This is a genomic window from Pelagicoccus sp. SDUM812002, from assembly GCF_031127835.1.
Taxonomy (GTDB): Bacteria; Verrucomicrobiota; Verrucomicrobiia; order Opitutales; family Opitutaceae; genus Pelagicoccus.
In genome coordinates, this window is the sequence record NZ_JARXHX010000012.1 from 1 (window position 1) to 172,466 (window position 172,466).

At 53.5% G+C, this 172,466-nt stretch carries 151 protein-coding genes and 7 tRNA genes; 56 read left to right on the plus strand and 102 right to left on the minus strand.

Going from position 1 to position 172,466, the window contains the following annotated elements; all coding sequences use genetic code 11:
• The first annotated feature begins 370 nt into the window (after positions 1-370).
• The 12 genes from QEH53_RS16240 (at position 371) to QEH53_RS16295 (ending at position 8,347) form a co-directional block, all read left to right on the plus strand.
• A complete protein-coding gene (locus QEH53_RS16240; RefSeq protein ID WP_309024272.1) occupies positions 371-628 on the plus strand; it encodes a type II toxin-antitoxin system prevent-host-death family antitoxin in 258 nt (85 codons plus the stop codon).
• On the plus strand, positions 625-879 hold the full coding sequence (locus tag QEH53_RS16245; protein ID WP_309024273.1) for a Txe/YoeB family addiction module toxin: 255 nt from the start codon (positions 625-627) through the stop codon (positions 877-879). The genes QEH53_RS16240 and QEH53_RS16245 overlap by 4 nt, the downstream gene beginning before the upstream one ends.
• Before the next feature lie 9 nt (positions 880-888).
• The gene (locus tag QEH53_RS16250) at positions 889-1,230 is read left to right on the plus strand and encodes a diacylglycerol kinase family protein (protein ID WP_309024274.1); all 342 of its coding nucleotides are present in this window, start codon (positions 889-891) and stop codon (positions 1,228-1,230) included.
• A gap of 130 nt (positions 1,231-1,360) precedes the next feature.
• Complete coding sequence (locus QEH53_RS16255; RefSeq protein WP_309024275.1) at positions 1,361-1,504, plus strand: hypothetical protein; 144 nt, start codon at positions 1,361-1,363, stop codon at positions 1,502-1,504.
• Between the two features lie 273 nt (positions 1,505-1,777).
• Entirely contained in the window at positions 1,778-2,266 is a 489-nt protein-coding gene (locus QEH53_RS16260; RefSeq protein ID WP_309024276.1) for a VOC family protein, read from the plus strand.
• 110 nt (positions 2,267-2,376) lie between these two features.
• On the plus strand, positions 2,377-2,769 hold the full coding sequence (locus tag QEH53_RS16265; RefSeq protein WP_309024277.1) for a hypothetical protein: 393 nt from the start codon (positions 2,377-2,379) through the stop codon (positions 2,767-2,769).
• Between the two features lie 137 nt (positions 2,770-2,906).
• Complete coding sequence (locus tag QEH53_RS16270) at positions 2,907-3,392, plus strand: VOC family protein (protein ID WP_309024278.1); 486 nt, start codon at positions 2,907-2,909, stop codon at positions 3,390-3,392.
• Positions 3,389-3,952 carry an MOSC domain-containing protein gene (locus tag QEH53_RS16275; protein ID WP_309024279.1) on the plus strand — a complete coding sequence of 188 codons (564 nt, stop codon included), beginning with the start codon at positions 3,389-3,391 and terminating at the stop codon, positions 3,950-3,952. Before QEH53_RS16270 ends, QEH53_RS16275 begins: the two co-directional genes overlap by 4 nt.
• Before the next feature lie 67 nt (positions 3,953-4,019).
• On the plus strand, positions 4,020-4,556 hold the full coding sequence (locus QEH53_RS16280; protein WP_309024280.1) for an NADPH-dependent FMN reductase: 537 nt from the start codon (positions 4,020-4,022) through the stop codon (positions 4,554-4,556).
• Positions 4,557-4,696: 140 nt separating this feature from the next.
• Positions 4,697-5,629 (plus strand): DUF2167 domain-containing protein, encoded by a 933-nt coding sequence (locus QEH53_RS16285; protein WP_309024281.1) that lies wholly within the window; start codon positions 4,697-4,699, stop codon positions 5,627-5,629.
• Positions 5,630-5,675: 46 nt separating this feature from the next.
• On the plus strand, positions 5,676-6,545 hold the full coding sequence (locus QEH53_RS16290; protein ID WP_309024282.1) for a hypothetical protein: 870 nt from the start codon (positions 5,676-5,678) through the stop codon (positions 6,543-6,545).
• A 32-nt stretch (positions 6,546-6,577) separates the two neighbouring features.
• Entirely contained in the window at positions 6,578-8,347 is a 1,770-nt protein-coding gene (locus QEH53_RS16295; RefSeq protein ID WP_309024283.1) for a cellulase family glycosylhydrolase, read from the plus strand.
• Between the two features lie 19 nt (positions 8,348-8,366).
• Here QEH53_RS16295 and QEH53_RS16300 read toward each other — a convergent pair whose 3' ends face one another.
• Entirely contained in the window at positions 8,367-10,064 is a 1,698-nt protein-coding gene (locus tag QEH53_RS16300; protein WP_309024284.1) for a hypothetical protein, read from the minus strand.
• Between the two features lie 223 nt (positions 10,065-10,287).
• Here QEH53_RS16300 and QEH53_RS16305 point away from each other — a divergent pair, with 223 nt between their 5' ends.
• The gene (locus QEH53_RS16305) at positions 10,288-10,707 is read left to right on the plus strand and encodes a hypothetical protein (protein ID WP_309024285.1); all 420 of its coding nucleotides are present in this window, start codon (positions 10,288-10,290) and stop codon (positions 10,705-10,707) included.
• Between the two features lie 90 nt (positions 10,708-10,797).
• On the opposite strand, the gene QEH53_RS16310 is transcribed toward QEH53_RS16305, so the two are convergent.
• The 12 genes from QEH53_RS16310 to QEH53_RS16365 all read right to left on the minus strand — a co-directional run bounded on the left by QEH53_RS16310 (position 10,798) and on the right by QEH53_RS16365 (position 25,108).
• Positions 10,798-12,000, minus strand: coding sequence for an RtcB family protein (locus tag QEH53_RS16310; protein ID WP_309024286.1), 1,203 nt, complete (start codon positions 11,998-12,000; stop codon positions 10,798-10,800).
• A gap of 110 nt (positions 12,001-12,110) precedes the next feature.
• Positions 12,111-12,725 carry an HNH endonuclease gene (locus tag QEH53_RS16315; protein ID WP_309024287.1) on the minus strand — a complete coding sequence of 205 codons (615 nt, stop codon included), beginning with the start codon at positions 12,723-12,725 and terminating at the stop codon, positions 12,111-12,113.
• A 94-nt stretch (positions 12,726-12,819) separates the two neighbouring features.
• The gene (locus QEH53_RS16320; protein WP_309024288.1) at positions 12,820-13,926 is read right to left on the minus strand and encodes a slipin family protein; all 1,107 of its coding nucleotides are present in this window, start codon (positions 13,924-13,926) and stop codon (positions 12,820-12,822) included.
• 444 nt (positions 13,927-14,370) lie between these two features.
• Positions 14,371-14,441 (minus strand) — tRNA-Ser (locus QEH53_RS16325).
• A gap of 100 nt (positions 14,442-14,541) precedes the next feature.
• Positions 14,542-14,617, minus strand: a tRNA-Glu gene (locus tag QEH53_RS16330).
• Positions 14,618-15,065: 448 nt separating this feature from the next.
• Positions 15,066-15,191 carry a hypothetical protein gene (locus tag QEH53_RS16335; RefSeq protein ID WP_309024289.1) on the minus strand — a complete coding sequence of 42 codons (126 nt, stop codon included), beginning with the start codon at positions 15,189-15,191 and terminating at the stop codon, positions 15,066-15,068.
• 300 nt (positions 15,192-15,491) lie between these two features.
• Positions 15,492-15,896 carry an energy transducer TonB gene (locus tag QEH53_RS16340; protein ID WP_309024290.1) on the minus strand — a complete coding sequence of 135 codons (405 nt, stop codon included), beginning with the start codon at positions 15,894-15,896 and terminating at the stop codon, positions 15,492-15,494.
• A 206-nt stretch (positions 15,897-16,102) separates the two neighbouring features.
• Entirely contained in the window at positions 16,103-17,305 is a 1,203-nt protein-coding gene (locus QEH53_RS16345; RefSeq protein ID WP_309024291.1) for an alginate export family protein, read from the minus strand.
• 120 nt (positions 17,306-17,425) lie between these two features.
• Entirely contained in the window at positions 17,426-19,135 is a 1,710-nt protein-coding gene (locus QEH53_RS16350; RefSeq protein ID WP_309024292.1) for a sulfite reductase subunit alpha, read from the minus strand.
• A 32-nt stretch (positions 19,136-19,167) separates the two neighbouring features.
• Positions 19,168-20,922 (minus strand): NirA family protein, encoded by a 1,755-nt coding sequence (locus QEH53_RS16355; protein ID WP_309024293.1) that lies wholly within the window; start codon positions 20,920-20,922, stop codon positions 19,168-19,170.
• Between the two features lie 377 nt (positions 20,923-21,299).
• A complete protein-coding gene (locus tag QEH53_RS16360) occupies positions 21,300-23,528 on the minus strand; it encodes a nitrate reductase (protein WP_309024294.1) in 2,229 nt (742 codons plus the stop codon).
• Positions 23,525-25,108, minus strand: a complete 1,584-nt coding sequence (locus tag QEH53_RS16365; protein WP_309024295.1) for a DmsC/YnfH family molybdoenzyme membrane anchor subunit — start codon at positions 25,106-25,108, stop codon at positions 23,525-23,527. Before QEH53_RS16365 ends, QEH53_RS16360 begins: the two co-directional genes overlap by 4 nt.
• Positions 25,109-25,387: 279 nt before the next feature.
• Between QEH53_RS16365 and nirB the strand changes: the two genes are divergently transcribed.
• Together nirB and nirD are read left to right on the plus strand one after the other, a co-directional pair.
• Positions 25,388-27,901: a nitrite reductase large subunit NirB gene (gene nirB / locus QEH53_RS16370; protein ID WP_309024296.1), complete on the plus strand. Its 2,514-nt coding sequence runs from the start codon at positions 25,388-25,390 to the stop codon at positions 27,899-27,901.
• Between the two features lie 19 nt (positions 27,902-27,920).
• The gene (gene nirD, locus QEH53_RS16375) at positions 27,921-28,271 is read left to right on the plus strand and encodes a nitrite reductase small subunit NirD (protein WP_309024297.1); all 351 of its coding nucleotides are present in this window, start codon (positions 27,921-27,923) and stop codon (positions 28,269-28,271) included.
• Between the two features lie 177 nt (positions 28,272-28,448).
• Here nirD and QEH53_RS16380 read toward each other — a convergent pair whose 3' ends face one another.
• On the minus strand, positions 28,449-29,009 hold the full coding sequence (locus QEH53_RS16380) for a VPDSG-CTERM sorting domain-containing protein (protein ID WP_309024298.1): 561 nt from the start codon (positions 29,007-29,009) through the stop codon (positions 28,449-28,451).
• A gap of 364 nt (positions 29,010-29,373) precedes the next feature.
• Here QEH53_RS16380 and QEH53_RS16385 point away from each other — a divergent pair, with 364 nt between their 5' ends.
• The 7 genes from QEH53_RS16385 to QEH53_RS16415 all read left to right on the plus strand — a co-directional run bounded on the left by QEH53_RS16385 (position 29,374) and on the right by QEH53_RS16415 (position 36,317).
• Positions 29,374-31,134: a hypothetical protein gene (locus tag QEH53_RS16385; protein WP_309024299.1), complete on the plus strand. Its 1,761-nt coding sequence runs from the start codon at positions 29,374-29,376 to the stop codon at positions 31,132-31,134.
• A gap of 12 nt (positions 31,135-31,146) precedes the next feature.
• Entirely contained in the window at positions 31,147-31,938 is a 792-nt protein-coding gene (locus QEH53_RS16390) for a DUF3450 family protein (protein ID WP_309024300.1), read from the plus strand.
• Positions 31,935-33,350 carry a MotA/TolQ/ExbB proton channel family protein gene (locus QEH53_RS16395; RefSeq protein ID WP_309024301.1) on the plus strand — a complete coding sequence of 472 codons (1,416 nt, stop codon included), beginning with the start codon at positions 31,935-31,937 and terminating at the stop codon, positions 33,348-33,350. Before QEH53_RS16390 ends, QEH53_RS16395 begins: the two co-directional genes overlap by 4 nt.
• 182 nt (positions 33,351-33,532) lie before the next feature.
• Positions 33,533-33,847, plus strand: a complete 315-nt coding sequence (locus tag QEH53_RS16400) for a MotA/TolQ/ExbB proton channel family protein (RefSeq protein WP_309024302.1) — start codon at positions 33,533-33,535, stop codon at positions 33,845-33,847.
• Positions 33,844-34,248 carry a biopolymer transporter ExbD gene (locus tag QEH53_RS16405; RefSeq protein WP_309024303.1) on the plus strand — a complete coding sequence of 135 codons (405 nt, stop codon included), beginning with the start codon at positions 33,844-33,846 and terminating at the stop codon, positions 34,246-34,248. The genes QEH53_RS16400 and QEH53_RS16405 overlap by 4 nt, the downstream gene beginning before the upstream one ends.
• A gap of 6 nt (positions 34,249-34,254) precedes the next feature.
• A complete protein-coding gene (locus QEH53_RS16410; RefSeq protein WP_309024304.1) occupies positions 34,255-34,944 on the plus strand; it encodes an energy transducer TonB in 690 nt (229 codons plus the stop codon).
• Between the two features lie 5 nt (positions 34,945-34,949).
• The gene (locus QEH53_RS16415; RefSeq protein WP_309024305.1) at positions 34,950-36,317 is read left to right on the plus strand and encodes a tetratricopeptide repeat protein; all 1,368 of its coding nucleotides are present in this window, start codon (positions 34,950-34,952) and stop codon (positions 36,315-36,317) included.
• Positions 36,318-36,333: 16 nt separating this feature from the next.
• On the opposite strand, the gene QEH53_RS16420 is transcribed toward QEH53_RS16415, so the two are convergent.
• The 7 genes from QEH53_RS16420 to QEH53_RS16450 form a co-directional block, all read right to left on the minus strand.
• On the minus strand, positions 36,334-38,079 hold the full coding sequence (locus QEH53_RS16420) for a bifunctional protein-serine/threonine kinase/phosphatase (RefSeq protein ID WP_309024306.1): 1,746 nt from the start codon (positions 38,077-38,079) through the stop codon (positions 36,334-36,336).
• A 135-nt stretch (positions 38,080-38,214) separates the two neighbouring features.
• Positions 38,215-39,684 (minus strand): MFS transporter, encoded by a 1,470-nt coding sequence (locus QEH53_RS16425; RefSeq protein WP_309024307.1) that lies wholly within the window; start codon positions 39,682-39,684, stop codon positions 38,215-38,217.
• Between the two features lie 237 nt (positions 39,685-39,921).
• Entirely contained in the window at positions 39,922-40,740 is an 819-nt protein-coding gene (locus tag QEH53_RS16430) for an ABC transporter ATP-binding protein (RefSeq protein ID WP_309024308.1), read from the minus strand.
• A 46-nt stretch (positions 40,741-40,786) separates the two neighbouring features.
• Positions 40,787-41,656 carry an ABC transporter ATP-binding protein gene (locus tag QEH53_RS16435; protein ID WP_309024309.1) on the minus strand — a complete coding sequence of 290 codons (870 nt, stop codon included), beginning with the start codon at positions 41,654-41,656 and terminating at the stop codon, positions 40,787-40,789.
• Between the two features lie 27 nt (positions 41,657-41,683).
• Positions 41,684-43,312 (minus strand): ABC transporter permease subunit, encoded by a 1,629-nt coding sequence (locus QEH53_RS16440; protein ID WP_309024310.1) that lies wholly within the window; start codon positions 43,310-43,312, stop codon positions 41,684-41,686.
• Positions 43,313-43,419: 107 nt separating this feature from the next.
• Positions 43,420-44,766, minus strand: coding sequence for a CmpA/NrtA family ABC transporter substrate-binding protein (locus tag QEH53_RS16445; protein ID WP_309024311.1), 1,347 nt, complete (start codon positions 44,764-44,766; stop codon positions 43,420-43,422).
• Positions 44,767-45,265: 499 nt separating this feature from the next.
• Positions 45,266-46,342, minus strand: a complete 1,077-nt coding sequence (locus QEH53_RS16450; RefSeq protein ID WP_309024312.1) for a CmpA/NrtA family ABC transporter substrate-binding protein — start codon at positions 46,340-46,342, stop codon at positions 45,266-45,268.
• A 94-nt stretch (positions 46,343-46,436) separates the two neighbouring features.
• On the opposite strand from QEH53_RS16450, the gene QEH53_RS16455 reads away from it, so the two are divergent.
• Positions 46,437-47,348: a LysR family transcriptional regulator gene (locus QEH53_RS16455; protein ID WP_309024313.1), complete on the plus strand. Its 912-nt coding sequence runs from the start codon at positions 46,437-46,439 to the stop codon at positions 47,346-47,348.
• An 80-nt stretch (positions 47,349-47,428) separates the two neighbouring features.
• Here the strand turns inward: QEH53_RS16455 and QEH53_RS16460 are convergent, their stop codons facing one another.
• The 4 genes from QEH53_RS16460 to QEH53_RS16475 all read right to left on the minus strand — a co-directional run bounded on the left by QEH53_RS16460 (position 47,429) and on the right by QEH53_RS16475 (position 51,405).
• Complete coding sequence (locus tag QEH53_RS16460) at positions 47,429-49,426, minus strand: PQQ-binding-like beta-propeller repeat protein (protein ID WP_309024314.1); 1,998 nt, start codon at positions 49,424-49,426, stop codon at positions 47,429-47,431.
• A 238-nt stretch (positions 49,427-49,664) separates the two neighbouring features.
• Positions 49,665-50,471, minus strand: coding sequence for a MerR family transcriptional regulator (locus QEH53_RS16465; protein WP_309024315.1), 807 nt, complete (start codon positions 50,469-50,471; stop codon positions 49,665-49,667).
• 14 nt (positions 50,472-50,485) lie between these two features.
• The gene (locus tag QEH53_RS16470) at positions 50,486-51,097 is read right to left on the minus strand and encodes a GyrI-like domain-containing protein (RefSeq protein ID WP_309024316.1); all 612 of its coding nucleotides are present in this window, start codon (positions 51,095-51,097) and stop codon (positions 50,486-50,488) included.
• Between the two features lie 232 nt (positions 51,098-51,329).
• A tRNA-Phe gene (locus QEH53_RS16475) sits at positions 51,330-51,405 on the minus strand.
• Positions 51,406-51,673: 268 nt separating this feature from the next.
• Here QEH53_RS16475 and QEH53_RS16480 point away from each other — a divergent pair.
• Positions 51,674-52,438, plus strand: a complete 765-nt coding sequence (locus QEH53_RS16480) for a hypothetical protein (RefSeq protein WP_309024317.1) — start codon at positions 51,674-51,676, stop codon at positions 52,436-52,438.
• A 139-nt stretch (positions 52,439-52,577) separates the two neighbouring features.
• Here the strand turns inward: QEH53_RS16480 and QEH53_RS16485 are convergent, their stop codons facing one another.
• Complete coding sequence (locus tag QEH53_RS16485; RefSeq protein WP_309024318.1) at positions 52,578-53,906, minus strand: hypothetical protein; 1,329 nt, start codon at positions 53,904-53,906, stop codon at positions 52,578-52,580.
• Positions 53,907-55,234: 1,328 nt separating this feature from the next.
• Here QEH53_RS16485 and QEH53_RS16490 point away from each other — a divergent pair.
• From QEH53_RS16490 to QEH53_RS16525, 8 genes are all read left to right on the plus strand, one after another.
• The gene (locus QEH53_RS16490) at positions 55,235-56,452 is read left to right on the plus strand and encodes an acyltransferase (RefSeq protein ID WP_309024319.1); all 1,218 of its coding nucleotides are present in this window, start codon (positions 55,235-55,237) and stop codon (positions 56,450-56,452) included.
• 137 nt (positions 56,453-56,589) lie between these two features.
• Positions 56,590-56,665 (plus strand) — tRNA-Thr (locus QEH53_RS16495).
• A 166-nt stretch (positions 56,666-56,831) separates the two neighbouring features.
• A complete protein-coding gene (locus QEH53_RS16500) occupies positions 56,832-57,368 on the plus strand; it encodes a phospholipase D family protein (RefSeq protein WP_309024320.1) in 537 nt (178 codons plus the stop codon).
• 72 nt (positions 57,369-57,440) lie between these two features.
• Positions 57,441-58,307: a hypothetical protein gene (locus QEH53_RS16505; protein WP_309024321.1), complete on the plus strand. Its 867-nt coding sequence runs from the start codon at positions 57,441-57,443 to the stop codon at positions 58,305-58,307.
• 68 nt (positions 58,308-58,375) lie between these two features.
• Complete coding sequence (locus QEH53_RS16510; protein WP_309024322.1) at positions 58,376-58,684, plus strand: DUF3566 domain-containing protein; 309 nt, start codon at positions 58,376-58,378, stop codon at positions 58,682-58,684.
• Between the two features lie 12 nt (positions 58,685-58,696).
• Complete coding sequence (locus tag QEH53_RS16515; RefSeq protein ID WP_309024323.1) at positions 58,697-59,611, plus strand: AEC family transporter; 915 nt, start codon at positions 58,697-58,699, stop codon at positions 59,609-59,611.
• Between the two features lie 198 nt (positions 59,612-59,809).
• A complete protein-coding gene (locus tag QEH53_RS16520; RefSeq protein ID WP_309024324.1) occupies positions 59,810-61,072 on the plus strand; it encodes a phosphatase PAP2 family protein in 1,263 nt (420 codons plus the stop codon).
• Positions 61,073-61,122: 50 nt separating this feature from the next.
• A complete protein-coding gene (locus QEH53_RS16525) occupies positions 61,123-64,338 on the plus strand; it encodes a VCBS repeat-containing protein (RefSeq protein ID WP_309024325.1) in 3,216 nt (1,071 codons plus the stop codon).
• Between the two features lie 62 nt (positions 64,339-64,400).
• Here the strand turns inward: QEH53_RS16525 and dprA are convergent, their stop codons facing one another.
• Positions 64,401-65,531, minus strand: a complete 1,131-nt coding sequence (gene dprA / locus QEH53_RS16530; protein WP_309024326.1) for a DNA-processing protein DprA — start codon at positions 65,529-65,531, stop codon at positions 64,401-64,403.
• Between the two features lie 76 nt (positions 65,532-65,607).
• On the opposite strand from dprA, the gene QEH53_RS16535 reads away from it, so the two are divergent.
• Both QEH53_RS16535 and QEH53_RS16540 read left to right on the plus strand, forming a co-directional pair.
• Positions 65,608-66,183, plus strand: a complete 576-nt coding sequence (locus QEH53_RS16535) for a hypothetical protein (protein WP_309024327.1) — start codon at positions 65,608-65,610, stop codon at positions 66,181-66,183.
• 238 nt (positions 66,184-66,421) lie between these two features.
• Complete coding sequence (locus QEH53_RS16540) at positions 66,422-66,883, plus strand: hypothetical protein (protein WP_309024328.1); 462 nt, start codon at positions 66,422-66,424, stop codon at positions 66,881-66,883.
• Here the strand turns inward: QEH53_RS16540 and QEH53_RS16545 are convergent.
• From QEH53_RS16545 to QEH53_RS16560, 4 genes are all read right to left on the minus strand, one after another.
• Positions 66,880-68,415, minus strand: a complete 1,536-nt coding sequence (locus tag QEH53_RS16545; RefSeq protein ID WP_309024329.1) for an NAD(P)H-hydrate dehydratase — start codon at positions 68,413-68,415, stop codon at positions 66,880-66,882. The genes QEH53_RS16540 and QEH53_RS16545 overlap by 4 nt on opposite strands.
• A gap of 22 nt (positions 68,416-68,437) precedes the next feature.
• Positions 68,438-70,126 (minus strand): alpha-L-rhamnosidase C-terminal domain-containing protein, encoded by a 1,689-nt coding sequence (locus QEH53_RS16550; RefSeq protein ID WP_309024330.1) that lies wholly within the window; start codon positions 70,124-70,126, stop codon positions 68,438-68,440.
• A gap of 109 nt (positions 70,127-70,235) precedes the next feature.
• The gene (acpS, locus tag QEH53_RS16555; RefSeq protein ID WP_309024331.1) at positions 70,236-70,643 is read right to left on the minus strand and encodes a holo-ACP synthase; all 408 of its coding nucleotides are present in this window, start codon (positions 70,641-70,643) and stop codon (positions 70,236-70,238) included.
• Positions 70,644-71,405, minus strand: coding sequence for a pyridoxine 5'-phosphate synthase (locus QEH53_RS16560; RefSeq protein ID WP_309024332.1), 762 nt, complete (start codon positions 71,403-71,405; stop codon positions 70,644-70,646).
• A gap of 62 nt (positions 71,406-71,467) precedes the next feature.
• Between QEH53_RS16560 and QEH53_RS16565 the strand changes: the two genes are divergently transcribed.
• Positions 71,468-72,202: a VC0807 family protein gene (locus QEH53_RS16565; RefSeq protein WP_309024333.1), complete on the plus strand. Its 735-nt coding sequence runs from the start codon at positions 71,468-71,470 to the stop codon at positions 72,200-72,202.
• Positions 72,203-72,273: 71 nt separating this feature from the next.
• Here the strand turns inward: QEH53_RS16565 and QEH53_RS16570 are convergent, their stop codons facing one another.
• On the minus strand, positions 72,274-74,181 hold the full coding sequence (locus tag QEH53_RS16570) for a DUF4914 family protein (RefSeq protein ID WP_309024334.1): 1,908 nt from the start codon (positions 74,179-74,181) through the stop codon (positions 72,274-72,276).
• 122 nt (positions 74,182-74,303) lie between these two features.
• Between QEH53_RS16570 and QEH53_RS16575 the strand changes: the two genes are divergently transcribed.
• Positions 74,304-74,924 carry a helix-turn-helix transcriptional regulator gene (locus tag QEH53_RS16575; RefSeq protein ID WP_309024335.1) on the plus strand — a complete coding sequence of 207 codons (621 nt, stop codon included), beginning with the start codon at positions 74,304-74,306 and terminating at the stop codon, positions 74,922-74,924.
• Between the two features lie 27 nt (positions 74,925-74,951).
• Here QEH53_RS16575 and QEH53_RS16580 read toward each other — a convergent pair whose 3' ends face one another.
• The 37 genes from QEH53_RS16580 to rpsL all read right to left on the minus strand — a co-directional run bounded on the left by QEH53_RS16580 (position 74,952) and on the right by rpsL (position 100,356).
• A complete protein-coding gene (locus QEH53_RS16580; protein WP_345785738.1) occupies positions 74,952-76,253 on the minus strand; it encodes a citrate synthase in 1,302 nt (433 codons plus the stop codon).
• Positions 76,254-76,415: 162 nt separating this feature from the next.
• On the minus strand, positions 76,416-77,039 hold the full coding sequence (gene hisH / locus QEH53_RS16585) for an imidazole glycerol phosphate synthase subunit HisH (RefSeq protein WP_309024337.1): 624 nt from the start codon (positions 77,037-77,039) through the stop codon (positions 76,416-76,418).
• Positions 77,040-77,134: 95 nt separating this feature from the next.
• Entirely contained in the window at positions 77,135-77,731 is a 597-nt protein-coding gene (gene hisB, locus QEH53_RS16590) for an imidazoleglycerol-phosphate dehydratase HisB (RefSeq protein WP_309024338.1), read from the minus strand.
• On the minus strand, positions 77,713-78,810 hold the full coding sequence (gene hisC, locus QEH53_RS16595; protein WP_309024339.1) for a histidinol-phosphate transaminase: 1,098 nt from the start codon (positions 78,808-78,810) through the stop codon (positions 77,713-77,715). The genes hisB and hisC overlap by 19 nt, the downstream gene beginning before the upstream one ends.
• Positions 78,807-80,099, minus strand: coding sequence for a histidinol dehydrogenase (gene hisD, locus QEH53_RS16600; protein ID WP_309024340.1), 1,293 nt, complete (start codon positions 80,097-80,099; stop codon positions 78,807-78,809). The genes hisC and hisD overlap by 4 nt, the downstream gene beginning before the upstream one ends.
• Positions 80,100-80,153: 54 nt before the next feature.
• The gene (locus QEH53_RS16605) at positions 80,154-80,930 is read right to left on the minus strand and encodes a hypothetical protein (RefSeq protein WP_309024341.1); all 777 of its coding nucleotides are present in this window, start codon (positions 80,928-80,930) and stop codon (positions 80,154-80,156) included.
• A gap of 90 nt (positions 80,931-81,020) precedes the next feature.
• Complete coding sequence (gene guaA, locus QEH53_RS16610) at positions 81,021-82,562, minus strand: glutamine-hydrolyzing GMP synthase (protein ID WP_309024342.1); 1,542 nt, start codon at positions 82,560-82,562, stop codon at positions 81,021-81,023.
• 67 nt (positions 82,563-82,629) lie between these two features.
• Entirely contained in the window at positions 82,630-82,863 is a 234-nt protein-coding gene (locus QEH53_RS16615; RefSeq protein ID WP_309024343.1) for a hypothetical protein, read from the minus strand.
• Positions 82,864-82,953: 90 nt separating this feature from the next.
• Positions 82,954-83,469 carry a 50S ribosomal protein L17 gene (rplQ, locus tag QEH53_RS16620; RefSeq protein WP_345785734.1) on the minus strand — a complete coding sequence of 172 codons (516 nt, stop codon included), beginning with the start codon at positions 83,467-83,469 and terminating at the stop codon, positions 82,954-82,956.
• Between the two features lie 25 nt (positions 83,470-83,494).
• Positions 83,495-84,496: a DNA-directed RNA polymerase subunit alpha gene (locus QEH53_RS16625; protein WP_309024344.1), complete on the minus strand. Its 1,002-nt coding sequence runs from the start codon at positions 84,494-84,496 to the stop codon at positions 83,495-83,497.
• Positions 84,497-84,569: 73 nt separating this feature from the next.
• Entirely contained in the window at positions 84,570-85,181 is a 612-nt protein-coding gene (rpsD, locus tag QEH53_RS16630; protein ID WP_309024345.1) for a 30S ribosomal protein S4, read from the minus strand.
• Positions 85,182-85,225: 44 nt separating this feature from the next.
• Positions 85,226-85,756: a 30S ribosomal protein S11 gene (rpsK, locus tag QEH53_RS16635; RefSeq protein ID WP_345785735.1), complete on the minus strand. Its 531-nt coding sequence runs from the start codon at positions 85,754-85,756 to the stop codon at positions 85,226-85,228.
• A 17-nt stretch (positions 85,757-85,773) separates the two neighbouring features.
• On the minus strand, positions 85,774-86,145 hold the full coding sequence (gene rpsM, locus QEH53_RS16640; protein WP_309024346.1) for a 30S ribosomal protein S13: 372 nt from the start codon (positions 86,143-86,145) through the stop codon (positions 85,774-85,776).
• Positions 86,146-86,315: 170 nt separating this feature from the next.
• Positions 86,316-87,827: a preprotein translocase subunit SecY gene (gene secY, locus QEH53_RS16645; RefSeq protein WP_309024347.1), complete on the minus strand. Its 1,512-nt coding sequence runs from the start codon at positions 87,825-87,827 to the stop codon at positions 86,316-86,318.
• Positions 87,828-87,857: 30 nt separating this feature from the next.
• Positions 87,858-88,310, minus strand: coding sequence for a 50S ribosomal protein L15 (gene rplO, locus QEH53_RS16650; RefSeq protein WP_309024348.1), 453 nt, complete (start codon positions 88,308-88,310; stop codon positions 87,858-87,860).
• A gap of 29 nt (positions 88,311-88,339) precedes the next feature.
• Positions 88,340-89,005, minus strand: coding sequence for a 30S ribosomal protein S5 (gene rpsE / locus QEH53_RS16655; protein WP_345785736.1), 666 nt, complete (start codon positions 89,003-89,005; stop codon positions 88,340-88,342).
• 7 nt (positions 89,006-89,012) lie between these two features.
• Positions 89,013-89,375, minus strand: coding sequence for a 50S ribosomal protein L18 (gene rplR, locus QEH53_RS16660; RefSeq protein WP_309024349.1), 363 nt, complete (start codon positions 89,373-89,375; stop codon positions 89,013-89,015).
• Positions 89,376-89,423: 48 nt separating this feature from the next.
• Positions 89,424-89,957, minus strand: a complete 534-nt coding sequence (gene rplF / locus QEH53_RS16665; protein WP_309024350.1) for a 50S ribosomal protein L6 — start codon at positions 89,955-89,957, stop codon at positions 89,424-89,426.
• 16 nt (positions 89,958-89,973) lie between these two features.
• The gene (rpsH, locus tag QEH53_RS16670) at positions 89,974-90,369 is read right to left on the minus strand and encodes a 30S ribosomal protein S8 (protein WP_309024351.1); all 396 of its coding nucleotides are present in this window, start codon (positions 90,367-90,369) and stop codon (positions 89,974-89,976) included.
• A 115-nt stretch (positions 90,370-90,484) separates the two neighbouring features.
• On the minus strand, positions 90,485-90,790 hold the full coding sequence (gene rpsN, locus QEH53_RS16675) for a 30S ribosomal protein S14 (RefSeq protein ID WP_309024352.1): 306 nt from the start codon (positions 90,788-90,790) through the stop codon (positions 90,485-90,487).
• Between the two features lie 13 nt (positions 90,791-90,803).
• Complete coding sequence (gene rplE / locus QEH53_RS16680; protein WP_309024353.1) at positions 90,804-91,385, minus strand: 50S ribosomal protein L5; 582 nt, start codon at positions 91,383-91,385, stop codon at positions 90,804-90,806.
• Between the two features lie 77 nt (positions 91,386-91,462).
• Positions 91,463-91,714 carry a 50S ribosomal protein L24 gene (gene rplX / locus QEH53_RS16685; protein WP_309024354.1) on the minus strand — a complete coding sequence of 84 codons (252 nt, stop codon included), beginning with the start codon at positions 91,712-91,714 and terminating at the stop codon, positions 91,463-91,465.
• Position 91,715: 1 nt separating this feature from the next.
• Positions 91,716-92,081 (minus strand): 50S ribosomal protein L14, encoded by a 366-nt coding sequence (gene rplN, locus QEH53_RS16690; protein WP_309008634.1) that lies wholly within the window; start codon positions 92,079-92,081, stop codon positions 91,716-91,718.
• A 21-nt stretch (positions 92,082-92,102) separates the two neighbouring features.
• On the minus strand, positions 92,103-92,438 hold the full coding sequence (gene rpsQ / locus QEH53_RS16695; RefSeq protein ID WP_345785737.1) for a 30S ribosomal protein S17: 336 nt from the start codon (positions 92,436-92,438) through the stop codon (positions 92,103-92,105).
• 19 nt (positions 92,439-92,457) lie between these two features.
• A complete protein-coding gene (gene rpmC / locus QEH53_RS16700) occupies positions 92,458-92,664 on the minus strand; it encodes a 50S ribosomal protein L29 (RefSeq protein ID WP_309024355.1) in 207 nt (68 codons plus the stop codon).
• Between the two features lie 21 nt (positions 92,665-92,685).
• Positions 92,686-93,105 (minus strand): 50S ribosomal protein L16, encoded by a 420-nt coding sequence (gene rplP, locus QEH53_RS16705; RefSeq protein WP_309024356.1) that lies wholly within the window; start codon positions 93,103-93,105, stop codon positions 92,686-92,688.
• Between the two features lie 20 nt (positions 93,106-93,125).
• A complete protein-coding gene (gene rpsC, locus QEH53_RS16710; protein ID WP_309024357.1) occupies positions 93,126-93,749 on the minus strand; it encodes a 30S ribosomal protein S3 in 624 nt (207 codons plus the stop codon).
• A 14-nt stretch (positions 93,750-93,763) separates the two neighbouring features.
• Positions 93,764-94,099 (minus strand): 50S ribosomal protein L22, encoded by a 336-nt coding sequence (rplV, locus tag QEH53_RS16715; RefSeq protein ID WP_309008632.1) that lies wholly within the window; start codon positions 94,097-94,099, stop codon positions 93,764-93,766.
• Positions 94,100-94,119: 20 nt separating this feature from the next.
• Positions 94,120-94,386, minus strand: coding sequence for a 30S ribosomal protein S19 (gene rpsS, locus QEH53_RS16720; RefSeq protein ID WP_309024358.1), 267 nt, complete (start codon positions 94,384-94,386; stop codon positions 94,120-94,122).
• A 17-nt stretch (positions 94,387-94,403) separates the two neighbouring features.
• Positions 94,404-95,261: a 50S ribosomal protein L2 gene (gene rplB / locus QEH53_RS16725; RefSeq protein ID WP_309024359.1), complete on the minus strand. Its 858-nt coding sequence runs from the start codon at positions 95,259-95,261 to the stop codon at positions 94,404-94,406.
• 20 nt (positions 95,262-95,281) lie between these two features.
• Positions 95,282-95,572: a 50S ribosomal protein L23 gene (rplW, locus tag QEH53_RS16730; protein WP_309024360.1), complete on the minus strand. Its 291-nt coding sequence runs from the start codon at positions 95,570-95,572 to the stop codon at positions 95,282-95,284.
• Positions 95,569-96,204, minus strand: coding sequence for a 50S ribosomal protein L4 (gene rplD / locus QEH53_RS16735; protein WP_309024361.1), 636 nt, complete (start codon positions 96,202-96,204; stop codon positions 95,569-95,571). The genes rplW and rplD overlap by 4 nt, the downstream gene beginning before the upstream one ends.
• A 17-nt stretch (positions 96,205-96,221) precedes the next feature.
• Positions 96,222-96,860 carry a 50S ribosomal protein L3 gene (rplC, locus tag QEH53_RS16740; protein ID WP_309024362.1) on the minus strand — a complete coding sequence of 213 codons (639 nt, stop codon included), beginning with the start codon at positions 96,858-96,860 and terminating at the stop codon, positions 96,222-96,224.
• A gap of 101 nt (positions 96,861-96,961) precedes the next feature.
• A complete protein-coding gene (gene rpsJ / locus QEH53_RS16745; protein ID WP_040898353.1) occupies positions 96,962-97,270 on the minus strand; it encodes a 30S ribosomal protein S10 in 309 nt (102 codons plus the stop codon).
• A gap of 30 nt (positions 97,271-97,300) precedes the next feature.
• Positions 97,301-99,442: an elongation factor G gene (gene fusA, locus QEH53_RS16750; protein ID WP_309024363.1), complete on the minus strand. Its 2,142-nt coding sequence runs from the start codon at positions 99,440-99,442 to the stop codon at positions 97,301-97,303.
• A gap of 46 nt (positions 99,443-99,488) precedes the next feature.
• Entirely contained in the window at positions 99,489-99,962 is a 474-nt protein-coding gene (gene rpsG, locus QEH53_RS16755) for a 30S ribosomal protein S7 (protein ID WP_309024364.1), read from the minus strand.
• Positions 99,963-99,975: 13 nt separating this feature from the next.
• Positions 99,976-100,356, minus strand: a complete 381-nt coding sequence (gene rpsL / locus QEH53_RS16760; RefSeq protein WP_191619634.1) for a 30S ribosomal protein S12 — start codon at positions 100,354-100,356, stop codon at positions 99,976-99,978.
• Between the two features lie 573 nt (positions 100,357-100,929).
• Here rpsL and QEH53_RS16765 point away from each other — a divergent pair.
• The 7 genes from QEH53_RS16765 to QEH53_RS16795 all read left to right on the plus strand — a co-directional run bounded on the left by QEH53_RS16765 (position 100,930) and on the right by QEH53_RS16795 (position 113,146).
• Positions 100,930-102,369, plus strand: coding sequence for a circularly permuted type 2 ATP-grasp protein (locus QEH53_RS16765; protein ID WP_309024365.1), 1,440 nt, complete (start codon positions 100,930-100,932; stop codon positions 102,367-102,369).
• Positions 102,370-102,420: 51 nt separating this feature from the next.
• Entirely contained in the window at positions 102,421-103,416 is a 996-nt protein-coding gene (locus QEH53_RS16770; RefSeq protein WP_309024366.1) for an alpha-E domain-containing protein, read from the plus strand.
• Positions 103,417-103,501: 85 nt separating this feature from the next.
• Positions 103,502-106,873, plus strand: a complete 3,372-nt coding sequence (locus QEH53_RS16775) for a transglutaminase family protein (RefSeq protein WP_309024367.1) — start codon at positions 103,502-103,504, stop codon at positions 106,871-106,873.
• Positions 106,874-106,966: 93 nt separating this feature from the next.
• Positions 106,967-109,525 carry a circularly permuted type 2 ATP-grasp protein gene (locus QEH53_RS16780; protein ID WP_309024368.1) on the plus strand — a complete coding sequence of 853 codons (2,559 nt, stop codon included), beginning with the start codon at positions 106,967-106,969 and terminating at the stop codon, positions 109,523-109,525.
• A gap of 8 nt (positions 109,526-109,533) precedes the next feature.
• A complete protein-coding gene (locus QEH53_RS16785; protein ID WP_309024369.1) occupies positions 109,534-110,409 on the plus strand; it encodes a transglutaminase family protein in 876 nt (291 codons plus the stop codon).
• Between the two features lie 286 nt (positions 110,410-110,695).
• Positions 110,696-112,147: an SLC13 family permease gene (locus QEH53_RS16790; RefSeq protein ID WP_309024370.1), complete on the plus strand. Its 1,452-nt coding sequence runs from the start codon at positions 110,696-110,698 to the stop codon at positions 112,145-112,147.
• Positions 112,148-112,246: 99 nt separating this feature from the next.
• On the plus strand, positions 112,247-113,146 hold the full coding sequence (locus tag QEH53_RS16795) for a YceI family protein (protein WP_309024371.1): 900 nt from the start codon (positions 112,247-112,249) through the stop codon (positions 113,144-113,146).
• An 11-nt stretch (positions 113,147-113,157) separates the two neighbouring features.
• Here QEH53_RS16795 and QEH53_RS16800 read toward each other — a convergent pair whose 3' ends face one another.
• The 4 genes from QEH53_RS16800 to QEH53_RS16815 all read right to left on the minus strand — a co-directional run bounded on the left by QEH53_RS16800 (position 113,158) and on the right by QEH53_RS16815 (position 119,472).
• Complete coding sequence (locus QEH53_RS16800) at positions 113,158-115,824, minus strand: Hsp70 family protein (RefSeq protein ID WP_309024372.1); 2,667 nt, start codon at positions 115,822-115,824, stop codon at positions 113,158-113,160.
• Positions 115,825-115,901: 77 nt separating this feature from the next.
• On the minus strand, positions 115,902-117,743 hold the full coding sequence (locus QEH53_RS16805; RefSeq protein WP_309024373.1) for an Hsp70 family protein: 1,842 nt from the start codon (positions 117,741-117,743) through the stop codon (positions 115,902-115,904).
• A 47-nt stretch (positions 117,744-117,790) separates the two neighbouring features.
• Positions 117,791-118,414, minus strand: coding sequence for a DUF2760 domain-containing protein (locus QEH53_RS16810; protein WP_309024374.1), 624 nt, complete (start codon positions 118,412-118,414; stop codon positions 117,791-117,793).
• Between the two features lie 158 nt (positions 118,415-118,572).
• A complete protein-coding gene (locus QEH53_RS16815) occupies positions 118,573-119,472 on the minus strand; it encodes a diadenylate cyclase (RefSeq protein ID WP_309024375.1) in 900 nt (299 codons plus the stop codon).
• 213 nt (positions 119,473-119,685) lie between these two features.
• On the opposite strand from QEH53_RS16815, the gene QEH53_RS16820 reads away from it, so the two are divergent.
• On the plus strand, positions 119,686-121,122 hold the full coding sequence (locus QEH53_RS16820) for a malonyl-CoA decarboxylase (protein ID WP_309024376.1): 1,437 nt from the start codon (positions 119,686-119,688) through the stop codon (positions 121,120-121,122).
• 36 nt (positions 121,123-121,158) lie between these two features.
• Here QEH53_RS16820 and QEH53_RS16825 read toward each other — a convergent pair whose 3' ends face one another.
• The 17 genes from QEH53_RS16825 to QEH53_RS16905 form a co-directional block, all read right to left on the minus strand.
• Positions 121,159-122,298, minus strand: a complete 1,140-nt coding sequence (locus QEH53_RS16825; RefSeq protein ID WP_309024377.1) for an agmatine deiminase family protein — start codon at positions 122,296-122,298, stop codon at positions 121,159-121,161.
• Positions 122,299-122,466: 168 nt separating this feature from the next.
• Entirely contained in the window at positions 122,467-126,621 is a 4,155-nt protein-coding gene (gene rpoC, locus QEH53_RS16830) for a DNA-directed RNA polymerase subunit beta' (RefSeq protein ID WP_309024378.1), read from the minus strand.
• Between the two features lie 28 nt (positions 126,622-126,649).
• A complete protein-coding gene (gene rpoB / locus QEH53_RS16835) occupies positions 126,650-130,423 on the minus strand; it encodes a DNA-directed RNA polymerase subunit beta (RefSeq protein WP_309024379.1) in 3,774 nt (1,257 codons plus the stop codon).
• Positions 130,424-130,587: 164 nt separating this feature from the next.
• Positions 130,588-130,971 (minus strand): 50S ribosomal protein L7/L12, encoded by a 384-nt coding sequence (rplL, locus tag QEH53_RS16840; RefSeq protein ID WP_309024380.1) that lies wholly within the window; start codon positions 130,969-130,971, stop codon positions 130,588-130,590.
• Between the two features lie 135 nt (positions 130,972-131,106).
• Entirely contained in the window at positions 131,107-131,619 is a 513-nt protein-coding gene (gene rplJ, locus QEH53_RS16845) for a 50S ribosomal protein L10 (protein WP_309024381.1), read from the minus strand.
• 23 nt (positions 131,620-131,642) lie between these two features.
• Positions 131,643-132,335, minus strand: coding sequence for a 50S ribosomal protein L1 (rplA, locus tag QEH53_RS16850; RefSeq protein ID WP_309024382.1), 693 nt, complete (start codon positions 132,333-132,335; stop codon positions 131,643-131,645).
• 55 nt (positions 132,336-132,390) lie between these two features.
• A complete protein-coding gene (rplK, locus tag QEH53_RS16855; protein ID WP_309024383.1) occupies positions 132,391-132,816 on the minus strand; it encodes a 50S ribosomal protein L11 in 426 nt (141 codons plus the stop codon).
• A 4-nt stretch (positions 132,817-132,820) separates the two neighbouring features.
• Positions 132,821-133,396: a transcription termination/antitermination protein NusG gene (gene nusG / locus QEH53_RS16860; RefSeq protein ID WP_309024384.1), complete on the minus strand. Its 576-nt coding sequence runs from the start codon at positions 133,394-133,396 to the stop codon at positions 132,821-132,823.
• 32 nt (positions 133,397-133,428) lie between these two features.
• Positions 133,429-133,632, minus strand: a complete 204-nt coding sequence (gene secE / locus QEH53_RS16865) for a preprotein translocase subunit SecE (protein ID WP_191619652.1) — start codon at positions 133,630-133,632, stop codon at positions 133,429-133,431.
• A gap of 13 nt (positions 133,633-133,645) precedes the next feature.
• Positions 133,646-133,721, minus strand: a tRNA-Trp gene (locus QEH53_RS16870).
• Positions 133,722-133,799: 78 nt separating this feature from the next.
• A complete protein-coding gene (tuf, locus tag QEH53_RS16875; protein WP_309024385.1) occupies positions 133,800-134,990 on the minus strand; it encodes an elongation factor Tu in 1,191 nt (396 codons plus the stop codon).
• A gap of 80 nt (positions 134,991-135,070) precedes the next feature.
• Positions 135,071-135,146: transfer RNA gene (locus QEH53_RS16880), tRNA-Thr, on the minus strand.
• Between the two features lie 92 nt (positions 135,147-135,238).
• A complete protein-coding gene (locus tag QEH53_RS16885) occupies positions 135,239-135,994 on the minus strand; it encodes a hypothetical protein (protein ID WP_309024386.1) in 756 nt (251 codons plus the stop codon).
• Entirely contained in the window at positions 135,991-136,437 is a 447-nt protein-coding gene (locus tag QEH53_RS16890; protein ID WP_309024387.1) for a biopolymer transporter ExbD, read from the minus strand. Before QEH53_RS16890 ends, QEH53_RS16885 begins: the two co-directional genes overlap by 4 nt.
• Positions 136,400-137,113, minus strand: coding sequence for a MotA/TolQ/ExbB proton channel family protein (locus QEH53_RS16895; protein ID WP_309024388.1), 714 nt, complete (start codon positions 137,111-137,113; stop codon positions 136,400-136,402). The genes QEH53_RS16890 and QEH53_RS16895 overlap by 38 nt, the downstream gene beginning before the upstream one ends.
• Positions 137,114-137,168: 55 nt before the next feature.
• Complete coding sequence (locus QEH53_RS16900) at positions 137,169-139,808, minus strand: hypothetical protein (RefSeq protein ID WP_309024389.1); 2,640 nt, start codon at positions 139,806-139,808, stop codon at positions 137,169-137,171.
• 125 nt (positions 139,809-139,933) lie between these two features.
• Complete coding sequence (locus QEH53_RS16905; protein WP_309024390.1) at positions 139,934-140,305, minus strand: dUTPase; 372 nt, start codon at positions 140,303-140,305, stop codon at positions 139,934-139,936.
• Positions 140,306-140,508: 203 nt separating this feature from the next.
• Here QEH53_RS16905 and QEH53_RS16910 point away from each other — a divergent pair, with 203 nt between their 5' ends.
• A complete protein-coding gene (locus tag QEH53_RS16910; protein ID WP_309024391.1) occupies positions 140,509-141,531 on the plus strand; it encodes a hypothetical protein in 1,023 nt (340 codons plus the stop codon).
• Between the two features lie 123 nt (positions 141,532-141,654).
• Positions 141,655-142,677 carry a Holliday junction branch migration DNA helicase RuvB gene (gene ruvB, locus QEH53_RS16915; RefSeq protein ID WP_309024392.1) on the plus strand — a complete coding sequence of 341 codons (1,023 nt, stop codon included), beginning with the start codon at positions 141,655-141,657 and terminating at the stop codon, positions 142,675-142,677.
• 114 nt (positions 142,678-142,791) lie between these two features.
• Here ruvB and QEH53_RS16920 read toward each other — a convergent pair whose 3' ends face one another.
• The 6 genes from QEH53_RS16920 to QEH53_RS16945 form a co-directional block, all read right to left on the minus strand.
• Entirely contained in the window at positions 142,792-143,400 is a 609-nt protein-coding gene (locus tag QEH53_RS16920; protein ID WP_309024393.1) for a DUF4136 domain-containing protein, read from the minus strand.
• A 145-nt stretch (positions 143,401-143,545) separates the two neighbouring features.
• Positions 143,546-144,769, minus strand: coding sequence for an LL-diaminopimelate aminotransferase (locus tag QEH53_RS16925; RefSeq protein WP_309024394.1), 1,224 nt, complete (start codon positions 144,767-144,769; stop codon positions 143,546-143,548).
• An 86-nt stretch (positions 144,770-144,855) separates the two neighbouring features.
• Positions 144,856-145,506, minus strand: a complete 651-nt coding sequence (locus tag QEH53_RS16930) for an NAD(P)H-dependent oxidoreductase (RefSeq protein ID WP_309024395.1) — start codon at positions 145,504-145,506, stop codon at positions 144,856-144,858.
• Positions 145,507-145,586: 80 nt separating this feature from the next.
• Entirely contained in the window at positions 145,587-147,188 is a 1,602-nt protein-coding gene (locus QEH53_RS16935; RefSeq protein ID WP_309024396.1) for an FAD-dependent oxidoreductase, read from the minus strand.
• 29 nt (positions 147,189-147,217) lie between these two features.
• Positions 147,218-148,303 (minus strand): quinolinate synthase NadA, encoded by a 1,086-nt coding sequence (gene nadA / locus QEH53_RS16940; protein WP_309024397.1) that lies wholly within the window; start codon positions 148,301-148,303, stop codon positions 147,218-147,220.
• A gap of 143 nt (positions 148,304-148,446) precedes the next feature.
• Positions 148,447-148,531 (minus strand) — tRNA-Leu (locus QEH53_RS16945).
• Positions 148,532-149,091: 560 nt separating this feature from the next.
• Here QEH53_RS16945 and QEH53_RS16950 point away from each other — a divergent pair.
• Together QEH53_RS16950 and QEH53_RS16955 are read left to right on the plus strand one after the other, a co-directional pair.
• Positions 149,092-149,853, plus strand: a complete 762-nt coding sequence (locus QEH53_RS16950; RefSeq protein ID WP_309024398.1) for an RsmE family RNA methyltransferase — start codon at positions 149,092-149,094, stop codon at positions 149,851-149,853.
• Between the two features lie 244 nt (positions 149,854-150,097).
• Positions 150,098-150,304 carry a hypothetical protein gene (locus QEH53_RS16955; RefSeq protein WP_309024399.1) on the plus strand — a complete coding sequence of 69 codons (207 nt, stop codon included), beginning with the start codon at positions 150,098-150,100 and terminating at the stop codon, positions 150,302-150,304.
• A 47-nt stretch (positions 150,305-150,351) separates the two neighbouring features.
• Here QEH53_RS16955 and QEH53_RS16960 read toward each other — a convergent pair whose 3' ends face one another.
• The 3 genes from QEH53_RS16960 to QEH53_RS16970 are packed head-to-tail and all read right to left on the minus strand — an operon-like array spanning position 150,352 to position 153,838.
• Complete coding sequence (locus QEH53_RS16960; protein WP_309024400.1) at positions 150,352-151,920, minus strand: beta-ketoacyl-ACP synthase 3; 1,569 nt, start codon at positions 151,918-151,920, stop codon at positions 150,352-150,354.
• 49 nt (positions 151,921-151,969) lie between these two features.
• On the minus strand, positions 151,970-153,601 hold the full coding sequence (locus tag QEH53_RS16965; protein ID WP_309024401.1) for a CTP synthase: 1,632 nt from the start codon (positions 153,599-153,601) through the stop codon (positions 151,970-151,972).
• Positions 153,602-153,640: 39 nt separating this feature from the next.
• Positions 153,641-153,838 carry a hypothetical protein gene (locus tag QEH53_RS16970; protein WP_309024402.1) on the minus strand — a complete coding sequence of 66 codons (198 nt, stop codon included), beginning with the start codon at positions 153,836-153,838 and terminating at the stop codon, positions 153,641-153,643.
• Positions 153,839-153,974: 136 nt separating this feature from the next.
• On the opposite strand from QEH53_RS16970, the gene QEH53_RS16975 reads away from it, so the two are divergent.
• The 7 genes from QEH53_RS16975 to QEH53_RS17005 all read left to right on the plus strand — a co-directional run bounded on the left by QEH53_RS16975 (position 153,975) and on the right by QEH53_RS17005 (position 166,354).
• Positions 153,975-154,958, plus strand: a complete 984-nt coding sequence (locus QEH53_RS16975; RefSeq protein WP_309024403.1) for an adenosine kinase — start codon at positions 153,975-153,977, stop codon at positions 154,956-154,958.
• 497 nt (positions 154,959-155,455) lie between these two features.
• Complete coding sequence (locus tag QEH53_RS16980; protein WP_309024404.1) at positions 155,456-156,742, plus strand: NAD(P)/FAD-dependent oxidoreductase; 1,287 nt, start codon at positions 155,456-155,458, stop codon at positions 156,740-156,742.
• A gap of 80 nt (positions 156,743-156,822) precedes the next feature.
• Positions 156,823-160,185, plus strand: a complete 3,363-nt coding sequence (locus QEH53_RS16985; protein ID WP_309024405.1) for a HAMP domain-containing sensor histidine kinase — start codon at positions 156,823-156,825, stop codon at positions 160,183-160,185.
• Between the two features lie 38 nt (positions 160,186-160,223).
• Positions 160,224-160,865, plus strand: a complete 642-nt coding sequence (locus QEH53_RS16990; RefSeq protein ID WP_309024406.1) for a hypothetical protein — start codon at positions 160,224-160,226, stop codon at positions 160,863-160,865.
• Positions 160,866-160,904: 39 nt separating this feature from the next.
• Positions 160,905-162,431 carry a carboxypeptidase M32 gene (locus tag QEH53_RS16995; RefSeq protein WP_309024407.1) on the plus strand — a complete coding sequence of 509 codons (1,527 nt, stop codon included), beginning with the start codon at positions 160,905-160,907 and terminating at the stop codon, positions 162,429-162,431.
• A 29-nt stretch (positions 162,432-162,460) separates the two neighbouring features.
• On the plus strand, positions 162,461-165,859 hold the full coding sequence (locus QEH53_RS17000; RefSeq protein ID WP_309024408.1) for an ATP-binding protein: 3,399 nt from the start codon (positions 162,461-162,463) through the stop codon (positions 165,857-165,859).
• A gap of 174 nt (positions 165,860-166,033) precedes the next feature.
• Positions 166,034-166,354, plus strand: coding sequence for a VanZ family protein (locus QEH53_RS17005; RefSeq protein ID WP_309024409.1), 321 nt, complete (start codon positions 166,034-166,036; stop codon positions 166,352-166,354).
• 48 nt (positions 166,355-166,402) lie between these two features.
• Here the strand turns inward: QEH53_RS17005 and QEH53_RS17010 are convergent, their stop codons facing one another.
• Entirely contained in the window at positions 166,403-166,606 is a 204-nt protein-coding gene (locus tag QEH53_RS17010; protein ID WP_309024410.1) for a hypothetical protein, read from the minus strand.
• Positions 166,607-166,767: 161 nt separating this feature from the next.
• Here QEH53_RS17010 and QEH53_RS17015 point away from each other — a divergent pair, with 161 nt between their 5' ends.
• Positions 166,768-168,051 (plus strand): glutamate-5-semialdehyde dehydrogenase, encoded by a 1,284-nt coding sequence (locus QEH53_RS17015; RefSeq protein ID WP_309024411.1) that lies wholly within the window; start codon positions 166,768-166,770, stop codon positions 168,049-168,051.
• 28 nt (positions 168,052-168,079) lie between these two features.
• Here QEH53_RS17015 and lnt read toward each other — a convergent pair whose 3' ends face one another.
• Positions 168,080-169,675: an apolipoprotein N-acyltransferase gene (lnt, locus tag QEH53_RS17020; RefSeq protein WP_309024412.1), complete on the minus strand. Its 1,596-nt coding sequence runs from the start codon at positions 169,673-169,675 to the stop codon at positions 168,080-168,082.
• Positions 169,676-169,805: 130 nt separating this feature from the next.
• Positions 169,806-172,241 carry a hypothetical protein gene (locus QEH53_RS17025; protein WP_309024413.1) on the minus strand — a complete coding sequence of 812 codons (2,436 nt, stop codon included), beginning with the start codon at positions 172,239-172,241 and terminating at the stop codon, positions 169,806-169,808.
• Positions 172,242-172,466: the final 225 nt, after the last annotated feature.

Below are 172,466 nucleotides of genomic sequence, written 5' to 3' on the forward strand. Positions count from 1 at the left end.
GCTGCATCACAGTGACCGCGGGAGCACCTACACCGCGAAAGCCTACATGGAAACCTTGGAGAAGGTCGATGCGATCTCGAGCATGAGCCGAAAAGTGGGCTAAGGCCGCCCTGGCAGGACCTTTTCCGTCTTCAAGAGGCCTGTTTCACCTCATATCCGCCACCATCGCCATGTTCAGCTTGCCCCATCCGCAAAAACGCTTAGAAGCAGCATCCAGCAACCAACTCCCCAAAGCAGCCTACACACACACGAAACGAGCCACCCGAACCCCTTATCCGATAGCCAGAACCAAGCGCTCGTCCTCTGAACTCGGCGATGGACGAGAATTGAAAATTGACTTTCAGACCCTTCTGGACAGCTTCCTGTCCATATGAACGCTATTACCTACACAGCAGCGAGAGAGAATCTCGCGTCGACCATCGATCGAGTCTGCAACGATCGAGACCCAGTCATCATCACCCGAAAGAGAAGCCAGTCGGTCGTCATGATCTCCCTAGAGGACTACGAAGCGCTCGAGGAGACCGCCTACCTTCTCAGGAGTCCAGCGAACGCCAAAAGGCTGGTTTCGGCTCTAGAAAGCCTCGAGAAAGGAAAGGCCGAAGTGAAGAAGATCGATCTCGAAGCATGAATCTCACCTTCACCCCAGAAGCTTGGGAGGACTGCCTCCATTGGCAGAAAACCGACAATCGAATCACGAAAAGAATCCACCAACTCATCAAGGAAATCCAAAGGAGCCCCTTCGAAGGCATCGGCAAACCCGAGGCTCTGAGGCATAATCTGTCAGGATGCTGGTCTAGAAGAATAACAGAAGAGCACAGGATAGTCTATACAGCCACAGAGGATGGAGTAGCTTTCCTTCAAATGCGATACCACTACTGAAGGAAAACGATGAAGCCATTCGACTCTTTTGGACATGCATTTCGGGGTATTCGTGACTTCATCGCTTGTGGAACAAATTCCAAAATCCAAGCTGGCGGAGCGTTCTTGATCTTTATCACTGGAATCGTTCTTGGATTTTCAACAAATGATTGGATCGCCATTGTGATTTGTACCGGCTTCGTGCTCTCAGCTGAGGCTATGAATACAGCGGTCGAGGAATTGGCCAATGAAGTAACAGAAGAAAGAAAAGAACGAATAAGGAAAGTTAAGGATATGGCGGCTGGATCTGTCCTCATATCTTCACTGGCCTCAGTTGTGGTGGCAGTATTGATTGTATTCAGAAATTTATGATATTCTGGTCGAACACGTCGCTCGATACAAATCGGACCAAGCACTCCGCGTCATGGACGCGTCAAATTCGAATCAACCCGACTTCTTTCACAATAGGCCTGCAGACCCTTGTGTATACACTCAGCGTGAGATGAAGAACGACATACAAAATTCTTCTAAATTCCCATCTAAGCTCGATCCCATTCCTGAATACATCACCCACTATTTTGAACGGACGGCTGGACCGTTTCGCAACATTTGCGATTTAGACGATGTCGAGATAGAGAAGATCTAGGTTCATCACAAGCACAGTGAAGACAAACGAAGCGATGCAAAAGATGCTGGCGAAGATCGGGTTCGTGACCGAACATCAGGTCAGGGAAAATGAATACCTTTACTTCCTTGAGGACTGATCTGCGTCAGTAAATGGTCAACGGTAAGCGCCATAGTCATTGACGCAGAAAGGACGAAGACCACCCTCCTCTTTCATCACGATCAACCCAATCCTCCACAAATCGCCCCTTCGTTCAGGAGGCGGCGGAATTGTGAAACAAAAAAGGAATACCGCATGTTAGAAAAACCAGTCGGATACACATTCGAGTCCAAAGCGAACGAGCAAGTGGCCCCCAGCCAAAGGCTACACCTCATTCTACTCGGCGTGAAAAATGTAGCTCGATCCGTCAAATTTTACGAAGCCCTCGGTTGGGAGAAGTCGCCGACTGGCAACGCTGGTTTCGAGAAGTTTGATTTAGGGGGTTACGCGCTTAGCCTCATATCAAAGGAGGTCCTCGCTAAAGACGCGCTGTACGAAAGTTCGGAAGGTTCCGGGTTTCCCGGCATCGCGCTCATCTATCTAGCCAAGACTGTTGAAGAGGTGCCGAGGATTTTAGCAAAAGCCGTTCAAGCTGGAGGAACCGTCGTCAAACCTGCCACGAGAACTCACTGGGGAGTCGCCGGCTATTTCAAGGATCCAGATGGCCACCTCTTCGAAGTGGATTACGAAAAGCCGTGGAAGTTTGACGGAGAACACCGGCTCATCGTGGATGAAATGAACTGAGCTCGTAGTTCCGCCGAGCGATCGTGCCCTAGAGCTTCTCCAATGCGCGTTCATACGGGGTTTTAACAAATTCTCACTCGTAAATCTGGAAATCTGGCTATCTTTGGGCTATGCCTATCAAATCAATCTGGCTCGAACAGGGAACATGCTGGGAATTCTCAGGGATCGTCACATCCGGGGATATCAAACAAGCGCATGAGAGTTTCTATTCTGACTCGAGAAGCGATCGTGCGCGCTATAGAATCGTCGATACCACGGGCGTCACTCGTTCCGACATTAAAGATGCAGATATCGTAAAATATGCAGCGTGCGACTATGCAGCGAGCAAATCTATAAAGATATTGAAAGTTGCTCTTGTGGCCGGAACAGATCAGCTGGAAGATCATGCGAGGAGATTCGTCGAAGTATCCGAGAGTTTAGGAAACGATTGGGAGATCAGGAAGTTTCACAAACTTGACGATGCCAAGAAATGGTGCCTTTCAGACGGCCGCATAGATGCCTAACTTATAGCATCACCTTAATTAGCCAATCTCTAGCATCGCTGCTTTTATAGCCCACGCAACCGGCTTCAGAACTACAACTAAGCAGACATACCCAATCGAAGGAAAAGATCATCCTGAGTCCTCAACGTTAGCAAAAAATGAATACACCGCAAAAAGCCAAGCTAACAGCATCTTCGCCAGTGCTTCTGGTTAAGGACATTGCTTCAGCGGCGAATCACTATCGGGATGCCATGGGATTTCACTACGACAGGTTCTGGGGAGAACCTCCGAATTTCGTCATACTGCAGCGCGATGGAATGTTTGTCATGCTTCGCCAAGCCGACGATCCCACACATGTCGTTCCCCACTGGAAAGTGGCGAATAAGCTCTGGAACATCTATTTCTGGGTCTCCGACGTGGATGCCCTTCACTCGGAATTCGTGAAACGCGGAGCCAAGATTGACTATGGAGTGTGCGACCAGCCCTATGGGTGTCGAGAATTTGGCACTCAGGATCTGGATGGGCACGACATCGGATTCGGCAAGATCATCGAACAAACGGAGGATCCCCTGCACCTCCTGTACGACTCCGCCCTGCCTTTTGCTCGGGCATACGCTCATAACCAATCGGCTAGCAAAATATGAATCACCTAACAGGTCCTCAGATCGACGAACAACTCAGCTACATCCTCGCAGCGCCCAAAGACTCCGGGACGGTCAAAATGATCGTCTCCCGTCCCGCGACCAACGAAAGAAAGATCGAGGAGTCATGCCGGTTCTCTTCGAAAGGTGGCACCGAAGGAGACCACTGGGCCAAGGGGTGCTGGAAGAAACTTCCAGACGGATCTCCCCACCCCGATGTACAAATCTCAGTGATGAACTATCGCGTTCTCGAAGTGATCGGAGACTCTGAGGACAGTCGAGCGCTAGCTGGCGACAACCTTTGCGTCGATTTCGATCTGAGCGACGAAAACCTGAAGACAGGGGACAGGTTGAAAATCGGAGAAGCAACCGTCGAAGTCACCGACATCCCTCACGATGGATGCCAGAAGTTCGCGGAGCGATTCGGGGCGGAGGCACTTTCGTACATTAACTCCGAAGCTGGGAAGAAGCTTCACCTACGGGGGATTTATGTTCGTGTGATCGAGGACGGAAACGTGAGCAAGAACGACCGCATCGAGAAGATAGAGCCGCGCCAGCCATGAGAAACGACCCAAGCCTATGCTCTGCGTCGGCCGTAACGGATACCCCTCACCTTCGGTCGAGAAATAGATGACGTTCGAGGTACTGACTATTTGCGGGAGCCTTCGCAAGGGCTCCTCCAACGCCAATCTGATCGAAGCCTACATCCGCTGCGCACCGACCGGAATCTCGTTCTCCAGCCTCGACACAATCGCAGCGCTACCGATCTATAATCCTGACATGGACGTCGAGCCGATGCCTACTGTAGTCGCTGAAACGAGGAGAAAAGTACGAGCGGCAGATCTCCTCGTCTTCTCGACCCCCGAATACATCCACTCGCTTCCCGCAGCGCTCAAAAATCTTCTGGAGTGGCTCGTTGGGGATCCCGAGTTTCATGGCAAGAAGGCGGTCGTCCTTCACGCCAACAGTTCGTCGACGTTCGCGTTGACCGAACTGAAAGAGGTCCTCTCGACGATGGCCGCACAGATCCTCGATCACGCCTGCGTCGTGGTGGACCTTGGAAGCAACAAGCTGAACATCGATCAGATCCTCCAGAACGACGAGATTAGAGCGAGCCTGACTCGGAGTTCCAACCAGCTCGTCCAAGACCTTACAAGGCCACGCTAAGCGGCTCAGCACGCGTCCTGGCTAGCAAATCCCTTTGCTCTGGGTCGCTTCGCGTCCATGAAAAGCCCAGTCGATCTCGTCCGCCACAGCTCCGCGACATTGACCTTTGTACCGCAAGCTCATCCACTGCCGGCCAAGCTATGAAAACAAAACTCCTCCTCGTCGCCCTACCCTTTCTCGCCTTTCTCTCATCCCCCGCTTTCGCGCAGGACGAAAACGCGCTCACCGAAGAACAAGCCCGAGCCGAGGCCCAAGCCAAGTGGGACGCCTTCATGCAAAGCCTCGCTTGGCAAGACCAAGGCACCGGCGAACTCAAGGAATGGGCCACCATCGAGATCCCCGACGGATTTCGCTACCTCGACGGCGAGGATGCGAGCCGCCTCATGCAGGCTTACGGCAATTTACCCTCCGAGTACGAAGGCCTGATCGCCACCAACGACCTCGATTGGCTGGTACTCTTCCAATTCGATCCTACGGGCTACGTGAAAGACGACGAAAAGGACGAACTCGACCCGGATGCTCTCTTGGACCAATTGAAGGAAAACCAAGAAGCCGGCAACCAATACCGCCGCGAGCAAGGCTTGGCGCCCATGTACATCGACGGCTGGGCTATGGAGCCACGCTACAACGAGTACACCAACAACCTCGAGTGGGGCCTTCTTTTGCGCTCCGGCGACAACCCCAACCCGTTCGTCAACTACGAGACCAAGCTACTCGGTCGCGAAGGCGTTATGGAGGTCACTCTGATTTGCGATCTGGAAGACATGCAGATGATTCTGCCGAACTACCAAGACCTCCTCCTCGGCCACCAATACAAGGAGGGCAAATCCTACGCGGAGTATCGCCAAGGAGATAAAATCGCCGAGTACGGCCTTACCGCCCTCATCGCTGGCGGAGCTCTCTACGGAGCCGCCAAGCTCGGCTTCCTCGGCACCATCCTCGCCTTCGGCAAGAAATTCCTGAAGTTCATCATCATAGGCCTCGTCGCTATCGGCGCCGCCTTCAAGAAATTCTTCGCCCGCATGTCCGGCCGCGAAGTCGTCGACGAGCAGAAGGACACGCCCGCATCCTAACTTTGGATACGGGCCGCATCCGCGCTGTGTCGCCACCCCATCATACATGACCGACGGACAGTCCTTCTACTTCGTCCTCAGCCTTTTCTACTTGATCGAATGCATCAAGTTCGCGCCCCTCGGATCAGAGGCGCTCGTTAGCCGTACCGGCAAGTTCGGAACCTGCTCCTTGCGCCAACCCTTCACCACCGCTTGGGGCCTGAAGAAGTCCGTATTTCTGGCGCCTTTGCTCCCTTGGCCGGCCAGCATGTATTTCCTCACTGGCGACAACGACGTCACGTGCCGGAGCTCCCGCATCCTCCTCGTCTCCAGCATCCGGCATCACCAAGCGTTCCTGCAGAAGGCAACCCAGCCGTTGCGAGCGCTCGCCATCCTCAACCTACTAAACTTCTTCGTATTCCTCCCTATCGTTTACGTTCGCACCTATGACGAACGCACCATCCTCTGGACCCTCGCGTATTGCTACGCTACCCTGCTCGCAGCCGCCCTCCACTACCGTAGACTCCACAAGCGACTCCTGCCTCGCGAAGGGGCAGATCGACTGAAGACGACCCTCTACACCTCCCTCCTGCCTTGGCACGCGCCCCGCGCCGTGGACGAGATCCTACTGAAGAGTTCCCTGCGTTGGAGCCCCATCGCCACCCTTGCCGCAAACGTGCAAAACAAGGCGATCCTTCGACGCCTCCAATACCACTGGCGAGCCGTCCACTACCATCCCGCCCCCCGATTCAACAAGTCCGCCATTGCCGATGCCCTCGCCCAAGCAGACATATCACCCGCCGACTGGCTGGAACCTCCGACGCAGTTGGACAGCCCTCAATACTGCCCGTGCTGTCACAGCGGATACGAAACTCAAGCAACGCATTGCTCCGACTGCGACGGCGTTGCACTTAGGAAAGAACTGCCATCCCCTTGAAAACAAACGAGGTCCCAGCAATACTTTGAAGCATGACTTCAATGTTCCCCCGTCTCGCCCTAAGACCCGTACTCGCTCTTGCCTGCATTTCCTACGCAGCTACCGCCCTTTCAGCCGATCCGGCAACTCCTCTCTTTCAGGAGGCCCTTTCGAACGCCACCTTTCCAAAAGGCGTTTGGCAGGTAGACGACGGGATACTCTCTGCCACCGAGGACCAGTTCATCTGGACCGATACCGAGTACGAAGACTTCGTGCTCGACCTTGAGTTTCGCAACCACGAGGGAACCAACAGCGGCGTGGCCATCTACTGCAGCGACATCGACAATTGGGTTCCTAACGCCATCGAAATCCAAATCGCCGATGACTATTCAGAGCCTTGGAACGCCAAGGACCCCAGCTGGCAAGCTGGCGCTTTCTTCGGACACAAGCGACCTATCCTGTCTCAGGTCGTCAGGCCCGCCGGCCAATGGAACCAAATGACCATTACAGCTAGCGGAGCATTTATCGCCGTCGAAATGAACGGCGAACTGGTCAACTTCATCGACCTTTCCGACTTCACCTCCGGAACCCTAGCCCCTGACAGGACCGAGATTCCAGAATGGATGCCCAAGCCTTGGTCCGGGGCTGCGACCCGCGGCCATATCGGCTTACAGGGGAAACACGCTGGAGCTCCCATCGAATTTCGAAATATTAGTATTCGTCCCATCGATACAACCGAAGAAATCGCCCTCCGCTCCATGAATCAGGAATTACCCCAAGCCACCCAGACCGGCCTCAATCTCGGTCGCGGCGTCAATCTGAGCCATTGGCTCTCCCAGCGGAACGAAAAGATGCCCGACCCGCGTGACTTCTTCACCGGCGCGGACGTCGCCCTCCTAGCCAGCCAAGGCTGGGACCACGTGCGACTGCCTATCGAAGAGTCCATCATGTGGAGCAAGGACGGCAGCCAAAACGAAACCGCGTTCGAAACATTAGATACCGTCATCAGCTGGATCCATGAGGCCGGCCTCAAAGCGATCGTAGACTTGCACATCGTCAATTCCCACCATTTCAACGCAGTGAACGACGGCGGCAAGAATACCCTTTTCACCAGCGACGAAAGCCAACAGCAGCTGCTCGGACTCTGGGCTCAGCTCTCGGATCACCTTAAAAAATGGGATAACGATTTCCTCGCCTACGAAATTCTTAACGAAGCCGTAGCCGACAATCATCAAGACTGGAACAATCTCGTCGCCAAAGGCATCGCCTCGATCCGCGACCGCGAGCCCCTCAGGCCCATCGTAGTCGGCTCTAACAAATGGCAAGGCGCTTGGTCCTTCCCTTTTCTGCGCCTACCCGAAGGTGATCCGAACCTCATTCTCAGTTTCCACTTCTACGACCCCTTCCCCTTCACCCACTACAAAGCCGCCTGGGTCGGCGAGTACGCAGCCTACCAAGGCCCCATCAACTACCCGGGCCTCCTGGTCTCCGAGGAGGAGCTCGCCGCCCAGTCGGACGCTCCTTACTACGAGATGCTCGTCGACAACAACGGGCCACACAACCGGCAAAGCCTGCGGCTCAAGATGCTTCCCGCAATCGAGTACGCCAAGGGCCATCGGCTCCCGCTTTATTGCGGCGAATGGGGTTCCCTCAAAACCGTAGAACGCGACGACTTGCTAAGATGGTACTCAGATATCTCCGACATTCTCGACAGTGAGGGAATCGCCCACGCGATCTGGGACTACCAGGGCAGCTTTGGCATCAAGGACTTTCGGTCTGGAAAAGTGGATACCGAACTTCTCGACGCCATACTCGGAGAATAGGATCCACCCTGATCATTCCTCAGGCTTCGCGCTCACGCAACTTCAGCAAGCCCCACAGGCTGAGTCCCCACACCGCCGCAAGGAACATGACGCGGCCCCACTCTCCCAGGACGGCGAACATGGGTATCATGAAGGTCGAAACTTGCCAGACAAGCGCGCTCAGCAAGCGAAGCCAATTCCCCTTGAGCTCAGCCTCATAGGGCTGGCTCCACTCTTTTGGCCATAAGCCGTTGGGGCGAATCTTCTGGTAAAAGGTCCGCAGGACGGATTCGTCCGTCGGGCCCGTGACGAAGGTACCCAAGAAGCAGCCGCACAAGGAAGTCGCAGAAATTGCCCCGAGCGAAGCGAGCTCGTTCCAATCCCCGCCGATCCAACCGGACGAGACGCAGATCGCCATGGCGAAACCAAAAACGATACCAAGGCTAAACCCCGCGCCATTGAAGCGCCCCCAATACCAACGAAGGGCAAACGGCACCAGAAACGCGGGAAACAACTGCACAACAATAAGTATCCAAACATCGACGACAGAACTCGTAGCGGTTAAGGCCAGCAATAGGCCCACCGCTACGATCGCGACCGATGCCACGTATCCAACCCGCACTTGCGCCTTGTCGCTGGCTTGCGGAAAGAGCGGGGCGAACAAGTCTCGGGTAATGTACGAAGCGCCTGCATTGATAGTCGAATCGAAGGTGGACATCGAAGCCGCAAAGATCGCAGAAATCGCCAAGCCACGGATTCCGACGGGGAAAAAATCGGACAACAATGCCTGTGGCAGCAACCGCTCGGGGTCCTCGCCACCTAAGCCCAAGCTCATACCGATCACCGCAAACCCCAAAGCCATGGGCCAACGAAAGGCGAATAGAAAGACCCAAAGCATTCCGATCCGTTGGCAGTCCGCTGGAGAACGGGCCGCGTAAAACCGCTGGGCCATATAGGCAGAGCCACCGCTTCCTCCCATTCCCTCAAGCAAGCCCTTCGCTGTCCAAGCGAGCAGGAAGGCGATAAAGAGCTCGTACTCTCCCAAACTCGGATCGCTCCAACGGGGCAAGACCGTGTTCAGACGAGCAGCTTCCCAGTTCGCCAGCATTTCAGCATCGATCAAAAGCCCCGCTCGCACTGCCACGTAAATAGCGATCCCGCCAATGAGAACCGCTTGAAAAACGTCGGTCCAGATCACCCCGTACAAGCCGCTCAACAGCGTGTAGGTGAGCGCGATGATCGCCATCGCGACCGCGCAGGTCTGGGCTTCGAACGGAAGAAAGGTTGCCAAAAACTTCCCTGCAGCAGCCAAGAAAAAAACCACCATTCCGATCGTAATCGTGACGTAGGTCAAAGCGGCGAGCATCCGCGAGGACTTCCCCCAAACGCCCGTTCCGAACCTAAGGGACATCCACTCCGCGGTCGTCACCACTCCGCTCCGCTGGTGCCACTTCCCCATAAACGCTAAGAAAACAGCGATCGGCAAAACCACCCCTCCACGCATCTCAATGAAGAAACCGTGCACTCCAAATTGGTAGATGAGGGTCACGATCGTCATGGTGCCGGCCGCGTCCAAGTTGCTCGTCATCCCAGAAGCGCCAATTGCCCACCAAGGTAGCTCCCTGTTGCCCAAGAAATACGCGTCCACGCCTTGCGAAGCTCGACGACTCAAGTAAAGCCCCGCCCCAAGCAGCAATACCAAGTATGCCCCCACAATAGAATAGTCTATTAAATGCATGGCTGACCGCCATACAGGTTTTCTAGGTAAACCTCAAACCTCATAACAAATTCCTTCCAGTATCCTCTTTACAGATACACTCAGAATCCGGCTGCACAAGCAAGCGAGAGCAGCCACCGCGTTAGATTCGGGCACCGATCGATTTGTTTTCCAATCAAGCAACTGTCAGAGCACAGAAAATAATATTTTCAAACTCGACCAGATGAGCTAGTCTCACGTTTCAATGGAAACCCTAAGCACGATTGAGACTGACTTCGCCGAATTCGTTCTCCTCCCAAGCATAATAATTTTACGTTGCCACGAAGGGGTCAAATTAGGGCTCGATCACGTCACTGCGATCCAAGGTGTGATTGATCGAATGCGTGAACTCGAGCAAACCGCCATCGGCTGGATTTCCGACAAGGTCAACAGCTACTCGACTGACCCGCTCATCGTTCCACCCGTCCAAGAAGCTAACCCAAACATTCGAAGTTGGTGCAATGTAATCTACGGGCGAAAAATCGCCGATTATAAGCTCCTATTCAAAGCTGTGTCCAAGGACAACTTCGGTATCAACAGCTTCGATACTCTCCCGACCGCTATCAAGTGGACCTACGAGTATCTGAAAAGCTGTCGCCAAGAATCATGCGACCCAGCGAAGTAACCGGGGACCCCTGAGCCGCATTATAACCCAAACCGGTCGCGGCTTGAGACCGCGAAAAAACGAGAGCCACAAACGCGACTCTCGCTTCGATCAATCTTCTGGACGCTCTCCGGCCGGGGCCATCTTGACGAGTCGAGGGAAGAATCGAGCCACCGACTCGACGAGGTCCGACTGCGCTCCCATCACTTCGTCGATGTCCTTGTAGACGAAAGGAACTTCGTCCAAACCGGCTGACAGCAAAGTCACGCCCCGGACCTTCAAGAGCTGGTTCGCATCCTTCCAATTCAGCTTGCTGGAAGCCTTCTTGCGGCTCATCACACGTCCCGCTCCGTGCGAAGCAGAGTTCAGCGAATCCGCATTGCCCTTACCGCGCACCACATAAGCCGGGCTCGCCATCGATCCCGGGATCACTCCCAGCACGCCCGTGCCGGCTGGCGTTGCTCCCTTTCGGTGCACCACCAACTCTTGACCGTCGTGCTCTTCCTTCCAGGCAAAGTTGTGATGGTTTTCGACGTCGAGTATCGGCTCCAAGCCTAGGTTCGCGGCAATGTACTTGTGGATACACGCATGGTTTGCAGCCGCGTACTCACCCATCAGCTCCATGGCCGCCCAGTATTGCTGGCCCGCTTCGGAATCGAGATCCAGCCAAGACAAATGGGCCAGATCCTTAGGCAACTCTGGATGGGCCGCTCGAGCTAGCTTACTGTAGTGGGCTGCCACGTTCGCGCCGGTACCGCGACTTCCGCTGTGGCTCATCAAAGCCACATAGGTCCCGGGTTCCACTCCAAGGGAGGTATCCGCGATTTGGATTTCTCCAAATTCTACGAAATGGTTTCCGCTGCCGCTGGTACCGAGCTGCTTCCACGCCTTGTCCTTCGAGTCACGCGTGATCGGAGACACCGACCAATCCCGGTCGAGCACCTCATGCTCCCGCTTCTCGCGAAAGAATGAGCCAACGCCAAACTTGGTTTCCGCTTGGATCGCCTCCGTGAAGCGTCCACGTCCCTCGTCTCGCAACAGACGCTTTACCGGGATGTCGTAGACGCTCAGCTTCATGCGGCAGGCGATGTCCACGCCTACCGCATACGGGATAACCGCGTTGCGAGTAGCCAGCACGCCACCGATCGGCAAGCCATAGCCGAGGTGCGCGTCCGGCATTAAGGCACCACGTTCTGCGATCGGCAGATTACAAGCGTTCACCATCTGCTGCACCGAAACGGGTTCAAGATCTTCCCCCCACTGGCGATACGGCGCTGGGGTCGCGCGGGGAATAAACTGTGTTTCGTTATTCATTTTAGTCTCGGGAGTCCTTGTCCCTATATATTCTGTTTTTCTTTTGAAGAGTGGAAACAAAAAGGTGGAGCGGCTTTGGAGAAGCCACCCCACCCGAGGTCTCGCTTCGATTAGTATTTCAAGAACCACCTCCAGTCGGCGTGCTTGGGGTTCCGGATGCGACGGAAGATGGGTTGGGCAACGGGCGCTCGCGGCTCACGTAGCAAACGGAGGCCCGCTTCCTCCGGCAACCGGTCGGCCTTGCGGGTGTTGACTCCCCGGTCGGACCAAACGAGATTCTCGAAGGAGTTGGCTCCACCCCGGGAACGAGGAACCACGTGGTCGAGGTTTCCGTCACTCCATGCGACACGGCGACCGGTGTACTGGCAGATACCACCGTCACGCTCGTAGATGGAGCGGCGCGTAACTCCTGGGCGCCACAAGGGCATTCCAGCGTAGTTCGCCACCACGATGACCGTCGGTACGCGCACCTTTCGACGAGGCGTTTGAATCGCCAAGTCGCAGCTTCGCACCGGCAGCCCGAGCCATTCTTCCCAATTGACAGGTACGCAGTCAATTGGACCTGTCGCTTGCACGACCCCGTTTTCGTCGAGCTCGTAGCGTATGTCCATGGCTAGAGCCGTACCGCTCAAGAGGTCGCAAAACGCCTGTCGTACTGTACGCTGTCCGATGGCTCGCCAAGTCCGGTTCAAGGTCAGCACGATTGCCTTATCTATATTCTTCATTTCGATCTTCTCACTAAAAGAGAGAGAAACGAAAGCGCGTGCTCTTTTAATGGATACAGGAAAAAGCAGCCTCTCCATTTAGGAAAGGCGACCGCTAGATCAGCTTTGTCAGTGACTCGCACAATCCACGCTCGCCAAGAACGACTTGCAGATTTGAGGTCTTGGAGACCGTTTCGAGCACTTCCAATTCGCGTAGCTTCATAAGAACAGGGTTGCTCTCCATCAGCTTTGCAGTGTTCAGCTGCGAACGCATCGCAGCCGTTTCTTCGCGACGCTTGATACCGTTCGCTTCCGATGCCTTTTGGGCTTCGATCACTTGGTTGAGCAAGGTCTTCATCTCACCAGGCAATATGACGTCCCGCACTCCGAGACTCACCACCTCTACTCCGAAGCTGTTCGCCACACTAGCCACATAGTGCTTCGCATTTCGGGCAAGGTCCTCCTTGCCGGAAAGCAGTGTATCGAGGTTTCGAGTACCGACTTCGGAACGAAGCGCCAACTGGGTTTCGCGATACAGAGCTTGGCCGGAATCCTGCGAGGACTCGACGAACTTGCGTTCGTCCACTACCCGATAGGCCAACACCGCGTTGAGACGCAGCGTCACCTTGTCTTGAGTCATGATATCCTGTCCGGAAACGTCCAGCACCTGCTCACGCTTTTCCACCAGCTGGATCTTCACCTTAGCCACGTCCTTCCAGAAAACATGCTTACCGGAGGCAAGCGTTTCTTGGTAGGCTCCGTTGACGAAGAGCACACCTACCTTTCCTTCGGCGACTTCCGTCACCTCCAAAAATCGCTGAGCTGAGGGATTCTTCAACACGGTCAGCAGATCCTTTCGAACGAGACGAAGCTCGTTCGCATCGCATCGCTCAACCTCTACCTTTCGCAGCTGATTCCAGAGTCCGTAGAGCCCAGGCCCCAGCACGGTATCTAGTCGGCCGTCGACCCAAACGAAGGCACGTTCGCTGTCCTTCAGGTCTACAAACACCGCCTTATCAGCGAGAGAAGCGGCCTTGCTCAACTGGTCGAGATCCTCTGAACGAATCCAAGGATTGCGCTGGCAGAGTACCTCCACTCGCAAAGCGTTCTGGAAGTCGAAGAACCAATGCTTTCCTTCGCCCACGAACTTGACGAATCGTCCATTTCGGAAGACGAGTCCGATTTCATCATACTTGATGCTCTTTCTTATGGGTAGCAACATAGGTCGCTCCTTTCTAGTTGTCGGCAGCGGATGCTGCCGGGGTTAAAGTCGCAAGGCTGGCACTCGAGCCACGCCCTATTGATTGTAATCTATTGAAAAAGTGTGAGCCCCCTAGGCAGGGACGAATCCTCCGACCACAGTCTTTCCGCGGGACTCGCTTTAAGCAGCGTTAGGGCTAGCGCTTCGGAACGAAACGAGACTCTTGAACAACGCGAAATTGCCTCGGCCTTGAATCCACATTCCCTTCCTAGTCGCGAACCGAATCACAGCGGTATCCAGTGAGTCCAGGCGGTCTAATTGCTTTTGCCCGAGTCACCTCGAAGGCGATATTCGGACAAAAGGTCGCAGAACCCGCAGCTCCCTAGGGGCGCTCTTTCTTTGGAGGCGGCTAACGCGCCGCCGGCGGGGATTCGAACCCAAGGATTTCTCCTTTTCCGTTTCATTGATGTACCGGAGTCGAACCGGCAACAGCATGATTAGCAGTCATGTACTCTTACCATTTGAGCTAACATCATCTTGATGGTATTCACGCCTTTTACGAACCCACTCACAGTACGCAGAAAAGCGACGCTCGTGGCGGCATTCCGTGCTGCTGGAATCGGTCGTGAATGTGTCTGGCACCCCGAGCGGGTTACGATCCCGCGTCTCCACCTTGAAAGGGTGGCGTCCTAACCGATTAGACGATCAGGGCATTTCTTATTATACACAATTATCCATTAAAAGAACACGCACCTTCACCCCTCTCGCTATATCATCGCACAACGGATTGGACGGCCGGTGGATTTTGTCCGGTCGTTTTATTGCTTCACTTGGGCGCAATATTAAAAGCCACATAAATTTGGATACAAAAAAGCCCGCGTCATGTTGATCGCGGGCAAAGTGAGACGATTGCAAAACGGTTTAACCATTCTGCCTCTCAACTTGCCCACACGAGCCTTGCTTCATCTCTATCGAGATTGGGAAGCGTGCATGCAGTCCATCAGAGGTCGTATCGCCGAACCCAGTACAGCTACCACATATCCTCCCTAATCTCCTATCTGTCATATCTTTATACATAATTAATCCCTCTCCATCAGATACAAAAAAGCCCGATCTCGTTTCTGAGATACGGGCGGCGGCAAGTTTAGTCTATGTTCAGACTATCGCTTAACGGCCTCCCGCTTCTGTTGATTGAACGCTGCAACAAGCTCCAACCCTCTCTCGCAGATCGCTGGAGCGAAATGCGTATCGAGTCGTGAATGCTTGCTACTTAAATCAGTTTTCATGGCGAGAGAGGGAGAGATATGAACAACCGCAAGTCCGTCAATATCATTTTCTATATTTCTTTATATAACTTCGAAATACGAAACCGTCGATAATTCGCCTTCTTGATGGAGATTTAAGAAAGCAGCATTGGGAAGCGTGCTTATCACGCGAATACAGAGTCTCGATCCTGCTCATCGCTAGGCAGGCTCACTCCCCTATCTGCTTCCAAGACCAGCTCCGCGACGTCGACCAGACACAAAAAAGGAGGCATCGCGTGAAGCGATACCTCCTCCTTCCGAAATCCGAAGCGAGTGGACAAGCTAGAGGCTCGCCATTGCGGGCGTATCCATACCTTCGATTTCGAAGCTTACGGGGACCGTTACGGTTTGAGGAATTGCCACTCCGTCAACCGTTCCGGGTTGGAAGTACCAATTCTTGACGGACTTAATCGCTGCCTCGCTGAATAGCCGATTGGAGCTTGCGAGCACCTTCACGTCGCTCACCTCGCCCGACTCATCGACGCGCAGCATCAACAGAGCCTGACCCTGCTTGCCACGTTGCAACATCTCGGACGGATACTTCGGAGCAACAGATTCGAGAACGTAGGCATCAGTCCTACTTGGGAGGGCAAAATTCGATTCGGCCTCCTCGGCAGTTCCTGCGAAAACCGCTCCACAGGTCAATACCTGAGCAAGAGCGATGAGTGTAAGTTTCTTAAGTTTCATGAGCTTGGGGTCCTTTCTAAGAAAGTTCTGTAACGTTTCCGTAACATATCGTCACATTCCCGTCACATACAAGTCACAATGGCAGTTTCAGGCAAAACGTAACATTTGTAAGAAACTGCTTAACCGCTTGTCCTACCCTTGGTGGATACAAAAAAGCCTCCGCACCTTACAGTGCGGAGGCCCTATGAACCGAAAAAGTAGCAGAACTAAAATGCGAGATTAGCCTCTAGCGTCAAAACCTGCTTGTCTGCGGTACCGTAGCTAACAGAAGCGCTTCCGTTGGAGCTGTAGTCGGCAAATTTTCCAATTAGGGTTACGTATTCGTTTAGCTTATACGATGCTACGAGATCAATCTCGGAGCCTAAGAATTCGCTGGAGCCAGCCGTATCAAAGCTGTGGTACACAAGCTTGACCGGGACATCACCTGCCTTGAAGCCGAAAGCTAGGTAGTAGTCTTCTAGACCTTCCGGCAATCCGCCACCGAGTCCAAGGGAATTGCCAGCAAACGCATCGGCGAAACCGTTGAACTTGTGGACGGTCGCGAGAGGTGTGGTGAAACCTGTTACGCCGTCTCCGTCGAGGATCTCGACACCAGCAGTCAGACTCATGCCGCTGAAGGCTGCGCCGAACTCGCCAGCGAGGTAGTCGACGTCGAAATCACGCACGCTACCTCCGTTGTCCATCTGCTTTGCGTAGCTGAAGCTGTAGGAATACGAAATGTCACCACTAGGAATCTTGCCCGCGCCGCGAATACCGTAGGTGTCGCTGGAGGACAGAACTGGACGGTCGAAGTCGAGAAGGTAGGCGTATCCCGTGAGCGTAAAGTTCTCGGTTAGCTTGCTGCTACCGTTAAAAACGATACCAGCGAGGTCTTGCGAAGTGGCATTCACGCGATGCACGGCATCTAGGTATGCGAAGCTGAGTTTCGACTTATCGTCAATGGCGTAGCTGTAAGTCGCGGCGTCGAAGGTTTGGATGTTCTGCCTCCAACCGACATGGCCGATGAAGCGCTGGTCGTCCAAAACGAAAATCTGCCGGCCAACCTTCGCTCCCTCGTAGCTGAACCAAACCTGGTTGAGCTCTGTGGTCGGCACATCGAGGCCGGGACGATCGTCGTCGTTGTTGAAGCTGAGGTCTTCCATTTCGACGAAGAGCTTCAAGCCTTCGTATTCGCCGGTCTCAAGCGCCAGCCGAGTGCGAACGCTGTAGCCGTTTATCTCGCTCGCAGGAGTTTCGTTGTACTCGTAACGAGCACGGACATTCAAAGAAGCCTTGCTGCCTTCCTTAAGACCATCGAGGACATTCGAGAAGGATTGTCCATGGGCCGCTCCCGCAGAGGCGAAGAGCGAACCGATTGCTAGTGCTTTGATCGAGCTCTGGGCGAGCTTCGCAAGTGACGTGTTGTTCATCTGTTTGTTTTCTATTTTTGCAGTCGTTGATATCTCGGGGCATGAGAGTCCCAGCCTCATCACTTTTCTGATGAGTAAAACTAATAACAATTGCTACTATTCAGCAACAGTTCTAATTAACTAGTAGACGTCGCGCAGGTACCGTTTAGATTTTTTCATAGCCTCCACGTAAGCCGCAGCTTCTTCTTCGGTCTTCTTTCCGTGCTCTGCGATCACATGATGCAGCGCTGTGTCCACGTCTTTTGCCATTCGGGACGCATCTCCACAAACGTAGAAATGTCCGCCCGTTTCGAGCCATTCGTATAGCTCGGCGCCCTTCTCTCGCATACGATCTTGCACGTAGACCTTTTGCTCTTGGTCACGCGAGAAGGCTGTATCCAGTTTCGTCAATACTCCACTGGCTTGGTATTCACTGAGTTGCTCTTGATAAAGGTAATCGGTCGCAGCGTGCTGGTCCCCAAAGAAGAGCCAATTCTTGCCGGAGGCCATTGTCGCCGCTCTCTCCTCGAGAAACGCTCGGAAAGGTGCGATCCCTGTCCCGGGTCCGACCATCACAACAGGAGCGTTCGAGTCTTGAGGCAGCTTGAACGTCTTGCTGTGGTGAAAGTAGATGCGCACCGGTTCTTCTCCAGTGTGATTCGCCAGGAAGTTTGAGCAGACGCCCTTCCGGGAGGCGCCATGCGCGTCGTAGCGAACCACACCCACGGTCACATGCACTTCGTTCTGGTGCGCGCGAGGGCTGGAAGAGATCGAGTACAAACGCGGAGCGAGCTTACCCAGCAGAGCAAGCAAAGCTTCCGGCTTTTCAAAATTCAGAGGAGCCTCGGTCAAGAGATCGATGAACTGGCGCCCCCAAGCGTAGGCCTTGAACGCGTCCTTGTCGTCAGCGATTTCGACAAGCTTTTGGCTACCGCTCAATTCCGCGTAGGTCTTGAGGGTTTTGAGAGTTAGATTCGTGACATCGTAATTCTCCGTGAGCGCTTTGCGAAGCGTAGTCCCCTCTACCTCCTCGTTGCCTGTGAAACCCGCTGCCTTAAGCAAATTTTCAACGTACTGAGAATCGTTTACCGGCAATACTGCGAGCGCATCCCCTGGCTCGTAGCTAAAGCCGGAGTCTTCGATAGAGATCTCCACATGACGCGTCTCTTTGGAAGACTCGTCACCATTCAAATTGTAGTTGTTTAGCAACTTCGCTGGGAATGGATTCTTTTTACCATACTCAGGCTCGCCAGACGAGGCAACCGCTTCGCCTGAGCCAGCGTTCGCCGCACCTGCGGCTTCCTCGACCGCCTTGAGCCAAGCCTCGAAAGCATCGTCGTAGTCCGCATCGCAATCGACTCGCTCCACGAGAGGGGTGGCCCCGAGAGCCTTGAACCGGAGATCGAGGTCGATGCCACACTTGCAGAAATCCGGATAATTCGAGTCACCGAGGGCAAGCACCGAGTACTTCAACTTGTCGAGCTTCGGAGCATCGCCACCGAGCAACCAATTGTAGAAAGCGGCGGCGTTGTCGGGAGGCTCGCCATCCCCAAAGGTGGAAGTCACCAGCAGCAGGAGCGACTCGTCCGCAAGCTTGGTGATATCGTAGTCGTCCATGTCATACACGGTTGGCAAAAAGCCCTTCGATCCGAGGGTCTTGGAAATCTTGCGTGCCAAACCTTCGCTATTGCCCGTCTGCGACCCCCAAAGGATGCTAACGGGCTTGGCTTCCATCACGACAGCGCCTTGCCCTACTTCCTGCGAAGAAAACATCCCTGCAAGGAAACCGTTGAGCCATGCTCGTTGCTCGACACTGAATGGAGCGCTATCTGGTATAAAAGGTGAACTCACTTCAAAAATTGGTTGTAATTACTTATCGACTACTAGTTCGCAACTGCGGCGAGCTCCCTAAGCTCCTCTATGCTGCGACTACCGGTGAACTGGACGAATGTCTCGCCCTCCTTGCGCTCTGCTAGGTAACGCTTCATGATCGTAGCGACGAGCGGCTTCACCTCCGTGAACGGAACGCTCTTAAAAACCTCCTTCGCGATCGCTTGCTCATTCTCGACGCCTCCGCCGAGCACGATGCTGTAGCCTTCGACGTTTTCGTCGCCGACCTTCACCTTAACCGACTGCATCCCGATATCGCCGATGTAGTGTTGGGCGCAAGAGTGTTGGCAACCGGTCACGTGGATGTTGATAGGCTGGTCCATGGCGACTTCCTGCTTGAGATAATCGCCAAGCTCTACCGCGTTCGACTTCGTATCCGCAGAAGCATACTTGCAGCCAAAGTTTCCTGTACACGCGATCAATCCGCCAAGGATCGGATCCGCATCGCAATCGAAGCCGTGTTCCTTTATCTCCGAGATCGCCGTATCGACATCCTCGGTACGAACGTGAGGAACGAGAAGGTTCTGCCAAACCGTGAGACGGATCTCTCCAGAGCCGTAGCGGCGGGCGACCTTAGCTATGCCCCTCATTTGCTCCGGCAGCATCTTACCCACGGGAATGCGGACGCCGATATAGTTGAGCCCTTCCTGAGACTGCGGATGTACTCCTAAGTGACTATGACGACGAACCGGGCGCTTGTAGTCGCAATCCTTCAGGTCCATCTTAACGAAATTGAAATCAAGCTTCTTCTCCGTCTCCTCGACAAACTTCTGGTCCCCCCAGTCGTCGATCAGGTACTTGAGACGAGCCTTCTTACGGTTGGTGCGATCTCCGTTCTCGATAAATACGCGAATCATTGCAGCGGCCACCGCGAGGCATTGCTCCGCCTCGATGAGAATTCCGCAATCCTTGGCAAACTGCTTGTGGCCGGTGATCCCCGCTAACTGGACCCGAAAGTACACACCCGGCTTCACTGCTTGCCCTTCCCCTACTCGCACCGCGTAGAAAGCAATGTCGTTGGTATCGGCGCAGGCGCTCATGCGACCTCCGCCATCAAAAGAGATATTGAACTTACGCGGCAAACCGTAAAACTCGCGTGTATTCAAAATCAAGTGATGCATCGCCTTCGCAAGCGGCTGCACGTTGAAAATTTCCTCCGGATCGATTCCTGAAGTAGCCGAGGCGGTTATGTTACGCAGGTTATCTGCACCCGCTCCACGAGAGGTCAGGCCAATATCAACCAGCTTGTCCAAGACCTTAACTGCGTTGCGGGACTGAATCTCGCGCAACTGGAAATTCGCTCTAGTGGTGATGTGTGCATATCCGCCAGCCCATTCCTCCGCCATTTCCGCCATGCCGTCCATTTGATGGGCCCGCATAACTCCTCCTGCAATCCGGCAACGCAGCATGAAAGCTTCCTGGGCCGGAGATACGTTGAAGAGGCCATAGTACTTGATACGAAACATGTCCGCACCTTCCGGCAACTTATTCTCCACCGCATAACGGCAAAGGTCTTCGTAAGAATCCAATCCATCACGCTCGAACTTGAAACGCTCCTCCTTGCAGAGGTCTTCCACCGGAGTTCCATAGACAGTATCCACTTCTGCCTCTGCCGAGCCTGTATCGCTGGTATAACTACCGTCGGAAAGCTTACCGAGGAAAGGAGTGAATCCACGCTGTCCCGCACCTGCGAAGAATCCCGCGAGGTATTCCTTTTGCTCTAAACTGAATGTCTGATTGTTGTTCATCGGTCGAAGGCAGAAGGAAGAGTTACAAAGGGGGTTTACTCATATTCTTCTGCTGTTTTTTCGTTATCATCGAGGATTTAGCATTCGCGATGCCAACCCCCTTGATCCGAGAGATGGGCTTCCCCGCAGGCAGCGAGCCAGCGGTCTCACCGATATCAAATCGCTCCCACAACCCTTCAACTGTAAGCAACTTACAAAGTTCTATAATACTAATCCGCGAAACCATTAAACAAATTTTGGTCTAAATTGATCGTATTTCACCGAAATAGCCTACCGCCGACTGCTTGATTTTAAATAACACTTTTTGATTCTGATCCCTATTTTCATGAATTTCATTCATGTATGCAAAAACGAGCAGGATTGCCCACCGCAGGGCTTCAAACCGAAGCAGACAGATCCGCCAACTGCAGGGCTACCGCACAGTGCTTGTAGGAAGGCTGACGCGAGTACGGATCGAAATCCGGCTTGGTCAAATAATTGGTTTCAGCATAGTGCATCGGCATGAAAAGCTGCCCAACTTGGACGGTTGGGGTGACGAAAGCTTTCGCCGTGACCTCCCCTCGCCGTGAGCGGATCACCACATCGCCTCCACTGCTCACGCCCAACACCTCGGCATCGTAGCTGTTCACCTCTACGTACGCTTCCTTCGGATACAGCTTCCGCAAAACATCGGACTTAGAAGTCCGCGTCTGGGTATGCCACTGGGCGGATGTACCGCGGCCGGTGAGCAGCACAAACGGATAGTCGGAACAAACAGGTTCCGGCAGCGGCTTCGGGTGATCGAACAAGAAAGTCGCCCGCCCATTACCATGAAAGAAAACACCATCCGAGAAGAGAGAACGATGCGTCTCCCCATCCTCCTCCTCGGAACGGTAGGGCCACTGGATTCCGCACTTCTCATCGATTAGATCGTAGCCATCTATTCCTGAAATGTCGCACGGTCGCCCTTTCGTAAGCTTGGTCAAGAGCTTGAATACGGTCTCGGGCGTCTCCCATTCCTTGAACATTTCACCGCAGCCCCAATAGTTCGCCAGAAGGCGGAAAATATTGAAATCCGACAAGGCCTGTCCGGGCGCTTTGCGAACCTTGCGCGTTCGACCGATTCGCCGTTCCGAATTGACAAAGGTTCCTTCCTTCTCGCCCCAGCCAGCCGCCGGCAAAACCAGATCTGCCAATTGAGCAGTTTCGGTGCTGTGGTACATGTCTTGGACTACCAGGAATTCAAGATTCTTAACCGCATCGCGGAACCGACTTTGGCCAATCCAAGAATGAGCCGAGTTGGTCGCAATTATCCAAAGCCCTTTGATCGTCCCGTTCTCGACACCTTGTACGATCTGATCGTACGCCCAGCAATTTTCGTTCGGGATTTTGGATACATCGATTTTCAGAAGTCCAGCAACCTTTTCACGGTGGTCGTCGTCAAGGAAATCGTGCCCCCCCACTAAGCTGCTCGTATTTGAGAAAAGACGCGAACCCATGGCGTTGCATTGTCCCGTGATAGAATTCGCTCCCGTGCCCGGACGACCGATGTTACCGGTCATCAGACAAATATTTATGAGTGACTGAGCGAGGCGAACGCCTTCGTAGCTCTGGTTGACGCCCATTGTCCACCAGATCGAAACTCGTTTTCCTGCCGCGATGCTATCGACTAAGCTACCGATCTCGCTGCGAGAAAGACCACTCTCATTGGAGACCTTTTCTAGTGTGTAATCTTGGACGAAGGATTCAAAATCCTCGAAGCGTTCCGTGTGTTGCTCAACAAAATCACGATCAACGTGACCACGTTCGATCAACTCTCGAGCGATCCCGTAAAAAAGCGAAAGGTCAGACTTCGGAGCGATTGCACAGTGTTGAGTCGCCGCATTGGCAGTCTCCGTGCGGCGTGGATCGACAACGATAATTTCAGGATTGTGGGGATTACGCATCACCCGCTGCCACATGATAGGATGAGCGATGCACGGATTAGCTCCCACAAAGATCAATACATCAGAGTCCTCAAAATCTTGATACGAGTAAGGCGGAGCATCGAAGCCGAACGACTGCTTGTAGGCTGCAATCGCAGTTGCCATACACTGGCGTGTATTCCCGTCGCCATGACGGATCCCCATACCAAACTTACCAAGTGCACCCAAATAGCCGAACTCCTCGTTGGTGATCTGTCCGGTGCCGAGCCACGCGAGGCTATCCGCTCCGTGCTTCGATTGTATTTCCTTAAACTTCTTCGCGAAAGTCGATGCTGCAACGTCCCAACTCACGGGCTGCAGTTTTCCGCTCTCGCCTTTCAACAGCGGTACCGTCGCCCGGTCAGGGGCGTCCAGCACGCGGAGCGCCTCCCACCCCTTAGGACAAGCCATGCCTAGATTAACGGGGTACGACGGATTCGCGCTCAGGTTGACGCCTTCTCCATCCTTCAAATGCACCTTTAAGGAACAACCCGTGGCGCAAAACCCGCACACGCTGTTAACCGTATTCGTAGGCTGGAGACGGCCCGGAACCTTACCGAGACCAAACCCACCCGGGTTAAGAACCAGATCCTTCGTCAGAGGCCCGCTCCACTCCCGCAACAAGCTGTTCTTCTTCGTACGTTCTGGTATCAAACCTTTCATCCGTTTAAACCTCCTGGCATCTTGGGAGCATTGACCGATTTGAAGTAGAGAACCCTCTCCAAAAGCTCGCCTGAACAAACGAGCATCAGCACCAGCAACCCACCGGCCGCTCCATCTAAGCTCGTGGCAGCCACAGCCGCCACGCAGGACAACGCGCCCAGCGACAATCTCGCTCGCCAAATCCCGCTTAAGGCAGTTGTCACTAATCCTTTACTGACTCGATTGTCGTCGAAGGACTCTTTCTCGACAACCATCTTCAGAACAACGATGCCCACAAAAGCAACGGCGATCCCGAGGGAAACGCCCCCGGCGGCGATCATTCCAAAAGCGAGTGCGCCTAAGAGAACCGAGCCATAAAACTTGGATAGCGAATACGGCAGCCTCCAGAAGCTCCTCTGCGTATCCACATATATGTACACCGACGTGAAAACGCCCATTAAGCCTGAAAGCGCCGTAGCTACGACGGCCGCGATTTTCAGTTCATCGACCCAAGCCAGCTCGCTCAGATAGCCAAATCTTCCAGCCAAGACCGCTCCTACCGCAATACAGGAAATAGCCGAACAGGCTCCCAATATTACCGCTTCCCGACTTAACCAAGAACGGCGAAACCCGAGGAACACCCGCCAGGCCTTCAACGGCTGACCGAGGTGCAACGCGCTGCAAACCAGTCCTAGGTGAAACACGACCCAAGCTGCCAACAAGGAAGCGATCCCCGCACCCTCTTGCAAACGCTCCGACCCCAAGGCAGAGGCTACAAATCCTCCGACACCAATCTGGCTCAAGGCCAAGAGACCGACCAGCGGCCAATGCGTATGCTGCACTCTCAAAACATGGGAATCTCCCGCCATCATGTTCTGCGGCAGACCTTTCTTCGAGATGTAACGCGTGGTAGGCTTGGTGTATCCAGGTTCTGGACTATCCGGCAAGAAGCTGTCCGCGTCCTTGCTGCGAGCAACCACCTCCTCCTTCTCAACCGTCACAATCTTAATCGCTTCATGCGGGCAAGCCTGTACGCAAGCAGGAGCCTCGCCCGACGACAAACGCGAATGGCACATGTCGCACTTGCGCACGATACCGCGTTTCGGGCTGAACTTCGGCACGTCGTAGGGGCATTTCAATACACAGTACTGACAGCCAATACATTGGTCATCCAAATGCAGCACGATGCCGCTCGCCTCGTCTTTCTCGTAAGCGTCGACCGGACACCCAATCATGCAAGCAGGCTCCACGCAATGATGGCAAGCAGTCGTCACCGTTTGAAGTGCCGGGCCACGCTCTCCCTCGCCCACTAGCATTCCAATATCCCTCCACGTCTCGTTCTCATCGAGACCATTCAAGCTATGGCATGCGGTCACACAGCCCTTGCAGCCGGAACAACGGTCGAGATCGACTTGAAACGCATACTGCTCGCCCTTGCGAGGGGCAGACAGAGGAATGAGGTCCCCGAACGAGCCCGTCCGCTCAGCGGACGCCCGCTCAGCAGCCTCCGCTAAACGACCAACAGGTGTCTCAACCTGTTGCTGCTCTTCCAGCAGCATGTCTATGAGGGTCTTTTCCTTTAGCTCAATCAGTTCACTCATTTCTTGAAAACCTCGATTGCCCCCTTCGAGCTGCCCACGCGCCAAACCTAAGCAATGCTCCAATTAGTACATTTCTTATTTTTAAGCTTATGCATTAATTATTTTCATCTTTAAAAACTCCCCTCGAGTTAGATCTCTCCCAGGTGAATCCGAGCGTTTTTTTCTGCTCAATTGTTCGCACCCAAACAATCCGGCGCGAGAAACGCTCATTAGCGTTTTTATACTTTTATACATGTATCAGTATTTTCTTTCATCCTTAACTCGAACCCTTCTCATACCATGAGCAAAGAAAACGTCATCGTCATTGGAAACGGCATGGTGGGCTGCAAGTTCCTAGCTGCCATGCTTCAAAAGGATACCGAGCAGCGATTTAATTTGATCACTTTCTGCGAGGAGCCGCGCCCTGCTTACGATCGAGTCCACCTCTCAGAATATTTTTCAGGCAAGACTTCCGACGACCTTACGCTGCAGCCGATCGACTGGTACACCGACAACGGGATCACCATCCACCTCGAAGACAAAGCTGTCGAAATCGATCGAGAATCTAAGGTCGTGCGTTCGGCCAAAGGCATCGAGGTCAGATACGACACGCTAGTGCTCGCAACGGGATCCTCACCTTTCGTACCTCCCGTCCCTGGGATCGAAAAGGAAGGCGTGTTCGTATACCGTACTATCGAAGACCTAGAGGGCATGATGGAGCATGCCAAGGTTGCCAGCAAAGCCGCTGTCATCGGCGGAGGACTGCTCGGACTTGAAGCTGCCAAAGCGACACAAGACCTAGGCCTCGAATCGCACGTCGTCGAATTCGCATCCCGACTCATGCCCCGTCAAGTCGACGATGCGGGAGGCGCAACCCTCAAAGATATCATTGAGTCCCGCGGACTCACCGTACACCTCAACAAGGCAACCACGGAGATCCTGGGCGACGAAAAGGTTAGCGGGATGAGCTTCAAGGACGGCTCGACCCTCGACGTCGATATGATCGTCGTTTCCGCGGGCATTCGCCCGCGGGACGAGCTTGCGCGCAAATGCGGGCTAGAGGTGGGTCCACGCGGTGGCGTCGTAGTTAACGAGCAATTACGAACGAGCGATCCTTCCGTTTTCGCCATCGGGGAAGTAGCCCTCTACAATAATATCATATATGGCCTCGTTGCCCCTGGCTACAACATGGCAGACATCGTAGCGACTCAGATCACCGGCGGTGACGCGAAATTCATCGGTGCGGACATGTCTACCAAGCTCAAGCTGATCGGCACCGACGTCGCAAGCTTTGGTAACATCGAGGCAAACGAACCGCATCAAAACATCGTCCTGACCGACCCCATCAAAGGCACCTACAAGCGCCTCATCACGAGTCAGGATGGCAAGCGACTTATCGGTGGCATCCTCATCGGCGATGCCGACGCTTACGGGACCCTCCTACAGATGACCCTAAATGAAATCGAGCTTCCGGAGGATCCCATTCAGCTAATCCTTCCCGCCGACTCTGGATCCACTCCTGCTTTCGGTCCCGCTGCCTTACCCGACTCCGCCCAAATTTGCTCCTGCGAAAACGTGAGCAAAGGAGACATTTGCTCCGCCATCGAAAGCGGAGCCACAACCTTGCCCGCCCTCAAGAAGTGCACGAAAGCCGGCACCGGTTGCGGCGGCTGCGTTCCTCTCGTTACTAACTTACTCAACCACACCCTCAAAGAGCTCGGCCAAGAGATCAATACCGACCTTTGCGAGCACTTCAGCCATACCCGCCAAGGCCTTTACGAAATCGTTCGCGCCACCGGTATCAACACTTTCGATACTCTTCTCGAGGAACATGGCAACGGCGGCAATGGCTGCGAGATCTGCAAACCTGCAGTCGGATCGATCCTTGCCAGCATTCACAACGACAAGGTTATCGCGCCCCGCAACCGCAAGCTGCAAGACACCAACGACCGATTCCTCGCCAATATCCAAAAGGATGGCACCTACTCAGTCGTGCCGCGCATCCCAGGCGGAGAGATAACCCCCGACAAACTTATCGTAATCGGAGAAGTAGCCAAAGAGTACGGGCTGTACACCAAAATAACCGGAGGCCAACGCATCGACCTCTTCGGAGCTAAGGTCAATGACCTGCCCGCTATCTGGCAAAAGCTCATCGACGCGGGATTCGAGAGCGGCCACGCCTACGGAAAAGCCCTGCGCACCGTTAAGTCCTGCGTGGGCTCTACCTGGTGCCGCTTCGGAGTTCAAGATTCCACGAGCCTCGCCATTGAAGTCGAGAATCGCTACAAAGGAATCCGTGCGCCGCACAAGATCAAATCTGCGGTCAGCGGTTGCACCCGAGAATGCGCCGAAGCTCAGAGCAAGGACTTCGGTATCATCACCACTGAAAAAGGATGGAACCTCTACCTCGGCGGAAACGGTGGCATGAAACCGCGCCACGCTGACCTCTTCGCATCGGACCTCGATAAGGAGACGCTTATCACGTACATCGATCGCTACCTGATGTTTTACATCAAGACCGCGGACAAGCTGCAACGCACTTCCGTCTGGCTCGACTCCCTCCAAGGCGGCATCGAGCATTTGCGGGATGTCATTATTAAGGATTCACTCGGCATCTGCGAAGAGCTAGACCAGCAGATGCAACACCTAGTCGACACCTATCATTGCGAGTGGAAGGACGCCATCGAAGACCCCGAAAAGCTCAAGCGCTTCCGCCACTTCGGCAACAGCGAAGAGAGCGATCCCACCATCAGGCACAGCCTCGAACGCGAGCAGATACGCCCCGCCAATGAGGAAGAGCTGGCAAAACTGTAACAATATTTCCACTACACTTATGTCTGAAAACGCTTCTCAAAACCTCTGGACTGTAATCGGGAAAAGCGAGGAATTCGCCTCCGACCTCGGCGTCTGTATCAAGATAGAAGACGAGCAGATCGCTATCTTCAAACTCGCTGGCGAGAAGGAGTGGTACGCCACCCAGAACCTTTGTCCGCACAACAAGCGAATGGTGCTCTCGCGTGGACTCACAGGCGATCTCAACGGCGAACCCAAGATCACCTGCCCCCTACACAAACGTTCCTTTTCAGTCAATAGCGGCGAATGCCTGACCGACAGCGACACCGGTTGCCTCAAGACCTACCCCATCAAGGAAGACGACGGCAAGTTGCTGATTCAATTTTCGTGACTTGGGTTTTATTAAAGGCAACAGGTCGCTTCCAAAGTTATAATATGTTGATGGAACGCGTCCTCAGAAACGCTTCAACAAGCTTGTATTCTCTTTTTATATACATAACCGCTCCCCCCATAAAAATGCCCGACAGTCGAAGGACTGCCGGGCGCAAGTGGATGGTTCTTAAGCTGCTTATCGACGGTTCAGGAACGAATTTCGCTTGGCGAAGGCCAACCCAATGATTCCCAAAGCAAGGAGCAACGAGGAGCTTCCACTGTCTGGCACGGTCATTGGCTTATTCATCGCCTGATAAGCTGCAGCCGTTTCGGACATACCGATAAACTTCCAATCCCATGTGCTGGGATGAGCTGTAGCTCCCGGCGCTATTTCTCCCCAACCGTAAAACGTCTCTCCGGTAGAGACCGTGAAACTGGATTGGGCTGGGAAATCTTCGAGCGACCTGAAGGTATTCGCCAAAACGTCCGTTGCGATCTCTGGCCAGGGAGCTGGAAGGTTCCGCCCCGTTATCAATGCAGTTTCTGCTGCAATCGGAGCGATTTCATACATGATGACCTCTATGGACCAAGTACCGCTTGGAGACGTCTCGGTATGGTCCGACATGGTTCCCGATCCACTGACCTCCACATGAAAAGCGGTTAGTGAATCCTCTACCCAGTCGACGTTCAAGGCATTGAGAGACAAGCTCAGCGAGGCGGCTAACAGCACCGCCACTAGTGTTTTTATTTTAATCATAACAAGAGTTGGTTGTTTTATTTTCAGGCAGGACTCTCGAACAAACACGGCGTTCGAAAGAAGCCGAATCCCTAAGGTCTCGAGAAGAAACTAGCGAGATGATAACACTCCGACCTGGTGCTATCTCTGGTTCACTAAATTGTCTCCCGAACTACCAACCCGCCAGGCACTGAGAAACCGAACGAGGGAACCCTATAGCGAGCGACGAACAATCTTCGCGACGTCCGAAACAAGGCTAAAAACTCGGTTTCGCGACTTCACCATCAAGTTAAGCTGACAAACTTAATTCCTCGTACTGTAAGATGAGGATAACGTTGCCGATTACCGGCTGAAGTCGTACGCACTAATCTACCCCTAAACCATTATGCCTCAGTTAACGACCACTCGATCTCCTTTGCGTTCGATACTATTCGTCGCTGCCTACCTGCTTCAGGCAATCCTTGTCGAAGGCCAAGACGCTTCCGACGGCAAGTTCCTGCGGAGCACGCGAGATAAGCTTCAGGGTGACTACGACGACACCGACAGCTTCAACCTCGGGAAACGGATCGAAGCTGCCCAACGTATTGCCGAGCGGGACCAGAGCCCGAAATCGCAAAAACAATTATCGAGGTTGATCGAACAGCGCGCCCTGATCATGGCGACCTTGGACCGCGCGTCCCAATCGTCAGCCCCTCTTAAAGAACGACTGCTCAGCCTCGAACCGTTTTCAAAATACATCTCGGCCGATCCTGAGCTCCGAAAAGCGGCCCAAGAGTCTCGACTGATTTTCGATCTCTCAAAATCCGTCAGGATCGCCTCAGAAAACGGAGACCTCGAACACCTTGAAGCATCCCTCGCCGGCCTACCAAGGTCCGGCCTCTCGAGCGTATTCAATTCTCAACTTCAAAACGCGTTACGGAATGGAATCCTCAAACGTATCAAAGTCTCCACTGGAGGCGCTGAGCACGAATCGGTATCTCCAAACGTAGCGACTGACATCATCCTCAAGCGCCTACTCGGCTTACCCAACGAGAAGTTGAAATTTGCCCTGCATCTGACCGGAGAAAACCCAGCTGCTGCATCGCTCTTCCAAAACGCCCTGAAACGAGCTTGGGGCGAAAATTTCGAACTTCAATTTCAGGAATCGTCTTCCACCGTGACGGATGCTGCTCTCTCTGGTAAGATCGAATTGAGCCCTTTGGTAGAAAACCTCAGAAGCCAGGATAAGAATATCGCCTCCAAAATCCCAGGTCGTGTAAAGGCGGTCGAAAATCCCGCGTTCAACAAGCTACTCACCCTCTACGAGAATGCTGATAGAACATACCAAGAAAGCATCGAGCAATACTACGACCAAGATTACAGGCGATTTATGGAGGAACGCTCATCCATAGAAGACCGAACCAAATTAGAGCTGATCGAAGAGGCGCGAAAAGGTGACCCCGAGCTGCAAGAACTAGAGATTGTATATTCGCAGCAATCCCAAGCTCAAATTGAGTACGACTTATACAAGGAATCGCACCTCCGAAACCTTGAACTCCCAGAACTCCCCGAAGCCCCGCATGAGAGACTCCTTAACGACTTGGCGAAAACACCGCCAATCATCGAGGAGACCACCGAAGACGAGGCCTACGAATACGTTCACCGCTCGATTTCGCTCGAACTAAAAACAGAAGCCTACTTAAAATTGGATACAAACGTCTCCAGCACACCAGTAGAACGCCGGCCCAACCTAGAGCATGATAACAGCTGGTTCGAAACGCTAGGTGTCCACCCTCGGGACAAAACTCCCCCAGCAGGTAATTACTCGGAAGCCGAGAAAGAAACAGCTCGCAAGCTTTTCCTGCTGAGCTTCAGCGCGGATTGTTCCAAGCAAATGAGGTCTGCCCTGAGCGAACTCGCGCAATCCATTTGGCAAAAAGGTCAAACGCAGAGCGACGCTCAGCTTTCGGCCTTCGGCTTAGCAATTCAGCTCTCCCAGCAACATTCTAGAACCACTCAGCTGGAGCTGGAGCAACTCATCGAACTTAGCAAGACACTGGCCCCTCTCGACGCAGCAACTCCCGAGGACCTGAATACACTCGTCGTTAGATTCGCTGAACCTCTCGTTCAATGGAACGAAGCCCTCGCTCCAAACAAACAGATATAGCAACGACACTAAATGCGAAGAATATACACCGCTCCAACACTCTTCCTCAAAGCGTTCGCACTATCAACAATCCTTCCTTTCGGCCTCACCGCTCAAACAGCCCTGGAGAAGGCGAAGACGACCCCCCTTCAAACAATTGAGCTCTACTCGAAAGCAGTTCAAGAGAAGGCGAAATGGCAGTCAGTCCGGGAAATCCTCGAGCACAGTCTGATCGTACTGGAGGCGACGGTCTCCGAACTTGGTCGCCAGATCGAAGAAAGCGACGCAGACGCAGCGAACGCTGAAAGTGAGTTTAACAAACTCGAGTCCGAGCTCACGGATATAGAGGAAGGCTACCAACTCATTATCAATCAAATCGATCGTTTGCAGACAGCGACTCTCGAACTCGCGCGCTACGCCCCGCCAACCCTTGCCGCCAAAGTTTCCAGCAGCATAGCAAACCTAGAAGCGCCAGAAGCGTCTCAAGACATTTCTCTCAGAATACAATCCCTGGCGAGCATTCTCATAAACCTCAACCAGTTCAATAAGCAGTACACCGATATCCGGACACTGCACACGTTCGGACAACAGAACACCCAAGAGGTCAGAATCCTCTACGCAGGTCTCGCTCAAGCTTTTGCCCTCAACGGGGACTCCTCTAAAGCATGGGTCCTCACGCCTGCGCCGGACCATTGGGTATGGCAGGAGGCGCCTGAGGCCACTCAAGAAATAGCGGCAGCCTTTAAGGTACTCGACAAGGAACTTCCACCACAACTGACCTCACTTCCTGTAAACCTGACCGAAATTGCCCTTCCCAACAAATGAGAATTCCGTTCAGCAGCCCTCTCCGTTTCTTAGCCCTAGCCAGTCTCCTACCCCTTCTTCACTCTCAATCCGACGTATCCATCGGAGGCATTGAATCAGCCATTCCTGAGCTTGAGACAGAGCTGAGTGAAGCGGTCGGCAACTACAATAGGGTCATCGAAGAAATCGAAAAAGAGAAACTCGATTTAGTGCGAAAGACGAATGCCCTAGACCAACTTGTGCTCGAGAGAAAAGAAGCGCTACGCGAGCGGCAACTAGCAGCCTCCTTAAAAGCGCAGGCGCAGAATACGGCACGCGAACAACTGGATGCCCTAAAGGGACAATCCAGTTACATCGATGGTGTTCTACGCGACTTCACAAACAATTTTCTGACGCGAATCGACTTCACCGAATATCAAATCTTCCTACAGCGGATTACCGATATAAACGAAAAGACTCGGATCGAAAGCGTGCCCTACGACACGAAAATCACCGAGCAACTCAAAGCCATCGAAATGACGATCGATCAACTGGAGAACGCGATCGGTGGCTACCAGTTCCGAGGGAACGCGCTCTCTCCTACTGGCACGCTTTTGACCGGCTCAATCACGAGAGTCGGCCCCAGTTCATACTTCACCGCGGAGGACACAGGACAAAGCGGCATCCTCACTCCAAACATTGGCACCATCGAACCGAAAATCGTTTCAATATCCGCAACGAGCGATCTCGACATAGCCAGCGTCACTGGAGCCCAGCAAGGCCGGCTACCGGTCGACATAAGCACGAACGCCTTAAAGCTAAACCGCGAGCGCGGCACCCTCCTCGAACACATTCAGAAAGGAGGTTGGGTCGGTTACGTGATCCTAACTCTAGGAACGCTTTCAACGCTCCTGGTCATAGTGAAATTCCTCAGCATTAAGAGCGAAAATCCGACGGCTCCCACGAACCTTAAGCAAATCATAAAAGAGGCGAAGCTCGGACACCCGGAATCTGCGAACAAACTGCTTTCCACTAAAAGTAAAAGCGTGCGGCGACTTATCGCTAACGGAATTGAAAACATCAACGAATCGACCGACATGCTTGAGGAGTGCCTCCTATCGAACGTGCTCGACTACAAGCTCAAGCTCGAACGCTTCGTGCCCCTCCTCGCTCTAACGGCAGCGACCGCGCCTCTCCTTGGACTGCTCGGGACCGTCGTCGGTATGATCAAGACCTTTACCCTTATAACCGTATTCGGCACCGGCGATGCGAGCTCGCTTAGCAGCGGAATATCCGAGGCCCTCGTCACGACCGAGCTCGGTCTCGTGATTGCGGTACCCGCGCTTATATTTCACGGACTCGTCATTCACATGATACAAAGTCGAACCACCGCGATGGAGCGGATAACCTTCGAAGTCATCAAGGAGTCCAGTCGCAGCCTAGGAGTGAAGTGAAGGCATTGGAAACAACTTTCAACGAGCTGTTCGCCAACGGTGGATTACCGATGGTCGGGCTGTTTGTGCTTTCGATCGCTCTCTACACATCCCTCTGTAGGTCCTTGCTAACCGTCACCAAAATTCGGAGACACCTCCGCAGCCATCCACTGTCCAGTGAAGACCCGAGCACCCATTCGACAATGAGATCCAGTTTCCGCGCGAGGATTCACAAACGGCTTCGATTCTCACGAGTCCTCACGGTGGCTGCCCCGCTTCTAGGGCTTCTCGGAACCGTCATGGGTATGCTGAATACCTTCAACGTCCTCTCTCAAGAGAAGTCAGCCGACACCGCTACCTCGGTGGCAGAAGGCATTTCCATGGCCCTCGTCACCACTCAAGCGGGACTCATGGTCGCGCTGCCGGCCCTTTTTTTAACAGAGTGGATCAAGCAGCTCAGCAAACGTAGCGAGCGGATGTTCTTCGCTCAATCGAGCAAACCCTCTACCCTCACATGATCAAGGAGAAGCTTCGCGACGACCGCAACGAGCAGGTCGAAATCAATCTATCTCCAATGATCGATTGCATCTTTATCCTGCTGATATTCTTCATCCTCACCACGGTATTCGTTGAGGAGACCGGCATAAAGGTAAACAAGCCCAATGCCGCCAACGCTGTGCTTCTGGAAAAGAACAGCGTTCTAATCGCTATCAACGAGCAAGACAAAGTCTACTACGGCGGTCACGAGATCGGAATATCCGGCGTTCGCCCCATCATCGAACAAGCGTTGAAGGACACTGAGTCGTCGGTCATCATTCACGCGGACCGCAATTCGACACACGACGTATTCAGCCAAATATACGGAGAGGCAAAGGCTGCCGGAGCCCAAAACGTGCAATTCTCGACCAAGAGCGACTAGCAGCGAATGGACCCCTTCGATCAGATTCTCGCAGACAATACGGGCCGATGGAAAGCTTACCTTTTCGGAGCGCTAGCGAGCGTCGCCATTTTCATTTCCATCATACTTACGCGACAGTTCGAGATACCTGTCGCCAAAACCATAGAAACTCAGATCTCCGAATTTTACCCGCCGCCGCCACCACCGCCGCCTAAAGCGACTCCGCCCGAGATCCAGGAAGCTTCGGAGATAGATTTTACGGTACCTATCGACCCGACCCCCTTCGAGTTCAGTCTCGACTACTTGAAAGTACAAATCGGCCCGGAGTCGAAATCACTCGAAAGCATCTCATTCGATCTAGACCAATCGATTGAGCAGTTTCGCTCGAGCGGTCTCGATCGGATGCAAGTTTACGAAACCAAAGATGTGGACGAAGCGCCCGTGCCGATACGCAGATTCACCCCCAAGCTCCCCGCTGAATTCAAGTCGTTATCACTCAAGGCTATCGTCCAATATCGAGTTACAGAAGCTGGCACAGCCGAGAACATCACCATACTCGATACCAACATCCCCGAGATGAACGAATTTCTGATCAGTACCATAAAACGGTGGGGATTTAAACCCGCAATTAAAGACGGAAGCCCTGTTCAGTCCTGGGCTCGCCACCGCATATCTATAGAAAACAAGGCCCGCCCCGACAGCCCGTTCGCTCCCTAAGACCAATGAGGTTTCCTAAAACAAGCATCTATCTGTTCGCAGTCGTACTACCACTGGTGACGTCACCATTCTCCGAAGGACAAGCGTATTTCGATCTCGGATACAAGCTCCAGAGCGACGACGCTTTCAAGAAATCGTTTCTGGGCAGCTACGGCGTGAACTCCGAAAACGAGCCGTCCATAAGCGAAGTCGAATCGGTCGTCTTGGAAAAAGTCTCTAAGATGTTCGAGGTAAACACCGCCTACGCCCAGAGGATGCTGGAAACGCTCGTCACGGACGAAGCAGGTGTCTCTGCAACATTCAACTACCTTTTAGCCAACCTTTATTTCGAGAATGAAGAGTACCTTCTAGCAGAAACTGAATACAAGAAGGCCATCGAAAAGTTTCCATCCTTCCAAAGAGCTTGGAACAACCTCGGCGTGCTCTTGATGAGGGGTGAGGACACCGAGCAGGCGATGAAGGCATTTTCACGCAGCATCGAGCTGGGCGACACCAGCGCAGGTACCTACGGACGGCTCGCCTACTGCCACTACGAACTTAAGAACTTCCTATCCGCAGAGGCAGCCTACACGCAGGCGATCTTGCACGATCCCAGGAACCCGCAGTGGCTAGAAGGGAAAGTCGAGGTCTACATGGCTTCAGAACGCTTCGAGCAGGCGGCGCTCATGATCGACGAACTCATTACGAGATACCCGGGCGCGCCCAACTACTGGCTCGCTCAATCGAACGCCTACCTTGCTCTCGACAAAAACAAGCTCGCTGCAAGAAACCTCGAGGTCGTGCACAAAATGGGGAAAGCCGGCTCCAATGAGCTCTACCAACTGGGTCGGCTCTATTCGCTGCTTGGGTTCGGCGAACTCGCCTTTCGCCGCTTCGAACTTACGGACCGTTTAAACGAACGGTACCTTCTGGAGTCGGCCCTTGTCCTGCAAGATCGAGGTGAAACCTCGACCGCCACTAGCATCCTCAACTTGCTGAAGAAGCCCGTTGAAGAAATGTCGCCGGAAGATTCTTCCCTCTACTTCAGGCTCCAAGCAAGCTTGGCTACCAACTCCGGCGATTCGGAAAAAGCGATCGAGTACTGGGAAAGAGCTCGTGAACAAGACCCGCTAAACGGGGAGCATCTTCTTCGCCTCGCTGCTCTCTACCTAAAGCAGCAACAACGCGAGAAAGCCTACCTGTTAGCGGAACGAGCAGAACAGGACGAGAGAACCACCTTTCAAGCCCTCCTGACGCGAAGTAAGCTACTCGTCGAAGATCGTAAGTACTCCGAAGCTCAGCAGCTCCTTAGCAAGGCCCTGCAACTACAATCAAGCGAAAGCCTGCAAAACCTCTACACTCGGGTAGTAGAAGCCAGCGCCCAGACCCGATAAATATCCTCCGCAAGGACTACCGTAAAAACCAAAGCAAAGTTGCCACCTCAGCCGCTAGCAGAGCTCCCGCGACTATCTTCCAGAAAAGAACCGGATTCCGCTCGATGAACGGCCCCGCATTTTCAGGTAGAAATTTGGGGTTCGGATGCTCGATATCGTACTCAAACTCCGAATACGATTCATAGCGAAGGTGAGGATTGATCGCCACTGCCTTCCGCAAAGCCCCGTCGAGCCAGACGGGTACATGCGAGTTGTACTTGGTAGCCGGTTGGTACTCCAGCACTGAGAAGTCCCGTACCGATTGGCAACGCTCATACCGCTCGCCGTAAGGCAACTTGCCGGTCAGCATCTCGTAGACGATCACGCCCAAGGAAAACATGTCCGACATGCGAGACGGCTTTTTCTCCAAGAAATACTCCGGAGCGCTATAACCAAGTGTCCCTAAGGCATGGCCGCCAAGGGAGAAAGCGTTGATCTCCTGCAGGCCGGCGACATGGGTCGAGCCGTAGTCTATGATGACCGCCCCTCGCTCAGGATGTAGGATGATATTGCTCGGCTTGAGATCCTGATGAAGCATTTCCATCCGATGCATGGCGCGGAGCCCCTGCAGGATCTCCCGTGCCATTGTGGTCACCCGCCGCACGTCTGGCGTCGGGTTCTCCCGTATCCATTGCTCAAGCGACTGGCCTTCGATGTATTCGAGAACCGTATACAGAAAGTTCTGCCCATGTGGCGGGGCGAAGGCCCTAGCAAGACGCTCGTGCTTGAGCTTCTTGCCAATCCACCCTTCCATGATGAAACGCTCGATGTATCCGGTGTCATCTTCGAAGGTCACCGATGGGGTCTTGATCACCACTAAGCGGCCGCTCTCGGCTTCTCGAGCAATGTAGGTTTGGCTGCGGCTGGTTGCTTGCAGTTCCTCCTCGATCTCGTAGCCGTCCATCTTCATCCCCGGAGCCAAATCTGGAGGAAAGGGCAGACGCTTGAAATGGCGTTGGTGTTCGCGCTTGCTCGCTGCTCCGATTCCTAGGACCTCGATCAGGATCGCCGAACAGTTGTCGTTGCTATTCGCAGCAAGAGCCTTCCGGCACAGCTCCCCGCAGGCAAGGTCAAATCCTTCTTTCTCCGCCGCTTCGACCGACGATTTCAAAACTGCATCTGTCAGGAAACCGTGGATACCGTCAGTGGTGAGCAGATAGCGATCTCCCTCCTCTACCGGGAGGTTTGAGGTTTCGACATCTAGCCCCGTATCCATTCCCATGGCGCGGGCCAAACCTGTGCCCCCTCTACCGTAGCTGAAAGAGTGGTCACGGGTGAGTTGCTCGAAGTCATCTCCTCGCAAGCGATAGATCCTCGTATCGCCGACATGAAAAATGTGGACGCTCCCCCCTTTGAATACGAGCGAAGTCATCGTGGTCACGTAGCCTCGACCGTCGCGCGAGTTGCTTCGCCCGAGTCCGTAAAGCCAGCGATTCAAGGATTGGAAAACCTTGTTTCCACAGGTCGCTACCGTCCAAGCTTCCGGAGCATCGTAGTAGTCGTTCAAGAAGCCTTGGACGCAAATCTCGGCCGCTTGCTTGCCATGCTCAGCAGCGCTCACGCCATCGGCGATCACCGCCGCAATTCCTTTAGTGATCAGCTCGATGCCCTCTGGAACTCGCACACCGAGGCAATCGTCATTTTGCTCATTCGGCCCCGCATCGCTCGACATGCCAGCTTCGATCTTGAGGGCGAATTCTAATGGCATATCGCGAAGTGGCATGGGTGTAGGGTTAGATGAAGTTAGGGCCAAGCACGGATATTCCTCAATTCGAAAAGCAACGACGGACGCTTTCCTAGAAAAGCGCCCGCCGCGAGTTCAATGAACTAAACTACATACCTAAATTGAATACACGGACTAGGCGACCTCGATCTTTTGAACGGTCCCGTCTTCCAAGACTTCAACCGTATGCCCTCGGGGCTCCTCCAAGAAGAAAGACGCCGCAAATGCGAGAGCCGAGGAACAGGCAATCACGATGAAGAAGGTGGAAGCATCCACAAAGGAGTAAATCGTCAAGAAGGTGACCGCTCCCACATTTCCATAAGCTCCAACCATGCCGGCGATCTGCCCTGAAAGGCGACGCTTCACGAGCGGAACGATTGCGAAAACCGCACCTTCTCCGGATTGCACGAAAAACGAGCACATCATGGTGGCCGCGACCGCAAGCAAGAGCGGCCAGCTACCGTCGACCATACCCATCACAAAATATCCGACCGCTAGGCCGCAGATGAGAATTAGCATGGTTACTCGGCGTCCGAACTTATCGGATACAAGCCCGCCGAAAGGACGCGCCAAAAGATTCATCAACGCAAAACCGCCGCCAAAAAGGCCTGCCATTTGCGGAGTAAGGCCGAATGTATCCATAAAAAAACCTGGAAGCATGGATACAACTGCTAGTTCCGAACCAAAGGTTACGAAGTAGTTGATGTCGAGGATAGCGACTTGCTTGAACTTGTAGTGTTGCTGCTCGTCCACCCCGTTTTGCAGCATGTCTTTGTTGACGTTGTAAATCGAGGAAACCTGAACGATGAAGAGAGCTGCAAGCGCCACGTAGATGCCGTAGGTCGCGCCTTGACTGAGAAGCGAGACTCCGGAAGGCGAAAGCTTCCAAGCCAGCACCGCCAAGCAAGCGTACATCGGGACCGTCATCCCAATCAGGAAATAGAAGTCGCGTCGGGACGTCACCTCTAAGCCACCAGACTTTTTCGGCTTAAAATAAGTCGAACCTTTCGGCGTGTTGCGTGCCTTCCAGAAGAAGAAGACTCCGTAACAAGCTGCGATGACACCTGTCGTAAGCACCGCGTAGCGCCAGCCGTCGGGACCGCCGTAGAAGAGCATGAGCGTTGGCAAAGTCCAAGCCGCAGCGGCCGATCCGAAATTGCCCCATCCTCCATAGATGCCCTCGGCAAGCCCTACCGTCTTGGCAGGAAACCACTCTCCGATCATGCGGATGCCGATCACGAAACCGGCCCCGATAAAGCCCATCAATAAGCGTGCCAGGGCCAGCATTTCGTAGCTGCTCGCCATGGAGAAAAACAAACAGAGTCCGCCCGCGGCGATCAGTAGTCCGCTATAAACATGACGCGGGCCAAACTTGTCCACCAGCATACCGATAACGATACGTGAGGGAATTGTAAGCGCTACATTCAGAATGAGAAGCGCCTTCCACTGCGCTGTAGTCATGTCGAATGACGTCATGATCGCGTCGCGCATCGGCGCATGGCTGAACCACATCACGAAGGTAAGGAAAAACGCGAACCAAGTGATGTGAAGCGTGAAGATCCGGGGATCGGAGATCTTGAAGAGGTTGATTTTACTTTGTGACATGGTTGAGAAAGTTTAGCCGCTGATCAGGATTACCCGGCCTGTGTCAATTTAATCAATCAGCTACGCTCATGCCAACGGACCGTGATGCTCAAATTAATCAGTTTCTATTTTTTTAATTATAACTGTATTTCTATTCATGAACCTAGCGACACATAGCCTCCCCTATCCTTGGTTTTCCATCTGCCCGCCTGGAGGGCGATAACACCTCTATCTCCCCTTCGTATCTGGAGTAACACCTCAGCCGACTTTCGCCTTCTTACGTGCTTTCTTCTCCTTCTCGCAATCGTCTAGGAATTGCAGTAGGCGCCGACGGTATTCATAGAAATCGGCTGTCTCCATAATTTCCTCACGGTCGCGCGGACGCTGAAAATCGATTTCCATCACTTCGCCGACCTTAGCGCCCGGACCATTGGTCATCATGCAAATCCGGTCGGACATGTAGACGGCTTCGTCCGGATCGTGCGTGATCATCATAGTGGTGATCTTCTCAAAATTCAGGATGTTGAGGATCACGTCTTGTAGCTCCATCCGTGTGAGCGAATCAAGCCGCCCAAAAGGCTCATCGAGCAAAAGCATCTTAGGACGCAAGGCAATAGCACGGGCAATTCCGACGCGCTGCTGCATGCCGCCCGACATCTCTTTCGGGTACTTGTGCATGGAGTCTTTCAAGCCTACCGCACAAAGCGAATACTCCACCATCTGCTGGCGCTCCTCCTTCGAAGCATCCGGAAAAACCTGCTTCACGCCAAGCATTACGTTGCCAAAACAGGTGAGCCATGGAAGCAGGCAAGGAGCTTGGAAGACCACCGCTCGGTCCGGACCAGGTCCTGCCACTTCGCGGCCCGCTACGATAACGCCGCCTGAGGAGATCGGTATAAGCCCAGCGACCATGTTCAACACCGTGGACTTACCACAGCCGGAGTGCCCGATCACGCTAACCAACTCGCCCTGTTTGACCATCAAGTTAAACCCGTCGACGACCTTGATCGCTTCCCCGAAGGGATTCGGATAGGCCTTCACAACCTGAAAGAGTTCTACGTATCTGTCTTCTAGCATCTTAGTGTATCCTTATTCCTCCTACATTCATGATCTCGCCAATGAACTACCTCACCTTGACTGACGCCCGCTTCGGAGGCGTAAAGTCGTAAGGAATAATGTCCGGCATCTTAATCGAAGAATCTACCTTCAGGTCCTTCGCATCCTTGTTCATTCCCACCATGAAGCGGGTCACGGAATTCTTCAGCTTCATGAAGTCAGGGTTCTTGTTCAAATTTGCCCGATCGCGCGGTCGCTCCATTGTTACCGGAAACGGCTCCGCTAGCGTGGCCTCAGGCCCCAGCGTCAAAGGCACGATCCGGTCCGCCATGAGGGTAGCCTCATCCACGTCGTTGGTAATCATCACCACCGTACGCTTGTCCTCTTCCCAAATCCGGATGATTTCGTCCTGCAGCACCGCACGCGTTAAAGCGTCGAGGGCGCTCAACGGCTCGTCGAGCAGGAGGACCTCTGGTTGCATGGCCAGCGTTCGAGCCAGCGATACGCGTTGGCGCATCCCGCCGGAGAGTTCGTGCGGGTTTTTCTCGAGGGCGGGCGTTAAGCTCACCATCTCGACGTAGCGTTCCACGTGCTCCTTGACCTGAGCTTTGGTAAAGCCGGGGAAAACCTGGCGAACCGCGAGCTCGATGTTTCCAAAGACCGTGAGCCACGGAAGCAACGAGTAGTTCTGGAACATGATACCCAAGCTCGGTCCTGGATTTTCAACGATAGATCCATGCAAACGCACCTCTCCCTTGTCGGGGCGCTGCAGGCCTGAGAGCAAAGACATGAGCGTACTCTTGCCACTGCCCGAAAAGCCGATCACCGCCACAAACTCGTTCTCCTCGACTGATAGGTTGATGTCCTTCAGCACTTCCGTGCGATTGGAAGGCGGACCGAAACCGATCGAGACATTATCCATTTCCAAGTAAGCCATATCTAAAGATCTCCGTATCCGCTAAATTTATACAGAAGTGCCACCGCCGTCGAATGAGACAAAACGCTGCAGGATGATCATCATGCGATCCAAGAAGAATCCTATAATGCCCACTACGAAACATACCATGATGATGTTAGCAAAAGTGAGAGAGGAACCGTTCTGGTACTCGTCCCAAACGAACTTGCCCAAGCCGTCCGAAGAAGAAAGCGCTTCCGCGGCGATCAACACCATCCACCCAACACCCAACGAGATACGCAGTCCGGCGAAGACCAGCGGCAAGGCAGATGGGATAACGATCTTGAAAAGACGGCTCCAGAATCCGAGACGCAATACACGAGCCACGTTGACGTGGTCTTGGTCAATCGAAGCGACCCCCAAAGCCGTATTCACGAGAGCGGGCCACACTGCGCACATCGCGACCGTGCAAGCCGAGAAGATGAGCGCTGGATTAATTTCCAGGGAAGAAACAAGGGGCAAGTTATTCAGGAAATTGAGCAAGGCATGATTTTCTGGATCTGGAAAAAACGCCCCCACCACGATCTGGAAAATCAGCAGCCATACCACTGGCGACACCGGTTTGAAAATCGAGATGATCGGCGTCATGCACGCCATGAAAATTTTGTTGAGCCCACACATGATGCCAACGGGAATGGCCACGAAGGCCGCCATGAAGAATCCAACGAACACCGTGAAAATCGAGCGCTTGGTCTGATGGTAAATCGTGACCGCAGACGCATACTCCTGACCTTCCAGACGGGCTGCGCTTTCTTCAGCGCGAACCGCTCGCTTGGCGATCTTTAATGCGTCCTTGGCGGAACCGGCCGTCGAAAGCTCGGTCATGTACTCCTTCAGCTCCGATTGAGCTTCGTCGAGCTTCACGTACAAGTTTCGGTCATCGAGGAACTCGAGACGTGTCTTCATGAAAAATTGCTTGTCGGCCACGCTGTCATACTCCTTGCGAGCCTGATCGAGCGGCTTGTACTTTTGAGAACGGATTTCATCGATCTGCGTCTTGATGACGCTGAGCTCTGCACGCTCCAGATCCGTAGCAACACTATCGTTTCGAATCGCGGCAATGAGGACGGCCGCTTCAGTCTTTCCTTCCGATACCTCTTTAGAAATTCTGGCGATCTCCGCGTCGCGAGCCTTGGCGGTCTCCTTGTATTCATCCTTCAATGACTCATACTTTTCGTCTAAAGGTGCGATCAGCCGAGCTACACGATTAGCTTTTTCAGTTTCCTTTTCCGCGACGAGAGCTTTTGCAGCATCCACTTGCTCCGTCAGGATCGCGTAATCCCTCACGACTTCTTCCAGGGCCGCTTCACGCTCGCTACCACTTAGCAAAAAGTCGCTCTTCTTTACCTTTTCGCGATCAGCAATGGTATCATTAATCTTAACCGACTCCCAAACGATATCCGGGGTGGGCACCTCTCCGGACTTCGTCTTATGACGCGGGCCGAACCAAGACCAAAGCCAGATACAGCTCAGCACGAAGATCGTTGGGATCACCAAGTACTTAACGATTGCCGCAAATTGCTTCTGCGGCTCCTCGCCGAATATCAATCGTATAACCGGGTCGAACGCCGTAAAGCCGCTCACGTCGAGCGCCTTGAGGATGCGATACTTAATTTTGTCCTTCGTTGATTCAGCCATCTTAGTGAAAGTTTGAGAGTGTGCCTTGCTATTTTAAAAGGAGGCGACCCCGCCGGCCGCGCCGCACATGATCGCCTCCATGAAAAGGTGTCTGCCTAGCGCAATTCTTAGTCCTTGTTTCCGATCTCGTGGGAGTTCAGATAACCAATCGGATCCTTCGGATCGTACAGGATACCATCGATAAATTCGTCAGTCGCTGGCTTGTAACCATCTGTATCCCAAGGAATATCAGTTTCTTCGATGTGACCTTCCTCGAGGAGGTGTTTGGCCGCTTCGAGGTAAACCTCAGGAAGGTAAACTTCCTTGGCAATTTCGTCGTACCATTCGGCTGGTTTAGCCTCGGTGATCTGGCCCCAACGACGCATCTGAGTGAGAAACCAAACGCCATCGCTATACCAAGGATAGGTGCTGTGATACTTGAAGAAAACGTTGAAGTCAGGCATCTCGCGCTTGTCGGTCTTCTGGAAGTAGAAGTAGCCAGTCATGGAGTTCTTTATCACGTCGAAGTCAGCTCCCACATAGTTGGGTTGAGAGAGGATACGCACTGCTTCTTCGCGGTTAACCAAGACTCCGTCGTCGTCCGACTCGTCTAGCCACTTGCCGGCACGTATCAAAGCCTTAACAACAGCAATGTGCGTGTTTGGATTTTCTTCCGCCCACTTGGCACTCACACCGAAAACCTTTTCTGGGTTATTCTTCCAAATATCGTAGTTGGTGGTGACTGGTACCCCGATTCCCTTGGCGACCGCCTGCTGGTTCCAAGGCTCGCCCACGCAGTAGCCGCTGATGTTGCCGCTCTCGAGAGTAGCAGGCATCTGTGGAGGTGGCGTTACAGAAAGCTCAACCTGAGCGTTGGTGAAACCTTTCTTGTCCTCCGACGTGTAGAAACCAGGGTGGATGCCTGCTGCCGCAAGCCAGTAGCGAATCTCGTAGTTGTGAGTGGATACTGGAAAAACCATTCCCATCTGCAACTTGCTTCCCTCTTCCAGCTTCTCCTCGACGATCGGAGCAAGAGCATCCGCAGTGATCGGATGAGGAGGCGTGTCGGTATCCAGCGCTGGATCGTTCTCCTGCATCTGCTCCCAGATTGCGTTGGAAACTGTAATACCGTTGCCATTGAGATCGAGAGTGTAAGCGGTAACAATGTGGGCCTTGGTGCCGAAACCGATGGTTGCCGCGATCGGCTGGCCGGAGAGCATGTGAGCCCCGTCAAGTTCGCCGTTGATCACGTTATCCAAAAGCTGTTTCCAGTTTGGCTGGGCGATCACTTCTACCTGTAGCCCTTCTTCCTCGAAGAAACCTTTCTCCTTAGCGATGACGATCGGGGCGCAATCGGTGAGTTTGATGAAGCCGAACTTGAGCTCGTCTTTTTCCAAGTCGAGCTGCTCGCCTTGAAGCGAGGTAATCGCTAACGCGACGCTAGCGGTGCTGATCCATTTCCTTATGTTAGTCATTCTGGTCTTTCCGGTAATTTTCGATTTTGGCTGATGAAGAGCGGCTTCCGTATTCGATAACTCATTACAAAGCTTCGCGTTGCTATGAGCAAAATCAGTCAGAAACCTGATACCATTCATTAGCCTCCTGCATGCCAAAAGCGTTCACCCAAGCTTCCATTTAGAGTTCTTAAGATTGTCTACTCACAAAATGGCAGCCGGTAACCATTAGCCAACAGCCACTTACAAATAATGCACACAACGACTAAGATTATTAATATTTTTTATTACGTGCACCATTAATGAATGTTATTCATGTTAAGAATTATTCTCTCCCATGGGTTCGAAGCAACTTTGAGCGATTGCGCTTTTTGGACCATGGCTCAATTTGAGCGCCAGGGATAAAGACCTTCCGCAGTCACGCGGAAACGCGCAGGGAACTACACTCGAATGGCCGAGGACAAAAAAGAACCTACCGCGAAGGTAGGTCCTCATTGTTGACAAATATCAAGCGCCTCGGCTAGCAGGGCAAGATCATGGCAGCGTCATACAAATCTGGCCTGAACACTCTCCGAGCAGCCTCCGTCTTCGCTGAGGAAGCCCCCCGTGCGCAGGAACGGCCCAATCTATCTAGTACCCAATCAGTGTCCGACTCGGACGGCCGAGCGGAGTTACCGTGGTAAAACCTCAGAAATCCCGGGCGGTGTTCAACGCGACCCAATCCGTAGTTGAAAGATGGCGACAGACAGTGCTCCAAAAGCTCGACTGGGCAGTTCACTCGCTTCTTGTCGCTTAGTAGCTCAGCGATACGTCGGCGCTCCGTAGGATCCTCGCAAATTGCGCATGCCTCCACGATCGCCGCTATGAGGGCGACATTCTCCTCTTCGTGCTCGATGGCGTAGTCCTCTCTCACCATGAGAACCTTTTCAGGATGCCCTGAACTAAGATCTTCGGAGTTGACCGGCGACCAACCAATTTTGTCGCCGATAGCCCGGCTTGCCCAAGGTTCGCCCACGCAAAACCCGTCGATCGTGCCGGCAGCCAGATTACGACACATCTGCGCAGGAGGGAGCGTCACCAGCTCTACATCTGTATCTGGGTCTATATCAGCGGAGACGAGCCATTCGCGCAGGTGAAAATTGTGCGGTGAACAGGCGTAGACCGTAGCGAACTTGTACTTACGAAAGGCCTTCCGATTATCCACATCGACTTTCAGCGTCTCCTTGTTCTTAACGCCGCGATGGCGGAGTTCCTCGGAGAGGACCACCGCATTTCCTCCCCGGCTGATTACCATTCCCGCCACACAAGGAACTGTCGCAGAGTCTAGGCCCAACGTCGCAACGAATGGAAGCGTCGACAGAGCGTGCGCCGCCTCAAGCTCTCCAAATAGTACCTTCTCGCGGATTGTCGCCCATCCCACCTCGCGGCTCAAAGCCACGTTCAAACCATAGCTCTCGAATATGCCGAATTGGTCAGCCACCAGCAAGGGGGCTGCATCAACCAGACCAATGTAGCCCAATCGAATCGCTGTTCTGCGTTTTCCAACTACTCTGGGCATAGCAATTGCTGCAGGAGCCTTTTTCTCGAAATCGTCCATCGAAGAAAAAGACAGCGACCTTCGCGCCAATCTGGTCTTATCGCTTGAAATCCAATTTATTTTTATATAACCCCACGTTTCTAAAATTTCTTTCATGCGTGAAGACATCATAGACAGCCGCCAGCTCCTTGCGTTCAAGACCCTCGCCGAGACAGGGAGCTTCACCTTGGCTGCCAAGCAGCTCAATCTTACGCAATCTGCCGTAAGCCACTCCATCAAGGCGCTCGAAGATGATCTTGGCTGCCCGCTCATCAACCGTCTTGGCCGTAAGATCCACCTTACAGAAGCTGGGGACATTTTTTTGGCTGCTGCCGACCGCATACACCAGCGCATGCAAAGCGTACGCGGCGAACTGGAAGCCCTCAGTCGGTGGGGAGCCGGTCGCCTGCGCATCGGAGCAGGCACGACCGCTTGCCAGTACATCCTGCCCACCGTCATTCGAGAGTTCCGCCAAACCTTTCCCGACTGTCAGCTATCCATTTCCCCCAACAATGCCAAGGAGCTCATGGACGAGCTGCGCGGCAACGAGATCGACCTAGCCCTAACGCTTTCTCCCCTTACTAATGACGACATCGACAGCCAGTCTGTTTTCGAAGATAACCTGCAGTTCGCTGTAGCCCCATCCCATCCCTGGGCCAACCGCAAGGTCGCGCCAAGCGCCGAGGTCGACGAGCAGACATTCGTGACCTACAGTAAAGGCAGCATGACCTTCGACTCGATCCGCCGCCACTTTCGATCGGAAGGACACTCTTTCAACAAGGTCATCGAGCTCGGCTCAATGGAAGCGATCAAGGAACTGGTAAAGATCGGTATCGGCGTCGGTATCATAGCTCCTTGGGTAGCCCAAAAGGAAATCGCTGACGGCAGCATCCACTTACTCGCCCCCAGCCGAAAGCAACTCAAGCGCACATGGGGCGTCTGCTACGTCAAAGGCCGCCGCCTCTCCCTCATGGAAGAGACATTCATCGGTCTTTGCGAAAGCGTCTGCGACTGCCTCGAGCAATAGAAGATAGGTAGCAGCAGCTTCTCTGAGGACACTAAAACGAGCTCTCCGCAAAGAGCTCTTCTTACAGCGGTAACTCGCATTCACTCCCCCAATGCAAAGGCGATGTAATAGTTACCTCGCGGTGTACCCATTTTCCCACCACCGCAAGCGACAGCCACATACTGGCGTCCATCGACTTCGTAAACCGAGGGCGTAGCATAAGCGCCTGCTGGAAGCTTGTACTTCCAAAGCTCCTCGCCCGTCCCCGCATCAAAGGCCCGAAAATACCCATCCTTGCTGGCACCGATAAAAAGCACCCCACCTGCTGTGACAACAGGGCCACCGTAATTCTCCGTACCCGTTGGCTGGATACCTTGCGCCGTAAGCTCCTCAAACTCGCCAAGGGTAGTTTTCCAGACATATTCTCCCGTATTCATATCAATCGCATTGAGAGTACCCCAAGGCGGCTTCACAGCAGGGTAGCCTTTCGAGTCCATCCAGCGTCGATATCCAGTATGGGTCCAAGGCCGAGAGTTGGCCGTTTCCTGCTTCGCAGACTTGTCGGCATGCCGATCACCTCCATCCCTGCTCACGAGGAAGTCAACCAAAGCATCGAGATCCCTCTCCTCGAAAAATCCAAATGGCGGCATCACGCCTTTTCCTTGGGTAATCCGCTCCAAGATCCCCTCTCGTGTCATACGATCCTGGATACCGGTCAAAGCTGGAACATTCTGGGCCAGGCTCCCCTTCAGATCTGCCCCATGGCACCCTGCGCAGTTTTGCAAAAACAGCCGCTGGCCCTCGCTCTCGGCCACTGTAGCGTCAACCATAGTCAACACCCAAGGCATCTCGTTGCCATTGACGTAGAGGATACCGTTGGGGTCGACTGCCGCTCCTCCCCACTCTCCACCCCCGTCGAAACCGGGGAAGATGATTGTCCCCTCTTTGCTTGGCGGCATGAAAGGCATGTGCGGACGCAGGGTCACGAAGCGATCCATTATCTCTCGATGTGCCTCGGGCGAAATATCCGAGATTTGGTCGGCCGAAAACTGCTGGCGGGCGAATGGAGCGGGCTTGGTCGGTAGCGGTTGCGTCGGCCAAGTCTGCTCGCCCCGCAGATCGGACCAAGGCACGGGCACTTCCTCAATTGGAAACAAGGGTTCCCCCGTTACTCTGTTAAATAGAAAAACGTGTCCCGATTTCGTGATCTGCGCGACAGCCGGAATCGATTCCCCCTCATGCTGCACCGTTAGCAGATTAGGAGGCGCCGGCAGATCCCGGTCCCACACATCGTGGTGCACAAATTGGTAGTGCCAAATTCGTTCTCCCGTCGACGCATTTAAGGCGATCAGGCAGTTGGCGAAAAGATTTTGCCCCAATCGATCTCCACCCCAAAAGTCGAAGGCAGCCGAACCTGTTGGGCAATACACGATACCGCGCTCTACATCCACGCTCATCCCCGCCCAAACATTGGCGCCCCCCACATTCTTGTACGCCTCCGCCGGCCAAGTATCGTAACCGACTTCTCCAGGTTGAGGAATCGTATTAAAGCGCCAAACCAACTCTCCGGTTCGAACATTGTAGGCGCGAATCGGTCCCGGAGCAGCCGGAGCTGGTCCCTCGCCAAGTCGCATGGGCATCACGATCAAATCCCCATAAACCACTCCCGGCGTGTTCGCCTGTACCTGCAAGCCTTCAGCGTCGCGCCCCAAGTCCGCCTTCAAGTCGACGCGTCCTGCTTCCCCGAACGTTTCGATTCGCTTACCGGTTTTGGGATCTACCGCTATCAAGAAGCGACTCACCCCAAATAGGATTCGCGACTCATCTCCGTTTGCCCAATACGCCAGTCCGCGATTCACCCCGCGACCCTCGGCGACTTCAAGCCCCTCATAAGGATCAAGCCTCCAAAGCAGTTCCCCGCTAGACGCATCCAAAGCGACCAGATCGATATTGGCATCCGTGCCATAGAGTACGCCGTCGATGACCAGCGGATTGCACTGGATCTCCGAGTATCCCCTGTCCGCCGTCGCCCCTTCATCGCCGTCCCATATCCAGGCTGCCTCGAGACGAGACACATTCTCCACCGTTATCTGAGACAATTCAGAAAACTGACTCGAAGCACGATCGCCAAGATAAGCACTCCAATCCCGAGAGGAGGAGCCAAAAGAATAGGCCGAACCTAGGCAGGCCAGCGCGAGATAAGGGAAAAAGCGGGGCATCCAAAAACACTCAAACAAATCGCCCGCCTAATCAATCCCGCAGCGCTGCATCTGCCAACCTCAGCGAAACGTTTTGGCTTACCGAAGTCGTCGATCGTTCTGTAGTAACTGAAACGCCTCACTGTACTAAAAACTGGATCTCCGTCAGATACTTCTTCGAATTACCCCGCAGAATCATGCCCGGTCCCTTGTGGTAAACCTCTCGCGATGGACACAGCAGCCGAAGGTCCCGACTTTTCACTTCCGCGAAGAGCTTCGCGTAACTCTCGTACAACCTCTCGTAAGGCCCACGATGCAAAAGCGTCAAGGCAAGCCCTCCCGCCAGCTTACGGCAATACAAGAGCTCATGGTCAACGACCTTCTTCACTTCAAAACAAGGTTCGAAATTCGCATCCTGATCCCTGTATTCGCCATCGAAATACAGACACATGGGCTTACCGGTCAAGACACGTCCCGCCCGCCGACCCAAAATGCGAAATCCTTGTCCCGCCTCTGAATAGTGCCCTCTGATACGATGCCCGGCCACGAGCATGTCCGGCACCGTTTTCTCTACGACAGATTCCCCTGAACCTGCGAACCCAGACTCCGCGAACTGCCCGCTCACAACCAATTCGATATCCGCAATAGAATCTTGAAACCGTTTCACCCGCTTTTCGAGATCCCGACGCTTCTCCTGCAGACGGTCCAGCAGGTCATCGTCTTCCTCGCAACTGTCCAGCACCTCCTTGATTTCGGATAGCGAAAAGCCAAGTTCCTTCAAATTCGCGACCACCCGAGCTTCGCCCACCTGCTCCTGCGAGTAGTAGCGGTATCCAGATTCCGGATCCACAAAATCAGGCACCAGCACACCCTTTTCATGGTACAGTCGTAAAGCCTTCACCGAAGCCCGCGTAATTTGAGAAAACTCTCCAATCGAGTACTGCATTGATTTCCCCACCCTTACCGCATCGCTTGGCGAAGCACGGTCTTCAACTTTTCCGGAGCTGTACGCCGCGGGTCGCTCAGATAGATCTCGTGATGTTTGTTGAAACGCTGCTTTCCCAATTCCTCTATTTTCTCGTGCACCCGCGTGACGTTAGGCCCCTCCTCCTCGAACGGCCCTACGTGCAGAATCTGAGCCGACTCCCCTTCCTCAAAGCACTCGAACCGAACGCTTTCGAGCAACGCCGGATTCTTCTTCTTACGAACCGCGTCCACCGCCTCAGCGAACATCTCTTCAGATACGAAATCCGGCTGCATAATCATCAACGTCCACCTCCACTCGTCTCGGCGCCGTTCGATAAAAGCGTTCATGTCATCAGCCCACCAAAGACCCTCCAGCGGAGGCACCACATAATCCTGAGCGGTCGGTCCCAGCTTCGACATAAACTTCAATGTATACGCCAGTGGATACAGAGACTCCATCGATTCCCCAAATTCCTTCGAGCGTCCTGGATCTCCCACCCCATCGATCATCAAAAAGTTCATGGCAGGAACATTCACTACAGAAACCGCCTTTGCCGACGGCTGGTAAAGTGCCTTACGATCCTTCTTAAAATCTATCTTACTCATCGGGCCAAAACATAATCCCTCCCCCAAGGGAAGAGTCAGTAAAGAAATACGTGCCTTAAGGCCGTTGGGCACCCCTTAAAGCCGACCCTCCTAGTGCAAGTTTTCCAGCCAATAAAGATTGACCCGCTGCCGAAGCGGCAAGCGACGAGACATCGAGGATGACGTGACCACCCAAACACAAAAACGCCTCCGGAAGTTGGAGGCGCTTTCTACGGACATACCGTGCAATCAGTGGTGGCGGGTCCCGGAATCGAACCGGGGACACAAGGATTTTCAGTCCTCTGCTCTACCAACTGAGCTAACCCGCCGCTGATAGAAAGATTTCGGACAATAGAAGCGGGGCTTGGTCCGTCAATGGGAAACTTCAACAAAAGACAGATTTAAGCTTAACCTCCTTCTCAAGAGAAAGTTACCGAAGCAAAGCACCCCCTAAATCAAACTGATTCACTCCAGTCAGCCCTCGTTTCAATACAAACACCGTTGCCCAAAAAACACTGCGGAACGATTAATTTATTAGGTGCAATTCAATGCACCTTTAACCTTGAAAAAAACTCTGACAAGATCGTACTGGAGGACATGACCCTGAAAGCCCCAAGGATTCCACTCGTCCTCTCCATTTTTCTGCTGTCGCAACTCTTAGGAAACGCGGTCGGCAAGCCAGAAGCGAATACAGCCGTATCTATAAAGAGACAGATTGAACCCCGCTACCCGGGATGGGCATACACGCATGGAGTGAGCAGCGGTTACGCAAAAATTGCCTTCTACGTCGACGAAAATGGAATTGCATCCGACTTCCTCCCAATAGAGTACACCTACGAAGCCTTTGCGGACGAACTGATGAGTACCATCAAGAAGTGGGACTTCATCCCCGCCACGCAAAACGGCGCACCGGTCAAAAGCGTCTGCCACGCCTACTGGGAATTTCGACCGGATCGAGCCATCGAAACCAATGCGCTTTTCGACACCAGCAAACGAATGGACGGAAACGGTAAGAATGCCTTCCGAACCTTGAAATACCGAGAGGATGACGAACTGGACTCGCGCATCGGCATGACAGCGTTCCCCGGCCTGGCCATAACCCGAGACTCCAGCTTGCTAGACCTAGACCGCCAAACCGTTCGTGCTCACGTCAGTTTCTTCGTCGATCAGCGGGGCAAGGTCGTACTACCGCACATCGTCGACACCACCGACCCGCAAGTGAGCGATCAACTTGAGCAAGCGTTCAAACAAGCGGCGTTCGCCTTACCAACCTACAAAGGCGAGCCCACCATCGCCCTCATCGAACGAACTTACGATTTCCCCATCCTTTGGGTCGACGAGGAGCTCCCACAAAGCCTCTAAAGCGTGCCTCTGCCTAGGCAGACCCGAATACCGGAGGATCAGCCCCTCCGTAGGCGGCGTTCAGTCTTCTAGGCTGTGAACATGGGCACGAAGTGTATTCACAAGACTGCGACAGAGACACATCCCTTCCTTACAGAACCTAGTTGAGCGGCATCGGAGCTTTTTCCACATTCCAAACACGACCGTTGGCAACGGTGAATACGGATCTACCGCGAAGTCCGCTCTCGCCGGTCATCGCGCTGTGGTAATGCGGATCCTCCAGCTGAGAAGCTAGGGCGGCTTCGTCTACTTGGTACGCGGCCTCCGGCTCAAAAATCGCCAGGTTCGCCATCGCCCCATCGGTCATCGTTCCGACTTCGAAGGGAAAATCGAAGAACTGGGCCATATGCTTTGCTGGATTAATTGACGCAAGCAGATCGATGTCCCGCTGCGTGTAACCGTAGCGATTCACTAACTCACTGTAAAACTGCAGGCTGTGCTCTATGTTTCGAGTGCCGGGCGCCCCGGGCAGACCATTCTTAAATTTCTTGGAAGCGAGGGCATGGGGGGCATGGTCTGTACCGAAGAAAATCGAGCCATCTCCTGAGCGCACCGAATCTCGAGTGGTCTCGATCAAGCTCAACTGATCCTCGCGACTCGGATGCGCCGGACGACGGTAATTGATAAGAGCTGTCTCCCGCTTCTGCGTGAGCAAACGCTCTCGACACCAGTATACATAGTCGAGTCCGACCTCTGCCGGCAACGCATAGGGCATCACACTGCGAGCATCCAATATCTGCTGCAGCGCTGGACCGGTCGGAATATGCCGAGCCAGCAGACTGCTGAGTCCCGCCTCTTTCGCGAGCTTCATGGTTTCCGCCTGGCAAGCTAGCACCGTGTCGCCATTGAAGTACTCGTGGTGCAGCAAAACCTCATCCGGTTGTATCCGCTTTTTGTATTCTACGATAGACTCCTCCTCTCGCGCTTGGTCGTTATGGTAGGAAACCGCCTGCCCCCTCCAGAGCTCGAACATATCGCGTCGCGTTTGACCGGTGAGCCCCGATCCACCAAAAGTCGAGCCGAAATCCTTACCCTCGTGACCCATAATCGCTTCCGCTCCCGGTTCCATTCGTGGCCACATTACGATCGGAAAAAGAGCATGCTCAGTATAGTGCTTCTGAATTCGCTCATGCCGATACGGACCCACAGGGCCCCATGGTGTGTTTCCCATTGCGCCGACGACGCACACGCCTCCTTTTAACGCCGCCAGACAGCCAGACCGTATCGAATAGAGCGCATTAGCCGCAACGATTTTCGCGACCAAAGAGTCGTAGTCCACTCCCTCTGGGCCAAACTCCTCTACCTCCCGTCGCGTCGGTATCGCAGTTTCCCGGAAATGCACATGCGGGTCGAAACGGCCGAGCGCGATGTGAACGGAGTCAGGCAAAACGATATCGGCGGACCCCCTTTTCCCGAGTTCTAGTTTCAACGGAGCGCCAGGGGTGCAGGTAACTGCCCCCGCAGCGAGCGTTCCATCGTCGAGATGGATATTCCTGGACGATATGCGTAACGAAGATTTCGAGTCTGACACGAAGAAACAGGGAATCGGAACAGGCCGAGGGGGCAAGCGCGGAGTGAAGGCCGCCACGCAGATCGAGTTGCGCTAAGAATATCCCCGCTCGATTACTTAATCGTGCTCTACCTTTCAGACTGTCTGGAGAGGCGGCTTCCGCTCCGGCCGCACATTAGGGAGCGTTAAGCACCTCACCACGCAACACCTCACGACCACACGAACCATGACCTCGCATAAGGTGTCACTAATTGCACCATCCACTCAAGAATCCAGAGAGATCGAAACTAGCCCTTCAGTGCCCACCTACGAACGAAATGACGCTGCAAAATAAGCGCAGAGGTCAATGGGAACCCTAAGCCAAAATGACGATGGAAAACGCACATGCCTAGGCAATAGAGGCAACCCCCAAAGTTACCCCGCAGACTAGGATAAACTCAAAAAGCCTGCGAATTCTCATCGTAATAATCTGATTTTTCGAATGCGAGCGTCATGGTTTTAACGGAATACGTGTATTCACAACACTTAGGACCTGAGAACGACGTCGAGTGCAAAGCGCGTTTTTCGGAATGCACGCTGCAACAGATGCCTATTATGGACGGCAGGTAGAATTAAAGATTCGATTCAACCGCCGTGAATTAGATTTTAAAAAGAAACCAAACTGTAGATAAACCACTAGTTGCAAACACCGCGGTAAGCTTGCGCGTAAGGGTTATGTAAAAGGCCGTCCTTATCCATTTTTTCAAGCGGAGGCTTTTTGCCCTCTGGGCTATGAAACATATGCATATTGCACTTAAAACCTCCTGAATTCTAGAGGGCAGAGGTGCGGTTTTAGCAATAATCATGAATGCTCTACCTCGCCATCGACAGCCGTCCAGATGCCGCCTCGTCATGTCTTTTCGGCTGCGGTTCCTCACGTAGTGGTAGTTTTTCTAATAACTACGGGAGTATTTTCGAACACTGCAGGTGCTCACGGAAAGCTCTCCACTTTACCAAAGTTTGTCTCGTTTTGACGGTTTAAGTTAGGTAGTTATTTTGGCCATGCGAAATAGATAAACTGAATCGCGGCACGTTAGGAATGGATCTTGCAGACACTTTCTGAAAGCGGCTGCTAAAACAGGAGTCACAATCTTGGAAGCGATCTCTAACGGAGACAAAATCTAATCAACAGAATCTACTAGCGTGGTGCTGCACAAACTGGGAATAATATTTTCCCAAATCGAGCGTAACTGCTGTTTTAGCGTAAAATGACGAAACGAATAAAGGAGCTAGATGGCGTCCGAGGCATAGCCATCCTTATGGTGGTGGTTTGGCACTTCGTAACCTGCCGACCAAAAGAGCTGATGCCAGGAAGCTTGCTCTACAACCTGCACGTTCCCACAACCGCATTCTGGTCAGGCGTAGATCTTTTTTTCGTGCTTTCTGGGTTCCTCATTGGTGGTATCATCCTCGACAATCATACGAAGCAATCCTTCTTGAAAGTTTTCTGGATCAGGAGAGCATGTCGCATTCTTCCAGTTTTACTTCTACTACTATTCACGTGTTGGATAACTGGGCTGCTCCTAGATAGACAGCAATTTTTGTGGCTCTATCGAGACCTAATGCCTTGGTGGACCTACTCAACTTTTACTCAGAATATCGCGATGGGCTTGAACGATATCTACGGTGGACAATTTCTGGGTATAACTTGGTCTTTAGCAGTAGAAGAACAATTTTACCTAGTCGCACCTTTGGCGATACTTTTTTTTCGCCAAAAAGTGTTCCTGAGATCGCTTATACCTATGATATTAGCGGCATTCGTATTGCGACTGGCATTCCCAGGTTTCCACACTGAGGTAAACACTATTTTCCGCATGGACTCCCTTCTTGCGGGCGTCCTCGTAGCTGCGCTATATAGAAGCAACATTGTATGGAAGAATCTCGAAGATAATAGAAATGTCACTCTAGCAGCCTTTCTTTGTCTACTTGTTGCGACAGGAGGGCTAATCCTTCGAGAGAGTGGTTTCGGGCTATTCAAATTCTCATGGTTCGCAATACTCTACGCGACATTCCTGACAGTTGTACTGCTTTTCCAATCCTCGAGATTGACGTGGATATTGCGTTCAAAGTTCCTTTGTTTCTTCGGTGCCATCGCTTACGGTTTCTATATGTATCACCAAGCTGTTTTAGGTTTTCTATACGGCTGGCTTAGAGGTGGCACCCCTACCCTTTTAAATTTCGGAGATTTCCTTATTATCACTGCCGCATCTATTATTTCGATTGGCGTTTCTTGGATTTCTTTTAAAACATACGAATCCTATTTCTTACGGATTGGAAGTCGTTACAAATTTGGAAGAAGTAAAGTTCACGAGGACCCTCCAGTCGTCGTTAACAGACTATATCATCACAATGCAGTGCCTCGGAACCGTTTGAAAAATACTAAGGTATCAAACGTCAAAGCCCAAATGGCCAAGCTGTGGCACTAGGATGGAGAGTTCCCCATCGGAGGCAGCGCACTTATTGAGCTAGCGTCTCGCTTATACGAGCATATGCGGCGTGCCCAAAATCCGCGAATTCCGACTTGCCATCCTACCTCTCGAAAGCAGAAAGTGTCAATCTGGACGCCGCTCTAGCTCAGTTGGTAGAGCAACTCATTCGTAATGAGTAGGTCGTCGGTTCGACTCCGATGAGCGGCTCCACTTCAATTCGCCTCGCCCGCCGTCGAACAAGTCCGAAGCATCCTCCCTTCGCTCCTTGACTGTCTCAACCTCGTTCCGCCGTACCGATGAGCGGCCACAGCTCGCAACGCAGATCATCTTTCCCAATTCTGCAGACTGGAGCTCGGAGCCACGATCAATCCTCCTCATGCCCAACACCCGATTCATCGCCGATCTCGAAATTCACAAAGAGGTCATTGTCGACGCTGTTTCGTCCTGCCAGCAATTTCTCTGGATTGCCACCGCAGACATTAAAGACATGCATATCGCTCGCGGTCGCCGAGCAATCCCTTTCCTGCAGCGACTTTCCGAGCTAGTAGAAGACGGCGTATCGATTCGACTGGTACATGCCAAGGAGCCTGGTCCCGCCTTCCGCACCGACTACGACCGTTTCCCCAACCTTATAAACGGGATGGAAATGATTCTCTGCCCCCGAGCCCACTTCAAGTCAGTCATTGTCGACGGGAAGATAGCCTATACCGGCAGCGCCAACCTTACAGGAGCAGGGCTGGGGGCGAAGAGTAAAAATCGCCGTAACTTCGAAGGGGGCATCCTCACCGAGGACCCTGCCCTAGTTCTCCCAATCATGGCACAGTTTGACCAGCTATGGATCGGCGAACACTGTCCAAGCTGCCAACGCAAAATCCACTGCACAACCTACCACGAGCTGATCGAAAACGGGTAACACTTGCTCGAGCGTTACCGCCTCCACTTCCCTCGGTACCCAATTGTTGCGCAAAAAATCAAAGCTGCTTCGATGCTACACCACAGCCTTCTCCCTCTCACCACTTTCGCTATGGTCGCGAGTGCGTTTCTCAGCGCGCAATGCCATGCCGCCGAGCTCTCTCTTCTGTGGGAAATAAAGAACGGTGTCAGGGGACCTGAATCGATTGTTTACGACTCCAAAAGGGATTGTCTCTACGTATCGAACTACAATGTCGAAACTCCCAACGAGGAGCTTGGGACTGACTCGGTCGGCAAAATTTCGCGGGATGGCGAGCTGATTGACACAGATTGGCTGGACGGGCTCTCCTCACCTCTCGGGATGGAGATCCACGATGATCACCTCTATGTCGTCGAGCGTGGGAGAATTAGCGTCTTCGATATCGCTCTCGGAGAATCCATCGAATTGATACAAACTCCAAATTCTGTTTTTCTAAACGACCTAACCCTAACACCCGAGGGTACGATCTTCGCGACTGATCCTAGGGCAAACGCAATCTACCGTATAACCGATGGCAAGCTAGAGCGCTGGGCATCGGGAGATCAGTTTACCGGAGTCAATGGGATCATGGACGACGCGGAGAACCTTTTGGTCGGGACATCTGGAGATGCCGCATTAATAGCAATCAATAAACAGACCAAGAGCGTGAGCATACTGGCCCGCTTCGAAGGAGGAATCCTCGACGGAATCCAAAAAGCCGATACGGGCTACTTCGTATCGCTCTACCACGGGGAGCTGTTCCGAATCGAGCCGGGAAACCCGCCGAAGCGTATCCTCGATACGCGTGAAAGAGGTTTAAACTGCGCGAACTTCCTATACATCAACGACACAAACAGCCTATACATTCCAGAACTAAGAAACAACTCTATCTCTGCTTACGGGTTCTCGGAAACAGAATAGGCCGCAGAAACGCTTTCGATATTACCAAACCCGAGCGAGCCTCTCAGCTCTCCAAATCCTCCAAACACATGAAAGTAACACTCAAAAAGATACCTCCCCTCCCCGCCGCAAAACTGGTCGCCGTCATATATGGATGTTTCGGCCTCATCTTCATCCCTTTCTTCGCCATCGCCGCCATAGCCGGTGTGGCAAGCCAAGAGGAGGGATCTGGCATAGCTGCGGGCATGAGCATCTTCATGGCGATCCTCATGCCACTGATGTATGTCGTCATGGGATTCGTCGGCACCTTGGTGGGCTGCTTCATCTACAACCTTGCGGCCGGCTGGGTAGGAGGGATCGAACTAGAGTTCGACGAGACCTCCATTGAGTCCCGCTAGGGACCAGAGCACATGGTTGTCCTCGAGAGTATTGTTCCCGTACTTATCCTGATCGTCTTTGGAGCTATCCTCGCGCGGGTAGGCTTTTTCGCAGGCGGCTTTTTCAAGGACCTCAACCGCCTCACCTACTTCTGGGGGCTCCCCTCCCTACTGCTCTACAAAGTCGCCGAAATCGACCTGCAAAGTGAGGCCGGATTCGGGCTTCTCTATACAATGCTCATAGTCATCGGGGCCTCCATTGCCCTCGCTTACGCTCTGGTCTTCCTCTTGAAAGTGCCTAAAGAATCGATCGGAGCTTTCGTGCAAGGAAGCTTTCGAGGCAATCTCGCTTTCGTGGGGTTCCCCGTCGTCTATTTCGCACTCGGTCAAGATGGACTCGACCTCGGGATGTTTACCAGCGGAATTTGTATCCTCACTTACAATACGTCGAGTGTCACCCTTCTCATCCTACATTCTCGACAAAAAAGCGAAAAGCCGCTCCGAGCCGTTTGGAAGCATGGCCTGCGAAACCCTCTCATCCTCGCTTGCTGCCTAGGCTTCGTCCTCAACCTCTCTGACCTAGAGATACCCCTCATGGCGCGACGGTCCCTCGTGGCGGTCGGCCAGCTCGCCCTGCCTCTCGCCCTCATCGGCCTGGGAGCCGGCCTCAAATTAGACGAGCTCAAAGGCCGCCTCAGCCTATCCGTCGTAGCCTCGCTCATCAACGTCGCCTTCAGTCCTGTCCTCGGCTACTTCGTCGGCCGCAGCATCGGACTGGACCCTACCAGTTTGAAAGTGGCTGTCATCTTCCTTTCCTGTCCTACCGCTGTCTTTTCCTACGTGCTCGCAGAAATGCTCGGCAACGACGGTATAATGGCCCGCAACATCGTCATCCTAAGCACCTTGCTTTCGATCATATCTCTCGTGCTTGCGATCGCGCTGCTGTAAGAGATGTGCGGCGTTCTTAACATCAGCTCGGTTCGATCGCTAGGTCTTTGCCAGGCTTTTTGCCCTTGAGACACTTTATTTTCCCTCCAATTTCTGAGAGAAGCTCCCCCAGATGGCTCAATGCTTACGTTTTGACGCTATCGCATCAGCCTAATGCTAACCGCTAGGCCGACTCTCTTTGATAACAAACTCATATCCATGACCCTGAAAAAACTGTTCCTTTTTCTGACGGCCATCGCACTCGCCGCTCAACTCTTCTCCGCTAATGCGGACTCCCTCTCCATCGACGGCTGGAACAACCGTGCCCTCGACGCTATTCGCGCCTCCCGGACTCCACCCCCCATGGCCGCCTATGCCTTGGCCCTTTTCCACTTGTCTCTCTACGACACGGTAAATGGCTTCCACGGCGACTTCCAACATTACCTGGTAGAGCCCAACTCCCCCGAGGGAGCGTCCCTAGAAGCTGCCTATCACACAGCTGCCTACGAGACGCTGGCAGACTTATTCAACGAATCCGTCAACCCCACCGTTTTCCGCAAGGCTTACCAGATGGAGATCAAAGACCTACCTCGCGACGAAGCCTTCGAAAAAGGTGTCGCATGGGGCCAGGAAGTGGCCTCCGCATACAAGATCGTTTGCGACGAAAGCCGCAAGTACGACGCTGTAGAGTGGACCACCGTCGCCGACGCTGGCGTTTGGCGCGAAACCCCTCCCTTTTTCCGCCCAGCTCTCCTGCCGCACTGGCCGCATGTAAAACCACTCGCCATGGATTCTCCCGACGCTTTCCGCTGTCCAGCTCCACCTGCGATCGATAGCGAGGAGTACGCCGCAGAATGGGCGGAAGTGAAAGCGCTCGGCGGGCGCGACAAGCACGACCGCTCCGGCTACGACACCCTCAGTTCGGTCTTCTGGTCCGACGACCTTGGCAGCTCCACGCCCGCCGGTACGTGGAACCTGATAGCACAAGAAGTCTACAAATCCCAAAGCTACGACTTCTACCAACAAGTGCGCCTTTACGCGTTGCTCAACCTAACCATGGCCGACGCAGGTATAGCCTGCTGGGACGCCAAGTACTACTACAACTATTGGCGCCCCGAGACCGCCATCCGCCAGGCAGACATCGACGACAATTCTGCCACTGAAAAGGACGAAAACTGGATCCCTCTAATGGGTAGCCCTCCATTTCCAGAGTACCCCTCCGGACACAGCTCGTTCAGCCGCTCCGCCGCCGAGTTGCTTACCCTCTACTGCGAACGTGACGACATTGCCTTTTCCACCACCTCAGACCAAGTACCCGGTGCCATTCGCTCCTATCCCGGCTTCGATGCCTGCGCCACCGAGGTCGGCATGAGCCGCCTTCACGGAGGTATCCACTTCATGTCAGCCAACTTGGTCGGACAAGAGCTAGGTGCGAATATCGCCAAGTTCATCCACCAAAACTTCCTGCTCCCCAAAGAGTAAAAAGCGAGCCGGCTAACTCGCTCTCCCAAAACGCTAAAAAGACTCGTATCATGCCCTTTCCCAGCCGTATTGCGTCCCTATTCATCCTTCCAATCGCGATCGGAGCCCCTCCCCTGGCGCACGCCGGCTTCGAAATTCTCGAAGCCGACACTACCGGCCTGCATTTGGAAAACGAATACAACGACCCACTGATGTGGAGTACTCGCTTTCGCGAATTCACTCTCGGCGCTGTGAGCATAGGTATCGCTTCTGGTGACTTAAATGGTGACGGGCGCCCAGACATCTACGCAGTCAGCAAAACTGGCCCCAACGGTCTATACCTTCAGAAAGAAACGCCCCTCGTTTTCGAAGACCACGCCGCAGCCTCAGGCGTTCTCGGCACCGAGCACTGGGAAACTGGAGTTACCCTTGTCGATATCGACAACGACCAAGACCTCGACATTTACCTCTGCGTTTACGACGCCCCAAACCAGCTTTACATCAATGACGGAGCGGGCAATTTCCAGGAACAAGCCGCCTCCTTCGGTCTGGACCTCCACGACGCCAGCGTCATGGCAGCTTTCTCCGACTACGACCGCGATGGAGACCTCGACGTCTACTTGCAGACCAACGTCCTCGAATTTGCCCGAAACACCAAAGGTAGCCCCGACTATCTGTATCGAAACAATGGTGACAACACCTTTACAGATGTAAGCCGAGATTCCAGCATCTGGGGACGTTCCCAAGGCCATAGCGCCACCTGGTGGGACTACAATAACGACGGCTGGCCTGACCTCTATGTTGCCAACGACTTCGAAACTCCCGATCGCTTCTACAAGAACAATGGAGACGGCACGTTCACAGATGCCATCGAAGAGCTCGTCCCACTCACTACCTTTTTCTCCATGGGCTCCGACCTCGGAGACCTCAACAATGACGGCTGGATGGACTTCATGGTCGCCGATATGGAAGCCGCTGACCACTACAAGGACATGACCGGCATGGAGGAGCGCAGCCGTGGAATTTGGGATACCGAAGCTGTATTCGAACTGACACCACAGTACGCTCGCAACGCGATCTACCTCAACACCGGCCTCGACCGCTTCCAAGAGGCAGCCTACCTTTTCGGCGTTCCCGGCACTAATTGGACTTGGTCCGTAAAGCTGAACGACCTCGATAACGACGGCTGGCTCGACCTCTATATCACCAACGGCATGGTGCGTAACCTCATCGACGCCGACCTCGTCGACCGTCAGAATACCGCTCGCTCACTGGCCCATAGAGCCCTCGTAGTCAAAAACAGCGAACCGCTTGCAGAACATAACTTCGCGTTCCGCAACACCGGTGACCTAGGGTTCGAGGATGTCAGTTCCGAGTGGAACCTCGACCAAGCTAGCGTCGCCTTCGGCAGCACTGTTTGCGACTTCGATCGAGACGGTAAGCTCGACATCGCCTATCTCGGCATGGACCAAGCCATCACCCTTGCTCACAATACAATCGGTGCGGATCACAACTACCTCAGCCTTCGACTCCGCGGAACGGTATCCAACTCGTGGGGACTCGGCGCAATCGTTTCGCTGCACAACGATAACGGGCAACAGCTCCGCCAGCTCAACCTCGCTCGAGGAATCGTATCCTCAGACGAACCCATTCTCCATTTCGGCCTCGGCGAGGCCGAACAATCGGACCTCATTGAAATAAAATGGCCCAGCGGAAGAATCCAAACCCTGCAAAACGTTGCAGCGAACCAACTGCTCGTAGTCACCGAGCCCGAATCAAACAACGCACCGCAAAGGTACGAAAACAACAACGAATACCTCTTCCGCGAACGTCCAGACCTCGCAGCGAAGTGGCCAAAGCATCAGCAGACCGACACCGGCGAATTTAACCGGGCACCCTTGCTTCCCCGATTAGTCGGGCAAAACGGTCCCGCTCTTGCTCAAGGCGATCTCGATGGAGACGGCAAGTACGACTTCTACATCGGCGGCGGATTTGCGCAGTCGGGAACCATCGTTTACTCAACCACCGGTCCCCAGGACGTCGGAAGAGATGAAACCAGCGAGGATATCGCTGCAGCAATTTTCGATGCGAATGCAGACGGTCTCAACGACCTCCTCGTCGTCAGCGGAGGAGCCCCTCGCCCCGGACTGGAGCAGTTTTCCGATCGCTTGTACCTAAACAACGGAGACAGAACGTTTACCAAAGCGAGCGAGGACACCTGGCCCGGTGATAAAGCTAGCGGCAGCACCATAGCCGTCGGAGACTACGATCAAGATGGCGATACCGACGTGTTCATTGGCGGTTTCGCAACTCCGGAATCTTACCCTTTCCCACAAGCCAGCCGCATCCTTCGCAACGACTCAAGTACCTTCAAGGATGTGACAGCCGAGATAGCAGTTACTCTGCAACAAGCAGGACTTGTTACTGGATCGAGCTGGATCGACCTCGAGGGCGATGGAACTCTGGAACTTGCAGTCCTTTGCGAGTGGAGCCATCTCTCGGTTTTCAAACTTGAGAACGGCGAATTCAAAGATGTATCCAAGGATCTAGGACTCTCTAGCAAAACAGGCCTTTGGAGGTCACTCTCCACGGCCGACCTAAACGGAGATGGCCGCCCCGACTTCATAGTCGGAAACCTGGGACTGAACACCAAATACGAAGCGAGCGATTCCGCCCCCGCAACCCTACTGGCAGGAGACATCGAAGGTGACGGGCGAATCCACACCATCGAGGCTTACTACGAAAAGGGGCGCCTCTACCCCGTTCGTGGGCGCAGCAAACTCAATTACAGTTTTCCTTGGGTGAAGGACGACTTCAAGAAATTCAACGATTTCGCGCTGGCGGAAATGGCCGACGTATTCGGTTCGGAACGCCTCGCACGTGCTCGCAGATTTGAGGCAACCGAGCTGCAGAGCGGAGTTTGGGTATCGGTTCCAAGCAACACCTACAAATTCATTCCCTTCCCACGTAGTGCCCAGTTAGCTCCTACCATGGGCATGGTGTCAGGCGACTGGAATGGTGACCAAATACCAGACCTCATCCTCGCTCAAAACTTCTACGGCCAAGAAGCCAGCACGGGACGACTCACCGGTTCAATCGGAGCGACGCTCATCGGCAAAGGCGACGGTAGCTTCGAGGTTCTTTCCCCTTCTGACACCGGTTTAAAGCTACCCGGAAACCAAAGAGCCCTCGCTAAAAGCGATCTCGACGGAGACGGAAACTACGAACTCATCGCCACCGAAAATGGCGGTCCCGTCCGCATTTTCAGTATCGCCAGAGGCAAGTAGAAAGCGTGACACCTGCAACTACCGCGTCACTCCTCTAACAACCGCCCCTCAGCTCACCATAATCATCTAAGCGCCATCTCAAAGCAGCCATCAAGTCGCTTGGCAACGAGCCCTTTTAATTCCATTGTCATTAATAGTACCGAAATTTCGGATACTCCTTTCCCCAGCTTTTCGCCAATATCCGCAAGACCCAACGACTCTCCTCCCGAAAGCAGCTCGGCGACGAGAGCTTCGTCTCCGTCGAGCTGAGGCAAACGCATCTCACTCTCCAGGCTCGATTGACCCGTTTCCAAATCTGGAATCAGTTGCAGGTGAGCGAGCTCTTCCAGCAGATCATCCACGCTACGCAGCAGCACAGCTCCATCACGGATAAGTTGGTGGCTTCCTTTACTCGCTTTCTGGTCAACCCGACCGGGAATGGCGCAAACGATGCGCCCTTGTTCGCCCGCGAAACGAGCGGTGATCATTGAACCGCCTGCATCATCTGACTCGACCACAATCACCGCATGCGACATGCCGCTCACCACTCGATTACGCATGGGAAAAGTTTGACGGTCTGCCCTTCTCCCAAACGGGAATTCGGATACCACAGCACCGTTTATTTGCGCCTGGCGAAACAGGTCAACATTCTCCGGCGGATACACGATATCAATCCCGCAACCAAATACGCAAACCGTCGAACCACCATCTACCTCTAGTGCCCCTTTGTGCGCAAAGGTATCGATGCCCCTGGCCATACCGCTGGTTACACAAAACCCCAACTGGGCAAGGTCTCGAGCGAAACTCTGGGCAACGCTTTGACCGTAGAGCGTGCAGTGGCGAGTACCCACGATAGCAATCGACGGCTTACTGAAATCGTATTTGCCTAAACGATACAATCCAATTGGGGGATCGGATATTTCTTTCAAGAGCGACGGATAGTCATTGTCTTCGCATGATACGAATTCTACTCCCCGCTGCTCCGCCTGCGACACTTCTCTGTCCAAGTTGAAGTGCCTCGTCCAATCGAGTAGTACGTCAACCGCTTTGCGTTGAAGTCCCTTGATAGATTCGAGTTCGCTACGCGAAGCGTTTAGTGCGCGGCAAGGGTCGCCGGAAAACGCGGCTAACAAGCGATTGAGGGATACAGGCCCAATCGCAGGCAGCCCGTTCAAGGCCCAAAAGGCCTGCTTACGGGAGAGTTGGAGTTCCATGCTGCCACTCTGGGAAAACTCGGATAAAAGTCCAACCCGAGCTGCTCTTTCGTATTCAAAAAGCACCCTTCGAGGCATGAAATATTCTATCGGGGGAAGCCGCATGACAGAGAATTCAGCTCCTCTCAATACTCCCTCACGCCGCAGATCGTTTTTGTTTTATACTCTGCTCACCTGCTTCGCTTTCGGAAGCGTTCCTATCTCCGCCGCTCCCAAATGGTGGCAAGCTGAAGCCACCCCCTTTCAAGTAATGAGCAACGCCCGCAAGGCGGAAACACAGAGAGGCTTCGACACCATCTGGAATGCTCGAGCAGGTCTGAAACTCGTCTTTCCACAACTGCGCGAAGACCAGAACGACTCGCTAATACTAGTAATCGCGGGCGACGCAAAGACTCGCGATCGCTTTTCCGTTCGTGATGGACGAAGGCGAAAATCCAACGGCGGGGATTTCGCAAACGATAGCGAAGGGTACTACACCGTGATAAGCGACCTAGGTTTCGAAGAACACACACGCGAGTCCATCGTCCACGAATACGTCCGCCACCTGATGCGTTGCAAAAACGCAGCACCTCTTTCAGTTTCAATCCTTTCTCGGAATGGGATTCGCAGAGATGAAGAAACGCTTGGAAGGACATTTAAGCAACGGTCGTAGCTACACAATCCGGCGAGAGCTCGAAGATGAGCAAAAGGCACCCTTCCTGGGCGCTGAATTCCGTTTCCGAACAGAACTCCGAGTCCCTTGCTACACGCATTATACTCGACGTCCGTAACAATGATGAATCCAGAGAACAAATACAGGAGGCTCGACGTCGCTGGCTAAATTTTTCAATCTCTAGGCCTTGGAGGGCGAGTGGCTCAACAAGAGCAATCGTATCGACGAAGCAAATACTTTGTTCGAACTTTCTCTAGAGGAAGACGAGGATCAAACAAGAGCCCATCTGTGGTATGGGATCAACCAAGCGACCCAAAAGCTTGCGGGGAAATTCTACCGACCCGGCAGCCTCGACAAAGAAGAGACGCTTTCCCTCTCAACCCATTTCTTCAAAGCAAAGCAAACAGGAGCCGGCCACCTTCCGCGGCTCTACATTTGGATCGGAGTCGTCTGGCTCAGCTCAGAGGTCTATCCAGAAAACCGTCATATGGCGGTCCTGGAAAACGCGCTAGCGACTTTTCCCGATAGCTGCGGAATAGCCACTGCCCTAGCCCTCTACTATGCCCGCTGCGGTCGCTGTGAAAAGGCCCAGGCCCTCATCAGCAACGCTCTTCCCATGCTTCATGCCTCGTCCCGCGAAGACTTGCTCGCCGACTTCTCCGAAATTCGCTCTATCGAACCCATCTACCGAACGGACTAGCTACGAAGCGCTTGTACCAGAAATCCCAACAAATCTGTGGTGCAAACAGCCGTTTGCCCGCAGTGCTTCGCCAGCAGGTCCGCTGCCTTGCCATGCCAATAAACCGAGCGAGACGCGGTTTCGAAAGCGGACGACTCTCCTTGGGCAAACAAACCGCCGGTCAAACCTGCCAGTATGTCGCCGCTTCCACCACGGGAGAGTACCGCATTGCCTGTAGGATTAATCGCGAGCTGCTCGCCATCGCTCACGCGCGTGTTGCTGCCCTTTCTCACCACGGTCACGCCCCGCTGCTTAGCGTACTCAAGAACTGCTCGGTCCGAGCAATCCGCGTCACCGCTCAATCGAATAAACTCCCCCGCGTGAGGAGTAAGGATGACATCCTTGTTGCCGGACTCCCGAAAGGCTTCCACTACTACCGGACGTAACGCATCGGCATCCAGAACAACCGGCCTATCCCATAAACGACCTACCTCACTCAGTAGGAACTGCGTCTCCGCTTCACTCCCCATGCCTGGACCTGCCAAGAGACAGGTCGCTTTTTCGGCTATCGACTTGACCTGCCAAAGCCCTTCTAGGGCGAGTCCACCTTCCGGCGTTTCCGGCCAAGTTCGCCACATAGCCTCCGGCAACTGGCAAGCCAGTTGGGAAACGATAGACTCAGGAGCAAATACCGTCACCAAGCCTACTCCACTCTTGAGGGCGGCTTTCACCGACATCGCTAGAGCACCTGGCATGCTGCGAGAGCCCCCAAGCACGGCCAAGTGTCCTTGCTGCCTTTTCTCGCTTGTAGAGGAACGCAAAGACCGTAGGGGGTCTAGTATCGAATCCGTAACTACAAGCTCTCTTGCTAAACTCTCCCCCTGGAAGAATCCAATATCCAAATATCTTATATTTCCGGCCGCAGTGCAGGAGAATAGAGGCTTCTTGAGAATTCCCGTCGCGAAGGTGAAATCCGCCTTGAACACGCATTCGTCCGACTCGTCGCCATTTCCCGAGGGTAAGTCTACCGCTGCTCGCAGCCGAAAGGAACTCGATCCATTCACAGCTTCGAGCAACGACCGCGCCCCGTCCCGAAAAGGAGGGCGAAACTGCATGCCAAGCAAGCCATCCAACACGATGTCAAACGTCCCGCATGCAAGTGCTGCAATGGCCGCTTCGCTCGGCATTTCCAAAATCTCGAGTTCTGTCTTTTTCTCCAACAACTCCAAAGCTCGACCCGTGTGCGGCTTAAAATCCCTCCGAGGGCCTGACAAAACCAAGGTAATCCCTTCCACACAGCCAACCGTTTCCGCCATTTCCAGAAATGCAAGGAGAGCATCGCCTCCATTATGCCCCTTACCTATCAGACCGAGCAGATGCAATCCATTCTGCGGAAAGCCAGTCATCAAATAAGCGCTGAGCAAAGCTCGTCCTAAAGAGGTGCCCGCCCTGTTCATAGCATCCCACACCTCCTCATCCGTTTTCAAAAGACGGGATTCCAAGGAATGAGATTCGGAGCAGCTAAGAACCGGATGAAAGTATGCAGAGGCCATAACGGTCAGGAGCCTAGCGCAGCTACGGCCTGCGCACTACCTTAATTCCTGCGGGAAGGTCCACGTCACTCGAAACGCTGCCGTCTGCGCTTCTCCTGTGAGAGACATGGATAACTCCCCTAGGCGTCGGGTACGTTCCCTCCACCCACTCGAGAGTAGCTAGTCGCGGCTCGATGTAGACGGTTTCGAAACCTGGGGATGCCGGAGAAATGCCAAGGACAAACTCGCTGAGCCAAGCAGTGGGTCCACTCGCCCAGCCGTGACAAAGGCTATTCCGAAGTCCCTTGTAGCTATGCTCCCCGTAGGTCGCATGGACATCCACCTTGCCCTCCGGGACTAATTCGTCGATTCGAGCGGCATTATCCAACCAAGATAGATCGAAATTTTCCCAAAAGGTTGTCGCGCCTAGGTCAAACATTCCGCCCCAATACTGAGATATGAAATCAATCCCAGTTTCGATATCGTCCGCCTCTGCGAGAGCGTCTAGAACATAGTATCCATAAAATGTAGACAGGTCACTCGGCCCATCAACCTTGAGGATAGACTCTGCAATTTCGCCTGCATCCTTGATTCCGGCGAGTGCTGCCAAGGCAGCGGGAGCTTTCCTGCCGCTATGGATTAGAGGCGCTTCCATCAGACGTTTAGCAGCCTCACGGCATTTTTCGCTCAAAGCGGAATTGCCAAGTTCACTCATTAAAAGGCCGCCACTTTGCATCGTCATGACCATAAGTGCCTGCAGTCCCTCGTGAACTGCATCCTTTTGTCCGTAAGTTGGCCAATCCACGAAACGCACACCGTCAAGCGATTCCCGGCCGTCCTCTCCGATGTATTTTAAAAGCCGATACAACAGCTCCGTCATGTACGTTTCCTGTTCCGCTAAGTATTCTTGATCACCCGTTTGCAACCAAAGCTCACTATGGATAATAATCCACCAAAGGGAATAGGAGCTGATAGAATTCATCCACGTTTCCACCGGTGTCTGGTGTCTAATTAAATCTAGGCTGTCGGTCACTACTTCGTTGACGCCAAACACTGCTAGAATTGTGCGAACCTCCGGATGCATATCTCCGAGCCATACCAAGCGATCCCTCTTTATCCCATCCCACAAGTAGTCCTGCATGTTGAGATGAACGGTGCGAGCGCCGGTCAACCAAATTTCATTCAGGCGTTCATCGCTGCTTCGAAATGAGCCCAGATAAGGAATATCCCTAATCTGCAACATCGCCCTGACTTCATCCAGTTCGACGGATAGATCCGCTTCGAGGTTATCGATTCTCATGAAACGAAATCCACCCGGGCCGACCATCGTTTTTCCCAGCCAAGCGAGTTCCACTACCTGATCCCGAATCGCGCAATCGTTGCTTGCGTTGGAGGCCTCCCCAATTTCCGACATCGCCTCTGAAACCGATTCACCCAAGCGAATTCTCGCCTTTCGCAATCGATCCTTTTCAGGCATCACCGGAGTCACGATCTCGACCCACCCACTTATTTCGCGACCAAAATCGATGAGGATAGATCCGCCGGGCCCTATGGAAGTCGGCGTGGTCACACCCATCAAGATGGCCTGCCCAGGTTTGTCATCGAGCAGCGACTGAGAATTCGAAACTCCAAGATCAGAGGTCCACACAATTCGCTTCGGATAAACTTCAAAAGTCGATAACGGTGACTTTTTCAATACATCCAACTCTTGTTCCATAGAGCGTGATTCCATCGTTTTCGCTCGAAGGCATAGCCCCAGTCCGCAAAAAATCGAAAGCGTGAGAAAACAGAGCCGGAAGGTAAGAAAGCTCATGGTGCCAATGACAACGTAATCAACCTCTTTAACCTAATATCGTGGCGAACGCGATAGCGTTGTCCTCCGCATGGGAAAGGCTGATTGCCACGCGTTTACCACCAACTTGGCAGAGCAGGAGCCGACCCAGTTCGTCGAGTTCGACCACCGGTTGTCCCCGATTTCCTGATACGACACCGATAGACTTCCAATTAAGATATTCGCCGATCCCAGTAGTGAACGCTTTCGCCACCGCTTCCTTCGCTGCAAAACGGGCAGCGTAACGCTCGCTCGGGTCTTTAAATTTGGAACAATACTCTCTTTCCGAATCCGTGTAAACTCGCCCAAGAAAACGATCTCCCTGCCGTGCTATCAATTTGCGAATCCGAGAAACGGATACGATGTCGACACCAATCCCCAATACGGGACCTTTGTGCGGCAGATTGATCGCGTCCATCTATGCTCCCGCGATCAGGGCTTTCATTTCGCGCACCGCTTCGTCGATTCCGAAATAAAGAGCTCGGCTGATAATGCTATGCCCGATATTGAGTTCGTGAAGGTAAGGGATAGTGATGACCTCGCCCACATTCACATAGTTAATGCCATGGCCAGCGTTGACGATGAGGCCGAGCTCGTCGGCCAGCGTAGCGCCTTCGACCAGACGGTCGTACTCCGCCTGCCGTTCGCCGGACTTGTAGTAGGCATTCGCATACGCGCCCGTGTGCAGCTCGATGTACTTGGCTCCCGCCTTGGCAGAGGCTTCGATTTGCTCCGCAACGGGATCGATAAATAGGCTCGATTCAATCCCTGCATCCGCGGCGGACTTGACGATGCGCTCGATGCGCTCGAACTGTCCTGCCACCTCGAGGCCCCCTTCGGTCGTAACTTCTTCGCGACTTTCCGGAACCACGCAGATCGCTTCCGGCAGTACTTCCAGCGCGAAAGTGAGCATCTCGTCCGTAGCTGCCATCTCCATGTTCAAGCGCGTCGCAATGCACTCACGCAAGCGGCGAACATCGGCTTGCTGAATGTGTCTAGCATCCTCTCGCGGATGAACGGTAATCCCTTGAGCGCCGGCCTTCTCACACAGGAGGGCGATCGTGATGGGATCTGGTTCGACGAACTGGCCGCAGCCTCGCGGGCTGTCCTTGTATCGTGCTTGGCGGACGGTGGCGACATGGTCGATGTTGACGCCGAGGAGGATGCTTTTACTAGACATATTCGTATTTTCCGCAAGGTATAGGACTCGCCTACGCCTGACGCAATCAAAGCTTCCAAAGAATGAGCGACGCTCCCGCCCCTTTAACTACGCCAAAAAAGCAAGAGAACTTCTTCGTAAACCTGCTCTGCAATCTCGCGCTACCTATCATGGTGCTAAAGTACGCAAGCGGCGAGGACCGTCTCGGCCCCGTGCTTGGCTTAGTCGCCGCTTTAGCCTTTCCGGTCGGCTACTTCTTCTACGATCTTTCGCAGCGAAAGAACTACAATGTCATTTCTATGTTCGGCTTCCTCAATATCCTACTAACCGGCGGCATCGGCTTAATGGAAGCGGAGCCAAAGTGGGTGGTAATCAAGGAAACCGCAATGCCGCTGATGATTGGAGTCCTTGTCCTGGCAACAGCGAAACGCAAAAACTCGCTTCTCAAGACCTTTCTCTTCAACGACCAAATCTTTGATGTTGAGAAGATTCAGAGCCACATCGACACCCCGGAGAAAAAGGCCCAGCTCAACTCTCAATTTAACGTCGCTAACTGGTTGCTTGTATTCAGTTTTCTAATCAGCGCTGCTCTTAACTACGTACTGGCCTCCCTGATCGTTAAGAGCCCAGGAGGCACGGAAACCTTCAATCAGGAAATCGCCACCCTCACTTGGGTTTCTTGGCTGGTCATTACCGCTCCCACCATGGCAATCCTGATTTATGCCTTGTGGCGACTCGTAAAAGGACTCAAGGAGCTGACAGGGCTCGACTTCGAAGGCCTGCTGCACGAACAGCATACCGCCAAGGCAAAACCGTAGGGGCGCGAACGAAAAACAGCGGTCCCTCGTAGAGAGGAACCGCTGCGCAATTCGGAGCAGCTGCGGGACGGCTACTTTTTCCTTAGGGTCCCGTTTCCGAGCAGCTCGTCGTAATCCTGCGCAGAACCGCCTCCAAGGCAGCAGGCGATGATCTTTTGACCAAGCGGGAGCAGATCCGGAGAATCGAAATTGGCCAACTCCTTGCGGAAGAAATCATAGAGGATTTCAGCCCCTTTGTCGTAAGCTGCCACGCCGACCTCCGGCTGCGTCTCTACATTGAAGAAACGCGTGCCGATTTGCCGCGATTCGACCATGATCGATTCCGGGTTCCAACCGAGCAAAGGACAGCGCGATGGATTCACCTGGCCCTCGCTGAACTTCGCTCCATTGCGGCGAGCGAGGTACTCGCGCGTGATCCATTGCGGCATGAAACTGACTTCCCAAGCGCCTACGTGCTGATTGGGCACGAGGATGTAATTCACTTCGGGCGTATCCACAATCTGCTGCAAGATCAGATTTGCCTGGTCGACCCGGCGACCCGTCGCGAACGGCCAATAAGATCCGACGCCTTCAGACGACATCCCTCCGGTGTCGACGATACTTGGATTGGCATGGCCGCGCGGAGCTACCAAGCGCCACAGCCACGCCAAAGCGGGTGGCAAAACATGGAACATACCCATGATGCCGTAGCTCGGCTGGTCCTGTGTACACGGCGGGCAGCGCACCCCAAAGCTTCGGATATCCACCTCAACCGGCTCGTTGAGTATATTTGGAATCGCCTTGCGCGGTACGATGACACGCGGGTTCGGACAAGGAGACCCCGGCTCGTCTTCGATGTGCTCCCAGATCAAGGCAGTGCCCTCAGGCTGAGCCTTGATATTCAAGAACAACAAATCCTCCGTCGGATGGATCGTCAGGCTCTCCAGATTCGGATCGATTCCATAACGATCGATGTGGTTGACGCGTAAGAACCATGCGTCCTCCGCGTCCACAAGCCCCAGCTTACCCGTCCCGCGATCGAGAGAAGGGTGACAGAGGGCCATATCATCCGTGACCGGATTCAAGTCGCAGGCTTGCGGCAGGCTGATCGAACGAGTCACACCCGTGACCACGTTCTTGCCGAGCAACAAGGAACCGTCCACTTGGCGGTGTACCTGCTCGAGCAATTCGCTTTTACCGCCACCACTGGCGCCCTCGTGGGAAATGACGACGCGGCTGTCGTAAGGAGTCACCACTTCCACAGTCGAACAGTGCATGGTGATCCAATTCTCCTGCTCGCCCAAGTTTAGCAACACTCCGTAAATCCCCTTTTTCGCGCTGGGTCCCGGATACAAATTGTAGCTGAAAAGCTCGTGCATGCCGTCCAAGCGATTGTGGACAACCACTTGCTTGCCCTCGAAATGAGTGTGGCGAAACGGAGGAGCCACATAGATGACCGCCTTGGGCGAAAATCCTGCCGGAACCGCTTTTGGCTCGATCATTCCCTGCAGCAGAGCAAGTCCTAGCGCGAAAAAGCCCGCGTTGGCTGGGGCTACGACGATCGCATCCATACCCTTCCCCGGCAAGCCAGCGCTGAAAGGGAAAACAGCGAGCGGTTGTTCCGCCAACCAAGCGAAAGTCTCCTCGCGCAGCGGATCGAATGACTTGCCGTAGCGCCCTTCGTAGGTGGGCTTGTCCGTTTTACGCTCGTCACCGATCACCATGCAATCCGGATCCCGGCGGCGCATGTACGGATCGAGATAGTTGGCTGCGATACCATTGCTGACCCGGCAGACTTTCGCCTCGACCACGCTTCCCATTCCCGGGACGTCGTAGGCGACGTGATGCCACCCCTGTTCATTTGCGTCGCAAAGCGCCAGGGTTCGCAGGTCCTCAATCGACTCGGGAACCACCACCGATGGAGCAAGAGAGAGAATCTCGTCCACCTCTGGCGGGAGTTCGAAATTGATGAGAGGATGGGTGAATTTGATGTTTTTCACTTTCATAGGAATTAAAGATATCGAATTCCACAATACAGAAAATCTTCGGAAAAGGCTACGCGTATGGCTTCGACTTCACGCATTTATTGACATCAATATCTGAGGTGTAGAGATTTCCGTAAATGCCCAGACTCGCTCTGCAGCTGCTACATCGAAGACTCGAGCGCTCCCATTTGCTGAATGAGCTCGCGGCGGACGCCCGCATCCTCTTCCGCAAACGGCTCCGTTTTCATCCGGAGGGCGAAAAGCTTGGCGCGGACCCATTTACTGTGGAACTGCTGGTGGGCGCAGTTTCGATCGGCCGCCTTTCGCTGACTCCGCCGCCCCGCAAACTGGAGCAGCCGGCTTACCTGAGGTGGCTCAAACTGGTGGGCCAAGACCTCGCCGAACACTTGAGCTCTCCCCACGGACATGCCCGCGAAGTCTTACCGGCCCGGATCGCCGAGGCGGCAAACATCATTCGTGAGCGCCATCAGGAGCCACTCAGCCTGGCAGCCGTCGCTAGCGGTGTCGGCATTAGTCGTGAACGACTGTCCCGCCTTTTCCACGAAACCCTCGGCATCACCTTTTCCGCCTACCTCAACCATGCTCGTCTCGAAACCGCTCGAAAGCTACTCAGACAAACCAAGAAACCCGTCACCGAAATCGCCTTCATCAGCGGCTTCCAGTCGCTTTCCCAGTTTCATCGCAGGTTCAAGTCGGCGGAAAGCAAAAGCCCCTCCGCATACCGCGAAGGGGCTTAATAAAAAACGTGACTCGGCAGGCCGCAATTAGCCGCGACGGTTGTAGTCCGATGGTAAATCGCGCTCCGCTTCGCCTTGGTACACCTGACGGGGGCGGTTGATCTTGCCCTTCGGAGCCGACGCCACTTCGTGCCAGTTGGCGACCCAACCAGGCATGCGGCCGATGGCGAACATGACCGTGAACATGTCGAGCGGGATACCAATCGCTCGCATCATGATACCGGAGTAGAAATCGACGTTCGGGTAGAGGTTGCGGCTGATGAAGTAATCGTCGCTGAGGGCAGCTTTCTCGAGGTTGCGAGCGATATCGAGGCAAGGATCTTCAGTGCCGAGAGCATCGAGTAGACGCTCGCAGGCTTTGCCTATGATCTTGGCTCGCGGGTCAAAATTCTTGTAGACGCGGTGGCCAAAGCCCATGAGCCGCTTGCCGCTGCTGCCGCTCTTTGCTTCTTCGATGAAGCGGCTACCGTCGTCGCCTTCCGCGTGGATCGATTCAAGCATCTTGATGACACCCATGTTGGCCCCACCGTGCAGCGGCCCCCACAGAGCACAAACGCCCGCAGTGATCGAGGCAAAGAGGTTGGCTCCACTGGAGCCGACCATGCGGACGGTAGAGGTCGAGCAGTTTTGCTCGTGATCTGCGTGCAAGAGAAGTATCAAGTCGAGAGCTTCAGCGACCTCCTTGGGACCTTCGTACTCGTCGTTCGGACTGGAGAACATCAGGTGAAGGAAATTCTCGGCGTAGCTGAGGTCCTTCTTGGGATAGTTGATCGGAAGGCCGTTGGAAATGCGGTAGGACATGGCCGCAACGGTCATCACCTTGGAGATAGCTGAAGCGCAAGATTGGTCGAAGTTCTCCAGATCAAGATCGCGATCGTTAGTGGATAGCTCCGGATAGTAGCTGCTCAGGGAGCCCATCATCGATGTTAGGATGGACATCGGGTGAGCGGAAGGGGGGAACGCCTCGAACTGGCGAACCATGCGCGTATCGATGTTGCAGGTCTTTATCAGTTCGCGCAGGAATTCGCGACGCTGCTCATCCGTCGGGAGCTCTCCGTAAATGATGAGGTAGGAGGAATCGATAAAATCGGACTTCTCTGCAACTTGCTCGATCGGGTAACCGCGGTAGCGAAGAATCCCCTTTTCGCCATTGATAAATGTGATCTCACTTTGGCAAGAGCCTGTGTTCCCAAAACCTTCGTCAAAGGTGATGTAACCGGTCTGCGCACGCAGGGTGCGCAGATCGATTGCTTTCTCGTTCGCAGTTCCCTCAATAATGGGGAAGGCAAGTTCAGTGTCGTCGATTTTGAGAATGGCCTCTTTGCTCATTGTCTGGCTGAAGTCAGGTTTGTGGATCTTGGCGTAATACGAATCGGGAAGCCCGATTTGAAGAAACATAACTAATTAGCCCTCCTTACCAACCTTGTAAAGGGCAGGCTAAGGCGAATCTAAATATTAGCTAAACTACAGCTTCTCAACAATTTCGCTAATCTACGAGCATTGCGCCACGAAGTTGGCGTACAGCTGCAACCCCTTGGCTTGGCTTTTCTCTGGATGGAACTGGCTCGCCACTAAGGAACCGACTGCAACCGAGCTGGCAAACTCGCCATCATAGTCTGTGGTAGTCAGGGCGATCGACGGATCCTCGGGCTGGATGTGGTAGCTGTGCACAAAATAGAATCGATCGTTTTCAGCATCGAGTTCGGCCCAATATGGAGAGCCGGGCTGCACCAACTTTGCATGGTTCCAGCCCATGTGGGGGATGGTAAGGCCTGGACGCGACTTGAAGCGGACGACCTGGCCCGGCAAAACGCCAAGCCCCGTAACATTGTCCTCTTCCGAATGCTCGAAAAGAGCCTGCAAGCCAAGGCACACACCCATGAACGGGCGCTCCTCCTTGACCCAAGAATGGATGAGATCGTCGAATTTGACGGCCTTTAGTCCTTCCACGCAGTCGCGCAAGGCGCCGACGCCGGGCAGGATCAAACCGTCTGCCTCACCGACTTCGTCAGGAGTGGCTACGATTCGCGGCTTGGCACCAATCTTCAGTAGAGCGTTTTCCACGCTGCGAAGATTGCCCATGCCGTAGTTGATAACTGCAATGTCTTTGCTCACTAGTTAGTAGATCGTTCAGATAACGCGTCTTCTATGAAGACGCTAATCGATTCGAGGGCAAACCACCTTTGAACAAGGCGGTTTAACATTTCTAATCAAAGCACTCCCTTAGTCGACGGAAGGCGGCCTTCCATGCGGGGGTCCACTGTAGATGCTGCATCGATGGCGCGAGCCATGCACTTGAAGATGCTCTCCACGATGTGGTGAGGTTCTTCTCCATACTCTAGTTCGATGTGTAGATTCGATCCCAAGGTATTCGAAAAGGCGCGACAAAATTCCTTGATCAGGATGATATTAAAATCCCGCACGTAGTTGGTCGGCGACTTCACATCGTATTGGAGAAAAGGACGATTACCCAGATCGATAGCAACACGCATAAGACACTCATCCATAGGCAGGATGAAGAATCCGTAGCGCGTGATGCCCGACTTATCGCCAAGAGCTTGTTTAAAGAGATCGCCAAGCACGATTCCTACATCCTCTACAGTGTGGTGATAGTCGACATCGATATCGCCTTCCGCCTTTACCGTCAGGTCGAAGAGACCGTGACCAGCGAACAGAGTTAGCATGTGATCGAAGAACGGGATGCCTGTATCGATTTTGGCAATACCTGTTCCATCGATGTTCAGCTCCGCTTCGATCGAAGTTTCCTTCGTCGTGCGCTTGAGGGATGCTATGCGTTCTTCAGCCATTTTTGGATGGTTTCGCTCACTCGGAGCATTTGATCTTCGTCGCCCACACTGATTCGCAAAAAGGACTCAGTCAAGGGGTTGGAAGGGAAATAGCGGATTAGGATTTTATTCGCTTTAAGATACTCGAAGAGCTCCTGAGCCACTTTCGGGCCAGCTTCTCCAGCTGCGTTGCGCGGCTCGACAAAGAGGAAGTTAGACTGAGAAGGATAACAGAACCAGCCGAGCTTCTCCCACTCGGCGCGATAGTAGTCACGTGTGCGGCAGATCTTCTCGGCAACCGCCTTCAGATAACGTTGGTCCTTCAATGCTGCAAGTCCGCCCGCTTGCGATAGGCGGTTCACGTTGTAGCTATCGCGAACGCGATCGAGAAGGGAGATGACATCCTTGTCAGCAAGGCCATAGCCTAAACGCAGACCCGCTAAGCCGTAAGACTTGGAGAAAGTCCGCGTAACCACCAGATTGCGGTACTTAGCCAGTAGCTCAGTCGCGTTCTCCTCGGCAAAGTCCGCATAGGCTTCGTCCACCACGACGATCCCTTCGAAGGTCTCGATCAGGCGGGACAGGTCCGCATTGGAAAACCCAACTCCGGTAGGAGCGTTCGGTGAGGTGACGAAGAGAATCTTTGCCTCGATTTTTGCCAAGGCGTCGAAGGGCAATTTCATCGAGCGATCGAACGGGACCTCAACAGTCCCCGTACCCTGAATACCGCAAAGTACTGGATACAGTGAATAGCTCGGCAACAAATATCCAGCCGGACTTTCCTGAGCAAAGGCCCGTACCAGAAGATTTAAGATGTCGTCAGAGCCATTTCCGAAAATAACTTGTTCCGATGAGACTCCATGCAGCTTCGCCGCTTCTTCGCGCAAGGCATCGCTACGCGGATCGGGATAGAGGCGCAGCGCATCGCCCATAGCCTCCTTTATCGCAGCTTCCACTGCAGGACTGGGTGGATAAGGATTTTCGTTAGTGTTGATCTTTACCCAACCGTCGCCTTTCGGCTGAAACCCAGGTGTATAGCCGCGAAGCTTCTGGATGTGAGGCAACGCGTATTCAAAAGGTGAATTCGTTAAACTCATCATTTTCTCCCAAGTCGAGAGCTGACGGAACGGCCATGCCCTTCCAATCCTTCCATTCTCGCAAACGCTTCTACCGTGGCAGCTGCGCTGCCCAAAGCAGACTTAGTGTAGCGAACGAGACTGGAGCGACGCATGAAGTCGCTGATCTGCAATCCACTGAAGTGACGACCTGAGCGGCCAGTCGGCAATTCATGGCTGGGGCCTGCTACGAAGTCACCCAAAGCTGTAGCCGACCAAGCTCCCTGCATGATCGCACCGGCCGTCGTAATCGATTTAATCAAATTGTTGAATTGCTTGGGATCGACCTCGAGCTCCATGTGCTCCGGAGCCACGTAGTTAGCGACCGCCGCCGCTTCGTCGTAGTCCTTTACGACCACGGAAAAGAAGCCGTCTTTGAGCACGGACTTGATAGCGTCCTTACGCGGCAAACTTTTGATCTGCTCGCGAATTGCAGAGCGTATGGACTTGGTCTTTTCCCTAGAAAGACTTACCAGAAAAATCTTTTCGCGGCCGGATCCGTGTTCAGCTTGGGCGAGGAGATCGGACGCGACAAAATCCGCATCCGCATGATCGTCGGCGATCACCAGCAACTCGCTAGGACCCGGCAAGAGATCCACGCCCACAGTGCCAAAGACTTGGCGCTTTGCCTCTACGACAAAAGCGTTCCCCGGGCCAAAGACCTTGAGCACGGGCTTGATGCACTCCGTGCCGTATGCAGCTGCGCCTATAGCCATGATGCCACCAAAACGATAGGCTTCGGTTACGCCGGACAAATACATAGCAGCCAGGCAACCGTCGTTCACTTTTCCGTCTGGACCGCAAGGAGTGAAGGCAACAATTTCCGTTACTCCGGCCAATTTGGCAAGGGCAGCAGTCATGACAACGGTCGAGACGAGGTCACGGGGAATGTAGAGGCCTACCCTTTCGAGCGGGTAAAAGCGCTCTCCGATGGTGGCGCCATGAGCGTTCTTGGCGGTCCAAGACTTCGGCAGTGCGTGCTTATGGAATTCAGTCACGGAAGCGACCGCATCTTTGATCGCTCGGACGTCTTCCTTTGGAAGACGTCGCACTGCCGCTTTCATTTCGTCGCGGCTGATGCTGAACGCTCCGGGCTCGATCGTCACCTTGTCGATGCGTTTGAGGGCTTTCGCGATGCCTGCGTCTCCTTGTTCTCGGACTTCTCCAAGCACAGAAGAAACGGTATCTACGATCGACTGAGGTACCTCAGCTGATTTGCAGAAAGCGGAAAGCTTATCCCAAAAGGTTCGTGAACTGTAGGCCAAGTCTGCCATGGCGACACTTTTGCTGTGCGCATTCGTGCAAGGCAAAGAGAAAGTTACGCTTCCCTACTCTCCAACGACCGGAACGCGGAAGCGCTCCAAATCGATGTCGGAGTTGATCTCAGCCTTCGAGTAAGAAATCTCCATGGTCGATTCCCCATATTGGGAAACGTAGGTTACAAGCACCTTTTTTGGGAAACGAACGCCTTCGACTTCGAGGTCATCTTCGTAGGTGAAGACCATTCCCTTCGAGCTCTGCATGAACATCACTCGCCCCGTTTCGGGATCAAAGTAGCGACGGAACCAGATGCGATCGCTGTAGACGTAGTTCAGAATGACAGCTGACTTTCCACGGACCTTACCCTTACCGACGAATTCGATACGTCCATTGCGAGTCTTGGGAGTTTTCAAGAAACCGAGACTATCCGCTATCGTAGCCTCCAAGTGACGCAACTCCTCTACTTCGTAGAAGCTTAGAGAATAAGCCCCAGGCTCTTGGAAGTTCTCCAGCTTACGCCAAGCACTCGTTGGATTGAGCGTAGAGGTTTCGCGGATACCGCCGATCGAGGAGACGAACTGGTAGTACCCTGGCTTCTTCATAACCGATTCGACGGTTCCCGACTGGCCTCCCGCATGCACGAGGACTCCTTCGAAACGTACCGACTCAATCGCATTCAACTTGGAATCTCCTCCCATGTACTCACGACCGAGCGCTACCGTTTCCTCGATGATCTTCGCCTTTTCCGCATCGGAAAGCTCCGAAGCCGTTTGGGCAGAAAGATTGAGCACGAGCAAACCGAGTGCTGCGACTGCTAGAAAGCTTTTGGGGGGAAATCGTTTCATAGGATAGATGGGGCTGGAGGTCTGAAGATTCAAAAGCGGAGCAGGTCATCTCCCGCTCCGCCCAAATTTAGTAGCTTTAAAGCGGATACGCTACTCCCACTCGATGGTGCCAGGAGGCTTCGAGCTGAGATCATATACCACCCGGTTAACACCCTGCACCTCATTGATTATGCGGTTCGAAACGCGCTGCAACACTTCATACGGTACGCGCGACCAGTCTGCGGTCATGGCGTCCTTGCTTTCCACGATACGCAGGGCGATCACATTGTCGTAAGTACGCTCGTCGCCCATTACACCAACGGTACGCACTGGTAGGAAAACGCAAAAAGATTGCCAAACCTTGTAGTACAACTCGGAGGCCATCATCTCCTCGTGCAAGACGGCGTCCGCTTTGCGAAGGATATCGAGATTTCGTTTGTTGATCTCGCCGAGAACGCGGACTCCTAGTCCTGGACCTGGGAATGGCTGACGCCAGACGACTTCTTTTGGCAAGCCGAGCGCAGTGCCAAGAGCACGCACCTCGTCCTTGAAGAGCTCGCGAAGCGGTTCGAGGAGCTTGAACTTCATGCTCTTCGGCAGTCCGCCTACATTGTGGTGGCTTTTGATGGTAGCGGCCGGGTTTCCATCGATAGAAATGCTCTCGATGACGTCCGGATAGAGCGTTCCTTGTGCAAGGAACTTAGCGTCGCCGATACGCTTGAGCGAATCTTGAAACACCTTAACGAATGTCTTACCGATAATCTTACGCTTCTTCTCTGGGTCCGTTACACCCTTCAAAGCGGTCAGGAACTTGGAACCGGCCCGAGCGACGCGTACGTCCATATTGAAATTGCGCTTGTAGAGATCGACTACGAGTTCGCGTTCATGCAAGCGAAGCAATCCGTTGTCGACGAACACACAAGTGAGCTGCCGCCCGATTGCTTTGTGAATCAAGGCAGCCGCTACGGAAGAGTCTACACCTCCGCTGAGACCGAGCAATACGCGGTCGTCGCCTACGAGCTTTCGTATATTCTCGATCGACTCGCGTGCGAGGTCAGCCATCGACCAATCACCAGTGCATCCGCAGATCTTGCGAAGGAAGTTCTCGAGTATGTTGATTCCCCCTTCCGAATGATCCACTTCAGGGTGGAACTGGATACCGTAGATCTTGCGCTTCTCGTCCGAGATAGCGGCGAAACTAGAGTTCTCAGTCGAAGCAATCGCCGAAAAACCAGTTGGCAACTTGGCGAGCCGGTCGCCATGGGAATTCCAGACTCTCAGCTTGCTGGGAAGGCCACGGAATAGGCTCCCCTTACGCGAAACCGTCAGCGTACCATGCCCATACTCACGCTCATTGCTCTTCTCCACTTTGCCGTCAAGAAGGTGAGCGATCATTTGAACTCCGTAGCAAATGCCGAGCACCGGCACACCCAGAGAAAAGATCTTCTTATCAGCTTGCGGCGAATTCGGAGCCAGCACGCTGGAAGGTCCACCCGAAAGGATCACCCCGATCACTCCATCTTTTTGCAACTGCTTGGCAGTCGTCTTATAAGAGTAGATTTTCGAGTACACATTGCACTCGCGAATGCGACGGGCGATTACCTGTGTGTATTGAGATCCGAAATCGAGTACCGCGATGGTCTGGTGCTTCATGATAAAGGTGAGGATTAAAGATACTAGCGGGGGCGCTTGTCACTCGTATTCAGCGAACGCCAAGAAGTTAGAATGATAGTTCGTAGTTATTGTATCCGCATTTTGGACATTCCTGCCCACTGGATACATCCTTCTTTCGAACCGAATATAATTCGCCGCACTTCACGCAGTGGAAAACGCGTCGTTTACGACGCACATCGAACACTCGTTTCTCCCTCTTCTCATAGTAGAACCACAAACCAGCAATGGCCAGCAGGCCCGAGCCAGTGTAGAGAATGAGGAACCAGGTGAAGGGATGCACGAAATTGCTTGGTTTTAAAAACGCGAAAATGCGTTCTTCGCGGAAGAACGCATTCTCAGGAAAAAGGAAAGATTAGAAATGGGAGGAGCCTTACTTGGCTTCTTCGTCCTTCTTGGTCTCTTCTGCTGCCGGCGCTTCCGCTTCAGCTGCTGGAGCCTCTTCTGCTTCCGCTACAGGAGCCGTTTCTTCAACAACTGGCTTATCAGCCTTTTTGGCCTTTGGCTTGCTTTTCTTTGCATAGCCTTCGTCGTCCGCGTCGATGAGTTCGATAAGAGCCATTTCTGCTGCGTCGCCGCGACGTGTACCAATTTTGTAGATACGAGTGTATCCACCATTACGATCCTTGAACTGCTCAACCTTCTCTTCGAAAAGTTCGTGCACGATACCTACATCACGTACGCGAGCGATCGCTATACGACGGTCGTGGAGCGAACCCTTTTTTGCGAGGGTGATGACCTTCTCAACGAACGGACGAAGTGCCTTAGCCTTCTTGAGAGTCGTCTTGATGCGGCCGCGCTGGATGAGCGCTGTTGAAAGATTGGCGAGGAGAGCTTCGCGGTGCTCCTTCTTTACGCCGAGTTGATTACGATGCTTGCGGTGACGCATGACTGTCTAGAGTGTAAGGTTACGTTTAGAGCTCCTTCTTATTATCGAGGAGGCGTTCGTCAAATTTCATACCAAGCGAGAGACCGAGGGACTCGAGCTTGTCTTTGATTTCATTCAGAGACTTCTTACCGAAGTTACGGTACTTAAGCATCTCTTGTTCGCTCTTCATCGCGAGTTCACCAACGGTGGTTATGTTCGCATTGTTGAGGCAGTTAGCAGCACGAACTGAGAGTTCGATTTCGTTGACGCTCATGTTGAGCAGCTTGCGAAGCTTGTTTTGCTCCTCACTTACTTCGCCACCTTCGTCTTCAAACTCGTAGTTTTCGTCAGATACGTTGTCGAAGACATCAAGGTGATGCTTCAAGATAGCGCCTGCTTGCTTGAGTGCATCGTCTGGAGTGATACGGCCGTCAGTCCAAACTTCGAGGAGAAGCTTGTCGTAGTCGGTGATCTGTCCAACGCGAGTCGCCTCGACTGCGTACTTAACCAAGCTGACTGGGGAGAAAAGAGAATCGATAGCGATAACGCCAATTGGATCCTCTTCATCCTTGTTATCGTCGCCAGGGCAGTAACCACGGCCAACCTTAATTTCGAGCTCAGCCGTGAATGGCATTTCCCGGTCAAGGGTACAGATGATCTGGTCAGGGTTAACAACCTCAACATTGGAATCCGGCTGGATATCCGCTGCTGTGATCGCACCCGAGCGGTTCGTGTTGATCATCAACTTAACGCCTTCGCGCTTGTGACAAACGAGCAGCACCTTCTTGAGGTTGAGCACGATGTCTGTGATATCTTCTACGATACCGTCGACACTCTGAAACTCGTGGCTGACTCCTTCGATCTTAACCGAAGCAATTGCAGCGCCCTCGATCGAACTGAGGAGGACACGGCGCAGCGAATTGCCAATGGTATGCCCATAACCCGCTTCGAAGGGTTCAGCATGGAACATCGCATAAGTTGAAGAGGATCCCTCTTCTACTTTAACAAGGCGGTTTGGCAGTTCGAACTTTCCAATACGTTTCGGCATGTTGCGTTATGGGCTACGGTGGGCTTAAAATTAGTTGGTCGGAGTGTGAATTGGTGAATGAGAACAGTCGCGATTAGAAGCGGCTGTAGAACTCAACGATCAGCTGTTCGTTGATGCTTGGCTCGAGCTCTTCGCGGGTTGGTTCGCGATTGATGACGCCACGGAATGCTTCATCCTGACGAGTCATCCAGTCAGGTACATTGCGCATACGATTTGCTTCCATGTTACGAGTCGCGAGCTGGCGGGAAGAAGTAGTGTTACGCACTTCGATTTCGTCGCCGACCTTAACTTGGAAGCTAGGGATATCGACCTTCTTACCGTTGACGCATATGTGCCCGTGATTTACGAACTGACGAGCTGCCTTACGAGTCTTGGTGAAGCCGAGATCGTATACGATGCTGTCGAGACGAGTTTCGAGGAGCTGGAGGAAAATAGTACCCGTAACGCCGCGAGTTGCCTTGGCTTTGTCGAAGGTGCGGCGGAACTGCTTTTCCATCAAGCCGTACATAAAACGAAGCTTTTGCTTCTCACCTAGACCGATAGAGTACTCAGACTGCTTGCGGCGAAGGCGAGGTCCATGCTGACCTGGTGGATAGTTGCGCTTTTCAAGAGACTTGGAAGAGCCGAAAATTGGCTGTCCGAAACGTCTGCTGATCTTGGTAGTAGGACCGGTATAACGAGCCATGATCTTCTTAGATTTGAGATTTCAGAGATTGAAGCGATTCGCGACTATACGCGACGACGCTTAGGTGGACGGCAGCCGTTGTGAGGAATTGGTGTCGTATCGGTAATCGAGGAGATCTCCAAGCCGAGCGTTTGGAACGCACGGATAGCGGAGTCACGACCCATTCCAGGTCCCTTAACTTCGATCATAACTTCCTTCAGACCGTGTGCCATTGCAGCTTTCGCAGCGTTTTGCGTTACGATCTGTGCGGCGTAAGCGGTAGACTTACGGGATCCGCGGAAGTTCATCTTCCCAGCGCTAGCCCAAGAGATAGTATTTCCCTTCAGGTCGGTGATGGTGACGATGGTGTTGTTGAAAGTGGCGCTCACCTTAGCAATGCCAGTGGTGACGTTCTTGCTACCTTTAGCCTTGCGGATCTTGAGATCGCCGATCTCTTCCTTGAGGAGATCCTGGGCGGTTGGTTGCTTCTTAACACCACCAATGAGCTCTTCTTCGACAGGAGCGTCAGTCTCTGCACCTTCTGCAGCGACGTCTTTTGCTTCTTCTTCTTCAGCTTTTACTTGTTCTTCAGACATGTTGTGATGGTCCTAAATTATTTGCGGAGCGAGCCCTGTGTCTTAACCTTACCCTTGCGAGTACGAGCGTTCGTCTTCGTACGCTGGCCACGTACTGGAAGACCACGACGGTGGCGAAGGCCACGGTAACAATTGATCGCCTGGAGGCGCTTCAAGTTTCCGGTGAACTCACGACGGAGATCGCCTTCTACAACGAACTGAAGCTCTTGGATCTTGCTCATGATGGCATTGATCTGCTCCTCGTTCAGGTCTTTCGCCCGCATATCTGGATCGATTCCAGTTTCCGCGAGGATCGTCTTTGAACGTGTTGGTCCGACACCGTAGATGTAACGGAGAGAGTATTCGAGCTTCTTGTTGGCTGGAATGTCAACGCCTAGGATACGTGGCATGGTTCTAGCAAGTTATTGGTTTAAAAGTATTTGTGAAGAGCGGCAAAAGGGAGCGTTTGATGCTGAAAAGTGCCTGTTTCTCAGAAGAGGAAAGTCATCGACCGGACGAAACACGTCGCCGGAAGAAAAAAGAGCAACGAAATGAGCCCTCCTCTAAAGAAAGTAAAGAATTAATTTGTCGTTGTTGCTATCTGAATGAAATAAGCCGCGAGGCCTACGAGGAAGATGATAAGCACCGCCGCATAGAGCTGGCCCACATTCTTTAGTTCAGTTGCTCCACCGAGTGCTGATTCGGCGCCACGAGCTTGGTTACGTCCACGAATGCGTCCCTTCTTAAGGAAGCCATCGTAGTGACGCTGCAACAGATGTGTCTCGATTTGTTTCATGGTATCAAGAGCGACACCAACTGTGATGAGCATCCCGGTACCGCCAAAGAAAATGGCAACACGCATTGGGATCTCGAACGAAAAAAGTAAAACGTCAGGGAAAACGGTTATCACCGTGAGGAAAATAGCCCCCGCCAACGTGAGGCGAGTCATCACGAAGTCGAGGAACTTAGCCGTTGGCTGGCCCGGACGAACTCCTGGAACATATCCCCCGTACTTCTTAAGATCATCGGCGATCTGAATGGGACGGAACATGACCGATACCCAGAAGTAGCTGAAGAATAGGATCATCAGACCGAAAACCACATAATACGAGGTCGATCCGTGCGCTAAGTACATTGAAGCATCAACCATCCATTGCAATTCGAGAGCGGCTCCGATTTGCGAGATGATTTGCTGAGGGAATGACAACAGAGCTGAGGCGAATATGACAGGCATCACACCCGCGTAATTCACCTTCAAAGGCATGAAAGAGCTTTGCCCTCCGTAGACCTTGCGCCCAACGACCCGCTTGGCATACTGCACCGGTATTTTTCGCATTGCTTGTATCACTGCGACAAGACCAGCCGTGACGATCACAAGCAAAGCAGCCATAAGGATACCGTGGCCAAACACGAGCTTGCGAACCCCGACCGGTCCAAAAAACAGGTCGTAGGTTGCCTGCGCTGCGCCTGGCAGGTCTGCAATAATACCGATGGTAATCAAGATCGAGATACCGTTCCCAATGCCAAGCTTGGTGATTTGCTCACCAATCCACATCAAGAGAACGACGCCAGCTGTCAAAAATACTGTCGACGACAACAGAAACCAAAACTTGTCTTCGATGATTATATCGCCGAAAGCGTCAGTCGAAAAACCTGGGAATAACGTCCCTGGATTCTGGAGTCCAAGAATCAATAGGACACCTTGTACAGCTGCGATGACAACGGTCGCATATCGAGTGTATTGCGAAAGTTTCTGACGACCCGCCTCCCCTTCTTGCTGCAGACGAGCAAGAGCCGGGAAAACCGCCCCCATCAATTGAAAGATGATGGAGGCTGAAATGTAAGGCATAATTCCCAACGCGAACACTGCACCGCGCAGAAACGCGCCACCAGTGAACATGTTGTAAAGTCCAACCAAGCTACCACCACCCGAAGCTGTTTGCTCGGCGAAATAGTCCTGCAATGGCTGCATATCGAGGCCAGGGAGCGGGATGTTCGCGCCGATACGGGCGATGAAAAGAAGAGAGAGCATCAGAAATATTTTCTGACGAAGCTCTGGAATCTTCAAACAGTTGGTGAACGCAGATAGCATGCCTTTTTAAGTCGGGGATCAGTGCGGAAATTAAGCTTCAGCTACGATGGCTTCGCCACCAGCCTTCTCGATCTTCTCCTTAGCGGAACCGCTGAATTTAACAGCCTTGATCTTTAGGGCTTTCGTAATTTCTCCTTCGCCGAGAATCTTGAGCGGCTTGTCGTTCAATCGAACGAGACCGGCAACTGCGAGAGCTTCGCGATCAACGTCCGTAACGGAGTCGTCGAGCTTAGCGAGCTCGCCAACATTTACCGTTTCGTACTCGGTGCGGAAGTTCTTGTTGTTGAAGCCACGGATAGGAAGCTTACGGAAGAGCGGCATCTGACCACCTTCGAAACCGATACGGATACCGCCGCCCGAACGAGCAGTTTGTCCCTTACCACCGCGACCGGAAGTCTTACCATGGCCGCCACCTTCACCGCAACCGACGCGCTTGCGACGATGCGTGGCACCCTTAACATTAGATAGATTATGGAGTCTCATTTTGAGGAGTTCCTTTATTTAAATTAGAATTAACTACGAAGACGCTTATAGTCTTCGTAAGTTTTGAGCTTCTTGAGGCCATCGAGCGTGGCGAGAACGATAGCGTTCGGATTGTTGGAACCGAGAGACTTGGTCAGTACATTGTGTACCCCAGCTGCTTCGAGCACCGCACGAACACCACCACCAGCGATAATACCGGTACCAGTTGTCGCTGGACGCAGAAGCACCTTACCGCCGTCGAACTCACCGAGAACTTCGTGCGGGATGGTGTCACCTTTGAGCTTAACCGGTTCGAGATTCTTACGTGCTTGCTCAGTGCCCTTGCGAATCGCTTCAGGTACCTCGTTTGCCTTGCCGTAACCGATGCCAACCTTACCCGATTGATCGCCTGCAACGACGAGTGCGGAGAAGCTAAAGCGACGCCCCCCCTTGACCACCTTGGCACAACGATTGATGAACACTACCTTTTCAGAAATGCCATCGTCTTCGCGCTCTTCGCGTTGACCGCGAGGGCCACCCCGATTGCCGCCAGGGCCGCGGTTGCCTCCCGGTCCACGATTGCCTCCTGGTCCACGATTACCGCCTGGTCCACGATTGCCGCCTGGACCACGATTACCACCTGGGCCCCCTGGACCGCGGTTACCACCTGGACCAGAACGTCCTGGTCCGCCTGTGTTTTGCTGTGAAGTCATCATAGGGCAATTAGAAATCTAAGCCGGCCTCGCGAGCGGCATCTGCGAAAGTTTTGACGCAACCATGGTACTTACGTCCGTTACGGTCGAATACGACCTTGCTGACACCGGCTTCCTTTGCCTTTTCGCCGAAGAGCTTACCAAGGGTGGCGGCGCCGGCGTTGTTGGCTTTGAGATTCTGGGAGCGCACGTCCTTGCCGAGGCTGGACACGAAAGCGAGGGTTGTTCCTGACTCGTCGTTGATCGCCTGAGCGTAGAGGTGCTTGTTGCTGAGGTGGAGACTGAGGCGTGGGCGCTCTGTGGTGCCGATCACCTTCTTGCGCACGCGCCAGCGACGCTTTTGCAATAAGTCGTTTTTCTTCTGAATTTTCATCTGTTAACTCTTCTTTTGGAGTTTGCGGTTCAAGTCCTAAGCCCTCGCTTATACAGACTTGCCCTCCTTGCGGATTACATGCTCGCCAACAATGCGAACACCCTTGCCCTTGTACGGTTCGATTGGTGCGAACTTCTTGATAGAAGCTGCTGCCTGACCGACCATGTGCTTGTCGATGCCTGAAACCTTAACCTTGGTGTTGCCGTCGACTGTGATCGTTACTCCCTCTGGGATGTCGTAGTTACAGTCGTGCGAGTAGCCGAGCTTGAGGTTGAGCACCTTGCCCTTGAGGTTTGCCTGGAAACCAACGCCAGAGATCTCGAGATCCTTGGAGAAGCCCTCTACGACGCCCTGCACCATGTTTGAGATGATAGAGCGCGCAGTGCCGTACATGGCATTGGCGAAACGGGTGGCATCTGCTGGGCTGACCTTGATCTGGTCATCCTCAACAGCGATCACGACCGCTGAGTTAAATGTCTTTTCGAGCTTACCCTTGGGACCTTCCACCTTAACGGTGGTGCCACTGACGTCGATCTTGACGCCTGCTGGGATAGCGACTGGAAGTTTTCCGATTCTGCTCATTTCTGGTTTTCCTTTCTTACCAAACGTTGCAGATCATTTCACCGCCAAGCTTCTGGCGGCGAGCGTCGCGGTCCTTCATTACTCCCTTCGGAGTAGTGAGGATGCAAACGCCTAGGCCATTTAGCACACGAGGAATCTCGGTGCTCTTAGCGTAGAGTCGTAGACCTGGCTTGGAGACGCGGTCGATACCGTTGATGGAGGCTTCCCCATCGACGTACTTGAGACCGACCACGATTGTCTTGTGGCCGTTTTCGTCAGTACCAGCCTTTACTTCGCTTACGAATCCTTCGTCGAGAAGAACCTTGGCGATAGCAGCCTTTAGTTTAGAGTGTGGCGCAGACGTCTCTTCCTTGCCGGCGAGAGACGCATTTCGAATGCGCGTTAAGAAGTCGCTGATTGGATCAGTGTGCATACTTGTATTAGTGGTTTGAGAGCCGCGCGATATCCAAACTCACGGCTCGAGATGTAAATTGTTGGAAAGGCGGACGATTTGATCGTGTGAAATCAAATCGTCAATGCCTATTCGCTTACCAAGAGGACTTAGTTACGCCAGGAATCTTTCCTTGGAGCGCTAGCTCGCGGAAAGTGAGACGTGAAAGTCCGTAGCGGCGGATGTAAGCGCGGGGGCGTCCGGTGACGTTACAGCGATTCTTGATGCGGATGGGCGAAGAGTTGCGCGGCAACTTGGTGAGCTTGTCACGAGCTGCGTAGAATTCTTCGTCAGAAACTTCTGGGTCCGCCATGATGGCCTTAAGGGCCGCACGCTTTTCAGCGTACTGAGCGACCATGCGAATACGCTTCTTGTTACGGGCGATAGATGATTTCTTTGCCATGTCTTATATAAAATTAAGCTGCGGTAGTTTCCTCTTCCTTCTTTTCCTGCTTTCGGAAAGGCATTCCGAGAAGCGTGAGCAACTCTTTGCCTTCATCGTTGGTAGCAGCTGAGGTGACGATCGTGAACTCGAGACCGGCTTGGTACTTGAGCGTGTCAGATGGCACCTCTGGGAAGATAGTAATATCAGTGATACCGAGCGAGTAATTGCCGTTACCATCGAAACGGGAGTGTACGCCACGGAAGTCGCGGATGGATGGAAGGCCTACCGCGAGGAGACGATAGAGGAAGTCCCACATACGGTTACCGCGGAGGGTGACCTTACAACCGATTGGCATGTCTTCACGAAGCTTGAAGTTCGCGATGCTCTTGCGGGCGTAGGTGCGAACAGCTGCTTGCCCCGCAATTGCGGACATGTTCTTAACCGCCTCTTCGAGTACGGACTTATCTGCGGAAGCATTGATACCCATGTTAAGCACGACTTTTTCGATCGAAGGGATCTCCATGTCGTTCTTATACCCGAGGGACTTCTTGAGGCCCGGGGCTACTACGTCTTTATAATGCTGCTTGAGTGCTGGAGTTTCTTGAGAGCTCATTGGTTATTATGAATCCGGATTTCCGACCCGGATTTCTTGGTTCTCGGTGTCTTTTAGGACAACTTATAGTGTAATAGTTACTTGGCGCGGCGTGCGTCGAATTTGTCCACGGACATGAGGTTGGAAACGTGGATCGAACCTTCGCGTTCCACGATGGCGCCTTCTGGCTTTTCTTCGGACTTCTTCTCGTGACGCTTGATCATCATCAAACCTTCAACAATAGCGCGGTCCTTAGCTGGAAGCAGTTGCAAGACCTTGCCGCGCTTCCCTTTTTCCTTGCCCGTGAGTACTACAACTTCCTCACCCTTCTTAATGTGTGCTGTAGCCATGTTAGAGTACCTCCGGTGCTAGTGATACGATCTTCATGAACTTCTTGTTACGAAGCTCGCGAGCGACTGGTCCGAAGATGCGAGTGCCCTTCGGATTGCCGTTGTTATCGAGGATGACGATAGCGTTAGAGTCGAAACGCAGGTAGCTTCCGTCCTTGCGACGGATAGGTGCCTTGGTGCGAACGACCACAGCCTTCACGACAGAACCCTTCTTAACAGAAGAATCGACGCTAGCTTCCTTGATGTTCACGACGATAACGTCGCCCACATCGGCAGTCTTCTTATTTTGTCCAAGACGACGGATCATACAGGCGCGCTTAGCCCCTGTGTTGTCCGCGATCTGGATGGATGAACGTAATTGAATCATTTCTAGTTACCCTTCCCTACTTTATGCTTCCACACCGGACTCGGCTGCGTTGGCGTCTTGCTCAGCCTCAACCTCAGCAAGCGTCTTCTTGCCAAGCATTGGAGCGCGTTCCGTGACCTTAACGAGGCGCCAGCGCTTGAGGCGGCTGAGAGGACGCGTTTCCATGATCTCAACCTTGTCGCCGAGGCGCGCGGTGTTTTCCTCGTCGTGTACGTGAACGACGGTTTTGCGATTGATTACCTTACGGTATCGAGGGTGAGCCTTCTTGTAGCTGTAGGTTACCTTGATGGACTTGTTGCCCATAATCGAGGTTACTACACCTTGGAGGTCTTTTCTCTTGTTGCGTGAATTTTCCATTGCCTGATGTATCTATAGGTTAGGCGGATTGCTTTTCGGCAGCGATCTTCTCGTTACGGATAGTTTCCATGCGAGCGATGCTCTTGCGAGCTACGGTGATCTCGTGGGTCTTTTCCACTTGGCCAGTTTGCTTCTTGAGACGCAGGTCGAGCAGCTTCTCGCGTGTTTCGCGGATCTTCTTTTCGATTTCTGCAACGGAAAGTTCCTGAATGTCTTTTGTCTTCATTTTAATCGTGTCCTTTCCGGTTTAGTCGCGATCGCGCTCGATGAAACGCGTCTTGAACGGGATCTTCGCGTCAGCGAGGGACATTGCTTGACGAGCGACAGCGATTGGCACGCCGGCGAGTTCGAAAAGAATGACGCCTGGCTTGATCGCAGCGACGTAGTGGTCGACTGGTCCCTTACCCTTACCCATACGAGTTTCGAGTGGCTTCTTGGTGATTGGCTTGTGGGGGAAAACTCGAATCCAGAGCTTGCCCTTACGCTTCATGTGACGGGTGATCGCGACACGGGAAGCTTCGATCTGACGGCCGGTAAAGTGGCCGCGCTCGAGTGCCTGGACTGCGAAGTCGCCAAATGCGATTGTGTCGCCGCCCTTCGCGTTTCCGCGAAGGCGACCTTTCATTACCTTACGGTACTTGGTGCGAGATGGTGTTAGTGGAGGCATGGCTTAATTACCCTTTCGGCTTAGTCTTCCTTATTGAATACCCAGCACTTGATTCCGATGATACCGTAAACGGTACGCGCTTCGGCAGTGCCATAGTCTATTTCTTCGCGGAGCGTGTGGAGAGGCACGGACCCCTGTCGCTGTACTTCCGTACGAGCGATGTCCGCGCCGCCGAGACGACCACCCACTTGAATCTTGATTCCCTTGGCGCCCAAAGACATGGCCATCTGGACGGCCTTCTTCATTGCGCGGCGGAATGCAATACGACGCTCAAGCTGGAGCGCAACGTTTTCAGCTACGAGAGTTGCGTCGAGTTCAGGCTTCTTTACTTCCTGGATGTCGAGGAGGATTTCCTTGCCAGTTGCCTTGGCGAGCTCGTCCTTGATCTTCTCGATTTCCTGACCCTTGCGACCGATAACGATACCAGGGCGAGCAGTGAAGATCTTAACGCGAACGCGTGCAGACGCACGCTCAATGAAGATGCGTGGTACACTCGCGAACTTGAGCTTTTCCATGAGCTTCTCGCGGATGATGTAATCCTCGTAAAGAGTGTCGGCAAAGTCGTTTTTGCGAGCGAACCAGCGGGACTGCCAGTTACGGTTTACTGCGAGACGAAATCCGATCGGATGTGTTTTTTGACCCATATTGCGTAATTCCTTTAGGCGTTATCAGACAGTACGATGCGGATGTGAGACATACGCTTCTTACGCTTAGCAACTCCACCGCGAGCGGCAGCCTTGAAGCGCTTGAGCGCGGGGCCTTGCTCAACTGTGGCGAGCTCGACGGTGAGCGAGTCACCGGAGAGGTCATGGTTGTTTTCAGCGTTAGCGATTGCCGACTGCAGTGTCTTGGAGATAAGAAGAGCAGACTTGCGGGGGATGAACTTGAGCAGCTCGAGAGCTGCGTTGGCGTTCTTTCCGCGAATCGTGCGAGCGACCTCGATCACCTTCTTAGGCGACATTCGAGCGTATTTTGTGCGTGCTTGTACTTGCATAGCTTTGATTACTCCTCGCGTTATTTCTTACCGCCACCGTGGGCCTTGAAAGTGCGAGTCTGCGAGAACTCACCCAACTTGTGGCCAACCATGTTTTCGGTCACGTGGACAGGAATGAACATCTTGCCGTTGTGTACGTTAATGTTAAGACCGACGAAGTCAGGAGTGATGGTGGAGCGGCGCGACCAAGTCTGGATCGGCTTGCGATCATTGCTTGCTTGAGCTTCCTTCACCTTCTTCTCGATGCTGGGGTCTACGAAAAATCCTTTTTTTACTGAACGAGCCATTTTATCTATTTCCTCGCTTACTTGTTTTTCATTTTCCGTCCGTTACGACGGACGAGGATGAGGCTGTTGCTCTCCTTGGACTTGCGACGGGTTGGGAAGCCCTTCGCCAACTGACCCCATGGGGACACGAGCATCTGGCGACCGCCACCACCCTTGGATTTTGCTTCACCACCACCATTGGGGTGATCGACCGGGTTCATGACAACACCACGAACACGAGGACGCTTGCCGAGCCAACGGCTACGACCGGCCTTGCCAATTACGACGTTCTTCTTCTCGGCGTTGCTGACGAAACCGACGGTTGCCATGCACTTCTTGGACACGAGGCGGATTTCGCCGCTAGGCATCTTGATTTGTGCGGAATCACCATCGATACCGACCAACTCGACTGCATTACCAGCAGCACGAGCGATCTGAGAACCCTTGCCTGGCAACAGCTCAACTCCGTGAACTCTAGTGCTCGGTGGGATGAACTCAAGTGGCATTGCATTACCTGGAGCGAAGTCGATCATCTTCTGGGAAGACAGAACGGTATCGCCGGCCTTAACGCCTGCAGGTGCGATGATGTAGCGCTTTTCGCCATCGGCATAAGCGACGAGTGCGATGTAAGCGGAGCGGTTTGGATCGTACTCGATGGCCTGCACCTTGGCAGGGATATCAAACTTGTTACGCTTGAAGTCGATGATCCGATAAAGCTGCTTATGACCTCCACCGCGGCGGCGCATGGTAATGCGACCGTAGCAGTTGCGACCCGCTGCCTGCGCGCCTTTCGCCTCGGTGAGGCTCTTCTCCGGACGCTTGTTCGCAACTTCCTTAACCTGGAGTTGTGCGAAACGCTGCGTAGGGGTGACTGGGTTGAAACTCTTGATAGACATTTTCTGTTAGTCTCCTTCGTTTAAGCGGTGAAGTCGATGATGTCGCCCTGCTTGAGGGTAACGATCGCTTTCTTGAAACCAGCGCCCGCGCTGGTCTTACCTGTCTTGCGGTTGCGACTTGGCTTGCCGATCTGGTTGATGACGTTCACTCGCGCCACAGAGACATCGAATGTCTTCTCAACAGCCGCCTTGATGCTGCCCTTGCTGGCGGTCTTGAAAACCTGGAAGGTGTACTGCCCCATCTCTGAGGACTGGACGTTGCTCTTCTCGGTCAAATGAACGGATTTGATGATCTTATCTGGCTGAATCATTTCGAGCCTCCTTTCGCACGCTCGACGAGGACGTCGAGACCTGCACGTGTTACGATGATTGTCTTGAACTGGCAGAGGTCAGTCACGCTTACGAGCGGTGCCTCTTCTAGATCGACACCAGCCAAGTTACGCAGAGCGAGAACGGATGTTTCGCTGAGCTCCTTGTCGATGACGAGAACCTTGCCGGAAGGAGCGATACCGCGGATAAGCGCTTCGCCGACCTTAGTCTTGGCAGGTGAGATATCGAGAGCGTCAACAACGACGATAGATTCGTCTGCGATGCGGTCGAACAAAGCGCGACCGAAAGCGAGGGTTTTCACCTTCTTGTTGATCTTCTTAGAATAGTCGCGAGGACGTGGGCCGAATACGATACCACCGCCAACCCAGATCGGGGAGCGATTGGAACCTGCGCGAGCGCGGCCGGTACCCTTTTGGCGCCATGGCTTCTTGCCACCGCCGCGAACTTCGCCGCGAGTCTTCGTGTTGGCGCTACCTTGGCGAGCGTTTGCTGCCTGAGCTACGACTACTTCTTTAACAGCCTGTACGCCCTTGTCACCTTCGAAGACGGGAACTCCATCTACTTCAGTTTCACCGTTGGCGCTGCCGTCGTTCTTGAAAAGTTTAAGTTTCATGGTCGATCAGTCCTTTCCTATTTCTTGGCCTTGATCGAGGAACGGATCATCACGGTGTCGCCATTAGCGCCCGGGATGCCACCCTTAACCAGGATTAGGTTCTTCTCGGCGTCGATGCTGACGATCTCGAGATTTTGAATTGTGCGCTGCTTAGCACCCATGTGACCTGGCATCTTCTGGTTCTTGAAGACGTGTCCTGGCCATTGGCAAAGACCGATCGAACCGATGCGGCGGTGGAACATGGAACCGTGGGAAGCAGGACCGCCCTTGGTATTGAAACGCTTCATTACACCAGCGAAACCTTTACCCTTGGTGTTGCCGATAATGTCGACCTTCTTGCCAACTTCGAACTTCGACACATCGAGCACGTCGCCCGGAGCAGCCTCGATAGCCTCTGGGCTACGCACTTCCTTGATCACGCGTGGTGCGTGAGCGATACCAGCCTTCTTTGCATGCCCTAGAGCAGCATTGCTAGCGTTCTTGTCCTTCTTGGAGTCGAAGCCGATCTGGATCGCATTGTATCCATCGGACTCAACCGTCTTTACTTGTAGTACCGGGCAAGGACCTGCCTGCAGTACGGTGACAGGGACAACTTCGTTGTCGCTGCCATAAACCTGGGTCATTCCCAGCTTTTTGCCTAATAGCGTATAGTTCATAGTTCTAAGAGGTAGGTGAAAGCAGACGCCTTCGTTTTTATTAGACCCACATTAGCGAACGACGGAATTGCCGCTCGAAAGTCTGTGTTGTTGGTTTCTCTTTATACGTTGATGCTGATGTCTACACCGGAGGGTAGATTAAGCTTCTTGAGTTCGTCGACGGTCTGAGCGGTCGGCTCGATGATGTCGAGCAAACGCTTATGCGTACGGATCTCAAACTGCTCCATGGACTTTTTGTCCACGTGCGGAGAGCGGTTAACGGATATCTTCTCGATTCGTGTCGGAAGGGGTACAGGGCCGGAAACACGTGCTCCGGAACGCTTAGCTGTATCCACGATTTCTGACGCGGACTGATCGATTACTCGATAGTCGAAACCTTGAAGTCTGATGCGGATTTTTTGTCCTGTCATGATTGTTCGGTAGAAAAGTTATGCTGGCAGTTACCAACCTTGATTGAGGATTTCGTCGAGTTGCTTTTGGGCAACCACTTCGTAATTGGACCACTCCATCGTGTAGCTGGCACGGCCTTTGGAAAGAGAGCGAACGTCGGTCGCGTAACCAAACATGGTCTTGAGCGGGACGCTTGCGTAAATGTAACCGAGATCACCCTTTGTCTCCAAATTTTGGATCTGGCCACGGCGGCGGTTGAGGTCTCCGACCACATCGCCTTGAAATTCGTTGGGAGTTACAACCTCCACCTTCATCACTGGCTCGAGGAGCACTGGAGACGCTTCTTTCATCGCTTCCTTAAGAGCGAAGATGCCAGCCATCTTGAATGAAGTTTCGGAGGAATCGACTTCATGGAAAGAACCGTCAACAAGGCGCACCTTGATGTCGATTACTGGGTAACTCGCGACCACGCCGTTAAGTGTAGCTTCGCGAATACCGTCGATAGTCGGCTTGATGAATTCTTTAGGGATAACGCCACCGACGGTCTCATCGACGATTTCAATCCCTTTCCCTAATTCCTGCGGCTCGATTTCGATAACAGCGTGACCGTATTGGCCCTTGCCGCCTGTCTGACGCACGAACTTACCTTCGGCACGAGCTGACTTGGTGATGGTCTCGCGGTAGGCGATCTGCGGCTCGCCCGATCGAGCGCTAACCTTGAACTCGCGGAATAAGCGGTCACGGATGATCTCGAGGTGGAGCTCTCCCATGCCTGATATGATCGTCTGACCGGTTTCTGGATTGGAGCTGACCTTGAAAGTGGGATCTTCCTCAGACAAACGGGCCAAGCCAGTCGCCAACTTGTCTTGGTCAGCTGAAGTCTTCGGCTCGATGGTCATTGAGATGACTGGCTCAGGGAAGACCGGCGGAATGAGAGAAACGTCGTAACCTTTAGGAACCAAAGTGTCGCCTGTAGCCACATTCTTGATACCGACGAGAGCACAAATATCACCAGAGCGAACGACCTCCAAATCCTCGCGGCTGTCCGCTTTCATCTGAAGGATACGGCTCACCCGCTCACCTTTACCAGTTCGGGCGTTGAACAGCATATCGCCCTTCTTGATCGTGCCGGAGTAGACGCGAACGAAAACGAGTTTACCGACGTATGGGTCGCTCCATAGCTTGAACGCCAGAGCAGAAGCCTTGCCGGCATCGTCTGCGTCAATCTCCACCGAAGAGTCGTCACTGGCATGAGCTTTCGTTGCAGGCAGGTCAAGCGGGCTCGGAAGGTAGTTCACAACCGAATCTAAAACGCTCTGCACGCCCTTGTTCTTGAAAGCGGATCCAGGGATCACGCCAACGAACTTGAGAGCGATCGTCGCTCTGCGGATTGCAAGGATGAGCTGGCTTACCGAAATATCTTCTCCGCCAAGGTAAGCTTCTGCGAGCTCATCGTCGGTATCAGCAACCGCCTCGATCAAAGACTCACGCAGGCTCGACGCCTCGCCTGCAATCTCGTCAGGAATATCCGTTTCGATGGTATTGACTCCCATCTCGTCTGACTCGTCGAACAAGAAGGCCTTGTTTCGAACGAGATCGACTAAGCCCCTAAACCCCTCTTCGGCTCCGATGTTTAGGAACAGCGGGTGTGCATTCGCACCGAGTTTGGCTCGCATGTCAGCGACAGCTGCTAGGAAGTCAGCTCCGATGCGGTCCATCTTGTTGATGAAAGCGACGCGCGGAACGTTATACTTGTCAGCCTGACGCCAAACCGTCTCGGATTGAGGCTGAACACCTGCTACCGCGCAGAAAACTGCGACTGCTCCGTCGAGTACGCGGAGGGAACGTTCCACTTCCGCGGTGAAGTCCACGTGCCCAGGGGTATCGATGACGTTAATCAAATGGTCAACCCCCTCGAAAGGCCCGAAGCGAGCCTTCCAATTACAAGAGATCGCGGCGGAGGTAATCGTGATCCCACGCTCGCGTTCCTGCTCCATGAAGTCCGTGACAGCATTTCCGTCATGAACTTCGCCAACCTTATGAACTACGCCTGTATAATATAAGATGCGCTCCGTGGTAGTCGTCTTCCCTGCGTCAATATGGGCCGCGATGCCTATATTACGCGTCCACTCCATCGGCACCGGTCTGTCGGCGCCGTTTCGTGGCGAATGAGCTGTAAGGGAGACTGACATTTACAAAGAACAAAACAGGCGAAGCTGCAGAGGGTTAGTTAATTGATTACCAACGAAGGTGAGCAAAGGCACGGTTGGACTGCGCCATCTTGTGAGTGTCTTCCTTCTTCTTAACAACAGAACCTGTGTTATTGTAGGCATCGACGAGTTCGGAAGCGAGAGCGTCCTTCATCGGGAGACCACGGCGTCCTGCAGCTGCGTTGACGATCCAACGGAAAGCAAGCGACTCTTGGCGGTCGTAAGAGATTTCGACCGGAACCTGGTAAGTAGCGCCACCCACACGGCGGCTCTTAACTTCGAGGCGTGGACGAGCGTTTTCAAGCGCTCCAAGAAGAAGATCGATTGGATCCCCCTTGCCGAGCTTCTCGGCAACTTTCTCGAATGCGGAGTAGACGATACGCTCAGCGACAGTCTTCTTACCATCACGCATGACGGTGTTGACGAGGCGACCTACGAGAACGCTGCCGTAGCGGGCGTCTGGCTTTGCTGGTCTTTTAGTAGCTCTTCTGCGACGTGACATGGCTTATAAATTTCTATTTCTTTTCCTTAGGACGCTTAACTCCGTACTTGGAGCGGCTGCGGCGACGCTTATCGACACCCTGGGCGTCGAGCGTGCCGCGAACGATGTGGTAACGAACACCTGGAAGGTCCTTTACACGACCACCACGCACGAGAACGATACTGTGCTCCTGAAGGTTGTGACCTTCGTCAGGAATGTAAGCGATCACTTCGTAACCATTGGTTAGACGTACCTTCGCGACCTTGCGGATAGCCGAGTTCGGCTTCTTAGGCGTACGAGTCATGACTTGTACGCACACACCGCGGCGGAACGGATTTGCTTCGAGGGCACGTGACTTGGACTTGGCCTTGATCACTTTGCGGCCCAATCGGACTAACTGGTTAATAGTAGGCATGGTGTGAAATTTTGAGAAAAGAGCGTGAACGTATCGTTTGAAGGTGCTTCGGCAAGTATTTTCTCGCCGAAATAGAACAAAAAACAGAACCAGCCCGTTCACCGGCTGAATCTGTTCTTTTCCTACACGTTTGTTTGGGCGGAGAACTCTTTTGGAGCCACCTATGTGATGGGAAATTTTGAAGGAGGAAGGGTTTGCGGCACCTCAGCCACAGCATCAAGCACAAAGCAGTCAAAAGCTCGATAAAAGCTGACATCTTGCAATTCTCAGCACGTACGGCAAACAATCCTCGCTTCGCTCTCCGCCTCGGTGCCACTATATTATATAAGAGAATCGTATTCCACCCAGGATCACCTCATGTATCGAAAACCGAACCAGCCGCGGTGCGCCTAAACGAGCCGCAGAAATGCCACGAAGACCGATCAACTTTGAACGCTGACCTATGATTAAGAAAGGATCTAAGCTCTTTTGCCCCGATGGCATAGTGGGTGCTAATACTGATGGGCAGTTCAAGTGACCGTTCAAAGACACACCCAAGACTGCACTGACTAACCCCCAGTTCGCTTCCTCTAAATGCAAATCAAATACGATACCGAATCCTTCTTCGACGAAATGTTCGATGAGAAGGGGCAACCGCGTCCTCACTACAAATCCTTCGTCGACCGATTCGGCGAACTCACCGAGAGCGAGTTCAATCGCAAACGCGAGGCGGTCAACCTCTCCTTCCTCCAACAAGGCATCACCTTCACGGTCTACGGTAACCAAGAGAGCACCGAGCGCATTTTCCCTTTCGACATGGTGCCTCGCATCATTCCCGATTCGGAGTGGAAGCAGATGGCCCGAGGACTCGAGCAACGCATCCAAGCGCTCAACCTGTTTCTCAAGGACGTTTATCACGACCAGAAAATTGTCAAAGACGGCGTGGTTCCCGCGGAAATCCTCAATTCCTCGAAACACTATCGCAAAGAGATCGTCGGACTCGACGTCCCTCGTGACATCTACATCCACATTTGCGGCACCGACCTCATTCGCGATGACAGCGGACAATACCTTGTCCTCGAAGACAACGGCCGCTGCCCGTCCGGCGTTTCGTACATGATAGAAAACCGCCAAGCCATGAAACGTGCCTTCCCGCGCTTCTTCCCCAAGGCAGGCGTTCGCTCCGTCCTAGATTATCCCGAGAAACTCCTCACCGCGCTGCAATACATCGCTCCTCAAGGGAAAGCCTCTCCGACTGTCGCTGTGCTCACACCCGGCGTCTACAATTCTGCCTACTTCGAACACTGCTTTCTCGCCCGCCAAATGGGTGTCGAAATCGTGGAAGGTCGCGACCTCGTAGTAGAATCCGACGACTGCGTTTACATGCGCACCACCGAGGGACTCAAGCAGGTCGACGTGCTCTACCGCCGCATCGACGACGATTTTATCGACCCAGAGGTCTTCCGAAAAGACTCTCTGCTGGGTGTTCCCGGCCTCGTGCGTGCCTACAAGAAAGGCAACATCGGACTCGCAAACGCGCTCGGCACTGGAGTCGCTGACGACAAGGTCATGTACTGCTTCGTGCCCGATATGATTAAGTACTACTTGGGCGAGGACGCCATCCTGCCGAACGTCGAAACGTGGCTTCCCTACCGGAAGGAGGACCTAGAGTATACCCTCGAAAATGCCGATAAGCTCGTCATCAAAGCAGCCAACGAGGCAGGCGGATACGGCATGCTTATCGGTCCGCACGCTACGAAAAAGGAAATTGAGGAATTCAAGGCCAAGGTCAAAGCCGCCCCCCGGGAGTTCATCGCCCAAACGCCGATCTCTCTATCGCGCCACCCGACCTACTGCGATGAAGGATTCGGCGGACGACACATCGACCTGCGTCCCTACATAATATGCGGGGAAAAAACGCAGATCATTCCAGGCGGACTAACGCGAGTCGCCCTCAAAAAAGGTTCACTCGTCGTGAACTCCTCCCAAGGCGGCGGCAGCAAAGACACTTGGGTTCTCTACTCCGACGAGTAAGTCCCAAACCAGCCAGAACCTAAAAAGTCGAAACCCAACACCAAATTTAACATGCTTTGCCGCGTCGCAGACTCCCTCTTCTGGATGGCACGCTACATTGAACGGGCCGAAAACACCGTTCGCCTAGTAGACGTCACCCTCCAAACTCTTCTCGAATCCGAACACTCTCCGGACGAAGACCAATACAAAAACTGGAGCCCGATTCTCGCCAGCCTCGGAGACCAAGCCCTCTTCGAGTCGCTCTACGAAGACAAGTCGAGCTCCAACATCACCGACTTCCTCATTTTCAGTCGCGAAAATCCGAGCTCCGTGCTGCAGTGCATCTCTGCCGCTCGCGAAAATGCCCGCATGATCCGCGACCAGATCTCCTCGGAGATGTGGGAGGTGATCAACCGAACCTATCTCTGGTTGAAGAAGCAGGATCCCCAGAAGGTTTGCGTCGAGGCGGATTACGAATTCTTCCAGCACATAAAGGAGTTCTCCCAGCTCTTCCAAGGCCTGGTCGACACCACCTTCCCACACCAGATTGGCTTCGAATTCGTCAAGATAGGAGCCAACCTAGAACGTGCCGACAAAACCTGCCGCATCCTCGACGCCAAGCGCTACATGCTGCAGGATTCGCCCGCCAAGGACGACGCCCTCGACAACGCACAGTGGGCCGCCATCCTTCGTGGTTGCAGCGCTCACGAAGCGTACCGCCGCGTCTACGTGGCCGACATCGAGGGCGACACCGTACGCGATTTCCTTCTGCGCTCGCGGGACTTTCCTCGCTCAGTACTCTACTGTCTCACCCGAACCCAGCTCGCGTTGCACGCCATTTCCAAGTGCCCGACCACACACTTTTCAAACGAAGCGGAACGCCGCCTCGGGCAGTTGATAGCTAAGCTCAACTACGCCAATCCTAACGACCTCAACGGCAAAGAGGCGCACAAGCTCATCGAATCGATCGAGAACGACCTCGGCGAAATCGCCGTGCAAATCAACGAGCGCTACATGTTCTCAGAGATCGTCGATCCTGCCGAGGATCTAGAGCAAGCCCAAGCGTAGCACACCACGCCCGAAAGCAGCGCAACCCCATCCCGCCTGCCCTCGAGCAATTCAATCTTCACTTTCCACCATTCACATTCCCTAGATGGCTATAAAAGTCGCTCTCAACCACAGGACCTTTTACAACTACGACCGCTTCGCCACGCTTGGCCCGCAGGTCGTCCGCCTCAGGCCGGCTCCACACTGTCGCTCCCGCATCGTCAGCTATTCCCTGAAAGTCCACCCCGAGGAAACCTTCGTCAACTGGCAGCAAGACCCGCAAAGCAACTACGTCGCCCGACTCCTCCTGCAGGAGCCGACCAAGTCCTTCGGCCTAGAAATCGATCTCGTCGTCGATCTCGCACCCATAAATCCCTTCGACTTCTTCCTAGAGGAAAACGCGACGAGCTATCCGTTCGAGTACAGTAACGTCCTTAAAAAAGAACTACGTCCCTATTTCTCGAAGATTCCCCTCCGCGGACGCTTCAAGGAGTTCGTCGAATCGATCGACCTATCCAAGAAGGACACCAACGACTTCGTCGCCTACATTAACCAAAAAGTTAATGCCCACTTGGAGTACACCCTTCGCATGGACCCGGGCATCTTCAGCCCCGAAAAAACGCTCAAAGAAGGGAGAGGCAGCTGTCGCGACTTCGCATGGCTACTCGTACACGTTTTTCGCAGGCTCGGCATCGCTGCACGATTCGTATCCGGTTATTCGATACAATTAAAGCCCGACCAAAAACCAATCGACCCGGACGCACCTTCAGGTGTACCCGAGGATTGCTGCGACCTCCATGCTTGGTGTGAAGTTTATCTGCCAGGGGCGGGATGGGTCGGGCTGGATGCCACAAGCGGACTTTTCTGCGGCGAGGGTCACATCCCCCTCGCCACTTCAGCTGACGCCAAAGGAGCGGCTCCGATCGAAGGCGGTATCACTGCCTGCAAGACCGAATTCGACGTGTCCATGTCAGTCACGCGCATCCACGAGGATCCGCGCGTCACCAAACCTTTCACCGACTCCCAATGGAAGTCCATTCTCGCCCTCGGCAAGACCGTCGACAAGCGACTCGAAGCTGGTGATGTGCGCCTGAGCATGGGCGGAGAGCCGACCTTCATCTCCATCTACGACCAAGAAGGCGAAGAGTGGAATACCGGAGCCGTGGGTCCCACCAAAAAGCCACTCTCCGACAAACTCATCCGCCGACTTCGCAAAAAGTTTGGCCCAAAGGGTATGCTGCACTACGGCCAAGGGAAGTGGTACCCCGGCGAACCCCTTCCCCGTTGGGCCCTCGGCCTATACTGGAGAAAAGACGGTAAACCGCTTTGGGAAAACGACGACCTAATCGGGGATGAGTCAGTAGAATATGGATACACCCATAAAGATGCGAAAGAGCTGATAGAAGAACTCACGCGCCAACTCCGAGTCGACAAACAGTACGTCAACCCAGCCTACGAAGATCCAGTCGCCTTCTCGCTCAAAGAGCGCAATCTGCCCGTAAACATCAACCCGCTTGATAACGAGCTGGACGACCCGCAGGAACGGGAGAACCTCCTCAGCGTATTCAACCGCGGCCTTAACACTCCCGTTGGCTACGCACTGCCTCTCCAGCGCGGCTGGGATAAGGATGGCCCCGCTTGGCACAGCGGCATCTGGATGCTTCGCGGGAAGCAACTCTTTCTCACCCCGGGCGACTCTCCACTCGGCTTGCGACTGCCACTCGACCGTCTCCCATGGGTTAAGGAAGAGGACTATCCTTACATCCACCCGTCAGATCCCTCTGCCCGCTATCCGGACCTTCCTTCAAGACGCTCTCTCATCGTTCCCCAACGCCGGGAAGACGACCACGCCGCTCGCGAAATCTCCAAACGCATAGAGGAGGAACGCACCGCTGCGGAAACCTTCGAGGAGGAACTCAGCAAGCTTCCGCAAAACCAAGTTCCTGACGAAGGGCAATCAGCACCCTGGGTCATTCGCACCGCTCTTTGCGTCGAATGCAGGAAGGGCCGCCTTTACGTCTTCATGCCGCCAACGGAGAAGATCGAGGACTACATAGACCTGGTAGCTGCCATCGAACACGCGGCGGCTGTATTGAAAAAACCGGTCCTGATCGAAGGCTACACGCCTCCCCACGATCCACGCGTCGACTACATGAAGATCACCCCCGACCCGGGAGTCATGGAAGTCAACATTCACCCATCGACCTCCTGGAACCAGCTGGTTGAGAAGACTGAGATCCTCTACGAAGAGGCCCGCCACCTAAACCTCGGTACCGACAAATTCCAACTCGACGGCCGCCACACCGGCACAGGCGGAGGCAACCACATCGTCGTAGGAGGATCAACACCAGCGGACTCGCCCTTCTTGCGCCGCCCCGACGTCCTCAAGTCGCTCATCGGCTTCTGGATGAACCACCCTTCGCTAAGCTATCTATTCAGCGGCTTGTTCATCGGACCGACCTCCCAAGCCCCCCGCGTGGACGAAGGGCGCCCAGATGCGTGCTACGAGATGGAGATAGCCTTCAAGCAAATCCCCGGAATCGACGATCCAAGCATACCGCCTTGGCTGGTCGACCGCGTATTCCGCCACTTGCTCACCGACTTAACCGGCAACACGCACCGTGCCGAATTCTGTATCGACAAGATGTTCTCGCCGGACAGCGCCACCGGACGCCTCGGCCTCGTAGAGTTCCGCGGATTCGAGATGCCGCCTCACGCCCAGATGAGCCTCGCTCAACAGCTCCTGCTACGCGCCTTGATCGTGCATTTCTGGGAAAAGCCGTACGAAGCTCCACTCACCCGCTGGCTCACTAAGCTGCACGACCGCTTCATGCTGCCACACTTCGTGCGGGAAGACTTCCGACAAGTCATCCAAACGCTGCACGCTGCTAATCTGCCCGTGCAGGAAAATTGGTTCACCACTCATTTCGAATTCCGCTTCGCGATCATTGGTACTGCAAGTTTCGATGGCATGACAATCGAGCTCCGCCAAGGCATCGAACCTTGGCTTGTCCTCGGCGAAGAAGCCGGTGGTGGCGGAACCGCCCGCTACGTAGATTCATCCATAGAGCGAATGCAGGCCAAGATCACCGGTCTCGATCCGGAGCGCTATTCCCTCACAGTCAACCGCACGGAGCTCCCACTCACATCGACTGGAGAACCTGGGGCTTATGTGGCCGGCGTTCGCTACCGAGCGTGGCAACCGCCCAGCTGTCTGCACCCAACTATCCCGGTGCACGCTCCACTCGTTTTCGATATCGTGGACAAGTTCCACTCGCGGGCCATCGGAGGATGTACTTACTTCGTCAGCCACCCCGGCGGACGCAGCCACGAACGCTTCCCTATCAATGCCTTGGAAGCAGAAACGCGGCGCGCTGAACGGTTCCACTCTTTCGGCCACAACACCGGTCCCATCCAGGTCAGACACATCGAACGTAGCGAGGAAATGCCCGTCACCCTCGATTTACGTAGGCTATAGGACGTACACTGATTTGGGGATCACAACGCTTGCACTTCAAAGCGTAGGGAATACTCCAGTCATCAAGCGCAATCACTGCGCAAAACCCTCCTGATGACCGAAGCCGGCCAAACGAATTTGCTCAACAACTGGATGGGGGGCTACGCCTCCTCCAGCGGTTCCTACGACGAATTACTCGACGAAAAGGGACTGCCGCGTCCGCATTGGCGATCCGTGTCCGAGCACCTCGGCGCCTTAAACAAACCCCGCTGGGAGCGGCGCGAGCGGCAGCTCGACCGCCTCATCCGCGACAACGGCATCACCTACAATGTCTACGATGCCGAAGACTCTAGCTCGCGCCCTTGGTCTATGGACATGGTTCCCTTGGCGCTCCCGCAGAAGGAGATGGAGTCTTTAGAAAGCTCCCTTGGGCAACGAGCGCACTTGCTCAACCTCATCTTGGGTGATGTCTACGGCAGACAAACCATGCTGCAAGGCAGCAAGATGCACCCTTATTTGGTCTTCTCGAATCCGGCCTTCCTACGCCCCTGCCACGGACTCTTGCCGCCTCGCCAAAGCCACATCCAACTCTACGCAGCAGACCTAGCCCGCTCCCCTGACGGCAGCTGGTGGGTACTCTCAGACCGTGTCGAAGCCGCCTCCGGACTCGGCTACGCGTTGGAGAACCGCATGCTCATGTCGCGCATCTTCCCCAAAGCGATTTGGCAATCCGACATCCTCTCCCTGCAGCCCTTCGTACAAAAGTTCTGCCAGCACATCGAATCGCTGGCAGCCACCTCATCTGACCAGCCCAACATAGCTCTGCTCACTGCCGGTCCGAAGAACGAAACCTATTTCGAGCAGTCCTTTCTCGCCCGTAATCTCGGCTACACCCTAGCCGAGGGCGAAGATCTGACCGTGCGCTCCAACCGTCTCTACATGAAGACGATCAACGGCGTGCAGCAGGTCCACGGCCTCTTGCGTCGCGTCGATTCACCCTGGGTCGATCCGCTCGAGCTTCGCAACGGTTCCCTCCTTGGCGTTCCCGGCTTGGTCAACACCGTCAGAAACCGGAACCTCGCCCTCGTCAATGCACTCGGCTCTGGCTTCGTAGAAACGCCCGCTCTCCTCGCTTTCCTACCATGGTTTTGCCGCAACTATCTCGGCGAGAGCCTCGAGCTCCCTTCCGTCGCTACTTGGTGGTGCGGGCAAAAACACGAGCGAAACTACGTTCTGGAGAATATCGAGAAGCTTATCATCAAGCCAACCTTCCGCCAATTGGGAGGTGCCACCTATTTCGGTCCGCGACTTAGCTCGATTGAGAAACAAAAGCTCATCGAGCAAATCAACAAGTACCCCGAGCGCTATTGCGGCCAAGAGATCCTATCGCAAGCCACCACTCCCGTATACGAAAAAGGCAAGCTGCAGCCACGTCACTTCCTCATGCGGGTGTTCATGGTGGCCGACGACAATGGTTGGAAAATGATGCCAGGCGGACTCGTCCGGTACCCAGCTAGCGACGACGTCATGGATGTTTCCATGCAACGCGGCGGTGCCAGTAAAGATGCTTGGATCATCCGCGACGCAGGGCCCGAAGCCGGCCAGAGAGCCGCCGCCAACATCAACAGCGATCGTCCGATCCGCCGCAACCACAACGATCTGCCCAGCCGCACCGCCGACAACCTCCACTGGCTCGGCCGCTACATCGAACGCGCTGAGTCTCTCGCACGCCTGCAGCGGACCATTTCAAACTTCCTCACAGAGGAACTGGGCGGCGAATCGCAGCGAGCGATCGTTCCCTTCCTCGAGCAGATCATCCCGCCTGACGAATCCATCGATAGCCTGCTCGATCCAGAAACCGAAAGGCTCGACTTCTCTGCGGTCGAACCCTTCCTCACCCGTTCCCTCTTCGCCAAAGACAATCCGGAAAGCCTCATCAACAACCTGCGCTTCATCGAGCGGGCTGGTGCAAAGGTCAAGGAACGCCTGTCGGTCGACACTTGGAAACGGATGCAAGCTTTCCGTGAGATTGGCGAATCCTACGAGTCTAAGAACCTTAGCATCTTCGACGAAGACGTATCCATTTTTCTAGACGACGCCTTAGAGAACCTCGCCATTTTCGTGGGCAATGCCTACGAAAACATGACACGCAGCCAAGGATGGACTTTCTTGCAAATAGGACGCCGCCTCGAGCGCGCTCTTTCCATCTCGTCCCTGCTGCAATCCTCATACTCTGTCGCAAAACCCTTCGACGACCGGCTCGATTCGCAGCTACTCTATTGGGCTGATTCCAGTATCACCTACCGTCGCCGTTATCTGAATACAGTATCTTCGGAAAGCGTTCTCGACGTTCTCTGCTTCGATGCGAGCAATCCACGCTCACTCATCTACCAGATCTCAAATCTTCAGAAACTGCTGGTGACTCTCCCGCACGCGAACAAAGGCGAGCGCAATACCATAGACACCCTTTCCCTACAGCTTTTCAGCCGTATCGGCCTCACCAATCCCAAGGCCCTTATGCACCAGGAACCGCTCGCTCGCATGAAGAGTGTGCACGACTTCTTCGGCGACACGTTCGCCAACTTGCTCGAACTCGGCAGCGCCATCCAACAGTACTATTTCGCCCACACCAACAACGCGGCCACTAAAAAGCCAAACGCAACCATCGGCTAACGTATCGCATGGCTACCTACCGCTTACACCACAAGACCAGCTACTCGTACAGCTACCCGGTCACCGGATCGCACCACACCGCGATCCTTAAGCCTCTCAAAAACGAATCCCAGATTTGCACGCGCTTTTCTTTGGAGGTCAGCCCTGAGCCCGCCGACCTCGCCGTGCGAGTCGACTACTTTGGCAATACCTCTCACCTTTTTGCCATACAACTGCCGCACGAGTCTCTCGTCGTGGACGCGTATAGCACGGTAGAAGTTTCTGCTGAGGCTATTGACCTCAAAAAACTGGATACACCTGTATCCGAGATCAGAGAGGCCCTCGCAGATATCAAGCGAACTGACTTGATCGAAGCCAAAGAATTTCTCTACGAAACTGAAAACACAAAGAAAACCGATTCGATCACCGAATTCGGAGCTCGCTTCTTTTCAGGTGACGCGAAGATCGGGGACGGGGTCGCAGCCATGCTTCAAGCGTTTAAGGACGAGTTCAAATTCGATTCCGAAGCCAGCGATATCTATACCCCTGTCGAGCAAACCCTCTCCACCAAGAGTGGTGTCTGCCAAGACTTCGCTCATCTCATGATCGCTGCCTTGCGTGCCCAAGGACTGTCCGCGTGCTACGCCAGCGGATACATTCTTACGATGCCACCACCTGGCCAGCCTCGACTCGTCGGAGCCGACGCCTCCCATGCCTGGGTTAGCATTTTCCTTCCTGAAAATGGATGGATTGACGTCGATCCGACAAACAATCTTGTCTGTGCCGATCAACACGTCGCCGTGGCTTACGGGCGGGACTTTTCAGACGTAAGCATGCTCAGCGGAGCCGTCACCGGAGGCGGAGAGCACACAGTCTCCGTCGAGGTGACGATGCAGCCGATTTGAGCCGATTAAGAAGGGTCAACCCGAGACACCACTTAACTACTTATATTCAGATTTTGGACACGCTGCTTCGGCTGATCGAGATTGAGTGAACGGACCTCCTCGCTTCCAGCTAACCATCATCGATGAGGACTAAACGGCCGGAACACTCTGCTGTTCGGTAAATTTATCCTTTCTCATCCTCGCAAAGCACTGTTTGATTTGGCGGTCTACGAAATCGGCCTGAACATTCCTTGTTCACCTTTTTTCGTGACCTGCCCTAAGCCTTAGAAACAACCTACCCCGCTTTATGCCTTTCGACCTTCCCGTTCTCCTTGCGTCGGGTGCCCTAGACTTGACGCCTTTTCTCGTTCTCTTTGCTGGTATTGCTTTTGTAGTCATCGCCATTGGTTATCTACGCATCCACCCATTCATCGCTCTGGTTATCGCAGCGATCATTGTCGGAGCACTTACCAATTTGGGTGGAAATACCGTCGGCAACCCAATCACCTCAGCGATATCGGAAACGATGCGCCAGCTGGGAAATACCGCCGGTGGTATCGCTTGGATCATCGCCCTCGCCGCGATCATCGGACTCTGCCTCATGGAGAGTGGAGCGGCCGACCGCATCGTGCGTAGCATGATCAAGGTATTCGGAGAAAAGCAGGCCGGGTATGCCATGCTTGTATCGTCGTTCTTCCTATCCATTCCAGTGTTCTTCGACACAGTCTTCTACCTGATGGTCCCGCTCGCCCAAGCGATGGCATTTCGCTTAGGTCGAAGCTATGTCTACTTGATCGTTGCTGTATGCACAGGAGCACTGGTGACACACTCTCTGGTGCCTCCGACGCCTGGACCCCTGATCGTAGTGGAAACACTGGGACTAAACCTCGGACTCACCATCGCCGGCGGCATTGCCTTAGGAATCATACCCGCTTTGGCCGGTCTAAAACTGGGGGGTATTCTGGATAGCAAGCTTGGCATAAAACTTAGGGACAGCGGAATGCTCAGCACGGAAGACCTAAAAGAAATCGTCGAAAAGGATGAGAGCCAACTGCCTGGAATTTTCGTTTCCTCCCTGCCGGTTGGGCTTCCCGTTGCATTGATCGCCATCTCTTCGTTCGTCGGAGAATTCGCTTCACGAGAGAGTCTAGGTTGGCTCTTCTCAGCCATAGAAGTTGTCGGACAAAAACATGTGGCCATGTTTCTAGGAGCCCTAATTGCCATCTCCTTACTCGCTCGCTATCGACGCCTCGACAAGAAAGATCTCTGGAAAACGTTGGAAAGCCCTCTCGGCACAGCTGGTACCATTATCCTGATCACCGCGGCGGGCGGAGCCTTCGGCGGCATGATCCGCCAATCCGGCATAGGAGATTCGATCACCGCCTTGACCGATGGCAGCGGCTTTTCCTTCGTATTACTCGCTTGGCTAGTCGCAGCTGTGATGAAGGTCGCCCAAGGTTCATCGACGACCTCCATGATCACGACTTCGGGCATTATGGCCGGCATACTGGCCACATTGACGACAAGCGGTGCGGCACTCGGCTTTGATCCGTTCTACATTTTCGCCGCAATTGCGTTCGGAGCAATGTTCGGCTCTTGGATGAATGACAGCGGCTTCTGGATTGTCTGCAAGATGACTGGCTTTACGGAAGCGGAAACCTTGAAGACTTGGACGCTGTCAGTCAGTGTTATCTCAGTCACCGGTTTGCTGCAGCTACTGATCGTCTCCAACTTATTTCCTTACCCGTTCGGTCAATAGGGGAAATCATAAGAGCTTGGAGCAGTTCGACGCAATTACTCGGGAATCGAGTTCGTAGCTACCGGCACGAACCCTCCTAAGGCCTCGAACCACCCAGCTATGATTCCAAACATAGATTCCCTGAGCGTAACTTCTTCCCCTAATACTGACACTATCTCTGCTGCTCTTATCGACGTGCGTACGCCGGAAGCATTCACAGAATCCCACATTCCTGGGGCCCAGAACCACTGCGTTTTCGATAGTGCATTCATAGAATCTTTTTCAAACACATTCCCCGATAAGACCATTTCCCTGGTGGTCTATGGAGAGAGCGAACGATGCAACGCTGCAACCGTGGCAGCGGCCCGCTTGCAAGAAGCAGGATTTTCCAATGTGCAAGTCTACACCATCGGCCTCAGAGGATGGATCGATGCAGGTAATCCGATTATTAGCGAACAAACACCTGAATCTTCGCCAGAAGGCATCTACCAGCTTAACGCGGAAAAGTCGAAAGTTCGCTGGATCGGTCGCAACCTGATCAACCAACACGACGGCTTGATCGCATGCCAAAGCGGTTCCTTATCGATCGACGCGAGCGGAACGGCAGATTCCGGGGAACTCGTCGTGGACATGAGTCGTATTTCCTGTCATGATATTTCGGATACAAAACTTGCATCGATGCTTATCGGACACCTCCAGTCGGAGGACTTCTTCGAAACCAAGAGCTACCCGACTGCCCGTTTTTCACTCAATCGATTCTTCCGTGATCCCTCCGCCCATCCAGGCATACCGAACGCGACGGTGGAAGGGATGATGCAAATCCGTGGCCAATCCCACCCCTTGCACTTGGATTGCACCCTCGCGCCCATCGAAGACGGTTACGTCTTGCAAACCCAGTTCGATGTGGACCGGACTCTTTTCGGAGCTGTCTATGGTTCCGGCCGCTTCTTCGAGCGACTCGGAAAACACCTCGTGAACGATCTCGTGACAGTGCAAGTGACCGCATTTTTCGAAAAGTAACTGGAGCAAAGCTAATTCCCGCCAGTCAGTAAAAAACCGGGCGGCAAAGCCTCTCCATAGGCCAACGCCCTTTCTCCTTGCGTCACCGGTACATAATCTCGCAACGGCAATAAGCGGCTCGCCGACACCCCAGACTTTTCGAGCTTGGAAACGATCTTTGCGGAGCAATGGCGAGATATGTTTAAAGCTCGCTCGTCCACCACTCGAGCAGCCTTCAAAAACAGTGGCACAGCGTCCGCGAATCGCCCTTCGGACCAATCCTGCTTCCGTAGACGATCAAAGACTCCCTCCACCGTATCCGGTGGCAACACCCGATCTACCGAAGCATCGAAAAGCACTCGACTGAGCAAAGAAGCCAATCCGCCCAACAACGGAGCGACTGCTTTGCCTTCGGAAAGCGCGCCATCAAGGCGCTGCACAAAGCTATCATAAATGCACTCTTTTGGCCTCAGTTCCAGCTTCTCCAGACTACCCAACAGACGGATCCGTTCCGCTTCTCCCCGCTTCGTCTCACCTAAACGAGAAAGATGCGTGCCAAATAACGCAACCTGCTGATCATCCGATAGTCCTGGAGCTATCCGACGCAGCAAGATCAGAAACTGAACCTCCACTTTTACAGGCGAATTTCGAAATGTGTCCGAAACTTCGAACACGTCGACCAGCCTGGCGTCATCTCCGGGTGCTCCAAAACCTGGACGCATGAGGTACCCTACGAGCTGGAGCCATGTCTCCGCAACTTCTGGACTTCGAGCGACAATCTCGCAGTTCTCGAGAGCTTCATCCACTAAGGCTCGGCAGACTCTCAAATTCCACTCGTACTTAGGCATCCTAAGGTCAGCTTCCAATTCCTTGAAAACTCGAGAGGCTTTGAGCCCCGTACCACGAGCAAGGAAACCGCGTTTCAAAGATCGAGACGCTTTCGCCACCTTGCCGGCATCCAATCCGGGGTCCACATTCGATAAATCTCCAGCCGAGCCGCCCTCTGCTCTCAGGTTGAAAGCCAACGGCCAGCTGCCAGGAACCGACTCATCCAGCGACTCGCAATTCACCGTCAACATTCCCAGTTCGCTGACTCCACTCTTCAAGCGAATGAGAATCGACTCCCGTCCTTCGAACTCGACCCGAGTATCCAATGGCGGCAAAGATCGCATTGTATCCATTTTCTCTTTACACCATTCACCTGCGGATTGTTGCATCGAGTCCCTTCCCTGAAACACTCGAAACCGAGCGATTTGATTGACCGCCATACGTAATCCAGGAATCTCAATATCGAACTGTTCTCCCGGCTGAGCCCCTTTGGGCAGTACACAAAGGTGCTTTGTTTCTGACTCGCTAGCAACTTCGATGAAGATCGCCCTAGCTGCACCCGCATCGATCCGTCTGCGGCCTTGGCATATCTGAGCCCCATAGAAAGCAGCCCCTCGGGCTACAGCGAGATCTGTCTCCGAGTTTTCCAATGCGACTACCTTTCGCGACTCTTGCCACTGCGAGATCTGCGACAAAAGCCGATCCTGGATCATCGAGGAAGAAAGGCTGCCCCCATTAAACAAAACTCGGTCCACACCCGCACAACCATCCAAAAACTCAGCAAGGTGCCGCGTCACCCCGCAATCGGTGGCGTACGGAAGACCGATCTCCAAAAGCCCTTCAGCCGAGCGTTCAGCTCGAGAACCTCTCTTACATTCAGGAAAGAAGCCCTCCAAAATCAATTCGCGAGCAAGACTGGCAGAAACCTCCGTCGAAAGCGTGCCAGCGATCAAGCCCGAGCCTTTACTCGGCACGGACACCGTGATCGATCGATCCTCCTCGGACTCGGCTACTAAGCACGCCTCCTTCAAGTCGCGAGCTCGGCTGATCAAATGTGCCCATTGGTCAACACTCAAATCTTCGCCATCGGGAGCTAATTCAGATTCTAAGGCGTGAGCTAACGCTAGGTCGATATTGTCACCGCCTAAAAGGAGATGCTCGCTCACCGAGACACGAACAATTTTCGGTCGACCTTTTTCGCGGCCGCCAATTCGAAACAAACTGAAATCTGAGGTTCCGCCCCCGATATCCACTACAAGGATACACTCGCCTTCCCGAAGCTCATTCGCTCTACCTTCCGCCGTTTCCAGCCAACGATAAAAGGCCGCCTGCGGTTCCTCGATGAGTCGCACGTTGTCCGGATATCCCGCTGCGCGAGCGGCCTCCAAGGTCGCAGCTTGAGCAGCCGCATCGAAAGAAGCTGGCACCGTGATGGTCACTCCCTGCTGCTCGAAAGGTGCTGAGTTTCCAAACTGCGAATCCCAAGCATTTTTCAACACCTCAAGCAGGTGACTCGAGGCTTCAATGGCAGAGAGCTTATCTGCGTCCGTGATCGCCTTCGACTTCCAAGGCAAAATCTTAGCTTGCGGACTAACCGTGTGATGACAAAGCCAAGACTTCGCCGAATGGACGACACGGTCTGGTTGCTCACGACCTCGCTCCCGCGCGAAAAGCCCAGCACTCCACTGGCCGTCCTCCTCGAGATACAAAAACGAAGGCAAAGTACTGCGTTGAACGTCAGTGCTCCTAGTCTCCAGCTGCCGAATACCCAGCACCTCCGACTCACCGACATCCCGCGTCAGGTCTAGGTAAGCCAGTGCACAATTTGTAGTGCCCAAGTCGATACCTATAGAATAACGAGGAGTCATCATCAAATCGTTGCGGGAAGCGGTCTTTCCCCGCGAATTATAGATCTAATTGCGATAAGAAGTCGCTTTCCCCATCGTCATCAATCCATGCGGACCTGGAATTCCACTTTCCACTTTCGGTCCGAATCGACATGTTGCATCCAAAGCTCAAGGTTCCCCAGTTCCGTTACCACTGAGTTCAGGAACACCGGAATCGGCTGCCCTTTCGGAAACTCCTCCATCGCTGGAAGCTCGATCTCAAGCTTGCTGGTTTCTTCCAGAAGCTTATCGGCCTTGTTAATCAAATCGCCTGGCTGGTCACCGCTGCGTATCTCCGACGCGAAGAACCGAAAGACAGCTGGCTTACCCGTGACTAATCCAAAAGCACGACCCTCTAGAGTGTGCGAAGAACCCTCTTCCATTCCCTGCGGAACGACGCACACCGCCTTGATTGGAGGCTTGAATCCCGGAACCGCAGGACGGGACGACTCAAGGCCGAGGTAGTAAGAGCGTGCCGTACCAGCTCGTATCCGAATTCCCTGACCCGTCGCACGATTACGGCCATAGCTCGCAGCACCTTTGGCCACCGCCAGATCCGGTTGGAAGCCCTGCAACTCGCGTGGAGCGTTCTCGCACCAAGTCGCTAAGAGCTCCATCACGCGATCGCGAATCGAGCCGGCCTTGAACACGCCCCCGTTAAAAAGCACGGCGGTCGGTTTGAGCAATTCGCCCGATAGTGCTTGCTCCGGATTTGCGATAAGGGTCGACAGGCTTTCACTCGTCTTCACGTTCTGTAAACTGCGAGCAAGGAAACGGGCGAGGTGCTTGCTAACAACTGCATCCGAGGCGTAGGGCAAACCGAATTCCTGCAGAGCCGCGGCGCCGTCTTCTACCGGCATTTCGTCAGCTGCAGTCAAAGCGAAGAATCCGTCGACCACAACTGCTTGCAGGGTCTCGCGTGTCAGTTTTGTGGATACAGTTCCGGCGAACAAACTAGAGCCACGCGACGGGACTGATATCGGCAAATCCGACAAGCTCGCGTCTTCGAAGAGCTTGGCCTTCGCTTGGCTCGCTCCGTGGATGAGCGCGAGGAACTGCCAGTCGTCAATTTCCGTTCCTTCGTCCTCAAGCTGAGCTTGCAAATTATAGGCGAGAGCAAGATCCATGTTGTCCCCGCCGAGCAGAATGTGCTCGCCGACCGCGATACGCTCGACCGCGAGGTTGCCCTCCTCCTCGCTGACCGCAATCAAGCTGAAGTCCGCAGTGCCGCCACCTACGTCGCAAACGAGAATCACATCTCCTGCTCGCACCTGCTTGCGCCAATCACTCCCGACCTTGTCGGTCCACGCATAGAAGGCCGCTTGCGGTTCCTCCAGCAGGATGGGTTCCCTCAAACCTGCCGACGAGGCTGCATCAGCCGTGAGCTTTCGGGCCACCTCGTCGAAAGAGGCCGGCACCGTCAGCACAATCTGACCTTCCTCCATATTCCATTCTCGTCCCTCCAAGCGCTCAGCGTAGAGCACCCCACTTTTGAGATGCTCGAGGTAGCGGCGTGACGCTTCTACTGCGGAGAGCTTTTGTTCGCCGATTTCCGAATTCCAAGGCAGCACTGGCGATTGCGGATCGACATGTGGATTGGAGAGCCATGACTTGGCTGACGTCACTAAACGATCCGGCACCTGAGCGCCATGCTCGCGAGCAAACGTACCCACGATGTGACTACGATCGGCTGACGACCAAGGCACGCTAATCGCGTCCTCTGAAAACTCGTTTTCGCTGGGCAAATAGAGAGCCGAGGGTAGCGACGCTCGCTCGCCGATTTGGCTGGGAGCGAGGATCTGCGTTACCTGAACTACTCGACTTTCGCCACTTTCCAAGTCGCACAAACTCACGGCACTGTTGCTAGTACCCAGATCAATTCCTAAGACAAATTTCTTATCCATTTTCCTTTTCCTCCCGTTGCAGGAACGACCTCTTTGTACGCTGCCCTCTATTTTACCTCAATCTGAGCAGGAGCGATAACGGGTAGCTTGCCCTCCTCCGACTTGATCACTCGAGGTAGATTAACACGGCTGGCCTTCCACCCTTTGTGCACGAGCTTGCCTTTCTGCTCGGAGCCCCCACTTGCCGAGCCAGAAATACGGTAGGAGTCAACCGCATGCTCTGGTACGGTGACCACGGATCCCTCAGCTTCCCTCGCAACCGGCTCGACAGTGATCATCTCGTCGAACGCGGACTTGCACCCTTGGTGCACGACACGTGCCGCTGCTCCGACCTGAGCGTCGCTGTACTTGCTGATGTCATCCATCAAGAAGTCCACCAAGCGCCCCTTACTCTGTAGCGTCGAAATGACCGCGATGACTTCTGCCTCGGCTGCGTTCTTAGGAGCTGGTGGAACCACGACCGGCTCATGCGCTTGGACCGGGGTGCTCACCTTTTCCTCTTCAATAGCAGGGATGTAGTCCGCCACCGTCATGGCTTTGAGAACCAGCCAAAGAGCGAGCGCCAAAGCTGCTGCGACCAGATAGATCCCATAGGCCTCAAAGCCAGGTACAAACAACAGCCCATTGAAAATCGCGATCAAGATGCCAGCGATGAGTGCCTTGTTTTTCATAGTAAAAGTTGGATGTTGAAAATCTCGATTAAAGGCGTTCGGAAACACCGTAAATTTCACCAAGCGTATAGAACTCGCCGCTTGGCGATGTCCATACTGAAAAGGTTCAGCCCACCGTACGAAGGCATCCATATGCAGATAATCTCCGGGACAACAGTTCAGCCGCCCAGAGAGAGCACACGAGCACCTTCCCAAAACACCGTAACGGTACCAGAGGACTCCGAGATTACGATAGCCAAGGACTTGGTGCGCGCCGTCGTGGCTGCAGCAGCCAGATGGCGCGAGCCGAGCCCTTTCGGAACCTTTACCTTACTAGTCACGGGGGCATCGAGGTAAACACCTGCTGCTTCGACCACGCCTTTGCGGTCGATGATGAAACCGCCATCCAAGGCGGAGAGCTCCCGCATGGTTTCGATGAAATCGGAGTCGTGAATATTGCGAAATTTCTTAGCGTGCCCTTTGCAGGGATTGAGGATGAGCGGACGGGAAATAGGTTCCAGCTCCTCTAAGTCGCCCAAAACAAAGACGGTTCCAATAGGTTTCCCTTCCCTTCCCTCAGATGCGAACTTGAGCGCTATTTCGATCAAACGGGCAAACTCCTGGGAGATCGGCAGCGCATCATCCTTCGAGATCGAACGCTTGCTGAACCAATCGAAGTCGCGTTTAGGGTTCACGAGTAGCATATTGTCTAGACGTTTGGAGCCGGCGACCCCGATCAAGCAAACCATGGATTCGTCGACTTCGATTGCGCCCTCCATCACCGCAATAATGACTGCCAAAGCGACCTGATCCATGCGGCCTACCGGATTCTCCGGAATCTGGACGCATCTGTCTTTCGAGCCCAAATCCACCTCGAAGGCCTCCTTGTCATAGGTAACCCAAAGGATCGATTCGGACTCTCGATGTTTCTCTACCATTCGCCGATCCGACAACAACTCGGCAAAGACGAGCACACGCCCGATTTCCAAACGTCGAGCGAGTTCGAATCCAAGGCCTACCAGGACTTTGGTTTCTTTCGCTTCAGTGGGATGTTTGTGAGAAGACGACATTTCACTCATACTCGCAATCTATGAGGTGGGTGTCGATGGCCTTGTTTAATCCAGCGCCTATCCGCAAAAAATATTACGCTCTTGAGAAGCAACGAGGAGGCTATAATCTACTAATCCTAAGCTAGAGTAGCATTACGTTTGTTCATGCTCGAATAGAAAAATTTGAAACTGTGACTCGCAATGGGCACACGCCTTGCGGATCAAGTGTAAGAGAGAAAGACAATGGCAAAGAAATCGGTATCGAACAGCAAAGAGGGATTCATTGGGAGCACCTGGGCAGGCCTCCAATCAGCTTGGAGGGAGATCGTTCGCGTATCCACTCGGGCGAATACGTCTGACGACTCAGATCCCGATACGATACGATCCCAGATCCGAGCGTGCTTAGACCAGAAAGGTGGCGAAGTTTCAGCGCGGAACCGAGCCGCCGGCTTAGCTCGCTCCTATTTGGAATTTTCTGCTGAGGAGCGTCTAGAGTTTCTAAAGATCCTCAACAACGAGTTCGGAGCCAATGGCGACTTGATCGCAAGCGCGATCGACGCCCTAAAAACAGCGGAGAACGAGGCTGAAACCGAACTTTCGCGCTATCGACTCCGCCGAGCCTTGGAACCGGCAAGAGTGCAGCTCCTGCGGGAGTTCAATACTCTCCATTCAGGGCCCAGGTTCTTGGTCGAACTCAGACGAGAACTGATCGATCTAGTCAAGGAATATCCCGAATTGTCAGCCTTGGAGCGAGACTTGAAGGAGCTGCTACGTTCTTGGTTCGATGTCGGATTTCTCGATTTGACTAGTATCAACTGGAACTCACCCGCTTCGCTCCTCGAAAAGTTGGGACGCTACGAGGCCGTGCATAAAGTACGGAGTTGGAGGGATCTGAAAAACCGGCTCGATACTGACCGCCGATGTTTCGCGTTCTTTCATCCCTGTATGCCGAACGAACCTTTAATATTTATAGAGGTCGCCTTGGTCAAAGGGCTCGCGGTGCAGATCCAAGATTTGCTCGACGAAAAGATGCCCGTGCTCGAACCGGACGAAGCGGATACCGCGATCTTCTACTCAATTTCCAATGCCCAAAGAGGACTCGTAGGCGTCAGTTTCGGAAACTTCTTGATCAAACAGGTGGTGGACCTACTGCGGCGTGAATTACCAAACCTCAAACGCTTTTCAACCCTGTCCCCTATTCCCGGATACGTGAAGTGGCTTGAGTCAGAACTGGAGTCAGGACGAGCCTCGCTCTCGCCCTCCGAAAGCAAGGCCTTAAAGCCAATCGCTGGCGAGGAGAAGCCAATTGAATTTGTAGCAAACGCCCTGAAGAGCCCGAATTGGCATAGAGACGATGCTCTCCGCGGTGTGCTGAAACCCGTGCTGCTACGTTACTGCGCCCTATACCTGCAGCAGGCGAAACGTACTGGAAGAGGTACCGCGGCCGATCCAGTCGCCCATTTTCATCTGAACAACGGAGCTCGTATGGAGCAGCTCAATTGGATGGGAGATACCTCACCCAAAGGAATACAAGAATCTGCAGGTATCATGATCAATTACCTCTATCGACTCGATCGTATCGAGAGCTACCATGAGGACTACAATAGCAATGGAAAGATCAACGCCTCTAAAGGTGTGGTCGCGCTGCAAGGAAAGGTAGACTCCAGCAAATACCAATAATCGGGGCGTGATTCAACCCTTGCGCTGAGTTCGGTACTATTCCGAAAACTCTAGCAACCCGCTCGGGTCGATGAAGTGCGGAATTCCTAACGTTAGACAATGTAGGAAGCCACCTGTCTGGATCAAATCATCTGCTGGAATGGGCAAAATCTCCCATTTGGGTAGCAACTCCCGGTAGGTTTCCATCACCTGATTTTCGAGAGCCGGATCCACGTCGGAATAGCTTGGCACTAACATCAGCCCATTCACGTAAAATACATTAGTGTAGGAACGCCACATCCCGTCTTTACGCGGCGGCAAGGGGATACGGTGCACTTGGACGGGGCGACCTTCAACCAACTGTTCCCCCACAAGTTGAGAAGCCCGCTCGATATGGGATCGTACCTCTTCAGTCTCCTCAGGTAGTGCTTGAGCAATTACAGCTGTTTTCGGATTCACGAAAGTAATGAACATGTCCGCATGGCCCGTCTGTTCACCCGGTATCGAAGGCACAAAGGTCAGGGTCTTCAGGGTAAAATAGGTATTCATCAATCCTGTAAACTCGTCACCGCTGAAGTTTCTGAAGCGATTGCGTTCGATCAGTTTGAGCGAGGATACCCCTAAACCATTTCCGTTGTGTACCAAGTTACCTCCCTCCAAAGAAATCGGAACGTAGGAGCATTGTATACCGAGAGCGTTCGCTAAAACCAAAGGAAACTGGTCGTCGAGAGGACGCGATCCCAACTCGTCCCTAGCCGAATAATAGGTGTCCACGATTGAACCGGACCCATCGGAGCGACGTATAAATATCGGTCCAAAATCGCGTATCCACATCGAATCCAATTGGTGTACCAAGAAGTGTACGCGATCACGATCCACCCCCGCCTCTTCCAAAGCCTCTCGACCGTTAAGAATCTGTTCCGGACCCGCCACAATAGCTATCACAGGTGCTCGTTCCGAGATGTGGCCAACCAATGTCGCGAAGAGCTCCGGATGAAAATGTACCAATTCGTTCGCAGACAATAGTACCGCTGACAACTTACCGAACTCCCCGGGAATACGAATCGGCAACGGCAAGCTTCGGTTGAACGAGTCGCGTTTGGCCTTGGCAGACTTTTCAGCAGATATTGGTTCCTGCTGAGCAAAAGTCTGTACGACGGAAACGAGAATCGCTGCGAAGAGAAGTGCAATTTTCATCAGATGGAATTCGGATATCCAGGCTCCGATACGAAGTTCGCAAAAGACGGGAAGGAAGCCGATTTGGCAAGAACCAAGAGCCCTACTCTTCCAACCGAATAGGACACAAAAAGCCCGCATCCTTTGGCGGGATGCGGGCTTTGCTAAATGTATTCTCTACGTGCCGGTTTAACCTGCTTCCGGTGTAGCCGCTGGCGCTTCGGCAGTGGCTCCTTCGGCTGGCTCGACGGGATCTACGTTGTCCTCGATGTTGCCGCCAAATGGGAGCGTGATGCGAAGGTCGCGGTAGGTGCGGAGACCGGTACCGGCTGGGATCAAGTGACCCATGATAACGTTTTCCTTGAAGCCGTGCAGCTTGTCGATCTTGGACAAGGTCGAAGCATCTGTGAGTACGCGGGTGGTTTCCTGGAAGGACGCCGCGGAGATGAAGGACTCTGTTTCGATCGACGCCTTGGTGATACCGAGAAGAACGGGCTCAGCTTCGGCAGGCTTTCCACCCGCTTCGATGATTTCGTTGTTCTCGCGCAAGAAGGTCGTGCGCTCGATTTGCTCGCCCCAGAAGAACTCGGTGTCGCCTGGATCGGTGATACGAACCTTGCGGAGCATCTGACGAATGATGAGCTCGATGTGCTTATCATTGATCGTAACACCCTGCAAACGGTAGACCTCTTGCACTTCGTTGATGAGGAACTCGTACAAGCGGGCTGGTCCGAGGATGTCGAGGATTTCGTGCGGGTCAGCGGAACCTTCAGTGAGGTGCTGTCCCTTGTGCACGACGTCTCCAACCTGGACGATAATCTGCTTGGCGTGTGGAATGAGGTGCTCTTCCGCTTCGCCAGACTCTTCGTCGGTGACGATGAGCTTGCGTTTGGAGCGAACCGTTCCACCGAGAGAAACGACACCGTCGATACGGGCCATTTCCGCAGCTTCCTTCGGACGACGAGCTTCGAAGAGCTCGGCAACACGTGGGAGACCACCGGTGATGTCCTTGGTCTTGGATGCCTGACGTGGCGTCTTGGCGAGCAACGCGCCTTGGGCGATTTCGTCGCCTTCGGTGACCGCTACCTGAGCGCCAGTCGGGATGCTGTAAACCGCAAGAACCTTGCCGGATCCGTCCTTGACTTCAACCGATGGGTTCAAGTCTTCCTTGTGCTCGATGACCACGATGGCGATCCGACCAGAGGATTCGTCAAGTTCCTTCTTGATGGTAACACCTGGGATCATGTCGCGGAAACCGATGACACCTGGCTTTTCGGAGAGAACCGGAATGTTGTAGGGATCCCACTCGGCTAGGAGCTGTCCTGCTTCGATTTCGCCGCCGTCCGGTACGCGTAGTAGTGATCCCACTACGATATCGTAGGCTTCAAGTTCGCGGCCTGTAGAGTCAACGACCTGAACCGAACCAGTCTTGTTAAGAACAACGCTAACACCTGGAGCGATCTCAACGAGACGGAGACCGCGGTACTTTACGACACCGGCGTTACGAACCGAGATACGTGGATCGGTAACGACCGACGACGCAATACCACCAATGTGGAAGGTACGCATGGTCAGCTGTGTACCCGGCTCACCAATCGACTGTGCCGCGATGATACCGACGGAGTCACCGATCTTCGCAACGTCGTTGGACGCAGGGTTGATCCCGTAAGACTTGGCGTCGATTCCGTAGGAAGCAGTCGAAGTCAAAGGAGACATTACCTTTAGGCGCTCGATGCCGAGTTCCTCAACGCGCTTCGCAACGTGCTCAGTGATGAGCTCGCCCGAACCAACGACAAGTTCGTCTGGCTCGATTGGGTTGTAAACGTCGTCGCAAGAGCAACGGCCTTCGATACGCTCGCGGAGACCAACGATCTCGTCGTCACCTTCGAAGATCGCCTTCTTCCAGATACCTTCGCGCGTTCCACAGTCTTGTTCGGTGATGATCACGTCCATCGCAACGTCACAGAGCTTACGAGTGAGGTAACCCGCGTCAGCCGTCTTGAGGGCGGTATCCGCGAGACCCTTACGAGCTCCGTGAGTGGAGATGAAGTATTCGAGTACCGTTAGACCTTCACGGAATGAAGAGAGGATCGGACGTTCGATGATCTCGCCGGACGGCTTAGCCATCAAACCACGAGTACCACAGAGCTGGCGAACCTGGTTCGGGTTACCACGAGCACCGGAGTCCATCATGACGTAAACTGGGTTCACGCCTGGCTTGCCGCCGTTGGTCTTCAGCTGGACGAATACCGCCTGTTTGATTTCGTCGGTTGCTACAGTCCAGATATCGATGATCTTGTTGTAACGCTCACCTGCGGTGATGATACCCTTTTGATACTGGCCATCTACTTCAGCGATCTTGCCAAAGGCACGCTTCACGATGTCGACCTTCTCATCCGGGATGATCATGTCGTCGATACCGATGGAGATACCGGCCATAGTCGCTACGTCGAAGCCGAGCTTTTTGAGCTTGTCGAGCGAATCGACGGTGGCTTCAGGACCTGCAACCTTGTAGGTGTTGTTGATGACGTCACCGAGCTCCTTCTTGCCCACTTGGAAGTTGATGAAGCCGAGATCGTTTGGCCAAATTTCGCTGTAGCGAATACGGCCAACCGTAGTGGTGATAGTCTTCTGGTCCGAGTTGCCGAATGTGGTTTCACGTCCGTAATCCGGGTTCGGAAGACGTACCCAGTCATGAGTGTGCAGAGCGCCATCCAAGTTAGCGAAGATCGCTTCCGTCTTGTTCCCGACGAGCGGGATACGGTCGAGGTCTTCGTACCCTTCACGTGGATTCATCGTCAGGTAATAAGATCCGAGGATAACGTCCTGCGATGGAGTGAGGATTGGCTTACCGCTGGAAGGCGAGAAGATGTTTCCAGTCGCCATCATGAGCATCTTACACTCGAGCGTCGCTTCGAGGGAGAGAGGCACGTGTACTGCCATTTGGTCGCCGTCGAAGTCAGCGTTGTAAGCTGTACAAACGAGCGGGTGAACACGGATCGCTTCGCCTTCGATCAAGATCGGCTCGAAAGCCTGGATCGAAAGTCTGTGAAGGGTTGGAGCACGATTGAGAAGAACCGGGTGCCCCTTGGTAACTTCTTCCAAGATGTCCCAAACTTCCGGAGAGCGCTTCTCGATCATGCGGCGAGCACCACGGACCGTGTGCACGAAGCCGAGCTCCTTGAGGCGGCGAATGATGAATGGCTCGAAGAGAACGAGGGCCATCTTCTTAGGAAGACCACACTGGTTCAGCTTCAGCTCAGGACCGATGACGATAACGGAACGACCGGAGTAGTCGACGCGCTTACCGAGAAGGTTCTGACGGAAACGGCCCTGCTTGCCCTTGAGCATGTCGCTGAGGGACTTGAGCGGACGATTACCAGCGCCCGTGACGGGACGACCGTGACGACCATTGTCGAAGAGCGCGTCTACCGCTTCCTGCAGCATGCGCTTTTCGTTGTGGATGATCACGTCCGGCGTCTTCAACTGCATCAAGTTCTTGAGGCGGTTGTTACGATTGATAACGCGACGGTAGAGGTCGTTGAGGTCAGAGGTCGCGAAACGGCCACCTTCCAGAGGAACGAGAGGACGAAGGTCTGGCGGGATAACCGGCAGGACTTCCAGTACCATCCACTCTGGACGAGAGGAGGACTTGATGAAGCCTTGGATAACCTTGAGACGCTTCGCTAGCTTCTTCTTGATCTGCTTCGACTTGGTCGAGCGCATCGCTTCCTGAAGCTCAAGTACGGTGACTTCGAGATCAGTGTTGACGAGAACGTCGCGGAGAGCTTCTGCACCCATCTTGGCAACGAAGGAATCGTCGCCGTACTCAGCCATCGCTTCGATGTACTCTTGGTCGGTGAGAAGCTGCTTCTCTTCGAGTGGAGTACGGCCGGGATCGGTGACCATGTACGCTTCGTAGTAGATCACTCGCTCGAGACTGCGGGCAGTCATATCGAGCAAGAGACCGAGACGAGACGGCATGCTCTTGAGGAACCAGATATGAGTGACAGGTACTGCCAACTCGATGTGCCCCATGCGCTGACGACGGACGCGAGATACAGTTACCTCGACTCCACAACGGTCACAGATGACACCCTTGTATTTGATTCGCTTGTACTTACCGCAGGCACACTCGTAGTCGCGTACCGGACCGAAGATGCGTTGGCAGAAAAGTCCGCCTGGCTCCGGCTTGAAAGTACGGTAGTTGATGGTCTCCGGGTTCTTGACTTCGCCACGTGACCAGGAACGGATGATTTCCGGTGACGAGACATTAATCGTAACGCAGTCGAAATTCGACTCACGTTCCGCGCTGAGCACTTGTTGGGCTTCTTGCGTAGACATTATATTAAATCCTCAGTCGGTTGGTTGGTTACTTATAGTCGAGTTCGCTTTGGCGGCCCAGCTTCACGTCGAGACCTAGGGATTGGATTTCCTTGATCAATACGTTGAAGGATTCCGGCGTGCCCGCTTGTAGCGTGGAGTCGCCCTTGACCAGTGATTCGTAGATTTTGGTACGTCCCTGAACGTCATCGGACTTAACCGTCAAAAGTTCCTGGAGCGTGTATGCTGCGCCGTATGCTTCGAGGGCCCAAACTTCCATTTCCCCGAAACGCTGACCACCGTACTGGGCCTTACCACCGAGTGGTTGTTGCGTAACGAGCGAGTAAGGACCAACCGCACGAGCGTGGATCTTGTGGGATACAAGGTGGTTCAACTTGAGCATGTATACCCACCCCACAACCACTTCGTTGTCCAACTTCTCACCGGTTCGACCGTCGTAAACGGGAGACTTACCGGTGGTTGGGAGACCTGCGTCCGCCAAATGCTGACGAACAACCTTTTCCGGAATACCGTCGAAGACTGGAGTCGACACCTTCATGCCTAGAACCTTACAGGCCCAACCCATGTGGGTTTCAAGGACCTGACCAACGTTCATACGAGAAGGTACACCCAGTGGGTTCAAACAAATCTGGATCGGAGTACCGTCTGGAAGATAAGGCATATCTTCTTCTGGAACGATCTTGGCGACGACACCCTTATTACCGTGGCGTCCCGCCATCTTGTCACCGACCTTGAGCTTTTCCTTGGTGGCAACGTAGACCTTGACCTGCTTGATCACGCCAGTTGCTGCGTCTTCACCGGACTCGATGTTAGCAGTCTTGCGCTCACGATCTCCTTCGAGCTCGTCAAACTTGCTCTGGTAGGAACCGATGATCTCCATGATCTTGATACGAACTGGAGAGGGGTCGATTTCGACGTGCTTTGATACTGCGGCAAGCTTGCGTAGAAGCGTTTTGGTGATCTTACGATTTGCCGGGATGATGATTTCTCCGTTCTGGCCATTGACCACGTCGAGAGGAATCTTTTCACCGAGAAGTATGTTGGACAGAGCTTCGGTCAGACCTTCGCGCAGCTTATCCATCTGCGTCTTGTAGTCTTCGCTGATCTGCTTCACCTGACGGCGACGATCCGATGGGCTTAGGCGCTCGCGCTCGTAGTCGAGACGGCTGGAGACCTTCACATCCATAACGATACCATCAACACCGGATGGTACGATCAGGGAAGTATCCTTAACGTCCGCAGCCTTTTCACCGAAGATCGCGCGGAGGAGCTTTTCTTCCGGAGCGAGTTCGGTTTCGGATTTCGGAGTGATCTTACCGACGAGGATGTCGCCTGGCTTAACCTCGGCACCTACGCGGATCACACCGTCGTGGTTGAGGTTCTTAAGAGCCTCTTCCCCAACATTTGGAATATCGCGAGTGATTTCTTCCGGTCCAAGTTTAGTGTCACGCGCTGTGACTTCAAATTCGGAGATGTGGATAGAAGTGTAGATATCGTCCTTGAGAACCTTCTCGGAGATCAGGATCGCATCCTCGAAGTTGTAACCGTTCCACGGCATAAACGCCACGAGGATGTTCTTACCGATCGCGAGTTCACCGTTCTGAGTACACGGTCCATCAGCGATGATTTGGTCCGCTTTGATAGGCTGTCCCTTGGCAACGATTGGCTTCTGGTTGAAACACGTGCCCGCGTTGGACCGCATGAACTTGCGAAGCTCGTAAACGTGGATGCCAGCCTTCACGTCTGTGTAAGGCTTGCGCTCGAAATTCGCGGGGAGTTCGCCGTCCTTAGAGATAACGATACGCTTTGCGTCAACCGATGCGACGATACCGTCGATGTCCGAAACGGATACTGTCTTGGAGTCGCGAGCAACGCGCTCTTCGATGCCGGTTCCTACGAAAGGAGAATCGGCTTGGAGAAGCGGTACACCTTGGCGTTGCATGTTCGATCCCATCAAAGCACGGTTCGCATCATCGTGCTCGAGAAACGGGATGAGTCCTGCGGCAACGGATACAACCTGCTTCGTGGATACGTCCATGAAGTCAACTTGGTCTGGGTCCACTTCCAAGAATTCGCCAGACTGACGAACGGTTACCTTGCCAGTGAAGTTGCCATTGTCATCGATCTCGGAGTTTGCCTGGGCGATGATTTTGCCCTCTTCCATATCGGCATTGAGGTACTTGATCTCGTCGGTGACGCGACCCTTGTCCACTATACGATACGGCGTTTCAATGAAACCGAACTCGTTTACTCGAGAGTAAGTAGATAGAGAGTTGATCAGACCGATGTTTGGACCTTCAGGAGTCTCAATCGGACAAATACGTCCGTAATGAGATGGATGAACGTCACGAACTTCGAAACCGGCACGTTCACGATTCAAACCACCTGGTCCGAGCGCAGAAAGACGACGCTTGTGCGTGAGCTCTGCGAGCGGGTTGATTTGGTCCATGAACTGAGACAGCTGCGAACGAGCGAAGAAGTCGCGGATCACGGTTGTCAAAGCCTTCGGGTTGATCAGCTTTTGCGGAGTGATCGAGTCGACGCTTTGGTCGTAGAGAGTCATACGTTCGCGAACGAGACGCTCTGTACGAGCGAGGCCGAGGCGACACTGGTTAGCGAGCAATTCGCCAACAGTACGAACGCGACGTGAACCGAGGTGGTCGATATCGTCGAGGTACCCCTCGCCTGCCTTAAGCTTGATAAGGTATTTGGTAGCAAGAACGATGTCTTCGCCCTGCAGGGTACGCACTTCGACGTCCGTTTCCATCTCAAGCTTCTGGTTGATCTTATAACGACCAACGCGACCCAAGTCGTAGCGCTTCGGATCAAAGAAGAGACGCTTGAGCAATGCCTTAGCATTAGCAGTCGTGGGTGGTTCACCCGGGCGCAGACGCTTGTAGATTTCCTTGAGGGCTTCTTCCTCATTTTGGGAGGTGTCCTTCTTCATGGCGCGAACGATGGCGCCATCGTCGACGGTGGTGTCGATGACCTTGAGGGTCGGGATGCCGTGGCCTTCGAACTCGCGAACGATTGCCTTGGTGAGCGGCTCGAAAGCGCGGGCGATAACAACACCCTTTTCCGCGTCGATTGCGTCTTCTACCAGAACGTACTGGGAGACGTTTTCCTTAGCGAGAGCTTCGGAGGTACCCAAGTCTTCAATAGTGTAGAAGAGCTTTAGGATATCGACGTCGGAACTGAAACCAACGGCGCGGAGCAAAGTTGTGATAAGGAACTTACGACGGCGACGGCGGCGGTCAAGGTAAACGTAGAGAAGGTCGTTGTTGTCGAACTGAACTTCTAGCCATGTACCGCGGTCAGGGATGATACGGAAGGCATGCAACGGCTTGCCGTTGGTGTGCGGAGTAACCTCGTAGGCGATACCAGGCGAACGGTGCAACTGGCTGACGACAACGCGTTCCGCACCATTGATGATGAAAGAGCCACGAGCGGAGACCATTGGGATTTCTCCCATATAAATCTCTTCGTCCTTGATGTTGTCTTCTTCGCGAAGGCGGAGCTTCACGTAGAGAGGGACGGAGTAAGTTATGCCTTCGCGGATACACTCGATCTCGGTGGCCTTGGGGTCACCGACGGTGTAGGAAACGAACTCGAGCACAAGGCGTCCGTCGTAACTCTCGATAGGGAAAACTTCCCGGAAGACGGCTTCCAATCCGTCGTTTTTACGCTCCGAAATCGGGGTGTCCTTTTGCAGGAAGTCGAGATAAGAATTGATCTGAATCTCGATCAGATTGGGCGGCGTGATTACGTCCTTAAGTTTTCCGAAGTTGATACGGTCTGCCATGTGAATCTGTGCTAGATGTGGGCGAAAATGTGGTGAGTCGGCTTGGTGAAAACGAGGTGGATAAAACGATATTATTCCCCGGCTAATAAACGCAGGAAAGACAGGCGCGACTAATACGCGCCTGTCTCAAATAAAAAGCTGTATAAAGCAGCGTGCAACAATGTCTATTTAACTTCGACCTTGGCGCCAGCAGCTTCGAGCTTGGACTTGATTTCTGCAGCTTCGTCCTTGGAGCACTGTTCCTTAACGGGCTTAGGCGCGCCTTCAACGAGGTCTTTTGCTTCCTTGAGGCCAAGACCGGTGATTCCACGTACTTCCTTGATCACATTGATCTTCTTATCGCCAGCAGCGACGAGGATTACGTCAAACTCGGTTTGTTCTTCAGCAGGAGCAGCGGCTTCGCCACCAGCAGGTGCTGCGGCTACGGCTACAGGAGCAGCAGCGGATACGCCCCACTTTTCTTCGAGGTCCTTAACGAGACCTGCGATGTCGAGTACGGTTTGGCCGCTGAGCCATTCGATTACGTCTTCTTTAGTGATGTCTGCCATCTTCGTAGTGATCGGCTAGTTTGGAAAGGATTTCCGCGTTTAAGGCGACGTGTCGCCCTAGCCTGTATCTTTTGGTTATGGTGTTGTAAGACGAAGGCATCCAAGCCCTCGAAAATTGAATGAGAGAATAAAGGGCTACTCGCCCTTGTCGGCCTTCGCCATAAGTACGTTGAGCATTGCCTTGGGTACGCCGCTGAGAACGAAGACCAAGCTTTGAGCGGGTTGGCTGAGAAGGCCAAGAAGCTGAGCGCGCATCGCGTCGATGTTCGGCAGCTTGGAGAGAGCAATGATCTCTTCCTTCTCTAGACGCTGCGAAGATAGGATACCCACCTTCACGTCCATCTTGTCCTTCTTGTCGAAGAACTTGGTCAGAACCTTGGCGACTCCGGAAGGATTCGCGCCTCCGATAACGATGGCGTTTTGACCGTTTAGGTGTTCGTCGATGCCTGGATAACCGCGCTCGCGAGCCGCTACCTTAAGGATGTTATTCTTAACGACGTGAAACTCCGCCTCCTCCTTGACGAGCTCAGCGCGGAGCTCGGCGATGTCGACCACTGTAGAACGCTCGTAATCGGCGAGGAAGAGGTAGTCGGACTTGTCGAGGTGAGTGTTGATTTCATCAACGAGAAATTGTTTTTCTGGTCTCATGGTATGTAAACCTCCTGTTTTATTTAGTACTTCGCGTACTCCGAGGTCGCGAGCTTGATGCTCGGAGTCTGGGTCGCCGAGATATAAGCACTCTTGATATAGCGACCCTTGAACGATGCAGGACGAGCCTTGCCAATCGCTTCCATGATCGCAGTGAGGTTACCAACTACTTCTTCGATGCCAAATGAACGTTTGCCGACGCCAACTCCAAGGGAGGCATTCTTGTCGACCTTGTATTCAACACGACCAGCCATTACTTCCTGAATCGCCTTCGAGATATCGTCAGAGACAGTACCTGCCTTCGGATTTGGCATGAGGCCTTTAGGTCCAAGGACACGTGCGATTTTGCGCACTTCCTTCATCGCATCCGGCGTGGCCACTGCAACGTCGAAGTCGAACCAACCACCTTGAACCTTGGCGATCATGTCATCGAGACCTGCTTCGGTTGCACCAGCTGCCTTCGCAGCTTCAGCATCGGCGGTGAACGCGAGAACGCGTACCGACTTACCGCTACCATGAGGAAGCATTACTGTGCCACGCACCATTTCGTCGCCCTTGCGAGGATCGACTCCAAGCTTGAGGGAAACTTCGATCGTCTCGTCGAACTTTGCCTTCGGCAACTTCGCGAGCGCATCGACTGCTTCAGCAATCGTGTATTCTTTACCAAGATCGGCCGCTTCTGAAGCTGCACGAAACTTTTTGGATAGTTTTACCATTTAGTACTCCTTGCGGTGCTAACGCCTTTCGGCTCCCGCGTTGAGGTTATTTTTATTAGCCTTCGACTTCTATGCCCATTGAGCGAGCCGTACCTTCGATGATACGCGACGCTGCTTCGGGATCCGAAGCGTTGAGATCAGCCTTTTTCATTTCGACGATCTCGAGAATCTGAGCCTTCGTTACCTTACCGACTTTGTCGCGGTTTGGAACGCCAGAGCCCTTCGCCAAGCCAGCAGCCTTCTTGAGAAGGACAGCAGCTGGAGGGGACTTCAGAATGAAGGTGAAAGACTTGTCTTGATAGACAGTAATTACGACAGGAAGGATGAGACCCGCTCTGTCTTGTGTCTTCGCATTATACTCCTTACAAAAGGCCATGATGTTGACCCCAGCCGCACCAAGGGCTGGACCAACTGGAGGCGCTGGATTGGCGCCGCCGGCAGGGAGTTGTAGGCGAATGGTTCCTGTGACTTTCTTTGCCATTTGTTTAGCTTGTTAAGCGTTCGACTTGCCAATACTCCAGCTCGACTGGAGTGAATCTTCCGAAGATCGATACCGACACCTTGAGCTTGCCCTTCTCGGGGTCTATCTCGTCGATGCGGCCATTGAGGTTGAGGAATGGGCCATCCGTAATCTTGACCTCTTCTCCAATCTCGAACTGTACCTTCGGGGTTTCTTTGCCCGTAGCGGCTTCCACTTGACTGAGAATCGTGTCGATTTCAGACTTTTTGAGAGGCGATGGACGGTCTCCGCCTACGAAATTGATGACGCCCGCGGTCTCGCGAACGAAGTACCAGGGCTTATTCAACAGCTTTCCATTCTCGTCGTAAAGACGCATGTGAACGAAAGCGTAGCCTGGATAGAACTTACGCACGATCTGAGACTTCTTGCCGTTCTTCACTTCCGTGACGGTCTCAGTCGGCACGAGGACTTCGAAGACGAACTCCTCCATCTCGTCTTCCTTGATGAACTTGTCTAGATAGCGCTTAACCTTACCCTCCTGATTTGAGAGAGTTTGGATAACGTACCAAGCGGCGCCGGTTTTTGCGCTGGTTTCAGACATGGGATCTATAAATTAAGGAAGAGTTTGGAAAACTAGCGCATCCAACTCGTGAAAAGATTCACGACATTCGCTATAGAGAAATCCGCAACCGCGACAAATAGCCCCATGATTGCGATCGCGATGAGCACGACGAAGGTCGACTCACGTAGCTCGGAAAAAGAGGGCCAACTGGCCTTCTTGAGCTCCGTGATCGTCTCACCTGTAAATATGCGAATGCTGCGGAACGGATTTTTCATTTGATAAAAAAGATGGCAGGGCAGGAGGGACTCGAACCCCCAACCCTCGGTTTTGGAGACCGATGCTCTACCAATTGAGCCACTACCCTATGCCAAAAAAAACTAAAAACAATCGCCGGAACCCAGGGGATGGGCTCCGGCAAAAGATAAAAACTTAAAACAAAACCTTACTCAACAATCGCAGTGATACGACCAGCACCGATAGTGCGGCCACCTTCACGGATAGCGAAACGCTGACCTGCTTCCATAGCGATAGGCTTGGTGAGGTCAACTTCGATAGAGATGTTGTCACCTGGCATTACCATTTCCACACCTTCTGGTAGCTTACACACGCCAGTTACGTCCGTGGTACGGAAGTAGAACTGTGGGCGATAACCATCGAAGAATGGAGTGTGGCGGCCACCTTCGTCCTTGGAGAGAACGTAGATTTCAGCCTTACCCTTGGAGTGCGGCTTGATGGAGCCTGGCTTTGCCAAAACTTGGCCGCGCTCGATAGCTTCTTTGTCGATACCGCGGAGAAGGATACCGACGTTGTCGCCAGCTTGACCTTGGTCGAGCATCTTGCGGAACATTTCAACACCAGTAACCGTTGAAGTCTGAGTGTCCTTAAGACCAACGATCTCAACGCTTTCGCCAACCTTGACGATACCACGCTCGATACGACCGGTAGCAACGGTTCCACGACCGGTGATCGAGAATACGTCTTCGATCGACATGAGGAATGGCTTGTCGATTTCACGCTCTGGCTCGGGGATATCGGTGTCGATAGCATCCATCAACTCTTGGATACACTTCTTACCGTAGTCAGTTCCTTCGAGAGCTTGGAGAGCAGAACCACGGATAACAGTCGTTCCATCACCGTCGAAGTCATACTTGTCGAGAAGCTCGCGAACTTCCATTTCAACAAGCTCGAGAAGCTCTTCGTCATCGATGAGGTCACACTTGTTGAGGAATACAACGATCTTAGGTACACCTACCTGACGAGCGAGAAGGATGTGTTCGCGAGTCTGTGGCATAGGACCGTCAGAAGCGGAACATACGAGGATCGCGCCGTCCATCTGAGCCGCGCCAGTGATCATGTTCTTTACGAAGTCAGCGTGACCTGGGCAGTCAACGTGAGCGTAGTGACGCTTGTCGGACTCGTACTCAACGTGAGCAACAGAGATCGTTACAACCTTAGTCTCGTCACGAACTGTACCACCCTTTGCGATGTCGGAGTAGCTCTTGATTTCAGCGAGGCCCTTGCCGGCCTGAACTGCCAAGATGGAAGTGGTCAGCGTAGTTTTGCCGTGGTCAACGTGACCGATCGTGCCGACATTAACGTGTGGTTTCGTTCTTTCGAAGGTTCCTTTAGCCATTTTTGTTTATGAGTTAGGTGTGTTGAAATTGGTTTCTGTTGGAAATTTCGACCCATCGATGAAACCGATCGTTCGCGCAGTGGAGCCCTCGAGCGGATTTGAACCGCCGACCTCGTCCTTACCAAGGACGCGCTCTACCGACTGAGCTACAAGGGCACTCCGAGAAGTGGATCTGAAAAAAAGAAGTGAGAACATGCGCAGGCCATTTTTGCCCGTCAACTACAATATCAATAAAATTGGACGCGTTCTCACGGCACCATTTCCAATAAGTAAACCCCATCTTCAAGCAGTCCCAACTTGGGAAAATTAGCGTACGCGATTGCGCTCATTTCACGGTCAGCTTCATCAAATCCGGAACTCTCCACTACAGACAAGCCCCCGACTTGGAAACTCCCCTCAACCGTCGCAAGCAATGTCAGGGGTCGTCGGTCTGGCCATTGGGATCCCAGATCGTCCAATGCATCATTATATATATTGATGCGCGAGACTTCACTACCACTGGACGGGTCGAATGCTACTAGCGAGACCCCTTGTGCCTCTTCATAGCTAACAGATAGAGTGGAACGTCCTAGTTCCCGAAACGGCAAAAATCCAAAATCTACTTGAGCCATCGAAAGTTGCTCGTAGTTGGCCGGCACATTTCCAAAGTCATCGATATAGTTCCCGTCCTCCAACTCGAACATCGGCGTAAACTCCGGAAAGATCTCCGCCTCCTCCTGCCAAAAACCGAGAAGGCTGACCGCATTCGCGCTATTCCATTCCGTCGGAAGCAGCAAGGGGCGTGGATCGAATAAACTCATCTGCTGTGCTAGCACCTCGGAGTGATCTGAAGAGCGCGAGTCCAAATACCTTATTTCTGTAAACTGTCGTTCTTGCCGACGGAGCTTCTGCCCACTATCGCGCGTAAGCGCCACGCCCCAGTACAAGATCACGTGCACCATGACCGTAGCGACGAAGGCCCAAGTCCAACGGATCGTTCGCCCAAAGGTTCTTTTCTCCTTCATCGACCACCCCCGAAAGTGCCGCCGACGGCCTGCCGCTCTTCAGTCGCAAGCTGCACCCGCGAGTATCCAGACTCGATCGCTAATTCACTCAGCAAAGCAAGTGTGCGCATCGAAACCGCTACATCAGCCTTAACCAACAAGGTCGCTCCTTGGGGAGCTTTACCACGCTTGGCAAACAACTTCTCAAGCGAATCCAGATTAAACTTACTATCCTTAAAGAAGATCATCTCCTCACCCTTCACCTCTGTCACAGTCACCACTTCGTAGAGCGGCGATATCGCAACTTGGGACGAGCCCACCTCTGGAAGAGCCAAGGTTATCCCTGGAGCCATTACGAATTTCGAGCTGAAGAGCACGAAAAACAGCCCGATCGCGCAGAGATCGAGAAATGGCCAAAAGCTCAGCTTAGCTCGCTTCGGCAGTTCCGCTTCCAGCTTTAACATTGCTTCGTCGCTCCTCAAACGCATCCGTACCTTCTGGATCCGGACCATTCTTCACACGGGTAAAGATTACAACCAGCTCCTGGGCTAGCCACTCCATTTCCAAAACCACGGTACGTATACGCCCTACCAGGAAATGATGAGCCATGATAGTCACAGCGGCGAGAGCTAGACCAGTGGCCGTGCTGATCAGAGCTTGCCAACCTCCGCCCACCAAATGTCCGGCATGCACATAAACTCCCTGCTGTTCGTATTGCATGAAACTATCGATCATGCCGATCACCGTACCCAACAGCCCGAATATCGGAGCTACCTGCGCTACAGCGTACAGGGCTCCAACACGACGCTTCACCGGCGCCAATTCGACGACTGCCGCTTCACGGACCACCTCGCGGATCTCAGCGTTGCTTTCACGAAAGCTCATCAAACCTGCCTTTACCATAGAAGCCGCCGGTCCAGGAGTGTCTTGGCAGATTGTCAAAGCCTCGATCAAGCGCCCTTTGCTCAACGAATTCTCTATCCCAGACAAAAACTCCTTCGAGCGGATCTGGTTTCGATGCAGAAACAACAAACGCTCCACGAAGACGACCAAAGCCACCAAGCTCAAAGCAAACAGAGGCCACATCACTAGCCCTCCCTGCCGAAACGTATCGAACAACTCTATTTGCAACGATTCCATCTATTACGCCAAATTATTACCCAAAAAAACGGGCCAATCCCCAGTTCATAGCAATCTAATTCGGGACTGACTCCCCAGCCGTCTGGTCGAGGATTTCCAGTCGAGCCCGCGCCAGTTCTACCCCGTTGAGCCGATGCTCGATTATCTTAAGGTAGAAGGAATTAGACTGATCCACCTTTCCTTCATCCTTCGCCAGCTCGGCTAAGCCAAACAAGCAACGGGCCACCCAATAACGACCCTTGTTGGTAAGCTTTCGAATTCCCAACTCCTCCACCAGCATTTGGTCATAGATAAGCCAAAACAACTGCTTTGCTTTCAAGGCCTCTCCCCGAGAACGCCACGCCTGACCGAGCTTGTAGCCAGCCTCTACCCGTAGATCCAACGGAGCCTCCGGCAGATCCATCAAAAGCTCCAGTCGCGAAACCGCTCCGTCGAACTTCCGCGGGTCTTCCTCCGCTTGAGCCAACAGGGTATCTGCCATCGACATTTGAGCAAAAAACCGATCCGGTCGATCCGCGTACTCGTTCTCCAACAGGTAATAAATCTGCTCCGCCGAGCCAAACTTGTTCAAGCGACGCAGCAAGTCGGCCTGCATCAGACGCGCCCTGTAGACGATCTCTGACTCAGGATAATCACTCGCTATCCTCTGCAGCAGCTTCGTAGCTTCGTCCAAATAGGTGTCTTGCCCTCGTTGTTCCGCATTCAAAGCCGCCTCGAAAAGGGCAACTGGAGCCAAACGATGGTCCGCGTATTCATCAGCCAATGACACGAGCAATTGCTGAGCCTCCACCGTACGGTTCACATTCGAGAGGTATCGAGCCTGTGAAATGTAGGACAGCAGAGCCGACTCGTATCCTGCATAATCCCTTCTCAAACGCTCCAATAAAGCAACCGCCTCTTCCGGTTCCCCTAAGGCGAAATGCGACTCGGACAAGGAGAGAAGACTGCTCGCTAAAACCTTATCCAACAGATCTTGATCTGCATCAACCATAGCCTCGCTCACTACAAAAGCCTCGATTTCGTTTACCCAATCTATCGTGTATTCAGGATCGCCCGACACGACCGAAAGCCGTGCAGTCAACCAAAGCAACCGCAGCTTGAGAAGCGGATTTTCAGCCTCCAAGAGCACCGCATCTTGGGCACGCTCGTAAGCTTCGGAAACACGGTCCACACGTCGCATTTCACGAAGCGCCATCCATTGAACCCGCCAAACCATCTCAGACCCAGCGAGAGATCTCAGGGCAGGGTCGTCGATCGCCTCTAGGGCGAGGTCTAGCTGCCCAGCTCGCAGCCTCGCGTAGATCAATTGAAAGTAAAGCGGTCCGGCCTGCGACTCCGTTGTCACATTCGACAATGCAGTTGCGTAAGCCTCTGCTGCATTACGGAAATCTTCTCGGGTATTCGATTGAAGCCCCGCCCGCAAATAACAGTCAGCGATCAATCCCGACAAACGATAGTCTCTTCGCAGATCGGAGTACTCAGTCCTCATTTGCTGCAGACGATTTGCCGCCTTTCGGTACTGGTACCGATTCCAAGCTGAAGACGCTTGCAGTGCCAACATACCTCGACGGTAGGGCGAATTAGGAAACCTCCGCTGCAACTCCGCCGCGTCATCTTCCGCACCCAAAAAATCGTCATCCAGAAAACGAAAAACAGCACGGTAATAAAGGGCCTGATCTAACAGGGCATGCTCCCTCTCCCCGCCGATTAGACGGTCTAAGATCAAACGAATTTCATCCCCTCCCTCGCCACCGTCCAGACGAGCGCGACTGAACGCTTGCTGCAGAGCTATGCTCATCAAATCCGGAAAAGCATTTGCCGCCAACAACTCGCTCATCGCTTGGCGACCTTCGACACGACCCATTCCTGCCGCCATAGTAGCGAGTAATTGGAATTGCGCCCTCTCAAGGGCTAGACCATCCGGGACAGCTGCAAGGTTTTCCATGATCAACTCGATTGCAGCATCCCTATCCCCCGAGTCATAAAGCAGCACCGCCAGCTGCTCCGCGTACAGAAAACGAATCTCCCGCCCCTCATTTTCAAGCAACGCATTCTGCAATTGCGGAATCGTCTCCGCCGAGGCCGTTTGCGTTTCCAAGATGCTTCGAAAAACCAGGTACCCGATCTGGGCCCCCAAAGCAGGTGACGCTCCATTCGCTACACTGAGGGCCGACTCGAACAGTTCTTTGGCTTCCTTGCCCTCCCCTTCCGACTGTTTCACCCATCCGCGCAAAAACCAAAACCAAGCCGCATCGCCCACCCCCAAACTCGCAGGTTCAACAGAAGAGAGCCGATCAGCCACCGCCTCTGCATCGTTTTCAGCATAGGAGATCATAGCCTCCCGCAAATCGATCCGTTGCTGCGGCCTACGATCGGCAACAGCCAGATCCGCAAGGCGGGATCGAGCTTCCACCCATTGCGTTCTAGCCAGCAATGAGTCGACTATCACAAATTCATTCGCGAAATCGGTCATCCCAGCCTCGTCCAAGGACTTCGCCTGCACCGCCAGCGAATAGCTCAATTCGTAAAGACCCGCCGCCAATGCGCGACGAGCACTCCCCTTCAACCAGAACGCATCCCCCAAATTACTCAGATCGACCCCCGAAACATCCTGACTCAACGGCGCCTCGCGATCCACTGGTACCGCATCACCTTGCCCGAATACCGTGTTAAGGCTAAACGCCGTGGTTGCCACTAACGCAAAAAAACTGAAAAATCCAAATCGCATACCGCTCAATAGGTCAGCCGCGACCTCACCAGAGTTCCGCGTGCTCCTGTAGCCAGCTGTCCCAAGCAAACGTTCACAACAAGTCTTCGGAATTAGATATGGCGAGAGTCGGACTCGTCCTTGGTCGCGTAACCACTTTCTTGGCGCTGGTGGTTTACTTTGTTTTTCGCGACATAAGCGTCATAAACGTCATCTGCTGACATACCCAAGGTCTGTGCCATAGAGATGAGGAAGTGAAAAAGGTCGATCACCTCCACGCGTGCGTTCTGCTTGTCAAAAGTCTGGTATTTCGCCCACCACTTCCAAGGTACCGAATCGATCAACTCTGCCATTTCCTGCTGCATCGCTCTGGAGTAGTTAAGCACCCACTTCGCCTGCTCCTCCTCGTCGATGTCCTTGAGGTTCACGCCGATACGCGCGTTGAGCTCTTCCTGCATTTCGAAAATCCGCTGAAGCTTATCCATAAGTTCCGCTAGCTAGCCGAGCTTCCACCCCCCACGCAAGGCCCAAGGCGTTTAAAGTTTGAACTTTTCAAACCAATAGTAAAGTACCTCTCCCGCGGTACTAACAGGACCCCAGCCGACGACTCGCCCGGTCCACCGCAATCCTTACTGCGAGTCGCACGCTCAGTCGATGACTAAATCCCGACTGACCAATGAGTAACACCATGTCACAAACAGAAGAAAACAACACTCCGTCCAAGCAGCCGGAGGCTACCAACGATCCCGTCGCGGAATTTGCCGACGAACTCCATATCGTTGATGCTATGAAGCCAGCCGCTGCCCCAACGTCGGACAACAAGCCGCTTCGATACGGCACCCGCAAGAAAAAGGCCGGCGAAGCCGGACCTAACATCAAAGACCTCAGCTCCGTCAGTAGCTTCGAAGAAGAAGAGGAGATCGAAATGGACGATCTCCCCATCCGCGCCACCGCGCCGGAGGAACTGATCGATACGAGAACAACCCCGAGCGAACCACGCGAAGAGTACGGCGAACGCCGCCCTCGACGCAACGATCGCTCGCGCGGAGAACGTCGCGAACGCAAGCCTCGCGAACGTGCTCCGAGAAAAGAAGCGGACCAGCAGTCCGCGGAATCCGAAACCAACACCGAAACCGCAGCAGCAGCTAAGGAGGAAAAAGGAGATCGCCCCGAACGATTCGGCACGGTCAAAACTGCTCCCGCAGCCCCACGCGAAGTAACGGTCGACGAGTTTCGCCCGTCCCGAGACGGACGCTCCAACCCGAAACGCGAACGCAAGCCGCGCAGCGCTGCCGACTCCACCCGATCAACGGCACCAGCCAAGAAAAAGGGACTCCTCTCCAAGATCATCGCCTTCTTTACCGGCGGCGAAAAGGAAGAGGAAAAGAAGCCGCAGGGACGTACAGACCGCGATGGAAATCGCGAGCGCAGTGGTCGCGGACGCCGCGGTCCTAAGGATCGCCAAAACCGTGACGGAAATCGCGAAGGTGGAGAAGGAGGCGGACAACGCCGCCGGCGCCGCCCACGCAACCGTAAGCCCCGCCAAGACGGAGAAAGCGGAGAGCGTCGCCAGCGACAAAACCGCGAAGGCGGAGAAAACCGTCGCCCACGCCGCCCTCGTCGCCCACGCCGCGATGAAGGAAAGCCCGGCGACTCCGATGCACGCGAGATCGGACGTCGAGCTCGCGAAGAAAGCGAAGCGTCCAAATAGGAACCGCCCAAACTTTCACAACTCAAGCCCTGCAGCCCTAAAGCCGCAGGGCTTTTTCGTATCCGCAAAATTCCTCCAATCTTCGATCTTCACATTTCACAAATCGCTTCCCAATCTTGCCGCATGCCCGAGCCCACCGACACAGGAGTAGACTATTTCGCCAGCGCCCTCTCCAATCAACTCAACACCCAAACTGAGTCCCTCCTGCGCCCCCCTTCATTCGAAGAATTCGTCGGCCAAAAAAAAACCGTCGAACGCCTCAAAATCATGGCCGGCGCAGCCAAAAAACGCGGCGAAGCCCTCAACCACATCCTCCTCTCCGGCCCTCCCGGCCTCGGCAAAACCTCGCTGTCGTTCATTCTCGGGGCCGAGATGGGGCGAAATGTGCGCATAACATCCGGCCCCGTAGTTGAAAAAGCAGGCGACCTCGCCGGCATGCTGACGAATCTCGAGGAAGGCGACATCCTCTTCATCGACGAAATCCACCGTATTCCCAAGACCGTCGAAGAGTACCTCTACTCCGCTATGGAGGACTACTGCATCGATATCATGATCGACCAAGGCCCCAACGCCCGCTCGGTCCGCCTCAACATCCCTCGCTTCACCCTTGTCGGGGCGACCACGCGCGGTGGACTCCTCACCGCTCCGCTGCGCTCACGCTTCACCCTACAGACCCGCCTCGACTATTACGGCCCCGAAGACCTTCTCAAGATTGTGACCCGAACCTGCCAGCTCCTCAATGTGCCGGTCGAAAAAGACGGCGGTTTGGAAATCGCCAGCAGAGCCCGCGGCACACCTCGTATCGCCAATAATCTCGTCAACTTCGTGCGCGACTACGCCGAGGAAAAAGGAAACGGCACCATCACCAAGGAGTCAGCCAAGGCCGCACTTGAACTCCTAGAAATCGATGCTCGCGGACTCGATGAAATGGACAAGCGCATCCTCCGCGTCATGGCCACAACCTACCATGGCCGACCCGTCGGGCTCGCCACCCTCGCGGTCGCGGTCGGAGAAGAAAGCCACACCCTAGAAGAGGTACACGAGCCCTTCCTCATCCAAAGCGGCCTCGTTCAACGAACCGCCCAAGGACGTATAATCACCGCGGAAGGCCTCGCCGCCATCGGCCTTGAGCCGACCACCGCCTAAACAGCGTGTAATACCTCGCAGGTACCTCTCTCCAATTCTCTTGGAAATCCTCGATATCTCATTCGTTTGGAGATGGTCGACAACGCACACCCCACTCCTGCAGAACAGCACACCCTAATTCGGAAATGGCTTCAGAATCTCAGCAACGACCTTCGCCCTCTTGATATCCGTATTGAATTCGCCTAACGACCTGGCCGTCGCCCAACCTTGCCAAGCGAGGTCTCGAGATGCCGCGTCAAAGACGTCCACGTACAAATAGATCGTCACGTCGCCAAGCTTTCCGAGGTGGTCGCCTGGATCACTCTCGTATCGAGACTTGGGCTCGTAGACGGGCACGCGTTGGCCGAGGTTTTTCACCACGCCTCCGGGATCCCAGCCTCTCATCACTAGCATGCCCGAACTGTCAGCCTGGAGAGGCGAATGCACCTGCCCTTCCGGACCCACATCTATTCTCAAACCAAGGAAAAAGTCCGCTGCCGAATCTTGCTCTCTGGAAAAACCTTTTTCCTCTAAAACATTCGACGCGACCGCTAACGCGAACCCATCGAAGCCAAACACCGCTTTCGCCACCGGATCAAATTCTGGATGCGGACTTGGAAGCACCCCAAAAGTCTTGAGGCGCGTGAAGTCGACTTGGGGATTGAATTCGTGCTGAACACTCAGACTGGAACACGAGGTCAACAAAAAGCAGAGAAACAGCGGGGTAGCAGCAAAGATTCTCATAACAGTCTAACAATCACTCGAACACCCCTCAAAGTCAAGTCTACGCCCGAGTGAGAAAGCCTCCAACTGGAAGCTGAATTTCCAAACAAAAAGCCGCTCTGGAAAACGTCCAAAGCGGCTTCGAAAGAGTTGCGAGAACGGTTTGTTACGCGAGGGCCGCTTTGATGCGTTCCATCGCTTCCACAACCTTTGAACGGGAGTTGAAGGCACTAATGCGGATGTGACCTTCGCCACAGGTACCAAAACCAGCTCCCGGCGTACAAACCACACCCGCTTCATTCAGCAACAAGTCAAAGAAGTCCCAACTCGGACGCTTGGCGTTGATCCAAATGTAGGGCGAGTCCTCTCCCCCGATACAATCGAAGCCGAGGTCTTGCATGGCTGCCTTCACGATCTTGGCGTTTTCGAGATAGAAGTCCGTCAACGCCTTCACTTCGGCAGCCCCTTCCTCCGAGTACACCGCTTCAGCGGCTTTCTGCACTGGGTAAGAGACTCCGTTAAACTTGGTGCAATGACGACGATTCCAGAGCGCGTGCACGCAGTGCTCCTTGCCGGATGCGTCTTGTGCCTTGAGAGATTTCGGAACCACCGTGTAAGCGCAGCGCGTACCCGTGAAACCAGCGTTCTTGGAAAAGCTGCGGAATTCGATTGCGACGTCACGAGCACCTTCGATCTCGTAAATGCTTTGCGGTAGCGAGGCGTCGCGGATGAACGCCACGTAGGCAGCATCGTACAAAATAATCGCGCCACAATCCTTGGCGTAGTCTACCCAAGCTTTCAGCTGCTCCTTGGTAGCCGTCGCACCAGTCGGGTTGTTGGGGAAACAAAGGTAGACAAGATCTACCTTCTCACTTGGAATTTCTGGTACGTATCCATTTTCTGGAGTCGAGTCAAGATAGACAAACCCTTCATAGCGCCCTTCGACGTTGTTTCCGGTGCGACCCGCCATAACATTCGTGTCAACGTAAACTGGATACACGGGGTCTGGTACGGCAATCCGGATGTCATCACCAAATATTTCCTGAATATTGCCGCTATCGCACTTAGCCCCATCACTCACGAAGATCTCGCTAGCGTCGATGTCCGCACCGCGATCCTTGAAATCGTTTTTCGCGATTGCATCCCGCAAGAAGGCGTAACCCTGCTCAGGACCGTAACCGTGGAAAGCTTCGCGCGTGCCTTGGTCATCGATCGCCGCATGGAAAGCCTTTTGACAGGCTTGCGGAAGCGGTTCGGTCACATCGCCGATTCCGAGGCGAATGATCGGTTTCTCAGGATTCGCCTCCTGGTAGGCAGACACGCGCTTGGCGATGTCGGAGAAAAGGTAGGAAGCCTTGAGCTTCAGGTAGTTTTCGTTGATCCGGATCATGATTGTAAAAGTGAGCCGACATCACACTGATCGGGAGGCGTGAGTCAACAAAAGGAGAGCCGCAGGGCAATTGCGGGTCTACAAAATCAACGACGATCTATGATGTCCGAGGCTTCGAAGCGTACCTTTTCGGTCATAGCATACTTATCCCCTTCCGAACGGTAGCCTAACGGGCAAGCGACGACTGTGGAATATCCGGAGCCTTCCAAGCCGAGGATCTTATCGTAGGCAGCCCCATCGATCCCTTCCATCGGGCAAGCGTCTACTCCTAACGCGGCGGCAGCGAACATCAATTGCCCGAGAGCAATGTAGACCTGTTTCTGAGCCCAAGCGTCGATCCAACCTTGATCTGACGCCATGTCTACAAAACCACCCGCGAACTTTTCGTAACCAGCGAGGCTTTCCGCGGTGACTCCGCGCACTTCCGCCATGCGATCTATAAAGTCTCCTACATCCTCGCGTTTGTATCCTGTTCTCGCCGCAAGCACCAACATGTGTGAACAATCCTTGGGCTGCTGCTGGTTCCAAGAAGCGGCGGGAAACTGGTCCTTTACGGACTGGTCTTCCACAACGATGAACTTCCATGGCTGAAGTCCGAAGGAAGACGGAGTAAGAATGAGGGCCTGTTCGAGTGTCTCCATGGTCTCTGCAGGAATCTTCTTGGAGGCATCGAACTCCTTGGTCGCATAGCGCCAATTAAGCTGCTCGATAAGGTCGTTTGGGTTGAGTATAGCCATAGGTGTTTCTTGTTTAATTCGCTTTGCGGCGGACAACGGTAATGTGCCCCAAGAGACTGCATGATCCGTAAGACTCGTTACTACTTTCCGCGGTCAAAAGGCTCGAGCGGGCCGTCGATCTCTTCCTCCTCCGCAGCGATGTAATGGCTCCCTTTACTCTCAGGATTGAGACTGGCGGCATGCACCACGAGCAGAGCCGCCTTGACCGCATTGCGCAGCTCGACTAGCGAGCGCGTGAGGCGGGCGCCTGCATAGAAGCTACTAATCTCCTCTTCCAATTGCCCCAAGATACGTCGTGCCCGCTGGAGGCGCCGAGGCGAGCGAATCAAGCCCACGTAGTTCCACATGGTGCTCTTGATTAGACGCATATCCTGCTGGATCAAAACCTCGTCAGCAGCACGCTCCGGACTCACCCACTTTTTGACTTCCGGCAAATGAAAATGCTCGCTCTTCAAGTCATCGACATCAGCGCGTGCCGTAAGCTTCGCTGAAACCAAGCACTCCAGAAGCGAAGTACTGGCGAGCCGGTTTGCCCCGTGTAATCCAGTGCAAGCGGTCTCGCCAATAGCATTGAGATTCAAGACTGAGGATCGACCTGATAGGTCGGTGTAAACTCCCCCGCAGGTGTAATGGGCAGCAGGAGCTACTGGAATCGGTTCGCGGCTGATGTCCACACTGCAAGCTAATGCTCGCTCGTAGATCGAAGGGAAACGCTCTCGGATGTACTCTGGCTTTTTACTGGAGAGATCTATGTAGACGCAGTTTTCGCCGCTAGCAATCAGCTCTCGGTGTATTGCCCGAGCTACGATATCACGCGGCGCCAGCGACTTCATCGGGTGCAATGCATCCATGAAGGCATGACCATCACCATTGACCAATACGCCTCCCTCCCCACGCACCGCTTCAGAAACGAGAAAGAGCTGGCAGTTCTTTTTGAGAAAAACGGTCGGATGGAACTGGATATACTCTAGATCGATGATACGTGCTCCAACGCGACGCGCCATCGCCACACCATGTCCCACCACCCCTGGCTGGTTCGTCGTGTTCTTGAAAACTTGACCGAGTCCGCCCGTGGCGAGAATCGTCTTCTTGGCAATGATCGCCTTCACCTCGCCACTGAGCGTATCTAAAGCGTAAACGCCGATACAAGTAATAGGCTTATACTTGTCGATCGAATGAATCGAGTTGTGCGACAAGGTCAGCAAGTCGATCGCAACATGGTTTTCTCGGATATCGAGATTCTGGATACCGCGAACGTAGTCGTGGAAATTATTCAGAATCGCTCTACCCGTTACGTCCTTGGCGTAGATTATCCGCTTATCGCTATGTCCCCCTTCACGAGTAAACTGCAGAGCGCCCGTTTCGCTACGGTCAAAAGGAATATCCAAGCGATCGAGCAAGAGGTCCTGCACTGCCGCTTGCCCTTCCGCCACGAGCGAGTGAACAGCCTCCGGATTCGCGGTGTTCGCCGAAGCGACCATGATATCCTTCTCCAGCTGGTCCGGATGATAAGAGGTATCATAGATGATTCCGCCTTGAGCCCACTTGCTATTCGCACCGGTCGATAGCTGGTCGGCACAAATCATCGTGACCGACAGACCTTGGCTACAAGCATGGTGAGCGTAGGCGCTACCGGCGAGCCCAGCCCCGATGACTAGGCAATCTGTGCGAATTGTTTCCACTCGAAATTAGCTTTCAGATAATATCGAGCCTAGCAGCCTTTGCTCGGCTGGTGGGGTGCGCCCTCCGCGATCTCAAACATGCGGTCGATCGAATGCAGCGCCTTTCGGCGAAGATCCTCATCAAGCTCGATGACCTGCTCCTTTCGCGGAGCCACCAAGACATCACGTATTTTCTCAAGGGAGTTCATTTTCATGTACGGGCACAGCTTGCATCCAGATATGAACCGTTTCTCTGGAGCTTCTACTTCGATGCGCTCCACGAGACCACATTCGGTCAGCATCATGAAGTAAGGAGCCTCGGTCGCTTTCACGTACTGCATCATGCCACCCGTACTGCCCACGTAATCGCTCCTTTCGGTTATGTTAAGCGTACACTCCGGATGCGAGACCACTTTGAGGCCGGGGAATTTCAAACGCGCCTCAGCGATCGCCTCCGGATCGAAATGGTCGTGAACGATACAGGTGCCGTCCGAGGAAACGATTTCCTTGTCGATTCCGCGTTTTTTCATTTCCACCCGAATGTTCTCCGCCATCAGGCGGTCCGGAACGAAGAGGATCTGTTTCTGAGGCAGCGAGGCCACGATCTTGTAAACATTGCTGGAAGTGACGCACACATCGCACTCCGCTTTGACCTCAGCAGTGCTATTGATGTAGCAAACGACCGCAGCTTCCGGGTAAGCCTTTTTTAATTCGCGCAATTGCTCGCCGGTCAATGAATCCGCCAACGAACACCCAGACGCGCGATCTGGAACAACCACCTGAGAATCGGGCGATAGGATCTTCGCAGTCTCTGCCATGAATACCACGCCGGAAAAGACGATGCTCTTCGCCCCAGCTTCTTTGGCTTTCAAGCTGAGCATATAGGAATCTCCCGCGAAGTCTGCCACTCCGTAGATGATCTCCGGCTCTACATAGGAGTGGGCTAGGATGACCGCTCCTTTTTCTTTTTTGAGCTCGTTGATCTCAAGCGTAAGCGGAGCGATTTCCCGACAGGCTTCAAGGTTCCAAGAACGGCTGGCCTCACACTCCACGTGCATGAGTTTTGCGAGAAGGCGTTCTGCCTCCTCTGCGATTTGAGCTTCCGAATAATTTCTGTTGTCTGCGGCGCTTACCATGGTCTGAGCACTAGCTTTTAGATTAAAAGCAAAAGACATTGAGCGGTTCCCAAGAGAAAGGGAAGCATTTGCTTGAATGACAGGAGTACACCGCTCGGGAGCGTAGCCAACTGAAATTCCACTACCCAGGCTTCTAAGATGCTTGGTACCCAGGGTGGGACTCGAACCCACACTTCCGAAGAAAGCGGATTTTGAATCCGCCGCGTCTACCAATTCCGCCACCTGGGCATCTCGTAAAACCTTCCCAGAGTCGCTTCGCATCCGGGAAAGGTTCGGTGTTTTGCCATTAGCACGATTCGATGCAAGCCAAATTCAAACCTCCGCGAAAGAATAACCCCGCTCTCGGAAAAAAGTTTCCCATCCCCCTTCTCCGATAAAACGCAAATCAGCTTACACCTTGCTTGGTAGCAACTTAGGATATTTCTGTCGAAATGCGGATTTTCTTACCAAAATCTTTGAACGTTCCGCTCAGGACTACGTCTATCTTTGCAGGACATATTAAGGGTTTGTTCAATTTTGTATCTAGTTTGTAGTTTGATAAGTCGAAAGAGGCATCGCGAAAGCGGTGCCTCTTTTCGTTTACAACGGCGCTCCGATCCCTTCGGAGTCTTTTTCAAACTTATTGCCAAAACTTTTGAACGATTCGTCAGCCAGCGCGCCTATCTCAGCACAAGGGTAGTTTAAATTTTTAGAATCTGGTTTGTAGTTTGATAAGTTAGTAAAGGCGTCGCGAAAGCGGCGCCTTTTCTGTTTGTAAGGAAGCCACTGCTGATCGTTACCTAGGAGCCATGCCAGACTTTCGCAGCTACCACGAGCGAGCACCCCAGAGCTTGGGCGAGCAAATCACGCTCAGTCCTGAGGAATCAAATCACCTCGTCGCTGCCAATCGTGCCCGCGTGGGAGATCCCGTATCACTATTTGATGGCCTAGGCTGCGAATGCGAAGCCCGTCTGGTCGAGGCGAACAAACGAAAAGCCGTCGTGGAAGTCCTAGGAATTTCCGAAGTACCCCACCCCGATCACTGCATAGCGCTGGCCCAAGCGCTCCCAAAAGGAAAACTGATAGAGAGCATCATACGTAAGGCATCCGAAATCGGGGCTCAACAGATTTTCCCAATCGTTTCGCAGCGCTGCGAAGCGAAGATAGACGAACGGAAGCAAGACACGAAAAACGCCAAGTGGTCAGCTGCTGCTCTCGAAGGCGCCAAACAGAGTGGCAACCCCCACCTCGTCGAGGTGAAAGCCGTTAGCGATCTCCATAGTTTCCTCGAACAAAGCCAATCTTTCGAACTCAAGCTCGTCGCGAGCCTTGAGCCTCAAGCTCTCTCTCTCAAACAACAACTCGCAACTTACAGCTCGAACCACTCCGGTAAACGCCCTTCGTCCGCCATTTGCCTGGTGGGCCCGGAAGGGGATTTTACACCCGAAGAATATCGAGCCGCCGCGGACTTCGGCTTTCTTTCCACGAGACTCGGACCGCACGTTATGCGCAGCGAAACTGCCGCCGTTCACGCACTCAGCCTCCTTCACTACGAAATCACCGGCATCTAGCTGGAGGATCGCGCTGATTTCCATTTTCGCTTATTCACCTTTAGGTGTTAAATATTGCGATCGAGTGTAAGGAATAGAAACAAATCTAATGGAGCGGTAAATCTCTCGCTATATTTTTTTAGCATCTGAGACAACAACTTACAAAATCACCTCAAATCTTGGCATTTTAATCGCTAACGGTCGGTCAACACTCTGGTTGTCGCCTTTCGCGTTCGACTGGGTAACGCCTTAAAAATGGACCGAAATGAACCAAGCGAGCAAAACGAACCGAGAGGCTGCCACTCACGATCTAGCAACTCAGGAAATGCCGAAAGAGCAAATTCCGAACGAACAGTTGGCCATAAGCGGAGAACTAGGGTTGATAGCCCTCGGGCTCGCCCTCTTGGCAGCTAGCGGATATATGTTCCTGCTGAAGGTCTCCAAGACACTGGCGCGGAGCAGCAATAAATAGCCACTCTTCGCATAGGTAGGATGATACCGGTCCAATCTGGTGCGATTTTACCAGGTCATTAAACCACCGGCAAACGTGAATCCTGCACCTACAGAACAAAAGATGATCTTATCGCCTTCCTCGAATATCTCCTCTTCCGCAGCCCAGCCAAGAGCCATCGAAACGGATGCGGCCGAGGTGTTGCCGTACTTGTTTATGGTGACCACGAACTTTTCGTAGGGAATACCCACTCGCTTGCTAACCGCCCGCAAAATTCGTGCATTGGCCTGATGAGGCACCACCCATGAAACATCCTCAGGCTTCAAGCCATGACGCTCTAACGCACTTTCGATAATGTTTGAGAATGCCAATACAGCACGCTTAAAGACGACACCTCCATCCATCTTGAGATAGAAAGAATCCAAATCCTCCCCCGGAGACGGCATCGGCTTCAGGGCACCTCCGCCCGTGCGCGATATGGCGTCAGTGTAACGAGCATCTCCACTCAAAGCCAGACGATGCAAGCGGTGCCCACCTTCACTCGGAGTCAAGATAGCTGCTCCTGCTCCGTCACCAAAAAGAAAAGCAGTCTCGTGATCCTTCGGGTTGGTGATCCGCGACAAAATTTCCGCGGTCACCACTAAGATGTTCTTCGCGGTGCCACCGTAGATCAAGCTACGGCCTACTTCGAGAGCATAGAGCCAGCCGGAACATGCAGCATTTAAATCGAAGGCCAAGGCGTGCTCTACGCCCAGCTCCCTCGCTAGGATACTCGCGGCGCCTGGAACCGGATGGTCCGGCAACAATGTTGCCACGACCACAGCATCGATATCGGAAACTTCGAGATTCGCCATCTTCAGAGCGTGGCGCGTGGCCTTGCTCGCAAGGCTCGTGGCAGACTCTCCTTCAGAGATAACGTAGCGTTGCTGGATACCGGTTACCTTGACGATCTCTTCCTCAGTCTTACCCGGGAACTGCTTTAATATATCCGCATTTGAGCGCACATTTTTGGGAACTGCGTATCCAATTCCTGCTACACATGCGGTTTGTAGCGAACCGTCACCTGGCGAAACCCTAGCAGCCTTGGGAGCAGCTGCGACGCTTGAAGCTGCGTAGGCGTCCAAATCGTCACCCGTCACACGACCGCCGGGCCCGGTGCCTACGATATTGGTTATGCCCTCCGGATCGAGTCCACGCTCCGTTGCCAGCTTCTTGGCTCTCGGAGTCCAGCGAATACCATTCACCTTGGTTACCGGCTTAGAGATAGCTACCGCAGCCGTAGCCGCTACCACCTCTTGCATCACAGGAGCGGGAGCCTCTGCTGCTTCCACCTGAAACTCGGCCCCTTGCGGAGCTGCATCGGGATCGACCTTCAAGTGGGCCACCGCCGTATCCTCAGTCTCAATACGGACGAAGGGTGCTCCGACCTCTAGTATATCGCCAGCACGGCAGTGGATCTTTTTGATCACTCCATCGCAAGGAGCCTCGAAATCGAAGACCGACTTGTCGCTCTCCAATTCCGCTAGCTTTTCGCCTTTCGCGATTTCCTGACCTGCTTCGACATCGAGATCGATCAAGGTCATTTCGTTGACAGTAGCCCCCATAGAAGGGATTGGCACGTCGATTTGAAAGCTCATGGCTTTGGCAGTGGGGTTGCTTGAAACGCGGTTGTGAACTTAGCTGAGGTTAACGGTTTTCGTCACGGCTGATGGCAGCTGCCACGAACGCTCGGAAGAGAGGGTGAGCCTTGTTCGGCTTGGAGAGAAACTCTGGGTGAGATTGTACCGCGAGGAACCACGGATGCTCCTTCAGTTCAACCATTTCCACGAGGTTTCGCTTGGGATTCACACCGCTGACGACCAGACCACCTCTTTCCAACTGTTCGACGAAGGCGTTGTTCACCTCGTAGCGGTGGCGATGTCGCTCGCGGATGATCTCTTGGCCGTATGCCTCGAAAGCGTGCGTTCCCTTCTTGACCTTGCACTCGTAGGAACCCAGTCGCATGGAGCCGCCCTTGTCGACGACCTGCTTCTGCTCTTCCATCAAGGTGATGACCGGGTGTTCGGTTTTCTCGTCAAATTCAAGACTGTTTGCATCCTTCAGTCCCAATACATTGCGAGCGTACTCGATGACCGCAATCTGCAGACCGAGGCAAAGGCCGAAATACGGGACTTTGTTTTCGCGAGCGTAACGAACCGCGGCAATCTTGCCCTCGGTTCCTCGGTCGCCAAACCCGCCGGGGACCAAAATACCGTGCAAGTTTTTGAGCGTCTCGAGACCTTCAGCGGTTTCGAGCGACTCCGCATCGATGCGCTTAACGTTCACCGCGCAGTCGTTGGCGATACCAGCATGGGTGATCGATTCGTAAACCGATTTGTAGGCGTCTTGTAGCTCAATGTACTTGCCGACGACTCCGATAGTCACCCGCTTTGAAGGCGACTTGATACGGCGAACGATATCCGTCCAGATACTCTCCTTGGGCTGGGGCGCGTTGAGTTGGAGGAAGTCCACTACGAGATCGTCGAGATGCTCGCGACGCAACATAACCGGGAGCTCGTAGATCGAGTCGTCCACGTCTATTTCCTCGATAACTGCCTTGACCGGAACGTTACAGAAAAGGCTCATCTTCTCTCGAAGTTCCGAATCAATAGGATGTTCGGTACGGCAAACAAGAATGTCCGGCTGGATACCGATCTCGCGCATCTTTGCCACACTCTGCTGTGTCGGCTTGGTCTTGAGTTCACCGGCTGCTGCCAGGAATGGCAACAGCGTACAATGGATGAAGAGCACATTGCCCCGTCCCGCTTCCAAAGCGAACTGGCGCATGGCTTCGAGGAATGGAAGGCCCTCAATATCGCCGACTGTGCCACCGATTTCAGTTATTAGGACATCCACATCCGCGCTCGCCGCCTCGATGCGCTTCTTGATCTCGTTGGTGACGTGCGGGATGACCTGCACAGTCTTACCGAGGTATTCGCCCCGACGTTCCTTCTGGATAACCGATTCGTAAATCTGTCCGGAAGTAAGATTGTTGAACTGGCTAAGCTTGCCCGAGGTGAACCGCTCGTAATGCCCGAGATCGAGGTCAGTCTCCGCTCCGTCATCGAGGACGTAAACTTCTCCGTGCTGGAACGGGTTCATAGTACCGGGATCCACATTTAGATATGGATCGAATTTCTGGATGCGGACTGTGCAGCCACGCTCTTCGAGCAGCGCCCCCAGAGATGCAGCCGTCAAGCCCTTGCCCAAGGACGATACGACTCCGCCCGTCACGAAAATATACTTCTTTACCTTACTGTTTTCCACGTTGGCTGCCATGAGAATGAGATATGAAAGAGGAGGTCAAACTACATCGCGTTACGGAACTAAAATCATCCAGCCGGCAAAGACCATGATCGCCAGAAGCGCCGCGGTAACCAGCAAGACCATGCCGACCCTTACCAACTTCCAAATCACCCAGCCAAACCCGAGCCCTACTACGACGAGGCATGCAGTGACGAGCCAAGATGGGTACATCCCATATAGTCCTTGGATTTCGTCGAGTATCTGCGCCATGGGGGGCGACTCTAGGTGAGCCGTCCAACCTGCATCAACCACCAATTCCACACTCTGGCATTTTTGCTGAGCAACACTCGTCACGGCGAGCATATCGCGTTGCCAAGTTCATCCGAATCCCCACAACCACTCACCGATGGCAAAAAAGTACAATGTATATGGAATGGGCAACGCGCTCGTAGACATCGTCACAGAGGTCGACGACGCCTTCTTCGCGGCAAACGAAATTGAAAAGGGAGTCATGACTCTCGTCGACGAAGCTCGCCAAAGTGCACTCGTATCTGCCATCGATCTCGATGCGGCGGACAAGCAATGCGGCGGCTCCGCAGCTAACTCGATTATTGGAGCGGCCCAATTCGGCGCGCGAACCTTCTACAGCTGCAAGGTCGCCAACGACGAACTCGGCCACTTCTACCTCACAGACCTCAAGGCGAACGGAGCCGACACCAATCTCACGATCGATACCCTTCCTGAAGGGATCACGGGCAAGTGCCTCGTCATGACCACTCCCGACGCCGAGCGCACGATGAATACCTTTCTCGGCGTCACCGCAACCTACTCGACCGAGCAGATCGACGAAGCTGCGCTCGCCGATTCAGAGTACCTCTACATAGAGGGATACCTCGTCACTTCCTCGAATGGAGTCGAGGCTATGAAAATTGCCAGGGACAAAGCAGCAGCTCTTGGCATCAAAACCGCCCTCACCTTTTCCGATCCTGCTATGGTCAAGTACTTCGGCGACGCTATGAAAGAGGTCGTTGGCGACGGCATCGACCTGCTTTTCTGCAATGAAGAGGAGGCCATGATTTACACCGGTACCGATTCCGTACCCGCCGCGGTCGAGGCCATGAAATCCGTCGCCAAGCAATTCGCGGTCACCCTCGGGCCGGACGGAGCCCTCATTTGGGATGGAGAGAGCGAAATCAAGATCGACCCCGTTCCCACCGAGGCGGTCGACACCAACGGAGCCGGCGACCTATTCGCGGGCGCCTTTCTTTACGGAGTGACCCACGGACTCAGCCTCTCAGACGCAGGAGCCCTCGCCAGCCGAGCATCCTCCGCAGTCGTATCCAAATTCGGGCCACGACTGTCGAAAGCCCAAGCTCAAGCTCTCCTCTAATCCACCGAGTCCCCCGCAAGATTAATCCCGACAGGCTCTGCCTCGCCACTCTTTCGAGCGGAGCAGAGCCTTTATGTCTCTAGAAATCTTATCGCCTCCACTTTGACAAAAGCCATATTTCACTGACCTTTGCTCGAACAAACTCCACTTCCCGTTACCTATAAATTAAAGTGGACAAGCTCTTCCAGTTCAGGCTGACACCGGAAGCCACGGAAAAGGGGCACAGGGCCTCTCGACCCTAGCCTAACCGAATACGCTTAACGGCATCGGAGACAACGGAGCAGAAGCCGAAACAGGTTAAACCTAGGTCCTCGCCTCATGGTCGACTCTACCTAAAAGCAGGATAACAGAATCGAAGTTAGCAGTAAGACAAACGAAGGGACCAAGTTCACCCTGACCTTTCCCAACGCTAGCTCAACTTGGGCAAAGAAGTACCTTCGAGATTGGACAGAACCAGACTTGTCTCCCTCTGCCGATACACGTTTTCTCCTCTTTTCATGCCTTCACCTCATCCTCAAAACCGCAAAACAGTCGCCATCATCGGTGCTGGAGCAGCTGGCTATTTTGCAGCGATAACGATGGCTGAGGCTGACCCCGAGGCTCAAGTCCAGATCTACGAAGTCTCCCGCCGCACGCTCACAAAAGTATCCATCTCCGGGGGTGGCCGGTGCAATGTCACCCACCACTGCTTCGACCCGAAAGAGCTCGTCACCTACTACCCGCGCGGGGGCAAGGAGCTTCGCGGCGCCTTTCATAAATGGCAACCGCGAGATACCGTCGACTGGTTCCAGAGTCGGGGCGTCAGTCTCAAGACCGAAGCTGACGGTCGTATGTTTCCCACCACCGACGACTCCCAAACTATTATCACCTGCCTAACCGAAACCGCGGCCAAAGCAGGCGTTCAACTACATTTAAGAACAGGTGTATCCGCAATCAAAATACAGTCGAATGAAACAGCCGCAGAGAGAACATCAAAATTTCAAATCACCCTCACCAACGGTGAAACCACCACAGCCAGCCACGTCATCATCGCTACCGGAGGCGGGCAGAAGAACGCTGGCCATGCCCTTGCAACAAGTGTCGGGCATACCATCACAGACCTCGCTCCCTCGCTTTTTACCTTCCACATCAAACATCCCCTGCTCGAAGACCTCCAAGGGCTCTCCCTACCTGAAGTCCAAGTGTCCTTCCCACCCGCTAAACTCCAGCAAAGCGGTCCCATTGTCTTTACGCATTGGGGACTGAGCGGACCCGGCATACTGAAGCTTTCAGCATGGGGAGCCCGTGTTTTCAGCGAGCTGAACTACCAGTGCGAGCTGAGTGTAAACTGGTACGGTGGCGCCAAGCCAGACGAGATTCGCTCCGCTCTCGAGCACTCAAAACAACAAAACGCCCGCAAAGCGCTCGTCAGCCTCAACCCCTTCGATTTTCCGAGGCGCTTCTGGGAGCGAATGCTCGCCTACGTGTCCATTTCGCCAGACACACAGTGGGCACAACTCCCCAAAAAGAACCTCAACCAACTCGTCGAGTCCATCGCCAATACCCGCCTACAGACCAACGGCAAGAGCATGAACAAAGAAGAGTTTGTAACTTGCGGCGGCGTCAAGCTCAAGGAAGTCGACTTCAAGACAATGCAAAGTCGCATCGTGCCAAACCTCTATTTCGCTGGCGAGGTACTGGACATCGACGGCGTGACCGGCGGTTTCAACTTTCAAGCCGCTTGGACCACTTCAAAACTAGCCGCCCAAGCAATCTCCGCCGACATCCCCGGTACCACAATCTAGAGAAAGCATCACGCCTCCATTCTCCAGAGTCAGCATTTGCGTCGGGAGGCGTTTGAGTTATACGTATTAAGCTTAATACCGTGACTCTCCCCAGATTCAATATCGCATCCACCACCCTCGTAGTTGCCTGCCTTTCAGTCGCCGTATCCGTTAATGGTGGTGAATTGTCGAGCGAGGCCGCGAACCTAATCGCCCGTTACGGGTCACCCAGTAGCCAAAACTTTTATGCGAACGAATCTGGCGTTCGCGGGACGGTTACGAGCATCGCTACGCTTCCAACTGGAGAACTTGCTGTCCTTACAATCAACGGCTTGTTCGTATTCGACGGAACCAACTGGGGCAAAATCGAAGAAATCCCTTGGTCAACTGACCTAAAAATTAGCCCGAGCGGCGAAACCACGCTCAGCACCTCGCGAGGATTCTATCAGGTTCATCCGAACTCGACCGGAAGCTTTACTCCGGAACGACTCGCAGGAGAAAACTACGACTCTTTTGCCCTCCCTGCCCTGGAACACGTCGCCTTCGCGAAAGGGCACACCTTTGGACTCGCGGGCAATCGCCTTATAGCAATCTCACCAGAAGGAGAACTTAATCGCTACGAACTCGAAAACTGGGCAGGCGGCCTGTTCACTATCGGGGACGAGCTCTATCTTTTAGGCGGAACTCAAACAGGTTTGAACCGCTGGGACTGGCAAAACCAATCACTCGTAAACAGCTCTCAGCAGCTAACTGCAGCTGGCAATTACGATTGGATGCTCAAATCCGTGCCCCGAGCGAAAGGCGGCGTTTGGCTTCTCTCTGAAACCTATGCCGTTATCGGATACGACGGGACCTCCTTCTTTGAATGGACCGGAAACTCGCAGGTAAAATCCCTCGGCTTGAAGGTAATCGATCTCGTCGAGCTCTCCAACGGCTCTCTCGCTATCGCAAGCGCCAACCAAGGCCTCTACCTTTTCGACGAAGAAGCAAGACTGACCCTTCACTACAACTCCAAACAGGACCTCCCAGACGACTCCATCCAACGTATCGGACTCGACTCGCAACAAGGACTCTGGATCGCCACGGAAAACTGCCTCACCCGGCTCCAAATCGACTTCCACAATGCCCTCTTCGACGATTTCCAAGGAATCGATAGCTCCGTTCAAAGCATCGCCTTCTTTCAAGACCGCATCTACCTAGGCACCAACGAAGGACTCTATGTCAGCCACCCCAACCCTCGCGCTCACGACCCCGTCTTCACGCACCAGTTAGACCAAGACAACATTTCGGACCTTCTCGAGCACCAAGGCAGCCTCTTCCTCGCAGGTTCCACCCTCACGATTCTCAGTCCCCAAGGCGATGTCTACGAACTCTCTCCCCAGAAAGTCACCACCTTCCTCCAACCGAGCGCCTACCCAGACCTGATCCTGGCAAGTACCGTCGAAGGAATCGCCCTCCTCGCTGCAGGTGAGAACGACCGTTGGGTCGTCAAAGCCTGGCTAGAGGGTCCGCCCACTGACGCCTATTCACTCGCAGAAACCTCCGAAGGCACCTACCTCGCCAACTACGGAAACGATCAATTCGCTCGCCTCGAACTCAACGAAAATGGCGGAAGCTACCAACTGGAAACCTTCACCGGATATCACAACGGTGAGTGGACCATAATGGCCTCCATCAATCAAAAAACCTACCTTAGCGGCACGCCCTGCCTCATCTGGGATCCATCCACCTCTAATTTCGTTCCAGACCCGAAAATGGGCTTTTACGACGTAGTACCACCCTTCGGCTTTGATCAAATATACGGACCGACACAGGACGAAACCTACGTCCCCGTAAACTCTCGCAGCAGCGCTTTCCTCCGCCGACCCTCCACTCACACCGTTCACGAAATCGCTATACTCAAGAATGATGTAGACAACCGCGCTACATGCCTCGCCTACGACGCCGACGGAAACGCATGGGCCGGAGGGTCGTTCGGACTTTTCTACTCCAAAGCCCCTTCCAACCGCCAACGCTACCCTACTCCCGAACCAAGAATCCTAAGCCTCACCACCAGCACAAAAAACCAAACCCAGAATCTTCCCCACAAACAATCCAACCTGACGCTCAGTGTGCAGCAAAACTCCCTTAAACTCGTCGCCTCCTACCCTCGCTTCCAAAATAGCAAGCACCAGCAATTCCAAATCCTCCTCAACGACGAATCCCCCGAAACCACGCCCTTTTCCTCCGCCAACTGGCGCGAGTTCTCAAACCTCCCTCCCGGTGAACACATCATCGTCATAAACGTCAACGACGCTTCCGGCACGACCCCGAGCTCCAAGCTACTCAACTTATACATTGCTACCCCATGGTACCAAACACCCCTCGCGCTGGCACTCTACCTTCTCATCGCCAGCTTCGCCGTACTCGTCATCATACGCCTGAAGACGCAGACCCAACGCAAACACAACCAGCAGCTCGAGGAGCTTGTCCAACAACGCACTAAAGAGCTCTTCCAAACAAACCACCAGCTCGCGACCCAAGCCGAGGACCTTGCCGAGAAGAACGAAGAACTCACCGCCACCACTGAAGCGCTTTCCTCCACCTTGCACCAACTGCAGAACATGCAAAACCAGCTCGTCGCCACGGCACGTACCGCTGGCAAAGCCGAAGTCGCAATCAACGTCCTGCATAATGTCGGAAACGTGCTCAACAGCATAAACGTCAACCTGACGACCCTCAGCCAACGCGCAGACCAATCGAACGCCACCAAGCTCGCGAAGCTCTGCAAGCTCATCGACAGTCACAGCCACGATATCGAAACGTACCTCTTAAAGGACCCAAAAGGCAAAAAAATCCCCGAATACCTCAGTCTCCTCTCCCAATCCCTCACCGACGAAATTAAATCCAACCAACTTGAGCTGGCTCGCATCAACGAGCACCTCGATCACGTCAAAAAGATCGTCAAAGCCCAGCAAATCCACGCCAAAAGCAGCCACATCCCAGCAGCCATTCGCCTCCACCAACTCTGCCAAGACGCAGTCAGCATCGTCGCCGCCTCCTCGGGCAAAACTCAAACCAAAATCGAGTACGACGTCGCCTTTGACATTCAGATCGAAACCGACAAGCACCTCCTCCTGGACATCCTCATAAACCTCCTATCCAACGCCCAAGAGGCCATCCAACAAAAAGCCGCTCCGCTCGGTAGCATCCGCATATCTGCGCAAGAGGACCTTGAAGCTAAGTCCATCACCATCCAAATCGCCGATAACGGAGTTGGTATAGCTCAAGATAACACAAACAAACTCTATCAACATGGCTTCACTACCAAGCCAAACGGACACGGCTTCGGACTGCATTCCGCCGCCAACGCTGCACTCTCACTCGGCGGCAACCTGAAAATAGAAAGCCCAGGCGTCGGTCTCGGCGCGAATGCGACGCTCAGCCTGCCTCTCAACGCACCAGCAACCCCCAGCTCAATTTAATTTGATAAACCGAAAGCAACTCGCATTCTCTCGCTACAATGACTACCACATCTAAGATTATCTCACTCGCCTTCGCCAGCTCGCTCGCATTAGCAGGCTGCTCCCAAAAGGAGGAAATCACGGAAGCCGACGTACAAGCCGCAGCAGACGCCGCTGCCCAAGACGCCAAGGATACCGCCGCCAGCAACCAAGCCGCCTCCGAAAAGAAAATGGAAGACAAACTAGCTTCTGGTCTCGCTTCCATAAAAAAGGAGTCCGACTCCAAGCTCGCTGACGCCAAAGCCGAAATGGAAGACAAGCTAGCGACCGAAAAGCAAAAGATGGAGGAAGAAATGTCCGCCAAGCTTGAGGCACAAGCAGAAGCCCTCAAAGAGCAATTCACATCCAGCAACGCTGCCTTGAAAAGCCAGTTCGAATCCCTCAAGGAGAAATACGAGTCTGTTAAGTCAAAGCTGCCCGAAGACACCACAGAAACTATATCTGCGAAACTCCCTGCACTCGCCTCCAGCCTCGGCAACCTGGAAAGCATAACCAACAAGTTTAACCCCAGCTCCATGGAGCAACTAAAGGACTTGCAAACAAAGTACGCAGACGAGCTCGCCATAGCCAAAAAGCTAGCAGACGAAGTTCTCAAGCTCATGGGAAAAGGCAGCCTCGAGAGCATGCTACCAAAACTCTAGGATTTAATACGCTTCCAGCATCACAAAGGCCGCCGAATAATGGCGGCCTTTTCACTCTTCAAAATCCGTAGTCCAACCGCTCTGATGAATCCACTCGAAGCCCTCGCCCAAAACCAAAAACGAATCCTATCGCTAGAGAGCATCGCCGGCCTTCTCGGCTGGGATGAGCAAACCATGCTCCCCGAAGGCAGTGCCGATCAGCGGCAGGATCAAAACGCGACTATCGCCGCCGTCATACACGAGGCCAAAACCAATCCTGCAATTGGTGAACTTCTGGAACAGCTCGAATCCCAGCCCTCAACCCACGAAGTCAGCCCCATTCTCCGCGATGCACGAATCGATTTCGACCGAGCCACAAAACTCCCCGCCCAGCACGTAGAGGAGCACGCCAGACTTACCTCAGAGGCTTACCACGCTTGGGCAACCGCCCGTAAGGATAACGATTTCGCAAGCTACGCACCCTACATCGAGCGACACCTCGAGCTCGCCAAGCAAGGAGCCGACTACCTCGGCTGGGGTGACCGTCCCTACGACTTGCAAATCGATCTGCACGACCCGGGCATGGACGCGAAAACCATCGAACGCCTATTCTCCGAACTCAAGGCCGAGCTCGTACCTATCGTTCAGCAAATTATAGATTCCCCCATAAAAGCTCGGACCGACATTTTCAAAGGCTTCCCCATCTCCGAACAGAAGAGTTTTCTCGAAACAGTGACCGCGTCGCTAGGATTCAACTATAAACGCGGGCGCATCGATATATCCCTACACCCCTTTTGCAGTGGAAATGGAGCAGACACGCGCATGACGACACGCTTCGATGAAGACAATCCACTCGATTCGCTCTTCTCATCCATTCACGAAACCGGACACGGAATGTACGAACAAGGCCTCCCTCTCGACTCGCTCCACAATGCTCTGGGAAAAGCCGCTGGCATGGGAGCCCACGAATCCCAAAGTCGACTCTGGGAAAACCAAGTCTGCCGCTCCCGCGCGTTCTGGAAACACTACGAGCCGAAGTTCCGAGCGACGTTTCCCCAGCAACTCGATGGAGTCTCCTCGAAAGACCTCTACTTGGCCATCAACTCTGTATCAAAAACGCCTATACGGGTCGACTCAGACGAAGTCACCTACAACCTACACATCATCATACGATTCGAGATCGAGAAGAAACTCTTTTCCGGCGAGCTAGAAGTGAAGGACTTGCCGGCGTACTGGAATAGTCAATACAAAGAATTGCTTGGAATAGAACCCCGCAATGATGCTGAAGGTGTGCTGCAAGACGTGCATTGGTCCGCCGGTGCATTCGGTTACTTTCCGAGTTACTGCCTAGGAAATATGCTTGCTGCCCAACTGTGGTACACTGCAGCCGAAGAACTTCCAAGGATCGAGGATGACTTTGTCAGCGGCAACTTCACGCGCCTACTCGGTTGGCTACGCGAAAACGTACATAGCCACGGGGCACGCTACCATCTCATGGAGCTAAGTCAGCAAGCAACCGGTCAAGAGCTATCGCCAAACTCGCTCATCCGCTATCTCAAGGAACGCTACCTCCCGCTTTACACATAAGCACCACCCCTCGAAGCTCTCGATATCCCATGCGTGCGCAAACCTCGGCTTCGTATTCAATAACATCTTACATTGTTGCCTCGCTCGCTTTCGTTTTCGGCTTGTCGAAAAGCGCATATTCGGCGAACGAGCGAAATTTCAGAGGCATTCCCTATTACAGTCTATTCACGTCGCGCGACTTCAACAGCGGCGCTTCAGCAGTTTTCCTCACCACTGCAGCCGACGGCACGATATTCTATGGAGACCGAAATTGGGTGTTCCAATACGACGGTTCAACTTGGCATAAAGTCTACCAAAACAGCAACACGAGCGAGAAGATCACCGCACTGCTTTGGGATCCAGACGGATCCATATACGCAGGGGGGTTCAACCTCTTCGGAAAGCTGACAGTTAACGAGCTAAATGAGCCAGCATTTCATTCGTTGGTGCCGCATCGAGGATTCGAAAACGGCGAAGCCATAGTAAAAATCGAAAGTACCGCTGAGTCAGTTTACTTGACGGGAAAGCGTAGCTTTGCCCACTACCACAAAGCGAAGGGAGAAACGGATCTCCACGTGCTGTCGACCTGGATTACTGCCAGTTTCTTAATGAACGGAGAGTATCACTTGCTTACCGACAACAACGACATTCTACGCTACCAAGATGGTCAGCTAACAAAGCTCGACGAGGTATCCAACATCCTCGGGGCGAGCGGCATCACTGTCGCTGACATCGTTGTAGACTCAGACGGCAGCGCGATTATGGCTTCCGAACGGAGAGGGATTTATCGTTTCGATGGTAGCTCTATCTCGGAGGCGTACCCTTCTTTTGAATACTCCTCAGAAAATCTAACAACCGATATCGAGCTCATTTCGGACAATCGACTCGTCATCGCGTCCCTGGGAGGCGGAATCACAGTCCTCGACCAAGAGGGAAATACAATCGAAGAGTTAGGACCAAAAACTGACTATCGATTCAAAAGCGCACGAGCAGTAGAAATCGACAAATCCGGAACCGTCTGGGCCATGTTCAATAATACGGTGGCCAAAGTACTTCTCGACTCACCGCTCACAGCTATCGACGAACGGATTCGACCTAGCTTTTTCTACGCAAGCCAACACCTTCACGAAGGCGAGCTTTACGTGCGCAGCTTCTACATCTTGTACAAAGCAGTCTTCGACAAGAATGGACGCATCTCTCACTTCGTAAATGCACTGCCTGGTTCGGAGCTCGAGATTTGGTCCGTTGCCCAAACAGACGATGGGCTATACCTTAACACCGCCGACAACGGAATTTTCCTATTCGAGAATGGCACTGCAGACTTTCTTGTCGAATCCGAAGCCTACGATCGCTTCGAGCACTCGAAAACCCATCCAAACTTCATCGTCGGGGCCAATAGCAATTCTATAGCACTCTACGAGAAGAGCGGCAAGACTCTCAGTCTGGTCGATAGAATCGCCAACCCTGGTGGCTTTATAAACCGCTTGTTCGAGGATCGAGATGGCTATTTTTGGATCGAGTACGGGCTCGGTCGCACTGCTCGAGTGGCGTTCGAGGGCGGAGGCATCCAACTGCAATCCTTCGCTTCAGAATACGGTATACCTCCAAATGATTGGGGGTCGCTTTGGATTCACGATGGGATTGCCCACCTCAACACTGGCCAGAAGACTCTATTGCTGGATCCCGCACAGAAACCATTTTCGGCGGACGCCGAATTGCAAGCGGTCGTCGGAAGTGATGAGTTCGGAGTCGGCCGAGCATTCACTGATCCCGAGGTGAACCTCTGGATATCTGCAAACAACAAAAACCTCATTTTTTGGAAGCAAGAAGACGGTAGCTATCTACGAGACGAAACCTCCCTAAGCGAGATGGGTGAACCCTATTTCGAGTCGATCGAATTTCTCGACAACGGTGACGCCCTGATCATGACCTCATTTGAGTTCTTTCACTTCCAGAAAGACAAGAGACTCCTGGAAAATCGTAACGATAATTTCAATACACGCATTATTTCCATTGAAGACCCCGAGGACAACGACCGGCTGTTTACCAGCTTAGGAAACAACGAATCGCTGTCACGTCTGGCTCTGAATTTCGCTCACAATAACCTGAGATTCACGGTTTCAAACAATTTTACCTACACCACGAATCCACCCGAATTCCAATTCATCCTCCAAGGGTTCTCCGACGAGTCGATCAGCCAAAATGAGCAAGGGTGGAGCGAGAGCAGCTCGATATCTTATACCAATCTTCAACCCGGAAACTACACATTTAAAGCACGGACAAAGTTAGGAAACGGGGCGGTCGGCCCTTGGGTGCAATTGCCACTAGAAATCTCGCCTCCCCTGCATCGAACAACCATCGCTTTTCTAGTTTACTTAATTGTATTCATCCTATTGATACAGGTCTTCGCGAAGTTTAACTCTGCTAGATTGAGGAAGCGAAATCAGGAACTGGAGAGAAAAGTAAAGAATCGCACACGAGAAATCGAAAACAAGAATACCGAACTGAAAAGCCAGGCCGACCTACTAGAGTCCAAAAACAACGAGTTGAAAACCCAATCCGAGGAAATCCAGAAAAATGCGAGCGACCTTGCCAAAGCGTTGATCCAACTTAACGACACGCAGGACAAACTACTGACCACCGCTCGAATTGCAGGGCGAGCAGAAGTCGCTAATAACGTACTCCATAGCGTCGGCAATGTGCTAAATAGCGTGAATACGGGGCTGAGCAACCTCGACAATCAGGTAAAGCAGTCTCGCGCGAAAAATTTCAAAAGCATCGTCTCCCTGATCAAGGAGAATGAGGACTCGCTGACTCACTTCTTCCAGCATGACGAACGTGGGAAACAGATACCCAATTACCTCGATCAATTGGCAGACGCCCTGAGGAACGAGCTCGATTCCTACTCACGAGGGATACGCGAAATCCATGAAAACGTGGACCATATAAAAATGATCGTCGCCACTCAGCAAACCCATGCTAAACGAGTCGGAGTCGAGCAGGAGGTGCACATTGCCGAACTACTCGAATCCGCCCTCACCGTCACCCTAGGTGAGTCCTATGAAAATTCATACACGATTGAAAGAGACTACGACTGGGATCTCGTTTCGTACACTGACAAGCACCTCGTGCTAGATGTCGTCATCAATTTAATCAAGAATGCGAAGGAGTCGATGTCCCATCTAGCTGCAAAACAGCGCCTGCTGAGACTATCATGCCGCTCCGCTGAACTGAATAAAACTCAAATTTCAATTACAGACAACGGCTCGGGTATCGCCCCAGAAAGTAAATCTAAGCTGTTCACGCACGGATTCACCACGAAATCCGACGGGCATGGATTCGGATTGCACGGCAGTGCCAACGCCCTCAAGAGCATCGGAGGAAGCCTCAAGCTCGAAAGCGAAGGACCAGCGAAGGGCGCGACCGCCACAATCGCCCTTCCTGGTTAAGCGGCAGATTTCAGTCCGGCATAGATCATCCGATTAACGCTTCAGATGACAGTAGCAGAACGAAAGACAATAGATCGGACAGGGAAGTTCACCAGCCTTCGCAGGTGGGCTCCTATCCTTATAGCCTGTTTTTCCCTGTCAGCTTACTCAATTCGCAGCGGTTCCCCAGCCCCCATGATCGAACTCAGCTGGCGAGACAAAGTTGATCACTTTATCGTTTACTCCCTCCTAGCAGCTCTAGTCTTTCAAGCCCTTCCAGTTAGAATCGAAGGGACGCGGAGATGGCTCTTCTGCTTCGTACTGGTCAGTGGCTTCGGACTCTGGGACGAGTGTCTTCAACATTTCAATCCAGCAAGAACAGGAGATCCGCTCGATTGGCTTGCCGATAGCGTGGGAGCCCTCTTGGCTGCAGTTGCCTGTTCCGCTTTCCCAAAGATCAGAAAACTCGCTAACTGGAACTGCACCTCGACCCTATTTCGCAAAAAAAGCCTGTAGGGACGAATCCACTACAGGCTAGATGGGGAATAAATATTCTCTCGAAGGCTACTGCTTGGCAGCTTCTTTTTCAACAGCTTCCTTAAGGGCGGACGCCTCAGACTCAGCTGTCTCAGCAGCGGACTCTGCTTGGCTTGATAGACTCTCAACTGCCTTCTCTTCTTCGGTTTTCTGTCCACAGCCAGAAAGCGAAAGTCCAAGAACTACAAAAACGAGGGAGAGGAAGGAAACAAGTACTTTAGAATTTTTCATAAGCTATTGGGTATGCATCGGTTAACTGCCTTGTGCAAGGCATATGTGCATCGGTAAAACCTGGCTGAGACAGAGCGCGTTTACGGGCTTTCCTAGAAAGACACGTGACAAATCCGAGCGATACGCGCAGGGTCCTCGACTTTCAATTCGTCCATATTGTTATGATAGAAGAAGCCACAGACATCGCCAGCCTAGTAAAGAATATCGCCCTCGACGCACGAGCGGCCTCCCTCAAGCTCGCAAACGTTCCGAGCGAATTGAAGAACAAGGCCATCCTTCGCCTCGCTGAGCTCATCGAAAAAGAGGCTCCGAGCCTGCAGACAGAGAATGAGAAGGACTTGGAAGCTGGGAAGGCTGCTGGCCTCACTGGGGCCATGCTAAACCGCCTTGAGTTGAATGAGAAGCGAATCTCAGGGATGATAGAAGGCGCACGCCAAGTGGCTGCACTTCCCGATCCCGTTGGCGAGTCGCTTGACACCTATAATCACCCCCAAGGTTTCACCATCGAAAAAGTGCGCGTACCGATAGGCGTGATCGGTATCATCTACGAATCTCGCCCCAACGTGACCGTCGATTGTGCCATCCTCTGCCTCAAGAGCGGAAACGCCAGCATTCTACGCGGCGGTAAAGAAGCATTCCATACTAACACCGCCTTGGCCAAGCTCGTTTCAAAAGCGCTCTCGGAAACTGGATTGCCCGAAAAGGCCGTACAGCTCATTCCTACGACCGATCGGGCCGCAATGAATACGCTACTCAAGCTCAACGAGCAAATCCAGTGTATCATCCCGCGGGGAGGAGAAGGCCTCATTCGCTTCGTATCGGAAAACTCGACCATCCCAGTAATCAAGCACTACGACGGCATCTGTACTCTCTTCGTAGACAAGGCTGCGGATGTGGCTATGGCTGAGAGCATTGTTGTTAACTCCAAGACTCACTACCCATCCGTCTGCAACGCGGGCGAAAATCTGCTTGTACATCGCGACGTAGTGGAATTTCACCTACCACAAATCGCTCGAGGGCTCGTCGCAAAAGGCGTCACGCTGAAAGCTGACGAAGAGGCAGCCACCGTTTTGGAGAACGCAGGAATCGACTGCGAACCTGCGAGTGAAGAGGATTGGTCCACAGAGTATTTAGACCTCATCATCTCCATCAAGGTAGTGGCGGACGAAGAGGAAGCGATGGCCTTCATCAACAAGTATGGAAGCTCGCATAGCGATGCGATCATCACTGAGGACGCCGAAACTGCGACAGCTTTCCTAAACGGGGTCGACTCGTCTACCGTCTACTGGAACGTGAGCACTCGCTTCACAGATGGATTCGAATTCGGACTCGGTGCAGAAATTGGTATATCCACAGATCGTCTACACGCTCGAGGACCGATGGGACTACGTGAACTTTGTAGCTACAAGTACAAGGTCGTCGGCAAGGGCCAGATTAAAGCTTAAACTTCGGTTTCACTCACCCAACGGTCACCTAATAAGTGACCGTTTTTTTGTCGACCAGGCGGGGTGCCGCCCAAGCGGAAAGCCCGAACACTGCCCAACACATCCAAACGAACCAGTCCCCATAGGTTACGTAAAAGGTCTGCTTACCGACCCAACGACGATCGCGAGAGATCTCGAAGACCGTCGCCGACTGCTCCCAAGGATCGAGAGAGCCTTTCACGCTTCCATACTCGTCGATCCAGCCCGTCCAACCATCGTTGCCCACCCGCAGTACGGGACGACGGGTTTCTATTGCCCGTAAAACAGAGTGTGCCTTGTGCTGGGACGCCGCACCGCTCTTGCCATACCAAGCACTATTGGTTGCAACATACAGGAATCCTGCCCCTTCCTTCACAGCATCGCGAGCAAGCGATGGAAATACATCTTCAAAACAAACCAAGGAACCTACTCGCAGGGTTCTATCCTCGAGATCCAATGGCAATAATTGCGACTTTTCCCCAGGTAGAATATCTCCGTTGATCGGAACCACCTTTTCCATCCATGGCCAAAGAGCACGCAAGGGAATGTATTCGCCAAATGGAACAAGGTGCTGCTTTGAGTAATATAGCGGAAACAAGCCATATTCCGGCCTAACTAGAAATACGCTATTGTACCAATCCAAATTGCCAGACTCTCCTTCGACACCCATCGCTCCCGCAAAAATTGGAGCCTCCAACCCTGTTGCAAGTCGCGCGCTCCAAGCTTCCATCGGACCAGCATCGTTCAATGGATACGGAAGCACCGTCTCTGGCCAAAACGCAGCATCCGGATCGAGAGCCTTCATAGCCAAGGTCTGACGCTCCAATTCACCTATAATCTTCCGTTCAAACGCCAGATCCCACTTCTGGTTCTGCGGAACATTCGGTTGTATCACCGCAGCTCGAAAGGCCTTTTCACGCTGCTGTCCAGAGCTCAACCTTAGCAACATGAAGCTGATTGCTACCGTAAACGACAGGGCCAAATAAAACTCGGGACAGACCCCCCTTTTCTTCGTTCGAGCGTATTCGACAAGTCGAATCAAATAGGCCGCGATTCCAAAATTTAGCAATACAAGTGCGAAGGAAACGACCCAACTACCAAAGATCGAGGCGCTCTGCAGCATGATAGGCTCATTGACCTGGCTAGCTGACAGAGGCAACCAAGGGAATCCAGTGAAAATGTAGGTGCGAAGGTGTTCCACCATCACCCACAAAGCCGCAGCTCCTAAGCTCGGAGCGAGCCCACGCCACATGCCCTCTCCAGATGCCCTCTTCGAAAGCCAACTCACACCGATCGCCCAAAAGGAAAAATGAAGTCCTACGATCCCCGCAAGAGCAATCATCCCTCCCCAAGTTACGTGGTGTAACCAAAATATAAGTACAATCCAAGAGCTCCATCCAATTCCGAAACTCGTAAGAAAAACAGCTTTCAAGCTTGGCCCAAAGCTCAGCCAAATCCCGAAAGGCACTAGGAATACGAAGGCCGCTTCATTGACTCCATAGGGCGGAAGACTCGCCACGTAAAAGAGCGGCGTTAGTATACAAGCAACGATTTGAGCCAACTTTTGACGATTCGTTTCGAACCATTCCGCGACCTTTGTGATCATGTCGAGACTCTGCGAGAATACCGCTCTCAGGCGAAGCTCAAAATAGAAATCCTCAGATTCAGACGCTAGTACTTAAGGACTCCATCGCAGGTAGTGCGGCATACGAAGCTTCTCACCGAAACGAGCCGTTCTACTTCCCTCCCGCAGGAAGCAAGGTTTCGGCATAGCTCTCAACAGACGCGTCAGGAAATTCCAACCGTAACGCTTCGGCTAACCTCAGCATGCCATTCAGAGAACCCGCCGACAAACGCTGGACCTTCTCAATATCTGCCTCATCCAGCACTCTTTCGAGCTGCTCCTTCGCTGCCCCGACCTGCTTAGCTCCGGCGAGCAACAAGGACATACTCAGCCTCAAATCCCAGTCCAGATATTCAGCCTTACCATTTTCGATGTAAGCAAGAAGTTCACCTACGTCCTGCGCGAAGGACTCGCGACGCCCAAAGGCGGCGGAGATCTCAGCAGAGATCAAATGCGTGACAATATCATCGGGAAAAGAGTTCGCCAACGCCTTACTGGCTTCCACCGCATGCCCTCCACGTCCAGTGTCCAAGAAAAACTCAACAAGCCGGCCTAGAGCACTCGCATTATCCTGAACGTCGACCACCCGGAAAATGTTAACCCAATCATCCTCAAAACCATCCACCAGCGGCACCTGAAAGGAAACAAGTTCGAGCCAACGAGGAGGCATCCATCGATTCAGCAACGCGATGAAAGAGTGTTCAGGTTGATTCCCTCCTAATAGGGCATAGTCTTCAAGGAATGTATCCCAAGACGGATGAACGATGAACTCCAGCTGGCGACTTTCAGCAAGGGCTCTTGCCTCGTCTGGAGTCGTAGCCGCACAAATCCGAACGGAAGCGCTAAATCCATCTTCATTTTCTGGATACGGTGTTCCAATTCCCCTCAGACCGCCATAAAAGGCGAGCGATACCGATACTTCAGGAGGAGCCAATGCAACGGAGCCTTCCTTGACTGAGCGGCGCGCCAACCATTGTCCCAAATGACGTTCGATCAGTAGTTCCAACTCAGCCGGCTCAACCGTCTGGATCGCTTTTGCGCTTGAACTCGGCACCACAAAAACCACCCCTAAAGCAGAGGAGAACAAAACAACACCCCCCACGCTCCATTTCCAAACCGCTTGCAAAGGCGCGATAGAAAAAACTGCAACCGCTACCAGCAGCAACTGCACGTGCAGCAAGCTCCACCATCCGAGATCAAGAAACGCACAACAGAGTGCCGCCGCCGCCGGGCCCATGGCAAGAATCAGAGGGCTCAAAGCACGAGCAGAACCTTTCGATCGAAAAACGGCTAACGCCCCTATCACCAGCAAGAGTAGAGGAACGCATAGGGCGAATAACAAAGAGCGACCCCCATCGACGCCTCCAATCTCCCCAAAGCCTTCGACACCTGGATCAACAGAGAGTCTCGTCAAATTAGAGCTGACTACGTCAACGCTCCAAGCGTCCGGACGGCCATCAAAAAGGATACTACAGGTCACTCCAAGTATCGCTAATCCAGACAGAAGAAGTACTAAAAGTCTACTTTTGCTCCTCTTTTCTCCTGTATTCAAACTTTGGAGCAACTCGCCAGCCCCTAACCAAGCGAACGCAAAAAGCGGATTCACGAAGTCGCTAAGCCAAGCGTTGGAGCTCAGCATTTCAGAAGAACGCTCGATCAACCAAGAACCAAAAACAACCGAACTCCCTCCTATTGCCCAAATACGCCAAGGCAAAACTGTCCCGATAGAGGCACCAGAGCTTGCAGCAACCTTGTTCTTCAAGACTCCCATTAGCAAAGCAGAGAGGAAGACACCTGCGAGCACTGGAATTCCGCCCGAAACACCTGTCCACATCGCAAAGCCTCCAGCTATCCCGGAAAAAAGGAAATAACGGCGCACACTCCGATGCGATTCTTGCCCGACTGAATTCTCATCCCAGAGCGATGCTCCGCACAACAGCAGTAGAACGCTCATCATCAAAAAGAGCGAAAGCAACGAGGAGGCACCGGGTTGGCCTGGAGCAAACGAACCTCCCAAAGGAAAAAAACAAACTGCCCCCACCGAAAACAAAACCGCCGCAAAGCTTCCAAATCGACGCGCTATGAAAAAAGCCCCAACTAAAACGACCGCTAGCTGTAAAACAGGATCAGCATAAAGAGCCGCCCTCTCCACTGAAAGACCAGTCGATGTATCGGAAAATATCTGAACTCCCCCTGCAATGCCGCTCAACCACCAACGATAGAGTGAAGAGGTGCGAACGGGCCTGCCATTCGGTGCATTATCAAAGTCGCTCTGCTTCAACAGCCAATCGCCAGAGTCCAACATTTCTTGCACATGAACCACATTTTGAAACGCGTCCAAGTTACGCTGAGGTACGATCAACTTGCGGAAGCCGTACTCATATCCAGTCGGAGAATCGGCGTCCTGAGCGATCTCCATGCCCCCAGCCAAATTGGATACATGCTCCAGGTGAGCGATTCTAAGCCCATGGCTACGAATGGCTAAGGCGAGCATAACAGCTGCGACGATTACCCACCAATGCTTCGAAATCCGATTGAAGAATACCATAATACTTGATCGATCAACGGCGACGACACCCTAGCCAAAAAAACACCGCGAACCATCCTCCAATCGATTCGCTCCGTCAATAAAACACAGCGCGCCAGCGATCTCGCTAAAAGCTGAAGGGCAACGAGTAAGAGCAATCGCGGAGCAAGCCGCTACGCGGTGCAGCCTCATCGCTCGCCTCCCTCCTGCCCGGCGTTCGAGAACAGCAGCGCCGGAGAGCCCAGC

Excerpts from the sequence above, each read along its gene's own strand:
- QEH53_RS16240 (WP_309024272.1), top strand. The coding sequence starts at position 371 with ATGAACGCTATTACCTACACAGCAGCGAGAGAGAATCTCGCGTCGACC.
- QEH53_RS16245 (WP_309024273.1), top strand. The coding sequence starts at position 625 with ATGAATCTCACCTTCACCCCAGAAGCTTGGGAGGACTGCCTCCATTGG.
- QEH53_RS16250 (WP_309024274.1), top strand. The coding sequence starts at position 889 with ATGAAGCCATTCGACTCTTTTGGACATGCATTTCGGGGTATTCGTGAC.
- QEH53_RS16255 (WP_309024275.1), top strand. The coding sequence starts at position 1,361 with ATGAAGAACGACATACAAAATTCTTCTAAATTCCCATCTAAGCTCGAT.
- QEH53_RS16260 (WP_309024276.1), top strand. The coding sequence starts at position 1,778 with ATGTTAGAAAAACCAGTCGGATACACATTCGAGTCCAAAGCGAACGAG.
- QEH53_RS16265 (WP_309024277.1), top strand. The coding sequence starts at position 2,377 with ATGCCTATCAAATCAATCTGGCTCGAACAGGGAACATGCTGGGAATTC.
- QEH53_RS16270 (WP_309024278.1), top strand. The coding sequence starts at position 2,907 with ATGAATACACCGCAAAAAGCCAAGCTAACAGCATCTTCGCCAGTGCTT.
- QEH53_RS16275 (WP_309024279.1), top strand. The coding sequence starts at position 3,389 with ATGAATCACCTAACAGGTCCTCAGATCGACGAACAACTCAGCTACATC.
- QEH53_RS16280 (WP_309024280.1), top strand. The coding sequence starts at position 4,020 with ATGACGTTCGAGGTACTGACTATTTGCGGGAGCCTTCGCAAGGGCTCC.
- QEH53_RS16285 (WP_309024281.1), top strand. The coding sequence starts at position 4,697 with ATGAAAACAAAACTCCTCCTCGTCGCCCTACCCTTTCTCGCCTTTCTC.
- QEH53_RS16290 (WP_309024282.1), top strand. The coding sequence starts at position 5,676 with ATGACCGACGGACAGTCCTTCTACTTCGTCCTCAGCCTTTTCTACTTG.
- QEH53_RS16295 (WP_309024283.1), top strand. The coding sequence starts at position 6,578 with ATGACTTCAATGTTCCCCCGTCTCGCCCTAAGACCCGTACTCGCTCTT.
- QEH53_RS16300 (WP_309024284.1), bottom strand. The coding sequence starts at position 10,064 with ATGCATTTAATAGACTATTCTATTGTGGGGGCATACTTGGTATTGCTG.
- QEH53_RS16305 (WP_309024285.1), top strand. The coding sequence starts at position 10,288 with ATGGAAACCCTAAGCACGATTGAGACTGACTTCGCCGAATTCGTTCTC.
- QEH53_RS16310 (WP_309024286.1), bottom strand. The coding sequence starts at position 12,000 with ATGAATAACGAAACACAGTTTATTCCCCGCGCGACCCCAGCGCCGTAT.
- QEH53_RS16315 (WP_309024287.1), bottom strand. The coding sequence starts at position 12,725 with ATGAAGAATATAGATAAGGCAATCGTGCTGACCTTGAACCGGACTTGG.
- QEH53_RS16320 (WP_309024288.1), bottom strand. The coding sequence starts at position 13,926 with ATGTTGCTACCCATAAGAAAGAGCATCAAGTATGATGAAATCGGACTC.
- QEH53_RS16335 (WP_309024289.1), bottom strand. The coding sequence starts at position 15,191 with ATGAAAACTGATTTAAGTAGCAAGCATTCACGACTCGATACGCATTTC.
- QEH53_RS16340 (WP_309024290.1), bottom strand. The coding sequence starts at position 15,896 with ATGAAACTTAAGAAACTTACACTCATCGCTCTTGCTCAGGTATTGACC.
- QEH53_RS16345 (WP_309024291.1), bottom strand. The coding sequence starts at position 17,305 with ATGAACAACACGTCACTTGCGAAGCTCGCCCAGAGCTCGATCAAAGCA.
- QEH53_RS16355 (WP_309024293.1), bottom strand. The coding sequence starts at position 20,922 with ATGAACAACAATCAGACATTCAGTTTAGAGCAAAAGGAATACCTCGCG.
- QEH53_RS16360 (WP_309024294.1), bottom strand. The coding sequence starts at position 23,528 with ATGAAAGGTTTGATACCAGAACGTACGAAGAAGAACAGCTTGTTGCGG.
- QEH53_RS16365 (WP_309024295.1), bottom strand. The coding sequence starts at position 25,108 with ATGAGTGAACTGATTGAGCTAAAGGAAAAGACCCTCATAGACATGCTG.
- nirB (WP_309024296.1), top strand. The coding sequence starts at position 25,388 with ATGAGCAAAGAAAACGTCATCGTCATTGGAAACGGCATGGTGGGCTGC.
- nirD (WP_309024297.1), top strand. The coding sequence starts at position 27,921 with ATGTCTGAAAACGCTTCTCAAAACCTCTGGACTGTAATCGGGAAAAGC.
- QEH53_RS16380 (WP_309024298.1), bottom strand. The coding sequence starts at position 29,009 with ATGATTAAAATAAAAACACTAGTGGCGGTGCTGTTAGCCGCCTCGCTG.
- QEH53_RS16385 (WP_309024299.1), top strand. The coding sequence starts at position 29,374 with ATGCCTCAGTTAACGACCACTCGATCTCCTTTGCGTTCGATACTATTC.
- QEH53_RS16390 (WP_309024300.1), top strand. The coding sequence starts at position 31,147 with ATGCGAAGAATATACACCGCTCCAACACTCTTCCTCAAAGCGTTCGCA.
- QEH53_RS16395 (WP_309024301.1), top strand. The coding sequence starts at position 31,935 with ATGAGAATTCCGTTCAGCAGCCCTCTCCGTTTCTTAGCCCTAGCCAGT.
- QEH53_RS16400 (WP_309024302.1), top strand. The coding sequence starts at position 33,533 with ATGAGATCCAGTTTCCGCGCGAGGATTCACAAACGGCTTCGATTCTCA.
- QEH53_RS16405 (WP_309024303.1), top strand. The coding sequence starts at position 33,844 with ATGATCAAGGAGAAGCTTCGCGACGACCGCAACGAGCAGGTCGAAATC.
- QEH53_RS16410 (WP_309024304.1), top strand. The coding sequence starts at position 34,255 with ATGGACCCCTTCGATCAGATTCTCGCAGACAATACGGGCCGATGGAAA.
- QEH53_RS16415 (WP_309024305.1), top strand. The coding sequence starts at position 34,950 with ATGAGGTTTCCTAAAACAAGCATCTATCTGTTCGCAGTCGTACTACCA.
- QEH53_RS16420 (WP_309024306.1), bottom strand. The coding sequence starts at position 38,079 with ATGCCACTTCGCGATATGCCATTAGAATTCGCCCTCAAGATCGAAGCT.
- QEH53_RS16425 (WP_309024307.1), bottom strand. The coding sequence starts at position 39,684 with ATGTCACAAAGTAAAATCAACCTCTTCAAGATCTCCGATCCCCGGATC.
- QEH53_RS16430 (WP_309024308.1), bottom strand. The coding sequence starts at position 40,740 with ATGCTAGAAGACAGATACGTAGAACTCTTTCAGGTTGTGAAGGCCTAT.
- QEH53_RS16435 (WP_309024309.1), bottom strand. The coding sequence starts at position 41,656 with ATGGCTTACTTGGAAATGGATAATGTCTCGATCGGTTTCGGTCCGCCT.
- QEH53_RS16440 (WP_309024310.1), bottom strand. The coding sequence starts at position 43,312 with ATGGCTGAATCAACGAAGGACAAAATTAAGTATCGCATCCTCAAGGCG.
- QEH53_RS16445 (WP_309024311.1), bottom strand. The coding sequence starts at position 44,766 with ATGACTAACATAAGGAAATGGATCAGCACCGCTAGCGTCGCGTTAGCG.
- QEH53_RS16450 (WP_309024312.1), bottom strand. The coding sequence starts at position 46,342 with ATGGACGATTTCGAGAAAAAGGCTCCTGCAGCAATTGCTATGCCCAGA.
- QEH53_RS16455 (WP_309024313.1), top strand. The coding sequence starts at position 46,437 with ATGCGTGAAGACATCATAGACAGCCGCCAGCTCCTTGCGTTCAAGACC.
- QEH53_RS16465 (WP_309024315.1), bottom strand. The coding sequence starts at position 50,471 with ATGCAGTACTCGATTGGAGAGTTTTCTCAAATTACGCGGGCTTCGGTG.
- QEH53_RS16470 (WP_309024316.1), bottom strand. The coding sequence starts at position 51,097 with ATGAGTAAGATAGATTTTAAGAAGGATCGTAAGGCACTTTACCAGCCG.
- QEH53_RS16480 (WP_309024317.1), top strand. The coding sequence starts at position 51,674 with ATGACCCTGAAAGCCCCAAGGATTCCACTCGTCCTCTCCATTTTTCTG.
- QEH53_RS16490 (WP_309024319.1), top strand. The coding sequence starts at position 55,235 with ATGACGAAACGAATAAAGGAGCTAGATGGCGTCCGAGGCATAGCCATC.
- QEH53_RS16500 (WP_309024320.1), top strand. The coding sequence starts at position 56,832 with ATGCCCAACACCCGATTCATCGCCGATCTCGAAATTCACAAAGAGGTC.
- QEH53_RS16505 (WP_309024321.1), top strand. The coding sequence starts at position 57,441 with ATGCTACACCACAGCCTTCTCCCTCTCACCACTTTCGCTATGGTCGCG.
- QEH53_RS16510 (WP_309024322.1), top strand. The coding sequence starts at position 58,376 with ATGAAAGTAACACTCAAAAAGATACCTCCCCTCCCCGCCGCAAAACTG.
- QEH53_RS16515 (WP_309024323.1), top strand. The coding sequence starts at position 58,697 with ATGGTTGTCCTCGAGAGTATTGTTCCCGTACTTATCCTGATCGTCTTT.
- QEH53_RS16520 (WP_309024324.1), top strand. The coding sequence starts at position 59,810 with ATGACCCTGAAAAAACTGTTCCTTTTTCTGACGGCCATCGCACTCGCC.
- QEH53_RS16525 (WP_309024325.1), top strand. The coding sequence starts at position 61,123 with ATGCCCTTTCCCAGCCGTATTGCGTCCCTATTCATCCTTCCAATCGCG.
- dprA (WP_309024326.1), bottom strand. The coding sequence starts at position 65,531 with ATGGAACTCCAACTCTCCCGTAAGCAGGCCTTTTGGGCCTTGAACGGG.
- QEH53_RS16535 (WP_309024327.1), top strand. The coding sequence starts at position 65,608 with ATGAAATATTCTATCGGGGGAAGCCGCATGACAGAGAATTCAGCTCCT.
- QEH53_RS16545 (WP_309024329.1), bottom strand. The coding sequence starts at position 68,415 with ATGGCCTCTGCATACTTTCATCCGGTTCTTAGCTGCTCCGAATCTCAT.
- QEH53_RS16550 (WP_309024330.1), bottom strand. The coding sequence starts at position 70,126 with ATGGAATCACGCTCTATGGAACAAGAGTTGGATGTATTGAAAAAGTCA.
- acpS (WP_309024331.1), bottom strand. The coding sequence starts at position 70,643 with ATGGACGCGATCAATCTGCCGCACAAAGGTCCCGTATTGGGGATTGGT.
- QEH53_RS16560 (WP_309024332.1), bottom strand. The coding sequence starts at position 71,405 with ATGTCTAGTAAAAGCATCCTCCTCGGCGTCAACATCGACCATGTCGCC.
- QEH53_RS16565 (WP_309024333.1), top strand. The coding sequence starts at position 71,468 with ATGAGCGACGCTCCCGCCCCTTTAACTACGCCAAAAAAGCAAGAGAAC.
- QEH53_RS16575 (WP_309024335.1), top strand. The coding sequence starts at position 74,304 with ATGCCCAGACTCGCTCTGCAGCTGCTACATCGAAGACTCGAGCGCTCC.
- QEH53_RS16580 (WP_345785738.1), bottom strand. The coding sequence starts at position 76,253 with ATGAGCAAAGAGGCCATTCTCAAAATCGACGACACTGAACTTGCCTTC.
- hisB (WP_309024338.1), bottom strand. The coding sequence starts at position 77,731 with ATGGCTGAAGAACGCATAGCATCCCTCAAGCGCACGACGAAGGAAACT.
- hisC (WP_309024339.1), bottom strand. The coding sequence starts at position 78,810 with ATGATGAGTTTAACGAATTCACCTTTTGAATACGCGTTGCCTCACATC.
- hisD (WP_309024340.1), bottom strand. The coding sequence starts at position 80,099 with ATGGCAGACTTGGCCTACAGTTCACGAACCTTTTGGGATAAGCTTTCC.
- QEH53_RS16605 (WP_309024341.1), bottom strand. The coding sequence starts at position 80,930 with ATGAAACGATTTCCCCCCAAAAGCTTTCTAGCAGTCGCAGCACTCGGT.
- guaA (WP_309024342.1), bottom strand. The coding sequence starts at position 82,562 with ATGAAGCACCAGACCATCGCGGTACTCGATTTCGGATCTCAATACACA.
- rplQ (WP_345785734.1), bottom strand. The coding sequence starts at position 83,469 with ATGCGTCACCGCAAGCATCGTAATCAACTCGGCGTAAAGAAGGAGCAC.
- QEH53_RS16625 (WP_309024344.1), bottom strand. The coding sequence starts at position 84,496 with ATGCCGAAACGTATTGGAAAGTTCGAACTGCCAAACCGCCTTGTTAAA.
- rpsD (WP_309024345.1), bottom strand. The coding sequence starts at position 85,181 with ATGGCTCGTTATACCGGTCCTACTACCAAGATCAGCAGACGTTTCGGA.
- rpsK (WP_345785735.1), bottom strand. The coding sequence starts at position 85,756 with ATGTCTGAAGAACAAGTAAAAGCTGAAGAAGAAGAAGCAAAAGACGTC.
- rpsM (WP_309024346.1), bottom strand. The coding sequence starts at position 86,145 with ATGCCACGTATCCTAGGCGTTGACATTCCAGCCAACAAGAAGCTCGAA.
- secY (WP_309024347.1), bottom strand. The coding sequence starts at position 87,827 with ATGCTATCTGCGTTCACCAACTGTTTGAAGATTCCAGAGCTTCGTCAG.
- rplO (WP_309024348.1), bottom strand. The coding sequence starts at position 88,310 with ATGAGACTCCATAATCTATCTAATGTTAAGGGTGCCACGCATCGTCGC.
- rpsE (WP_345785736.1), bottom strand. The coding sequence starts at position 89,005 with ATGATGACTTCACAGCAAAACACAGGCGGACCAGGACGTTCTGGTCCA.
- rplR (WP_309024349.1), bottom strand. The coding sequence starts at position 89,375 with ATGAAAATTCAGAAGAAAAACGACTTATTGCAAAAGCGTCGCTGGCGC.
- rplF (WP_309024350.1), bottom strand. The coding sequence starts at position 89,957 with ATGAGCAGAATCGGAAAACTTCCAGTCGCTATCCCAGCAGGCGTCAAG.
- rpsH (WP_309024351.1), bottom strand. The coding sequence starts at position 90,369 with ATGCACACTGATCCAATCAGCGACTTCTTAACGCGCATTCGAAATGCG.
- rpsN (WP_309024352.1), bottom strand. The coding sequence starts at position 90,790 with ATGGCAAAGAAATCATCTATCGCCCGTAACAAGAAGCGTATTCGCATG.
- rplE (WP_309024353.1), bottom strand. The coding sequence starts at position 91,385 with ATGAGCTCTCAAGAAACTCCAGCACTCAAGCAGCATTATAAAGACGTA.
- rplX (WP_309024354.1), bottom strand. The coding sequence starts at position 91,714 with ATGGCTACAGCACACATTAAGAAGGGTGAGGAAGTTGTAGTACTCACG.
- rplN (WP_309008634.1), bottom strand. The coding sequence starts at position 92,081 with ATGATTCAATTACGTTCATCCATCCAGATCGCGGACAACACAGGGGCT.
- rpsQ (WP_345785737.1), bottom strand. The coding sequence starts at position 92,438 with ATGGAAAATTCACGCAACAAGAGAAAAGACCTCCAAGGTGTAGTAACC.
- rpmC (WP_309024355.1), bottom strand. The coding sequence starts at position 92,664 with ATGAAGACAAAAGACATTCAGGAACTTTCCGTTGCAGAAATCGAAAAG.
- rplP (WP_309024356.1), bottom strand. The coding sequence starts at position 93,105 with ATGCCTCCACTAACACCATCTCGCACCAAGTACCGTAAGGTAATGAAA.
- rpsC (WP_309024357.1), bottom strand. The coding sequence starts at position 93,749 with ATGGGTCAAAAAACACATCCGATCGGATTTCGTCTCGCAGTAAACCGT.
- rplV (WP_309008632.1), bottom strand. The coding sequence starts at position 94,099 with ATGCAAGTACAAGCACGCACAAAATACGCTCGAATGTCGCCTAAGAAG.
- rpsS (WP_309024358.1), bottom strand. The coding sequence starts at position 94,386 with ATGGCTCGTTCAGTAAAAAAAGGATTTTTCGTAGACCCCAGCATCGAG.
- rplB (WP_309024359.1), bottom strand. The coding sequence starts at position 95,261 with ATGTCTATCAAGAGTTTCAACCCAGTCACCCCTACGCAGCGTTTCGCA.
- rplW (WP_309024360.1), bottom strand. The coding sequence starts at position 95,572 with ATGATTCAGCCAGATAAGATCATCAAATCCGTTCATTTGACCGAGAAG.
- rplD (WP_309024361.1), bottom strand. The coding sequence starts at position 96,204 with ATGAAACTTAAACTTTTCAAGAACGACGGCAGCGCCAACGGTGAAACT.
- rplC (WP_309024362.1), bottom strand. The coding sequence starts at position 96,860 with ATGAACTATACGCTATTAGGCAAAAAGCTGGGAATGACCCAGGTTTAT.
- rpsJ (WP_040898353.1), bottom strand. The coding sequence starts at position 97,270 with ATGACAGGACAAAAAATCCGCATCAGACTTCAAGGTTTCGACTATCGA.
- fusA (WP_309024363.1), bottom strand. The coding sequence starts at position 99,442 with ATGTCAGTCTCCCTTACAGCTCATTCGCCACGAAACGGCGCCGACAGA.
- rpsG (WP_309024364.1), bottom strand. The coding sequence starts at position 99,962 with ATGTCACGTCGCAGAAGAGCTACTAAAAGACCAGCAAAGCCAGACGCC.
- rpsL (WP_191619634.1), bottom strand. The coding sequence starts at position 100,356 with ATGCCTACTATTAACCAGTTAGTCCGATTGGGCCGCAAAGTGATCAAG.
- QEH53_RS16765 (WP_309024365.1), top strand. The coding sequence starts at position 100,930 with ATGCAAATCAAATACGATACCGAATCCTTCTTCGACGAAATGTTCGAT.
- QEH53_RS16770 (WP_309024366.1), top strand. The coding sequence starts at position 102,421 with ATGCTTTGCCGCGTCGCAGACTCCCTCTTCTGGATGGCACGCTACATT.
- QEH53_RS16775 (WP_309024367.1), top strand. The coding sequence starts at position 103,502 with ATGGCTATAAAAGTCGCTCTCAACCACAGGACCTTTTACAACTACGAC.
- QEH53_RS16780 (WP_309024368.1), top strand. The coding sequence starts at position 106,967 with ATGACCGAAGCCGGCCAAACGAATTTGCTCAACAACTGGATGGGGGGC.
- QEH53_RS16785 (WP_309024369.1), top strand. The coding sequence starts at position 109,534 with ATGGCTACCTACCGCTTACACCACAAGACCAGCTACTCGTACAGCTAC.
- QEH53_RS16790 (WP_309024370.1), top strand. The coding sequence starts at position 110,696 with ATGCCTTTCGACCTTCCCGTTCTCCTTGCGTCGGGTGCCCTAGACTTG.
- QEH53_RS16795 (WP_309024371.1), top strand. The coding sequence starts at position 112,247 with ATGATTCCAAACATAGATTCCCTGAGCGTAACTTCTTCCCCTAATACT.
- QEH53_RS16800 (WP_309024372.1), bottom strand. The coding sequence starts at position 115,824 with ATGATGACTCCTCGTTATTCTATAGGTATCGACTTGGGCACTACAAAT.
- QEH53_RS16805 (WP_309024373.1), bottom strand. The coding sequence starts at position 117,743 with ATGGATAAGAAATTTGTCTTAGGAATTGATCTGGGTACTAGCAACAGT.
- QEH53_RS16810 (WP_309024374.1), bottom strand. The coding sequence starts at position 118,414 with ATGAAAAACAAGGCACTCATCGCTGGCATCTTGATCGCGATTTTCAAT.
- QEH53_RS16815 (WP_309024375.1), bottom strand. The coding sequence starts at position 119,472 with ATGAGTGAAATGTCGTCTTCTCACAAACATCCCACTGAAGCGAAAGAA.
- QEH53_RS16820 (WP_309024376.1), top strand. The coding sequence starts at position 119,686 with ATGGCAAAGAAATCGGTATCGAACAGCAAAGAGGGATTCATTGGGAGC.
- QEH53_RS16825 (WP_309024377.1), bottom strand. The coding sequence starts at position 122,298 with ATGAAAATTGCACTTCTCTTCGCAGCGATTCTCGTTTCCGTCGTACAG.
- rpoC (WP_309024378.1), bottom strand. The coding sequence starts at position 126,621 with ATGTCTACGCAAGAAGCCCAACAAGTGCTCAGCGCGGAACGTGAGTCG.
- rpoB (WP_309024379.1), bottom strand. The coding sequence starts at position 130,423 with ATGGCAGACCGTATCAACTTCGGAAAACTTAAGGACGTAATCACGCCG.
- rplL (WP_309024380.1), bottom strand. The coding sequence starts at position 130,971 with ATGGCAGACATCACTAAAGAAGACGTAATCGAATGGCTCAGCGGCCAA.
- rplJ (WP_309024381.1), bottom strand. The coding sequence starts at position 131,619 with ATGAGACCAGAAAAACAATTTCTCGTTGATGAAATCAACACTCACCTC.
- rplA (WP_309024382.1), bottom strand. The coding sequence starts at position 132,335 with ATGGTAAAACTATCCAAAAAGTTTCGTGCAGCTTCAGAAGCGGCCGAT.
- rplK (WP_309024383.1), bottom strand. The coding sequence starts at position 132,816 with ATGGCAAAGAAAGTCACAGGAACCATTCGCCTACAACTCCCTGCCGGC.
- nusG (WP_309024384.1), bottom strand. The coding sequence starts at position 133,396 with ATGTCTGAAACCAGCGCAAAAACCGGCGCCGCTTGGTACGTTATCCAA.
- secE (WP_191619652.1), bottom strand. The coding sequence starts at position 133,632 with ATGAAAAATCCGTTCCGCAGCATTCGCATATTTACAGGTGAGACGATC.
- tuf (WP_309024385.1), bottom strand. The coding sequence starts at position 134,990 with ATGGCTAAAGGAACCTTCGAAAGAACGAAACCACACGTTAATGTCGGC.
- QEH53_RS16885 (WP_309024386.1), bottom strand. The coding sequence starts at position 135,994 with ATGAAGGAGAAAAGAACCTTTGGGCGAACGATCCGTTGGACTTGGGCC.
- QEH53_RS16890 (WP_309024387.1), bottom strand. The coding sequence starts at position 136,437 with ATGTTAAAGCTGGAAGCGGAACTGCCGAAGCGAGCTAAGCTGAGCTTT.
- QEH53_RS16895 (WP_309024388.1), bottom strand. The coding sequence starts at position 137,113 with ATGGAATCGTTGCAAATAGAGTTGTTCGATACGTTTCGGCAGGGAGGG.
- QEH53_RS16905 (WP_309024390.1), bottom strand. The coding sequence starts at position 140,305 with ATGGATAAGCTTCAGCGGATTTTCGAAATGCAGGAAGAGCTCAACGCG.
- QEH53_RS16910 (WP_309024391.1), top strand. The coding sequence starts at position 140,509 with ATGTCACAAACAGAAGAAAACAACACTCCGTCCAAGCAGCCGGAGGCT.
- ruvB (WP_309024392.1), top strand. The coding sequence starts at position 141,655 with ATGCCCGAGCCCACCGACACAGGAGTAGACTATTTCGCCAGCGCCCTC.
- QEH53_RS16920 (WP_309024393.1), bottom strand. The coding sequence starts at position 143,400 with ATGAGAATCTTTGCTGCTACCCCGCTGTTTCTCTGCTTTTTGTTGACC.
- QEH53_RS16925 (WP_309024394.1), bottom strand. The coding sequence starts at position 144,769 with ATGATCCGGATCAACGAAAACTACCTGAAGCTCAAGGCTTCCTACCTT.
- QEH53_RS16930 (WP_309024395.1), bottom strand. The coding sequence starts at position 145,506 with ATGGCTATACTCAACCCAAACGACCTTATCGAGCAGCTTAATTGGCGC.
- nadA (WP_309024397.1), bottom strand. The coding sequence starts at position 148,303 with ATGGTAAGCGCCGCAGACAACAGAAATTATTCGGAAGCTCAAATCGCA.
- QEH53_RS16950 (WP_309024398.1), top strand. The coding sequence starts at position 149,092 with ATGCCAGACTTTCGCAGCTACCACGAGCGAGCACCCCAGAGCTTGGGC.
- QEH53_RS16955 (WP_309024399.1), top strand. The coding sequence starts at position 150,098 with ATGAACCAAGCGAGCAAAACGAACCGAGAGGCTGCCACTCACGATCTA.
- QEH53_RS16960 (WP_309024400.1), bottom strand. The coding sequence starts at position 151,920 with ATGAGCTTTCAAATCGACGTGCCAATCCCTTCTATGGGGGCTACTGTC.
- QEH53_RS16965 (WP_309024401.1), bottom strand. The coding sequence starts at position 153,601 with ATGGCAGCCAACGTGGAAAACAGTAAGGTAAAGAAGTATATTTTCGTG.
- QEH53_RS16970 (WP_309024402.1), bottom strand. The coding sequence starts at position 153,838 with ATGGCGCAGATACTCGACGAAATCCAAGGACTATATGGGATGTACCCA.
- QEH53_RS16975 (WP_309024403.1), top strand. The coding sequence starts at position 153,975 with ATGGCAAAAAAGTACAATGTATATGGAATGGGCAACGCGCTCGTAGAC.
- QEH53_RS16980 (WP_309024404.1), top strand. The coding sequence starts at position 155,456 with ATGCCTTCACCTCATCCTCAAAACCGCAAAACAGTCGCCATCATCGGT.
- QEH53_RS16990 (WP_309024406.1), top strand. The coding sequence starts at position 160,224 with ATGACTACCACATCTAAGATTATCTCACTCGCCTTCGCCAGCTCGCTC.
- QEH53_RS16995 (WP_309024407.1), top strand. The coding sequence starts at position 160,905 with ATGGCGGCCTTTTCACTCTTCAAAATCCGTAGTCCAACCGCTCTGATG.
- QEH53_RS17000 (WP_309024408.1), top strand. The coding sequence starts at position 162,461 with ATGCGTGCGCAAACCTCGGCTTCGTATTCAATAACATCTTACATTGTT.
- QEH53_RS17005 (WP_309024409.1), top strand. The coding sequence starts at position 166,034 with ATGATCGAACTCAGCTGGCGAGACAAAGTTGATCACTTTATCGTTTAC.
- QEH53_RS17010 (WP_309024410.1), bottom strand. The coding sequence starts at position 166,606 with ATGAAAAATTCTAAAGTACTTGTTTCCTTCCTCTCCCTCGTTTTTGTA.
- QEH53_RS17015 (WP_309024411.1), top strand. The coding sequence starts at position 166,768 with ATGATAGAAGAAGCCACAGACATCGCCAGCCTAGTAAAGAATATCGCC.
- lnt (WP_309024412.1), bottom strand. The coding sequence starts at position 169,675 with ATGATCACAAAGGTCGCGGAATGGTTCGAAACGAATCGTCAAAAGTTG.
- QEH53_RS17025 (WP_309024413.1), bottom strand. The coding sequence starts at position 172,241 with ATGGTATTCTTCAATCGGATTTCGAAGCATTGGTGGGTAATCGTCGCA.